The organism is Marinobacter sp. NFXS11 (assembly GCF_040148675.1).
Lineage (GTDB): Bacteria > Pseudomonadota > Gammaproteobacteria > Pseudomonadales > Oleiphilaceae > Marinobacter.
The window spans coordinates 1,038,090-1,268,775 of the sequence record NZ_JAGDDV010000002.1 but is presented as its reverse complement, the minus strand read 5'-3'; the positions used below and the strand labels follow the sequence as shown (position 1 = coordinate 1,268,775).

Here is a 230,686-nt window from a genome sequence, read left to right as displayed (position 1 = left end):
CGTGATTCAGGACGCCGAAAACCGCCCTCACCGGTTCAGCCGCCAGCAGGGCATTACAGGAGTATAGATGATCGTCAACGAATCCGGAGGCATACCCAACCGCCTGTTTTTCCGCCTGTTCCAGACCGGAAACATTCTCCAGCGCCAGGTCCAGAATGAAATGGGCATCAGCGCCGTGCAATGGGCGGTTCTTGGCGCACTGTCGCGAGAAGGCTTCGAAGACGGCACATCATTCAATCAACTGAAAGAGTACCTCTACGTCAGTCGACAAAACCTCGACGGCGTGCTCAAACGAATGGAACGGGACGGGCATGTCGTCCGGATACCGGACCCTCAGGATCGCCGAGCCAGACTGGTCGTTCTGACCGAGTCTGGCAGGCTTTTCTGGGACCGGCTGCAAGACTCGATTGCCGAGTTCTACAGACAGGCCATGCAAGGGATGAGCTTTGATGACGGTGTCAGCCTGCTTCACCTTCTGAAAAAGCTTCAGCATGAGCTTATCGACATTTCACTGGAGTCGACCATTCCGGAGAAATGATGCTGAGTGGCTGACCAGGCCCACTCCATCAATCAACGCGCTCAGGCCGGCTCAAACCGCTCCTGCAACCATGCCTTGATCTCACCAGACTCGTATAACCACCGCTCACTGCCATCCTCATGCCGAATCTTCAGGCAGGGCACTTTGACACAACCACCACCGGCTTCCAACGCCGCACGATGCTCCGGGTCATGCTGGGCGTCGCGGGTTTCGATGTTGAGACCCAACCTGGCAATTTCCTTTCTTACCTTGATACAGAACGGGCAAGCCTTGAACTGGTAAAGGGCGAGATCCTTGCTGGCTTCATCGACACGGGCCTGCTCTTCAGCGCTTCGATTCACGCTTTCTGGCGTGCTGAGCTTTTCGCTGAGTAGCATAAAGGGCGTCAGTACCAGACGCAGGGTGCGGAAAAAATAACGAATAATAACTTTCATGGGTAAGGCTCGAACTCCTCATTAAAGGTGGCCTGAAGGGTAGCGGCATTCAGGATTTATTTGCGTGCCTGATAGTGGTGTACGAGGATATCATTTCAAAGGATGAAGTGTTCAGAGTAACGGGGCAGCCCCTTCACAGATGGAGAACCAGATGCCTGAATCCGGCACCAAGTCACTTCGCAAACCCCTGCGGTTCTGGGGCTGGGGCTATGAGGACGAGGATCTGCACCCGGACGAACATGCCATGATCGAAACGGTCACAAAAATGTTTGTACCGGAAGGTCTGGTGGAGATTGAGCCACCAGCGGTTGAAGACTTCGAGCTTCCCGCATCCCGATTACCAACGATTCCCGATTACCTGTCAGACATTATTTCCACGACATCCTACGACCGTCTGGTGCACAGCTACGGAAAGTCCTACGCCGATATGGCCCGGATGCTGATGCGGCAAGTGCATAATCCGCCCGACGCCGTTGCCTTTCCCAAAACCGAAGACGACATCCAGCAACTGTTCAGCTACGCGGCCGCAAACAACATTGCACTCATCCCCTTTGGTGGCGGCACCAGCGTCTGTGGCGGCGTCGAGCCCGATGTTGGCGACAGCTACCGGGCGACCATCAGCGTTGATATGGAGAACCTGGACCGGATTCTCGAGATCGATCCGGTCAGCCGCCGCGCACGGATTCAGGCTGGCATCAAAGGCCCGGATCTTGAGCGGCAGTTAAAACAGCACGGATTGACGCTGCGCCACTATCCGCAGAGCTTTCCCTTTGTGAGCCTGGGAGGCATGCTCGCCACACGGGCGGGCGGGCACTTTGCGACCGTTTACACCCACATTGAAGACATGGTGGAAGCAACCAGGCTGATCACGCCCAGAGGCATTATCGAGACCCGGGCCTTGCCCGGCTCAGGCGCCGGTCCCTCGGCAGATCGCATGGTCTGTGGTTCGGAGGGCACCCTGGGCATCATTACCGAGGCAACCATGCGTCTGCAGCACCGTCCCACCTGGAGAGCCACGGCCTCGGTGCGGTTTGACAGTTTCATGAAAGGCGTCGATGCGGTCCGGCAAATTGCGCAATCGGGCTTGTTTCCATCCAACTGCCGCCTGCTCGATGAAGCCGAAGTGATCATCAACCGGATTGCTGACAGGCCTTGCGCCGTTCTGGTTCTTGGCTTCGAATCGGCAGACCATCCCCAAGACCAGAAAATCGAAAGGGCCGTTGCTATTGCCGAGGAGCATGGCGGCGTTCTGCAAAAAGATGGCATTACCTATAACCCGGATCACTCAGAGAAAGGGGCCAGCGAGGCCGAGTCGTGGCGTAATGCCTTTATTCGCATGCCCTACTGGCGTAACCGCCTGACAGCCATGGGCATGATTGCCGACACCTTCGAAACCGCGATTACCTGGGACAAGTTCCCGGAGCTCTACAAGGCGGTAAAATCCACCATGGAGACCGCGCTTCGGGAGATCACGCAACGTCCGTTTTCATTTTCCTGCCGTTTTACTCACGTTTACCCGGACGGTCCAGCACCCTATTTCACTTTTTATTGCGTGGGCGACACCACCGGCGATCTGGGCAAAGCCCTGGAAAAGTGGAAACAGCTCAAGCGCATCTCCATGGAAGTGCTGGCCGAGCATGGCGCTACCGTTACACATCACCACGCCGTTGGCCGGGATCATCGCTTTGGCTATGAGCAACAGACATCACCGCTGTTTCGTCAGACCCTGGCGGCGGGCAAGCACTTCCTGGATCCTCAGGGCATCCTGAATCCGGGCGCTTTGTTTGATCCGCAGGATAAAAACATTGGCATTCGGGGGGTATTGGGAGACTGAGGCAACTCTCTCAGTCCTGATGCACACCGTTGAATCGTCCCCGCAACCAGGCAGTCCGGAACGTCTCCGCCGCCACCCCGGCCAGGAATCCGAAAAACGGGTCGGCCCAGAAGGTGATCAATGCGGTGATTCCGATCACCGGCCAGCAGGATGGTTTCGCGGTCCAGAGACGCCTGGTGAGGCCAAGCTCGACAGCTGCGACCATGAGCAGGGCGCCGAGACCGGCCGCGGGTACAGCAGCGATAAACGACAGCCCGCCGGGTACGATTGCCACCAGAAGCAAACCCACGCCCAGCAGGACCGGCGCAAGGCCCGTGCGGGCACCAAAGCGATAGTGTGCCGCAACACCGCCAGCGCCATGACACATGGGCAAGGCACCGAACGGAACCAGGCACAGGTTGGCCAGGCCGGTTGTAACGGAAAGACGCGCAGGCGAGACCCGGGACTGGTCGCCGAAATAATCCTCGACCACTAGGGCCGTCAGAACGATCGCATTGGTGATGGTCAGCGCCAGTTGTGGCAGCACCAGGATGGAAAATCCCTGCTGCCAGTCATCCATTGAAGGCAGCGCCGGCATCGAGAAAATCGCCGGATCGACCGGCAGCGGTAGCCCGGGGGAGCCCAGCAGCGCCCCGAGAATCATCGCCACGGCAAGACCAAGCAATGCCGCAGGCCAACTGGGGAAAAGTTTCAGGGTGACGGCCAGCAACGCAAGGACCAGGAGCCCCAACGGCAAAGAGGTGGTCATCAGTTCCAGGCTCATGCTGGCCAACAACAACCCCAGCCCCAACTGCAGGCCGCTCAACACCGACCCCGGTACCAGGCGTGCAGCCCGGTTGATCCACCCGGTTGAACCAAGAATCAGAAGAATCGCGCCGATCAGAACACCACTGGCAACGAGGCTCTGGGCGCTGACCTGGGTGGTAAGAAGAAGCGCGGCCACCGCTTTCATGGGTTGCACAGGCACCGGCAGTCGATAATACAGACCGGTGGCGATATAGAAGAGGGCAAAGCCCAGCAGAACCGGTACCGGCGCCAGACCGGCCACGCCAATGGCACCGAGGCTCAGTGGCAGCAGGGTACCAATGTCACCCAAAGCGCCGCTGAACTCTTTGACAGTTCTGTTTCCGATTGACCCCATGCAGGCCCCTGCTTGATCTGCCTGTTTATTATTTTTGCTCAGGCGTTGTACACAACGTTTCCAAGCTCACTGATATTATAACCACCCAATGCCTCCGCTCGCTGAACAAATCGTTCACTGCGGGCAAAAGCCAGCAATCGCTGCATGGCCGGTTCGAAGTAATGGCGACGGCGCATGGCCAGGTCAAAATGCTCCTGCTGCAGCGGAATGAACGCCAGGCCCTGGCGCCTTGCCGCCGCTTCTATACCTATGCCCACATCTGCCTCCCCCTGGCGAATGGCCAGGGCCAGATCATCCTCGCTGAGCGAAGGATGCTCGGCCCAGGTCAGCTGACTGCCCTCGATACGATGGCGGGCAAGCAGGCTCTGCAACAGGTGACTGACGCCGGCATCCGGCTGTCGATGGGCGAGGCGAAGACCGGGCCGCGCGATATCCTCCAGTTGTGTCAGTTTGTGAGGATTGCCAGGCGCCAGGAGCAGGCCCTGCTGACGTTTGGCCCAACGAATCAGCACCAGGTCTCGCATCCCGGTCAAACCCAGGGTTGCCGGATCATTGTAACGCTCGCTCTCGGCGTGCCAGATATGCATACCCGCGAGCATGGCCCGGCCATCGACCAGCCGCTGCACCCCATCACCGCTTCCCTGGCACAACATGGCCAGCTCTGCGTTGCTTTCCTTTACCGCCCATTCGAGCAGCGGGTCCTGACTTCCCACTAGTACCGGAGGGGTCGGTGCACTGATCGCGTCGTCCCCTTCCAGATGGTTCATCAGCCACAGATCAATACGCTGGCGCGGGAACAATAGCTTTCCGGTAATTCGCACACAGGGAATGACACCCTGGCTGACCAGGTCGTAGACCTTGCGTTCTTTCAGGCGCAGATACTCGGCGGCCTCGGCCGTAGTGAGGTAAGCGGGGAGGGACATCGGTTTCTCCGGCGGCTCGGGCAAAGCATCAGACTGTTTTTAGCTGCATATTTTTCAGCAGGCTGTGCAAAGCGTAGTTAAAAACGCCACGATGCTCAACACTAAGGAGACGCTGCTGTGGAAGATAATGCGTTTTACGTAGCGCTGTCGCTACTGGTGAATCTCGACGCCTCGCTGTACCAGATCGTGGTGCTTTCGCTGCAGGTTTCGCTTCTGGCAGTCCTGATAGCGGCAACGCTGGGTTTTCCGCTCGGTGCGGCAGTCGCGCTATGGCAGTTCCCCGGGCGCGGCGGGGTGATTGTGGCGCTGAATGCGCTCATGGGACTACCTCCGGTTGTGGCCGGGCTCGGCGTTTACCTTCTGCTGTCGCGGGCCGGGCCTCTCGGGGAGCTGGGGCTTCTGTTCACGCCCGGCGCCATGGTGATTGCGCAGGTGATTCTGGTATTGCCCATTCTCGCTGCGCTTTCCCGGCAAAAAGTGGAGGAGTTGCTTGGTGAATACCGGGAACAGTTTGTCTCCCTGGGCATGTCCAGGGCGCGCATGATGCCCACCCTGCTGTGGGATGCCCGCTTCGCCCTGCTGACCGTTCTGCTCGCAGGGTTCGGGCGGGCCAGCGCCGAAGTAGGCGCCGTGATGATGGTTGGCGGCAACATTGATGGCGTAACGCGGGTCATGACCACAGCCATCGTGCTGGAAACAAGCAAGGGCGCCCTGCCCCTGGCGCTGGGTCTGGGCATTGTGCTCCTGACCCTGGTTATGGCCATCAACGCAACGGCCTACGTTCTGAGTGAAATGGCAAAAAGGCGCATGGGATGACTTCGTTGAACGTGCCTCTCAACAATTCGATCGAGCTCAGCGCACCACCTTCGCTGCGTTTTGAAAGCGTTGAGTTCAACCCGTTCGGGCACCGGCTTTTTGGTCCCTGTTCGTTCACGCTTGATGGGCCCGGCCCCACGCTGGTAATGGGCCCCAATGGCGCCGGCAAGAGCCTGATGCTGCGACTGGCGCACGGCCTGCTCACACCGACGGAGGGCGCCGTGAGCTGGTCAGGCGCAAGTGCACCCCGCCAGGCTATGGTTTTCCAGACGCCAATCCTTTTGCGCCGTTCGGCACTGGCCAACCTCAGGCACGCACTGGCGGTCAACAACGTGCCACGCAAGCTGCGCACAGAGCTGGCTCTCGAAGCCCTGGCCCGGTTTGGTCTCTCCTCCTGCGCCGACACGCCTGCGCGGGTGCTGTCCGGTGGGGAGAAACAACGCCTGGCACTGGCACGTGCCTGGTCGCTTTCACCGGCAGTGCTGTTTCTGGATGAACCCACCTCCGCACTGGATCCTGCCGCGATTAAGGCCGTGGAACTCGCCGTGCAGGAATTTCACAAGCAGGGTACCCGCGTCGTAATGACCACTCACGATCTCCACCAGGCCCGGCGACTGGCCGGCGACGTGCTGTTTCTCTCTGGTGGCCAGGTACAGGAGCACACGCCTGCGGACGTGTTTTTTGAAACGCCGGTGTCACGCCAGGCACAAGCTTTTATTTCCGGCGAACTTGTCGCCTGATGCGCCACCATAAAAACCCACCAATCCAATGCTCACCCGATGAATGAAACCCAAGATGGAGATAACAAGATGAAAAAGACCCTTAATCTGGTTCTTGCAGCCGTCACCACTATGAGCCTGGCCTTCAGCGCCCACGCCGAAGACTACATAACGCTGGCCTCGACAACCTCCACCGAGAACTCGGGCCTGTTTGATTCGATCCTGCCAAAGTTCGAGGACGCCACTGGCATCGAAGTGCGCGTTGTCGCCGTTGGTACCGGCCAGGCCTTTGAAATCGCCCGCCGTGGTGATGCCGACAGCCTTCTGGTGCACGACACCGCCGGCGAAAAACGTTTTGTTGAGAACGGCTACGCCACAGAGCGGGCCGACGTGATGTACAACGACTTTGTGTTGATTGGACCTGCCGATGATCCGGCCAACATCAGCGAAGCGAAAACCGCCGCTGAAGCGCTGTCTGCCATTGCCGAAGCAGAGGCACCGTTTGCCTCACGTGGCGATGACAGCGGCACCAACCGTGCAGAACTTCGCCTGTGGGAAAGTGCCGGTGTTGAACCGGGCGGCAGCTGGTATCGCGAACTGGGCAGCGGCATGGGGCCCACCCTCAACACTGCCGCCGCCATGGATGCCTATGTGATGTCAGACCGCGCAACCTGGGTCGCATTTGAAAACCGCCAGAACCTGAAGCTGCTCTTCGAAGGTGACAAAGTGCTGTTCAACCAGTACGGCAGCCTGCTGCTCTCTGAAGAGAAGCACCCGCATCTCAAGCATGAGATGGCTGCAAAATGGCATAACTGGCTGCTTTCCGACGATGGACAAAAGGCAATTGCCGACTTCAAGGTAGACGGGCAGCAACTGTTCTTCCCGAACGCCCAATAAGACAAAACGGGCAAAGTTCTGAGGCCCCCGGCCTGACCCGGTTCTACCCCAAGCGAAAACCCCGGCCATGCCGGGGTTTTTTATTGGATGAAAGCAGCTGTTTTTCCCGAATGCCAAATAAGCTAATCTCTGGCAATCTCCGTACAACTTCCATTCTGCGGCATTCATGAAACGGCCATAACAAAAATGACGATTGATCCAATACTTCCAGATCCCGAAGATCCCCGGCTTTCCCGGCCAGTAGAGGGTGTGGACGAAAACGGCGAGGCCAAATCGATCAGCGTGATCGAAGAGCGCCCACTGACCATCTACCTGAACAGCCAGGAGATCGTCACGGCGATGACCATTGGCGATCACCCCGAGTACCTGGCCCTCGGCTTCCTGCTCAACCAGGGCATGCTGAAAGAGACCGATGAAGTCACCGGGATCGATTTTGATGAGGAACTTGAGGTTGCCGTGGTTCGAACCTCCAGCGTTACTGATGTTGAGGACAAGCTGGAAAAGAAAACCCGCACCTCCGGATGCGCGGTGGGCACGGTCTTCGGCGACATGATGGCGGGACTGGAAGGGCTGTCTCTGCCAGACACCCCGGTACACACCAGCACCTTTTACAACCTTTCCTACCAGATCAACCACACACCCAGCCTATACATGGAGACCGGCGCCATCCACGGCACCGCGCTGTGCCAGGGCCAGAAGATCCTGGCCTACATGGAGGATGTCGGGCGCCACAATGCCGTGGACAAGATTGCCGGCTGGATGCACCTGAACAATATTCCCGCGGCCGATAAAGTGCTTTACACCACCGGGCGACTCACCTCGGAAATGGTGATCAAGACATCGCTCATGGGCATTCCCACGCTGATCAGCCGCTCCGGCTTTACCGCCTGGGGCGTCGACATTGCCCGGCAAGTCGGGTTGACCCTGATCGGCCGGATGCGGGGCAAAAAATTCACCTGCCTGAGCGGCCAACACCGCCTGGTATTCGATCAGGACCTCTCGCAGGTACCCGATGAAGACAAAAAGCTGCGTCGAAAAGGGGCTAAGCATGATTGACGGAGGCACGGCGTGACCGATTGCGCAGTCATCCTGGCCGGCGGCCAGGCAAACCGGATGGGCGGCGGCGACAAAGGCCGGCTTATGCTCGGCGACCAGTCATTGATCCAGCGGGTTATTGAGCGAATCACACCGCAGGTCGATGCGGTGGTGCTGAATGCCAACGGCGATATACACCGGTTTGACGATCTGGGTTTGCCGGTGGTCGCAGACTCCATTGAGGGCTTTCCCGGCCCGCTGGCCGGTGTTCTCGCCGGCATGGACTGGGCGGCCGAGCAGGGCCATGACTGGCTGATCAGCGTTGCCGCGGATACCCCCTCCTTTCCCCGGGACCTGGCCGCAAGACTGGCCGGGCATGACACCCCCGTGGTACTGGCAGCCACGCCCGACCCGGAGCGGGGCCGACTGCCGCAACCCACTTTTGGTCGCTGGCAGGTATCCTTGCGCCACAACCTCCGGGCGGCCCTGAACGATGGGGTTCGCAAGATCCGCCAGTGGACTCAGGCCCAGGGCGAAACCCTGGTGGTGTTCAACGAGGGCGACTTTTTTAACATCAATACGCCGGAAGATCTGGCCTGGGCGGAGCAGAATCTGAAGTGAACGTTATCGGCATCGTAGGTTGGAAAAACTCCGGAAAAACCACACTGGCCTCGGCCCTGATTCGTGAGCTGTCCAGCCGGGGGTTAACGGTCAATTCGATCAAGCACGCCCACCACATGGTGGATGTGGACCAACCCGGAACAGACAGCTACAAGCATCGTGACGCCGGCGCCCGGGAGGTCATCCTCGCTGGCGGTCAGCGCTTCGCCATCATGCACGAACTCCGGGGGGCGGCGGAGCCGACGCTGGATGAATTGCTGGCACGACTGAGCCCCTGTGACTGGGTCGTGGTGGAGGGATTCAAGACCCACACCCACGCCAAGATTGAGGTGCATAGACGAGAGGGTTCGAGGTCACCGCTGTTCACCGAGGACCCGAGCATTGTTGCTGTGGCGTCGGACTACGCTGCCGAATTCTCGGGGCCCGTTTTCGACATAAACGACATCCCCGCCATCGCTGATTTTATTCTGAACCGTCAGCAAGCCTGAACGGCATAACCAGGAGCCGAAGATCCATGAAGCCGCTTCGCAACGACTGCTTTGCCCTGCCCCCTGGCGTCAACTGGACTCCGGTTAAAGAGGCCCTTGAGCGTTTGCGTTCACGGTTGCACCCTGTGGTGGAGACTGAACACGCCGTTCCGCTGTCGCGGGTAAACGGCCGTATCCTGGCAAACGACGTCTACGCTCCCCGTGCGCACCCACCAAGCAACAACTCGGCAGTCGACGGCTATGCACTGGCGGGCCCTGTAACGGATGTTCCCTGCACCCTGCCACTGGTAGATGGTCGCAGTGCCGCCGGCGAGCCTTTCAAAGGCCAGGTTCCCGAGGGACATGCGATCCGGATTCTTACCGGCGCAGTCATTCCATCCGGGACAGACACAGTGGTCCTCGAAGAAGACTGCGAAGTCCGGGATGGCCAGCTGTACCTGAACGGCACTCTGAAAGCGGGCGCCAATGCCCGCAAAGCCGGTGAAGACATCCAGGCCCAGGATCGAATCCTGATCGCAGGAACTCGCCTGACACCCACGCAGATTTCCGTACTCGCCAGCGTTGGGGTGGAGTCGGTCGACGTCTACCAGAAGCTGCGGGTTGGCGTTCTGTCCACTGGCGATGAGGTAAAACCGGTGGGCGCCACGGTCACTGATTGGCAGATCTACGACGCCAACCGGCCGATGCTCAGCGCCCTGGTTTCGCAACTGGGCTACGAGCTGGTGGACCTTGGCCATGCACTCGATCGGGCTGACGAGGTCAAATCGGCGCTGGAAACAGGGGCGCAAAAGTGCGATCTGATCCTCACCAGCGGCGGCGTATCGGCCGGGGACGAAGATCACGTGTCGAAAACCCTGAAAGCCCACGGCGACATCAGCAATTGGCGCATTGCCATCAAACCGGGCCGCCCGCTGGCCCTCGCGATGTTCCAGGGCACGCCCGTGGTGGGCCTGCCGGGCAATCCGGTCGCCGCCTGGGTCTGTGCCCTGCGTTTTGGTGCCCCGGCAATGGCATTACTTGCAGGCGGTGAATGGTTCGAACCCCAGGCCTACGTGATGCCGGCGAATTTTTCGAAAAACAAAAAGCCCGGGCGCAGCGAGATGCTGCGGGCACGGGTTCGGGATGGACAGGTAGATGTGTTCGGTTCGGAAGGCTCCGGCCGGGTGACCGGCCTGGCCTGGTCCGAGGGGCTGGTGGAACTGGATGAAAGCGCCCAGCAGATTGAGCCGGGCACTCCCGTGCGGTTTATTCCTTACGGCAGCTTCGGTCTGTAGTCAGTCCACGCTGCCGTGAACCGCAAAGGCTTCCAGTGAGGCATCCTGAGGCCCCCGCGAACGGTAGGTTTCCTCGACACCCAGCTCGGTCAGGGTGCGGCTGACCATCAACAGTGTGTTGTCCTCGAAATCCTCGCACATGCTGCGCATCTGGTCGATTTCCTCACAGGCAACCGGGTAGGCCGCGTCGATATCCGGCGCGCCGTAATGGTCAACAAAGGTCTGCGCGAGAGTCCGGCGAACATGCTCCAGTTCCGGTTCGGTAATGTTGCAGACCCCCACGAAACTGGCGCGCCCGCCTGATTCAATGCTGTACCAACCGTTACTGAATGCCTGACGAGCTTTGCCTTTCAGGTCTCCCTCGGTCCAGTTGGAAAACTCGAAGCCACCGGAAATCGCCCACTCACCGCTGGGTGCAGGCTTTTCAAAGACGTTTTCGTCGGAAATATCCAGCTGAAGGGTTCGGGCCAGTTTCATACGTGCTCCGCGAATTCGATCAAACTCAGTGTCTCGGTCATGACATCCTGACGCAACAGCATCCGGCCTTTTTCATCCAGGCCAACGAAGGTGCCTGGTCTGGGCAGTTCAATCATTTTGCCCAGAGTGTCGCATCTCGGCCGCCACTCGTTGTGTACCCGCTCAAAGCCGCTGTCCAGGAAGTAGGTCAGCCACAGCAACGTGTGCTTCGACCAGCTTTCCAGCAGGGCCATGGGTGTGATTTCGATGCAGCCTTCTTCATACAGACAGGTCTCATCCGGATTTTCTCCCGGCTGGTCCGTCTTCGGAATAAACGGCACCTCAATTCCAATCACCAGCCAGTTGGGGTAGGCCTTGGGATCGGACACATCCGATGCGAAACGGACGCTGCCACAGAGCGCACCGTTTACCTTGATGCGATCGGGCCACTGAAAATGCACCGGCACTTCGGGCGGGGCCAGCGCACCCAGACTCTCGGCAAGGCCAATCTGGGCCACATAGACTGCCTGAATAGCCTCTTCAAGCGGTGTTTCCGGCGCCAGGACCAGGGCTGCGCGCAGGGTGTCGTCTTGCTCGGAGTAGAACACCGTGCCGGAATCGACACCCGCGACGGCCCGGCTGACGGCTTTATCAAACGGGTCTGTGTGTCTGGGCACCACTTCTCCCGTAAGTAACGGCGGGAACTGGGGTGATTCGATCATTGGATGGCCCGGGCGTAGACGTCAGAGGCGATAATTTCATCGGCGATGCGCTGGAAAGCCTGGGCCTGAGGGCTGTCAGGCTTCGAGACCACAATCGGAACACCGCCGTCCGATCCCACCCGGATATCGAGATCCAGGGGAATCTCTCCCAGGAAGGGCGAACCCAGTTTCTCCGCCTCGGCCCGGGCGCCGCCGTGCCCAAACGGGTGGTGTTCCTTGCCACAGCCATCGCAGACAAACGAAGCCATATTTTCGATCAGCCCGAACAGCGGAACGTCCATTCGCTTGAACATATCAATACCCTTGCGAGCATCCATCAAAGCGATATCCTGCGGTGTCGAGACAATGACCGCACCCGCCACGAAGAACTTCTGGCTCAGGGTCATCTGGACATCACCGGTGCCCGGAGGAAGATCCACCAGCAGCACGTCCAGCCGGCCCCATTCAACCTGGTTCATCATCTGCTGCAAGGCGCCCATCAACATCGGCCCGCGCCAGACGATAGCTTCGTCCTCCGGTGCCATCAGGCCCAGGGACATCAGCGTTACCCCGTGATTTCTCAGCGGCAGGATGGTGCTTCCATCCGGGCTGGACGGACGACCGGAAACCCCCAGCATGCGGGGCTGGCTCGGGCCATAGACGTCAGCGTCCAGCAAGCCGACCTTCAGCCCTTTCGAGGCCAGGGCCACAGCCAGGTTGGACGACACGGTCGATTTACCAACGCCGCCCTTGCCCGACGCAATGGCAATAATGCGATCCACGCCCCTCGGGTTCTTGTCCTGAGGCCTCGGAGCGTCAGTACCGATCAGATTCGGATTTTTTCCTACTTCGGTGTACTCAACCATGGTGTGTCCTGTTGTTTTTAACTGTCCAGATAGTCATCACTGGTGCGGACCCGCGGACGCTCGCCGCCGGCCATGGGCGCTGTGCTGCCATGGAACTGGGCCTTGACCCGACAGTCGTCGCACATCTTGATGAGCTGCACGTTATCAGAGTTCTTGTACATCCAGTGCTGGTTTTCCAGCTTCTCGACGATGCGGTTAATCGTACTGGCTACGCCAAACGGGGTGCCACACTTGATGCATTCGAAGGGCTCTTCACCGTGCAACGCCCGGGCACTGAGCGCCGCCTTGGACACATCAAGCTGGGGCTTCAGGGTGATGGCGGTCTCCGGGCAGGTACTCTCGCAGATACCACACTGGACGCAGGCGTTTTCCGTGAACTGCACCTCGGGCCGATCCGGATGGTCACCAAGGGCGCCGGTCGGGCATAGTGATACACAGGCAAGGCAGAGGGTGCATTTATCGGAATCAATTTCGATGGCACCGTAAGGCGCACCTTTGGGCAACGGAATCGGCTCTTCAATTTTTTCCGACATGGCGGCCACTGTCACCCGGGTGATATCCCGGCGACCGCCCACCAGCAGCACAGGGTCGCTCACGCGACCGGCATTGTCCCCGGCGCCGCAAAGCTCGATGGCGGAAATAACCCTGATCCGGCTCGGTGAGTTGTGGGTACCCTTGAGCATGGCCTGGGCCAGCTCCACTTCTGCGGTCACTGCACGGCGATCCAGTTCGTTGTCCGCAAGGATCAGTACCTCGGCGTAGCCGGCACCAAACGCCGCCATGATTTCAGCGTGGCCGATCCGGTCGACATGCTCCAGCCCCATCGGGATCAGATCATCCGCGAGACCATTATCGTAGCGGGCCAGGTTGGCAATGGCCTCTGTGCCAGCCTCCAGGGTATGGAAGACCAGGCGGGGTGATTCGTGGGTATGCTCACGGTAGACTTTGGCCATCACTTCCACAGCCTTGGTGATCGCCTCGAACGGCGTCTCATTCATGGTCACTGCAGAGGTGGGACAAACGGCAGCGCAGGAGCCGCAACCGGCACAGATATCCGAATCAATCTGGATGTGATCCCCGAAGGAAAAAATAGCCTCGGTCGGGCAGACATCCAGGCACCGTGTACAACCAGGCTTATTGGCCCGGGAGTGCGCGCACAGAGACTCTTCGAGCCTGAAGTACACAGTTTTTTCGAATTCACCCACCATTTCCCTTGCCGTCAGTGCAATGCGCTCCAGCTCGCCGGACTTCTCCGGATCGGCCCAGAAGTAGCCGTTGCGCTTCTCGTGGCTCGGAAATGCCGGGGCGCCGCCCCGCAGATCGATGAACACATCGCATTCACTGCGGGCGGTGGGCTTGGCCGCCTCGTAACCCAGCTCACCGCGACCGGCCGGGTGCAAGGGTTGCAGGTGGGCAAATTCCAGCTTGAAATTGCCAAGTGCACCGTAGGCTCCCGTGAGTTGGCCCTTGGCCACGTCGTAAGCGGCGGATGGCAGCTGAATGGGGCCGGCGTCATTAACAATGCAGGTAACACCCAGTTCGTCCTGCACTAGCCCGGCCATCCGAATTGCCTTCTCGGTGGGACCGACGATGCAGCACACGCCGTTGGACTCAATGGTTTTCGCCGGCGCCATGGGCGGCGGCAATTGGGCGGCGGCAATCAGGGCTGCCTGCTTCGCGTGCAGGCGCTCGGGCTTCGCGTCGGGGGCGCTCCAGCCAGCACGATCCCTGATATCAATGGAATGGAGTGGCGCTGCGTGTTGGATCTCGGCGTGAACGTCCTCGGCGAGGCGCTCGAACAAAGCCGCCTGCTGGCCACAGGCAATCAGGACGTCATTGCTGGCGCCCAGATGCTCGGCGGCAACACTTAGTTCCTTGCCGCACAGTTGATCAACTGCAATCGCCTGTTCAGCGCCCGCGGCTTTGCGCAAAGCCTCTGAATCGAAGGTTTGCGATTTGTCGCAGCTGCATAGTAATAAGGTCTTGTGTGCCGTCATCAGGAAATTGACTCTTTCGTTGTTTTTATACGTATACGTTTACGTATCGCTTTTCGAGCATGCCACAGGCATTATCTTTTGGACAATTGGATAATCTTTTGTGCCCTGCTAGTTTTACGCTATAACAAAAATTGAGAAGCACCATGAGTAGTCGTACAGAACAGTGGAAACGCGAGTTGAGGGTCGGCGCAGTCGTTCGCCGATCTCCGGGCGTCACTCGCTGGGTAAAGGAAATCTGGAAGCCGGTTGCCGTTATACCAGGCGCACCCGATGCATTCTGGAAAGAATTGGTTCGCGAGGAAGATGTGGTCGATTACCACGCGGGCACCATTACGATGGAGCTTTTCCGGGCCGACGTCGAGGGCTATCTGGTCTCTCTGAACATGGCCGTTCCATCTGTATGGATCATCATGGACAGAGATGTAACGAGCCAGTCGCCCTCAGGATGGGTCGTGAGCACTATCACCGCCAGCGCCCATGAGGCACTGGACGCCCTTGATAGTGGCGAAAGCATTGTTGAGGCGGTTCCCATTCCCGAATCAATGGCGGCCTGGATCAAGGAATTTATCGACATGCACTACATCGAGGAGCCGTTCAAAAAACGTCGCCGCGATGAAGTCCGCGTTGATGGCGCCGAGGATGCCAAGGGCGACCCGCGCATTCGCCAGGAAAGCGACGTTTACCGTGCCCCTGCGAACATCAAAAAGCCGAGAATTCAGTAATGGCCGAATCAAGACTCCAGCGTTGGGCTCGCAAGAAAGCCGAAGCCGCCAGGCGCCCGGAACCATCCCCTCCTCCGGTTATCGAGACTGAACCAGCCCCGGAAGAACAGGAACTTGCGATCAATGAAACATTGCCGGAACAGGAACTGCTAGAGAAGTATGGCCTACCTGACCCCGAAAACATCGAACTGGGTACGGACATTACCGGTTTCATGCGCAAGGAAATTCCTGAGTTCTTACGCCGGAAGGCCCTGAGGGGACTATGGAAATCCAACCCGGTACTGGCCGTTCTGGACGGTCTCAATGATTACGATGAGGACTACACACTGGCCTCGACGGCCGGACAGACAGTGACAACTTTATACAAGGTTGGAGAGGGGCTCGTCGACAAAGCCAAAAAAGCCGCGGACGTCGTGGACGATCAGTCGGAAAAGCAGGCAGTCTCATCGTTGGCAGAGCCTGATTCCTCAACCGCCGGGGAACCGGATCCTGAGGACAGTCCCGAGCTGGAGGACATGGCAACGCCAACGGAACTTCCCGAGCAGCAGCTTGCCCAAGAAGAGGCGAGCTACCCGGAAGAGGAGCCGGAACCACGATTCCGCCCTCGTATGCGTTTTGACTATTAGCAGAATACGTTTCAGCTATTAGCAAATTAAAGGTCGGTCAGGCCAATATTCTGGATTGTGTACTAGAATAGCGTGACAAGCCGCACATAATAATTAAAAGGAACAGGAATTGAGTAACACTGCGGAAATCCAGTGCCCGCGTTCGATCTCTGAAGAAGATCGTGCCAGGGCCCAGATCTATCAGCTGCTTGGCGTCCTGCTTGTAGACCCACCCTCCACGGAATTGTTGAAGGGACTGGCGTCACTACAGGGCGACGAGACGCCCCTCGGTTCGGCCTGCAAAAACCTGGCAGCCCTCGCCGAACGCACCAACCCGTATGACGCCGAGAGAGAGTTCAACAACCTGTTTGTCGGACTCGGTCGCGGCGAATTGCTCCCTTACGCCAGCTACTACCTCACTGGCTTCCTGAATGAGAAGCCCCTGGCAGAGCTGCGCACTGATCTCATGACCCGCGGCATCAAATCCCGCAGCGACGTAAAGGAGCCGGAAGATCACATCGCCACCCTCTGCGAAATCATGGCGGGAATCATCACCGGGGAATTTCCGTGCGACAGCGGTCTGCCGTCGCAAAAAGCATTTTTTGATGCCCACCTGGCAAAGTGGGCAGCCTTGTTTTTTACCGACTTGGAAGAAGCGCAAAGCGCCATTTTTTACGCACCAGTGGGTTCGCTTGGTCGAGCCTTCATGGCAGTAGAAGCCGACGCCTTTGCAATTCAGTAACCGGGATCTCAAGGTCCCATAAACCCAGGGGGAGGTGTCCAATGGACAACCCGAAGCGTGAAAACAGCCGTCGCCGTTTCTTGCAAATGGCTGCAGCAGCAGCGCCAGCTGCCGTTGCAATGACGGTTGCACCGAACGCCGCAGCCGAGGTCGTCAGAACAGACGTTCCAAAAAGCCGCGGTTTACGTGATACCGAGCACACACGTAAGTATTTCGAATCGGCTCGCTTTTAACGGGGATTTGAGTTGATCGAGGTTGCGAAAGGCCCTTGAGAGACTCAGCTTTCCGAAAAAACGAGAATAATAAAGAGAGAGGTAAACGACATGTTAAGGAAGAAGACCAACGGGGTAGCGAAAGGCTCCCGTGCAGGCTCTTTGCTTTCTTCTCTCGCTGCCAAGACTCTGGACCGTCGTCAGTTCCTGACAACGTCTGGCGTGGCAGTGGGTGGTCTGGCGGCACTGTCGCTGACATCGGGACGGGTTGAAGCTGCAGCTCCGGCAACCGGTGGCGGAGAAGTGGTCGTCAAGAAATCGGTCTGTACGCACTGTTCGGTTGGCTGCACCGTCGAAGCCGAAGTTCAGAACGGTGTGTGGACTGGCCAGGAACCAGGCTGGGACAGCCCCTTCAACCTGGGTGCTCACTGCGCCAAAGGCGCTTCCGTAAGGGAGCATGCCCACGGCGAGCGTCGTCTCAAGTCGCCCATGAAAATGGTCAACGGCCAGTGGCAGAAGATTTCCTGGGACACCGCCATCAACGAAATCGGCGACAAGATGCTCGAAATCCGCGAGCAAAGTGGTCCCGATTCGGTCTACTGGCTGGGCAGCGCAAAGTTCAACAACGAGCAGGCCTACCTGTTCCGTAAGTTTGCGGCCTACTGGGGCACCAACAACGTGGACCACCAGGCTCGTATCTGCCACTCCACAACCGTAGCCGGCGTAGCCAATACCTGGGGCTACGGCGCAATGACCAACTCCTACAACGACATCCACAAGTCCAAGGCGATCTTCATCATCGGGGGCAACCCTGCCGAGGCGCACCCGGTGTCGCTGTTACATGTGCTGAAGGCGAAGGAAGAAAATAACGCGCCGCTGATCGTGTGCGACCCGCGTTTCACCCGCACCGCAGCCCATGCCGACGAGTTTGTACGTTTCCGCCCCGGCTCCGACGTAGCGCTGGTGTGGGGTATTCTCTGGCACATCTTCGAAAATGGCTGGGAAGACAAAGAATTTATCCGTACCCGTGTGTACGGTATGGAAGACATTCGCGAGGAAGTGAAGCGCTGGAATCCCGAAGAAGTTGAGCGTGTAACCGGCGCACCCGGCGCGCAGCTTGAGCGTGTGGCCCGCACTCTGGCCAACAACCGGCCCGGTACGGTTATCTGGTGTATGGGTGGTACCCAGCACACCAACGGTAACAACAACACCCGCGCCTACTGCGTGCTCCAGCTGGCCCTTGGCAACATGGGCGTCGCAGGCGGGGGTACCAACATCTTCCGTGGCCACGACAACGTTCAGGGCGCAACGGATCTGGGCGTTCTCGCCGACACCCTGCCCGGCTACTATGGCCTGGCAGCAGGCTCGTGGGCTCACTGGGCCCGTGTCTGGGAAGAGGATCTGGACTACCTCAAAGGCCGCTTTGCCGTTTGGGATAAAGACGGCAAGTCCCGCGCCATGATGAACGAGAAGGGCATTCCGGTTTCCCGCTGGATTGACGGTGTTCTGGAAGCCAAGGAAAACCTTGAGCAGCCGGACAACACCCGGGCCATGGTTCTGTGGGGCCACGCGCCCAACTCCCAGACCCGGATGACAGAAATGAAGGAAGCCATGGAGAAACTCGACCTGCTGGTTGTAGTGGATCCCTTCCCGACCGTTTCTGCCGTACTCCACGATCGCAAGGAAGGCGCCTACCTGCTGCCCACGACCACCCAGTTCGAGACCTACGGCTCGGTAACCGCGTCGAACCGTTCTCTGCAGTGGCGTGAAAAAGTGGTAGAGCCGCTGTTCGATTCCAAGGTCGATCATGAAATCATGAAACTGTTTGCGGACAAGTTCGGCTTCACCGATCGCATGTTCCGCAACATCGCCATTGATGGCGATGAGCCGTCGATTGAGGACATAACCCGCGAATTCAACCGCGGCATGTGGACCATCGGCTACACCGGCCAGTCGCCAGAGCGCCTCAAGAAGCACATGAAATATCAGCACCACTTCGACAAAACCACCCTGCGCGCGGTTGGTGGACCTTGCGATGGTGATTTCTATGGCTTGCCATGGCCTTCCTGGGGCACCCCGGAGATGAACCATCCAGGCACAGCCAACCTGTACGACATGTCGCTGCCGGTCTCCGAAGGCGGCCTGACATTCCGGGCCCGTTTTGGTGTTGAACACAACGGCCAGAATATTCTGGCAGACGGTGTTTACTCCAAGAACTCGGAAATCAAGGACGGCTATCCCGAGTTCACCATGCAGATGCTGATGGACCTGGGCTGGGACGGTGACCTGACGGCTGAGGAGCGGGCCAGCATTGAAGCAGTGGCCGGCGCGTCAACCAACTGGAAGACAGACCTGTCCGGTGGCATCCAGCGCGTGGCCATCAAGCACGAGTGCGCGCCCTTCGGTAACGCCAAGGCACGTGCCATTGTCTGGAACTTCCCGGATCCGGTGCCGCTGCATCGTGAGCCTCTGTACACCTCACGTCGCGACCTGGTAGCGGATTATCCGACCTACGAGGACAAAACGTTCTGGCGGGTGCCGACCTTGTACGAGTCAATCCAGAAGAACGACTTCAGCAAGGAATTCCCGATCATCCTTACCTCCGGCCGTCTGGTCGAATACGAGGGTGGCGGTGACGAAACCCGTTCAAACCCCTGGCTGGCAGAACTGCAGCAGGATATGTTCATCGAGATCAACCCACGCGACGCCAACAATCTGAATGTCCGCGACGGCAATGACGTCTGGGTGTCCGGTCCGGAAGGCTCGAAGATCAAGGTGAAGGCCATGGTGACAGAGCGTGTTGGAGAGGGTGTGGCGTTCATGCCATTCCACTTCGGCGGGCACTATCAGGGCAAGGACCTGCGGGACAAGTATCCCAAGGGCGCCGACCCCATCGTTCTGGGCGAATCCACCAACACTGTTCAAACATACGGGTATGACTCGGTCACTCAGATGCAAGAGACCAAAGCCACCCTATGTTCGATTATGCCGGCATAACAAGAGGTGTAGACCATGGCACTTGAAGGACAAGCAAGAGCAAAATTCCTTTGCGACGCCGAGCGCTGCATCGAATGTAATGCGTGCGTAACGGCCTGTAAGAACGAGCACGAGGTCCCCTGGGGCATCAACCGTCGCCGAGTGGTAACCATCGAAGATGGCAAGCCAGGAGAGCGTTCGATTTCGGTAGCCTGCATGCACTGTTCAGACGCCCCCTGTATGGCCGTCTGCCCGGTGGATTGCTTCTACCAGACCGAAGACGGCGTGGTGCTGCACTCCAAGGACCTTTGTATCGGTTGTGGCTATTGCTTCTACGCTTGCCCGTTCGGTGCGCCCCAGTTCCCGCAAGCGGGTAACTTTGGCAGCCGCGGCAAGATGGACAAATGCACGTTCTGTGCAGGCGGCCCGGAAGAAGACAACTCCACAGTGGAATTCCAGAAATACGGTCGTAACCGTATTGCTGAGGGTAAACTGCCGATCTGTGCGGAAATGTGCTCAACCAAAGCCCTGTTGGCCGGTGACGGCAACGAGGTGGCGGACATCTATCGCCAGCGTGTTGTGAACCGTGGTTTCGGTTCCGGCGCCTGGGGATGGGGCACAGCCTACGAGAAGAAAGGTGCATAAACTGGCCTGACTCATGCGGGGCCCTTCGGGGCCCCGACGTCGGTCAAGACGACAATTTCTTCTTGTTCATTCCGCTGGAGTGCTCTAATGAAAACAAAACTTTTTAGTGCCGCCCTCCTCGTGTTGGCGACGCTGCTGTTCAACCCTGCGTGGGCACAAGAGGCCCCGACGGTTGACCGGACTGCGACCGGGGGAGCTCAAACCCTCGAAGACATCATGCGCCGCCAGAAACAGTTGGAGGTGGACGAATCTTTTCGGTCTGAAAACCTCGGAAATTCTGAAAATGCAGCGCCTACCACCGCGCCTCTGGGCACGAATGGCGGTCGCTCGGATGCCGATGTCTGGCGCTCTATTCGTTACAACGAGATCGATCCCCGAATTCAATCCCCGGGCCCTGCCAACGAGGTAATGATTCAGGACGCAGGCATGCCCTGGTATCAACTGCGCGAAGGTCCCATCATCACGTACGGCGGTGGCGCCATCCTCGGCTTCCTTGCGCTGCTGGTTGTCTTCTATTTCGTTCGCGGCAAAATCATGATTGATGGGGGCCCTGCGGGCACAACCATTGAACGGTTCAAAGCCATCGAGCGATTCGGACACTGGTTGCTGGCAGGCTCTTTCGTCGCACTCGGCATCACGGGTCTGCTAACGCTGATGGGGCGCAGCTTCCTGATTCCGGTGATCGGCCACGATGCTTTTGCAACCATTGCAGCCGGCTCCAAATGGGTCCACAACAACATCGCATGGTCTTTCATGCTGGGACTGGTGATGACCTTTGTGATGTGGGTTGCGCACAACATTCCCAACAAGCTGGACTGGCAATGGCTCAAAGCGGGCGGCGGCATCTTTACCAAGGGTCATCCCTCGGCAAAGAAATTCAACGCTGGCCAGAAGATCATTTTCTGGACCGTGATGGTGTTGGGCGCCTCCGTTTCCCTGTCCGGTCTGTCGCTGCTATTCCCGTTCCATATGCCGATGTTTGCCGACACCTTCGGTATCATCAACAGCATCATTGGAACCAGCTTCCCGACTGAACTCACGCCACACGAAGAAATGCAATACGCCAACATCTGGCACTCGATTGTAGCGTTTGTGATGATGCTGGCCATCATTGCCCACATCTACATCGGCTCCATTGGTATGGAGGGCGCGTTCGACGCCATGGGCAACGGGCAAGTGGACGTGGAATGGGCCCGTCAGCACCACGATCTGTGGGTCGCTGAGGTTGAAGCCAAACAAGGCAAAGGAGGTTCGTCGTGAAGGTCATGATTTCCGCTTTTGTCGCAGCTCTGCTGATTGCCACTGCTGCACCGATGGTGCTCAATCAGTTCGGTTGGTCGGCTGCCGAACAGGGCAGCAGTGCAACGAGTGTGCGCCTTGACTGATCAGCCCGGGGTATACCAGATCGACGCTGTCGGTCTGGTATGTCCTCTCCCCATCCTTCGGTTCAAAAAAAGGACCAAAGACCTGCCTAGCGGAACATTGGTCGATTTCCTCGCGGATGATCCCACCGGCCGAAAGGATCTTCAGGCCCTTTGTGATATCACTGGTCACAGGATTGAATGGACCAGAGAGGAAGAAGCTGGCGTCACCCGTTACCGTATTTCCCTCGCATAAAACCACATCTGAACTTTCAATTTTCCCTGCACTCCGCCAAGCCCTCTTGGTAAATAAGGCGCCAACAGCCTATCTTTAATTAGGACCTCTAATAGTTGGCATTCCGATGATTTCAGACCCACTCTTTTCCACTCCAGGCGAGGAAAACGCTCTTTACCTGGAGCTTACCGACGGCATTCCCGGGGCAATCTTTCAGTATATTCTCCATCCTGACGGCACCGACCAGTTGAGCTACATCAGCCGGGGGTGTGTTGATCTGTGGGAGATTGAAGCGGCACAACTGAAACGTGATCCGGGCCCACTATGGGAAATGATTCTGCCTGGAGATGTTGAGGGATTGGCCCGGTCGATTCGTGGTTCTGCGGAAACCATGACCTTCTGGAGACACGAGTGGCGGATCAAGCCAGCATCCGGTGTTGTGAAATGGCTGAGTGGCACCGGCACTCCCAAACAGCGTGAAAATGGAGACATATGCTGGAATAGCGTGATCATTGATGTAACACGCGAACGTCAGACCCAGGAAGCATTGGACAGTTTCTTCGACCAGCGCATGACGATGAACGCGATGGTCGACTTCGAGGGCAAGTTCGTGAGGGTCAATGGGCTTTGGGAAACAAAGCTGGGCTATCGTCGCGACGAACTGGAAGGGGAGGTTTTCATCGAGTTCGTCCACCCGGAGGACCGTGAGAAAACCCTGAGTGAAGCCGGCAGAGTGATAGAAAAGAGCGAAGGGTCATCGGAGTTTGAAAACCGGTATCGGCACAAAGACGGCTCCTACCGCTGGCTGTCCTGGTCATCAGTGACATCCCCCGAGGCGGGGTTGATCTATGCAGTTGCTATTGATGTGACGGAAGCGCGCATCGCTGATGACAAGCTGCGTCAAGCGGCGACGGTGTTCCAGAGTACGGTTGAAGGCGTGATGATCAGCGATCTGGATAACAGGATCATTGAGGTTAATGACGCCTTTTCCCAGATTACGGGCTATACGGAAGAGGAGGCCATCGGCAAAACGCCCGACCTTCTCGATGCGGGAAAACACGATCCAAGCTTCTTCAATGCCATTTGGCAAAGTGTTCGGGAAAACGGGCACTGGCGTGGTGAAATCTGGAGCCGCAGGAAAGACGGAAGTGTCTTCCCGGAACTACTGACCATCAGCACTATTCTCAACAAAGACGAGCCGGTCGGCTATGTGACGGTATTTTCAGATATTTCTACACTGAAAGCCCATCAGGAAAAGCTGGATTATCTGGCTCACCACGATCCCCTGACGGGCCTCCCAAACCGCCTCCTTTTCAATTCCCGATTGCAACAGAGCATCCGTCTGTCGGAGCGAACCGGCCGTTCTATAGCGGTATTATTCATCGACATTGATCGATTCAAAAACATCAATGACAGTATGGGCCATCCCACGGGGGACGAACTGCTCAAGCACGTAGCGGCTCGCCTGAGGGAGCAGCTACGTGCTTCCGACACGGCGGCACGCCTTGGAGGTGATGAGTTCGTCGTTCTTCTGGAGGACATTGACGGCGCGGAACATGCCGGACAGGTCGCCGACACGCTGATGAAAGCGTTTAAAGAGACGTTCGCCATGGACGATGTCGAGATCGGGGTAACCGTGAGCATGGGAATCAGCCTCTTTCCGCAGGACTCCAATGACGCGGCAGAACTGCTGGCTGACGCAGATGCAGCGATGTATCAGGCCAAAGAGAACGGCAGAAACACCTACGCATTCTATTCGAGCGACTCGACCGCCCGAGCACTGGAGTACGTTTTCTTCGAGAATGCTCTCAGGAAGGCTGTTTCTGACAATCAGCTCTTTCTTGAGTATCAGCCCCAGTTTGATCTGGAGCTTGGAAAATTAGTCGGTATGGAAGCGCTGATACGCTGGCAGCATCCAGACAAGGGACTGATTACACCGGATCGCTTCATACCGATTGCCGAGCAGAATGGCACCATAAGAAACATAGGACAGTGGGTGCTGCAAACGGCCTGCCACCAGGGGAAAGCCTGGCTGGATGCCGGCCTCGACATAGGACGCATCTCTATCAATGTCGCTGCCTCGCAGTTTCACGATGAGAACTTTCTTGCAGAGGTGTTTGCGATTGTGGATGAATCCGGATTGCCTCCAGAGCATCTGGAACTGGAGGTAACCGAGAGCTCGTTCATGCACCAACCGGAGCGGGCCATACCGAAGCTTCACGCACTCAGAGAGAGAAACATCACCATCGCCATTGATGATTTCGGTACCGGCTATTCCTCCCTGAGCTACCTGAAAAGACTGCCCATCGACAAATTGAAAATAGATCGGTCTTTCGTGATGGATTTGCCGGATGACGAAGAAGACAAAGCCATTGTGCGTGCGATTATCGGTTTGGGAAAAACCCTCAAACTGAAAACGATTGCCGAGGGCGTTGAAACCGAGGCTCAGGTGGCGTTTTTCAAGCAGGCACAATGCGATGCCCAGGGCTTTTACTACAGCCGCCCCATTGGCACGGATGCGATGGACGCTTTTCTTCGTTCGCCGCAAACAAGCGCGCAGTAAACAAACAGCAGTATTAGTTTGCCGGCGAGCACCTGATCCTAGTGGCCACCTCGTGGATGCTTGCGGGCCTCCAGGTTACCCAGCGACATTTTCACGTCTCGATCCGACAGTTCTGGAAGATCGTCAAAATTCGAAACCTGCGGGAATTTCAAATCGATCACAGTCGCCAGCGTATCGTCGATACACAGTGTGTCTGCCACGGCCTGATGACAACCAGGCATCAGGATTGCCCTGACCTCGCCGATTTCTCTTGTCCCCGTCTCAACGTCGCCAGAGCGACTGGCGCTTATCACGGTGAGGGACTCGCCCCAATCCACGGCGCTGCCTTCAACGGGTTTCGCTTCAATCCGCTCACAGGCTGTCAGGGTTGCTTCAAGCAACGTGCGGAAATTGGCCGATTCAGCCAGCCGCTCGGCCTTTTCACGGGCACTGCGCTCTTCGTCATGCACCAATAATATGTAGGGCGTATTATCAACGAAGACACCCCAGTAGTCGGCTGCAATGGCTTCGGGTTTCGGGTGATAAAGCCCAGCGGTCAGGGTCGAGTGCTTTTTTCTTCGAGCCAGGACCGCCCCATTTTTTTCACAATCCAATTCTTTGCCTCGGTCTTTTCCGGTTTTCACTTCTTGCACACGTCTTGGAGGGACAGCAACTAGACGCTGAGTTCCAGACTTATCGGCGCATCATTTCGTGGACGCCGAAATATGGTGATTGCGGAAAGCTTTTACAAATCCGAAGCCAGGCCAATGCTGTCAGGGACCCTTTGCTGCTCACTAGACAGCCCATACACGTCGCAATTTCTGGAATCATTCACGAATGACGAAATAATGATTAACGAAGCACCGATCACGGCCGATATAACAAAGATCGCAGTGGTTTGCGCGCTCCAATAGTCCGTCCGGCTTATAGATTCTGGGGAATCAGCATGTCTATCAGAAAACTGTTCATCGTCTCGATTGCCGTTGTTCTGCTGGTCATCGCATTGCTCGCAAGCATTGTGATCGCTTTGAACACGCAGAAAACGATCACGGCAGATGTGGCAGAAAGGCAGAGTGATCTTGTCGAGGAGATCACCGGAATGCTCTCCATCACCGACGAGCTCATGTCAAAACGGGTAAAGAATTCTCTGAATCTGCTGATTGAACGCGGTCAGCAAATGGGAACCGCAAGGGTTCAGGGAACGGAACCCGTCGCAGGCAAATCGGCGCCGGCACTGTTTCTTGGCGACACCATGATCAACAACGACTTTGATCTGGTGGACGGGATTACCGACATCATGGATGGCACAGCCACTCTCTTCGTCCGGGATGGTCAGGACTTTGTAAGGGTTTCCACGAACGTAAAGAAAGGCGATGGATCCCGCGCCATCGGCACCACGCTTAACATGGCCGGCGCAGCGGGGCAGGCCATCAGCCGGGGCGAAGCCTACTTCGGCCAGGTCGATATCCTCGGCAACCCCTATCTCACCGCTTACAGCCCGATCCGCAACGCGTCTAACCAGATTATCGGCATCTGGTACGTGGGCTATTCCGCGGACCTTGAAGAACTTGAAGCAGCTATCACCTCATCCAGTCTGCTGGACAGGGGATTTCTCGCCCTGGTGGACGATAAGGGTCGGCTTCGGATGCATTCCAACACAATTGAGCCTGATCCACTGCAAAACCTGCTGGAAACCGAGCCGGAAGGTTGGAATCTTGAACGCACTGCGTTCGACCCCTGGGGGTACCAGATTGTAACCGGCTATTCAGAAGACGAAGTGGCAGCCATGGTTCGCAATCAGACGATCAAGACGATCATTGCAATTCTGATCGGCGGACTGGTGCTGATCGGCTGTCTGAGTGCCCTGGCACAATTGGTTGTAGCCCGACCTCTTCAAAAAATGATCAATGCCATCAACGACATTGCCAGTGGAGAGGGCGACCTTACAGTGCGGTTCAATGCAACGGGCAAGAGCGAACTGGATGTCATGGCCCAGGGCTTCGACCGCTTGCTTGATCGGTTACAAACCACGATTTCAGAAACCAAAGGCTCGTCGGAAAGCCTGCTTGAGGCCTCGTCGAGTCTCAGGGGCATTGCATCGGACTCCGCAACCGTCGTCTCGCAACAAACCGAGGAGACAGAGCAGGTTGCAACCGCCATGAATGAAATGACAGCAACCGCTCAAACCGTTGCCGAAAGCGCATCCAGGGCCGAAAACATTGCGAAAGAGGCGGATGGTCTGGCCGAAAGTGGCCAGTCGCTCATTGCAAAAACCACCGCAAAAATACAGAGCCAGCTCGAAAACAACCAGAGCTCCGTGCAAACCAGCGCTTCACTGAGAGCTGCATCGGATAACATTGGCAATATTCTTTCCGTCATCGAAAACATTTCAGAACAGACCAACCTTCTTGCCCTGAACGCAGCGATTGAGGCAGCCCGAGCCGGTGAGCACGGCAGAGGTTTTGCGGTGGTCTCCGACGAAGTCAGAAACCTGGCCCGTCGAACCCAGGAATCAATCAAGGAGATCCAGGATCAGATCAATCACCTACAGGAAGGCGTTGCCGGTGTAACAAACGTTATTGAGGTTGGCAGCCAGCTGGCTACTGAAACCAACGACATGATCCGCGAAACCGGTAACGCGATCGAGGCACTGCGCGAGAGCGTTAGAACCATTCGGGATACCAACATTGAAATGGCCAGCGCCGCCGAGCAGCAAAGCCAGGTTTCTGAAGACATCAACCAGCGCCTTGAGCACATTCGACAAATGGCTGGCAGCAGCCAGGAGAACGCCGCATCAACCAATGAGGCGGCAGAAACATTGAAACAACTCGCTGAAAAACTGAAGTCTCAATTGGACTCTTACCGGACCTGACCCAGTTTCCACACCCGGAAATCATTCTTTAATACCGAACGAATTAATCAGATATATATATTTTTGTTCACAGCAAAAGCCTCGGATACTACGCGTACTAAATACTTATGATTCCGAGGTCCTCGCATGTTCGATGTTCAGGCGATCGAATCCTTGTTCCCACTGCTGGTTCCGCTGCTTTTCGGTGCCGGAGCAGTGGCGACCGGATTGGCAACCAACCAGAGCAACCTTCTCGCACGGTCATTGACCTTCAAGCTTGCCTTTGTATCGGCTTTGGCCGCCGCAATCGGAAGTTGGTGGTGGCCGGTCGATGGCGTCTGGTTCAGTCACGCGCCTCTGGCCTCAATCATGTTGCTGCTGATCACTTTGCTGGGCATGGTGCTGGGACGCTTCTCGGAGAGGTATCTTGCGGGGGATCCCGGCCAGCGCCGTTTCATGATCTGGCTTCAGGTGATCCTCGCGAGCGTGGCCATGATCGCCATAACCAATCATTTGTTGGTGTTCCTCGTCAGCTGGATTGCCATCAGCGTGAGCCTGCACCAGTTGCTGATGTTCTTTCCTGATCGCCCGCGCGCCGCCCTGGCCGCGCACAAAAAATTCATTTTTGCGCGGATTGCGGAGCTCTGCTTGGCACTGGCGTTCCTCCTGCTTTATGTCCAGTACGACACGCCGTTTATTGATCGGCTTCTGGCCCAGGTATCCGGTGCAACAGAGGTGCCCGCCGGCGCCCAGATCGCTGCGGTTTTGATGGCCGTGGCTGCTTTGCTCAAATGCGCACAGATGCCTTTCCACGGTTGGCTGATTCAGGTGGTGGAATCACCCACGCCGGTTTCCGCCCTGCTTCACGCCGGCGTTGTGAACCTTGGCGGTTTCCTGATGATTCTGATGGCACCGCTCATTTCCGAAGTAAGCGCCGCCCAGTGGCTGCTGCTTGCAGTCGCAGGCCCCACGGCGGTGTTTGCCAGCCTTGTCATGATGACCCGTATTTCCATCAAGGTAAGGCTGGCCTGGTCAACCTGCTCCCAGATGGGCTGGATGTTGGTTGAGTGCGCTCTGGGGCTATACGAGCTGGCGCTCCTGCATCTGGTTGCACATTCCGCATACAAGGCACACACCTTCCTGAACGCCGGCAATACCGTTGAGTTGTCGATGAAAAAACGTCTGGTTGCCGTCAACGAGCCCGGGGCAAAACAATGGCTGGCCGCTGCCGCCCTGGCGGGCCTGTTCATGCTGCCGACTGTTTTCCTGTCCAATGAAGCCGGCACAGCACACATGTTTTCATGGATTGTGCCAGGCATCGCCCTGACGATTCTGCTCTCAGAGTTCCTGTCAGCCGGCGGCGGCGTTCTCACCGTTGCCCGTGGCCTGATTATTGGTGCTGCCTTCTGGGCACTGTACTGGCTACAGAAAACCTTCTTCGGTTTGATGCTTGCGCCACCGGAAAGCCAGGCAACCCTGCTTGAAGTGGCTTTTGTCGCTGCCCTTATCGCAATCCTGGTACGCGGCTACTACCAGATTCGCTACCACCGTTTCTCACCCTCAGGCGCCAGCCTTTACCGGTTCCTGTTCGCCGCGGGCTACCTTGATGAGTGGTCCACCCGCCTGACCCTGAAAATCTGGCCTGCCAAACTGCCTGATGTCGTTCGGCCGCGAGCCGTGGTCAGCGTCTCTTCAACTTCTGGTTCCAGGGAGTCCGCATAATGTTAGCGTCGAGCCTTAATGCCACCACCGAAGCAACCATCGACACACCAGATTGGCAGGGGGCAGTCACCGATGCCTGCGCCCGAATCGCGCCCTCCTGGCCCTTGGATCAGATGATCGCCGTGAATCCGTTCTGGGAAATGCGGGACCTGCCATTCACCAGGGTCGCTTCACGCATGGCGGCACTCAATGGTACCTGCTGCCAGAATCAGGCCGCGCTTGCCGGACAGGGCAACGGCCCGGCGGCCGCGGAGACCGCCAGCATGCCCGAACACTGGCAGAATCTCAGCGCCCAGCTGGATCGCAACCGCGATACCGCCCATCACGTGGGCTGGCAGGATGAGGTTGTGCACCAGATCAGCCAGTTTTGCGGCGACTACTTCCAGCGCCTGGATGCCGGCGATTTCAAAGGCAATGCCCAGGATCTATATCACAGCTGGCTGCAGATGACCCGGGCTGACCGCGGCATTGCCATCGTTATGGAAGAACCATCCCTGCCCTCCCAGTTTCAAGTCTTGCCCGATCAGCATGAAAAACTGATTACCGATGCCCTCAACGCCCTGGCATCAAAACCAGACTATGCGCCGGATTATGCCCATGCGCTCCTGCTGGATATCAACGGGTGGTCATCCTGGGCCGCCTACTTGCGCTGGCAAGCGCGACTCAGTGGCCACGAGGAAGACCTGCTGCCGGGCCTCCTGGCCATCCGACTGGCCTGGGAGCTCGCCATATGGCGGCACGTCCAACACGTTGGCGGGGCCATCTTTGCCGAACTGAAACACCGCTGGCTTAAACAATGGGATGCCTGGCCAGAGATGCTCCAGACCCATGAGCAATCTCAAACCACAGGCTGGCGCCAGCAAACAGAGGCTGAGTCGGCCTACCAGGCACAGCTGGCTGAAAAGCTTCTCACCAGACCTGAAAATCCCTCGTCGGACGATCAGCCGCTCAAGCTACAGGCCGCCTTCTGCATCGATGTTCGCTCGGAGGTCTATCGTCGTGCGCTGGAAGCCCAGAACCCCGCTATCCAGACCCTCGGGTTTGCCGGATTCTTCGGCCTCCCGATTTCGTATCGACCCAAGGGAACCGGTTTTTGCCGGCCGCAATTGCCGGGCTTGCTGGCGCCGGCGCTCGAGGTTACTGAGGCCGAACCTGCCGGCAGCTTCAGCCGGCAATCATTAGCCAACCACTCACACTGGTCACAGTTTTCCAACGCCGGCCCGGCGAGCTTCAGCTTTATCGAGAGCATGGGCCTGGCAGGTCTGGGACGCATGGTTCGCAAAACCTTTTTTGGCAAGTCCTCGGACAACCCGGTCGACCAACTCCATAAGGGACAGACCGAGTTCGAAATCCGCCAGAACGGGACCCTGCTGGGCGCTGCGGAGAAAGCGGAGTTGGCCGGGGGTATTCTCCGGGCCATGACCCTGACTCATGATTTTGCGCCCACCGTTCTCCTTGTCGGGCACGGCAGCAGTACGCGTAACAATCCCCATGCAGCGGCCCTCGACTGCGGCGCCTGCGGCGGACAGACCGGTTCGGTAAACGTTCGCGTACTTGCCGGCATCCTGAACGACAAGGACGTGCGTGCGGCCCTGGCTGAGCAGGGGATTCCGATCCCCTCCGAAACCCGATTCGTGGGAGCTCTGCATAACACAACCACCGACGAGGTCGAGTGCTCAGGTGACGTTCCCGACGAGATCAGGGGTTTTCTGGCCAATGCCGGCGCACAGGCACGTCGTGAACGCGCCCTGCGGCTTGGGATCGCGAACGAGAATGACGTCGACAGCGTCATCAAAAAACGCAGCCAGGACTGGTCCGAAGTGCGTCCGGAGTGGGGTCTTGCCGGCAACGCCAGCTTTATCGTGGCGCCCCGTACCGCCACGCGACACCTGGACCTGGGCGGACGCAGCTTCCTCCACGACTACCGCTGGCGCGAGGATGAAGGCTTCAACATCCTTGAACTGATCATGACCGCGCCCATGGTGGTCACCCACTGGATCAACCTTCAGTACTTCATGTCTGTTACCGACAATCTGCATTACGGTAGCGGCAACAAGGTCCTGCACAACGTGGTTGGCGGCCACCTGGGCGTATTCGAAGGCAACGGCGGCGATTTGCGAATCGGTTTGCCGCTCCAGTCGATACATGATGGCGAGCGCTGGGTTCACGAACCCTTGCGCCTGAGCGTTTATCTGGCGGCGCCCAGGGAAGCCATTGCCGAGATCGCGCAAAAACACAAAGTTGTGCAGGAGCTGATCGATAACGACTGGCTGTATCTGTTCCGGATCGACGATGAGCAGACCTCGATCGAGAGGTTGTACCGGAATGAGTGGCAGCCCGTGGCGACTCGTTCAAGTTCCAACGGCGGTCAAAGCGGAGAGGATTGATGTCGATCTGGGGCGGCCGCTCCGGGGTTTTGCTAACCCGGCACGGCAAGTTGCCCGCCATTGCGCGGCCACTGGAACCGCTTGGGTTGGCGTTAACCTGCGACAGCAGCTTCGACACCGATCGCCTTGGGACCTTTACCCGGGAAAAAGAACGTTTCGCCGGTCAGAAGGAGACTGCTTTCGAGAAAGCCAGAATCGCCGCGGCGCAGGGCGAGAATCGTATCGGCCTCGGTAGCGAGGGGGCTTTTGGCGGTGGCCTGTTCTGTATCAATCTGGAGGTCGTTTGCCTGTTTGATCCGGAACACGACCTTACCCTCTTTGGAGAATACAGCGCGCCTTTTGGCCTTGAGCAGGCCAGCATCCGTTCTGTTGAGGACTTGCAGATGTTTCTGGATCGATGCCCTGCGGGCCAGGGCCTGGTAATGCGGCCCGACCATGCCCTGCACCCGGAGATTTACAAAGGGCTGCGCGACCATCAGGAAATCCATACCCTGTTCAGAGCGCTCCGGAACACCTCGCCGTCTGGACAGATTTTTATTGAGTACGACCTTCGAGCCCATGAATCGCCCGGCAGAATGGCCAATATTGCACTTGCGGCAGAAAATCTTCGCGACAAAATGGAGAGCCTGTGCCCAGGGTGTTCCCTGCCGGGATTCTGGATAACCAGTATCGAGAGCGGCCTGCCATGCAGTGCGTGCGATACGCCGACAGACCGGCCAAGGACTTTTGTCTGGTCCTGCCACGCCTGCGACTACCTAGAGCCGCGCCCCGTGGAGGCTGTGACAACGGAACCTGATTTTTGCCCAACCTGTAACCCCTGAGACCTTATGCCCGCAACCATCAAGTTAGACGCAACACAATCAGGTGACATAGAGAAAGCCGCCAGCCTGCTTCTTGCCGGCCACCTCGTCGCTATACCCACCGAAACCGTGTACGGGCTTGCGGCCGATGCCAGCAACGATCAGGCGGTCCGGAAAGTATTCGAGGCGAAACAGCGCCCGGTCGGACACCCGCTGATCGTGCATGTAGCATCACCGGACCGGCTCAGTCTCTGGATCGACCAGATTCCGGAGACTGCCAGGCAGCTGATCCAGGCATTCTGGCCCGGCCCGCTTACGTTGCTACTGCCAAAGAAAAGCGGCGTCAGCGATTTTATTACCGGCGGCAATCCGGGTGTGGCGGTCAGGATGCCGGCGCACCCGGCCACGCTGGCGACCATGCAACGGCTTGGCAGGGATCTTGTCGCCCCGTCCGCCAATCCCTATGGCAGGATCAGCCCGACCACCGCAGAGCACGTACTCGCGGGCCTGTCCGGAAAAATCGAGGCAGTTCTGGACGGCGGAGACTGTTCGGTAGGCATTGAATCCACCATTGTCGATCTGACCGGCGAAACCCCAGTCATCGCACGACCGGGGCAGATCGGCCAGAGCGATATCGAAGCCTGCCTCGGAATCGCGCTCGCCCCGGGCAAAGCGGCCAGCCAGGCCGTACCGGGGAGCGTAAAGCGCCACTACCAGCCGGTCACACCTACCGTTGGAGTGGCCACGGATCGGTTTGCCAGGCTTCTGCCAGAAGTCACACCGGCAGGTGAAAAGATTGGCGTTATCTGGTGGCAGTCTGCCCCGGGCGAGCTGGCTTCCGAGTCCATTATGCTCAGCGCCGATCCGAACGAGTACGCTCGCATGCTCTACACCGCCATGCACGCCATGGACAAGGCGAACGTGGATCGGATCGTGATTGAGCTTCCGCCCCGGGAAAGCCAGTGGCTGGCCGTTCACGATCGGCTGGGACGGGCCTGTACCGAACAATTCGCCTAATCCGGCACACCCTGGCACTCAGGGCAATAATACAGCCGCCGGCTGGCCATCATGGTTTTAACAAGAGGCGCCGCGCAATCGTGGCAGCGTTCACCATCGCGGTTAAACACCATGTGCCGGCGCTGCCCGAACGTCCATCCTTCCTGTTTGAGCCGCTCTGCACGGTCGGGCGGATTGGTGATGCCCTTTAACTGGTAGGTCCGCTGCACCAGTGTCAGAATCGCTTCCGCCAATCTCGACTGCTGATCGGCGTCCAGATCACGAGGCCGTGCCCGCGGTGAAATCCCCGCCTCAAAGAGGATTTCCGAGCGAAGGTAATTACCGATTCCGGCAACGAACGCCTGGTCCAACAGCAAACCACCCAGGTTCCGGCCCCGGAACCGCTTGTCATCAAACACCGCCAACAGTTGATCGACGCTGACCTCCTGATTGAGAGGGTCTGGCCCCAGCCGTGACAGATAGGGCACCTCGCTCAATTCATCGGGCCGAACCAGTTGGATGTCGGAGGCGCTGTACAACCGGGCCGCTTTCTTCGGACCGATAATGGCAAATCGCAGTTGCCGGTTTGTACTCGGTTCCCGATCGGGTTTGCCCATGCGCCACTTGCCATACAGCTGGTTATGGCTGTAAACGCACCACGGCCCGTCTTCATCTGTGGCCTCAAAAAACACCAACACGGCTTTGCTCCGCGCCTCCACTCTCTCGACTCTGCGTCCCCGAAGGGCACTCTCGAAAGGCTTCAGGTGTTCAAAGGCAAAAAACACAGATTGCGCTGTCTTGCCACCAACGGCCTTATGAATGTCATCGACCATGCGGCGTATTTCGGGACCTTCGGGCATACTCGTTACCGCTCCTGACCGGTTCTATCTGTATTACAGGTGAGCTTTACCCTACGTTGCTTTCAGCAATTCGGAGTTGTCGGGTCACAAAGTTTTGTCCGGATCCGGGTAAGCCCTTTACCCAACCTGCTCGTAGGTTTTGGTGTAGCTAAACCACGAGCAAGTTGAATCATGAAAGACACCAAGCTGGCCCTGTTCATTGCAGCGATTCTGATTGTGTTGGCGGCGGCGACAAGGGAGGAACCGGCTGCCTCGGAAAGCCTGGCGAAGACCCAGGTTGTACCTCTGGTATTTGCCGAAGCGCTGGGAGCTGATCAGTGGCCACCCTCAATGAAGGTGCGGTTTCTGGAAGACCCGGAGAACCAGATCAGAATGAGTCAGACTGACAGGATATTGAGGGATGGACGTGGCCCCGATGAGTGGTTGCCGACTTCGGGTCAATGCGATTACATAGGCAGGTTCATGGCGGTGATGGAGCGTTACCGGCTCCATCACCGCGAGCCCCAATGGCGGGGTTGGCAAACCAAACGACAGCGCTGCTACACCCAGTTTCAGTAGACGTAGCCTGCCGTTCCTGAGCCAAGCGGCCTAGCGCTTGTTGTCAGGGCCAATCAGATCGGAAAGCCGCTCGCGCACGCTGTCGATGTTGTCTTCGCCGCTTTGCTTCAGGTCATCCAGTTTCTTGCGCCCATCCGAGATCTTCTCTTCGACAGAGCGCAATGCATCCGATGTACTCTGCTGAATATCTGCGCTCGCCTTCTCGTTCTCGGCTTCGGCTTCTTTGGCTTTGGCCTTGGCTTTCAGGGAATCGGCTTGCTTTTCCCATTCTTCCAGTTGGGTTTCGGCCTTTTTGATCAGTTCGTCTTTCAGTGACATAGATGCCCTCCCCGAAGGAGTTGATGAATTCCTTACAACCCAGTACTTGGGCGAGCACTCTGGAAAAACAACCCATACCGTCATTACACAGCGCAGTCAGCGGCCTTTGTTTCGGAAAACCACGAGCCGCTCACATTGCCGGGACTTCGAATCGGTCAGGAATCCACTCAGGTAGCCGCGTAGGCGACGATCTCAACGAGCATTTCCTCCCGCGCAAAGCCCGAGACAATGATCGCTGCCCGATTGGGGTAGGGGGCACCGACATACTCCGCATAAACTTTATTTACAGCCGCAAGATGATCGCGATCGGTCACATAGATGAGCGCCTGAGTCAGGCTGGCCATCCCACCTCCAGCGCACTCGAGGGTGTGTTTCAGGTTCTCCATGGTTTGCCGGGCCTGGGCCTCGATTCCGCCAGCAACGACCTGTCCGCTGGTATCAATCGGAATCTGGGCGGTAAAGAGAATGCCATTAGCACTGACAGCCCACTCAAGGGGTGCTTTTGAGCGCGGTAGTTCAGTAGCAATTGGAGTAATCGTGATGTTTCCGGCCATATTTTTTTCTCTATTCAGTCGTTGTCACTGGTGCCTGCACCAGCCCCGCCTCGGGAAGCATCGGTTGCCTCAACCAGAAGCCGATCGGCCAGGGATTTCAGGTTGTGCCAGAGCTCGTCGTCAACATCCATGCCCTCGACCAGAGCCCTGTCTCTCTGCCTTTCGAGATCCTCTTCGGTCTGTCGCATCAGGTTGGTCAGCTCGTACTCCGAGCGCAGGCTTGGCAATAAATCAACGTGGTTCGCCATTATCAGGGTGATGCCATCGTTTTTTTCGGTGTCGTCGGGCGTATTCTCCAGACTGTAGAGGCAGATCTCGGGAACCGGGTGCCCCGCCTTGAACCCGACAACCAGTTCTGTGAGTGGGTCATGGGCATTGCGCCAGAAGGCCGTGACGTTCATACCCCGGCGAGCCAGTCGCGACAGATAGCCAATAATCAGGATTCGATTATGGCAATGGCGGATCTTGGTCACCGACAGACCTCGCCCGCGGGCCCTGGCATACCCCAGTTCCACCGCAAGGCTAGCGTTACCCAGAATGCTGTGGTTGTGGGCATCGAGAACGCTGAAGTCTTCATCCTGGTAGACCAGGGTTGGCGATTCGTTATGATCTTCGGCCAACAGAAACCTGAGGCCTTTTTTGAGCGCTTCGACGCCGCCCAGACCATGAGCTTCCATCCAGGCAACCATTTCGGCCGCATCAATCGCATCACCCTCGGCAAAACCGATCCCGATAAACGCCTTCCTGCCGATGCCCTGCAGTTCGTTAAAAGAAACTTTCATGACAGGTTGAGCTCCGGTTCCACGGGAAAGCTCCAGTCGTCCAACTCTGCCAGACGCGCCTTGTCGGTGCCGTGATCACTGAAGAGCTCGCAGAACAGGGGCGCCCCCTGGAACATCGTCACCCGCACCCACCGATCCGATTTGGGGTCAAACCGACTGGCGCCGAAGAACGACAATTTCGTTCTCAGAAGATGCATGGGCTTCATGTCCCGATGCCAGAGGTTGGCCTGGATCTCACCGTAAGGTGTGGCGGCCATGGTCTGGATCCGGCGCACGCATTCTTTCTGTCGGGGATGGGCCATCAGAAACTCGACCACGGAGCCCCGGGGGCTGCGGTCGAGAAACGCATCGAGCAACTGATGGGTGCGATGGATCCGAGGTCCGATGGCAAGCGGCATCTCTTTTTCCGCGCCCGGCTCGCTGGCACGTACACCCAGCCTTGGCTCCTCTTTTTCAGCAGAGCGGTACCAGAACCAATGATGGTGGTCGGGGTTCTTGGGATCGTAGTCCAGCGCCCAAGCAAACCGGGCCTCGATTTCCTGTTTGAGAGTCGCTGCACGCATTTCTGGCTGAAGCTCAAGTATCTCCTCGCAACCGAGCTCATCCTCCACGGCATCAATAAGATCCGGGTACAGCTCAATCAGCAGGGTATTGATCAGCTCCTGGGCCTCCAGCGAACACTGTTTGTCCGCCCATACCAGTAGATCGCTCCAGAGCGCAGCCGTTGCCGGGGTTCGTTCCAACCACGTGATAACCGAATCAATCGAAACAACGGTCGCCTCATTGCGACGGGTCTGCTCGGCATCCTCGGTGACAGTTTCCCAGAAGTGCCTGTGGGCCCGCCGCAGCAGTGCCAGAAGTTCGCGGCGGCTGGCCTCATTGGGTAACTGCTGACGGGCATAAGCCAGCGCCCTTTCACGGCAATAGACCCACTGCTGGATCAGTTGCGGGTGGTTGATCAGAAACGGCGCCATGCCAAGCCCGGTGGAATTACCGATGCCGAGATAACGCTGCAAGGATGGGTGCAGGGCAACGGCCCGATCCGGAGCGCGATGGCTGGCAAGATGCTCAACCTGTTGTATGGAAAAATGGCGCAACAGGTAAACCGCGAACATCTGCGCCGAGAAGGGCCGATTGAAATCGGGATTGTTCTGCAGGCGCGCATAATCGGCAATCCCGAATTTGCCGTTGCCATACACCGCCGTCGTCCGGTACAGGTAGCCGACCCGAGTCAGCCAGGCCGGATCGGGTTGACGACCATCCGCAAGGGCATCCACGAAATGGCTGAAGTTTCTCAGGCTTTTGTTAGCGCGGGAGAGCACCAGCAACCTGGGATGTTGGCGGCCGGCTTCCTGCAGCGGCACATTGGCTGCCATCTGCTCAAGAAGGCTGTCTTCCACGTCGCCTTCCAGGAGGGCAAACGTAACATCCCAGGCCTCGGCAATTACCCGGTCTGATCGACGTTCGGGCTCCAGATGCTGGGAGAACACCACGCCGTGATAGGTGTGATCCGGGGTCCTCAAACGGTAAATCACAACACCATGACCATCGGCATCAAGATCAAACCGAACCGTGGTAACTGTCCAGTCCTCACGTGCCATCTGACGCACCAGACTTCTACAAAAGCTCAAACGACTGGCGTGCAGGCTTCCCAGCCGGACCAGGTTCATTACCTGGTCGGCCGGGCGGAGCTGGAGCTGAGGCTGTGCATCTAAAGGAGTTGCCATGTTTCAGACTCCTGAACTCTCGGACGAGCCCGTGGTAGCAACAACCAGGGCCACTTCACCCTTGGGCGGAACGATACCCTGCTCCCGGGCCATGGCATAGGCAGATTTGGGGCCTATGTAGAGCGATGGCAACAGGATCAGAGAAACCGGGATCGCTGTAATCACAATGAACTGCTGCAAGGCACTGATCTGCCCTGCCCCCATGTAGAGTAGCACCGCGGCCATCAATGCCATGGCCACGCCCCAGAAGGCGCGGACAATCGGCTCAGGCTCGTCATGGCCAGCGCTCACTACGGCAATGGCGTAGCTCATGGAATCACCGGTGGTAGCCACAAATATGGTGGTAAGCAGCAGAATGGCCAACGCCATCATTGCACCGCCCGGCAAAGCTTTGGCGATAGTGAGTGTGGCAACATCGAACTGGAAGTTGTTGAGGGCCTCGGCAAGATCGATCGCGCCGGTAATCTGGTAGAAAATCCCGGAGCCGCCAAGCAGAGTGAACCAGATCGTGGTAGCGATCGGTGCCATGACGCCAACGGCAAGAATCATCTGCCGGATGGTACGCCCCCGCGAGATCCGGGCGACAAAAATCGCCATCAACGGGCCATAGCCCAGGAACCAGGCAAAAAAGAACACTGTCCACCACTGCATCCACCAGCCCTCTGCGGTGCCGGACGTTACCGTGGCCATCGCGAAAAAGGAGCTGATGTATTCACCAAAGCCCTGAGTGTAGGCATTGGTCAGAAACAGGGTTGGGCCGAAGATAAAGATGACGGCGGCAATGATCAGTGCAAGAAACACGTTAAAACGGCTCAGCAATTGAATTCCTCGATGAATACCGGTCATGGCCGAGGTCACATACACAGCTGCAAGTACAGCGAGAATGAGCAACTGAGTGCCGTAACCTTCCGCAAAGCCAAAGAGCTCATGCAGGCCGAAACTGACCTGGGTCGCGAGAAATCCGATCGGGCCAACAGTGCCGGCAACCACCGCAATTACGCAGGCCGCATCAACGCACCCGCCAAACCAGCCCTTCATCACCCGATCACCAAACACGGGATACAGCAGAGTGCGCGGTTGCAACGGCTGACCTTTCACGTAATGGGCATGGGCCAGCACGATGGCTGACAGTGTCCCGAGGATGGCCCACGCAAGAAAACCCCAATGCATAAAGGACTGGGCCAGCGCAGGCGCCACGGCCTCTGCGGTGCCGGCTTCCGTATTGAATACCGGAGGCGTTACGACGAAGTGGTACACCGGTTCGCCCGCAGCGAAGAAGACACCACCGCCTGCAAGAAGGGTGCACATGATGATAGACAACCATTTGAACGTGCTCAGCTCAGGCGTATCGAGGTTGCCCACTTTGGCGCTGCCTGCTGGCGAAATTGCCACACCCATCGCGATCAGGAAGGTGAGCAACAACAGGAGCTGGAAGTAGGAGCCAAGATACTTCGCCGTCCAGGCGAAGCCGTCGCTGATCAGCCCCGCTGTCCATTGAATGTCATAAAGGGAGAGGCCCAGAAAGAGCAGTATGAAGCCTACGCTCAGGCCTAGAACAATTGGATCGCCGAAGCGTTTGATACCCGTTTCCGGGATAGCGATGGAACTGGCTGAGTTTGTCATGACGATTACCTGTTTTTGTTTTTGGAACAGTGTGTAATCAGAACGCGGCGTTTACGGCGGGCCGCGTGCCTTCGGTTAATTGCCTGAGCCAGTTTCGGCCCATGATTTTTTCAATTTCTTCATGGTTAAACCCCTTCTGGCGGAGGCCTTCCACAATATTAGGGAAGTGACGATTATCGCTGAACCAGGCCAGCGGGGCAGGCCAGCCGGCGTTCGACTGGCTGCCTTCGCCGTAGTCCATGGCCTTGCTCCAGCGCCCGTTTCGCATCCACGTAAGCACCGATTCGGGTTGGGCCTGGCAAAGGTCCGTACCCATGCCGATGTGGTCGATCCCCATCATCTCAGCGGTATCGGCAACCATGCCGCAGAATTCATCCAGCGTGCACTCGGGCCCGTTTTTCAGGTGAAACGGATACACTGAAAAACCGAGAATGCCGCCGCTTTCGGCGATGGCGCGCAGCACCGTATCGGATTTGTTGCGCTTGGCAGGATGAAAGCTGGCAGGATTTGCATGGGAGATGATGACCGGCCGCTCTGACAGCTCGATGGCATCCAGCGTAGAACGCTCCGCGCTGTGGGACATGTCGATGAGCATCCCAACCCGATTCATCTCCCGGATAGCCTGCCGACCAAATCGGGTAATGCCGCTGTCTTCCGTTTCGTAGCAACCACAGGCCAGAAGGCTCTGGTTATTGTAGGTAAGCTGCATGATCAGCAAGCCCAACCGGCGCATGATGGCCACCAGATCGATATCATCCTCGATGGGGGAGCAATTCTGGGCCCCGAAGAAAATGCCGATTCGGTTTGTCTCCCTGGCCAGTTCGATATCACTGGCCTCGAAAACCGGCATAATCAGGTCGGCATGTTCCTCGAATCGACGCTGCCACTCGCCAAAACGCAGAAGGGTTTCGCGGCAATTCTCGTGGTACACAAGCGTCGCGTGGACTGCATCCACCCCACCCTCTCGCATTTGTTCAAAAATGGCCCTTGACCAGTTCGAGTACTGCAAGCCATCAATGGTAAGTACAGACTTTGACATGGCAGCAGACCTCAGGGCTTCGTGTAACAGGTTTTGATCACCGTATAGAACTCCCGCGCATACTGGCCCTGCTCCCGTGGTCCGAAGCTGGAGTCCTTTCTGCCACCAAACGGCACATGGTAGTCGGTGCCAGCGGTCGCCAGGTTGACCATGACACAACCGGTTTCGGCCCGGGCCTTGAAATCGGAGGCGCGTTGCAGTGAACGGGTAATCAGACCGGCGGTCAGTCCATAGTTGGTATCGTTCAGGGTGGTCAGGGCAGTTTCGTAGTCGGGCACACGGATGACACAGGCCACCGGGCCAAACACTTCGTCGCGGTTGATGCTCATGTCGTTGGTGGTGTCGGTGAACAGCACCGGCTGCATGTAGTAACCGTCTGCACCTACGTTGACTTGGTCGCCACCGAAGGCCATGGTCGCGCCCTCTTCCAGCGCCACGCCGACCCAGCGTTGATTGGCTTCCAACTGGCTCTTGCTGGCTATCGGGCCGATAGCGGTGCCCTCGGACAGAGCCGGCCCAACTTTTGCGGCGGCCAGCTTCGCTGTCAGCTTCTGCACGAACCGGTCATGCACTGAATCCACAACGATCAATCGCGAGGATGCCGTACACTTCTGCCCGGAGCCCGAGTAGGCGCCGGCAAAGGCGGCTTCGACCGCCAGATCCAGGTCGGCATCGTCAAGCACGATCAGGGCATTCTTCGAGCCCATTTCCAGCTGGCATTTCACCAGGTTGGCGGCGGTGGCCGAGGCCACCCGCCGACCGACATCCAGGGATCCTGTAAAGGTAATTGCCTGTACATCGGGGCTGGTGATCAAGGCTTCGCCGGCCTCACGCCCGCTGCCGGTAATCAGATTAAACGTGCCGGCCGGCAGGTTCTGGCGGCTGATGATTTCAGTCAGTGCCCAGGCACTGGCCGGCACCAGGTTCGCCGGCTTGAACACCACGGCGTTACCAAAGGCCAGGGCGGGGGCAATTTTCCAGACTGCGGTCGCCATCGGGAAGTTCCAGGGGCTGATCACGCCAACCACACCCAGCGGCTCACGACGGGTTTCTATTTCAACGCCGGGCCGCACGGAGGCGACCCGATCGTCGATTTGCCGGAGCACTTCCGCTGCGTAGTACTGGAAAAACTGCCCGGAACGATAAACCTCACCCTTGCCTTCTGCCAGGGGTTTGCCCTCTTCCCTGGACAAAAGCTCACCCAGCTCATCCTTGCGGGCGATCAGCTCATTGCCAATCGCCATCAACACGCTGTAGCGGGTCTCAAGATCGGTCTCTGCCCAGATTTTCTGGCCAGCCTGTGCTGCGCTGATGGCTTGTTTCACCTGCTCGGCATTGGCCTGGTCGTAGTGACCGATAACGTCGCTGAGGTCAGAGGGGTTCTGGTTGGGCTGGGCGTCTTGAGCGCCGGCAACCCACTCGCCGCCGATGTAAAGTGCGTGTGAATCTGGCATGGGGTCCTCCTTATATGATCCCCCAAGCCTAGCCCTCTTATTTAAATAAGGATAATCAAAAATATCGTATTTTTAGTAAGTTTTTCTTATATTCTGAAAAAGGAAACAGACTGAGGCGTGTGCACATGTCAATCGAACTCAAGATTCAGCCACTGCGCTACGTATTAGCGGTAAGGGAAGAGGGCAGCTTTCACAGCGCAGCCCTGAAACTCCATCGAAGTCAGCCCGCGCTGTCCATGGCCATTCGTGATCTGGAAGAAAAGCTTGGACAGCCTCTGTTCGAGAAAACCCACAAAGGGCAGCTCACCCCTTTCGGCGAGTACTGCCTGCCCAGATTCCGGGAGCTGATAAACCAGCACGACCGGCTGGCAAATGAACTTCAACACATGGCCGAAGGGCATCAGGGGCGAGTAACCCTGGCCACGGTGCCCTCGGTTGCTGGCCGGCTTATGCCGGATTTTCTCGCAGCCTTTGTTGCCGAATACCCGGATATCAACATCAATCTTCATGACGAAAATGCAGAGTTTGTCTGTCGACTGGTCGCCAATGGCGAGGTGGATCTGGGTATCAGCAGCATGTGGGTTCAGGATGAAAGCCTGGCCTTCAGTCCGCTGTTTGAAGACAACGTGGGGGTCGTCCTGCGAAAGGACCATCCTCTGGCCGGGAGGCACAGCCTGAAATGGCAGGAACTGACAGAAGAACGCTTTATTGCGAACGGCACATCCCGGCTTCTGAAGCACACCCCTGCCGCCAGCCTTGTCGATAACAACGACTTTTTTATCTCCAACATGATCTCGCTGCTCGCCATGCTGGAAGCCGGCAGCGGTATTACCACACTTCCGCGACTCGCCTTTCCGGTAGGTAACCACAAGCTGTGCTTTGTCCCCCTGAGTGAACCGAAACTGGTGCGCCAGATAGGCATTATCAAACAGGCCAATCGCTCTCTGTCTCCCTCTGCTCAAGCCCTGGAAAAAATGATCCATGCACGGCTGGCAGGTATGGCTATTTCATGAATGACCATTGCCGCAGCAATACCCAACGGGCGGGCGCTCACTGAGACTGATCGGAATCATCCGATTCCGAACTCCCCTTACGCTCGGGCTGCAATTCCTCTTCAACCCAGCGTCTCACCTGGTGTCGATCTTTCCGGCGCACCAGCTGCTCGCTGTGAATGTTGCGGGGAAAGATCTCGGGCCTTCCTTCATGACTCAGAGAAAAGCTGCGCCGTACACCCACCGGATACTTCGTGGGCCCGTGGATCACGGCGGCCCGGATTTCAACGCCGGTGATATCCTCGAACAGGTAATCGCTTTCGCTTTCTTCACTGCGACGACCCAGGATGATGTTCCTGAACGAGCCCAGCACCAGATACCCACCGGGCTGTAACGGGCCCTGGCGCAACACCTGGTGCACGTTGGCATCATCCGCGCCGACACGACGATACTCGGTCACCGTCATAATTTTCTCTTCGCCCGCGCGGGTGTGGAGAACCACCTGCACACACTGCACGTGCACCGTTTCCTTGCCCATGTTCACCAGGAGACACAGGGCATCCGGGTTTTCGTTCTGGGCGTGGTGAATAACAAGGTATGGGCGATTATTTCGTTTGTACTGCAGGAAAAACAGCTGGAAGTAGACAATCCAGACGATCGCCATGATGGCGCTGCTGACAGGAGCGATGTAATCCATGTATCCGTTCCCTCTCATCCATATCTATCAACACGCTAGCTCGCTTTACCTGATTTTTACACCCCGTTGACGGAGCCTTCCCGAAAACCCTGCGATGATCCTGAATAACAGGATCGATTCGGAGTCGTTTATGGTAACCAGCAAAGCCATGCTGATACTCGGTGTTCTCTTGCTCGCATTGACCGGGTGCAAGGTCACCACCTCTGACAGTCACCATTACCCGGATTCCGCGGGCTTCGTGTCCGGCCTTTTCTACGACGCACGGGATACTGGCAGGCACTACCCTACGAATTCCTCGTCACTCACCCGCTATACCGAAGCATGCCAAAATGAACCTCTGTATTTCGAAACCCATAGCGGTCGGGTGCGGGTCTATGGCTCGCCGGCGTACAGTGAAACCTCTTTCCGGGCCGCGGCTTCAGAGCTTGAGCGTCGAATCGACGGCGTACTGGCCCGGTTCCAGTTGCGCTGGTCCGAATTTGTCGAGGACCGCAGCGCCGCAGTTGCCTATCCCCGCCAGGTAATCGGTTGCCTCAGCCCTGATGTGCCGCACAGCGAGTTTGTGTCTGCCTCGATGGCTGCCGTGGCGTTCAACCCTTACTACGGCCAGTGGCCCTACGAGACGGGAAACATCGTTGCCCACGAACTGGCCCATTTAGTCCAGCAAAACCTGTCACGGTATGACGCCGGCTACAGCCTGCTGCCTTATTGGTTTGCAGAGGGACAGGCCGTTGCTGTGGCAGGAGAGCCGATTGCAGAGGTCTATCAGCACTATGACTACGATCCTCTCTGGGATGTGACTCCCGGTGACACTGCAAACTTCCCCTATCGGTTCGAGCATTACGGGCTGGCCTACCGCTACCTGGAAAAGGCCAATGGCGCCCTTGCGATGACGGTATTACTGGAAATGGTGCAGGTGCTTGACTGGGATGGCGGATTCTATGGTGAGATCAGCACCGGAGAGTCCCGGGCCTTTGTGGAAGCATTCAATTCGGCAAATCTGGTAGACCACAGGAATAACTATTTGAGTTTCCAGAGATTTCGGAGTGACTACCACGACCTTCTGAACAGCAGTTATTAGCCGGCACGGGCCTGAACTGGATTAAATCTGTCCAATCAGGGATAATCTCGACCGTTTTTCAACCAGTACTGTTGTCGTTGGGTAGTCTCTGGTCATGACCATTTACAGTGTTCTTCAATTAGTTATTTTTTCTGTCCTGTTGTTTAACACCGTGCACCTGATGCCGGCCTTCGGCCGTCTGCTCAGGGGGGCAGAATCGGCTCTCCAGTCCGGGTATCTGTGCGCCATGCTCACCATGCGCCTGGCCCGCAACATTCTGGGCCTGATCCTGGTCACCGCCAGCACCGCGCCCAACCCGGAAATTCACGCCCTGGTGCCCAAGGGTATCCTGCTGTTCCTGGTTCTGGCACTGATTAACGCCGCCCTGACCCAGTACATGGAACGAATCCGGGTGGAAGAAGGCGCCCGTTTCTAGGCGCCTCGCTGTCAGGCGTATAGCGACTCGATCACCTCGGTATATTTCTCGTAGATATTGCTCCGGCGGACTTTCATGGTCGCCGTTACCTCGTCATCGTCGTGGTCCAGTTCCTTGGTCAGCAAGTGGAAGCGTTTGATCTGCGCCACCTGTGGTAGCTGCTCGTTGCCCTTGTTCACTTCTGCCTGGATGAGTTCATTCACCTGCGGCTGCTCGGTCAGGCTCCGGAAGGTGGTGTAGGCAATACGCTCCTGCTCTGCCCACTTGGCTACCGTATCGAAATCAATCTGGATCAGCGCAGACACGTATTTTCTGGCCTCACCGATCACAATGCATTCCTTGATATAGGGACTGGCCTTGATGGTGTTTTCGATCTCCGTTGGTGAAAGATTCTTGCCGCCGGCGGTGATCATGATGTCTTTCAGACGGTCGACGATCTTTAGCTGGCCATCCCGCCATTCACCCACGTCGCCGGTGTGCAGCCAGCCATCCTTCAAAGTTGAAGCCGTGGCCTCGTCGTTCTTGTAATACCCCTTGAACATGCTGCCACCGCGCATGATGATCTCGTTGTGCTCGCCAAGCGTTACCTCAACCCCGGACACAGCTACACCCACCGTTCCCAGGCGCACGTCATCAACAGGTTGCGCCGTGGCAACGCCGGTGCTTTCCGTCTGGCCGTACACTTCCACCAAAGGAATCCCGATGGTCCGGAAGAACTCCAGAATGCCGGTGGATATGGGGGCCGCCCCCGTCAGGGCGATGGTGCATCGGCGCAGGCCGATAAAATTCTGCAATGCCCGCAACACCATCCAGTAGCTGATGCCATACAGGCATTTTTCCTTCAGGTTCCAGTCTGATCGGGATTTCGTGGCCATAGGCGAACACACCCGGATCGCCCAGTTGAACAACGCCTGCCGCAAACGCCCGGTCTCCTGAATCTTGATGTAGATGGATGAGTGCAGTTTCTCCCATATCCTCGGCACCCCCAGGAAAAAGGTCGGCGCAATCTCCCGCAAATCCTCCTGAATGGTCCGCAGGCTCTCACCGAAGCTGACCGTACTTCCCACATAGACCGGTGCAATGTTGGTAAAGGCCTGTTCGGCCACGTGGCAAAGCGGCAGATAGGAAAGGCTGGAACCGTGTTCGTCCGCCTGCAACAGCTCAATCAGCCCCGGCGCCGCGGCATGAAGGTTGTGCCAGCTGATCATTGCCCCCTTGGGTCGGCCGGTGGACCCGGAGGTATAGATCATCAGGGCGGTGTCATCCATTTGCTGGCTGTCCAGCAATTCATCCACCAGGTTGGGATGCTGCGCTTCGAATTCCCGGCCCCTGGCCTCGATATCCTCGAATGCCGCCGGCGGCTCCGGGTAATAGCGCAGGCCCTTCATATCGATGGCAATGCAGTGTTTCAGTTTAGGCAGATCTGGCCAGGCCTCCAGAACCTTGTCGGTCTGCTCCTGATCTTCACAGATCACAAATTCCGCGTCACTGTGCTCAAGAACATAGGCCACCTCGTTCCAGGGACTGGTGGGATAAACCCCGACACAGATGCCCTGTACCAGGCCGATGCCCATCTGGCCGATGACCCACTCCACCCGGTTTTCCGAGATAATGGCCACGTGGCCGCCTGGTTCGAGCCCCATGGCACGCAGCCCCAGGCCGAAGTGCCGGGCCCGCCGGTAATAATCCTGCCAGGAATAGGCCTGCCAGATACCGAAGTCCTTCTGGCGCAGGGCCAGGGCGTCCGGCCGCTCCCGGGCATGGGCCCGGAGCATCTGGGTCAGCGTTAGGTCAGGGATGGAAGGCGTTGTCATGACAGCCACCGTTTACGGCGTTTGTAGTGCTTGATGTCTCGATAACTGCGGGCCTCACCTTCCTTGCCACCCACACCCAGATAGAATTCCTGAACATCTTCATTGGCCGTGAGTTTATCCGCCGGGCCGTCGATCACGATCTTGCCGTTTTCCATGATGTAACCGTAGGACGCAATCGCCAGTGACACCGCGGCATTTTGTTCCACCAGAAGAATGGCAGTCCCCTGTTCCCGGTTGATTCTGGCCACGATGGTAAAGATCTCTTCCACCAGCAGCGGCGCCAGACCGAGTGAGGGCTCATCCAGCATGATCAGGTCCGGCTGTGCAATCAGCGCACGACCCAGGGCCAGCATCTGCTGCTCGCCTCCGGAGAGGTAACCGGCCAACTGCTTACGGCGCTCCTTCAGTCTCGGGAAATAGTTATAAACCAGCTCGTAGCTGTCACTCAGGGACGGTTTGCTGCCACTGAGCGCGTAGGTAGCGGCAATCAGATTCTCCTCAACCGTGAGGTCTTCGAACACTCGGCGGCCTTCCATGACATGAAAGAGTCCGTCGCGCACAAGCCGCTCCGGCTGAACGCCTTTTACATTCTTACCCCTGAAACGTACTTCGCCGGCCGTGACCTCCCCGTCTTCCAGGGTCAGCAGCCCTGAGACGCTCTTGAGGGTGGTGGATTTACCAGCACCATTGGAGCCGAGGAGCGCCACAATGGCCCCCTTCGGCACCCGCAGTGACAGGCCCCGAAGGACCTGCACTGACTTGTTGTAGACCACCTCGATATTGTCGATTTCCAGTAAGGCTTCCATACAGCCCCTCAGTCGAGGTGGATCCAGTCCGATACCGGCTCATAGCGGCCTTCGTCAGCGTTCACCCGCCAGATACGGCCTACCGGGAAGGACATGTCCCGCACGGTAACCGGAATCCCGATGATACCGCCGGTATCCCAGTCCTCGATGGAGGCCAGAGCCTCTGCCATGTTGTCCCCGGTCAACTCCTTACCGGCATCTAGGGTGCGTTTGACCACCTCTGTCCAGACCATGGCATTGAACCAGGCCTGCATGTAACCGGTGGGGCGGTAGCCGGCTTCCGGGTCGCTCTTTTCGGCCTGGGCACGGAGGGCGTCCATCATCGGGCCGCCTTCCTCGCTGTCGTAGTAGTTGTAAGGCATCACACCCATGTAACCGTCGGCATCGGCACCCATCTTGTCGATGATCAGCTTGTCCGAGGACCAGAAGGTGCCCATGAACTGCGTATCCAGCCCCATCTGGCGCATCTGCACCATGAACTCGTTGATCGGCGAGAGCACGTAGCCGTGGAATACCACGTAATCCGGGCGCACCCGGCGCAGCTTCAGCACCTCGGCAGACACGTCGACGCTACCCGGCTTGGTGACAATCTCTTCCACCACTTCGATGCCCAGTTCGGCGGCGCGGGCCTTGCCATTCTCGATCGGATCCTTGCCAAACTCGGTATCGCTGTAGACAAATGCCACGTTCGGCATATCGCCGTCCTCCCCCTGGGAAGCGATGTACTCGAGGATGATGCCGAACATCTGGCTATAGTTCGGGCCCGGTATGAACTGATAGGGGTATTGCTCGTTATCGGTCAGCGCGGTTGCGAAGGAAGCCCCGCTCATCAACGTGTTGCCCTGGCTGTTGAGCTCCGAGGCGATGGCCTTCATGAAACCGGTACTGTCACCGTAATAGGTGGCCGGAGAACTGCTGCCGGAAATCTTTTTGAAGGCTGCCACTGACCGATCCACTTCATAGGCGGTGTCTTCCATCACATATTCCACCGGGTGGCCATTGATACCACCCTGGCTGTTGATCCAGCTCGTGTAGTCAGTCAGCCCGGCATGGATGTGAATGCCGGCGAAAGCAAAAACACCGGAGAGCGGAATGGAGCCGCCGAACACGATGGGCTCTTTATCCTGTGCCATCGCCGGAGCGGCAACTGTCAGCGCAGCGACCAGGCTACCAAGCCCGGCAAGCCGGCGACCCTTATCGAGGATGTTTCTGAACATGTTTCTTCTCCTTGCTGCTTCTTGTTGTTGGTGGTGCATGGGTTCTCGGTGAAAACCCGTTGAAACACGATTAATTCTTGAACGGCCAAAGCCGGAAAAAACGGCGGATACGGTGCCAGATCTCCGCCAGCCCGTGGGGCTCGAAGATCAGGAAGCCCACGATCAGGGCGCCGAAAATAATTTCCAGCATCGGCGACATGAACACCGGTGCGTTCGGATAGAAAGGAGTCAGCGCCGCAGTCAGCAGTTTCAGGGCTTCCGGCACCAGGGTCATGAAGGCAGCGCCGAGAATGCCGCCCAGCAGGTTGCCCATGCCGCCCACAATCACTGCCGCCAGATAGAAAATGGACATGGAGAGCGGAAAGCTCTCCGGGGTGACTACCCGATAGAAGTAGGCGAACAGACCTCCGGCCACCCCGGCATAAAAGGAGCTGAGCGCAAAAGACATAAGCTTGTAGCGCAGAAGGTTGATCCCGAGAATCTCGGCAGAAATGTCCCGGTCGCGGATGGCGATAAAGGCCCGACCGATCCTTGTTCTGAACACGTTCCGGGCCGCCAGCACCATCAAAACCGCCAGCGGCACAATGATGAAATACATCATGAAATCGCTCTGGAAGGTCAGACCGAAAAGGTGCGCCGGTTCCAGGCTCAAGCCGCCCATCCCGCCGGTTACCGATTCCCACTCGGCGAATATAAAATGCAGGAACACGCTGGCCGCCAGAGTCGCGATGGCCAGATACAAACCTTTGACGCGAAGCGAGGGCAGGCCCACAAGGATCCCGACGGCGGCTGCCATGAGGCCGGCCAGTACCAGCGTCACCGGGAACGGCAATGCGGTATTAAGCGACAGCCAGGCAACGGTGTAGGCGCCCACACCCATAAACCCGGCCTGCCCCAGTGAGATCAGGCCGGTGAAACCGGTCAGGATATTGAGACCAGTAGTACTGATCACCGCTATGCCGACCAGACACCCCAGGTACAGCAGGTAGGAGTCCACCACAAAAGGGAATACCAGCAAGACCAGCAGGAAGAATCCCAGCCACAGTTTCTGGGTCTGGCTGGTCCAGATTGCCTCATCGGCCTCGTAACTCTGTTTTGCGTCACCGATGCGCATCTTACACTCGCTCTATTTCGTGGGTGCCGAACAGGCCGTAGGGGCGGATTACCAGGATGATCGCCAGCACCAGAAAAGTTGCCGGCATCCGATACTCGCCGCCCAGGTAGGCGCCCGCTACGGTCTCCAGCCAGCCGATGAACACGCCGGCCACCAGGGCGCCGAGAATACTGTCCAGGCCGCCTACGATCACCACCACAAGAACACTCAGACCAATGATCCCGAACTGCGGGCTGAGGCCCCCGGTGGCCGCCACCAGCACACCTGCCAGGGATGCCGCCAGAGAGCCGAACACCCAGGCCATGTTGAACACCCGGCGCACATTGATGCCCATGGAATAGGCTGCCGCCTGATCCGAGGCAGTGGCTCGCAGGGCGACGCCACCCCGGGACAACCGGAAATAGAGCAGGTAGACAATAAGAAGGGCCGACCCGATCAGAAAGCCGTAGGCAATTTTCGGGGCCAGATACAGCTCGCCAATAAACACCGGCTCGCGAGGCAGGAAATTGGGTAGCAACTGCGGATCCGCCGTCCAGATGAACTCCACCAGGCCCACCAGGATGCTCGCAATGCCTATGGTTACCATCACCACCGAGATCGGTGACTCGCCCAGCATCGGCCGGATCATGGTCTTTTCAATCACACCACCGAGAATACTGCCGCCGATAACAGCCAGCGGGAGGGCAATCCAGGGTGACATTTCCATGCCACCGGCAAACGCAAGAAACAGGTAGGCCGCGAACATCATGATCTCGCCGATGGCGAAATTGATAACTCTCGTCGCCTTATAGATGATCACAAAACCCAGGGCGATAAGGGCGTAGAGGCCGCCCATGGCGAGGCCCGCCAGGCTGATTTCGCCGAAGAACAACCAATCCATCAGGCGGCCTCCCCCTCGGCATTGAGCTTTTTGCGAAGGCTCTCGATATCGCTGTTGCCCAGGTAAGCCTTAATCACCTCGGGGTTGTTCTGAACGTCCGCAGGCAGGCCTTCGGTAATGACCTGACCAAAGTTGAGCACCGCGATGTGGTCGGAAATATCCATCACCATGCCCATGTCGTGCTCCACCATCAGCACGGTAACGCCCCACTCTTCCCGGATGTCGAGAATAAACCGGGCCATATCTTCTTTCTCTTCCCGGTTCATACCCGCCACCGGCTCATCCAGCATCAATACTTTCGGCTGCATGGCCAGCGCCCGGGCCAGCTCCACCCGTTTCTGGAGGCCGTAGGAAAGGCTCGCCACCGGTTGGCGGCGAATGTGGTCTATCTCCAGGAAGTCGATAATCCGCTCTTCCACCTCTTTGCGGACGGCCATTTCCTCACGCCGGGCCGGACCAAAATAGGCCAGGGCGCTGAGCAGCCCGCTCTTCATGTGCACATGGGCGCCCAGCTTGATGTTGTCGAGTACGGTCATACCCCGGAACAGGGCAATGTTCTGGAAGGTTCGGGCAAGGCCCAATGCTGCCCGTTTCGGCGGTTTGACACTGCCCTGCAGCGTCTGCCCCTGATAGCGGATGGTGCCCTGCTGGGGCTTGTAGAAGCCGGAGATGCAGTTGAACAGCGATGTTTTTCCGGCACCGTTCGGGCCGATAATGGTCGTTACGGTATTCTCAGGCACCCGAAAACTCACGTCCTGCAGCGCCTTCACACCACCAAACGACAGAGACAGGTTACTGATCTCAAGGATGCTCACACTACCTCCAGGCACCCCTGGCGCCGGGTACTCAGGCTTGTGAACACGCCCTGACCATACCCATCTCACGCCCGAAGATGATTGTAATTTTTGTTTTTTCTTGTCGTCGGGTTAGCCCCGATCCAGATTTAAAGTAGTCCATTCAGGCAACATTAGGCAAACCGCTCTATCCTGATACCCGAACGACAACCATCATCATTACGCAGGTTTTTGATCTTCAGACCTGCCGAATCGGGAGGGCGACTCATCATGACAGACACGCTGGTAACCACCGCTTTTGATGCCGGAACAGGGGTAGCCAGGTTGACCTTTAATCGCCCCGAAGCCCTGAACGCCATTAACGTGCCCCTCGCAGAGGCCTTTCTTGCGGCAGTCGAGCATATCAATAACCTCTCCGGCGTTCGGTGCATTGTCCTGGCAGGCGCAGGGCGAGCGTTCATGGCCGGCGGAGACGTGTCCAGCATGGCCGGAACGTCAGAGCAGGCAGGCAAAGCCATAGGCGCGATCCTGGATGCCGTCAATCCCGCCATCCTGCTACTTCGCACCATGGACGCACCGGTTATCGCTGCGGTCAGGGGCGTCGCCGCCGGCGCAGGGCTCAGTCTCACGCTGATGGCCGATCTGGTGATCGCCGAGGAAGACGCGAAATTTCTGGTCGCCTACAACGGTATTGGCGCGGTTCCGGATTGCGGCGGCAGCTGGGCCCTGGCCCACAAGTTGGGCGCTGGTCGAGCGGCGGAGCTGATGTTGCTGGGACGCACCTTGAATGCCGGCGAAGCAAAAGACTGGGGAATGGTCAACGAGGTCGTCCCGGCCAGCGAATTCGAGAGCCGGGTGAACCGGATGATCGAAAAAGTCGCCAAGGGACCGACTCGGGCCTTCGGTGCCTTTCGCCAACTGATCGATCGTGCCAACGGTGACCGGTTGGCCGCCCATCTGGAGGCAGAGCGCGCGGCCTTCCTTGAAATGACCCGAACCGAGGATTTTGCCGAGGGCGTGTCGGCGTTTCTGGCCAAACGGGCGTCAGGATTTCGCGGCTGCTGACGCCGTTACGAATTCGGCCCGGTTGCGGCCATTGTGCTTGGCCTGATAAAGCGCCCTGTCCGCGGAAGCCATCACGTCTGAGAAGGCAGTATGTTCAAGAGCAAGAGAGGCGCCTCCGATGCTTGCCGACAGATGAACCGGAACACCGTCAACCTCGCGACCGGCCTCAACAATGCGCTGTAACAGCCGCCCGGTTACAGCTTCAATCGCCTCGCGGTTGTTATTACGAAGCACGGCCGCAAATTCTTCCCCGCCAACACGGCCAATGATGTCATCATCCCGGAGCTCCGCTTTCATCAGGTTCGCCACAATTCTCAGCACCTCGTCGCCGGTGGCGTGCCCCCAGCGGTCGTTGATCTGCTTGAAGTGATCGAGGTCGATCATGAGAACGGTGATCAGTGAGCCGTCTTCCCGCGCCTTTTCAAACGCCAGATTACCCTCCCGGTAAAAGGCCCGTCGATTGAACAGTTGGGTAAGGCCGTCTCTCTCTGCCAGCGCGACCAGGGCCTGTTCGGCACGGGTAAATGCCAGCAACGGAAGCGCCATGGCCGTCGCGCTCACCAGCAACAGGTGGTTCACCAGAATCAGTTTCAGCAGCCCGTGCAGATCCAGCGGGGCACTTCCTGTCACGGAGACTGCAATCACCAGTACCTGGGACATCATGAGCGTACCGTGGATGCCGAACAGCGTTTGCAGGATCCGCAGAGGCAGCCGCGGTTTGCGTTCAATGGAAGCCAGACGATAGATCGCCAGGCTAAAGACCAGTGCCGAGAACAGTGCCGTGAGGAATCTGGCAGCCACCGGATCCCATCCTGTACTCACAACCAAACCGAACAGATAGAGTAGAGACGCTCCGTACAAAAAACGGGAGGAACCTCGGGTGCCTGCCATGGGCAACTGCATCAGGGCATGTATCCCTGCGAGGAGCAACAAGGGAGACCCGCCAAGCGCCAGATGAACCGCAAACTGCATGAGCGCGGGCGCTTCGGTTATCTCATTAACTACCGCTAACGCCGTGCCCGCCACAAAAGTGAGACAGGCCAGTGCCCAGAGCAGGAAACAACGTTCACGGTGGCGAAGATGGTAGATTGCCCAGAGCATGCCGCCGATCAGGAGGTTAATCATGACCGAAGTGACCAGCAGCGTTGGCAGGTGCATGTTCAGATCCATAAAGGCACAGCGTTCCAGGCTATACAATGGGATACGTCAGGGTATCAGCTTCCCGCCCAGGCCTGCGCACGTGCCGTGTAGCGTTTGGTATGATAATTGTCACAGATTGACTCGACATCCATGCACTCACTGCGAGACCCCATGAATCCGACCATAGAACTTCTGAAATCCCATCGTTCGATACGCAAATTTACCGGCAAGAAAATTCCCGAGGACCTGCTCAGGGAATTGATTCGCGCGGGCCAGTGCGCCGCCACCTCGAACCATGTGCAGGCCTACTCGATCATTCACGTGATTGATCCGGACAACCGACAGAAAATCGCAGAGCTTGCCGGTGGCCAGAGCTACATTGCCGACAGCTCCGACTTTCTGGTGTTCTGCGCCGACATGCGGCGCTCAACCAATGCGGCAGGACGGGCCGGGGCTGAAGTGGTGCGAGGGATGACCGAACAACTGCTGGTAGCCACCATCGACACCAGCCTGATGGCCCAGAACGTGGCCATCGCAGCAGAATCCGAGGGGCTCGGGCTTTGCTATATCGGGGGCATACGGAACAACCCGGCGGAGATCAGCGAGATACTGCGGCTGCCGGAGCATGTCTATCCGGTATTCGGTATGTGCCTGGGCTACCCGGACCAGAACCCAGAGGTGAAGCCACGCCTGCCGGTGGAGGCGATTCTCAGGGAAGATTACTATTCCGATGCCCGGGACGAGGAGCTCGTCGCCGGGTTCGATCGCACCATGAACGAGTACTACCGGGAACGCACCGGTGGCAACAAGGACACCACCTGGTCGGAGCAGCTCAAGCCGCTGTTTACCTCGAAACTGCGGCCGCACATGCGCGAATTCCTGCGCAAATGCGGCTTCGAGATGAAATAAACGCTAGGTATTTGCTCGCGGTCTGGTGACCCGATCCACCAGGTACACCAGGCCGTGGTAGTCGATACCGCTGTGCCGGCTGAGCCCTATCTCGCAGGTACGGCTGGTGGATATCCCCTCCTCACAGCCGGCCGTCTGCTCTGCCAGAGTTTTCAGAGAGTGAGCGTTCAGCTCCGGCACGTTGAAGCCTTTATCGCCGGCAAAGCCACAGCAGTGAATGCCCTCGGGCACCACCACCTGAGTGCTGCACCGCCGGGCGATATCGATCAGTCCCTGCGACTCCCCCAGATGCTGGGTACTGCAGGTTACGTGTACCGCCAGCGGGGTCTGCTCCGGCTCGAAGTCCAGACGCTCGTAGAGATGATCCCGAATGAACCGGACCGGATCAAAGAGCTTGAGCCCGGCTTCTTCGGCGGCTTCGCGGATCTGCAGGGTGCAGGGGCTGGTGTCGCAGTAGATCGGATCAATGCCATTCCGGCTGGCCCGCAACAGCGCCGAAATCAGCTCATCTTTCTTGGTCGCCGCCTGGTCCGGATAGCCCTTGGAGGCAAATGGCTGGCCACAACATAGGCTATCCAGTGCCTCAGGATAGACCACCTGGTAACCGCCCTTCTCGAGCAGCCGTCGAGTGACATCGATCAACGGCTCCTGCGCCTTATCGCCGCGAGCCGGCCCCATGGTCCGGGACACACAGGCCGCCAGATACACCACCCGGGGCCGGCCATCGGACGGTTCCGGCGCTTTCGGTGAAACAAACCGCACCGGCTGGGGCAGACTCGGATCCCACTGGGCTACCCGACCACCAGACACCTTGCGAACGCCGCCACTGAGTCGGGTGAGCAGTGGCGCACCCAGCAGTCTTTCGGCCATTGATGCGCTCGCCAGCACAAAACGGGTGGCTTTCAAGGCGCCGGCGAAATGCTTCGCCAGCTGATTGGCCACAGACTGACCGTTAGCCTTTTCACTGCGCAGCTTACGTACCAGATCGCCGGTATTGATACCCACCGGGCAGCGCTGGGCACAGAGACCAGTCGCGGCACAGGTATCCAGTCCATGGTACTGATATGCTTTTTCCAGCTCGGCAGTATCTTCACCGGCACGGCGGCGAGCCTGAATATCCCGCCAGATCACGATGCGTTGGCGGGGCGATAGAGTAAGCCCTTCAGAGGGACAGACCGGCTCGCAGAAGCCACATTCGATGCACTTGTCCACCAGTGGATCTGCCTCGGGCAACGGCTTCAGATTCTTCAGATGAATCTGCGGATCTTCCGAGAGCACCACATCCGGGTTGAGCACATTCTCCGGATCCAGTAACCGCTTGATCTGCCACATCAGCTGCCAGGCATCGTGCCCCCATTCCAGCTCCACAAAGGGCGCCATATTGCGGCCGGTGCCGTGCTCCGCCTTCAGCGAACCGCCGAATTCCACGGCAACCAGCTGGGCCACATCCTGCATGAAAGCTTCATAGCGGGCGACTTCCGCGGGGTCATCAAAGCCCTGGGGAAACACGAAGTGCAGGTTGCCCTCAAGGGCATGGCCAAAAATGATTGCGTCGTCATAGCCATGTTTCACGAACAGCGCCTGAAGGCGAGTGACCCCTTCAGAAAGCTGATTGATGGGGAAGGTCACATCCTCGATGATCACGGTGGTGCCGTTCGGTCGCACTGCCCCCACGGCCGGGAAAGTGCCCTTGCGGATGGCCCAGAGCTGGTCGGACACCCTGGCATCGCGGGTGAAATCTACCTGCTGCTCCAGGGGGAATTCGGCCAGGGACGCCCTGATTCGGTTCAGTTGCTCATCCAGAATCTCCTGGGATGACGCCCGGGTTTCCACCAGCAGCGCGCAGGCATCCTCCGACAGATCATGAATCCAGTCGGGCAACCCGGGTTTGTCCTGCACCGAGCGAAGACTGCGACGGTCCAGCAGTTCCACCGCCGCCACCGGTTGTGAGCGCAGCACCGATGCCGCCCGGCAGCAGCTGTCTGCATTACGGAACACCAACAGGGCCGTGGCCTTGTCCGGATACTCGGGTACGGTGTTGTAGGTCACTGCGCTGACAAAACCCAGGGTGCCCTCGGAGCCCACCATCAGGTGGGTCAGGATGTCGAGTGGGCAAGTAAAATCCACCAAGGCGTTCAGGGACAGGCCGGTGGTGTTTTTCAGGCGGTATTTGTGTCGAATGCGCTCCGCCAGCTCGGGATTATCCCGGGTATTGATGGCCAGCTTCTTCAGGGCCGCCAACAGATCACCGTGGCTGTTGCGAAACGCCGAAACGCTTGCCTGATCCTCGGTATCCAGCACTGCCCCGTCGGCCAGCACCAGCCGCATACCGGCCAGCGTGTGGTAGCTGTTCTGAGCGGTGCCACAGCACATACCGCTGGCATTGTTCGCAACAATGCCGCCAATCTTGCAGGCGTTGATGGACGCCGGATCCGGTCCGATCTTGAAGCCCTTGGGTGCCAGCCAGGCATTCGCCTGGGCGCCAATCACACCCGGTTGCAGACGAATCTGACGGCCTTCTTCCCGGATGTCGTGGCCGTTCCACTGATCGCCCAGAACGATAAGGATCGAATCACTGATCGCCTGTCCGGAAAGGCTGGTACCGGCGGCCCGGAAGGTCACCGGCACCTTGTGGCGGCGGGCGATGGCCAGAAGATCGACGACCTCTTCTTCATTCTGAACCCGCACCACCACCTTTGGGATCAGGCGGTAAAAACTGGCGTCGGTTCCGAACGCAAGGGTGGACACCGGATCGTTAAAGACCCGGTTTTCGGGAATTCGTTGCCGGATATCTGCCAACACTTCCGGGGTAAAAGTCATGCGTCCTCCAGAACCAGCACAATGAGCTCACGGGGGCCGTGGGCGCCATAGGCCAGCACCTGTTCGATGTCCGCGGTCTTGGACGGGCCAGACACCAGCAGAACATTTGTTGGCAGCCCGGCCGCCCAGTCCTGAGCCACCATCATGTCATACAGATTGTCGTGAATCTCACTGGCCTTGAGCAGGGCAATATGTACCGGCGGCACCAGGCTCATCAGCCGCGGTTCATGGCGATCGGGCCAGAGCACGAGCGTGCCGGTGGCGGCGATACCGCCAAGGGTGCCGGTCAGGCTGGCCTCCACGTTCCAGAACAGCTCTTCTTTCCAGGTTTCCACAGGCTGATCGTAGGCCAATAACTCGATCGTCTGATCCGTGGCTTCAAAGTGAGCCTTCAGGGCCCGGCCATGTTCTTTCGCTGGCGCGCACAACAGGTTGTTGAGGTTGCGCTTGTTCAGCAGCGCCGCTACCAATTCCGGCCAGTTGTCAGAGCGGCACTGGTGTACTTCAGTGTGAACCGCTTCCATGAGGCTGCGCAACCGGGCGATCCGGTCTTCCGGCGCGTACCGCCAGGGCTCGGTCACCAGCCGCTCGTCGAACTCGTCGGGACGGGGCGTCGTGCCGGCGAGGCTGTTTCTCAATTTACCAAGAATATTGCCGCGGGCGCTCATGATGGCCGGTCTCCGTTCTGATCAAGATGCCGGGCCGCCAGGTCGTGCAGGGAACGGCGAGCGGGCACCGGTGCGCTGTGATTCTCGGTCCAGGGGCCGGCCTTTTTCGGAGCCAGCGCCCGCCATCGGGTCGCCGCCCAGAGAAAGCTGCGATACAGAGCCGGCCGGGTATTGAGCATCTGCCAGCCGCGCCAGATCCACCGTTCCGTCCGGGAATATTTGGCCCCGCCACCTTTCACCAGTTGCGGTTGCTCGGGGTTCTTTACATTTTCCTGTCGCAACCGCTGCAGCAGCTCGGGGATCGGAATTTTCACCGGGCACACGTCACCGCAGGCTCCGCAAAGGGAAGAAGCGCTTGGGTGATCGGGCACCTTGTGCAGACCCGCCATGTGCGGCGTGATGATCTTACCGATGGGGCCGGGGTATACCTCACCATAGGTGTGGCCACCCACGCGGGTGTAAACCGGGCAATGGTTCATGCAGGCACCGCAGCGAATGCAATTGAGGGTCTGGCGCATCTGGGCATCGGCAAAGGCACCGCTGCGGCCGTTATCCAGCAGCACCAGGTGCACCTCTTCTGGCCCGTCCAGTTCATCCGCTTTGCGGGGGCCGGAAATCAGGTTCACGTAAGTGGTGATGGGCTGGCCGAGAGCCGAGCGGGTGAGCAGTGACACCAGCGGCACCACATCACGAAGATTGGCAACCACCTTTTCAATGCCCGTTACCGCAATGTGCACGGGCGGGGCCGTGGTGCTCATACGGCCGTTGCCCTCGTTCTCAACCAGCAACAGGGTCCCCGTTTCGGCGATGGCAAAGTTCACACCGGAAACGCCCACATCGGCTTCCATGAATTTCTTGCGCAGGATCCGCCGACCGATCTGGATCAGCTGATTGACGTCTTCGGTTTCCGGCTCGCCCAGCTTGTCATGGAACAGCTTTGATACCTGGCGGGCGTTCTTGTGAATCGCCGGCATGATGATGTGAGAGGGTTTTTCGTTGTCGAGCTGAACAATGTATTCCCCCATGTCGGATTCCAGGCATTCGATGCCCCGCTCCGCCAGGTAGTCGTTCATCTCCATCTCTTCGCTGACCATGGACTTGCCTTTGACCACCTGGCTGGCCTTGCGGGCTTCGATGATGCCATGCACCAGGCTGTTGGCTTCATCGACGGTCTCCGCCCAGTGAACCTTGACACCGTTTTCAGTGAGCTTCTGTTCAAGCTGCTCCAGCAAGTCCGGCAGACGGGACAACGCACCTGCTTTGATACGATTCCCCAACTCCCGCAGGCCTTCGCGTTCGTCGGCGTCCGGAAAAGCGCTAGCCCTCTTGGTCATCAGCGAATCCATGGCCACCCGGAAATTGTTGCGCAGCTGGCCGTCCGCGAGGGCTTCTTCGGCGCGACCCCGGAAATCCGGGGTCAGCTCAGTCACCGGAATACGCTGGCTCATGCCACCTCCCCTTCGCTGGCGCCATTGATTCGCTCCCACAGGAAGCTGGCCAGATGCCGTCCCCGAAAGCTCTCTTTCTGTTTCTCCAGGGAACCGTTGATGTTCATCAGGCAGCCGCCATCGGCAGTGACCATTTCGACCGCGCCGGAGTCCATCAGCGAACGGGTCTTGTCTTTGACCATGGCACCGGAGACTTCCGGCATCCGCACCGAGAAGGTGCCGCCAAACCCGCAGCATTCGCTTTCATGGTCGTGATTGACGCGCTCGACCCCTTCAAGCTGTTGCAGAAGCTCGCGAGCGTGGAGGTGGGTGTTCATTTCCCGGCGCGCGGAACAGGAGGTGTGCAGTGCAATCTTGCTGGGCGCGCCCCGGTCTGCCAGCTGCACACGGCAGACTTTCAGCAGGAACTCGGTCAGCTCGAAGGTGCGCTCGGCGAGCGCTTCTACCCGCTTGAGCGTGTCCGGCTCATCGGCAAACAACACCGGGTAATGGTGCCGGAACATCCCGGCACAGGAGCCGGACGGCACCACGACCGGCAGACCCGATCGATCGAGGATATCCAGCTGGGCGCGGGCCACTGCCTTGGCCTCATCCCGGTACCCTGACGTCCAGGCGGGCTGCCCGCAACAGCTCTGCTCCTGCGGGAAATGCACGCGAACACCTTCCCGCTCCAGAAGGCGAATGGCGTCCAGCCCGGCTTCCGGGAAGAACAGATCCACCACGCAGGTACCGAAAAGAGTGACCGCTTCCGGCTTCTCCGGGTACTGCCGGTCAGGTTCCCGCTCGGGCGATACCCGGGTGGCATTGGGAGCGGCATCGTAAAACAGCTGGCTCATTGATTGCGCCTCAAAACAGTCACAGACAAACAAATTTTAAATTGGTAATACCAATTGACACATCTCAATAACTAAGGTATGCGAGAGCTGGTGTTGATGTCAAAACTTTCCTGGTTAGACTTTATGACTGCTGCGCGAATACGTGGGACTTGGCTCAGGACTTTAGTTGTGTTATTGGTATTACCAATATCTCTTCGACAGGAAATTCATTCTTATGGACGTCGGACATATCGCGCCTCGCAGACTCGCAGACACCATCGTGGAACAACTGGAAACCATGATTCTGGAGGGCGCCCTGCAGCCGGGCGAACGGCTCCCCCCCGAACGGGTACTGTCTGAACAGTTCGGCGTATCCCGCCCTTCCCTACGGGAGGCCATTCAGCGGCTGACCGCCAAAGGCCTGTTAATCAGCCGTCAGGGGGGCGGCAACTATGTCACCGAATCCCTCGGCGGGAGTTTCAGCGACCCGCTGATTCCTCTGCTTGAAAACCGGCCAGACGCGCAGCGGGACCTGTTGGAGTTTCGTCGCACCCTGGAAGCGGACTGTGCCTACTATGCAGCCTTACGCGCGACGGAGGTCGACAGGGCACACCTGAAAACCGCCTACGAGGCGCTCCAAGCCTGCTACGGAAGGGATAGGGACCGGGATCTGGAAGCCGAGGGCGCAGCCGATGCCCGATTCCACCTGGCGATTGCCGAAGCCAGCCACAACGTGATTCTTCTGCACACCATTCGAAACCTTTTCAACATGTTAAAAAGCAATGTGGTAACCAATATCGGCGGCATGTATCGAAGAGAAGCGGAAACCCGGCAGGGACTGGTGGAGCAGCATCGGATGCTCTACGAAGCCATCACGGAAGGACGGGCCGACGATGCCAGAGAACTGGCCGGCAAGCATATCCAGTATGTCCAACAGGTGCTTTCTGAACGCAGCGAAAGCCACCGCCGACTGGAGCGCTCCCTGCGGAGGGACAAGCTCGCCCGGTCTTGAAATCAGGCGATTAGAGCTTCAGAGCAGTCGATTGATCTCCTTCCATAACCTGCGATAGGCGTCGGCGGCCACCGAGCTGGGCGCCAGCAGCTCCACCGGCGTGCCTTCCTCACCCATCTTCTCCACCACACTGGCGTTCGGGATGATGGTCTTAAGGCCTTTGGGCAAAATTTCATCCTGGGCGTTAATCAGTTCCCGATGAAGACCCTTCCGGCGGTCTGCCATGGAATAAAACGGGTGCAGCTTGCCCGGCTTCAGCTTTTTGTCCTTGGCAAACTCCAGCAACTGTTTCCAACTGTTCAGGGACAGCCAGGTGGGAATCACCGGTACGAACACCTCGTCTGCTGCCTTGAGCACCTGCTCGGAAAGCCGGGACAGCGAAGGCGGACAATCCAGCACCACCAGACTGGTTTCTTCGGACAGCGGCGCCAGCCATTGTTTGATCAGGTTGCTGCCGTCTTCCTGATCCAGCTTCACATCCAGATTACGGAAACTGGTATGGGAGGGAATGAAATCGAGGTTTGCGTACTCGCTTTCATGGATAAAATCGGCGATGGGGGTTTTACCTTTCAGCAGGTGGGAAAGCTTGTGCCCTTTCACGTCGTCAGCACCGGCCAGATACCAGCTGGAGGCTCCCTGGGGGTCCAGGTCCCAAAGCAGGGTGGAATACCCGGCCTGACTTGCGAGATAGGCGATATTCACGGCTGCCGCGGTTTTACCCACGCCACCCTTCAGGCTATAAAACGCAATGGTCCTCATCCTGTCAGATCCTTTTATCCAGGCATAAAAAAACCGGGGAAGTCCCCGGTCAAAGCATTCACACGATGCACAACACAATGCATGTCGTCCTGATGAATTCTCAGGCTAAGCTTTTCCGGTGACAGTTTGATGACAGCCCCGCGGCCATCCTCAAACTCTGCATCCCTACTGACTCACTTTCTCCCAGACTGTCAGCTCGGAGAAGCTGTGCTGGAACTTGTTCCTCGTCTCCCTGATGACAAACGGCAGGCTCCAGGGTTCAAAAAGCAAGCGGAAATGAGGCGCCAGAATTTCTTTAAGCCCGTCAAATGTCGAAAAATCCTCACCATTTTTCTTGTAACCGCCAACCCAGTGTTCCTTCGGCGTGTATTCCTCAAGCCAGGTATAGGGCGAGGCAATCACTAGAAGCCCGAGCTCGTTGATCCGCTCATGGATGGTCTCCAGAAACAGCGACGGCTGGTAAAGCCGATCGATCAGATTGCCGGCGAGCACCAGATCGTACCCGGTGAACTGCGATGGCAGATTGCAGGCGTCGCCCTGATGAAAAGCCACACGGTCAGCAGCCTCGTTCAGCCCGAGGGAGGCGAGGCTCTGATCCTGAAAGGTCACCAGCTCACCCTCTTCTGGACGGGCATAACGCACTCGTTTGTCTCGGGCCACTTCCTGACATTTGTTGACGAACGCGTTGGAAAAATCGATGCCGTCCACGTGCCGGAAATGGCGGGCCAGTTCAAAACTGGTGCGGCCAACGGCGCAGCCAATATCCAGCGCACGATCCAGGGGCCGGCCATCCAAAGCATGCATGGCGGCATCCGCCAGCGCCTTGGGGAAGTTGGCCTCACCGTGCCACCGCTCACCAAAGTGAAATTCCAGATATTGGGCGAGTGTGGTGTCGTTTTCATAGTACTCGGCTTGCTGCAAAGGAATTCTCCTAACCTGAATGATTCAACGGCTGACTCTAGCGTAACAGGAAGTTGCCAATTCCCTGGTCGATAACCGGCTCTTCCGAGCGATCCTTGAGTGATACCCCGGAAACCTTCTGGCGGCGAGCCTCCCTGAGCAAATACCCGAGCCGCCGGCTTGCCTCCTCGAAGGATAATCCCGCCGGTCGGATATTGGATATGCAGTTTCGGCTGGCGTCAGTCAGTCCGGGCTCCGGTGCCCAGGTCAGGTAAAGCCCGAGGCTGTCCGGAGAACTCAGGCCGGGGCGCTCACCAATCAGCACCACAACACATCGGGCGTTAAGCCGGTGACCGACATCATCACCAATCGCAACCCGTCCCTGAGAGACAACGATCAGAGGCGCCAGTTCCCAGGTCTGATCATCGGCTTCAAGGTTCGCCAGCAGCGCCTCGAGAAACCCCACGGCGTTTTCCTGTACGCCATAGGAGGACAGGCCGTCTGCAATCACCAGAGCCAGGTCGACGGGTGAATCACCGGTATGACCCAAACGGTCCAGCGCCTCACAGGATTTCTGGCTGAGCCTGCGCCCGAGATCCGGGCGTTGCAGGTAGGTTACCCGGTCGCTGGCCTGACTTTGCAGATGAACCGGTTCATGGGGCAATACCGCTTTTCTCCGCCCGGTCAGTTCGGCCAGGTCCTTCATCAACGCCGAAGTATCCAGTGGCAGATGGACCGCATCCCTTGCCTGGGCATGAGCGAGCTGAAACGCCAGCATCTCGTGCGTGGGCAGGCTGATGCCGGCCCGGCCAAGACCAATCCGGGCATCGGTCCAGGCCGAGAGCCGGCGCCAGGGGTTGGCGATTACTGGAGGCTTATGACCAGTCATGACCCCACCCCTCCGGGCAAACTGGCCAGGCTTTTCCGGAAGGCTTCCGGCAATCCGTCTGCGGGCACCTTGCCCTCGCCATCCTGGAAAATCTGCATGCGGGTGAGCCACTGTTCGAATTCCGGCGCCGGCCGTTTGTCGAGCACCCGGCGAACGTAAAGGGCATCGTGAAACGAGGTGGTCTGATAGTTCAGCATGATGTCGTCAGAGCCGGGAATACCCATGATGAAGTTACAGCCGGCCACGCCCAATAAAGTCAGCAGGTTGTCCATGTCGTTCTGATCGGCCTCGGCATGGTTGGTGTAGCAGATATCACACCCCATGGGCAGGCCCAGCAACTTGCCACAAAAATGGTCCTCCAGCCCGGCCCGGGTAATCTCCTTGCCGTCAAACAGGTATTCCGGCCCGATAAACCCGACCACGGTATTCACCAAAAGCGGCTCGAATTTGCGGGCCACGGCGTACGCCCTGGCCTCGCAGGTCTGCTGATCGACACCGTGATGGGCATCGGCCGACAGCGAGCTTCCCTGGCCGGTTTCGAAATACATCACGTTGTTACCCACCGTGCCGCGGTTAAGAGACAGCGCTGCGTCCCGGGCCTCGGCCAGGGTGGCCAGATCAAACCCGAAACTCCTGTTCGTGGCTTCGGTGCCGCCAATGGACTGGAACACCAGATCCACCGGAGCCCGGTTCTCGATGGCTTCCAGGGTATTGGTTACATGGGTCAGTACGCAGGACTGGGTGGGAATCTCGTACTTGCGGATCACCTCATCCATCAACTGCAGCAGCCGGACACTCTGGGCCAGGTTGTCCGTGGCAGGATTGATTCCGATCACCGCATCGCCGCTGCCATACAGCAACCCGTCCAGGATGCTGGCGGCAATGCCTGTCATATCATCCGTGGGATGATTGGGCTGGAGCCGCGTCGACATCCGCCCCGGCAGGCCGACGGTGCTTCGGAAAGCGGTTTGCACCCGGCATTTCTGCGCGACCAGAATCAGGTCCTGGTTGCGCATGATCTTGCACACAGCCGCCGCCATCTCCGGCGTTATCCCTGCGCGTATGCGCGCCAGCATCTCGGACGTGGCCAGATCGCTCAGCAACCAGTTCCGGAAATCGCCCACGGTCAGGTGGGAAACAGGCTCAAAGGCCCCGACATCGTGATCGTCAAGAATCAACCGGGTGACCTCATCCTGCTCGTAGGGGACGAGGGCTTCAGTCAGAAAGGTTTTCAGGGGCAACTCGGCCAGAGCCATCTGGGCCACCACCCTTTCCTCGGCGGTATGGGCGATGACGCCGGCCAGCCGGTCACCGGAGCGCGCGGGCGTTGCCTTCGCCATTAACTCTGCCAGCGTTGCAAACTGCCAGCGCCGGTTTCCCAAACTGTACCGATACATTCCGTTCTCCCTGAGATTCACTCTTCTACTATCTTAGGTGAATATCACCCGGACAGATCAATGGCAGGACAAAGCAATGAGCAATGAAGCGGTTCTAACTAACGCCAACGATGGCATTTTCACCATCACCCTAAACCGGCCAGCCAGGCGCAATGCCGTGGACGGACCGACCGCCGACGCTCTGCGCCGGGCATTCACCGAGTTCGAAGAGAACGATGCCCTGAAGGTGGCAATACTGTGCGGAGCCGGGGGAAACTTCTGCGCCGGTGCCGATCTGGAGGCGATCGGCGATGAACAGCGGCGAAACCGGATTGATCCTCACGGCACAGGTCATGGCCCCATGGGGCCCACCCGAATGCACTTGTCCAAGCCGGTGATTGCCGCGGTTTCTGGCTACGCGGTGGCTGGCGGCCTGGAACTGGCGCTCATGTGCGATCTGCGGGTAGCGGAAGCGTCCGCGGTTTTCGGCGTTTTCTGCCGGCGCTGGGGCGTGCCCCTGATTGATGGCGGAACCGTGCGGTTGCCCCGAATCGTAGGCCATGGCCGGGCCATGGATATGATTCTCACCGGGCGCCCCGTCTCGGCAGAGGAAGCGCTGGAGATGGGCCTGGCAAACCGGGTAGTGGCGGACGGTTCTGCATTGCAAGCCGCGCAGGAACTTGCGACAACCCTTGCCGGATTCCCCCAGCGATGCCTTCGGGCAGACCGCGCCTCTGCTTTACATCAATGGGACCTGGAGACTCCGGAAGCCCTCGAAGCCGAAGGGGCTGGGGGCTATCCGGTGGTCTTTGAGGAGGCCATTGCCGGGGCCCGAAAATTCAAAGAGGGTGCAGGCCGCCACGGCCAGTTCTGAGCAATCCCGTAAGCCAGTCCGTCAGCTCCGGATAAGCGTCGAGATCGAGCACGAATTCCTGCCCCCTGGCGGCACAGGCCAGATAGCACCAGGGCGGTTCCAGGCACCAGCGGTCCGGCCTGGTGTGATAGCTCAGGGGCGACCGGTTATCGCCAGGATAAAACTCGGCGGGCAGGCGCCAACGCGTTGGCAGACGGCTCTGGGGATCGGTCAGAACCAGCTCCTCGCGAATCTTTGGAAACACGCCACTGCCAGACCAAACCTCTGCCCCGCCTGCCAATCGAAACGAACGTGAGGAAGTGTAGAGCGTATTTCCGGGATCCGGCTCGCCGTGGAGGTGCGGATGATACCGGACCCACGACATGGCATCCGGTGCCAGTTCGTCAACAGTATGAACCTGGTCAATATGGAGCCAACCCCAAAGGGCATGGAACGGACGGGATCCGGGTACAAACCGCCAGCGCCGGTTATGCATTTCGGCGTGGCGGAAAACGCCGAAGAACAGAAACAGATCTCCCGGCTCAACGCCCTGATTGCGCAGGTGTCCCTGTGCTGAGCCAGTCTGGCCCAGCACAGGTCGCCAGCCATCTCCACGGGGGTAGGCACCCGCTATCAGGTCCGGGTCCAGGTGGGCACCGTGACTGCCCCGGATTCGGCCACCGGTGAGATCCCGGGCAATCTTGCCGAGCCTGCGTTTGTCGAAAACCACATCGTCATAGCAGATTCGGGACCGGGTATCAGGAATAGGCAAAACGCACAGGGAGCCATCCGGCAGGACCGGGCTGGGACAACCGCCGGCAGAAGAATCAAATCCTTTTCGGCTGAGGATCAATCGCATGGCATTACTCGAAAAGCATGAAGGCTAAACGGGCGGTAAATGCTATCTTAGACCAAACAAAAATGCGCGAATGTCACTGACCGGAACCGCCAACACCATGAGAATTGTCTGCATCTCCGACACCCACAGCATGCACCGCCAGATCCAGGTTCCGGACGGCGACCTGCTGATTCACGCCGGGGATTCCCTCGGGGTTGGCACACTGGACGAACTCGAGGATCTGGACCAGTGGTTCTCGGAGCTGCCCCATACCAACAAGATACTGATTGCCGGAAACCACGACTGGTGTTTTCAGGACGAACCGGCAGAGGCCCGGGAACTGGTGCGTAACGCTCATTATTTGCAGGACAGCCCGTTGGAGCTTGCCGGCCTGAAGTTCTGGGGCAGCCCATGGACGCCAGTGTTCTTCAACTGGGCATTCAATCTGGAACGGGGCGATGCCATTGCCGAGCGCTGGGCCCGCATCCCCGGAGACACCGATGTCCTGATCACCCACGGGCCTCCCGCGGGCATTCTCGACAGAATCGAGTCTCCCTCTGGCATCGTGCGCCCTGGCTGTGAGGCCCTGGCCGAGCGGATCGACAGACTGTCCCTGAAACTCCATATCTTTGGCCATATTCACGAAGGCCACGGCGAAGAACAGATTGGCGATTGCCTGTGCGTAAACGCCAGCACCTGTAACGGCAGTTTCAAACCGCTGAACCCGCCGATTGTGATCGATCTGTAGCACCGTTCGCGGCTAATCTTGAAACAGGCGCCGGCAGACACCATGTTTTCTATCTCTCGAATTCCACTTTTACTCCGGGAGCTCCATGCCTGACTGTCCAGATTACTCGCTGCTCGAACTAGCCTCCGTCCGCGAGGGCGATTCGGTAGGCACCACGCTTGCCAACAGTGTGGCCTATGCCCAACGGGCCGAGAAACTCGGTTTCAAGCGCTTCTGGCTGGCCGAGCATCACAACATGGAAGGCATCAGCAGCTCCGCGACGTCTGTCCTGATCGGACACATCGCCGGTAAAACGGAGTCTATTCGGGTCGGTTCCGGTGGTGTCATGCTGCCCAACCACCCGCCACTGGTCATTGCCGAGCAGTTCGGAACACTGGAGAGTCTGTACCCGGGGCGGATTGATCTTGGACTGGGCCGCGCGCCGGGCACTGACCCGGTGACCGCACGGGCCCTGAGGCGCGACGGTCTGGGTGCTGAACAGTTTCCTGAGGATGTCGCCCGGCTTCAGTCCCTCCTTGGCCCCCTGCAGCCAGGGCAGCCCGTGAAGGCCATTCCCGGCGCGGGCACCAATGTGCCGCTCTGGCTGCTGGGATCAAGCCTTTACAGCGCCCAGCTGGCCGCCATGCGCGGCCTGCCCTATGCCTTCGCCGGACATTTCGCACCCCGGCTCTACAGGGAAGCGCTCAAAGTCTACCGTGACAACTTCCAGCCCTCGGAAACGCTTCAACAACCCCATGCCATGCTTGCCCTGCCAGCCGTTCCGGCCGATTCCGTGCAGGAGGCAGAGTTTCTGGCTACAACCAGCTATCAGCGCATTCTCGCCCTCTTCCGCGGACAACCGCTCTGGATGAAACCGCCCGTAAACAGCATGGACGGGCTATGGAACGCCGGCGAGAAAGCCAGTGTGAAGGATTTTCTGGGGCTGCAACTGCTGGGCGATGCCGAAACCATCGGGAGACAGCTGCGACAGATTCTCTCGGGCATTGAGGTCGAGGAGCTGATGTTCACGGTGGATATCTACGACCCCGAGAGGCGCCGGCATGCGCTCGACATCCTGGCGCAAACCAGAAATGCCGGGCTGGCATTGTCCTAAAGCACAGACTCCACTGCGTCGATCAGCTCCGGATCCTGTGGGCGCACCCGGCTCGGAAAGGACTCGACGACCACGCCGGAACGGTCAATCACATACTTTGTGAAGTTCCATCGCGGGGGCTGGCTCTGCTCATTGATTGCCCGGAACACCGGGTTAGCCTCGGCCCCGGTGACCGCTCCCGGTGCGATCATTGTGAAGGTCACTCCGAAGTTCTTGAAACAGACAGTGGCTGCTTCGGCTTCGGAATCTGCCTCCTGCCGGAAATCGTCGCTGGCGAAGCCGACCACAACCAGACCTTTCTCCGAATATTGTTTGTGCAGGGCCTCGAGCCCCTCAAACTGCCCCGTGTATCCACAGCGGCTGGCGGTGTTGACCACCAGCATGGGTTTGCCAGCCGCGAGATCACACAGATTCACAGTGTCTGTTGAGTGAAGCTTGCGTTGTTCATGATCGAGAAACGCCGGACAACTGTCCGCCATTGCAACCTGCGCGCCTGACAGACCGACAATCAAAGCGGTGATCATCAGACCTCGTTTTACCTGTTTCATGGATCCGGATTCCCTGTTCAACTAGGTTTCGTTTATACGCCGCAACCGGCCCGATGGCTCAGCCAGCACGTTGGACAGAGCGGGCCCTGCTGCCCATCATTCAGATGATTACAGCATTCAGCACCGGAGCAACATTCATCATGACCGACACCCCGATCCACGTCTTCCTTTCCCACGGCCTGGAGAGCGGCCCTGGCAGCACCAAGATCCAGGCCATGAAAGCCGAGGCCGAAACCTTTCCGGGCATTCAGGCCCACGCGATTGATCACAGCAACACCCGGGATCCAGCGACACGGCTGGCCCAGATGCGCGAGGCAATGGCTGAATTCTATGCCAAACCGGAACACACCATCCTTGCCGGTTCGAGCATGGGTGGCTGGGTCTGCGCCCAGACATCATCGGAAACGCCTGTTCTGGGATGCTTCATGCTGGCGCCAGCCCTGGCGATGGCCCGGTATCCCCAATCCAGCCCGCTGATCCAGGCGGACCACCGTCAGATCATCCATGGTTGGGATGACGACGTGGTACCGGTAGCGCCCGTGCTTGATCTGGCCCGTGATCAGGGCCTTCCGATTCTGGTCCTGCCTGATGGGCACCGACTGGAAAACAGTCTTGATCGGGTCGTCAGTGAGTTCCGCGAATTCCTGCAAACCTGCCTTTCAGATATGAATCAACCGTGATTTCATGAACTTGCGAAACGGGGAAAACCATCTCTGCTGAAACGATTGTTTTGGCCATTTTCTTGCGAAAACCACTTTGTTTTGCCAGTCTTTATTAATGTAACAATAAATTTCAGGAAAAAAACGAACGGAGAAAACCCGATGAGCAGCATGAGTAAGTTCAAGAAACTGGCCGGAATTTCAGCGTTCGCGTTCGCTGCGATGACCATGGCAAACTCTGTAAACGCCGCTAACTGGCGCTATGCGCACGAGGAGTACGAAGGCGACGTTCAGGATGTATTCGCCTACAAGTTCAAGGAATACATCGAGGACAACTCTGATCACACCCTGCAGGTATACCGTTTCGGCGAGCTGGGTGAGTCTGACGACATCATGGAGCAGACCCAGGCAGGCATCCTGAACTTTGTTAATCAGTCGCCCGGCTTTACAGGCTCCCTGATTCCGGAAGCGCAGATCTTCTTTATTCCTTACCTGATGCCGACCGACATGGATACGGTGATCGAATTCTTCCGCACCAGTAAAGCCATCAATGAAGACTTCCCGGAGCTTTACGCAGAGAAGGGTCTGGAGCTTCTCAAGATGTATCCGGAAGGGGAAATGGTTGTGACCGTGGACGAAAAGGTCACCAAGCCAGAAGACTTCAACAACAAGAAGATCCGGGTCATGACCAACCCGCTTCTGTCCGAAACCTATTCTGCCTTCGGCGCTACACCGACCCCGCTGCCCTGGGGTGAAGTCTATGGTGCGCTGCAGACAAACATGATCCAGGGGCAGGAAAACCCGATTTTCTGGATTGAGTCCGGTGGTCTGTATGAAGTGTCTCCGAACCTGGTCTTCACAAAGCACGGCTGGTTCACCACTGCCATGATGGCCAACCAGGATTTCTACGAAGGCCTGTCTGATGCAGACAAGAAGCTGGTGCAAGACGCCGCTGACTTTGCTTTCGAAGAAATCATTGTGCACATTGACGGTCTTGCTGACGAAGCACTCGCCAAGATCCAGAAAGCCAGTGATGAAGTCACCGTTACCCGTCTGAACGACGAGCAGATCGAAGCCTTCAAGGCACGCGCGCCCCAGGTGGAAGAGAAGTTCATCGAGATGACTGGCGACAGCGGCAAAGAACTGCTGAACCAGTTCAAGGAAGACCTGAAAGAAGTTCAGAACCAGTAATTCCTGAAGAACCACTCCCGCCGGCCTCGGCCGGCGGGCTGCTTTGCTAACCCCCGCCCCGCCGGGGATTCCCTACCGGCCGGGAGCGACATGCTCTGGAGCAGACCCCATGTCCGAGAATTCCCCGGATCTTGAAGACGACACCGGCACCTACGAGTCCGGCCTGCCCGGATTTCTGGGGACCATCGATGAAATCATTGCCAAGGTCGAGGCGTTCATGCTGGCCGCTGGCGTCATCCTGATGGCAATCAATACCTGTGTGAATGTCATTGCGCGGTATGTGTTCGGTGAAGGCCTTTTCTTCTCAGGTGAAATCAACCGGATTCTTATTATCCTGATTACTTTTGCCGGCATCGGATATGCAGCGCGCCACGGCAGGCACATCCGGATGTCTGCAATCTATGATGCATTACCAGTCAAGGGCCGAAAGGTTTTGATGATCATCATCGCCCTGTTCACCTCTCTGGTCATGTTCTTCCTTTGCTACCACTCCTTCGGATACATCGAAACCCTATACAGCCGTGGCCGTATTCTGCCCGCCCTGGGTTTTGAGATCTGGTGGATTTATATCTGGGTGCCAATCGGTTTTGCCATCACGGGTATTCAGTACCTCCTGACGGCCATCAAGAACTTCACCAGCAAGGATGTTTATCTTTCCACTGGCGTTGTCGACGGCTACGCGGACACAGAATCGGAAGTATGAAACCTGCAGCTGACGTTAAGAAAGGATAGGAAATCATGGCAACTATAATGATGTTGATCATGATCGGGTTGCTGCTGCTGGGCTTCCCGATGATGGTTCCACTGATCACAGGTGCGGTGGTCGGCTTTGTAATGATGTTTGATGGCTTCGGCCAGATGGGCACCTTCGTCCAACAGATGATGGGCGGTATCCGCCCCGCCTCACTGATAGCAGTTCCGATGTTTATTCTGGCGGCGGACATCATGACCCGCGGTCAATCCGCTGACCGGCTGATCAACATGGTCATGGCGTTCATCGGACACGTAAAAGGCGGCCTGGCCATCAGTACCGCCACGTCCTGCACCCTGTTCGGTGCTGTTTCCGGTTCAACCCAGGCCACGGTAGTGGCTGTTGGCTCGCCCCTACGGCCAAAACTGCTCAAAGCCGGCTATTCGGATTCGTTTTCGCTAGCACTGATTATCAACTCCAGCGACATCGCTTTTTTGATCCCGCCTAGCATCGGTTTCATCATCTACGGGGTTATCTCCGAGACCTCCATTGCGGAACTTTTCATTGCCGGTATCGGACCAGGCATCATGATTCTGATCATGTTCTCGATCTATTGCCTGATCTACGCCCATGTCAACAAGCTTCCAACCGAGGAGAAGTCCACCTGGGCCCAACGAGGCGTAGCCATGCGGGAGGCCCTGTGGCCGCTGTTCTTCCCGGTCATTATCGTCGGCGGGATCTACGGTGGCATCTTCAGCCCGACAGAGGCGGCGGCCGTCTGCGTGCTCTACGCTTTCCTGCTGGAATTCGTGGTGTTCCGATCACTGAAGCTTGCTGACATCTACCGGATTGCAAAGTCCACCGGCCTGATCACCGCAGTCGTGTTTATCCTGGTCGCCGTGGGCACCGGCTTCTCCTGGATTATTTCCTTTGCCCAGATTCCCCAGGCGATTCTGGATTCAGTCGGGATCAGCGATATGGGCCCGGTTGGCGTGATGATTACCATCTGTGTCGCCTTCTTCATTGCCTGTATGTTCGTGGATCCGATCGTGGTGATTCTGGTGCTGACACCGATCTTTGCACCAGCAATCCAGGCTTCAGGCCTGGACCCTGTTCTGGTCGGCGTGCTGATCACCCTGCAGGTGGCTATAGGCTCGGCAACGCCACCGTTCGGCTGTGACATCTTCACTGCCATCGCGATATTCAAGCGTCCCTATCTGGAGGTTATTCGCGGCACACCGCCGTTCGTATTCATGCTGATAGCTGCTGCCGGGCTTTTGATTGCGTTCCCGCAAATAGCGTTGTTCCTGCGCGACCTGGCCTTCAGGTGATCTGACCACCCTGGAGGGTGAATACAAAGGAGAGCGACATGTTCAAACGGATTCTGGTGGCAGTAGACGGTTCAATGACCTCCTTCGAGGCCTTGAGCAAGGCTATTGAGCTGCAAGAACTGACGGATGCAGAGATCTACCTGCTTTGCGTGTACAAGCATCACAGCCTCTTTGAGGCATCCCTGTCGATCGGACGGCCGGCTGAAATGGACATCCCGGATAAAGTGCTTTCGGAGTACGCCAAGGATGTGGTGAATCACGCGAAACAACTGGCTGCGGAGCGCGGCGGCAAAAACGTCCGCGGCTTCGTTAAAGCCGGTAAACCATCAAAAGTCATTGTAGAGTTCGCCAAAGAAAAAGGTGTGGACCTGATCGTCATCGGCACCAAAGGTACGCACAGTGACAAGGATGGCCTGTTTCTGGGCAGTGTTTCACACCGGGTTGCATCACACGCGAAATGCCCGGTTCTGGTGGTGTAGCAGTCTAGCCAAAGATTTCGACCCGATTACGGCCGGCTTCCTTGGCGCGATAGAGCGCCTTGTCGGCCAGGGTCAAAATCTGCAACGGTTTCTCACCACTTTCCGGCCAACTGGCAACCCCCACCGAGACTGTCAGTGGGCCAAGATTTCTCTCCCGATGAATGATCGGCACCTCTCTCACTGCGTTGCTGAGTTGGCTCGCCTTATCCGTTGCGGCTTCTGATGTCGCTCCCGGCATCACCACCACGAACTCTTCACCACCGTAGCGGCAAACAATGTCACTCTCACGGAACTGCTTCTGCAGGATGCCAGCAACTATTTTCAGGGCATCATCTCCGGCTTCATGACCGTGGGTATCGTTGAACTGCTTGAAGTGATCAATATCGATAATCAACAGGGACAGCGATAGGTCGTTGCGCTGTGCAACAGCGCTTTCATGCTCGAAAAGCTGATCAAAGTAGCGGCGGTTTTTAAGCCCCGTGAGTCCATCCTCGTAGGAAAACTTCTGCAACTCTTCCCGAAGCGCAATACTGGAGAGGGTAATACTGATTCTCTGAATGGCCTGATCCAGTGCCGCGAGCAGACGGGCCGAACCATACTCACTCTCTGCGTTATCGAAAACGCCATCCCCCTCCAGCAGAAGAATGCCTTCAGTTACGTTGCCCGCGCTGGCTGACTCCACGTTCACCCAGAAGCAAAGCGTGGCACTCTCAGTTTCTCTATCCCCGTCTTCAGCACCCGACCACTGTCTCAGTTGCAGCAGCCTGGAGGGTTCCGGGAGACCTTTGCGGGCGTCCAGCAATACCGGCAGAGGTACCGGGCGGCCGAATCCCCAAACAGCGACGCGATCATACCGGTCGCTTGAGCCCCTTTGATAAAAGGCGCCTTTCAGTGGGCTGCAGATGTCCGGGAGCGCCCGTGTAAGCAGACCGAACGCTTGCTTCAGGCCCAGACAATCCTGGAGTTCGCTAAGGACGTCGCCCAGAATCCTGCTTTTCTCGTTTTCGAAGGTCAGCATCCGGACCCGCGCCTGCTCACGCCGGGCCAGTGCCTCTGCTTTGGCCGTACGTTCGGCCACCTTTTCCTCCAGAGACACGTTCAACCGCTTCAGCGCCTCCTGGGTTCCTGCATAGTGCCACAAAGAGATAACCACAACGGCCAGGGAGAACAGGAGCATGCCCCAGCTAACCGGCACCCGCCCCCAGGGCAGTACACCGTGGGCAACTGCCATATCGACAATCAGCAAGACACAGAAAAAGCCAAAGGCCAGTAGCAAGATCTGTTGTTCTCGCAACATCCGACGGATACGACGCAGCACCACCGCGAAAATGATCACCAGAGAAACAAGAAACAGGGCATCGAATGGCGGAAATGTCGAGGACAGATCAAACACGCCGGCAACGGCGCCGAGCAGTGCGCCGACCAGGTATACCAGATGTACTTTCCAGATCAGGTTGATTAACCAGGGACGATGATTGGTCAGCCATTGCTCGAGCAGCAGCGCCAGGGCCACCGGCAGCATGTAGTAGGAACCGGCGGCCAGGTAATCCCACATCAACGGCTGGTAAGAAATCAGCAGACTGGCCTGACTTTCTGATACCAGCATCAAGGCCGAAGCGAGGGTGAACAGTGAAATACTGGCGAAAGTCTTCTTTTCCGTCTGGAGTAACGCAAAGATGATCGCCAGCAGCGCAATCAGGGTGGCGAAGCCTGCGATTGCGAGAGCTTCGAGGGAATTCTTGAGGATGTACAACACCAGATCCGGGTGGTCCATGATGGAGACTTCACCCCACAGCCCAATGTCCGTGTAGTTGGAGAACACACGGAAGTACACTGGCTTGCCCTCATAGCTATCAGGCAGGAAGATTTCATGCCAGGGCCAGCCCTCAAAGCGGCCACGCCCCTCGGCGTCGAACTCTCCGTACTGGTAGATTTTCTCGCCGTCGACCCAGACCTGCACGATCAGATCGACACTGAAGATATAAAGAACGGGCTCCTGCCACTCTCCTGCTGGCAGAGTCACCCGGAACCAGACGTTTTCACGACCTTCGCGGCCAGGAGGGTTGGACGGGAAGCCAATGCTGGTCCACTTTTCCGGCGCATCCTGCAACACCCACTGAGGGACACCATCGGAGGTAAACGGAGAGTCGCCCCAGCGGTATTCCCAACCCTTAGTTACCGGCTGGGATGCAGCGTTGCCGAGCGCCGGCATCAGTAAAACCAGAAGCAGCGCGGTAAGCAGACGAAGCAGGCTACTAATCAGTGGCATCAGGAAGGCGAACCTGCGTTGTGGGGCGACCAGACCTGATTATAGCCCAGCCCGCTGGAAAGATGGCGACTGGTTAACGCCTGCTAATCACTCTTTTTGGGCTTCACCACCCATTCCGGGTCTTCAAACTCACCAATCGGCTTGATATCGACAAACGGCGCAGCACTCCGGATGATGGCGGCCACATCGGGGTTGTGTTGCCCCTCCATAGCGTCGCGCTGCTCTTTGCTCTCCCAGGAGGCAATTGCAATCAGCGTATTGGGGTCGCCAATCTTGCGATGCAACTCGGTACCCCGGGCTCCGGGAGCCTGCTGGATAATTTCGCTTGCTCTTACCCAGGCATCCGCGTATTCCTCAGCGGTGTGCCCCTCCCGGATATGCACTTCGAAAATGAACTTCATGAGACCTCCCGACGTCTGCCTGTTGAGTCTGGTCTCGCTGCCTGTCCGCACGGAGCATCCCGTTAGCGTGAGGAACGACCCATCACCAGCATTGCCAACAGCGCGGATCCAACCATCAGCAGCAGGGCCACCGCATTGAGAACGGGCGTCGACCCCTCCCGCAGACGGTTGAACAGCGCCACCGTCAACGGTGTGTCACTACCCGTCAGCATAACGGTGGTATTGAAGTTTTCAAACGACATCAGGAAAGCCATGGCAGCCGCCCCGAAAATGGATGGCAGAAGCCAGGGCAAGGTAACGGTAAACCAGGCCACCAGTGGCGTAGCGCCCAGGTTCAGGGCAGCTTCCTCCAGCTGGGGATCAAACTTGCGCAGGCGGGCCGCGATTACCAGGGTGCTCAGGGTCGCGATGAAAGTGACCTGCCCCATCACCACCAGAGTCATGCCCGGCCGAAACAGATCGAGCTCGATGCCCCATGCTGCCGAAACATCGTTGGCCATACCGCTGTAGAACACCAGTATGGACACCCCCAGGATGACACCGGGAATCACCAACGGCAGCAGCATAAGCAGGTACAGGAATTCCTTGCCCCGGAAATGCACCCGCTCAAACAGCACCGCGTTAACGCACCCGAGGGCCACGCTCACCAGAGTTACCCAGAAAGCAATCTTGGCGCTGACCCAAAGGGCCGTAAGCAGTCCATCATCGTGGAAGAGTCCGGTGCGGCCCTCACTGCCATCCGCGAAATACCAGTCCAGGGTAAATCCTTGCCATGGCAGGGACGGGAAAGGCGCATCGTTGAACGCAAACACGGCTGTAACCAGCAGGGGCAAGGCCAGGTACACGAAAAATGCCACCAGGTAAGCCAGGTAGAGGCCATCAAACAAACGGGACCGGGGAACCGAACGAATCATGGCCTCATCCCATCACCTTGCGCAACGATTGACCGGAGATCTTCAGCCCGAGCCAGACGATCACCGACGACAGCACCAGCAGAAGAACTCCAAGCGCTGCGCCCTGCTCCCAGTTAAAGCGGGTGATGAACTGGGTGAAGATTTGCTCGGTAAACCAGGCGCTGTCCTTACCACCCATCAGAACCGGGGTCAGGTAACTGCCCAGTGTAAGCATGAACACAACAATGCATCCGGAGACAATGCCGGGTATGGCCCAGGGCACAACGATTTCGCGCAAAACAGTCCCGTGGCCGCCACCCAGGTCGTAGCCGGCTTCCACCAGGTTCTCATCCATGCCATCGAGGGTTGTCACCAGCGGCACCACCATGAATAGAAGGCCGTTATAGACCAGCCCGATAATGACCGCGACATCGTTGTAGAGCATTTCCACCGGACCATCCACCCAGCCCAGCGCCTGAAGCCAGGAGCTGAACAGGCCACTTTCACGCAGCAGAATCATCCAGCCGTAAGTACGCACCAACTCACTGGCCCAGAAGGGAATCAGGCAGGCCAGAAACAGGATGCCTCTGGAGCGACCCCGGGCAAGACGGGCAATGTACCAGGCAATGGGGAAGGCGATTATCAGCGTCAGAAACGTGGTGAACAGCGACATCACCCCGGTACGCACAAACGTCCGCCAGTAATAGGATTCGGTAAAAAAGTTCTGGTATTGCTCAACACCCCAGGCAAGGGTGTCCCAGCTTTCACGGACCTGGAACGACACCCGGAGCATTTGGAGGTGGGGCAGAAGCACCAGCAAAACGATCCAGAGCAGGAACGGCGTAAGCAATAGCCAGAGCGATAAGCGACTGACCGACGACCTCACGGACTCTCGGCTCCGAAGACCCTGGCCAGCGCCGGATTCCAGGCCAGCCGGATTGAGCTGTCGGCAGACAGCCTTGGTGCCGAGCCATCCTGAGGCAGGCGGGCGTATACCGACTGTCCACAGCTCTCTGCCTCGACCCGGCTATTGGCGCCATCAAACAACGTGGTTCGCACTTTTGCCTGCATCGACGAGAAGCCAGCACTGAGAGCCTCCCCTGACAGCACCAGCGATTCGGGCCGGATATACAGTTCAGCGCGATGGCCAGCTTGTAAGTTGTCCGATGCGACTCTGCCATGAACCAGCACGCCATCATCCAGACGGATTTCGGCCAGATTGTCCCGAACAGAAACAAGCTCTCCGGACAAGCGATTGTTATCGCCGACGAACCCCGCTACAAACGGTGTCGCCGGCTCCCGGTAGAGCTCCTCCGGCGGCGCTACCTGATCAAATCGACCGTCCCGCATAACGGCCACCTGATCCGACATCACCATGGCCTCGGACTGGTCGTGGGTAATGTACACGAAGGTGGTCCCGAACTGTTTCTGGAGGTGTTTGAGCTCCACCTTCATCTGCTCACGAAGTTTAAGGTCCAGGGCGCCCAGGGGTTCGTCCAGCAGCAGAAGCGTGGGTTCCAGAACCAGGCAGCGTGCCAGGGCCACTCGTTGTCGCTGACCACCGGACAACTCCTGTGGATTACGGTGCTCAAGATCTGGCAGGCCAACCTGCTCCAACACCCCGGCAATGCGCTTTCGACGCTCGGCCAGTGGCATTTTCCGGCGCTTGAGCCCATAGCCAATGTTGTCGCCCACCGACATGGTGGGAAACAGGGCCAGATGCTGGAACACCATGTTCACCGGCCGACGGTTCGGCGGCACATCGTTCATGCGCTGGCCACGGATGTGAATATCACCTTCATCGGGTTTGTCGAATCCGGCCAGGAGTCGCAGCAGGGTGGTCTTGCCACAACCGGAGGGGCCAAGAATGGAGAAAAACGTGCCCGCAGGCACGTCCAGGGAAACATGATCCACCGCGGCATTGCTGCCAAATCGGCGGACCAGTTCCTCACAGAACAGGTCCGAATCCATTCCCATGGGGATCAGTTCGCGGCCTGGACGCGATCCAGCACCTGACCTTCCATGGTTTCCAGCCCCGGGGGAACCGGCGGATACCACTTGATATTGTTGATGGCGGTTTCGTCGAAGCTTTCGCGATAGGCGTCCCGAAGGTCTGCCTTCACAAACTCATCCGCACCTTTTGAAGCGGTAAAGTTGCCCGAAGCATTGGTAATACGGGCCGCAATTTCCGGCTGCATCACGAAGTTGATCCACTTGTAGGCGGATTCTTCGTTTTCGCTGCGGCGAGGGATCGCGAAGGTATCAATCCAGCCCAGGGCGCCGGATTCAGGAGCCACAAACCGGATCTCCGGGTTCTCGGCGTTGAGCTTCCAGCCGCCGGCATCCCAGGCCATGGCCGCCTTTACTTCACCGGTACGCAGCAGGGCCAACAACTGATCGCCACCGGTCCAGTAGGTTTTTACATTGCTCTTGCAGTCAATCAGCTTGCCCTGGACCTTCGCCATGATCGACTCGTACTCATCCCGGTTGTCGTAGGCCGCAAACGGGTCCATCCCCATCGCAAAGGCAAAACCGATCAGGGTCGGCCGCTTGAGCCGGTAGCTAACCTGGCCCTCGACACCGGAATCACACAGGTCGGTGTAATCGGTCACGATATCCGCCACCGAGCTGTGCACGATGAGACCACTGGTGCCCCACACTGAAGGCACGCCGTAATAGTTGCCATCCAGCTCGGTGGAGTCCTGGGTGGCCTTGACCATGGACGGATGCAACTGATCAGTATTCACGCGACTGAAATCGATGGGCTTGTAGATATTGAACTGGCGCTGCACGCCAACAATACGGTCCTGGCTCGGCTGGGCAAGATCAAACCCCGCGCCACCGGTAGCGCGGAGCTTGGAAATCATGTCCTCGTTGTTGGACAGGGTTACCTTCACATCGATGCCGGTCTCCTCCTCAAACTGGGAGACCACATCGTCGGGAGCATAGCCACCCCAGGTAATCAGGCGCAACTCTTCAGCCAGGGTGTTGGCAGAGAAGCTGGCAGAGGCCAGGGCTGCAGACAGCAAAAAAGCACGGTTCCGTGTTGAACGAGAAGGCATGATCATAACGTGTCCCTACCGATGGTAAGTTCAGAAGTTTGCTAACCATTTGTTATCAGGAAGTTATAGACCATGTATTGCAGTTTTGTGAAACGTGGAGCAAAAAAACGGAGGACGCAGCCTCCGTTTTTTTAAGGTGATATTGAGTTCCGGCGCGTTTAACGCCCGGACTTCAACATTTCCCAGTACTTGGCGTAGATCTGAAGGGCGTCGTCGCCGATGTCGGTCTGGAACTCGGCATTGATCATGTCGGTGGCGTTCGGATAGCTTGCCCGGTTATTCGCGACTTCGTCCGGCAGCAGGTCCCGCGCCGCCAGGTTCGGCGTGGCATATCCGATCTCCTCGCTGATCAGAGCGGAGATTTCAGGCTGCAACACGAAACTGATGAACTGGTGGGCCGCCTCAGGATTCTTGGCGTTCTTCGGAATCACGAAACTGTCCAGCCAGGCAATGATGCCTTCTTCCGGATAGACGTATTCCAGCGACTCCATGGTGTCCTTGCCCATCACGGCCTCGCCGTTCCAGATCATGCCCACATCGGTTTCACCTTCCAGGTAGGGCATACGGGGCGCATCGGAGTTGAAGGTGCGAACCGAAGGCATCAGCTCGGCGAGCTTTTCATAGGCTGCCTCGATCTCGTCCGGGTTGGTGCTGTTGCCGGAATAGCCCAGCACCCGCAGGCCAACGTGGAACACTTCCCGCATGTCGTTGGTTAGCATAACCCGGCCATCGAAGCGATCTTCCCACAGGTCTTCCCAGGCAGTAACAGGCTCACCTTCGATGTCTGCGGTATCCACGGCCAGACCCGTGGTGCCCCAGAGGTAGGGTACAGAGAATTTGTTGTCCGGGTCGATATCCAGGTTCACCAGCTCCGGATCCAGGTTGTCAAAACCCTCGATCTTGCTGCGATCAATCGGCAGCAGCAGGTCTTCCTGGCGCATCTTGCTGACGTAGTAGGTAGACGGCACCGCAAGGTCATAGGCCGCACTCTCATCCAGCAGTTTCAAGCGGGCATACATGGCCTCGTTACTGTCGTAGGTGGTGTAAACCACCTGGATGCCGGTTTCCTCGGTGAAACGGTCGAGGACTTCCTGCGGCATGTACTCGGACCAGTTATAAAGGTTGAGCACCTGAGGATCCTCAGAACTGCACCCCGTTAGTCCCACTGCCAGCAAGCCGGCAAGTGCCAGTTTCTTCATCGTTTGCTCCTTATCAGAATCCATTGAGACAACATCAGCATAACCAGTGAAAACACCAGCAACAGTGTGCCCAGGGCATTCACCTCGGGTTTCAGGCCCACACGCACCATGGAGTAAATGCGCAGGGGCAGAATTTCATAGCTCGGGCCACTGACAAACGTACTGACCACCACATCATCGAGGGACAGTGTAAACCCTAGCAGCCAACCTGCCAGTAAAGCCGGCATGGTCACCGGGATAAGTACCGTACGGGTCATTGTGAAATCAGAAGCACCAAGGTCCCGTGCAGCTTCGGGCAGGCTCTCATCGAAACCGCTCAACCGGGCCATCACCGTGATAACCACGAACGGCAGACAGAAGGTCACGTGGGCCAATAGCAGCGAGACATAACCAAGCTGCAGTCCTACCAACAGGAACAGGGCAAGCAGGGAGATCGCGAGGACAATCTCCGGCGACATCATCACCACAAACAGCATGCCGTTGAGCAGTTTCTTGCCCCGGAACCGGTATCGGTGCAGTGCCAGGGCCGTCAGGGCGCCTATCACTGTGGAAACGGTTGCCGCAGACAGCGCTAGCCAGAGGGAATTCCACATGGCGCTGACCATGGCACGGTTGTTAAACAGCGACTCATACCAGCGCAGACTGAGACCACCCCAGGCATAGCCGGTGCGAGAATCGTTGAACGAGAACACCACCAGCACCACGATGGGCACATAGAGCAGAATGTAGACCAGGGTGAGATAAGTGCGGGGTAACCAACGTGTCATCACGTGCCCTCCTCACCAATGCGCCGTTTACTCAACCGGTGGGCAAACATGAGGAACGCCATGGTCAACGTCAGCACGATGCTGGCGGCGGCCCCGAAAGGCCAGTTGCGCGCATCGAGGAACTGGTTCTTGATCACGTTGCCTACCAGCAGATTTCTCGAGCCACCCAGGATATCCGGAACAAAGAACAGCCCCATGGCCGGCAGCAAGACCAGCATCACGCCGGCCAGAACCCCTGGCAAGGTGAGCGGGACAATCACATGGATAAAGGTGTACAGCCGGCCCGCGCCCAGATCATGGGAAGCAAGCAGCAGCTCCTGCTTCAGATCCTCAAACACCGAATACAGCGGCAGGATCATGAACGGCAGCAGCAGATACACCAAGCCAATGATCACCGCGCCCTCGGTGTAGAGCAGTTGCAGGGGCTCATCGATCAGCCCGATCGACATCAGGGCGCTGTTCAGCAGACCGTTTGTGGCCAGGATCAGCTTCAAGGCGTAGGTGCGCACCAGGGAGTTGGTCCAGAAGGGCACGATCAGAAGGAAGATCAGGACCAGCTGACGTTGCTTGCCCACTTTGGACAGAGCCCAGGCAAACGGATAGCCAATCAACAAACACACCAGCGTGGTCATCGCCGCCATGAAAAGGGAATGCAGGAACACGTCCAGATACAGGGGATCAAACAGCTGGCGATAGGCATCCAGGTTTAGGGGCAGTGACAGGAACGAGACAGGGTCCCGGGTCATGACACTGGCGCCCACCACCAAAAGATTCGGCGCCAGCACCAGGAACAGGAGCCAGCCCCACACCAGAATCAGGACAGCGGTTTTGAACGGCTGCTGCATAACGCTATGCATCGGCCGGTAGTTCCTCGTCGTTACTCTGGTCAACTTCCTGAGGAAGAAGCCACTCCCAGCCATCAACCCAGCTGACCTTTACGGGCTCTCCGAGTCGGTAATCAAAGGCCGGGTCATCCTCATCAAAGAATTCACTGGCCAGAACCTCGGTTCCGTCAGCGAGATGGATAACCGAATCCAGAGTGCTGCCCTTGTAGTTGCGCTCGACGATCTTGCCCGCGACACCGTTCTCGTCGCCAGGGTCGAGAACCCGGATATCTTCCGGGCGCAGCAGAACGTGCAATTGCTGATTGTCCTGCACCGGAAAATCCGGACGACGCAGTGTTCGTTTGAGGCCGAAGACATCCACCTTAATGGAACCGTCCTGAACCGACTCAACGGTGCCCGGGAAAAAGTTGGTCTCGCCCACAAACCGGGCCGTGAAGAGATTGGCTGGTCGCTCGTAGACTTCCCGAGGTGTTCCCAGCTGTTGCACCAGGCCGTCCTTGAGCACTACCACCCGATCGGACATCGACAGCGCCTCTTCCTGATCGTGGGTCACAAACACAAAGGTGATCCCGAGTTCCCGCTGCAGGCGTTTAAGCTCAACCTGCATGGTGCGGCGCAGTTTGTAATCGAGGGCCGAGAGCGGTTCATCCAGCAGTAGCAGGCGTGGGCGTTTGACCACCGCCCGGGCGATGGCAACCCGCTGCTGCTGGCCGCCAGACAGCTGATGGGGCTTACGACGGGCGAAATCCTGCAACTGGACCATGGCCAGAGCCTCATCAACTCGCTGGCGGATCTCGTCCTTCGGACGCTTTTCCATTTTCAGGCCATAGGCCACGTTGTCGAACACCGACATGTGGGGGAACAGAGCGTAATGCTGGAAAACGGTATTCAGCGGACGGTTTTCCGGGGCGGTGTAGGTGAGATCGTCTCCCGCCAGGGTGATGGTGCCCTCGTCCGGATGTTCGAAGCCGGCCATCAGACGCAGCAGTGTGGTTTTACCGCAACCGGAAGGCCCCAGCAGGGTAATGAACTCGCCATCGTAGATCTCGAGATCCAGACTGTCGAGCACCGTTTTGCCACTGAATTGCTTGGAGAGATTGCTCAGGGATAGCAGTGTCTGTTTCATCGGCGCTGCCCAAAGAATGAGCGGCCTATTTTTCCAGAAACCGACGCAAACAAAAAGGGGCGCCGGGATATTACAGCCCCGGCGCCCCTTTGACTGACAACGCGTTCAAGCCTTTGACGGGCTAGCAGGTATTGTCAGGCTTCAATCCTCAGCCACACTGTTCAGATAGGCCTTGTCGGAAATGTTGGTCCACTGACGAACCTGCTTGAGGTAGTCACGCTGTGAATCGATAATTTCTTTCGCAAGCGGATCCTTCTCTGCGGCTTCGGCCAGCAACCGGTTGGTGGTGCTGCGCAGGGCATCAATGACTTCCGGCGGGAATACCTTGTGGGTGACATCCGGATAGTCTTCCTTCATGCGGTCCCAGGCCACACCACTCTGATGAGTGCTCTGGATGTACATGTCATAGGCAGCGGTGCGCATGGCGACCCGAAGAATTTCCTGGAGATCTTTGGGCAGGCTTTCCCAGGTTTTCTTGTTGATCAGGAACTGGACTTCCGCGCCCGGCTCCTGCCAACCCGAATAGTAGTACTTGGCGATCTGATGAAAGCCCATCTGGAAATCGAGGGCAGGGCCGACCCACTCAACGGCGTCCACGGTGCCACGCTCCAGGGCAGTGTAGAGCTCACCTGGCGGCAGGTTGGTCACGGCAACGCCCAGTTCAGACATAACCTCGCCGGCAAAACCGGGGGTGCGCATCTTCAGGCCTTTGAGGTCTTCAAGGGAGTTAATCTCCTTGCGGAACCAGCCACCCATCTGATTACCGGTATTACCACCCGGGAAGGAGAGCATGCCGTAGGGCTCATACACCTTTTGCATCAGTTCCATGCCCTCGCCGTGGTAGAACCAGGCGTACATCTCGGGCGCGATCAGCCCGAACGGAATGGTGGTGAAGTACATGGCGTTCGGGATAGAGCCCTTGTAGTAATAGGACGCGGTGTGGCCCATGTCGTACTGACCATTGCGCACCAGGTCGAAAATCCCGAAAGGCGCCTTGTGCTTGTTGGACGGATCAATGCGAATCTGCAGGCGGCCATCCGACATGGTTTCTGCCATGTCCGCCATATGCTGAACAGTCTCTCCCAGTACCGGAGAATTTGGCCCCCAGGTCTGCGCAAGGCGCAAGGTGAAGTTTTCCTCGGCCACCGAGGACACGCTGAACGCGGTGGCTGCAGCGGCAACGGCCGCAAGCAGTGTTTTCCGGATTGTCATTGTGTTGGCTTCCATTATTGTTGGTATGAAAACAGGTATTTCTGTCGCGCAACCATCATAGCTTGCTCATGGTGTTCCGCCAATCGGCAGAACACCGTGAATCGGTATCAGACCTTGAACTGACCGACCAGATCCCGAAGGCTCTCGCCCAGCCGCGCCAGTTCATGGCTGGCTTCGTTGGTCTGGGTTACGCCGGTATCACTGCGCTGGGCAGCATCGACAATGCGGACCACGTTCTGGTTGATCTCCTCGGCAACCTGGCTCTGTTGCTCGGCGGCGGTCGCGATCTGGGTGACCTGATCGTGAATCTGACCCACCGACGTCTCAATGGTTTTCAGGGCATCCGTGGCGTGGTTGATCCTTTCCACGGTTTCGCTTGAACGTTTACGCGACTTGTTCATCCGCTCAACCGACGCCTTAGACTCCGTGACGAAGCCATCAATCATTTCGCGGATCTGGTCGGCGGACTCGGCGCTACGCTTGGCCAGTTGGCGCACTTCGTCGGCAACCACCGAGAAACCACGGCCATGCTCACCGGCCCGGGCAGCCTCGATAGCCGCATTCAGGGCCAGCAGGTTGGTCTGTTCAGTCACGGCGTGGATGACATCCAGAACCTGCTGGATATCGTCGGATTTCTCGGCAAGAGCATCAATACTCTTCGCGGTATCCTGGATTTCTTCAGAAAGCTGATTCACCGCGCCCTGGGCGCTGCTAATCGTTGCGCCACCCTCGCGGGCCATACGGTCAGCGTCTGACGCTGCGCTCTCAACTTCATTAGCGTTACCGGAGATTTGTTGGATAGTGGCCGCCATTTCATTGATGGCCGAGGCAATCTGATCGGTCTCGGAGCCCTGTTCCTGAACGGAAGCCCGGGTTTCATTGGCTACCCGGCTCAGTTCTTCCGCCGCGGATGCGACCTGATCCGTGGTCGCACCAACCTCACGCATGGTGTCCTGGATCTTGACTACGAAGGCGTTAAAGCGCCGACCGAGCTCGGCCAGCTCGTCATTGCCCTCGTCCGGCAGACGCTGGCGCAGGTCACCTTCGCCGTCCGCAATTTCCTGCATCATGTTGCTGACGCTCTTCAACGGCCGGGTCACGCTACGGCCGACGAAAACACCAATCACCAGCGCAATCACAACCACCACCACCGTGACCAACAGGATAAAGCCCAGGGTTTCAGCCATACCGGCCTCGATTTCCTCACGGGCAGCTGCCACCTGCCGGTCGATATCGGTAATGTACACACCGGCACCTATCATCCAGTCCCAGTCCGGAATGAGGGTGGAATAGGACATCTTGGGTTCTTCATTACCCGAAGCCGGGTTCATCCAGTCGTAGCCGTAAAAGCCATCCTCCTCGGCCGCGGCAAAAAGATCCCCCACCAGACGCTTCAGAGTCGGGTTATTGGTTGGCCCCTCCTTGGAAGGATCGGGCGCATAGGCCAGGTTGTAGACGTCACGGGTGTAGGCAAACACATAGTTGGTTTCATCGAAACGAATCGTACGCAAGCGCGCTGCCGCGGCTTCCTTCGCTTCTTCCTCACTCAACGACGGATCATTCTTGGCTTCCAGTACGACCGCTTCGGCCGCATCAACCAGATTCTGCAAGCCAGCCTTGCGCGCTTCCAGAAGGCTGTTCTCAAGGCGTTTGAGTTCCTCCTCGCCATTGGCCTGAATCTGGCTGGCGGTAATCCAGGCGAGAGTCGCCGCCGTAACAAGTACCGGGACCATTACGGCCACCAGTAAGCGAGTTCGAATTTTCAACCGACTCAGAACATTCATCGTACCGCGCTCCGTGGGAATTTTGTTGCTGGAGATTATCCACAGACCACACCAGGTGATCTGTTCCAGTTTGTTAAGAGAGATTTCAGCAGCCGCCCTGCTGCGCCTGAGTTTCTCTGGCCAGGCGGGGCTTCCGCCAGTGTTTTCAGATAAGTAGAGTAACGGCAGTAACGTAAATGTCTTAAGCAAGCGCTAGACTAAAGGATCACTACGAAGGTATGCCAATGAAGCACCTGTTTCTGGTACGCCACGCCAAGTCCAGCTGGGCCGATGAATCACTTTCTGACCGGGAACGCCCCCTCAATGCAAGGGGCGTCAGCCAACTGGCCCCATTGGGAAATGCCCTGAAATCTGTCGGCGCGTTCGAAGGCGAGGTTTACAGCAGCAACGCCAAGCGGGCCGTTGCAACATTGCAAGGCATACTGCCCGACACAGTCGCAGCCGAGCGCTGCCATACCCTGAGTGAGCTATATACCTTCGACTATCGGCGACTACTCGCATGGCTTGAAGAGCAGGCAGACGCTCCACAGATTACCCTGGTCGGCCACAACCCGGCGTTACTGGAACTGGCCCAGTCCCTCCTGAAGCAGCCCCCGGAACAGCTACCCACCGCCAGCGTTATTCACATCCGGCTTTCGATCAAACACTGGCGTCAGATTGGTCGCGGCCAGGGCAAACTGGTGACTCTGATAACGCCACAGGATTACAGCTACGCCCACTTCGAACGAAAGCTTAAAAAGAAAGCCAGAACCGCGGGGGACGATCCTGCAAGGGACATTCCCAAGGCCCTTCGCCATCAACTTGATCGGCTAAGGCAACTGGAACGGGGCGTCGCCCTTGGCCTGGATGACGAATTCCTGCACCAATACCGGATTGCGATTCGACGCAGCCGGGCCATCGCCGAATCGGTTCAGGACGTGACCGGTGACAAATCGCTGGCAAAAGGGGTTAAAACCCTGAAACGCCATGCAAGGGCAACGGGCCCACTGCGGGACCTTCACGTGTTTCTTCAGGACCTGCCGGAACTTTGCGCAGATGGCGCGGAAATTCGGGCAGCCTTGCAGATCTGGTTCGAGCGCGAAGCCGCCAGCCATCATAAAAAGCTGGCAAAGCGACTGAAAAGCAAGCGCTACCAGGACAGCATGGAACACTGGCGCAATCTGATCGATTCGCGAAAGTTTCAGAAATTGGCCGCAACACTCCGGCCGAAAGACATCCGAAGGGCCGTGGAACGTCGTATCAAGGAGTTTAATAAACGCACTGCCGAGCTGATGCATACTTCACCGGATGAGGATGTCCATCGGCTGCGCAAGCAACTCAAACGAATCCGTTACCTGATGGAACTGGATGCCAAAACCTGGAAGCGCAACCTGAAAACCTTAAAGGAGCGGCAAGAGCTCTATGGCCGGTTCCAGGATCTGCACGTTCAGATTTTGCTTCTCGACCAGTTCCGCCAGGCGGCGCCAGAGGTACTGCCAGCCGCGCTCAATGGGATCGTGGAAACGCTGGAAGCCCACAAATCGAACGCCCGGAAACAGATTCTAACCCTTGGAGGACTCGATGGAGCTCCGTTATGACACCCTGTTTTACGACGGACAATGCCCACTGTGCGCCAAAGAGATCCGCACCCTGCGCAAACTCCAGCGTGGCAATCTGATCTTTGCAGACATCCATGAACAGCGTGACGGCAGCGCCAATCTGCCATGTCATGAAGCTCTACTCAGACGCCTGCACCTGATGACCTGGACCGGCGAGTGGGTCATCGGTCTGCCCGCAAATGTTCGCGCCTGGTCCCACACGCCCTTTGGTTTTCTGTTCAAACCCCTGCTGTGGCCCGGCATTTTCCAGATTGCCTCGCGCATCTACGGGAAATGGGCAGACAAACGCTATGAACGCAAATACGCCTGCGCCATCGGCAACAACAAGGCGGCTTAATCATCCAGGGGCGGCCTCGAGTCGGACGGCGCGCCCTCCTCACATTTCCGGCAATTGAGTTCAAACCCGAGCATGGATGCCCGCCCCTCTTCCGTCGTCACCCATGGCCGGTTCACCCAGGGCGGTGTATGACGCACATGCTGATTATGCCCACACGCCAACTGGGCGACCCAGTGGTTTTCTTCGTCCTTGTGATAACCGGTAATAGGTTGCTTCATTGGACCTCCTTCGTACATGTGCGGGGTGTCGCCGGGCGCCCCAAACCCTTATCCTGAGATATAACCTTATTCCAACAGTATGAGGAGCTTACCCATGAAAACTGCCCATGATCTGGTAGAAGCCGCCAAGAAAGAGATTCAGGAAGTACCTCTTGATCAGGCAGAAGAGGCCATCAAGAACGCTGACTTACTCCTCGATGTGCGTGATGCGGATGAGTACCGGGCCGGTCATATACCCGGCGCGGTCAACATTTCCCGTGGTTTGCTGGAGTTCAAGTTCACCAATGATCCGGCGTTCGAGAGCCGCAACATGAACATCGTGTGTTACTGCAAGACATCAGGGCGAGCCGCGCTGAGTGCCAAGGCCCTGAAAGAAATGGGCTACATGCACGTGCAGTCCATCGCCGGCGGATTTGATGCCTGGCAGGAAGCAGACAAGCCAGTTGCCAAACCCGAAATGCCGTCCTTCGAGTAACGGGCGCCTACAGGCAGCACGCCTTGTGCTTTCGGCCACTCCCGCAGGGGCAGGGTTCGTTGCGACCGGGCTTCAACTGGCCCTCGCTGGTGTCACCACGAAGGTAATACCAGCGGCCTTGCTCCCGGACAAAATCGGAGTTTTCTTCGAGAAATCCCCAGCCCTTGCCCAAGCGGTAGACCGCACGAAAAAGCACCGTGCCACGATCGCCGGACTGGTTGGTGTCCAGGATCTGCAAGGAGGTCCAGTCTGGTGAGTCTTCCAGTCTGAGCGTCTCTGGCCGTGAGCTCTCGTGCCAGGTGGCCCGCAGATAATCCGGCAGCTTGAGAACGAAGGCCGCGTAACGGGATCGCATCAGCGCTGCCGGAGTAGACGCTGCTTCTCCCTGATGGAGAGGCTCGCAGCATTCGCTGTAGAGTTTACCGCTGCCGCAGGCGCAGTTTCGATTTTCAGTCTGTAGAATCATCGGGCTTCGATCGTTTCGGCTATGCTCGTAGTCCGGCAGTGTATCAATATCAAACCGGCGTTGCTCCGGCCTAATCTCCTGACCTTTTGGTGATTTCCTTTGACAGATGTGTCGCTGTTACAGATTCTTCTGGCCAACCTTGCCATTCTTGCCGGAGCCTGTCTGCAAGGCGTGGCCGGCTATGGCATTGGCACACTGGCCGCGCCGTTGCTATTCCTGATAAGCCCGGTGTTAGTGCCCGGCCCCCTGATTCTGAATGCCACCCTCCTCACTGTCTTTATGCTGATCCGCAATCGCGGCGCATTGCAGATCAGGGAAGTGCGTTTTGCCATCGGTGGCGGCGTTGCCGGGGCAGTCCTGGCAGCACTGACGTTGCTGGTGATTTCAACCAAAGGCTTCGAACTGACCTTCGGCATTCTTATCCTTGCCGGCGTAGCGCTCAGCGTTGGCGGTCTCAAGCCGGCGCTCAACGCACGGAACAGCGTGCTGGCCGGAGCCGCTTCCACCTATATGGGCACGATTACCGCCGTGGGTGGACCGCCAATTGCGCTGATTTACCAGAATGAAAAGGGACCGTTGGTCAGGGCGAACATGTCGGCCTTCTTCCTGGCTGCCAGCGTGCTGAGCCTGTCAGGCCTGCTCGCTTCGGGCTACCTGGGAACCCGAGAGCTTTTCCTGTTCGCAGTTACTTTCCCTGGAGTATTCCTGGGCTTCTGGTTGTCAGGCAAGCTGGTTCACCGTATGCCCTTCGAGGGGCTTCGCCCGGTAATTCTCGGTATCGCTGCCATCGCCGGAACGGCGGCGCTGATTCGCGGGCTGCTCTCACTCTAGGAATCGGCCCAGAGGCGCACGCGGAATCGGTTTTTCTTCCACAGCAAAGCCAGCCAGAGCGCGTGAGCATTGATCAGGAACGCCAGAATCCACTCGAATGCATCGTCCTTGCGGCTGTAGAACTCGGGCGCCACGCCATTCAGGATGACTGAAAGAATGCCTACCGCCAGAATAAGCTGGCAAAGATTCAGCAGCCTCATGCCAGTGTTCTTCCACAACGGATGGCTGCGCAATCCGGAACTGACCAGCAGCTCACAGATGAACGTGAGCGAGAAATACAGAACCACGCCAATACGGCGGATCAGGTTGAAGCCGTCCCCGGCGTGTCCCAGAGCCAGGGTATAAGCGCCGAGCGAGACGCTGGCCACCAGGCCCAGCCAGGGGACCCAGGCCACACCGCTGGAATGAACGCCGAGCTGGCGCAGCCACCGACCGTTCAGCCACCAGAACAGAATGCCCAACAGGGCCGCCGGCAGCATGGTACCTTTGAAAATGAAGTAGGAAGTGCCGTGACGACCAGTCCGGCTGATGCTGGTGCAGCTGTCCCAGTATGGATTGCATAGCTCCACATGCCCTTCCAGCACTGAAACGGAAAACGTGATATGGATGGTTAACAGCGGGATAAGCGCCGCAGCCAGTGCAAGCCACCAGAGATGGAAGGAACGATGGTCAGTCATTGGAAGACCCCCTCTGAGCGACGCCGCGCCCGGAAACACAACCCCGGCGAAACCGGCCGCCAACCTGTTGAATGAACATTATTTGACCAGATTTTGCAATCCGGTCCATCCTGTCAGAGGTTTTTTGCCTCAAAATAGTGCTCCAGGGATTCAGGATCAGAGTATGAGTGCACCGCATCAGGAAATAATTGAAAGCCAGATCGACGTGTCGGAACTTGCCATCGGGATGCACGTCATTCGTCTGGACCGCCCCTGGGAAGATACGAACTTCCTGATTCAGGGCTTTGTTATTCGTGACCAGGCGGACATTGATGCGCTGCGGGCACAGTGTGATTTCGTGTTCATCGAAGGTCGTATCGATGGCGCACCGTTGCCAAAGTACGGAAATGGCAACGGCCGCAAGTCTTCAGGTCTGATGGGGCTTTTCCGCAGAAAACAGGTCACCGAATCCGAGCAGGATGCCCATAAACCTGTACCGCCCCGCAAGCGTGTCAGGTACATCAACAAAATCGACGCCGGACAGGAGATGGAAACGGCGATCATACGCTTCGAGGAGGCCCAGAAAACCGCCAAATCGATCATGTCCGGACTCAGGGTTGGCCGTACCCTGGATCTGAACAATGCCCGGACAGTGGTGAACCACTGCGTGGAGAGCGTACTCCGCAATGAAAACGCCCTGTTGCTGCTCACCAAGATCAAGCACCAGGATGAGTACACCGCCGAGCACTGCATCAATGTGTCCATTTTGGCCGCTGCCTTTGGCAAACACCTTGGATTGCTTGAAGGAGAAATCCGCAATCTGGCCCTGTGTGGCCTGCTCCATGATGTCGGCAAGACCCGGATTCCCGATGAGATCCTCAACAAGCCGGGAGCACTGACACCGAAAGAGTTCGACGTTATGCGTCACCACACCACCCACGGCCGCACCATACTGATGGGGACCAGCAATTCCCTGAACACTGCCGTGGATGTGGCATTCAGCCACCACGAGCGGATGGATGGTTCAGGCTATCCCCGGGGCCTTTACGCCCAGCAAATCCCCTACTTTGCCAAGATCATAGGATTGGTGGACACCTACGATGCCATTACCAGCAACCGGGTATATGATAAGGGGCGGGCCTCAATGCAGGCGCTGGAAATTATTCACAAGCACCGCGGCACCCAGTTCGATGAAGAGCTGGCGGATGCCTTCATCCAGATGATCGGGGTGTACCCGCCAGGGTCCATCGTCGAGATGGTCAACGGCGAGGTCGGCATCGTTGTGGAGAGCCGGCCGGAGCATAAACTCAAGCCTTGCGTTCTGCTGGTCAGGGAGTCTGACAAAAGCGTGATGGCCCCCTATCGGACGGTAGACCTTAAGGTCAGCCCCGAAGATGCCTCAGGCGAAATCTACCGCATTGCCCGGGAGGTCCCGGATGGTACCTACAACATAGTACTCCAGGAGTTTGTCGATCAGGGGCTGATTGTAACCACTCCACGCCTTAGCACTGGCGCCACATAAAGGACAGTCTGTTACTTTCTAACCCGGAATGCCCTGCTATACTGCTTTTCAAACAGATTCCGGCACATCAAAACATGAACTCCGGCATTCCCTCCCTCAACATTCCGGCCGCTCCAGAAGATTCTGGCATTTCGGAGATTACTCCGGCCGAAGGTCTCAGGGCCGTACTCGACAATCTGGACGCCCTGGTTTACGTCTCTGATTTCGAAACCCATGAGCTCCTTTACATGAACGCTTATGGCCGAAGAATCTGGGGCTCTATAGATGGGAAAAAGTGCTGGGAAGTCCTGCAGGATAACGCCAGCCCCTGCGACTTCTGCACCAATCACCTGCTGATTGATTCTGAAGGCAATCCATCTCCCCCGCATATCTGGGAATTCCAGAATCGACTGGACAACCGTTGGTACCAGTGCCGGGATCAGGCAATTCCCTGGATAGACGGCCGACTGGTCCGCCTCGAAATTGCTACAGACATCACCGACCGGAAGGAGATGGAGCTGGCGCTAAAGGAGGCCCATGAAAAGGCCCGGGCCGCTGCACTGGAGGACGACCTTACCGGACTTCACAACAGGAGAGCCTTCTTCGAACTGGGCAACCAGCTGTTGAAACAGACCCGAAGAAACGGCTCGCCTCTGGCGATCATCATGTTTGATCTGGACCACTTCAAACAGATCAATGATAACCACGGCCACGATGCCGGAGATGAGGTATTGCGGCACGTAGGGCGGGTTCTGGAAAGCAACGTTCGTGAGGCGGATATTGCGGCGCGCATTGGCGGCGAAGAGTTCGCGATCCTTCTTGGTGATGCTCATGCGACTCAGGCCTCAGAACTGGCAGAACGGTTACTGGGCGTGATGCATAAAACACCGGTCCTATACCATGATGTTCGTATCCGGCCGACAGCCAGTTTTGGCATTTCATCCCTTCGCCCGGAGGAGCCAAACCTCGAGAATCTTATGGCAAGGGCGGACAGCGCGATGTATGAGTCAAAGGCCCTTGGCAGGGGTCGGGTGCGCCTCAAGTCCTGAAACGCACCCGGAGCAACTCACCCCGGCCGCTTCGTTACCGCCATGGTCAGCCGGGAAATACAGGTGGTTTTCCCCTCTTCGTTCTCAAGCAGAATTTCCCATACCTGAGTGGCACTACCGATGTGAACTGGCCTCGCCGTGCCATACACCCAGCCCTTGGTGACCGGGCGAATGTGATTGGCGTTGATATCCAGCCCAACAGCGACAGTTTCCGGATTTTTCAGGCAGCAATTCGCCGCCATACTACCAAGGGTTTCCGCCAGCAGCACCGATGCGCCACCATGCAGAATGCCAAAAGGCTGAACGGTACGTTCATCAACAGGCATGCGGCCTTTGACATAGTCGTCGCCAATTTCAAGGTACTCGATACCCATGTAGCTGACCGCGGTGTTTTCGCTGGCTTTGGCAAGGTGTTCAAGGTTCGGGGTGCTGGTCCAGATTGCCATAGGGGACTGCTCTCAATATTGTTTGAAATGGATTAGAAACAAGGCACCAGTTTATACAGATAGGATGCGAACTACCAAGCCCTTCTCTTTCGGTCACCGATTGCTTGTTCAATCAACTTCTCGAACTCCAGCGCTGGGAGCGGGCGACTGAAATGGTAGCCCTGGAAGCGGGTGCACCCCATGCGAACAAGGCGCTCCAGCTGCCCTCTGGTTTCCACACCTTCGGCCACGGCTGACAGTTTGAGCGCAGAGGCCAGAGCCAGGATGGTCTCTGCGATGGCGGCATCATTGGGATCATCCAGGATGTCGCGGACGAATCCTTGGTCAATTTTCAGTTCATCCAGAGATAAGCGCTTCAAGTAGCCGAGGGAAGAATAACCCGTACCGAAATCATCAAGGGAGATCCGTATTCCCATGCTTCTCAGGGTCCGAAGTGTTTCCTCTACCAACTCGAGATCGTAGGCAAGAGCGCTTTCGGTAATTTCCACCTTAAGATGTCTCGGGGATGCACCGGTTTTTCTCAATAGCGCCATCACAGTCGAACAGAAAGAAGGAAGGTGGAACTGCCTGGCACTCACGTTGACCGAAACCTGAAGCTTCGATAACGGTCCGCCTCGCTCTTTCCAGCTGGCGATCCGTGAGAGAACGTCTTCCAGAACCCAGTAGCCGACCGATTCAATGAGTCCGGTTTCCTCGGCCAGAGGAATGAACTCGGCGGGAGAGACCATGCCGCGACCCGGGCAGTGCCAACGCAGCAACGCCTCGGCGCCTATGGGATCACCTTTCTCATTCACCAGAACCTGATAGTGGACTGCCAGCTGCTTCTTCCGTATCGCCATCCTGAGGTCGGACTCAAGAGCCAGGCGCTCGGATACCTTTTTCTGCATCATGGAGTCGTAGAAGCGGATGCAATTTCGCCCGTCTTCCTTGGCTCGGAACATGGCCATATCGGCCTGACTCAAAAGCTCTTCGAGTGAGGTGTCGTGGTCATAGAACAGCGTAATGCCAATGCTCGGAGTACCCGTATACTCGATGCCCTTCAGATCATAGGGCTCGTTCAGGGCATCACGGACTTTCTCGCAGACTTTCTCAACCTTCGCTGCTGCGTTGGCCGGCTCAGCGGGAAACCCCTTCAGAATAAGAACAAACTCGTCCCCACCGAGCCGGGCAACGGTATCCCACTCTCGGACCGTTTGTTTCAACCTGTCCCCTACCTGGATCAGCAACTCATCGCCGGTCAGGTGCCCCGCAGAGTCGTTTATGTTTTTGAAGTTATCAAGGTCGATGAATACCAGAGCACCGTGATTGTGGTCCCTGGTGCTCCCGGTCAACGCCTGCGCCAGGCGGTCCCGCAACAGTCGACGGTTTGGCAGGCCGGTCAGTGGGTCGTAAAAGGCGAGTTTCTCGATCTCGGATTCTGATTTCTTGCGGTCCGTGACATCGAAAAAATAGCCGTGCCAGGTCATGCTATCGTCGGCCAATCGGGCGGGCACCGATCTGGCTTCCACCCAGGCGATCGCGCCATCGCATTTGTGAGCTCGAAAGTCGGTTTCGAATGGCGTCATGCGCCGGCGAGACTCATCAACCTTCTCAAAAAAGGATGCCTTGTCGTCAGCCTCGATCAGGTTGAGTAAAGGTTGGGCGTCCGTACTCAGCAGATCAGCCGCAAGCCCGAATAAATCTTCAACTTTTTCGCTGATGAAAGGAAACGTTACATGCCCGTCTGGATACATCCTGAACTGAAAGATGACGCCCGGGAACTGGTCGGAATAACGATAAAGGCTATTCTCGAACCTCACATTACGACTGGCCAGGATCTGTCGGTGGACAGATGCACCTAAAACTTCCCCTACCTGAAGCACGAATTCTTCGGTTTCGGAATCCAGCACTCGAGACTGTTGAAGAAAATCGAAACCCAGAATTCCACGGACCTGACCTTCAAGCTTCAAACCGACAAGAACCAGGCTCCGGATACCCTCCCGTTGGAATTCCAGTTTCTCCTCTTCAGCTTCAGATGGCAGTTCTTCGACTTCGGGGATGACAAGCACCGGGAGAGTTTGCAACTGGCCCATCAGCCATTGAAAGCGGGCCATCGGCACGTTCTGGATTGCATCTCTCTGAGGTGTCACGCCGTTTCTGCAGGCTTCATGCGTGATGGAAATGGTTTGGGTGGCTTCTTCAAACGTGATCAGGTAGGCGCGATCTGAACAGAGCTTATCGCCAAGCTCGGCGATGAAGCTGTGAACGCTGGTATCCAATTGGTCGATCTTGGACCGGGCCAGGCCCAGAGAGAGCCTGTAAACAAATTCCTTTTGCTCCCGGGTAACTGCGCTTACCATTCCTACGGCCTCCTTCCCTAGACAGCTCCACTGTTTATTTATGATAGTTGAGAAGAGCTTCTCCACACATTTACGAAGCCAAGCTTCGGTAAGTTCATACTGATGCGTATCCTTTCATTACGTATTACAGGATTTTAGATTTCTGCTACAAAAAACCGCCGACAACCTGTGACCCCGGAATAACGAGACCGTATGATGAACTCCAGACAGCCAGGTTGATTGGTATGCGATACGAAACGGTCGAACTTGAAATTGATGTCTCGGAACTGCGGGTCGGAATGCACGTCGTCCGGCTGGACCGCCCCTGGGAAGACACTGATTTCCTGATTCAGGGCTTTGTGGTCCAGCGACAAAAGGATATCGATGCCCTTCAGTCCCAATGCCGACGCGTCGTGATTGAAGGCAAAGTCAAGAACACTGAGCCGGACATTTCCCAACGAAAGTCACGGACATCGGCGAAGTCCCGTTTTTCCATGTTCCATGGACCGACATCCGAACAGGAAATATCGAATCGCCCGCAAGAGCCCATTGCGGAAACCGGCAATTCCCGGTCGCGTCAACGGATTACTTACATCAACAAGGTCAGTGTTGACAGGGAAATACGAAAAGCATCTGGACATTACGCCGAGGCGAAGTCCTTTGCCGACAGCATCATGTCCGGTCTACGCGTTGGTCGCACACTTGATCTCAACAAGGCTCGTGAGGTTGTAGATAACTGCGTAGATAGCATCCTCAGAAATGAAGACGCACTGTTACTGCTTACAAAGTTGAAAAACAAGGACAAATATACCGCAGAGCATTCCCTCAACGTTTCGATACTGTCGGCGGCGTTCGGCAAAAAGCTGGGCTTGCTGGAAGAAGAGATTCGGTCGTTGGGGCTGGCCGGCCTACTCCACGACATAGGCAAAGCCAAAGTCCCTGTCGATCTGCTGCAAAAACCGGGACCTTTGACCCCCGAAGAACACGGAATCATGCAGAACCACGCCAACTGGGGCCGTGACATGCTCATGGCCCTTCCCCGCGTCGTGCATGCGGCCGTCGACGTAGCCTACAACCACCATGAACGCCTCGACGGCAGGGGCTACCCCCGGGGCCTCGTTGATTCCCAGATTCCCTATTTCGCAAAAATTGTGGCCATCGTCGATACCTACGATGCAATCACCAGCAATCGAGCTTATGACCGCGCGCGCTCCTCCCGGGAGGCGCTGGAAATCATCCACCGTTTCAGAGGCATTCAGTTTGATCCCGAGCTTGCCCGGGAGTTCGTCCTGCTGATCGGGATCTACCCACCCGGCGCCATTGTTGAAATGAAATCGGGCGAGGTAGCCATCGTGATTGGCTCAAACCCGAAGAATCGACGAAAGCCAAAGGTGGTTTTGGTTCGGGATGAAAACAAACAGCGGCCTGCAAAATACCGTCTCCTGGACTTGCAAACGGAGCCTCTTAACAGTGTCGGAGAACCGTTCGAAATCATTAAAGAGGTTCCTGACGGCACCTACGGAATCGTCTTGCAGCGATTCATCGATAACGGGCTCACTCTGGAACTAAACGACGCATCGGTTTGACACCTGCCCAATCAACATACTTCAACTGGAGGCGGAGTACATAGCCTTGTAGCGCCTGATCAGTTCTTCCACGCGACCAGAGTTCACGAGCTCATAGAGGCGCTCGGCAAGTCGCTCCCGAAGCTCGAAGGAGTTGCATGGCGCTGCCTTGGAGAAGGTAAAAAACAGACCCTCTCGGCTCACCGGGGTCGGCAGGGGAACAAATTGATCGGCGATACCCAGGTACTCCAGTTTCACCTCACCCTGCAAAACTTCATAGAGGACATAATCCACCCGGTCAACGAGCGCCATCTGGAAGGATTGTTCAATCGACCTGACTCCCTCAATGAGGAGGTTTTGTTCCGCATACCGGTCGAAATTCTGGCCAAAACTGTTGTTGATCAATGTGCTGCCCCGCTTACCCATCAGGTCCGGCCAGTGGCGGTAGACAAACTCCCGGCCTTTGGGGACCCAGACAGCGGTCGGCAGGTGCGTTATTGGCGGCAGCAAATAATCCATATAGCCGATGCGCTCCGAGGTAATGAACGCGCCCGCCACCATGTCGATATCGCCCTGGCGTGCCATGCGCTGGACCCGGGCCCAAGAGCCTATGTCTTTCACTTCCACATTCACACCCAATGGCTCCGTGATTTCCTTGAGCAAAGCAGGCACCGCGCCAATCAGATAGCCCGGGCGCTCCTGGTCGCGCCAGAGCAGGGGTGGATACTCCGGATTCCCGCTCACGATGAGCGTATTGCAGGAAGGGTCTGGCAGTGCGTGAACCGGGGCCAGAAACAAGGCGGCCACTGCGAATACAAGTGACCTACCGACAACAGAAGAAAATGACTTATTCAACTCTCACAAGACCCTCTTTGTGCCAGCCCAGACGGCCAGTTTCGACAACCTGGCGACGAATTCCCGGCACCGGCCGGATCATGAAAAGATCGCCGTTTCGGCCCACCATGGCACGGGGTACACCAGTTGCTTTGGCTATGTCAGCATGCGTTTCCATGTGTTCAGCCTCACCATGAACCGGAATGGCAATGGCAGGCTTTACCCATTTATACATTAACTCCAGTTCTTCCTGCGCGGGATGACCTGAAGCATGAATTGGCAAATCAGCATCCTCGGCCGTGATTACCCTCACCCCCAACTCTTTCAATCTGGTCACCAGCGCCTCGATGGATTCCTCGTTGCCGGGGATGGCGCGAGCGCTGAAGATTACCGTGTCGCCCGCCTCCAGCTCAAAATCCGGATGGGTACCAGAGGCCAGTCTGCGCAGAGCCGTTCGCGGCTCGCCCTGACTGCCCGTGGCCACGGCCAGTACTTCGTCCCGCGGGAGATACCCCAGATGTGCCGGATTGATCAACTGGTCAGCCGAATCCCACAGCCCTGCAGCCCTGGCGGCGCCACTCATATTTATCAAAGACCGGCCCAATAAACCCATATAACGGCCGGTTTCCCTCGCGATTGAGGCCAGAGTATGTAATCGGGCGATATTACTGCCAAAACAGGTCACTACAACGCGGCCTTCGGCGGAGCGGGTCGCTCTGAGCAATCCTTCATGCAAGGCCGCCTCGGATACCGAGTGACCCGAGACTGTGGCGTTGGTGGAGTCACACACCATGGCGTTCACGCCCTCGTTTGCCAGATCGGTGAAGGTTTTTGGCGAATAGCCATGGCCTACCAGCGGCTGCTCATCCAGCTTCCAGTCACCGCTGTGGAAGATGTTACCGGCGGCGGTGCGAATCATCAGCGCGTTAGGGTCCGGGATGGAGTGAGTCAGCGCCAGCCACTGCACGCTGAATGGCCCGACCTGTTTGCTCTGGCCGGTCTCCACTTCGATGATCGGCACCCGGTGCAGCAGGTCGAACTCCGCGAGCTTGCGACGCAGAATTTCGGCCGTGAACCGGCTGGTGTATATCGGGCACTGCAGCAGCGGCCAGAGGTAGGGTACAGCTCCGACATGATCTTCGTGGGCGTGGGTAATTACCAGGCCCGCCAGCCGTTCACGGCGGTCAGCAATGAACGCAGGATCCGCCATTTGAACCGGCGGCTCGCCGCGATGATGCACCGTGCCATCAGCAGCAATGCGACCAGGCTTTGGAAAGGTAACACCACAATCCACCATCAACCAGGCACCATCGTGGCCATAGAGGTTGAGGTTCATACCAATTTCACCGGTTCCACCCAGGGGTAGGAACCAGAGGTCAGACTGTTCGGGAATCATTCAGCAAATCGGTCCATATACTTCAACACCAGGTCCTCGTGTATGCCTTCCAGTTCAATCAGTTTCAGCGCCGCCCGAATGTCATCGGCATACTTCAGCACGGGCGAGTTCTTCGCAACAGCGATGTAGGAGCGCTCTCCAGGCACAAAGAACGGTGAAACCTCAACATCCAGCCCCAACTTTTCAACCGCGTACAAACCGACAAGCTCTGGGGCGATCACGACATCTACCCGGCCTTTCTGCATCATCAGCATCAGGTTTTCGTAACGGGGCGCAGGCTCCTTGAGAAGTTTGTCATCAGTATCAAACCGGGAGAAATACGACGCCCCTTCCAGAATACCAATGGCTCGTCCATACAGATCGGCGTAGCGCTCAATCCGATTTTCTGCGTTAAGGTAAAAAAACAATCGCCGTTCCGGAGGAAATGCCGGCGCCACGAACTCCATGAGCTCGGTCCGCTCGGCGGTCTCCAGGGGCCCCAGCATGACATCCACCTCACCCTGCTGCACCATCCTCAAGACCCGCCGGAAAGGCGCCTCCCGATAATGCACTTTCCAACCCAACCGATCAGCGATTTCCTGGAAGATATCCACATATAGGCCCGTTGGCTCCCCACCCTCGATAATCCGGTAGGGGGGCGCATGATTGGCACCCACGGTTACGGTCAGCGCTTCCACGGTTTCCGTGCCCTGCTGGGCCGAAACAGGAAACACTAACGCCATCAGAACAGCGGTGGCGAACACTCGCATTCCAGTCATCCTTGCCTGTGAGGTTTTCAGATTCTTATGAGGTCTGGCCATCTGTCTCCAGTATAGACGGTTCAAGATCCGGGATCGTCGGATTTACGTACTGACGGTTGAATTCAGTCACTGATGGCACAACTTCCTTATCACAGCAATCAAGAAGCGCCATTCATTCGTCAATGAAAAGGACGGACACCATGAAAATTCTGATGGTTCTTACATCCCATGACCAGATGGGCGACACCGGCCATAAGACCGGCTTCTGGCTCGAAGAGTTCACCGCGCCTTACTACGTTTTCCGGGATGCCGGCGCAGACATCACCATTGCGTCACCGAAGGGTGGCCAACCGCCAGTCGATCCCAACAGCGAGGCCGAGGAAGCGCTGACCGAGACCACGCGTCGGTTCCAGCAGGATGCCCATGCCAAGGAATCCCTCGCCAGCACTAAAAAGCTGAGCGACGTGGACATGAACGAATACGACGCGATTTTCTATCCAGGTGGTCACGGCCCGCTCTGGGACCTGGTTAACGACGACAAGTCCATTGCCCTGATCAAGACAGCCTACGAGCAGGACAAGGTGATTGGTGCAGTTTGCCACGCACCAGCCGTGTTCAAAAACGTGGAAGTGAAACCGGGCCAGAACATCGTTGGCGGCCGGGAAGTAACAGGCTTCACCAACAGCGAGGAGGAAGCGGTTGGCCTTAGCGGCGTAGTGCCCTTCCTGCTGGAAGACATGCTGAAGGAAAACACCGCCACCTACACCCGCGGTGACGACTGGGCACCGCACATCGTGGTGGACGGCAAGCTGATTACCGGGCAAAACCCGGCCTCTTCCGAGGGGGCAGCCAAGGCCGTTGTGCAGGCTCTTCAAGAGGCCTGATCCGGCAGTAACTGCAGGATGAATCCGGGGCCAGATGAATTTCATCTGGCTTTCTTTTTTGCTTCCAACCTACTCCCCTGCGTGACTGATCAACTCGCCCGGAGCGCACTGCTCCAGCAATTGACGAATGTGATCCGGTATCGCCACCTTGCTCATCACCGAAGGCTGAATCAGCACATAGGTGACGTCCGCATCGGCAATAAATCCGTCATCCCCATACCGGAAGAACTCCAGATGCAGGGTAAATGAGGTGTTTCCGATTCGCCCGGCGCGAATGCGGGCTTCCAGAACGTCGTCAAACTTTGCCGGGGCCTTCCAGTTCACCGTCAGGCTCACCACCTGGATATCCAGGTCCTGATCCAGCAGGTGCTGATAATCGCCAAACAGGGTGCGAATGTATTCGTTGACAGCAATATCAACGAAATCCGCATAACGTGCGTTGAACACCACGCCCTGGGCATCGCATTCACCATAGCGAACCCGGAAGCGAAAACGGAAAGGCAACTCACCAGCCATGACGCGCTCCGATTAAAGTTCAGTTACTGTCGCCAACAGCTTCTCATATCTGTGCTAACGTTTTGAGGAATATCTCAAAAAAGCTGGCCATCGCTATGAGCAACCCCAAGCACACCCTTTTCTGGATGACGCTGTTCCTCGGCGTGGTCGTCATCGTCGGCGCCCTGATCCACAAGCCCCTGATTTCGGCCTTTATGGCCAACTGGGTTTTCAATCTGCTGATTCTCGGGGTTCTGATCATCGGCATCGCCCTCACCTACAGGCAGGTGTTCGTGCTGTTTCCGGAACTGAAGTGGATCGCCCAGTTCAGAACCGGACACGCCGGCCTTTCGGTGGTTCAGGAGCCCAAGTTGCTGAAGCCGCTGGCAAGACAGCTCGGCGAGGACGCAACCAAGGACCGGTTCACACTGTCTACCCTTTCCCTTCGAACCGTGCTCGATGGTATCCACTCCCGCATGGACGAACAGCGGGAAATCACGCGCTATTTCATCAGCCTGCTGGTCTTCCTCGGCCTGCTGGGTACTTTCTGGGGCCTGCTGGGCACCATCAACTCGGTCGGCCAGGTCATCACCGGACTGGATATGAGCCAGGAAGACTTCGGCAAGGTGTTTGCGGAGCTTCAGGAAGGCCTGCTTACGCCGCTTGAGGGCATGGGCACCGCGTTCAGCTCCTCTCTGCTGGGATTGGGCGGCTCACTGATACTGGGCTTCCTGGATATCCAGGCCGGCCATGCCCAGAACCGCTTTTATGACGGCCTCGAGGAGTGGCTGACTGGTGTGACCAACCTCGTGGACCGGATAGACGACGAGAAAGACCTGTCATGATCGGTTCCAGGCGCCGAAGCCGAAGCACCACCAACGTCTGGCCGGGATATGTGGATGCCCTTTCGGCCTTGTTGATGCTGGTCATATTCATGCTGCTGGTCTACGTGGTCAGCCAGCTCTACCTGTCCCAGACACTCTCTGACCGGGATACCCAGCTCGCCCGACTCAATGCCCAGTTGAACGAGCTCTCGGAATTGCTCGGCCTGGAAGAAAACAGAAGCGAGGCACTGGAAAATCAGTTGACCAGCCTTCAGGAGCGGAACAACAGTCTGGTCGGTCAGCTGGAATCCACCCGTGAACAACTGATGCGGCAAACCGCCATGGCCGATGCGCAATCGGAGCGACTGGCCAGCATGGAAGAGTCGATTGACGAGAAAGACGATATATCGGCCAGCCAGCAGGCGATGATCCTGAGGCTGTCGAATCAGATAGCCTCCTTGCGAGAGCAACTCAGGCAGATTGCCTCGGCGCTGGAGCTCCAGGAACAGATGACCGCCGACAAGGAGCAGGAACTGGAACAGGTCAGCAGACGGCTGAACACCCTACTGGCCGAGCGCGTCAACCAACTCGAACAGTATCAGTCCGAGTTCTTTGCCCGGCTGCGGGATATTCTGGCCGGCAACGAAAATGTCCGGATCGTCGGCGACCGTTTCTTGCTGCCTTCCGAACTGTTGTTCGCTTCCGCCTCGGCGGAACTGGGCGAGGAAGGCCGGCAGGAGCTCGACAAGCTAGCCAAACTACTGCTGGATGTATCCGCAAAGATTCCAGAGGACGTTGACTGGATCCTGAGGATTGATGGTCATACCGATGTCATACCTATCAATACCCCGAGATTCCCCTCGAACTGGGAGCTGTCCACTGCCCGTGCCGTGGCAGTCGTGCGCTACCTTGCAGCGCAGGGTGTACCGGAACGGCGCATGGCGGCGGCCGGATTTGGCGAGTTCTTCCCGGTGGCGGAAGGCACCTCGCCGGAAGCCCTCCAGAGAAACCGGAGGATCGAGCTCAAATTGACAGATCGCTAGCGGTGCGAATGGGTCAGCAAGGCGTTCACCGTCATGGTGTAAGGAGCCTCAATGCCCAGGCGCTCGCAGCGTCTCAAGACCGCACCGGCGATACTGTCGAGTTCGAGGGGCCGCCCCTTTTCCTTGTCGACCAGCATGGACGTCTTGATGGCGTTGAAGTTGCTGATCAGGTCGAACATCTCGGCCAGATCCTCAGGCCCGAGGTTCACGTCATCGGCCTTTGACGCTGCTACGGTTTCCGCCATCATTCCGTGGACAATCTTCCGGAACTCGGAGTGGTGGGTAAGGCTCCGGGTATCAAGGCCGGTCAGGGCCGAGAGCGGGTTCACGCCATTGTTGATCACCAGTTTGCGCCAGAGCTCGTAACGGATGTTGTCAGAGACGGTTGTTGGAATACCGGCCGCCTCGAAGTCTTCCTGTAATTGCTGCAGCAACTGGCCGCGACGATCAGATCCCACGGCCATAGGCCATTCACCCATGACAATTTGGGCAGGGCCCTCGGCTTGCACTACGCCCGGCTGGACAATATGCCCACCAATTCGGACAGCCAGGCCACCCAGAACTCTGTGTTCCCCCAGCAATGAGGCCAAGGCGGGCTCGTTATCCACCCCGTTCTGAAGCGAGAGGACCGGCACCTTGCCGTGATAGAGCCAGGGGCCCAACTCGGCCAGCATCGCTTCAGTCGCCGTGGATTTGAGCGTGACCAGTACGACATCAAAATCATCCGGACGGAAACGGGCAACCACCGCGGAATGGTCCATCGACTGAACCGGAAATGACCACACCTCATCCCCATACTGAACCGTCAGCCCCTGCCCCTCCAGAGCTGCCAGATGCGCACCACGTGCGGTCAGAACCACCTCATGTCCGGCGTGCAGCAGCCTGGCGGCATAGTAACCGCCGATGCCACCGGCACCCACTATCAATAATCTGAGCATTTACGGAATCCCCAATGTTTTCCGCAGTCTATTGCATCCAGCCATAGCCGGCGAGTGAATGACTGTCCTCATTCAATGCAAAGCCGAATACCCGCTGGGGGGCTTTCAGCCCCCCCAGACTGAACGCAGTATTCAGCACGCACAGGGTGGGGTCGGCAACAGGGACATCCTGTCCACGCCTGGCTCGGCGCCCGGCCAGACTGCCCTCTGACATGGCTTGACGCCAGAGTTGCTCATGCTCCCACTGCTGTATCAGGTTGCGAATGTAGGCATCGTGCGGTTGGTGATTTATCTCACTCGCGCCCTGCTCTTTCTGATCCAGGCAGATAAGCAGAATACCCTGCTCCCGGAGCGCCTCCAGGCAGTGACCAATCTGCCTGTAGTCGTCGCTGGTCATACCGGTATTCAGCCTCAACTCAATGACTTCTTCCGGCGCCACACCGGTCATGCTCGCAGCCAGCGATTCCAGTCCGGGGTCCCGGCCACCCTCAATAGTGGCCTGAAATCCTCTATCGGCCATCAGCGATTGCAGACGCTCTGCAAGAAGGCCTTTGCCGCATTGGTGAAAAATCTCGGGTTTGTCGCCACCTTTTCGAGAAGTGATAAAGGTGACATTGCCAACCTGCATGTCTCGCTTGATCAGACGACGGAGCCGGGGTTGGCTTATAGGAGCTGAATATGCATCTCTGTCACAGGACAGGTAAAACACTGGCAATCTCGGCACGAAGCCTCCCATCAAGCGATTAACGGGCAAATCGATCGGCGAACCGGGGCGTCAACGCCCCAGTTTTTTAGCCGACTGGCCGCCAATTCCAAAATGCTGCTTGGGCATTTCGGTAATAATGATCCGGACACTTTCCACCGGCGCCCCCAACGACCGTGAAATCGCATCGGTCACCTCACGGATAAGCATTTCCTTTTGCTCATCCGACCGTCCTTCAAGAATATTGATTTGCGCGACAGGCATGTGATCTCCTTATTCGAAGCGGGCAGACACGGTACCCAACCCCTGGTAGCGAACCGTGATGTTGTCACCGGGTTCAACAGCAATCGCAGCCGTAATGCCTCCAGTCATGATGAAGGTTCCGGCCGGAATGTGCTCTCCTCGCTCGGCGAGCAGGTTGGCCAGCATGGCAACACTGGAAGCTGGGTGGCCAAGCACCGCAGCACCCGCGCCCACATCAACAACCTCGCCATTCTTCTCGACCACAACACCCAACGTTTTCAGGTCAACATCGGCAACATCGGCCATCTGGCCACCGGTGATAAAACGGGTGGACGAGGCGTTGTCTGCTACAACGCTTACCAGGTCGAACTTGAAGTTCTCATAGCGGGAATCGATGACTTCGACAGCTGGTATGACAAAGTCGGTGGCTGCCAGAACCTGCCCGATATGGCAGCCCGGCCCTTTCAGAGGTGCCTTGGTAACAAAGGCTATCTCCGCTTCGATTTTCGGGTGGATGAGCTCTTTGGTGTTGACCACCCCTCCATCGGGCACGCTGAAGTAATCCGCCAGGAATCCGTAAATCGGAGTCTCGACGCCCATCTGCGCCATCTTGGCCCAGGAAGTCAGGCCCATTTTCATACCCACAATCTTGTTACCACGGGCTTCCTTGCGACGACGGATCTCCCACTGCACGTCATAGGCATCCTCGAAGGTCATATCCGGGAAGTCGTTGGTGACCTTGGTGATGTCGTGGGCCTGAAGTTCGGCGTTTTCCACATGCTCGGCTAGAGCCAGAACCTGCTCTTGGTTTAGTGTTTTGCTCATGCGTTTTGCTCCTTTTGGGCCGCCAGCAGATCCAGCGCCACGTCCACGATCATGTCCTCCTGGCCGCCAACCATGCGGCGCTTACCCAACTCAACCAGAATATCCACGGCCTTCAGACCGTACTTCTGCGCCGCCACTTCGGAGTGGCGCAGGAAGCTGGAATAGACACCGGCATAGCCCAGGGCCAGGGTCTCGCGGTCCACCCGCACCGGGCGGTCCTGCAAGGGGCGCACAATGTCATCGGCCGCGTCCATCAGGGCGTACACGTCCGTGCCATGCTCCCAGCCCATCTTGTCAAAGGCCGCAATGCACACTTCCAGCGGTGCGTTGCCGGCGCCAGCACCCATGCCGGCCAGGGAAGCATCGATCCGGTCACAACCTTCCTCAACGGCAACAATGGAATTGGCCACGCCCAGCGCGAGATTGTGATGAGCATGCATGCCCGTCTGGGTCTCCGGCTTGAGCACATCCTTGAGTGCCCGGAACCGGTCCCGGATGTCGTTCATGTTCATGGCGCCGCCGGAGTCGACGACGTACAGGCAGGTGGCGCCGTAGTCTTCCATCAGCTTGGCCTGCTCTGCCAACCCTTTTGGTGTCTGCATGTGGCTCATCATCAGAAAGCCGACGGTGTCCATGCCCAGCTTGCGGGCGTGTTCAATGTGCTGTTTCGAGACATCCGCTTCGGTGCAATGAGTGGCCACACGCACAATCCGGGCACCGGCGTTATAGGCGTTGTCCAGGTCATGGACGGTACCGATGCCGGGCAACAGTAAGGTGGCGATTTTGGCGTGCTCGATCACTTCCGCCACCGCCTCGATCCACTCCAGATCAGTGTGGGCGCCGAAGCCGTAATTGAAGCTTGAGCCCTGAAGGCCATCACCGTGGGCCACTTCAATACTGTCGACCTTCGCCTTGTCCAGGGCCCGAGCGATGTCCTGCACGTTCTTGATGGAGTACTGGTGGCGGATGGCGTGGCTGCCGTCGCGCAGGGTCACGTCGGAGATGTAGAGTTTTTTGCCGGGGTTGAATGTCATGGGAATGTCCTCCTCAGTTGACCAGCGATTCGGCGATGCGCTCGGCGGTACCGAGAGCGGCGGAGGTCATGATGTCCAGATTGCCTGCATAGGCCGGCAGGTAGTGGGCCGCGCCCTCTACTTCCAGGAAGATGGAGGTCTTCAGGCCGCTGAAGCGACCCAGGCCTGGAACGTTCATGGGCTGGTCTTCGGGGATGTCATCAAACTGCACTTTCTGCTTCAGGCGGTAGCCTGGCACATAGCTGTTTACGGCCTGGACCATTTCTTCCACCGAGGCCTCCACTTCAGCCTTGTCTGCCGCGTCGGAGAGCACGTACACGGTATCGCGCATCAGGAGGGGCGGCTCGGCCGGGTTCAGGATGATGATGGCCTTGCCCTTCTGGGCACCGCCCACCACCTCAATGGCCCGGGACGTGGTTTCGGTAAACTCGTCGATATTGGCGCGGGTACCGGGGCCGGCGGACTTCGAGGAAATCGAGGCAACGATTTCGGCGTAGTGGGCCTTGGCCACTCGTGAAACCGCCGCAACCATGGGAATGGTGGCCTGGCCGCCGCAGGTAACCATGTTGACGTTGCCTTCCTGAAGCTGCTGCTCAAGGTTCACCACCGGCACGCAGTAGGGGCCGATCGCCGCAGGCGTCATATCAATAATCTTGATGCTCTCCTTGTGGCCGCGCAGAAAAACCTCGTTGTGCATGTGGGCCTTCGCGGAGGTTGCATCGAATACAATGTCGATGTCGGCGAATTCCGGCATCTTCACCAGTCCATCCACCCCTTCGTGAGTGGTGGCCACGCCCATTCGGGCAGCACGGGCCAGACCGTCCGATTCCGGATCGATCCCGACCATGGCGCCCATTTCAATGTTCTTGCCATTGCGTAGAATCTTGATCATCAGGTCGGTGCCGATGTTGCCCGAGCCGATGATGGCTGCCTTTATTTTCTTACTCATAGCCTAGTCCTCGTTGTTCTTTTCAATCAGGCAAAACGCACCGAGGCGCTACCGATACCACCGATATCGACCCGCATATAATCACCGGCCTTGACCGGCTCCAGTGGCACCAGAGAACCGGAAAGGATGACCTCCCCTGCCCTCAGGGAAATACCGAACTCGCCCAGGGTATTGGCCAGCCAGGTCACGCAATTCACCGGGGAACCGAGTGCTGCCGCTCCGGCCCCTGCACTGAGTACACTGCCGTTCTTCTCCACCACCATGCCGCAAGTCACCAGATCCACCTTACGCGGAGACACCGCCTGATCCCCCAGAACAAACAAGCCACAGGAGGCGTTGTCGGCGATGGTGTCCTGGATGGCGATCTTCCAGTCCTGGATGCGGGAATCGACGATTTCGAAACAGGGCATCACACACTCGGTTGCCGCCAGCACGTCTGCATTGGTGATCCCTGGTCCGGTCAGATCCTTTTTCAGGATGAAGGCAATTTCGCCCTCAGCCCGGGGGGCAATCAGCCGATCACTGATGGGCATCACCTCGCCACTGTTGAACACCATGTCGTCGGTGAGGTACCCGAAATCCGGCTGGTGTACGTTCAGCATGTTCTGCACCGCCTTGCTGGTTACACCGATCTTCTTGCCAATGATGGAGGCCCCATCGGCAAGACGACGCTCCAGCATGCGCAGGGAAATGTGGTAGGCATCGTCGATACTGATTTCTTGACCACGACTGGTCAGCGGCGCGACTGCCTCCCGGCTCAACATGGCCTGGTATAACTCGTCGCCAAGCGCCTGAATTTTTGACTGTTCCATTAATTACCTCCGGTGGCGGCCTGGTCGGCTTCGCTCAGGAAATCGTTGACCAGTCGTGCAAAACGGCTGGCATGTTCAATTTGTGTCCAGTGTCCGCAACGCCCGAAAACATGAAGCTGGGCCCGGTTGATCAGTTCGGCCAGCTTCAGTGACGCCTCCAGCGGGATCACTTCATCCTCGCGGCCATGGAGTATCAGGGTTTCGTGGGGTAGCGCCCGGATGTCCTCTTCCTTGCTCGCAAGGTTGTCGACCCAACGCTGGCGCGGCGCCGGGAACATGGCGGAAAACGACTCCTGGAAACCTGGACGAACACTGGCCTGGTAGCGCATCTGTGCCAGCTCTTCGGTCAGCAGACTCTTGTCGTAGGCGAACACATCCATCAGCCGGCGCATGGTGTCCAGCGAGGGCTCGTAACCCCAGACTTCATCCAGACCCTGGGTGATCGGAAAGCTCACACCCACCGATCCCATCAGCACCAGCCGACGCACCCTTTGCGGATGTTCAACGGCCAGGGCGAGGGCCAGTCCGCCGCCGAACGAGTTACCCACGAGATCAACCTGTTCCAGGCCCAACTCGTCCAGCACGCCAATTGCGTGCTTCACCCAGCGTTCCCGGTTGTAGGTTTGGTCCGCAGGCCGCTCGCTGTATCCAAAACCAAGCATGTCTGGCGCAATCACGCGCCGATTTCGAGCCAGCTCAGGCATCACCAGTCGCCAATTGGCCCAGGCTGTAACGCCTGGACCTGACCCGTGAATCATCATGACCGGAAATCCCTCTCCCAGGTCGTGCAGGTTGGTGCTGTAGCCAGCGGCGTTGATCTCTCGCCCGATTTCCGGACTCTCTACAGGTGCGTTCATGGCTGCCTCAAAGTTTCACGCAGATGTTCTTCATCTCGGTGTAGAACTCCAGCGAATGAACGCCACCCTCGCGGCCAACACCCGATTGTTTGCTCCCGCCGAAGGGGGTCCGAAGGTCCCGCAGGAACCAGCTATTCACCCAGATAATGCCCGCCTCAATCTGGCCAGCAACGCGATGCGCACGGGTGATGTTTTCGCTCCAGATCGCAGAGGCCAGCCCGTACGGCAGGCTGTTGGCCAGCTCAATGGCCTCCTCTTCGGTGTCGAAGGGGCGAATGTGGCAACAGGGGCCGAAGATTTCGTCCGTCACCACCGCCGAGTCGTCCGCGAGACCGGTCCAGATGGTCGGCTCAACCCAGGCTCCGCCCGCCAGCTCTGCAGGCATGTCCGGAACACCGCCGCCGGTAACCACGGTAGCGCCGTCATCAACCGCTTTCTGGTAGTAGGAGAGGACTTTCTCACGGTGCTTGAGACTCACCAGTGGCCCAAGGTTGGCGTCGGCATCATCTGGGGGACCGATCTTCAGGCCCTCCGCCGCTTCCTTCAGACGGCCGACGAATTCGTCGAAGATCGAACGCTCAACGTAGACCCGCTCCGTACCCAGGCAGACCTGACCACAGTTCGCGAAGGCGGAACGCATGGTGCCCTCAATCGCCTTCTCCATGTCACAATCTGCGAATACCAGGCCGGCATTCTTGCCTCCCAGCTCCAGGGAAATGTCGCGGATACCTTTGGCAGCGGCCTTCATAATGACCTCGCCAGTACCGGTCTCGCCGGTGAAGGTAAAGCCGTCTACCTGTGGATGCTCGGTCAGATACGCACCGGCAGAATCACCGCCGAAGCCATGCACCACGTTGTAGACACCGTCCGGAACGCCGGCCTCTTTCATCACCTCGCCCAAAAGGGCTGTGGTGGTCGGTGTCTCTTCCGACGGCTTGACCACCACTGTATTGCCGCAGGCCAGGGCCGGTCCGACCTTCCAGGTCATCAGCAGCAAAGGCAGGTTCCAGGGACTGATGACGCCAATGACGCCTTTCGGACGACGGACCGCATAGTTCAGGGCACCGGTACCATCCGGAGTCGGCATTTCAAAGGATTCGGTGGGCACGTTCTTGATCATGTCCGCGAACACTTTGAAGTTGGCGGCCCCCCGGGGGATGTCGATATGGCTGGCCAGAGATTTCGGCTTGCCGGTATCGAGACACTCTGCCTCCAGGAACTCATCAAAACGGGCGTTGATCCCATCCGCCACTTTGTGAAGGATGGCGGTACGCTGTTCCAGGGTCATTTTGCCCCAGGGACCCCGCAGCGCGGCTCTTGCCGCCTTCACTGCTGCGTCCACCTCTTCCCGGCCAGCTTCGTGAACCTTGCTGATCACTTTGCCGTTCGCAGGATTAACGTTGTCGAACAGCCTGCCACTGGCCGAACCAACGTACTGCCCATTGATGTAGTGTTTGATGTCTTTCATTGCTGCTAAATCCTGTTGCGCCAGTGTCGGTTGTCAGGTCAGTACCGTCAGGAACCGTTCGTTCAGTACCCGGTCGTGGTAGAAGATGGCCTTGCCCAGTTGCTCTGCCTGCCAGGTAACCGGCTTGTGATCGGGGTAGTTGTAATCTCCGCCACAGAACACTTCGTTGCGGTTGCCGGAAGGATCGAAGAAATAGATCGTCTTGCCATGGGTCAGGCCATGTCGGGTGGGACCGATGTCAATGGATGTGTCGGTCATAGAGATCAGATCGGCCGCCCTGAGCACGTCTTCCCAGGTTTCCAGGTAGAACGAAGCGTGGTGGAACTTGCCTTTCTCTTCATGATGAATAAAGGCAATGTCATGAGCCTTGGTGGACAGAGTGAGGAACTGCGCGATTCGGGTTCCGTCGCCGTCGAGCACCTGTTCGGCCAGATAGAATCCGAGTACGTTAACGAACAGGTCGTAGGTGGCAGCCAACTCTGGCCCATAAAGAAGGCAGTGGTCGAAGCGGACCGCTTTCATGCCATCCAGGCCACGCGGCCAGGCTTCCGGGTTGACTTCGGTAATGCCCCATTTGCCGGTGTACTTCTTGTCAGCGTAAAGTTCGAACGTGTGACCCGAGGGGGCGTTGAAACGAACCCGCCGACCGCAATCTTTCAGTTCCCCTTCCGGAACCTGTTCAACCTCCACGCCATGATCTGCCAGATCTTTTTCGAGTTGCTGCAGGGAGGCTTCATCCACCACCTTGAAGGCCATAAAGTCCATGCCCGGCTCATCAGCAGGTCGGAGCACAACCGAGAACTTGTCCACCTCCGTCCAGGCTTTCAGATACACGCGACCGTGATCGTCCCGGTCGGTTTCAATAAGACCCAGAAGGTCTGTGTAGTGTTTGAGGGCCTCATCCATATCGAGTACGCGGATCTGGACGTGGCCGGGACGCATTACACCTTTTTTCATGACAGTTACCTCAACGCTCTTGTTGTTGTTTGCTCGCTCGTTTCGCCCGGCGCGGATGGCTCCAGGCACTCAATAGTCAGATCGGTGACCGGATAGATCCGGCAGGCCAGGACCTCCCCTTGCTCAATGGCTTCCGGCGGTGCGTGTGCGCGGCTCATCTTCCCGCACTCGTATTCACCCTCGACCACCCGGATCTTGCAGAAGCCGCAGCCACCGCCACGGCAGCCGACGGGCACGCACTTCACACCCCATTGCTCCATCGCTTTGAGAACGCTTTGCCCTTCACCGCAAGTAAAGCTGTCCCCGGTTGTCCGGTTGGTTACCTGGCATCCGATACCCATGGCGCACCTCCGGTTATATCTTCTTGAACAGGGCCGAACGCTGGGTGTCTTCCGCCCCGTCCGCCGCTGTCAGGAACTTCTCCATAAAGATGTCACGCTCGAACAGCCGCCCCTGCATCAGTGCCGTGATAGCCGCATCAATCATCGGAGGGGGGCCACACAGGTAGGCCTTGTTGCCAGCAAAACGGCCATCGAAATGGGCTTTGGCTGCGTCATGGACATAGCCACGGAAACCCTGCCATTCAGAGTCTTCTTCCGCCTGACTGAGAGCCGGTACATAGGTGAAGTTGTCGTGATCGCGATCCAGAGTCTCGAATAACTCCCGGTTGTAGAGCTCGGCAAGGTTTCTGGCGCCCTGGAACAGGACAATCTTGCGTTCGTCGTTCTGTGCCAGAAGATCCAGGATCATCGATTGGGGGCTGGACAACCCTGAACCGCCAGCGATGAAGATCAGGTCGCCAGGCTGGGAACTGCGCACGAAGAACTGGCCGTAGGGGCCTGAAAGATTCAGCGCATCACCGGTTTTCAGTTGTTCGTGGATGTAGGTAGTGGCAGCACCGCCCTCAACGAGACGAACATGCAGCTCCACTTCATCGGCTTTGCCGGGTGGATTAGCCAGAGAGAATGCCCGGGCGCCATCGACACCAGGCAACTCGATATTGATGTACTGGCCCGCCTGGAACGTCATGGGGCGGTCCAGCTTCAAATGCACACCTCTGATGGTTGGAGAAAGCTCCACGATGTCCGTCACAGTGGCGGTATAGTCCTCAACCGGGTAGCCCTCGAAATCCGGATCCACATCGATATCCGCTTCGATGGTGACATCGCTTTCAACAGTGGCGCAGCAGGCCAATACCTTGCCCTCGTCACGTTCGATATCCATCAGGGCGAAGGGCGAGGCGTCACCAATTTCGACATCACCTTCCAGTACCTGGACCTTGCAGGTGGCGCAGGTGCCATGCCCGCAGGCAAACGGCAACCAGACACCCTGGCGCAGTGCGGCTTGAAGGATGGTCTGCCCATCCTCCACTTCAATCTGCTCGCCTATGGGCTCGATCGTTACGGTGTGACTCATGGCGCTTACCTCAGGATGCAGAGCCGGCAATGCCGTTCAGTTCTGGAGTGATCACAGTCAGCATGCTCTTGTGGTCAATGCCACTGCGCTTAAGGGTGGCCGATGGGTCCGGCGTGAAAGGCTCGCCGTTGAGTTGCCACTGGGCGTCCAGGAATCTGGCTCTGACCGAGTCCGGGTGAGCCTCGACCGCCGGCTTCAGCACCTCCTCGATGAAGGCTCCAAAGGTCATGTCTGGCTGCACCAGGAAGGCAAACGGTGAGCAGTACATCAGATGGTGGGGCCAGTAGAGATACAGCAACTGCATGCCATGAAAGTTCTCTACCTTGTCCCGGGGTTCAAACTTGTAATCGTATAAAGCGTTCACACTCATGATGGTCACCTTGTTGTTTTTGTGGGTGAAACGCCCGGTGCCGATGACATCGGGCGAATCCCTGATCAGGCCGCGTCTTGCTTGGCGCTCTCGGTCTTCTCCTCGGATGACTTGCCCTTTATGGCGAGCCAGCGCTTCTGGTCCGGGGATCCCACATAGTCGAAATTGTCTTCGCCGATGTTGATGTGGTAGTACTTCGAAACCACCGTCTCGACGTCGCCGCCTTCACAGTTGCCCTGGTAGATCTGGTGCACCGGCAGCCATGCCTGGACGTATTTCTCGGGCTCGTTCTTGAAGATGTCGCAGCATCCGTCCGAGCAGAAGTGATAACGTTCGCCCTCATGCTCGATCTGGCGGTGGCTGAGCATGCTCGGATCGTCTTTCTCGGTGAAAATGGTCGGGATCTGGCACACCTGACACAGCTGGGGCAGCGTGTTGTTGTAGAAGCGACGGCCTTCGGCGTGCTCCTTCGCCCAATGCTCGAAGCGTGGACGGTAGTACTTGTCGAAGGTGTCCGGATACTTCTCGGACAGCCAGTCCAGCTCTTCCTTTTCAGGCATCCAGGTGTGGAAGTTGGTGGCATGGCCGTACTGGTAGAAGGTGGCCCACGCCTGATGGCTTACATGGTTCTTCGCGTCATTGGCGATGTCCTGGTACTTGGGCGGACGAATGCCATAACGCTCCAGGTCCTTGAACAGCGCGCCCCCGTTCTGCTCGTAGTACACCTCCCAGGCTTCCGCCCAGGACATGACCTTGTTCGGCAGCATGTAGTCCATCATCATCCCCACCAGGCTCAGCAGGCGGAAACCACGCCAGAACCACTTGTCGATCCACTGCTGGACGATGGGCACGTTGTCTTCGTGCTGCTCCAGAATGAACTTGATCACCTCAAGACCAAGAGTCATGTGCCGGGCTTCGTCTGACTGGGCGGAGAAACCGAAGGTAACGGTTGCCATATCGCCGTTGTAGGCAGCGCCGGACATGAACGGCACGAACAAAAGGTTCGTCAGCACATACTCGAACGAGAATGAAATCGCCGTCAGGAACTCGAACGGGCCGGCAGAGCGAGCGTCGTCAAAGAACGACTTCGGCACCGAGAGGAACCACACCCGGTCGTGCATGTGCGCCGCATCATGCAACCCGTTGAAGTGTTTGTTGTAGTGGCTCATCGCGTGCTGCTGGGTCTGGGAATGACGCAGCTCGTCAATGGCCTGCATCTGACAGGCGACCCGCGCACCGGCACCGCTGAACTGGCGGCCAACCTTGGCATAACCCTGGTACGCCGCATGCTCCAGCGGCGACACACCACTGAGAAACAGCTTCAGCGCGTTGACGTAACGGGCATCTGAAATGTTCTGGTGACCATTGTTCTGGGCGAACGCATCAAAAATCGCGTACAGCTTCTTCTCTTTCTCGGCCTGGTACTTCCAGTAGGCATCCATGGTCAGCCGGAACGGATCCTCCCACTGGGACCAGTCGGTAATCTTGATGCCTTCGAACCGCTCGTCCGGGTAGATGTCTTCTTTTTTCTGATAGGTCGGCTCCCAGGACATATCCCGGGTCAGGTACTGGTACTTGTCTTTCAGGTTCAATTTCTTGTTTTTAACAGCCATGATAGGTCTCCCGATTAGTTCCACTGAAGAATGAAGTGGTCATCGTCTTCATCGACATTGCCGCCGATACTGATTACATCGATGAGCATTTCCTGAACGTCCCAGTCCCGGCCAAGCTTTTCTTCCATTGTTTCCCGGTTGATGACCAGGCGCTTCTCGGCCTGGATCCGGATCATTGCTGGCTGGTGCTGGAGCTCCGCTTCCGGGTTGTCCTCCATAATGGCTTCCGCCAGATACCGGGCGTTGTCGTTGTCCTGAAAGGCAATGAATACGAGCTGGCTCATGCGGATACTCCCTGGCTCTGCAAGCCACATTTCTTGAGACGGGTGGCGAGTTCGGCGCGGGCTTCGTCTAGCGCGTCGATGCCAGCTGAGGCTTGCGCCAACGGTTTCAGGGCGTTGTAGGCCTGGGGCTCCCAGTGATTGATCCACTTTTGAAGCAGTTCACGGTTGTCGTCGCTTTCACCCGCAACAACTTTCAGCATGGCGTTGGTCCAGCGAAGCGACTCCTTGTACCAGTCGCGCATGAACTCGGTGAGCATGGAGACATCCTCCGCACCCTGGCTCTCGAACCAGGTGTCGATCTTGTCGTAGACCAGGGGGTACATCAGGCCGTCCATGAGGATGTTCTGAACCAGGGTCAGCTCGAACCAGTCATCAATCACCAGGGAGTCTTCGACCAGTTTGCGCATGGGCTGCCAGAGCTCGTCATCCATCCAGTAGCCCTTGGATTCATCGAGTCCAGCCCCGGTGCTGCCGTCAATCATCAGGGCAATCCGGGATAGGTACTGGCCAATTCCCAGTCGATCCATCCCGGTGTAGATATGCATCTGGGAGACAGTTGTGGCGGTCGCATCACCGGCGATCTTGCTGTTATTCATGTTGGCACCAAGCTCAACATGACGCAGGGGCACCAGCAGTCGTAGTAGCTGTTTCTGGGTTTCCTGGGGAAGGCGGGTCAGAAGATTACGCTTCTCGCAGAAACCAAAGCTGGTCTCGGCCGCCTCCTGCATCTTGGCGCGATTGCCTACATAGGCGCCGTAATAGAACTGGCGCGGATCGGTAACCGCATACCAGTCTTCCATGCGGATCGCGGTGCGCGTCGGATCGTTCAGGGTATGCTCAGAATCCCATTGCGGCCGATAGTGGAAGTTGGTCTTGGCCTCAATGTCGTAACTGGCTTCCTGATAGCGGGTTGCCGGCTTGTCGCCAAAGCGGCGGGCAATGTGGCCATAGGTATGGCGGATGGGTTCCACCGAATTGGTCTTGATTTCGATACTCATATCAACCTTACCGTCTTGTTGTTGTGAATATGGATGCTGAAGCGCTTCGCTCAGTAACGCTGCCCACGTTCCCCGAAGCGCCACTTGACCATGTCTTCATCGATCTCGCGGATCATCTCGGAGTCCATGTGGACCACCTTGTTGTGCCTGCAGAAGATTTCGAAGGCCTCGCGGGGAAGAACGAGTTCAACGAACAGCTCCGGGTAACCAATGGCGAAGTCGAATTCCACGAACTTGTCGCCCGGCTCACTCCGCACCCGGATGTATCGCGTCAGCTCGTCGAAGGATTTGATGTCGTTCTGGGTCGTCATTGTTTGCCCCATTGTCTTTGTTGTTGGCTGGTGAGAGAGGAGCAACGGGTGTGCCAAACCCTGAGCGGGCGACAATCAAAGTTTTCAATCTACTGTTTTTATTAGCTTTATTTTGTTATTCGGAGTCGCAGGCAAGGATGTTTCAGGGAACACAACGAGGGTTGGAACGGGCGGATTTTCACTATTTGATCAACTCGGGAAAGCCATCTCAGCAAATGCTCAGATGCACAGAAAATCATCAGACCAATGGCCAGATTTTTATCATTTGATTGATTTTTGACTTTCATCAGGTGTTATATAGAGCAGCAATTTCGTGCCCGCACTCGGACTCTCAACCAGGGCACAACCCCAACCCCACACAACAACAAACGGGGCTCCTGACATGGCAATCAGCTACAAGCCACAGCTGCAATACGTGGACTTTCAGGATCTTACGGAACAGATCCGGTTTCAAAGCACGGAAGGCAAAATCTGGTTTGGCGAACAGCGGATGCTCCTCATGCAGGTCTCCGCCATGGCTGCATTCCGCCGTGAGATGGTCAATACCATCGGCATTGAACGGGCAAAAGGGTTTTTCCTGCGCCTTGGCTATCAGTCCGGACTTCGGGATGCAGAACTTGCCCGCAAGCTTCGCCCGCACTGCAGCGAACTGGACATATTCCTGGCCGGGCCCCAGCTCCATTCTCTGAAGGGCATGGTGAAAGTCATCCCGATTGAGATTGATATCGATCAGGACACGGGGGGCTTTTACGGGGAACTTGACTGGTTTGACTCTTTCGAGGTGGAGATCTGTCAGACCGAACTCGGCCAGATGGACGAGCCTGCCTGCTGGTCGCTGCTCGGCTATGCCTGCGCATATACCTCCTCGTTTATGGGACGCCAGATCATTTTCAAGGAGGTCACCTGCCGGGGCTGCGGCGACGAGAAATGCCACATCGTCGGGAAACCGGCCGAAGAGTGGGAAGACTCAGAGGAGTTCATCAAATACTTCAAAGCAGACCCCATGATCGAAGAGCTCTACGACTTGCAGTCTCAGGTGAGCTCACTTCGCAGTAGCCTTGAGAATCAACAGGGGCAGTATTACGGCATTGGCCAGTCCGCGTCTTATAACAAGGTCTGCAAGATGATCGACAAGGCCGCCATGGGCAAGGTCTCGGTCCTCCTTCTGGGTGAAACCGGCGTCGGCAAAGAGGTCATCGCCAGAAGCGTCCACCTCCGCAGCGAGCGGGCGGAGCAGCCGTTTGTCGCCGTGAACTGTGCAGCCATACCTCCCGACCTGATTGAAGCCGAACTCTTTGGTGTCGAAAAGGGCGCCTACACCGGCGCGAATCAGTCACGTCCGGGCCGCTTCGAGCGGGCTAACGGTGGCACCATTTTTCTGGATGAGGTGGTCGAACTTACGGCTCGAGCGCAGGCCACGCTGTTAAGGGTACTGCAGGAAGGTGAACTCGAACGCGTGGGTGACAATCGCACCCGCTCGGTCAATGTTCGAGTGATTGCTGCCACGAACGAAAGCCTCGCCGAAGCCGTTGAATCCGGTAAGTTCCGCGCGGATCTGTACTACCGACTGAATGTATTCCCGGTAAAAATCCCACCCCTTCGGGACCGGCTGGAAGATCTGCCTCTACTGGTGGAGCATTTTCTAAAGAAGTTCCATTCGGAATACAACAAAAGAACCCTGGGTCTTTCTGACAAGGCACTGGCTCTGTGTATGAATTATCGTTGGCCCGGGAATATTCGAGAGCTTGAAAATGTGATCGAGCGGGGCGTGATTCTTACTGATAACAACGAATCTATCAGTCAGGAATCCTTGTTCGCCGTCTTCCCGGACAATCATTCGGAAAAACCCCATGAAGTCGTGGATGGCGAGGGTCATGTGGTACACGAAGGTTCGCCAGGAAATTCCGGGGGCTGGGCAGATCAGATTCTGGGCGACTCCATCAGTCTGGATGAAGTTGAAGAGACACTCATGCGCCGCGCCATGGAGCAGGCCAACCAAAATGTCTCTGGTGCTGCACGCATACTCGGACTTACCCGCCCGGCCCTGGCCTACCGGCTTAAAAAATCCGGCATCCTCGCCGAAAACTGAAAGCAAACCCCATCGGGCAACAGGGATGTTGCGACGACCGAATCCCACCTTATGAAATAAGCAATCCGCCTCTTGGTTTGATCATTTGATTAAAATCAAACTTTTCTATCGGCCTGATAGCGCGCCCAAACGACCAGTTAAATTCTGAATTAATTATTTATTTTCAGCTAGTTAAAAAAGCCTTAAAGGACATGGCATACCGGTTGCTCTCTCACCGTCAGTCGCTTTTTCACAAAAACAAAGACGGTGACAGAAAATGCAAAATACCCCTCTGCGCTCATGGCGCACTGTCGGTACAGCGATTGCAATAGCCAGTAGTTCATCGCTGCTGCTGACGGGTTGCGAAGCGCCCCTCAATCTCGAGGCCGTACGCCAGGTTTCCGAACAATCCTCCAAGCGCACAGACTTCTACCAGTCCATGGTCCGGAACGATCAGGTCATTGTCGTTACTGGCAACGACGGTGTACTGCTTACCAGCCGGGATAACGGCGAAACCTGGAAGAGACAGGCACTGAATTCCACAGCAAGCTTTCTGGCTCTGGATGTCTGCCCGGACAACTCATTTATCGGGCTGACCTTCGACAACCAGGTATGGCAAGGCAACGTCCAGGGAAGCCTCTGGACCCCGCACCCGTTGCCGAGCCAGGAACAAATGCTGACCGTGGCTTGTGCCCCTGACGGCAGTTGGTGGGCAGCAGGCAGCTTTACCACCATCCAGTACAGCTCTGATCTGGGCGAGAACTGGAATGAAACCTCTCTTTACGAAGACGCCATCATCAACAACCTGCAGTTCATTAACGAGGATCAGGCCATCGCCACCGGCGAGTACGGCATGGTGCTTCGCAGCGATGATGGTGGCTTTAACTGGGATTACGCCGGTTATCTGCCGGATGAGTTCTACGCCCATACCAGCTACTTCCGCTCCATGGAGGAGGGCTGGGTTGGCGGCCTGAACGGGTTCATCTACCACACCACAGACGGCGGTGAGAGCTGGGAACAGATGCCTACTGAGACCAATGCTCCGGTATTCGGTTTCATCCCCGGCCGCTCCGAACTCTATGCGGTTGCCGACAATGCCACCGTTCTGCAGTTGCAGGGGCCCGCCTGGAAAAAAATCTCGGAATCTGACCAGCCGCTGTATCTGCGAACCGGCCTGCTCATGCCCGAGCAAAGACTGCTTGTTGCCGGAGGTCGTGGCCTGCTTTTCGACCTTGAACTTCCTGCGGCGAACGCCGCCAGCAAAGACTGAGGATATCAACCATGCCCGGATTGCATCGTTTCACACATCTGCTGCATCTGCTGGAAGTGTGGATATTCAACAACCCCCGCAAGGTGCTTTCAGTGATCGCGATACTGACACTGATCTTCGCCCTGCGTATCCCAGGCCTGAAAATCTACACGGATTTCGCGGATCTTTTGCCTCAGCAACACCCTTACATCCAGCTGCATAACAGCATCAAGGACAGTTTCGGTGGTGCCAATGTTCTTGTGGTCGGGGTCGAGTTTTCCGACGGTGATATCTTCACCAACGACAACCTGGCCAGAATCGATCGAATCACCCAGGCGGTCGACAGCCTGCCGGGCGTCAACCACAACCTGGTTTCCAGCGTCACCCACCGCAATTCCCGGAAAATCTGGCTGACGGAAGTCGGCAGCATCAACTCCGAGCCCTATTACGACTCTACCAGCGGCGAATATTCCCAGCAGGCACTGGATGCCATGCGCGCCGATGTAGCCGCCAATCCGCGGGTTTACGGGCCGCTGGTTTCCCCCGATCTGAAGATGGCGCTGGTCAAGGCGCAGCTCATTGAAGGCAAACTGGATTACGAAGCAACCTTTGCCCAACTTCAGGAATTGCGCGCCAATGAGGCTGGCGAGGGTGTCACCATCTACGCCACCGGTCAGCCGGTGCTGGTGGGCTGGGCCTACACCTACATGGACCAGATCCTTCAGATCTTCATTTTCACAGTGCTGACCATGCTGGCACTGCTCATCTTCCACTTCCGTAAAGCGTACGGTGTGCTAATCCCCCTTGGAGGCGTTCTCATCTCCACCGTGTGGGGACTTGGGATTATCAGTGTACTCGGCTACAACCTGGACCCCTTAGGTCTGGTAATCCCCTTTTTGATTGCAGCGCGAGCCATGAGCCACGGTGTGCAACTGGTCGAGCGCTACTATGCAGAGACCCTGGTACTGGGTAGCGGCCCAAAGGCGGCGAAAGCAACCTTTGACAGCCTTTTCCGGCCAGGCTCTCTGGGGGTGGTCTCCGACGCCATTGGTCTTTCGTTGATCGCCATTGGCTCGATCCCCCTGAACACCCATCTTGGCATCTACGCGTCACTCTGGGCGATCACCGTTGTTTTTACCGTCCTGATCGGTGTTCCGTTGCTGCTTTCGATCCTGCCCACACCGAAAAAACCGGAAATTCGCGAAACTGCCTTGCGCCACATCGGTGCCAGCTGCTCTCGAACCGTCACTCGGCCCGGAGCGGCCCGAGTCATTCTCGCCGTGGCAGCTATATCCATGCTGGGTGGTTTGCTGGCCGCATCGAATGTACAGATTGGTGATTCCGAGCCCGGCTCGCCGATCCTTTACCCCGACCACGATTACAACATCTCTTCCCGCGTGGTTAATGACCGTTTCCCGGGTTCCGAGGAGCTCTACATTGTTGCCGAAACCAGTGAAAAAGGCGGACTGAAGCGTCCCGAGGTGCTTGAGGCCCTGTCTGATCTTCAGGCCCATATGCTGCTGGATCCGGAAGTGGGCGGCAGCAAGGGATTACCCGACCTGGTCAAGCAGGTGAATCGTCTGATGCACAACGATGACCCGCGCTGGTACCAGATCCCCCACGATGCCGGCTACGTGGGTGGGTTGATGTTCACGTACATGGCATCGAGCCCGGTGCCTGGCGCCCTGGATGAGTTCAACGACACCGACGATCGAGTCGCCAACCTGGTGTTCTATTACAAGGACCGTCAGGGCGAAACCATCCGTCGTGCGATTCATATGGCCAAGGAATGGATCGCTGAAAACGGAGACAGTGTTGAAGGCCTGACCATTCGACTGGCGGGCGGCACGCTTGGTGTCGCAGCTGCCATGAACGAATCAGCCTTTGAAACCAATGTGATCGTTCTGCCACTGGTCTTTCTGCTCATCTTCGCCTTCGTGATGCTGTTCTACACCTCCTGGCACGCCGGCCTGATGATGCTCCTGGCAATGCTGTTCGCCACCACCCTCACCTACGCCTACATGGGCCTGAACGGTCTGAGCATCGACATCAATACCGTTCCGGTCATCGCTGTGGGAATCGGCGTAGGTATCGATTACTCCATCTACATGATGGACCGCATTCGCGAGGAAATGGCCAAGTGCGGGGACCTGCGCGAATCCGTCAGACGTGCCATTTCAACCACAGGCATGGCCATCAGTTTTACCGCACTGACCCTGATGGCCGGGATCATCATGTGGGTCATCTTCTCCAATCTTCGATTCCAGTCAGATGCTGCGCTGCTGCTGTGCGTGATGATCGTCATCAACGGCATGGCCGCCATGCTGCTGGTGCCTTCCTGGGTACTGGCTTTCAAACCGCGATTCATCACCGACGTCTATGCCGATGAAGACGGAATCCTGCATTCGGACCACAAGGAAACGAAATCAGCTCCATCCCCTGTGTTGGATTCAAGACAGGACGATGGGTTTGTGACGGGAGCGCCGTACCGGGCCTGAACCCGGTACCAAGCCCCACTAAAACCTGTAACGAGGACATGCCATGCAAACAACAATAAAAGGCCTGAGGTTCTGGTGCTGCACCCTTGCGGGTAGTGCCACCCTGGCGCTGGTTCCAATGACTACAGCCGTTGCTGCGGAAGATGCCCGCGTCAACGGTTTCTACGAAAACGCAACCTACGGGCGAGAGGGCGTCGGTCTATCCAAATTCCGTAATACGCTGCAACTGGAAGGCGAGAAACGAATTGGCGACGTGGGCATTTTCAGCAACGTTTCCATCAACGGCACATTGCGCGGCACCTATGACGGGGTGTACGACCTGAACAAGGATGAATATGGACGTACCGCTGGTGGTGCCATTCTTCTCGAAGACACCGCGCTGGCGCCCAATCCTGACCCATTCGTACCCCATGGTGGCGGTATCGCTCCGACACCCAACTTCGGTTTCGACATCAATCAGAACCCCAACGACGGCATGATCGTCCTGGGTGAAAACCTGCACCCTCAGGATGGTGGAGTCGGATTTGGTGTTCCGGTGCGCCCCTGCGATGTCGACAGCCGGGGCTGTATTGATGACTACCTGGACAAGGATCTGAACGAGCTTCGTTTCCAGGAGTTCAACGACCGGGCGGATTTCATCCGTGAACTTTATGTCGATTTTGACCTGAACTTCGACAGCGGCAACGTGCTGAGCACCCGCCTGGGTAAACAGCAGGTCATCTGGGGCCGCACGGACCTGTTCCGGGTACTGGATGTTATCAACCCGGTGGATTTCTCCCGCAACAACATCTACGACGAGCTGGAAGACATCCGAATCCCCATGTGGATCCTGAAGTCAGACTATCGCATGGGCCCCACCGAGGTATTCGATGGCTTCGCCTTCGACGACCTGAACTTCCAGGTGGTCTGGAACTTCGATCAGTTCCGTCCCCATGATATCGGCCAGTGTGGGCAGCCGAACGTCATCCTGGATGCAGGCTGCTTCTTCCGTGGTATGAATAATCTGTGGGAGAACGGCGGCACCGTTGCCAACTTTGCCAACGGCAGCATCGCGACAGACTTTGGCCCCGGGCAGATCGGTATCCGTGAGGCGCATCTGCCGAGCTGGAGCCTTTCCAACACCCAGCTGGGTTTGAAACTGGAAGGTGTATACGGCGATCTCGGCTTCTCTCTGAACGCTCTGACCTACCGTTCCCAGCTTCCTTCCCTCCGCGGTGGCATCCCGGCTGAGAACGCATTCACCGGCGATACCGCCGTTTGGCCAAGCCTGATCGCATTCGATATCCACTTCCCGAGAGTGAACCTGGTCGGCGGCTCACTGGACTACTACTCCCAGGGCATCGACACCGTGTTCCGGGTTGAGACTGCCTACACCTCTGGTGAAGAGTTTGCCAATACCCTGCGCGAGAAGCTGTATTCCGAGTCTGATGTCGTTCGCTACGTCGTGGGGGCCGACAAGAACATCTTCATCCCTGCCCTGAACGAGTCCCAGGCGTTCCTGTTTTCCGGTCAGATCTTTGGCCAGCACATTCTTGACCACGAGCGCGAGCAGCGTCTGCTGGGCGAAGCCGGCATTCCGGACTGGGAACAGAACTGGATTGCGACCCTGTTGATCAAGGGTTTCTACATGAATGGCCGTCTTAGCCCACAAATCATTACCGCCCACGACGTCCGAGCCCAGGCAACTGCAGTTGCACCGTCAGTGGAGTGGCTGGTTAACGACAACTTCAGGCTCACAGCCGGCGCCAACTTCAAGGTCGGCGATGGTGCCCGCAAGTTCGATGACTGCCGCACCTGTAACCCCTGGGATCCGTTCACCGCCGCCTATCCTGGCCAGCCTGCGGGTGAATCTGCCGGTCTTTCCGGATACGAACCCCTTGGCCGCTTCCAGTCAGGACCGATCGGCATGGCCCAGAAAGAAGACGAAATCCAGCTGACCGCACGTTACAGCTTCTGATAACGAGGAACCAAAATGACTACGACAAAGAACAAATCCGTTTTTAGATGGCTGATGGCTGGCTGCACGGCAGGCCTGATGTCGACAGCGCTAATGGCCGATGAAGCAGTTATTACCAACTCCTTCTATCCCTACAACACAGAGACACCGAGCTTTGATGGACTAAAAGCCGGAATGGTCATTGACCAGAGCAACGTTGCCCAGTTCAAGGACGCCATCGATCCCGCATTCTACGGTTTTATCGAGCAGGGCATGACCACCATCACCGTAGGCGAGACCACCTCCTTTGATCTGCATCCGAACTATGTCGAAGCTACACGGGTTTCGCTGGGACAGGTGTCTCTTGGAAACGAGGTGGGCGAGATCAGTGGCTGGAGTGCGGGCCGCCCCTTCCCCGAAGAACCTGACGCCAACGATCCACGAGCCGGCGAGAAGCTGGCCTGGAACTACAAGTATGGCTACAACTGGGGCGACAGCGCGGCTATCTACCCGTTCTACTGGAAATATCGGGACATGGACTCTGGCAAGGTGGAACGCACTATCAAGTTCAACTTCCACTTCCTGAACTATAAAGGCCGGGTCATCCAGGAACCGACGCCGGAAATCACGCCGAACCCGTCTGACCTGTTCCGGGCGATTTATGTGCAGGTACTGGACCCGGCTGATGTCCGCAACACCCAGCTCCTGATCCATCGTGCAGCGGACGATCTGAAGCGGGACAACTCCTGGTTGTACCTGGGCTTCCAGCGTCGGGTCCGTCGTCTGGCAACTGGCCAGGTCACCGACGCGTTCCTAGGCTCTGATCTGATGATCGAGGACTTTGAGGGCTATAACGGCCGGATTTCAGACATGAACTGGACCTACAAAGGCACTCGCTACATGCTGATGCCCTTCTACAACCACAATGATCTGACGCTGGATGCCGAAACCCACAGCGACAGCGATGGCTATCAGGTTGTGTCCTTCAGTGGCCAGGGTGGCTGTTTCCCGGATATAACCTGGCAGCTGCGCAAGGTCTACGAAGTTGAATCCGTTCCTGTGGACGAGAGCCACCCGCTCTCAAAGCGTGTTCATTTCATGGACGCACAAACCTTCACCATTCCCCGAACCGTGTCCTACGACCGCAAGGGTAGCCTCTGGAAGACCTTTACCATTGGCCAGGCACACCCCGATCACCACCTGCCGAAAAACAAGGGCAGCGGTGTGTCCATTGACGACAGCTTCAGCATGATTGATGTCCAGGCCAGCCACTGCACCACCGGCCAGTTCAAGGGACAGGTTGATCCGGAACTGTCGCCGCCCCAGATGTTCAACGTTCAACACCTCCGGGCAACCGGAAGCTGATCCACGGATCTTTGTTGCTTCTCCATTGGGCCCGCTTCTGCGGGCCCCTTTTTTGGATCATTGAGGATATTGAACATGATGGATAGCCAATCAACTGCCAGCGAACAAGGTTCAACAGATCCCCTCACAGTTGTCGTCTCTCGGCGGGTCAAAAAAGGCAATCAGGAAGAGTTCGAGGCTCTCAGCAGCAAAATGACCGAACGAGCATCTCGTTTTCCGGGATATCTCGGTACCGCCATGTTCCGGCCGGCGTCACCCGACGATCCCGAATACCGCATCGTGTTCAAGTTCCGAGACCGGGAATCCCTTGCTGCATGGGAAGCTTCCAATGAGAGAGCGGAGCTGCTGGAGCAGATAGAAAGTTTGCTGGTTCAACCCAGTGAACGGGAAGTGACTTCGGGAATCGTTACCTGGTTCACTTTGCCGGGTCAAAATCCGGTGACGCCACCACCCAAATGGAAGATGACCCTTGTCAGTTGGCTGGCACTCTATCCGGCTGTCACGCTCGTCTTCGTCATGTTCGGAGACTGGTTGGCACAGATACCGCTTTTTGTACGAACACTGCTGGTCACCGCGGTGGTGATGATCTTGATGAGTTATGTGCTCATGCCGAGGATGACCCGCTGGTTCGCATTCTGGTTGTTTCCCAAGAAAGGCGACTCATCCCGATGAGCAAACGACCTCTTGAACCACATCGGCCAGCAATGGGCATGGAGCAGGCCAAACCGGCATGACCTGCTCACGACTGCATCAGTTTAGAAATGAATAACCGTCCGGATGCTCTTACCCTCATGCATCAGGTCAAACGCCTTGTTGATGTCTTCCAACGGCATTTCATGGGTAATGAACACATCCAGTGGGATCTCACCCTTTTCGGCTTTTTCCACATAGCCCGGCAGCTCGGTACGACCTTTCACACCGCCAAAGGCTGAACCACGCCAGACCCGACCGGTGACCAGCTGGAACGGACGGGTGCTGATTTCCTCGCCTGCACCGGCAACACCGATGATAGTGGATTCACCCCAGCCTTTGTGGCAGGCCTCAAGCGCTGCACGCATCAGTTTCACGTTGCCTACGCATTCGAAGGTGTAGTCGGCGCCGCCGTCGGTCATGTCGACAATCACTTCCTGAATCGGCTTGTCGTAGTCGTTGGGATTAACCACATCGGTGGCACCCAGCTGTTTGGCGATGTCGAATTTGCCCGGATTGATGTCGACGCCGATAATCCGACCCGCCTTGGCCATCTTGGCTCCGATGATCGCCGCCAGGCCGATGCCACCCAGGCCGAAGATGGCCACAGTGGCGCCTTCCTCAACCTTGGCAGTGTTCAGTACCGCGCCGATGCCGGTGGTGACGCCGCAGCCAAGCAGGCATACCTTGTCCAGGGGCGCTTCCTTGGGAATCTTGGCCAGGGAGATTTCCGGCAGTACCGTGTATTCGGAAAACGTGGAGCAGCCCATGTAATGATAGAGTGGCTGACCGTTGTAGGAGAAACGGGAGGTACCGTCGGGCATCACGCCCTTGCCCTGGGTCGCGCGCACGGCACCACACAGATTGGTCTTGCCAGAGGTGCAGAACTTGCACTCGCCGCATTCGGCCGTGTAGAGCGGAATCACGTGGTCACCCACTTCCAGGTTTTTGACGCCGGGTCCGACCGCCTCGACAATACCGCCACCTTCGTGGCCCAGAATGGTCGGGAACAGGCCTTCGGGGTCAGCACCAGACAGGGTGTAGGCGTCGGTATGACAAACACCGGTGGCAACGATGCGCACCAGAACCTCGCCCTCCTGGGGCGGCGCCACATCGACTTCGACAATTTCTAGCGGCTTGTTGGCCTCAAAAGCCACCGCTGCACGGGATTTAATCACTGTCGGACTCCTGTTGAATTCGGATCTGTGTTTTGGATTTCACGCCACGATGTGCCGGCTGTTCGTTCATTCTAGACGAAGTGCGCAACCAGATGGGCGGCGAAATCTTTTTCGGAACTGGCTCGTATCTTCTCACAGCTGACAGATACCGAGAGAGGAGCTCTTACGTTGCGCACGCTTTACTGGTTTACGCGGGATCTTCGCCTGCACGACAACGCTTCGTTGCTGGCGGCCTCGAAGTCCGACATGCTGCTCTGCCTCTATGTGGTCGATCCGCGCTGGTTTGCGCCCGGTCCCCTGCAGAGCAAGGCCATGGGGGATCATCGGTGGCGCTTTCTTTGGCAGAGCCTGATGGCGTTGGAACGCAGCCTTCGACCACTGGGCCAGCGGCTCCACATCGCCTTTGGTGAGCCGGAAACGGTCATTCCGCAACTTGCGCACGCCCACAGCATTGAACGGGTTGTCCGCTCCCGGCTTCCGGGCACCCAGGAGGCCGGTCAGTGGCAAGCCATCAAGGACAGGCTGCCCAAGGCAGTATTCCAGCAATTCGAGACTCTGAGCCTGTTCACCGAGGGTTCCCTACCGATGGCGCTCGGGGAGTTGCCGGATACCTTCTCCCAGTTCCGCAAGCAAGTTGAGAAAACCGGAGATCGCTGTTCAGAGCGCTTGCGAATCCGCACCCTGACGGCCCTGCCGCCACCGCCGGGATTCCCGGAGGACAATCGTGGCGACTGCCCGCCGATACCGGAACCGGTGCATCCGTTACAGTTTATGGGTGGTGAAGCCGCCGGCCTGGCGCGGCTGCAGGAATTCCTCTATGGCAACCGCAGCATTGACCGCTACAAGGAAACCCGGAACGCCCTGGACACCTGGGATGCCTCCTCCAAGTTCTCACCCTGGCTGGCGAACGGCTGTCTCTCGGTCCGGGAAATAGCAGAAACCATCACCGAATACGAAGCCAGCGAGACCAAAAACGAATCCACCTACTGGCTCTGGTTTGAGCTCCTCTGGCGCGAGTATTTCTACTGGTACGCCCTGAAACATGGCGCCAACCTGTTCCGCCGGGACGGCGTCCAGCGTAAACGTCGGCATGGCACCTTCTACGGCCATCGTTTCAAGGCCTGGTGCCAGGGCAACACCGAATATCCGATCGTGAACGCCGCAATGAATCAGCTGCGGGAAACCGGTTACATGAGCAACCGGGCCAGACAACTGGTCGCCAGTTGCTTCATCAACGAACTCGGGTTGGACTGGCGCTACGGAGCGGCATGGTTTGAGGAGCAGTTGATCGACTATGATGTAGGGAGCAACTACGGCAACTGGCAGTACCTGGCTGGCGTAGGGGCGGACCCGAGAGGCCTACGGCAGTTCAACCTCGAAAAACAGACGCAGCAGTACGATCCCACCGGCACCTTTATTGACCGCTGGGGCGGGCATGCAGATCAGCCCGTAGGCTTACACACAGTGGATGCGGCAGACTGGCCCCTGTAGTAAAAGGCGAATCGCCATGGCGGAAATGACGGACAACAGCAGCTCGGATGCAGCACGGGAGACACTGGCCCGCATCATCGAAACCAGCTCACCGGCAACCCTGCTGAGTTGCGGCAGCCTCGCAACCGAAATATCGCGGATGTGGCAGAACCACCAGGATGGCGTCGATGTTCGAACTCTCGACACCATTGACCCCAATGCCAGGCTGCACATCGACCGGGTTGCAGACCTGGCGCTGATAACCGGCACCCTGGAGCACCTGCCTCATGATGAAGGCGCCCTGCTGCTGGGCCAGCTTAGAAACTATGGCACCCATCAGATCGCGGTGCTGGTTGGCGAAGCGCCAGGCTGGGCCTTTACTGATTTCATCGGCCTCGGCTTCCGTCGCCATGCCGAACTGGAAAATGATAACGGCGCACTCACGCTGTACACCTACAATCTGGATACTTACAACCACAAACGGGCCTGGAACAATCCAGAGAACTGGGCCAATCCGGAAATGTGGGGCAAGGCATGGTGGTAAAAAGCACTGAAGTGAACAGTCCGTCTTCTCAGAAACTGAAGCCTAGTACGATCAGGATCGGTACCCGTTACCGGGCCAATCGCCTGAAAGGCCCCTACGACGCCATCGTAATTGGCTCCGGCATCGGCGGCCTGACCACCGCAGCCTGCCTGGCCAAGGCGGGCAAGAAAGTCCTCGTGCTTGAGCAGCATTACACGGCCGGCGGCTACACCCACAGTTACGCTCGCAACGGCTACGAATGGGACGTAGGCGTCCATTACATCGGCGACATGGGCTCTCCCCACACCCTGGGCCGCAGGCTGTTCGATTACATCACCGACGGCAAGCTGGAATGGGCCCCCATGGACGAGAACTACGACCGCTTCTTCCTGGGCGAAAAGGTCGTGAATCTGCGCGCCGGCAAGGAAGGGCTGCGTCTCTCCCTGCTCGATGCCTTTCCCGATGAACAAGAAGCCATCGACCAGTATGTAAAGCTGCTGGGCAAGGTGGCAGACGGCATGCAGTGGTACACACTCTCCAAGCTCGCCCCCGGCATATTGAGCCCGGTTATCAACAAAGGACTGGATGTCGCCCTGCCTGACTGTTTCAACAAGACCACGTGGGAGGTGCTGAGCGAGCTCACCGACAATCAGGAACTGATCGGCGCTATCACCGGCCAGTGGGGCGACTGCGGCGTCACGCCGATGCAGTCCAGCTTTATGGTCCATGCGCTGATTGCCAAACATTACCTCTACGGTGGCTTTTACCCCGTCGGCGGCGCGTCGGAAATTGCCAAAACCATTATCCCTGTTATCCAGCAGCCCGGCGGTGAAGTCTTTACCTACGCCGACGTCACCGACATCCTGGTGGAGAAAGGCAGGGCAACCGGCGTTCGCATGGCCGATGGCGAGGAAATCCGGGCACCGCTGGTCATCAGCAACGCCGGAATTATCAACACTTTCGAAAAACTGCTGCCCGCCGAGTCCGCGGAGAAGATCGGCTACAAAAGCAAACGCCAGCACATCATTCCCTCCATGCCCCACATCGGCCTCTACATTGGCCTGAAGGGCACACCGGAGGCACTGGGCCTGCCGCGGACCAATTTCTGGATCTATCCCAGCGCGGACCACGATGGCAACGTGCAACAGTTTCTGGATGACCCGGACAACACCGAGTTCCCGGTGGTCTACATCTCCTTTCCAGCAGCCAAGGATCCGGATTACCAGAACCGCTGGCCTGGCACCTCCACCATCGAGATCGTCGCCCCGACTACCTGGGAGATGTTCGAGCCCTGGCAGGACACCATCTGGGGCAAGCGGGGCGACGACTATGAGGCCCTGAAGCAGAAAATCACCGACCAGTTGCTGGAAGTGATGTACGAGAAACTGCCCCAGCTGCGCGGAAAAGTGCATTACGTGGAAACCTCAACCCCGCTTTCCACCGCCTGGTTCTGCCGTTACGGCCGGGGCGAGCTCTACGGCCTGGACCACAACCCCGAGCGCTTCGAACAGGAGTGGCTGAAACCCAAGACCGACATCCCAGGGCTCTACCTTACTGGCCAGGATATCCTCACCTGCGGTGTCGTGGGCGCAATGATCGGTGGACTGGTCAGCACCCTGGCCATTCAGGGCTGGCGCGGGGCCGGTCTGGCGAAGCGTATTTTCGTGGGGTAACAGGGGTTGCCCAGACCGATTTGCGCCGATTGCGGCATGCATCCGAATATCTGTGTTTGCGAAGCGTGTGCCCCCGTGCGAAACCGAACGGGGGTGACGGTACTGCAGCACCCGACCGAGGTCGGCCATGCCAAAGGTACCGTTCGCATCCTCACCCGGTGCCTCGCAAATATCAGGCTCTTCACAGGCGAAATGCCGCACGATTTCCATCAGGCCGGGTTTGATTCCGTCGCCGGCAGTCATCACCCGGCCCTGCTGTTTCCGGAGCCCGGCAGTGAGGCGCTCGAAACCTCAGACGTACGCCAGTTCGATCACTGGATCATCCTCGACGGCACCTGGCGCAAGGCCGCCAAAATCCTTCACCAGAACCCGGAACTCTCTGCGTTGCCGCGTTTCCATTTCGCCAGTCCGCCGGCCTCCGCCTACGCCATCCGAAAGGCGCCCGGAGAACACCGCCTGGCCACGGCAGAGGCCGTTGCCTATCTGCTCAATGTGCTTGAGCCAGAGCTGGATACCCGGCCAATCGCCCACGCAATGCGCACACTGGTAGACAAACAGCTGGCCCAGATCCCGGCCCGGCTGCACAGGCACTACCAATAAACCAGCCGGGTGAGACGACTGGCTAGCTCAAACGTACTCTGGGACACGTAATTCAACCAGGAAGCCCCCATGTCAGAGCAGTTTGAACCGGCGGACCTGTCCCGCATCATCGAGATGGCGTGGGAGGACCGCACACCCTTCGAGGCCATCGAAGCCCTCTATGGCCTTCGCGAAAAGGATGTCATTCGCCTGATGCGTCGTGAGCTCAAGCCCGGTAGCTTCCGGCTCTGGCGCAAGCGGGTAACCGGGCGCAACACCAAACATCGCCAGCTACGACCTGAGGGTGTAAACCGCGGCTATTGCCCGACCCAGTACAAGCACCGATAAACGCCTTGTCATTGGCATTGACGGCGAAGCTGCGCGATCATGAGCACTCAGGCATCAAGCAAGTGAGGAACCCTCTCGATGGCATTGTTCAACCAGAAAAACGCCCGGAAACAGCTGGACGCCGAAGCGGGCAAGGTGCATCGGGCGGATCTGGAAACGCTGCTCGACCGCCAGCGCAGTATTGAAGAGAAAGTAAAAGAAAGCGGCAAACTGTCTCGCTTCAGCGCCGACATCAAGCTGATGTTTTCGATGATCCGCGATTACTGGTACGGCAATTACCGGAGCGTTCCGTGGAAAACGATCGCAGCGGTGGCCGGTGCGCTGATCTACGTGATGAACCCCCTCGATGTCATTCCCGACCTGATCTTCGGATTCGGTCTGGTGGACGACGCCGGCGTTGTTGCGCTGTGCCTGAAGCTGGTGGAGTCCGATATTCACCGCTATGCTGCCTGGAAAGAACAGCAGGAAGAACTGGCAAGAACCCATCAGACGAATTGATTAAATTCTGATCTGAAGGTAATCTCACACCCCTTCTCAGCCTTGCTCAAACCAAACCTGGAGATACCGTGGATTTCGCCACTCTTATCGGTCTTGTTGGCGCTAGTTTACTCATTGCTTCGGCAGTTATTCTTGGCACCTCTCCGTTGGTATTTATCAATCCCGCATCCCTGCTGATCGTTGTCGGCGGTACCCTGCTGGTTGTTCTCGCCAAGTTCAGTTTTGCCCAGTTCCTGGGTGCCTTCAAAGCTGCTGCCCGCGCCTTCAAGTTCAAGTTGCCGGAAACCCAGGCGAGCATTGAGGAGCTGGTGGATATTGCCAATGTGGCACGGAAAGAAGGGGTTCTGGGGCTGGAAGACAGAGAGATCAGCAGCCCGTTCCTTGGACAGGGTATCCAGATGCTGGTAGACGGGCAGGACGGGAAAACCATCAAGGAGCTTCTGAACAAGGAGCGCCTGATGACCCTCGACCACAACCGCTCCGGCGCCAAGGTCTTCACGGCCATGGCGGACGTGGCGCCGGCCATGGGCATGATCGGTACGCTGATAGGTCTGGTTCAGATGCTGTCGAACATGGAAGACCCGAAATCCATCGGCCCGGCCATGGCCGTTGCCCTGCTGACAACGCTTTATGGCGCCATGATTGCCACCATGATTGCCACCCCGATTGCCGACAAGCTCTCTCTGCGCATGACCGAGGAAGCGCGCATGCAGTCGCTTTATATTGATGCCCTGGTTGCCATCCAGGAGGGTACCAACCCGCGCATCATCGAGCAGATGCTCTCCAGCTACCTGCCGCCCAAGGAACGTGAAAAAGTGGCCGAACCGGAAGGCGCGTAATCATGGACGAGTTGCCAGAAGAGGAAAAACCGGGAATTCCCGCCTGGGTTGTCACCTTCGCCGATCTCATGTCCCTGCTGATGTGCTTCTTTGTTCTGCTGCTGTCCTTTTCCGAGATCGACGCCCAGAAGTTCAAGCAGATTGCCGGTGAACTCTCCAAAGCCTTTGGCGTCCAGCGGGATGTGCCGGCTCTGGAGATCCCGAAGGGCACCAGCCCCATTTTCGACAAGTTTTCCCCGGCGCCGCCAGAGCCCACCGTCGTCAACGAAGTCAAACAGACCACCACGGACGAAGCGCCGGAGCTCCAGACCCTGAAAAGCCCCACCGACATGGCCGTTGAAGCCGCCATGGAGGAACAGATGCAGGAAACCATGGACGATATCCTCAAAGTCCTGGAGCCGGCGATCGCCGATGGGCGAATCAATGTGAGCGAGGATCAGCGGCGAATCGTGATTCGGGTTGAGGAAAAAGGTTCTTTCCCTTCGGGCTCGGCTCAGCTGACCTGGGAATTCGAGGGCCTGCTGCTGGATATGGCGGAGGTAATTGAAGGCATTCCCGGTGACCTGACGATCGAGGGACACACCGACAACGTGCCTATCCGGACCGACCGTTTTTACAGTAACTGGGACCTCTCCGCCGCCCGTTCAGCCGCCGTTGCCAACGTTCTGGTCGCCCGGGACCAGGTGGAACCCACCCGTTTGTCCGTCACCGGTCTGGCGGATACCGAACCGCGGGTACCCAACACCTCTGCGGAGAACCGCGCAAAGAACCGGCGCGTGGAAATCATCATTGATCTCTCCGGCCCGATGCAGGAACAGGAAGTGCGCCTCCGGGAACTGATCCGGTCCGAATCGGATGATGCCGAATCCAGCCTCGGGATCGAATCCGAATCCGACAGCTCGACACCAAACGAAATCAGTTGGTAAGCGAACTCTATTTTGGTGCGCTACACGCCAAAATGCACAGCATTAGTGCATTATCAGACTCAAAATAGTGCCTGACATTTCTGAAAGCCCCCTCAACTGCCCTTCAGCTCTTGATATGCCTTGTTTTGGAACAGCTCTTGCTTCAACTGCACCTCAACAATGCACAAGCCAACGTAAACGGCCCGATAGAGGCCGGACACACAACATCAGGAGCGAAAACCCGTGGACATCACGAGTGCAGTACACACCCTGACTGAAAGCGCCAACACGCTGTTCATCCTTATCGGCGCCATTATGGTGCTGGCCATGCATGCCGGCTTTGCCTTCCTGGAAGTGGGCACGGTTCGCCACAAGAACCAGGTCAATGCCCTGGTCAAGATCATGACCGACTTCGGCATCTCCGCCGTGGCCTACTTCTTTATCGGCTATTACATTGCCTACGGCAGTCATTTCATGAGCGGCGCCGCCGAGCTCACCGCTGCCAACGGCTATGATCTGGTGAAGTTTTTCTTCCTGATGACGTTCGCCGCGGCCATTCCCGCCATCGTGTCCGGCGGTATTGCCGAACGCGCCAAGTTCTACCCGATGCTGATTGCCTCAGGCCTGATTGTCGCCTTCATCTACCCGTTCTTTGAGGGTCTGATCTGGAACGGTAACTATGGCTTTCAGGGCTGGCTGGAGAACCAGTTTGGTGCATCCTTCCACGACTTTGCCGGCTCCGTTGTAGTGCACGCGGTTGGCGGCTGGATCGCCCTTGCGGCCGTACTGGTTCTGGGTGCACGAAATGGGCGCTACCGCAACGGCAAGGTGGTGGCCTTTGCCCCCTCCAACATCCCCTTCCTCGCCCTGGGCGCCTGGATTCTGACCGTTGGCTGGTTTGGCTTCAACGTCATGTCGGCCCAGACACTGGACGGCATCAGCGGTCTGGTGGCCGTGAACAGCCTGATGGCCATGGTCGGCGGCATCCTCGTCTCCATGCTGCTGGGCCGCAAGGACCCGGGCTTTATCCACAACGGCCCGCTAGCGGGACTGGTGGCGGTATGTGCCGGCTCTGACCTGATGCATCCGGTAGGCGCCCTGGTGACTGGCGGCGTAGCAGGCGCCATCTTCGTTTACCTGTTTGAATGGGCGCAGGCCAAGATCGAACGGCTGGACGATGTTCTGGGTGTCTGGCCCCTGCACGGTGTCTGTGGTGTCTGGGGCGCGATTGCCTGCGGCATTTTCGGCCAGCAAGCGCTGGGAGGCCTTGGCGGCGTCAGCCTGATGTCGCAGATCATCGGCTCAGTGGCCGGTGTGGTTGTGGCCTTTGTCGGCGGCCTGATTGTCTATGGCGCAATCAACGCCATTTCCGGCCTACGCCTGACCGAAGAGGAAGAGTTCAACGGGGCGGATCTGAGCATCCACCGGATTGGGGCGACCGCAGTCGAGTAACACCGGTCACGGTGCAGTTCACTCGCCGTATCCGGTCAGCTCCATGTAGCCCACGCCACCATGGCTGCCGGATACTGACACCGGGCTCTCCCAGTACGGGTAGAGCCCGGTGTTTCGATAGTCCCCCGCTGGCGCAGCCACCTCCAGGTTCAGGCCAAAGTCTGGCACTTCCAGACGCCATGCACGGGGATAACCGTCGCCCTGGGTTAATGGCGTCAGGTTGAGCTGATCGGCACCAAGAGCGATGGGCTCGCCATCAGCTGGAATCCAGGTTCCGGCACGAAAGCCACCGTCTTCTTCCCTTAGCTGGAAAGCCATCAGTTTGTCGCCCGAATCCAGGTGCAGCGCAAACCAGTCCCAGCCCTGCTGGCCGGATTTCAGAAACTGGCTGCTCCACTCCCGGTCAAACCAACCCTTCCCACTGACGTCCAACGTCTGATCGCCCAGGGTGACCCTGCCGTCGATCTGAAGGTCCACCAGACTGAAATACATGGAACCCTCGCCATCGGCGGATTTGGCGCTGAAACCCTGATCGCCGTGAGCTACCGGCTTTCCGGTGATGCTCAGGGTCAAATCGTAGGACCAGCCATCCGCCGCGACCTGCAACCGCCATGAACCATGCGCGGGTTCAGCCTCAAGCTGCCAGTCGTCCAGCCACACGGCAATCGGCTCCGCCCTGGCTCCGGCGTGGCCAACGTCTCCCCGGGCCAGCTTCTCTGCGAAGTAGTGCCGAGTATCAAAGCTTACTGCCGCGTGGGCCATCCAGGCCGCTTCCAGGGGCCAGTTATTTGCGTCCGGGGGCTCAGCGTCTGCCGGCCTCGGCTTGATTGCCTGGCGGAACTGCGTCCATTGCAGGCCAAGGGGCTCGCCATCGTCCGTCTTCAAATTGGCGGTCAGGTACCACCATTCGATCCTGTGCTGCGGGTGGGGGCCATAATCCTCGGGAAACGACAGACGTCCTCCCGGCCCGGGCTGCAGGAAGGGCACACCGGATTCGTTATCCGCGATGCCGGCCAGTCCGGCAAAGCCTGACTCTTGCTGTGGCTCCGAACAGCCGGCCAGAACCACGGCGAACCAGAGGAAGATCCAGCGTCTCATCGCTCACCTCCCGCCAGTGCATTGGCGTTTACAGGTGCGACCGTGGGCGATTTCAACTGACGGCTCATCAGGAAGGCGATGCTGAGACCGATCAGCAGGCTGAGCACACCAAGCTCCAGCCAGAACCCCGGATAGACGGCCATGGGCAGGGACCAGCCAAACGCAATGGGATTGATCCGATGCACCAGCACCCAGGTCAGCCAAACACCCAATGGCAGGGCCAGCAGGGCAATGGCACCGGTCAACGACACTGACAACCGGACCAGTTGAGTCGACGCCTGCCTTCGTGACAGCCCCCACACCACAAGCAGCCGGAAATACCAGGCACGGGTCGAGAAAAAGACCCAGCCCATCATCAGAAGGGCGATAGCCGCCAGTATCAGGGTCAGGGTGGTCATGGCCCGGGTCAGCAGAAAGGTCTGGTCGAAAATGGCAGAGGCGAGCTCTTCAATCGCCCGGTTGTCCCGGACCGTCAACGCCTCGACCTGCCATACCCCTCTTAATCCATCGGTCACTACCTCAATGGAGAGATTGCCCGGCGAAACTGACAGGCTCTGGAAGCCGGTTTCGAACTCCGCTGGAAGAACCGACGGATGAATCAGGATCTCGCCGGCTGGACGGCCGTAGTCCGGGTAAATGGCCAGTACCGGAAGTTCGAAGGACTGGCTTCCGAAAAGTACCGTCAATGTCTGGCCGACCGCTATATCCTGCCGGCGCGCCAGCTGTTCATTCACCATCACGCCCTGGCCCTGTTGCAGTCGCTGCCAGGGCTGCGGCGCTGATTCAAACAACTCCCAACCGGTCACCAGTGGGCCAACGGGACCGATGGCAAAGACGTCTACCCTGGTTTCTTCCTCATCCTCGCCGCCCGGCAGGGTTGCCCGGCCACGAATGACCCGGTGCCACAGCCCGGAAACAGAGAGCCCCGGCTGTTCAGCGAGCCAGTCGAGTGCCAGGGCAGCATCTGCTGATTCCGGGACTTCGACGTAATAGTCCGCTTCCAGTCTCTGCGACAGCCATCGGTCAAAGGTGCTCTCAAAGGTGGTCACCAGTGCCTGCACCGCAAGGACCATCGCCATGGCGAACTGCAGGGCTACCAATGGCAAGGCCAGGCGACGAGCCAGCACGGCAAGCTCTCGATGGCGCCAGCGTGCCTGCAGATCCCTGTCGTGGCCGGACCGCCAGTCTGCAAGCGAGGCAATCAGCCTGGGCGCGAGAATTCCCGCCGCCACGAATACCATGGCCACGGCAATGAAAAGCCAGAGCAGATCGGTGACCCACACCGTCAAGGCGAGGCCTGCGATCAGAACCAACAACACCAGGCCGCCGTATCGGCGGTTGCCTCCCAAAAGCCCCCGGAAAATTGGCCGGAGGAAATCCGCCAGACAAGCAACCAGAATCACGGCCATCATGGTGACAAGCGGCACCAGCCAGCTCCCGCCCTGGCCTGCGTATAACGGCTGATCGAAGAGCCCCTCAAGCGCCTGCCCGAAGCCGCTGCCCAGACCAGCCGCCAACCAGCGGCCAAGCCAGATTCCGGGCAGGACACAAACCGCAGCCAGCAAGAGGATCTCGACAACCAGCAGGCGGTTCACCCGGCCCTGGGGAACGCCAAACCGATGCAACAGGGCAAAGCTGTCGCGCCGTTGGGCCAGGCCGAGCAGGTAAACACTTCGCACCAGCAAAGCGGTAATGAGGAGAACCAGGACCCCGAGGGCATCCAGATTCAACAGGAAACTGTCACCCAGTTCACCGGTAGCCGGGCCAACGCTGAACGGCACCAGCTGATAGCCGGGTGGTAGATCGGCCTTGCTGTGGTCATCAGATACCAGCAGCGAAAATTCGCTGCCCTGCTCACGGGCCAGCTCCGCCGCTTCACTGATATCCACAAAAGGCCGGCCATCCAGCTCCCCGTCCCAGGGCGACTCCTGCCCACCGGGGGCCTGGAAGCAGCCCGCTGCCAGAGGGTCGACACCCACGACTCGACCGCCTTCCGGCTCGGAAACCTCCAGCCAGGGCATGACACAAAGCCCGGCTCGACGCAGCTCCACGAAGTCGTCCACAGTTACGGGACTACCATCTGTGCGAGCCACCTGCTGGCGCTCGGCCACCGCCGACTCGCTCTGGTCGAGACTGGCCCGGGCCTGGCTGGTGAGATGGTGGACGCCGGTCCAGAGCATAGTGGCAAGCACAATCATGGTGGCCAGGGCCAGCAGCTGGAGAGGATGGCGACGGTAGTGGCTGAACAGGGCGGCCAGGAGAGTCATCGCGGGCTCAGGTTTGCGGCAGATGGCCCAGATCCAGGTGCTGGCTGCAGCGGGTAGCCAGTTCGGGATCGTGGGTGGCGAGGATCAGTCCGCAACCGTGACGGGCCTGCAGCTCGAAAAGCTGCCCGATCACGGCCTCAGCGGTATGCCGGTCAAGACTGCCGGTCGGCTCATCGGCAAGAATCAGGGACGGCTTCATGGCAAAGACCATGGCAAGCGAGGCACGCTGGCGCTGCCCGCCGGACACCTGATCCGGAAAGCGGTCGGCAAGCTCGCCAATGCCCAGTCGCTCCAGCCAGTCCCGGCAATCGTCCTCGGATTGACCCGCAAGCCGGGCCCGAAAACGCACATTGTCCAGCAGCGACAGGGCAGGCATCAGATTGGCTTCCTGGAACACCACACCGATCTGCTGTCGGCGTAGACTGCCCCAGCGCGCGTCAGTCTTGCTTGCAGCCTCCGTTGCCCGGGCTTCAAATGTTTGTCCGAGCACCTGAACAGTTCCTGAATCGGGCTTTTCCAGGCCGCACAGGATGTTCAACAGGGTGCTTTTGCCGGACCCCGAGCGACCTGTCAGCGCCAGCGATTCACCCGCACCGAGTTGCAACGAGAAATCGGTAAGCACCGGCACCGGCTCATCGCCGCTGCGAAACTGCTTGTTCAGGCCTCGGGCCGATAGCAAAGAATCCACCATGCTTGTCCTGTCACTCGGGCGCCCCGATCGGCTCTGCCATCTCGCCATGCCGCCGTGCGCGCCATTCCCGAAATTGCTCCAGCCAAGAAAGCAAGGCAGGAACCACCAGCAACACCAGAAGGGTCGAAAGCCCCAGACCAAACGCGATGGACGTGGCCATGGGAATCAGGAACTGGGCCTGCAGGGACGTCTCGAACAACAGGGGCAGAAGACCACCGATCGTTGTCAGCGATGTCAACATCACTGCCCGAACCCGCTGTACCGCCGCTTCGTTGAGCGCATCCGTGATGTCCAGCCCTTTTTTCCGCTGCTGGTTATAGAAGGCTACGAGGATGATCGCATTATTGACCACAATCCCGGACAGACCGAACAGGCCAAACAGGGAGAGAATGGTCAGTTGCAGCCCCATCAGCCAGTGGCCTAGCAGTGCGCCCACCAGGGCAAAGGGAATGATGGCCATGACAATCAGCGGCAGGCTCCAGGACGCAAACACCCAGGCCAGCACCACGTACATAAGCGCCAGTCCGATAACCAGGCCGGTTTGCATATCACCCAGGGTTTCCCGCTGGTCGGCCGCCCGGCCCTCGAAGCTGTAACGCACGTTATAACGACTGGCGATGTCGGGAAGGGCCTCCGCCTCCAGGCTGGTGAGGATCTGGTCGGTGGTGCTGACCCGGGTGTTCAGTCCGGACGTCACCTCAACGGCCAGTCGCCCTTCGGCATGTCGCAGGGCCTGGAAACCCTGTCGGTGATCCAGATTCATGACCTGGGTAAGAGGCACAAAACGACCGTCCGGAACCCGGATTGTGATGCGCGACAGGGTCGAAAGCCGCTCGCGCTGATCCTGTGGCAGCTGAACACGAACTTCCACCTCATCCCGGCCATCCTGGTAGATCTGGGCAATACGACCATCAAAGGCCGCCCGGAGCTGGCGACCCAGGTCCGACGTGGTCAGCCCCAATGCCTCACCATAGGCACTGACCTGATAAATCAGCTGTTCCCTGCCCCAGGGCATGTCGTCTTCCACATCAAGCACACCTGGCAGCGTTGACAGCGCCTGGCCCAGTTCGTCGGCGGCCTGCTTGAGGCGTTCGGCGTTCTCACCGGTCAGCCGCACGTTCACATCCCGCCCCGGTGGCCCGGCCTGGCGCTCGGAAATCGTCAGGTTGTCCAGCCCGGCGGGGGTCTCCAGCCGGCTGCGCCACTCGGTGATGAATTCCGGGTTGCGGACGGAGCGACGGTCGGAAGGCACCAGTTCGATCATCATCGAGCCCAGTTCGTCACCACTTCGGGAGCTGCCCTCCGCGCCCTGGGTTGCACCCCGTGTCGTTACGGCGTGAAGGATGAAATCGCCACCCAGGGCTTCTTCAGTCTCATTGAGCGTCGTCTGCATCTGGGTCAGGAAATCATCCACCGTGCCGCGATCCGTCCCGGCCACGAAGCTTGCGTTGGCATAGAAAACCGAGGGCTCCGGGGTCGGGAAGAAGTTGAAACCCAGCCGACCGCCGGCCAACAGGCCGATGGTCACGATGGCCAGGGCCAGGGCACTGGCGACCGTGGCGCCCCGATGCTGAAGACTGTATCGGGAGAAGCGCCGGAACCGGCCTTCCCGGAACCGGTCGAACCGCTGTTCAAAGCCCTGCCGGAAACGTTCAATCGGGCCCGGCTTTTTCGGCTCCGACGCCTGAGATTTTTTCTTGCGACGGGGTACAAAGGCATGGCGCAGGTGCGCGGGCAGCACGATAAAACACTCAAGCAGCGAGGCGACCAGAACACAGATCATCACTAGTGGGATATCACCCAGGATATTGCCGATGACTCCGCCCACCACCAAAAGGGGCATGAAGGCCGCAACGGTGGTTAACGATGAGGCCAGTACCGGCCAGACCATGCGCTTGGCCGCACCTTCAGAGGCATAAATGGATTCCTCCCCCATTCGGGCATGGGCATCGGCATCCTCGCCCACCACAATGGCATCGTCGACGATTACCCCCAGAGCCATGATCAGGGCAAACAGGGAAATCATGTTGATAGAACCACCGATCAGCCAGAGCACTGCCATGGCCGCCAGAAAGGCAGTGGGTATCCCGACGGCCACCCACAGGGCCACCCGACCCGGCAGAAACAGGTACAACAGACAGATCACCAGCACAAGACCGCCCAGACCGTTTTTCACCAGCAGGGAAATACGATCATCCAGCAGTTGCCAGGTCTCGTCGTACACCTCCAGCTCCACCGTTGGCGGCAGCACCGGTCGAGTATCCGTCAGCCAGTTTTCCAGGACTTTGGCCGCTTCCAGCGAATTGCCGTTTTCCGATCGCTGCAACTGCAGCTCAACCGCCGGCTTGCCGTCCTTTTCCAGCGTTACCTGGCTCTCACGGGCTTCCTGACGAATGATGGCGACATCGCCAAGATGGAGTTGAACCCGCTCACCACTGAGCACCGGAATGTTCTCAAACTCCTGAGGGCTTCGGCGTTGCTCCACCGCCCGCAGTTCCCGGGTGGCATCCTGCTGCGCCATCATGCCGGCGGGCAGGTCGCGGGAAATGGCCGCAACCCGTTCGGCTATCTGTTCCAGTGAAAGCCCCAGTGTCTCGAGTCGCTCCACCGGTACATCAATGCTGATCTGCTGTTCCGGCAGGCCCCGGATCGACACCCGGTCAATGCCGCGCTGCAGCAGTTCATCTTCAAACCGGTACGCCATCTGCCGCAACTCACTGCGATCGACCTCCCCGTACACCAGCAACCGGGCCACCGGTTCATAACGTTCAATGCGGGTGACCTGGGGCTCCTCCGCCTCGGCCGGGAAGTTGGTGAACTCATCCACCTGCTGGCGCACGTCATCCAAGGCCTGGATCGGGTTGGTGCCCTCCTCGAACTCAAGCGTGATGGACGAGACACTCTGGGCCGAGGTGGAGGTCATTTTCTTCAGACCATCGACGCTTCGCAGACGCTGCTCAAGGGGGTTGGTGATGCCCTGCTCGACGTCCTCGGCGGAGGCCCCACTCCAGACCACGCGGACACTGACCACGTCCAGGGCAAAAGTCGGGAAAAACTGGATATTCATGCGGGTGAGTGCCAGTACGCCACCCAGCAACATAACCAGCATCACCAGGTTGGCAGCGACCCGATGGTGAACAAAAAAACCGATGACGCCCTTTTTCCGCCTCATTGTGCCGAAGCTCCGGAATCCGCGACATCCACCTTGAGGCCGGTCACCGCATTGGGCAGGTGTGTGGTGATCAGTTGCGCGCCAGACACCAGGGCTTCGCCAGACACCAGAAGGCGACGCTCGCCATTGCTCCCCCGGGCTTCGCCAATGCGCTCGATCCGGGCGCGCTCCATCCGGCCATCTGAGGACATCAGATAGACGCTGTCGGCGCCGTAGAGGGCGCTGAACGGAATCGACACGGTATTGCTGCGGGCGGCCCGCTCCAGGGTCACTGGCAACAGGCCTCCCGGCCGTATTCCACCCGCCTCGCCCTCAAGTTCAAGAATGGCTTCAGTACCGGAGGCATCGCTGGTGCCGGCGAAGCGGGTGAGCCGGAACCGGTGCTGATCCCCCTCGCTGGTGGCCGTCAGGGTTTCCCCGCGGGCCAGCGCATCCAGCAGCTCGCCACGGAACATCTCCGGGACCCGGGCCCTGAGCTCAAGACCATCCACGGGGTAGAGCGACAGCAGCGGTTCGTTTCGGCTTACCTGATCTCCCTCAGCAACCCGGATATCGGTTACCATGCCGTCGAAAGGCGCAACCATACGGGCTCGTTCGGCATCCCGCCGCGTGCTGAGCAGGTTTGCCTCGGCCTGGGCCAATTTTGCTTCGAGGCTCTGCAGCCGAGCCGGGTGCTCTTCAATCGCGCGCTGCCGGGTATTCACTGTCAGCTCGGCTCGTGCGGCAGCATCGGTAGCCGCCTCCAGCGCTTCGCGTGAGGCCAGGTTCCGGCTCACCAGCGATCGGGTGCGCTCCAGCTGTCGGCGGGCGTTCTCGAGAATCGCCTGCTCGCTGGCCAGCGCTGCCTGGTCATTCCGATAGCGCACCTGCTCCGATCGGATCTGGGCTTTCAGATCGTTTACCTGAGCCTCGGCCTGAGCCAGGGCGGGTTGGATATCGGCCTCATCCAGAGCCACCAGAAGCTCTCCCTCACTGACACGCTGCCCCTCCGTTACCGGTCTGGCACCGATACGACCCGCCAGGGTGGCGGTTACCGTCAGTTGCTCAGGCGCAAGAACCTCTCCGTAAAGGGGCAAAACCGGCGTGTGGGTACCCGGCTCAATCTGCTGAACCTGAACACGCCAACTCCGCTCGGTGGCACTGACCTCTGCAGGCTCCGGGCGTGTCATCTTGAGAATCATGAAACCGGCGATACCGACGGCGAGAATCAATACGGGAATGAGTCGTTTGGACATTACTTGCTGGCCAGCTAAGGTAAAAAAAGCCCGTCGGGCTGTTAGGTTCAGACTACTATACAATCAAGGCTCGTTTTCGGATCGGACAAGCCTGGGTCCTGCGTCAATTTTACGCGGTGTATCCTCCATTCATGGCAACGGAGAGTATCTGTCTTGGCAGTAGAACATCATGTCAATCTCCTGAACGCAACGCTGATCAACGGGTTGATCGTTGCCGTCGTGGTCCTGATCCACCACGAAGTACTGATTAATTTGAGTGGACTCCTGTCGAAAATGCGGCAGAGCCATCGGTTCCGGTTGATTGCCGCCGTATTCGGCGTTCTCGCCGCACACACCCTGCAAGTCTGGATCTTTGCCGGTGCTTTTTATCTGATGCACCACGCCGAGGGCTGGGGCGAACTTGGCGGCAATTTCAGCGGCAGCATCCTGGACTGCGTCTACTTCTCCTTCACCACATTTACCACCGTCGGCTACGGGGATGTCGAACCCTTCGGCATACTGCGTTTCCTCACCGGCATAGAAGCGCTTTCCGGGCTGGTTCTGATCACCTGGAGCGCCTCCTTCCTGTTCGTGGAAATGCAGCGTTACTGGCCCACCCGCTAGACTTTAGTCTAAGATCGACGGTTACTTTGCATGGATTCTGATCTAATACCCGGATCTTGCGGCATGTGCACTGTCTTTGTACATATCGCCCCAGAGCGCCGGACATTCAGACCAGACCCATGGAAAGCTACAGGGAATCACAGAAGCACCTTGCCCGTCCTTACCGCAAAGCGGTACTGAAGACGCTGCTGATCTTTACCGCCATCAGCGGCCTGCTGTTTTTTACCCTCAACGTCCAGAGAGAGAATTACCCCCTGGCCTTTGCCGAGCTTGGCATGGCCTGCTACTCGGTTTTCATCCTCTGGGCCATTGGCAACACGAGACACCTGGAACGCTGGATTCTCGCCTTTATCCTGCCGTTCTGCATCACCATGATGTTCGCACTCACATCACCCCGGGCAACCACCACGGTCTTCGCCTGGGTCCTGTTGATTCCCATCCTTTCCCACCTTCTGATGGGCCGGCGCCTGGGCCTGCTGGTATCTGCCGTGTTCATGGGCACGGCAGCCGTGATCTTCTTTTTCAAATACCAGGATGCTCCGGACATGATACAGCCCCTTCCAATTGCCAATATGGGGCTGATGTCACTGACCATCCTCGCGTTCTCTCACATTTACGAGATCACTCGGGAGCAATCCGAATCACGCCTGCTTAAAATGGCCCAAACTGACGCACTGACCGGCCTCGCCAACCGGGCGCGCCTCAGCGATGTGTTTGAACAGGAGCGCAAACGCAGCCTCCGTAACGGAACCCCACTATCCGTGCTGGTACTGGATCTGGACCATTTCAAACAGGTTAATGATCAGCATGGTCACGAGGCCGGAGACCTGGCGCTCAGGCATGTCGCCAGCACCCTGCGGGCTTCGCTCAGAGCAACCGATCTGGCCACCCGGCTGGGTGGCGAAGAGTTCGCCATTCTGCTCACCAACACCACCGCAGACCAGGCTCATCGAGTGGCAGACAAGATCCGGGGTGCGATTGAATCTCACCCCGTGCCCTATCAGGATCAATCCATTGGCCTGACTATCAGCGGCGGCATTGCCCAGTTTGGTCCGGACGGTGGCGATCTGCGCAGCCTGATCGGCCGGGCCGACCAGTACCTCTATCACGCCAAGGATTCCGGACGTAACCGGATCATCAGCTCCGACAGCGCCCTGGTTCCCTGCCAGGCGTAATCAATTTAGCTCACACCCACTTACACCCACTTGCAACGCGCCAGTGTGTAATAAAGCAATGGCACCACCAGAACGGTCAACAAGGTGGACATGGCCAGGCCAAATACCAGCGATATCGCCAGGCCATTAAAAATCGGATCGTTCAGAATAAAGTAAGCACCCACCATCGCCGAGATCGCCGTCAACGCGATGGGTTTGATGCGCACCGCGCCCGCCAGGACCACCGCTTCATCAAGCTCGACGCCCTCCTCAATCAGCTGCCGGATAAACACCACCAGCAGGATCGAGTTGCGCACGATGATCCCGGCCAGGGCAATCATGCCAATCATGCTGGTGGCCGTGAACTCGCGCCCCAGCAGCGCATGGCCGGGCATTATGCCGATCAGGGTCAGCGGGATGGGCGCCATGATCACCAGCGGCAGAATATAGGAACGGAACTGCGCCACCAGCAGAACGAAGATCATGAACACACCCACGCTGTAAGCCGCGCCCATGTCCCGGAAGGTTTCGTAGGTGATCTGCCATTCGCCGTCCCATTTGAGCGTGCCCTTTTCCGGCAATGGGGGCTGGTCGATGAAATACTGCTCTGGCGCCCCCGCTTGCTGGTTCAGGCGCTCGACCATGGCAAACATGCCGTACACCGGCGAATCGATCTCCCCCGCCATGTCTGCTGTCACGTAGGTTACCGGTAGCAGATCCTTGTGGTAGATCGCCCCCATCCAGTCGGCTTCGCGTACGTCCGCAATGCTTGCCAGAGGAACCAGTGCACCGCTGCGGCTCCGCACCTTCAGCGATAACAGCACCGATGGCTGGGCCTTGTCGCCTTCACCCAGAATCACCCGTATCGGAACAGGGTATTTGGCATGATCATCATGCAGGAAGCTGACCCCGGTTCCCCCCAGGGCGGTCTGAAGGGCACCGACCACCTGGGCCTGGGAAACACCGAGCCGTGCCGCACGGTCCCGATCCACCACCACTTCCCACTGCCGTGTGGGTGCCTCCAGGGTGGTGTCGATATCCACCAGGCCATCGACGCTGGTCATGCCTTCGGCCACTTGCCGGGCCAGCTCTGCCCGGCGGGTTTCATCCACCGCATAGATCTCGGCCACCACGGGTGACAGCACCGGCGGCCCGGGCGGCACCTCGACGATTTTCACGCTGGCTCCGTACCGGTCACCGATTTCGGTCAATGGGTCCCGGAGGGATTGTGCAATCGTATGGGACGACCGGTCCCGACTCTCCTCATCCATGAGATTGATCTGTATATCCCCGTGGTAGGGATCGCCACGCAGGTAATACTGACGAACAAGGCCATTGAAATTGATGGGTGAGGCGGTGCCGGCGTAGGTTTGCCAGTTGGTTACTTCGTCCACCGTTTCCAGGTAGCTGCCCATATCCAGCACCACCCGCTGGGTCTGTTCCATGGGCGTGCGCTCGGGCATGTCGACCACAACCTGCAGTTCCGACTTGTTGTCGAAGGGAAGCATCTTCAGGATCACCGCCTGGAACACCGGCAATGACGAAGCCACGAGGGTAAGACCCACCACCCCCAGTGCCAGCAAACGGCGCCGCCAGGGATGATCACCCAGAAATGGCCCGAGCAGGGTCCGGAAAATTCGCAGGGATAACGGGCTGACGCCATCCGCAGAGCTGGACGCCTCCTCGGCTTCAGCAGCCTGCTCCCCCTTCTTGTGTTTGAGAAGCCTGAAGGCCAGCCAGGGGGCCACCACGAAGGCGACAATCTGGGACAGCACCATACCCGCGGAGGCATTGATCGGAATCGGGCTCATGTAGGGGCCCATCAGACCACTGACAAACGCCATCGGAATCAGCGCCGCCATGATGGTGAGACTGGCCATGATGGTAGGCGTGCCCACTTCATCCACGGCCACCGGGATGATGTCCTTGACCGCACGACGGGAGTTCTGGATCCGGCGATTGATGTTCTCGGTGATGACGATGCCGTCGTCCACCAGGATGCCGATGGAGAATATCAGCGCGAACAGGGACACCCGGTTCAGGGTAAATCCCCAGGCCCAGGAGAACACCAGGGTCAGCAGCAGGGTAATCAGAACCGCGATGCCGACAATCAGGGCCTGGCGCCAGCCCATGGCCGCCAGCACCAGCAGCACAACACACAAAGTGGCGGAGATCAGATCGGTAATCAGTTTGCGGGCTTTCTGGGAGGCGGTTACGCCATAGTCCCGGGTGACCAGCACTTCCACCGATTCCGGCAGGGCCCGGTTGCGCAGCTGGTCCAGACGCTCTTCAATGGCCGTGGTGATATTGATGGCGTTCTCGCCCGGCTTCTTGGCGATGGCCAGGGTAACTGCCGGATAAACCTCGCCGGGCTGGCCAGCCACGCCGGCTTCCCGGGCCGGCCCGAATCCGGTCATTACACTCTGGTCCGCCACGGTGCCTCCCCGGCGGACCTGCGCCACGTCCTCCAGGTACACCGCGGAGCCATTGTGCATGCCCACAACAAGGCGCCGGACATCCTCCACGGTTTCCAGCAGCGTTCCGGCCTGGACCGGTATCGACAGGTTGTCCCGGGCAATCCGTGCCTCCTGGCTGCTGGTGTTGGCCGCCATCAGGGCGTTCCGGATGTCATCGATGGTGAGGTTGAACCCCGCCAGCAACGCCGGATCGAACCGGATATCGACCCGATCCGGGATCCCGCCGGTGGTATAGACATCCCGGGTGCCGGGGACCCGTTTCAGGGCGACTTCCAGCATGTGCGCCAGGCGAGTCAGTTCCTCCCCCGTATGCCCGTTGACCGGATCATAGAGAGTGAGTGTCATCACCGGGACATCATCAATGCCCTTGGGCTTGACCACCGGCTGGGCAGCGCCCAGGTTGGGCGGCAACCAGTCCTGGTTGGAATACACCTGATTGTAGAGCCTGACCAGGGCTTCCTGCCGCGGGATGCCCACCTCGAACTGCACCGTGATCACCGCCTGGCCCTGGCGGGACACGGAATAGACATGCTCGACGCCCTTGATCTCGCTCATCACCTGTTCTGCCGGCGTGGCGATCGCGCTTTCCACCTCCCGGGTGCTGGCGCCCGGAAACGCCACGATGATATCGGCCATGGTGACGTCAATCTGGGGTTCTTCCTCTTTGGGTGTGACCACCACAGCCAGCACGCCAAGAATGATCGCCAGAATGGCCAGCAACGGTGTCAGGTGGTTGTCCTGGAAGACTCGGGCAATGGCGCCGGAGGGGCCAACTGGCGGCAAATCACGGCTCACGGGCTCGACTCCTCGCCCGTTCTTTCAAGCGGATTCAGGCGCTCGCTGCCCACCAGGACAGACGGGTTTGTGACTACCCGCTCGCCCTCGCTCAGGCCCGCAAGAATCTCCAGCCGGCCATTGTCCCGCACCCCGGTGCGAACCTGCCTCAGCCTGGGCTGATCCTGATCATCGAGCACAAATACCGCCCGGAGCTCGCTGCGTTGAATCAGGCTGCTGAACGGGACCCACAGGGTCTCGCGGCTGGCAACCGGCACACTGACCTTCACCAGCATGCCGGGAAACAGCGAGCCATTGGGCTCACTCAGCCGCATCCGCAGACGGAAGGTGTGAGTTTGCGGATCGGCATAGGGGTAGAAGGTCATCTCACCGGTTTCCAGCACCCGGCCATCAGCCAGGGTGACCTGGGCCTGACGCTCCATGCGGGCCAGTTCGGCGTACTTCTGGGGAAGATCCACCACAACCCGGAGCTGCTCCAGGGACAAGCCGCTGAGCAGCGGCTGGCCGGGGTTGACCGCTTCTCCGACTTCGACATGCCGTTCGGTAAGAATGCCACCGTAGGGTGCCAGCACATGGGTATAGGAGAGTTGCTCCTGCGCCTCGGAAACCGAAGCCCGGGCGCGTTCGACCCGGGCCCTGGCAGCGGCAAGGTTGTTGCGGGCCTGGTCGAATTCCTGCCGGGACACAAGGCCACGCTCGTGTACCGCTTCAATACGCTCAAAGCGCTGCCCCGCATCCGCCAATGCCGCCTCGGCCTCCTCAAGCCCGGCCTCGGCCTGGCGCAGACGGGACCGCTGTTCACTGTCTTCCAGCTGGACAATCAGGTCGCCGGCAGCCACGGAATCATCAACATCGAAGGGGAGACTCCGGACAGTACCGCTGGTCTGGGCGGACACCGTACTTTGCTGTACCGCTTCGATGACGCCGTCAAGATGCACTGTCTCCTGCAACATGCTGCGTTCGACCGCTTCTGACATCAACGCCCGTTCACTGCTTTGGGCCTGAGCCATCGCGGACAGCAACGCCAGGGAGACCATCACGCCTGCAGCGACCAGCCGACCCATTGCGCACCTCCAATTCAGGTTATTAGGTAATACCTAAAGGTTATCAAAGATGGGAGCCGGGAGCATTCTACGAACTGCTGGAATGCTCAACGGATGGCTTCTTGAGGGCCTCAAAGCCAACAATAATGTCCATCAGTTCGTTGGTTATTTCGTCCTGCCGTACCAATCGGAACTGACCGCCCACCTCTTCAAGCCGGTCATCAACCGCCTGCTCCGCCTGTTGCATCAGGGCCAGGCGGGCCGCGTTCTCCGTAACCATCGCTTCGGCCGACGCCCGGAAAACGCTGGCAAATATGTGGTTACGCAGCAGCGCCGCGAACAATGGGGCTGGCGGCATCGTGTAATCGGCAAGGGAGCGGGAGTGCCAGCCAGACGCCCCGGAATCAGACAACAACGTGGGCTCCAGCGGCAGCAACTGGCTTATTTCCGGTTCACGTTGTCCTTTGTCGGCTCGTCGGGTGAACACCAGGGTCACGGCGATCCTGTTATGCACATCGCCGCCCCCAATTTCGTCCAGTCGCGTCACTATGTCGCTGGCCAGGCGTCCGATGCCATCGGCCGATGCCGGCGGCAAGAAGGTAAACTCCGGGCGGATGCCCTGATCGCCGAGCGCATCGCCCATACGCGCACCCACGCAAAGAACACGGGCCGGGCTACCGGCCTTCAATGACTCCGACCTTGCGCTTTCTGCGAGTATTTCGTTGTAGTTGCCGCACAAACCGTGATCGGAACCGAACACCACCAACAGCCGTTCGGCCTGAGCGACGTCCGGCACCGACACAGGCCCGGTTTTGGCAACAAATGCCCGCAGACCGTCCAGCACGGTCTGGTGATAGGACTCAATGGATCGGGCGGCATGCTCATAGGGCAATGCATTGATCGCAGACATGGTTTTCATGGTATGAACAATGCTGCGAATGCTGCCAAGGGTGTCCGTCCGCCTGGACAGGGTTTCAAGCGTCTGGGCCATGACGATCCTCTCCTGACAGTGCCAGGGCTGTCCTGGCCACCCGCAACAGGCTTTGCTTTTCCGCTTCCTCCAGCGAACGATTCTGTCGAATACTCTCGTCTACATCTTTCAGGGAGTCACCCACATTGTTGCGCATCCTGATCATGGTCTCGGCAACTTCGTTTTCTGAAAGACCATCGAGCAGCCCTTCCAGGGCAGCCATCAATACCAGAAGCTGCTCGACAGCCGGCATGGGATCCCGCTCGGGCTGCCGCAATGCGGTCCGGACCGCTGCCCCGCGGGTCAGACGGGCCCTGGTGTTGTCGTCCAGCCGGGTTCCGAATCGGGCAAAATCCTCCAGCTCCTCGAACTGGGACAGGGTGACACGTAGATTTCCTGCCACCTCCCGGAACGCCCGATGCTGGGCCTTGCCTCCGACCCTGGACACGGAAAGCCCGATATCCACCGCAGGGAACTGGTTTTTTCGCACCAGCCTGGGGGACAGGTAGATCTGTCCGTCGGTAATCGAAATGAGATTCGTCGGAATGTAGGCGGAGAGATTCTCCGCCTGGGTTTCGACAACGGGCAAGGCGGTAATGGAACCACCCCCGGCTTCTGGTGTGAACTGTCCGGCCCGCTCGAGCAGCCGGGCATGTACGTAGAATATATCCCCGGGAAAAGCCTCCCTCCCAGGCGGGCGTCGCAGCAACAGGGAGAGCTCGCGATAGGAGCGGGCGTGGTGAGTCAGGTCGTCGAAAACCACCAGCACGTCACGCCCCTGGTCCGCAAAGTATTCGGCCATAGTCATCGCGGCATAGGGCGCAACGTAGGCTAACCCTGGGGCATCCTCATCACCGGCTGCAACCACGACGGTGTTTGCGAGCTGGCCACTTTTGCGCAGGGTTTCGATAACACGGGCAACCGCGTCTCCGCGCTGGCCGATGGCGCAATAAATACTCACGACATCGGAGCGGGCCTGGTTAAGAATCGTATCGATCGCAATGGACGTTTTCCCTGTCTGGCGGTCCCCAATGATGAGCTCCCGCTGCCCCAATCCGATAGGGACCGCGCCATCGATGACCTTGATGCCGGTGGCCAGGGGCCGGTTGACCGGCGCCCGGCTGAGTATACCCGGTGCGCTGGCCTCCACCGGCCGCTCAGCGGACGAGGCGACGCTCCCGTTGCCGTCCCGCGGGCCCCCGGTGGCATCGAGAATGCGGCCAAGCAGGCCATTGCCGACCGGCACACTGAATACCTTATGGGTTCGCCAGACATCCTCCCCAGCCGTTATCCGATCGGACGGTCCCAGCAGAATCACGCCCAGCCGGTCCGGTTCCAGATCCAGCACCACGCCGCGCACACCTGAAGCGAATACCAGCAGCTCGTCCGCCAGGGCCCGGGCCAGGCCAGCGACGACCGCAATACCATCACCAACTTCGGCCACGGTTCCTACTTCGGTCAGTGACGGGGATGGGGCCGGAACGTCCAGCAAGGCATCCAGAAAGTCTTCGGCCGGGCTCAACGCGGGTCTCTCAGCCATGGTTCTGCACCCAGCCCGTGCCACCCGACGCCAATCGCTCAGAGAGCATCCCCGTCAGCTCGTCGGTGTAACTGTCGACTGTCCAGGCCATCTGCACACTGCCGATCCGCAGGATCATCCCCGGAGCCTGACGCGGATCCACCGAAAACTTCAGATCAAGGCCCGGGGCCATGCCAGCCAATGCGTCCCGAATGGTTTCCTGAGTGCTGTTCGGGAGCGATTTGTGAGTGGTCGCGACAGCCTGTTCCGCGTTGGCACCTGCGGAGACCAGTTCGTGGGCCAGGGGCTTCAGCTTGCTGATGACATGCAGGCCAATCCGTTCTTCCAGGTCTTCATCCGCCAGATCGTGCAGGGCCCGACGCACAAGCTGATAGAGCGTTTCGGCGCTGGCACAGTGCAGCTCACTGACAAACCGGTCCCGCTCGGCCTCCAGATGGGCCTGCCACTCCTGCTTTTCCCGTTCAAGGCTCTCCCGTGTGGCTGCAAGCAGGGCATCTTTCTCCTTTTCTGCCTGCTCGCGAATCCGCTCGGCCTGCTCGGAGTTGTCGACCAACAATGCCTGTTTCTGTTGGACAAAGGCAGCCTCTGCTGCGGCCGCTTTTTTTCGCGCGACCTCGGCTTCACCCATCCGAGTCGCGATTTCGGTCTCACGGGCATCGATACCGTTCAGGATGGGCTTGTACAGAAAACGTTTGAGCAGCCATACCAGCACCAGGAAATTACCGATCTGGGCAAGCACCGTGATCCAGTCAATGGCCATGATTCAACCTGCCGCCGACTGGGCAGCCTGCAGTGCCTGATCCCAGAACGGATTGGCAAACAGGACAATCATCGCCACGACAAAACAGTAGATGGCCGTGGACTCGATCATGGCCAGGCTCACGAACAGGGTCCGCGACAGGGTAGAGGCGGAATCCGGCTGCTGCGCTATGGCAGAAAGCGCCGCTGCGGCCGCCCGCCCCTCCCCAAGCGCCGGGCCCAGAGCACCAAAGGACACAGTCAGCCCGGCGGTCAGGATGGACACCATGGCAATGAGTGCGAGATCTGTCATTTATCTTTCTCCTTCTTCAAAGGCTTTGTCGCTGTCGCCGATGAGATATAAACCGTCGCCAGGATGGCGAATATATAGGCCTGGATCAGGCCCGTGAGCAGTCCGAGCATGTCCATCACCACAGGGAAAAAGAACGGCGCCACACCCAACAGGATGCCGGCGATCACCGCACCGCTCATAACGTTGCCGTATAGCCGGATGGCCAGGGATATGCCGCGCGAGAATTCGCTGATGATATTAAACGGCAGCATCACCACGGAGGGTTCTATATAGGTCTTCAGATAACCGCCAATGCCTTGCCGGGTAATGCCGAACAGTGGCACCGCAATCAGCACCGACAGCGCCAGCGCTGCGGTGGTCGACAGCGAGGCCGTCGGTGGTGTGAAGCCCGGCACAACGAGCAGAAGGTTTGAAAAGGCGATGAACAAAAACAGGGTTCCGGAGAAGTAGAGCACATGTCGAGAGGCCCGCGGGGAGATGTCCTCGATCTGGCTCTGGATGGCCGTCACAATGACTTCCAGGGTCGTGCGCCAGCGGTTCGGAGGCACATCCGGGCGCAGATTTCGGGTAATCAGAATGGACGTGACGGTCAGCAGGATCATAACGATCCAGGTGAAGCCGATTGTCTCGCTGATATCCAGGCCCCAGATTGTGAAGAGCGTTGCTTCATCGGGCGTCAGTTCCATCAGACTTTCTCCGGATGCGGTGTTCGCGCAAGAAGAGTGGCCAGGTAACGCACCACGAAAAACGCGGCACCGTAGCCCACGAACGCCCAGACCTCGGTCGCCCCCGCTGTAACCAGCCACCCGACGCTCAACAGCAGTGCAATTCGGACTGCGGCACTGGGCAAAAGCACCGCCACTGGCCGTGATGCGCCCAGGGCAAAACGCACACTCGCTGCGAGGCCCGCAAAATAAACAAAACTCACGACGAGGCCGGCCCCGAAGCCCCAAAGCACACCCTGCCAATCAATCATCATGACCATCCTCCTCTTCCCTGCTTTCTCTTCCGATCCACGCCCAGGCGATGAAACCGCCCAGAGTGACGCCACCCAGAATCAGCGCAAGCACCCATGGGAAATCCTGGGGCATGGTGCGATCCAGCCAAAGCCCGAGAAACGCGCCGCCAACAGTCGGGACAGCGATCGACCAGCCGATCATCCCGAAGGCACCCAGACCGCGCAGCGGGCTTGCCCCGGGGTTTTCCCGGGCTTTCTTCAGGCGCCGGGCCCGGCGCCCGATCTCATCTTCCGGCGTTCTGCGCTTCTGAGTCATGGCATGGGCCGCTGCAGGTCTGCGAACCGCCTGACCATGCCAGCCTCCAGCCTGGACAGAGCTGACCGGGCCACCCGTTCGTCTTCATCCACCTCAATGAAGTTCTTGCGGACACTCTCCTGCAGGGTCGCCAGATCCGTGCCCGGAGCGCCGCGCCGGATCGCAACATCCACCTTGTGCCCCTGTTTCACAAGAATGCCCTCGTCGATACCGAAGATTTGCTCATGGCCGTCCTCCAGGGTCAGAATCAGCACCGACGGCACCAACGAGGTGACAAAATCGATGTGATTGGGCAGCATTCCGAAGGCCCCATTTTCGGCCACCGCGAACAGCTTGCGGGCCCTGCCCTCAAAGAGCATTCGGGTCGGCAGCCGGATAGTGACGTCCATTGCTTCAGCCAGCGTCATGCGACCACCTCTGGCAAAGCGCCAATCATGTAGTACTCACTCTCATCCCGATCGAATTCGGTCTGCTCCAGAATCGCTTCACAACCATCGAGGGTCTCGGCAATGGTCACCCGCTTGCCTTCGGCACCGGTAAACGCAGCGGTGGTAAAAAACGGCTGGGTCAGGAAGCGCTCCAGCCGTCGGGCACGGGCTACGGTGGTTCGGTCAGCCGCCGAGAGTTCCTCGATGCCCAGCATGGCAATGATGTCCCGCAACTCTTCGTACTCGGCCAGGGTTCTTCGCACCGCCCGCGCAATGTCGTAATGCCGTTGGCCGACCACCGACGGTGTGAGCATGACCGATGAAGACGCCAGGGGATCAATCGCCGGGTAAAGCCCCTCACTGGCCCGTTTGCGGGACAGCACCACAGAGCCGGACAAGTGCGAGAAGATATGGGCGGCGGCAGGGTCCGTGAAGTCGTCCGCTGGCACATACACCGCCTGAACCGAGGTAATCGCGGCACTGTGGGTGGAGGTGATTCGTTCCTCCAGCTCGGCCAACTCGGTCGCCAGGGTGGGCTGATAGCCAACCCTGGAAGGCATACGCCCGAGCAGCCCGGAAACTTCCGAGCCCGCCTGGACAAAGCGGAAAATATTGTCGATCAGCAAAAGCACATCCCGATGCTGTTCATCGCGGAAATATTCCGCCATGGTCAGAGCGGTCTTGCCGATCAGGAACCGGACCCCTGGAACCTCGTTCATCTGGCCGAACAGCATGACGGTGTTCTCGAGCACGCCAGCCTCACCCATTTCCCGATAAAGCTCCTCCGCTTCCCTGGAACGCTCACCAATGCCGCAAAACAGGCTGACGCCCTTGTGCTGCTGAACGGTGTTGTTGATCAGTTCGGTAATCAGCACCGTCTTGCCGACACCGGCACCCCCGAACAGACCGGTTTTGCCGCCACGCTCTATAGGCGATAACAGATCAATGGCCTTGATGCCGGTTTCGAGGATCTGGCTACGAACCACGCGATCTTCCAGCAGGGGTGGGAGCTGATGAATCGCGCGGCGCTCGCTGGTAGCCGGCACAGGCTGGTTGTCGACCGGCGCACCAAACACATTCAGCATCCTTCCGAGAATGGCATCACCCACCGGCACCGTGATCGGTGAGCCGGTTGCCCGAACCGGCATCCCCAGGCCGAGCCCCTTTACCGGCGCCAGTGCCATGCAGCGGACCACACCCCGGTCTTCAAGCGCGGCCACCTCAAGCGCAATCTTGCCGGCATAGAGAAGCTCGCGTATCTGGGGTACCGGCTCCGGAAACCTGACGCTCACCACACCACCACGGATGGCCACCACGGTACCTTTACCGGCATCCTGCAAGGTATCCAGAGACTCGTTGTGGCTCATGACAAATGCCTTTTATTTGGCCGACACTCGAGTGCCCGCCGATCCCTCAAGTATAGCCACGGCATCCTGGAGGCGCCCGATGCCGCTGATCCCGCCAGCCTGGGCAAAATCGCAGGCGGCCTGCAGTTTCGGACCCATGGAGCCGGCAGGCATCTCCAGGGCCCTTGCCTCTGACACTGTCAATTCCGAAAGCGCTGTCGACCGGTCGGTCCCGAAATCCCGGTAGACCGCCTCAACATCCGTTAGCAGGAGCAACGCGTCCGCACCCAGTTGCCTGGCCAACAAGGCACTGGCGGCATCCTTGTCGATGACCGCCTCAATGCCGACCATGCTGCCGTCGTCCCTGCGCAGCACCGGTATTCCGCCACCCCCGGCACACACCACAACTACGCCCTGGTCGAGCAGCAACTTCAGTACGCGCATGTCCGGTATTTCCAGGGGCTTAGGAGAAGGCACCACCCGGCGCCATTTGTCGCCGTCCGGCGCAATGCTCCAGCCCGCAGCGGCTGCCCGGCGCTCTGCTTCTTCACGGTCATAGACCGGGCCCACAAACTTGGTCGGCTTTTCAAAAGCCGGGTCTCTGGGATCCACCACGACCTGGGTCAGCAAGGTTGCGACAGGCCGGTCATGTCCCAGGGCGTTCTCCAGCTCCTGTTCGATCATGTAGCCGATCATGCCCTCGGTTTCCGCTCCCAGGACATCCAGCGGGTAAGCCTCATCCGGTTTGTAGGAGGCGCCCTGTAAAGCCAGCAGCCCCACCTGGGGCCCGTTGCCATGGGTAACCACCAGGTTGTGGCCGGCCCGGACAACCGCGGCCAGCGATCGGGCCGCAATCTGCACATTGTTGCGCTGGACCTCTGCAGTCAGCGGCTCCCCGCGTTTCAGAAGGGCATTCCCCCCCAACGCTGCCACAACCAGCATGTCAGCCTCCCAGGGTCGCCACGAGGACGGCCTTGATGGTGTGCATGCGGTTCTCGGCCTGATCGAAAACAATCGAAGCGGGGCTTTCGAAAACCTCTTCAGTCACCTCCATGGCGTCAATGCCATAGGTCTCCTGAATCTCCTTGCCCACCACGGTTTCGGTGTTGTGAAAGGCCGGCAGACAGTGCATGAAACGCGCCCGCGGATTGCCGGTCTTGGCCATCAGGGCCGCATTCACCTGGTAAGGCATCAGCAGTTTGATCCGTTCGGCCCATTTTTCCTTTGGCTCGCCCATCGAGACCCAGACATCGGTATACACGAAATCGACTCCCGCAACGGCGGCGTCAACATCCTCCGTGATGGTGATGCGAGCTCCGGTTTCAGCCGCCAGCGCCTGGGCCTCGTCCTGAACGGCCTGGCCAGGCCAGCAGGCTTTTGGTGCGCACAAACGCACGTCCATGCCCATCTTGGCGCCACCAATTAGCAGGCTGTCGCCCATGTTGTTAGCGGCATCGCCGATGAACACGTAGGCCACATCCCGCAACGGCTTTTCCACATGCTCCTGCATGGTCAGGAAATCCGCCAGTATCTGGGTGGGGTGAAATTCATTGGTGAGCCCGTTGTAGACCGGTACGCCGGCGTACTGTGCCAGCTCTTCCACAACCGATTGTCCGAACCCCCGATACTCAATAGCATCGTAAACCCGGCCAAGAACCCGGGCGGTGTCCTTCACCGATTCCTTATGGCCAATGTGGGTTCCGGTCGGCCCCAGGTAGGTTACCCGCGCCCCCTGGTCGAAGGCAGCAACTTCAAACCCGACCCGGGTCCGCGTGGAATTCTTCTCGAAGATCAGGGCGATGTCCTTGCCTTCGAGCTTGGGCACTTCGGTGCCCGCGTACTTGGCCGTCTTCAGATCCGCAGACAGCTTCAGCAAAAAAGCGATTTCCCTGGGGCTAAAATCCCGCAGGGTAAGGAAGTGTCGGTTCTTGAGATTGAATGCCATAGCGTTTCTCCCTGGCTGTCAGATAGCGTCCCGGATGGTTGGACAACTCATGCACCGACCGCCGCCCCGGCCACGGCCCAGCTCGGCGCCGGGTATTGCCAGAACTTCGATGCCCGCCGCCGAAAGCGCCGCGTTGGTATCGTCGTTGCGGTCGTAACCGACAACAACACCCGGGCTCAGCGCCAGCACATTGTTGCCGTCGTTCCACTGCTCCCGCTCACGTTCTTCCGGGGTATCGCCACCCGTTGCTACAACTTCCAGGGCCGGGTAGCCGAGGATTTCCGCGACCACCTCGAACAGATGTCGGGAATCCTGACTGAAGGCCAGTGTTTTTGCTCCCTCACCGGGGCGCAGGTCGTAGCAGATCACGGCATCGGCCACTTCCTTGAAGGCAGTGACCACGTTGCCACCACAGAAGGTAAACACGGTATCCAGGTGCATGGCCGACCGGGTTTTGGGCAGCTGACAGGCGATTACCCGATCCACCATACCGCCATCAAAGAGTGCTTTTGACAGTTGCCCGATGGCCTGGGGAGAGGATCGCTCGCCCATGCCTACCAGCACCGTTCTGTTCCCCAGCGGCATGATGTCCCCACCCTCCAGGGTTGCCAGTCCATGATCTTCCAGAGGATCGCCCCAGTGCACGTTCACCTTGCCGGCGAATTTCGGGTGGAATCGATAGATAGCGGCCATCAGCAGGGTCTCAGGCTTGCGGGCAACCCAATACATCGGGTTCAGGGTCACCCCGCCATACACCCAGGCGCTGTTGTCCCGGGTGAACAGGAAGTTGGGCAGTGGCGGCAACACGAATCCGAAACGTCCTAGATGATTGCCGAACAGTCCAACGGGATCGAATGGCAGATCCCCTACCTCCAGACCACCGATCAGGAATTCGGCGAGCGCCTTTTCGGGCAGTTCATCCATCCAGGCGCGCAGGTCCGACACCATGCCCACGCCGATGTGGTTCCAGTTGATCCGATGGTCGAGAATCCAGGCCCGGCCCTCGGGGATGGCCAGCGTTTCCGCCAGCAACTCGTTGACATCCAGCACCTCCACGCCCCGACCACGCATCACGCTGGCAAACACATCATGATCTTTCTGGGCCTGCTTGACCCAGAACACATCATCGAACAACAGGGCATCGCAGTTGGCAGGCGTCAACCGCCGGTGCGCCAGCCCCGGCCGGCAGATGATGACCTGGCGCAGGGTCCCAGTTTCAGAGTGCACTCCAAGTGTCAGTTCAGACATGACAAAACTCCTTTTGCCGAATGCTTAAGGCGGGTTTACAAGAGTGTGCCGACGCTGATGACCACGGTGATAAACACAGTCAGAATAAGCAGCAAGGGCCAGATAAAGGCGAGCCAGCGATCGTAGGACACACGCCCGATGGCAAGCCCGCCAACCACTACCGCAAAGGTGGGATTGATCAGGTTCACCAGGCCGTTGGCAGACTGGTAGGCAGTTACCACCAGATCCCGCCCGACGTTGGCAAAATCCGCCAGCGGCGCGAGGATCGGCATGGACAGGACGGCCAGGCCAGAGGACGACGGCACGAAGAAACTCATGCCCACCTCGATCCAGAACATCAGGTTGATAAAGGCCAGTTCCGGCAGGCCACCCAGCGAGGTTTCGGCGCTGTGCAGGATGGTATCGGCGATCATGCCTTGTTCCATGATCACCACAATGCCGCGGGCCAGGCCGACCACCAGCGCAACACCGAGGAGATCCCGGGCACCATCGACAAAACTGCCGGTCAGTTTCTTCTCGCCCAATCGTGCAATGATGCCGATCACAATGGCTGCACCAAAGAACAGGGATCCCATCCGAGCCATCCACCAGCCCTGGGATGACACACCCCAGATCATCACGGCAAAGGTCAGGGCAAAGATAACCAGTGCAATAATCTGGGTGGTTGTCAGGGTGGCGCTGTGAATCTCCTGATCACCCCCCTGCAGAAACAGTTTCTTGTGCGCTGCCCATTGCTTTGCCACCACCGAGCGCGAGGGGTCGGTTTTTACGCGATGGGCATATCGCATAACGTAGCCGATACAGATCAACAGGCCGCCGATCAGCAGAATAAAACGCAGAACGATGCCGTCGGTGAACGGTATTCCAGCAGCATTGGCTGCAATCACCGTGGCGAACGGATTGATGGTTGAACCCAACACGCCGATCCCCGCTCCGATCAGGATGATGGCAACGCCTGTAACGGCGTCGTAGCCGGCCGCAAGTATCACGGGAATCAGAATGGCGTAAAAAGCCAGGGTCTCCTCGGCCATCCCGTAGGTGGTGCCACCGATGGCGAAGAGCACCATCAGTATCGGAATCATCCAGATCTCATGGCCTTTCAGATGCCGCATCGCGCTGCGAATGCCGGTATCAATAGCTCCGGTCGCATTCATCACACCGAGGAAACCACCCAGGAACAGTATAAACATGGCGACATCGATGGCATTGGCAACGTAACTGTCGGGGTCGTAAAACCCGGCTGTGGGTGCCATCAGGACATCAACGAACCCCTGGGGATTCGGATCAACGGTCTGGTAGGTGCCTGGAACTGCCACTTCCCGACCAACCTCTTCATTCATGGCGCGCTCGTACTGCCCGGCCGGAATAAGCCAGGTCAGCGCGGCCACCAGAATAATCAGGCCGAAAAGAATGGTGTAGGCGGTGGGGAATCGGGAAGCAAGGTCGGTTTCAGGGTTTTCTGGCAATTTTTCGTCTTCAGTCACGATGCGTCTCCTTTCGTGAATCGCATTGTGCAGACAGGTTCCTTCCGGGAACTTCAAGAAGCCAAACACAGCCTCAGCGGCTGATGGCCACTGGTTCAGATCTGCATGAGGCCAGCATAGTGCAGCCCGCCGCTTCCTGAATTGAGATAGCGCAATTTTTAATCAACCATAAAAAGGCCCCGGGTGGAGGAGTTGTTTCCACTCGGGGCAAGAATGTCACCCGCCGGCTATGAGAAGCGGGTAACCGCCATGCAAGGTCTTACCACCTGGCTGTCAGTGCGGCACGCAGGGTCCTGCCAGGCTCATTAACTCTTACGGCTTCGGGGTTGAATGGATCAATATTGGCCCTGCTAACGTGGGGCGCCCAGGTATTGTCGAACAGGTTATCCACTGCCCAGCTGATGCTCAGATAGTCGGCGAGCGGGTGGCTCCCGGACAGGTTCAGCACGCCATAGCCTGGCGAGGTGCCGGGATCCTGGCCGGATTCCAGATCCACCCGGTCCTGTCGGCGGGCCAGCACCCACTCCAGTTCAATGCCATGGCCCATGTGCTGCCAGCCAAGGGTCTGAATAAACTGCACCGGCGGAATCTGCGGCAGGGGTTTGTTTTCGTCACGGTTTTCACCTCGTACCGAGGCCAGACTGCTGTTGGTGCTCCAGGTGCCGTTGCTCCACCCAAGCTGAGCCTCAACACCCATGAGCCGCGCATCGATATTGCGGTAGACGCTGACCTGATCCACATTGCGAGTGCGCAGGACGAAGTCATCCACCTGATTCACCCACACGGCCGGGCGCCAGTGCCAGCCGTTGCTCTGGCCGGGCATCGCCACTTCCACCTTGCGATGCGTCTCAGGATCGAGCGAAGGGTTGCCTACCCAGCGTCTTGCCGGATCCATGTTGTTCCAGCTGGCAATGTAGCGTTCAGTCACGCCCGGGCTGCGGACGCTATGACTTGCCGTAACCACCAGCGACTGGATGGGAGAAAACCGCCAATCGCTGCTCACAAAGCCACTGAAGTTGTCATCGGTCGCATCGGTATTGGTGGTGCCGTAGATCGCCTCGTAGGCATCGGCGGCAGACATGGCCATCATGCCACTACCAAACACCTTGTCGGCGGCTCCAGCGGACATTTCCACGCGATCGTAGCGCACGCCACCACCCAGTTTTAACGCCGGGGTTACCCGGTAGAAGCGCTCAGCGAAGAGGCCGAAACGGTCTCGATCCACGTCGGGCCAGAGTACCGACGTCAGCATATCCAGATTCGCGCCGCCAAACCGTTCGGCGTGCCAGTTATTGGTCTCGACATCCGCACCAATGGCCCAGTCTGTTCTGGCATCCGGACTCTGATCCAGGGTCAGACGGAGGCCCCGGGTTTCGGTCTCGGAATCGGTCAGCATTTTCATCATGGACTCACGGAGACTGAAATTATCCATGATGTGATCAACATCGGCCTGCCAGGCCAGCAGGTTCCAGTTGCCGTTGGCCACGGGCGAGCCCAGCTCCAGTCGCATGATGTCGGTATCGGTTTTCGGCGCATCCATGCCGGAGCCGGCGTATTTCACGTCCCGCTCCTCCTGACGGCTTACCAGGCCTTTGATATAGAACCCGTTATCCGCCTTCCACGCGGCATCGAGGCGGGCCTCCGAGTTCTTGTAGGCGCTGCGCACTTCGTTGCCATCGCCGTCCTCGTAATCGTCCGCCTCGTCGTAACCGCCTGCGAGCCGAAGCCAGGCACTGTCACTCCCCACTGCGGTACTGCCATTGACCAGCTTGCCATTGCCGTTGTCAGCGCCGCCCACCGTCAAATGACCTGTGGTGGCGGAATCATCGAAGGAAGGCGCTGCTGTGGTGGCAATAATCTGGCCACCGGTGATCGGGCCCCAGCGAAGGGTCTGGTTACTGGTGCGCACCTCGAGCAAGGGCGCCAGTGCCGAACTCAGGCGACTGGTTGGGGGATCCATGCGATTCGGGCAGGCCCCTTCAACGCGAATACCGTCCAGAAGCACATCCACCCGCTCCTGGCTTTGACCACGAATCACCGGTTCCAGGCCGCGACCTCCCATTCGGGAGAGCGATACTGACGGATCAGAGGACAAACGTTCAACGGGCTCTGAAGCCAACGTACTCGAGGCCTCTTCTATGCTCTGCCCCTCAGTAACATGAATGACCGGCAAGTCGGGAGAACTCTCCTGGGCCAACACTCCGGCGGGCAAGGAAACCAATCCCGCAGCACACAATCCGATGAAACGCGTTCCAATTACCGTCGCCATACAACCTCATCCTGACCAGCTCTGATAGTTGGCGCCAATCATAAACATCAGCCGGCGCCAGCGCCTGAGACCAAATGCCGCATCCCCTCGGAGGTATTACCGCGTATACCGATGGAAAAAAACGCTAGAATGCCCGCTATGGAATGGCTGACCCACTCACAGACCGGATTTCAACAGACTGCCCGCTATCTGCTGGGCATGCGTCTGGCTATTGTTGCGCTACAGCTGATTTCGATCGCCGTGGCGGAAACCATGGTGCCCCTTGCTCATCGCGCAGAGGCCGTCATTCTGCCCCTGGCGTATGGCGCTATGGCAACCCTGGCCTGGCTCTGGTTTACCCGGCGCCCGCCGCGTTCGACACAGGTAGTCAGTCTGGTGCTGATGATCGATCTGCTCATGATCGGAGCCTGGCTTTACCTGACCGGCGGCTATACCAATCCCCTGGTTTCCCTGTTGCTGCTGCCTATTGCCGTTGCCATTGTGCTGGTGCCGCTGGGCCAGAGTATTGCCGTCACCGTTGCCGGGGTGGCGATCTATACCTCCCTGGTGATCTGGCATACGCCGCTTACCCATGAGCATCACGGTGCCAACCTGGCCCAACTGCATCTTGTCGGTATGTGGGTTACTTTTGCGACGACCGCCGCGATTCTGCTTATGGTTGTGGGAGCGCTGGCCCGCCGTCTACGCCAACAACAGGCCCAACTCGCACAAATACGGGAAACCCGGTTACGGGATGAGCAAATCATCGCCCTGGGACTCTCCGCGGCCGCCGTTGCGCATCGGCTGGGCACACCATTGAACACTTTGACCCTGCTGGTGGAGGAAATGAAATCCACAGTTCCCGAGCGCGGCCCCCTTTCTGACGACCTGTCGTTGATGGAGCAACAACTCGGTTTATGCAGCGGGCATCTTCAGCAACTATCCAGGGCGGCCACCCAGGCCAAGACAGCACAACTGGAAACCCTGACCATCCGGCAGTGGGTCACACGACTGAGAGAATCGGCCACCCTGCTCTGGCCAGGCGCCACTATTGAATGGCGGCAGCCATTAACGGATTGCCCCGTCGCCGTGGATGCGACACTCGATCAGGCTGTACTGAACATACTGGCCAATGCGGTAACCGCCAGCCCGTCCTGGGTCGCCGTTGCTGCCCGGGCGGGCACAGACGGCCGGCTGGAGCTGGTGGTTGAGGACCATGGCGATGGGTTTGAATCAACCCCTGAAGGCTCTCTCGGTGACCAGGTGGTCAATTCGGAAAACGGTCTTGGGGTCGGACTGTTTTTATCCAACGCCACCATCCAGCGCCTCGGGGGCACCCTGAAAGCCCGGGTGAGCTCCGAGGGCACAACCATGATTATTGATCTGCCAATCGCAGCAAACAGAACCAACGGAAGGGGAGAATAAGCATGAGCGAACAGGGGGCCTGGCTGCTTATTGATGACGACGATGCCTTCCTGCAGGTGCTTCAGCGCTCACTCAGCCGTCACGGTGTAGACTCCCGGCTTGCCCACAGCCATCAGGAGGCGAAAGCGGCTCTGGCGGACACACACGTTGCCCGGTGCGTACTGGATCTGAACCTGGCAGGCGAAAGCGGCCTGCAGCTTCTGCCAGAGCTTCTGGACATGCATCCGGATCTGGAAATACTGGTGCTCACCGGTTACGGCAGTATCGCCACGGCGGTCGAAGCCATGCGCCGTGGCGCAGTGAACTATCTGTGCAAACCGGTAACGGTCAACCAGCTGCTGGCCGGATTCGAGCCGATTGATGAACCACCGGATCTCCGGGCGGAGCCGCCCTCGGTCGAGGAAATGGAGTGGGAGCACATCCAGCGAGTTCTCAACGAAAACGAGGGCAACGTCTCTGCCACCGCCCGCGCCCTGAACATGCATCGACGTACACTGCAACGAAAGCTCCAGAAGCACTCGCGCTGGCGCTGACCTATACCCATAGGTATTTGGCGCAAAACTGACATTTATCAATTCACCTAGACCATTTACCCATGGTTTTTCAGGGCTATTCCGGTAGCATGCCCTGACATTTGCGACAGGTCTCACAGGGAGGAGAGTTCGTAAATTTACACACCGGAGTACACGTTACTGACTCTCATGCCCAGATCCCCCACGACGATTACACCACCCTCAGACATCGACCCCAAGCGCCTGGCCATGGTTGCGGCGGTTACGCCCAATTTTCTGGTGATGCTGGATGATGCCGGCCGCATTGAATGGGTTAACCCCAGCTTTGAGGAACACACGGGGTATCAGCTTGAGGAGGTGCGCGGATGCCTCCCAAAGGAAGTGCTTTACGGGCCGGACACCGACCCCGAAACCATCAAGCGCATTAACCAGAAGCTGCACCGGGCCGAAATCATTGAAGAAGACATTCTTCACTACACCAAAGCCGGACAGCCCTACTGGGTGCATACCTATTGCGTTCCGATAGGTACAGAGCAGGGCGTTGACCCCGGTTATATCGCCATTCAGAACAACATCTCCGACAGGAAGAACAGCGAGCGGGGCCTGCGGATCGCGGCCAGCGTGTTCGACCGCAGCCACGAAGCCATCCTGATCACCGACCAGTCAAACCGGATCCTGGATGTGAATCCCGCGTTTTCGCGGATTACCGGCTATAGCCGGCAGGAGGTTCTGGGCCTGAACCCGGCGATTCTCAGCTCCGGCCGACATTCCGGGGAATACTACCGGTCCATGTGGCGCACCATCGAGAAAACCGACCACTGGCGGGGCGAAATCTGGAATCGTCGGAAAAACGGTGAAGAGTTTGTGGAACTGCTGTCCATCAGCCGCGTGCATCTGGAAGAACCCGGGCAGTATTACCATGTGGCGGCCTTCTCGGACATCACCGCACTCAAGAACCATGCGCGCGAACTCGACCGGGCGGCCAACTACGACGATCTGACCGGCCTGCCCAACCGCCAGTTGCTGGAAGAGCGACTGCGCACAGCCCGCAGCCACGCCGACCGGCAACATCGCAGCGTGTCGGTGTGCTATCTGGACCTCGACGGCTTCAAGGGTATCAATGACAAATGGGGGCAATCGGCCGGTGACCAGACCCTGCGCACCCTGGCCGAGCGACTGGCCCGTGCGCTGCGCAGCGGCGACACCGTTGCCCGGATCGGTGGCGACGAATTTGTCCTCCTGCTGCAGGGCGATGACAACCACGAAGCGGTTTACCAGCGCATTCTGGCCACCGTCGGCGATCCGGTAACGGTGGGCGATCAGAATGTTTCACTCACGGCAAGCCTCGGCATTACCCGCTACCCGGAGGATGGATCGGACGCCGAAGGTCTGATTCGGCATGCCGATCAGGCCATGTACTCCGCCAAGGAAAAAGGCCGCAACCAGTATCACTTGTTCGATCCTGGCCTGGACGAGCATCGCCGGAACCGGCGCAATCAGTTGATGGAAATCTCCAGGGCCCTGGAAAACGAGGAATTCGAGCTGTTTTTCCAGCCCCAGATCCGTGTCACGGATTGCGAGCTTTTCGGTTTTGAGGCGCTGATCCGCTGGAACCACCCCCAGAAAGGGCTGGTTTCACCGGGCGAATTTCTGCCGATTGTCGAGAACAGTCACCTGGAAGTACCACTGGGACAGTGGGTATTGAAAGAAGCCATTCACCAGATGAACGCCTGGAAGGAAGCGGGAGAGAATCTGGCGATCAGCATTAACATCAGCGCTCCGCACCTGATGGACCGCTCATTTGCAGACTACCTGGAGAGTTACCTGCACAGTCACCCGGAGGTGGCACCCGGCCAGATCACGCTGGAGGTTCTTGAATCGACTGCACTGGAGGACACCCAGCGGGCAAGCAACGTTCTGGCGCGCTGCCAGAGCCTCGGTCTTCAGGTGGCGCTGGACGATTTTGGCACCGGTTTCTCATCCCTGACCTACCTGCGTACGCTTCCGGTGGACATCATCAAGATCGACCAGAGTTTTGTTCGCAACATGCTTGAGGATGCCGGCGACCGCGCCATCGTGGAGAGCGTGATCTTCCTGGCCCAACGGTTCGCCCACCCGGTACTGGCCGAAGGCGTTGAAACCATGGAACACGCCCGGAAACTGAGGCAGATGGGATGCAATTTCGTGCAGGGCTACGGGATCGCCCGTCCCATGCCGGCAACCGAGGTGCTGGGCTGGGCACGGAAGTGGCAGCTTAAAGCCCGTTCCAGCAAGGCCGGCGACCTGCTTAGCACCGTCGTCGCCAGTGGCAAGGGCCTCTGAGCCGGAGAGCTCTACCGGTAGCGTCTCTGGTCCAGCGTGGTCAACCGGTCCGGATGGAAGACCATAAGACCGGTCACAAAGGTGCCGTTTACGAACCCCTCGGGAATCATGAACAACGGCAGGTAACGGATGTACTCATGCACCAGTTGGTCAAACGTATAGACCCCACTGGTCCATAGCATGAGGCACATGACACCACCGGCGGCTGCCACGGAAATGCCGGCGCCGAAGAACCCGCAGAAGAAGATATAGGCAAAGAAATTCCGGAAATCCCGACGGCGCTCCCAAAGCATGATGCCGTGGCTGACAATGGCAGGCACCATCACCGTAATGAGCCCGTTGGCCGCAAACATGATCAGGGGCTCTCTTCCGGTGATGACCGTGATCACCAGCGCCAGCAATCCCGCCAGCACCGCAAGCGCCCACCCCAGCATCAGCGTTATTACCGTGATACCGAAAATGTGGATAGCCAGGCCGGGAGAAATGCCCGCCCTCAGCTGCCAGACGAATCCGAGCACCACGGCCGCGCCGAAGAACGAATGCTGAAGCGCGTTGTCCTTTCGCAATGCCAACCAGTCAATGGAACGCACCGCCCGGACAAGAATTACCAGAAAAAGCAGCAGCGTGATAATCCACTGGCTGGTGGATAGCAGATTTTCAGTCATGCCCATAGTGAACGTACCGCAGTAACTGGGTCGGGTATGACATCTTAGCGGCTCGCCCCACCCCCGGTGCAAGCGAGCCCGGATAGATCAGGCGACCTGTCTCTCGTGCTTGCCAAGGTCGGTGAGGCGCTGCCAGGCTTCAAAGGTGCTGAGAAAAACCTCGCCACCCAGGTGGGAAAGCAGTTCCGTGCCTTTCAATTTGTCCATGACGGGGCCTTTCACTTCCGCCAGATGCAACCTCACTCCTGCATCCTTCATACGCTCGTTAATCGCCTCCAGACTTTCAAGGGCCGAGGCGTCCACCAGATTCACGGCCGGACACATCAGCACCAGATCCTTAAGCTCTGGTTCCCGTATCATCAGGTCCATAACCGTTTCCTCAAGGAAACGTGCATTGGCAAAGTACAGGCTCTCATCCACCCTAAGGAAGGTTACCTTCGGGCACAGCTCCACGTCATGACGAAGCACGTTGCGGAAGTGCTCGGTTCCCGGTACGCGCCCAACCACCGCGCTGTGGGGGCGGCTGGTTCGATACAGGAACAGGCCGATGGACAGCGCCACCCCGGCGATAATGCCGGCCTCGACACTGTGCACCAGGGTCAGCACGATAGTGGCGAGCATGGCGCCAAAATCAGTGCGGGAATAGCGCCAGGTGCGGGCAAGGGCGGGCAGATCGATCAACGTGGCCACCGCCACAATAATGGTCGCTGCGAGGGTCGCCTGGGGCAGATACGCGATGGCCGGTGTCAGGAACAGCGTTGCCATGGCAATACCGACCGCAGCATAGGCACCTGCCGCCGGGGTCTCAGCCCCCGCGTCAAAGTTGACCACGGAACGGGAGAAACCACCGGTGACCGGCATACCGCCGGAAAAACCCGCGCCCAGGTTGGCAGTACCCAGGCCAATCAGCTCCTGGTCCGGGTCGATACGCTGGCGACGTTTGGCCGCCAACGTCTGGCCAACGGATACCGACTCCACGAAACCCACGACGCTGATCAGCAGAGCGCTGACCGCGAGCTGTTGCCACAACCCCATGTCCAGGCTGGGCATGGTGAAATCGGGCAGTCCCCGGGGCACATCCCCGACCAGACGCACACCCTGGCCATCAAGCTGGAAATGCCAGGCCACCAGGGTGGTGACCAGAACCGCCAGAATCGGCGCGGTTTTGGTGAGAATATCCGCCATTCTCGGGGCCACCCCCATCGCCATAAGAAGCGGCTTCAGGCGTTTACGGGCAAGCATCAGGAAAATCAGCGCTCCGGCACCGACCCCCAACGTTGCCAGGTTGGTGTCACCGATGGATCCCAAAAGGGAGTGAGCAATCTCCAGAAGGTTGTGACCCGAGGCCTGGATTCCGAAGATATGCTTCAGCTGACTGGCGGCAATCACAATGCCGGAGGCCGTGATAAAGCCGGAAATCACCGGATGGCTGAGAAAATTGGCCAGGAAACCCAGCCTGAGGACACCCATCAGGGTCAGCATCAACCCAGACATGACCGCCAGCAAAACGGCACCGGCCACGTATTCCGGTGTACCGGCCTCCGCAAGTGGTGCCAGGGCCGCTGCAGTCATCAGGGAAGCCACAGCAACCGGCCCCACCGACAGTGTTCGGCTGGTGCCGAAGACAGCGTAAATAACCAGGGGCAGGATACTGGCGTACAAGCCCACCTGGGCAGGCAACCCGGCCAGCAAGGCATAGGCCAGCGACTGGGGGATGAGCATGACGGTAACGATGATCGCGGCCACCAGATCACTGGTGGCCTGTTCCCGGCCATATTTTGGGGCCCAATCCAGAATGGGCAGATAGCGTTTAAGATTCATCGGGAATCTCAGAACAGGTTAACCGGTACTTTCAGGTAAACCTGACCATTGTCTTCAGCCGGAGGCATATGGCCTGCCCGCATGTTGACCTGGACCGAAGGCAGAATCAGCCGCGGCATATCCAGGGTCGCGTCCCGTTCGGTCCGCATTTTTACGAACTCTTCCTCGGAAACGCCTTCATGGACATGAATGTTCGCTTCCCGCTGCTCTGCCACCGTTGTCATATGCTGATATTCATCACGGCCGGGCGCCTTGTAATCGTGGCACAGGAAGATCCGGGTTTCCGCGGGCAGAGACAGTACCTTCTGGATAGACTGGTACAAGATGCGGGCATCGCCACCCGGGAAATCACAGCGGGCGGTGCCGAAATCCGGCATAAACAGAGTGTCACCCACGAAGGCGGCATCGCCGACCACGTAGGTCAGACAGGCCGGAGTGTGCCCCGGGGTATGCAATACACGCCCCTCAAGACCACCGATGGCGAATGTGTCGCCCTCTTTGAACAACTGATCAAACTGGCTGCCGTCGCGCTGGAATTCGGTGCCGGCGTTAAACGCCTTGCCAAATATTTCCTGTACGTCTCGGATGTGCGCACCAATGCCGGTCTTGCCGCCCAGCTTCTCATGCAGGTAAGGCGCGGCCGACAGGTGATCCGCGTGTACGTGGGTCTCCAGAATCCACTCGACCTTCAGATCGTTGCTGCGGATGTACTCGATAATCTCGTCTGCAGAACGCACGTCGGTGGTGCCAGCGGCGTAATCAAAATCCAGGACCGAATCGAGAATGGCACAGGCCTGGCTGTCCGGGTCGCGCACCACGTAACTGAAGGTATTGGTGGGTTCATCAAAAAAATGCTGAACGATCGGGTTGCTCATGGCAGTCACCTCTGGAAGATCCAAATATTCATTTTAATCTAAGGATATACTATTTGGTAATATGAGGTGAAATGATCTTTTTTTATATGCGCAATGTTCCTGATACATCAACAAGGCAGTCCCGCCCCGCCTGCTTGGCCAGATAAAGCCGGTCATCCGCCCCGGCGATCAAGGCATCGGGAGTGGCCGGCTGGTCGACGAACTCTTCGATCCCCGCCACACCCGCACTGACGGTCACCGGAATGTCCTCGTCATTGAACACAAACCTTTCCTCGTGCACAGCTTCAAGAATTCGCTGCACAAGCTGCCTCACGTCCCCGTGTTCCAGGGCGCTGAAAACGACAATGAACTCTTCGCCACCGAAACGGGCAACCACATCCATGGAGCGGGTCTGGCTAACCAGGATGTCAGCAAAGCGCTGGAGGATATAATCGCCCCCGAGGTGTCCGATGGAGTCATTGATCTTCTTGAAGTGATCGATGTCGAAAATCGCCAGGGCGAAACGTTCTCCCCGACGGTTACTCCGGCCCAGCATTTCATCCAGCCTTGGCATCAGGTAGCGACGATTGTGCAGGCCGGTCAGCGGATCGCGAATGGACTGGTTAAGCAGCTCTTCTTCCAGCCGATTGCGCTCCAGGGCCCCCGACAAGAGGCCCGAGACTATGATCAACAGGTCGGCCTGATCCAGGCGCCAGGACCGTCGGTACAGGGAGTCAACGCCAAAGAATCCCGTGACCCGCCCGCGCACCCGGATAGGCACACAAAACATGGAAGACACCCCCTGTTCCTGAAGCAGAGCCCGCTCGGGTGCAGCTTCCCGGGGCAGACGGTCGACATCTTCAATAAACACTACCCGGCTGCCGCTGATCATCCCCTCGATCTGTTCCTGCCACCAGTGGAAATCCTCGATAGATACCTTCTGCTGGGTATCGATCAGGGCACGGACGCCGTCCCTGCACCACTCATGGGTATTGGACATCACGGAGTAGTCGTCGGTAAAGCAGTACAGGTAGGCCCGGTCGACCTGAAAAAACAGTCCGATGGATTTCAGAAGCTCATCAATGCACTGATCAATAGTGCCAAAACCCAGGTTGATGAATTCGGTGGAAAGGCGGGCAATCAGGCGCTGGAAGCCGGCCTGGAAGGAAAATTCGGCCTCGCTCTCGCGCAGGCTCTGTTCGAGGTTCTTGTAATGCTGGATGTTGTGAAACTGGCCGTACCAGATCGTACTGCCATCGGACTGGCGTTCCGGTTCGGACTGCACCTCGAACCATTCATACTCACCATTTCGCAATCTGAGTCGGCCCCGGTAACGCCAGGAGGCCAGCTTAAGCGCGGATTCCGCGATACTCTCAACGATCACATCGGCATCGTCGGGATGGATCAATGAAAATACGGCATCGGCATTTTCATTCAGAACCGCAGGGTCAATACCAAACAGTGTCTGAACCTGATTACTGACAAAAGGGTACCGATGCGACTCTTTGTCGGCACTAAGCCAATAAATGAACAGGACCCCCGGTACCCCTGAGGCCAGCTTCTGAAAGAACCGGGCAGACATTTCGTTTTGCTGCCCGTTACTGGATCCTGTTGCCATGGACCGCACGCCCCCTGACGGCCGTTTCATCCCTTCTAGAAAGAAGTGTAGCCTACCTCAACAGGAACGAGGGCATCGAAGTGTCAGAGGGCTTTAAGGCGACTCCTGGCTTCTTCCCGCCGACCGGCATCAGCGACGTCGCGGCCTGCCCTGTCGGGTGCTTCGAGGACTTTCTGCAGATAACTCCGGGCCCGTTCCGGCTCGCCCTGGTCCAGCAGAAAATCGCCAAAGAAGAAATTGGCATCCATGCCATCAGGATTGATCGCCAATGCTTTCTGCAAATACTGACGGGCCTTGTCGTCATCACCGAAGCCAAGTGGCCAGCCAGGGACCTGGTAATAGAGGCTGCCAAGGGATGTGTAAGCCGAGCCATCCAGCGCATCGGGATCGATCGCCAGAGCCGCTTCCAGTGATTTCCGGGCTTCCTTGACCAGGCCCAGGGCACCCAGACCACCTTTGGCACCGGCGTAGGTGCTCAACACAATACCCTGCCAGATCAGCGGCTCTGCCCGGTCCGGATAATGGGCAACAAACTTTTCCGCCTCGCCCGCCAGGCCCTCGAAGGCTTTCTCTTTTTCGCCCTCCGGCACCTGGTACTGGATCTCGGCCCAGCGATGCTGGATGTCAGCCAACTCGGTCTCCAACGCAGCCGCCCATAGTGGCTGGGCAGCCAGACACAAGACCATCAACAAAACACGTTTCATGACAACACTCCCGGATTCAGAAACCGCCGGATCACCGGCAATTGCTTCAGCATCGCCTTATCGACAATTTTGGGCAGAATGCCGTTGATGACCACGAACAACTTCTCGGGCCAGCCCAGAAAACGCCGGCGATCGTCATTTTCCATGGCCGCCAGAATCTGCGCCGCCACCGCTTCAGGTGCGTCCATCGCGTTGCCGAGTGCCCGGTTCAGCTCGTTCACGGCCTCCGGATTCATGTCCGTGGCAGTGGCGCGGGGGGCCACATAGATCACCTGAACCGGGGTATCGGCCAGTTCCCTGCGCAGAGCTTCGCTGAAACCGCGCAGGCCAAACTTGCTGGCGCAGTATGCGGTGTAACCTGGGAAACCGATGCTGCCAAAGGTGGACCCCACGAACACCAGCGCTCCCTGCTCGGCTTTTTCAAATCTTGGTGCAAAATGCCTGGCGACAATCATCGCTGACCGGAGATTGACGGCAATCTGGGCGTCCAGTTCATTGACTGTCATATTGCCCAGGCTGGCAAAGCAGTTCTGGCCGGCACAGTGGATAACGCCATCAATATCCGGATAGGCATCGCCCAGGCGAACCAGTTGCTGGTCGAGGTCCGGCGCCGCGAGATCCAGATGCACAAGCGAGACACCTTCCCGATGCTCAAGCTTTTCAGGGTGCCGGGAAGCGATAATCACGCGAGCACCTGCCCTGACCAACGGCTCCACGAGCGCCTTTCCTATACCGCCGGTGCCACCCAGAAGCAGGAACACCCGATCATGCAGCCTCATGGCGCCGCTCCTTGCGATTCTCGGGCACGGGAATGCTGTGCAGCATGTCGCCGTAAAGCCGGTAGACCATACGGGCCGACTCGATAATGGCCTGCTGATCATCCGGATCGGTGATTTCGTTCATCAGGTTCCGGAAGAACTCGAAATGCTCCTGGTCCAGAGCACCATGGGAGTAGAGGTAGCTGAACGCTTCTTTAGGCAGGCCAAGTTGTTTCTGGATGGCTTCACCGAGCGGCGTCGCCAACTCGATCGACGTTCCCTCAAGCACCTGAACCATGCCGAAAAAGGCGGCCGGGTTACCGCGGTTAATGCGGTCATAAAGGTAGGCGACCATCAACTCGATAGAGGTATCCGGGCTGCCATGACGGATGGCCTCCTTGTCCTCTCCGCAGGCCGCCAGATCGTTGAGGATCCACTCATGGTGGCCATACTCTTCCTCGATGTATTCCACCAGCGCCTTGCGTACAAATTCCAGACGCTCTGGCAAACGGCCACCGCAGGCCATCATCAGGGGCACGGTGTGTTTCACGTGGTGATACGCCTGGGTGAGAAACCAGGTATAGCCATTCAGGTCAAACCGGCCCTCGCGGATGGCCTCAATAACAGGCGCACCGGTTACGTGGGCGCGGGCTTGTGCAGTTTCGGACTGCAGTCGATCGAAAAATGCCATGAAAGATCCTCCTGGCGGGTTTGAAAGTTCAGAATTGGATATCGAAAGGTTCATGAAAATCGGAAATGCGCCGGCCAGCAGCGTTGGCAGATCCGCCTGAATCTGTTGGCGAACAGGCCGTCCATTTGCGGTCAGATAGCCCTCAGCCTGGCTCAATGGCTGACGGCGGATATAGACACCGGACAAACGAGCGTAGTCCGGCAAATTGTTGTTCAGAGCGTCCAGCTGGGAGCGCAACGCATCGGGTGAGCGGCCATCCTGCACCACCACTAGGGCAGAAGGGCGGGGGTCGCCATCACCAAACACCACCGCCTGGCGCGCACCGATCGCCTGGACGAGTTCACTCTCCAGCCATTCCGGGCTGATGTTGCGGCCGAAGCTGGTGATCAGAAGGTTCTTCGCGCGACCACTGACCGACAGGAATCCCTCGGAATCCCGAGAACCCAGGTCACCGGTATCCAGCCACTCATCCCCTGCCGGTTCATCGCCCAGGTAACCCAGGTGGGTGTTCCCGGCCACCAGAATGTGTCCGCGGTCATCCACCCGTACCCGAACATGGGAGAGCGGTTTACCCACCGCACCTTCGCGTTCGGTTCCGGGCACGTTCAATGCCACCACTGAACTGCATTCGGAAAGCCCATAGCCCTCATAGAGCGGCAGGCAGGCCGCGCGACCTCTGGCAAGCAGGTCAGACGAAACCCGTCCGCCACCAACCGCCAGAAACCGGAAAGAATCACTGTCCAGATGTTGCTGTTCGGCCGCAGACACCAGCGCCAAAGCCAGTTCCGGCACCAGAATCAGGGACTGCGGCTGGTGTTTGTTGATGCCCTGCACCAGCCGGCCGATGTCCAGTCCACTGCTTCCGGTCATGCCCAGATCCTGCAGTGGTGCGACCATCACCGTACTGCCCAAAAGCAATGGCAGATAAACCCCGGCAATGTTCTCCAGCAGTGTGGCCAATGGCAAAATGCACAGATGCCGCTCAAGATCGACGCCCTCAAGACGCTCCTGCAACGCCAGCGTGGTGGCCGTCATCTGGGCCACCGACAGACAGACGCCCTTTGGGTTGCCTGTGCTGCCGGACGTAAAGGTTATCTTCGCGGTCTGCTCCGGCATCCAGGCGCCTGCAGCCGTAACCGGCAGATGCCTTAGCCAGACACCATGGCCAAGGTGCTCACCGCCATCGCTTGCGCCCCCTGACAACAGGCAATCAAGGCCAGCCCGTTCAGTCAGGTGTTCCGTCTGGGTCCGTGAAAAAAACACCGGCACGGGTACACACACCACGCCGGCAATCAAACAGGCCAGATCCGCAAGAATCCACGCCACGGAGTTGTCGCCACACAAGCCGGCCCGTCGCACACCAAGGCGGGTCAACTGGTCGGCCAGAGCCTCGGCCGCCTGCATCATCTGAGCGTAAGTAAAGGCCGATTCCGGCCCCTGGAGCGCCGTTTGTGAGGAGTGGTTGGCCGCCTGGCGTTGCAGAAGTTCAGGCAATGTGACCATAGGAACCTCCTACCATCGCGTTTTCCCCGGCGGCTTCGGTCTCAACGGGCTGAATCAACCTGAGCAAACCGGCGGTCCGCAGTGCCGACATGCCATCGGCGACACGGATGGCCATCACCACCGGATGATGGTCGTAATAACGCCCCCAACCGGCACCGCCATCGGGCAACCTGGCGGGATCGGCATCCGCCAGGACCTGAGTGGCAATGCCCAGGCGGTGAAAACTGTTGCGCAGCTGATCCGTGCCGGTGCACACCACCCAGTCATAGCCGGCCCCATCCAGCCACACCGACAACGAGGCAAACAGGAAACGGCTGACGCCGGCTTCAACGCCTGCCAGATGGGCAATTTCCGCGATCCGATGTCGCTCGACACCCGCAACCGGCATCACCGATTCCACCGGCACCGACAGATAATCCTCCAGGAACAGTTTTTCCAGCGCGGCGTTACGAACACCGACCGCGGCAAGAAGACTGCCCTGAGCCGTAGTCAGGGCAAGCAATGCCGGTATGCGCAGAGAGGGTTCGGCGCCATAGGCATGCAGGAAGCGCCGACGGATAAAATCCGCGACCGTCCCGGCCATTGCCGTCTCGGGACGGATCTCGTTAAACCAGCGACCGGCACAACGGATGACCGGAACCACCTCCCCGGAGTCCGGGGGACAACATGTGGACATCATCAGCGGGTCTGTCATATGGGCTCTCCAGTTTTCGCTCCCCGTGGGCGCTTTGATCACGACTCCCAGATTGGGAGCAAAGCCTTAAAACAGGCTTAAGGACGGCGGGGAGAAACCTTAAGGCCGGCTTAAGGTTTTTCAGAGGGCGCGGTTAAGGCTTGCTTAAGAATGGCCCGGTAACGTGCCGGCCATCATTCGGATTCTTCCGATAACGCCCGGGTTCTGAAGTGAGGCTGTATGAGATTCCCGTTTTTGCGGTCAACCGGCTGGGGCAGATTGCCAAGATTCCTGCTGGCCGGTGGTGTCGCCACCCTGCTGCATTGGCTGACCATGCTGGTCTTGATCGGTTGGGGACTGAACGCCGTTCTCGCAACCGCCACCGGTGCCACGGCTGGATTGTTGGCAAATTATGTTGGCCAGCATCGCTATGCTTTTTGTTCCAACCTGCCCCACAAAATCGCCTTCCCTCGATATCTCACCGGGGCTGCATTGGGCTGGGCCCTCAATCTCACGGGCTTTTCGCTACTCCTGGTTGCGGGTCTCAGCGTCGCCCCCTCGCAAATAATCACGACCGGCCTGGTTGCCTTTGCCAACTATCTCTTTGCACAGAGGTTTGTTTTCCATGAAGAACAGACAATCAACGTTCAGTAATCCGATGCTGAGCATCATTATCCCGGTTCACAACGAAGCCGATGTGATTCCGACACTGTTGAAACGGCTAGGGCTGGTCTGCCGCCAACTGCCGGGCCAGGTTGAGCTGCTGTTCGTGGACGATGGCAGCCGGGACGACTCTGTTGCACAGCTGCTGCGGGCCAGGGACCGTTTCTCCGGAATCCGGGTCGTTCAGCTCTCCCGGAACTTTGGCAAGGAAGCGGCCGTTACCGCGGGCCTCGAGAGTGCCCGTGGCGATGCCGTGGTATTGATGGACGCCGATCTCCAGGACCCCCCGGAGTTGATCCCGAGGATGGTTCAGGCATGGCAGCAGGGGGCAGACGTCGTGCTGATGAAGCGGCGATCCAGGGCCGGTGAAAGCTGGCTGAAACGCACCACTGCGAGCATTTTCTATCGTCTGATCAACCACATAAGTGACGCATCGATACCGGTGGATACTGGCGACTTCCGACTGATGAGCCGGCGCACCGTGGAGGCCCTCAACCGGTTACCCGAGCGCAACCGCTACCTGAAAGGCATGTTCGCGTGGGTTGGCATGCCAACAGTCACTCTCGAATTTGACCGCGATCCACGCCTGGCAGGCAAAACCAAGTGGAACTATCTGAAACTCATGCACCTGGCGATGGAAGGGATTACCTCGTTCTCCACGCGCCCCCTGCGGATTGCCCTGATCCTCGGCCTCTTTGCGGCCGGCGCCGGAGGCCTTTTCGGCACCTGGGAAGTTATCCGGGCACTGGTTTTCGGCGTATCAACACCGGGTTACGCCTCCATGATTGCCATGATCACGTTCCTTTCAGGGGTTCAACTGCTATGCGTTGGCCTGTTGGGGGAGTACGTCGGTCGGATCTACATGGAGACCAAACAGCGCCCGGTGTTTATTGTTGCGGAAGACAGCGACGACATTGCCCAGCCGGTTCTCACCCAACTGCGAGTAGCCGGAAATGACCAGAAACATTAACACCCTGTTCTGGCTCCTGTTTGCAGTGCTTGCCGCACGGCTCGGACTGGCGGCGATACTGCCGCTGGCAGACACTACCGAACCGCGCTATGCCGAAATTGCCCGCATAATGGCCTACACCGGAGACTGGATAACCCCATGGTTCGACTACGGAGTGCCGTTCTGGGGCAAGCCACCTCTGTCGTTCTGGGCTCAGGCACTGTCATTCAAATTGCTGGGTGTTTCTGAATTCGCGGGCAGACTGCCCTCTTGGCTGGCCAATGTCATTATCGTCTATCTGGTCTTCACCCTGCGTCGTTACCTGCATCCCGAACGCGACAGCGAAGCGGCAACGTCGGCCGGCCTCTGGGCCGCCCTGATTTACGCCACCACGGCCCTGGGCTTCCTGACGGCGGGCACGGTGATGACCGATTCGTTCCTTGCCCTCGGCTCAACGCTGGTGCTGACCAGTCTTGTGGTTCGTCTTCAGGGCGGCCCCATGGTGTGGGGCTGGCTCTTCTTTATCGGCCTTGCCATCGGCCTGCTCGCCAAGGGTCCGCTGATTCTGGTTCTGACCGGGCTGCCGGTTTTTCTCTGGGTTGCGATAACCGGACGCTGGCTGGTCCTGTGGCAGCAACTGCCCTGGTTACGCGGTTCACTTTTGATGTTAGCAATTGCAGCCCCCTGGTATGTCCTTGCCGAGCTCAAGACACCCGGATTTCTCGATTACTTCATCGTGGGAGAGCACATCAAACGATTCCTGGTCAGTAGCTGGCAGGGCGATCTGTATGGCAACGCACACGAGTTTACCCGGGGCACCATCTGGCTGTACCTGGTGGCCGCGAGTTTCCCCTGGGGCCTGATCGCCATTGTGGCCTTTGGGGTAAGCCACTGGCGCCACCAACCTGCACAACAGCACTGGCAACCGGTTGAGAAAGGCGTGAGCGGGCTGGTTCTGGCGTCCGCACTGAGCCCTGCCATCTTTTTCACCCTCTCCGGCAACATTCTCTGGACCTACGTGCTTCCCGGCTTGCCGTTTCTTGCCGTGCTGGCATCCAGCCTCTGGCAGAAGGAACTTTCCGGTCGGATGCCGGCCTCCAGCCTGGCCGCGGTGCTGACAATCCCCATGATGGGGATCGCCGCCGCAGGCTGGCTTACCCTGCACCCGGAGCAACTGAAAACCGAGCGGGACCTCGTCGCGCAAGTCGAACAAATCCCCGGCATGAGCGCAGACAATCTGTTTTACCTGGGCAAGGCCCCGTTCTCGGCACGCTTCTACAGCCGTGGCGATGCTCATGCTATTGCCCAGGAAGACGTTATCGATCGCATTGAATCGGGCAACCTGCAGGAACCCATGGCTCTGGCTGTAGAGAAGGGCAACACCGTAATGATCAGGCGCCTTGAAGACCTCACCAGACCGATTGAGGAAAACCGTCGCTACCGGCTTTTCCTGTTGGAGCCATCCTCGGGAAATACCGCGAACAGCTTCCAGGAAAAAAGCAAAACCGGCGGTATCGATTACAATGCATCCAACGATCACCCGCTTAGCTGAAAACCAACCGGATTCCTGCTGTATGCGAATATTGCTGATTGAAGACGATCATCTGCTGGCCAACACCATGCTGGGTATGTTGCGCGACGAGCAGAATACCGTTGACTGGCTGGACGACGGCCAGCAGGCGCTCAATGCACTCCTGAACGACAGCTTCGATCTGGCCATCCTGGATCTGACGCTGCCCCGTGTGGACGGGCTGGATATCGTGAAAAAGGTACGCAGCCAGGGTATAGAGACACCGGTAATCATCCTCACCGCGCGCGGCGATCTGGACGAGAAACTTCAAGGCCTCAATGCGGGTGCTGACGACTACCTGACCAAGCCCTTCGCCATGGCGGAACTGAAAGCCCGAATTCGGGCCGTTACGCGACGCGGAGCCGGTGTCCGGACGGGCGGTCTGCAGGTGGGCAGGCTGACTCTGGATCCAGACTCAGGCCAGCTCAAGCTGGGGACCGAAACGGCGTCCCTTCCGCGCAGCGAATTCCAGATTCTGTACTATCTGATGCGCCACCCCGACCAGGTGGCGACCCGCCGTCGGCTGGAAGAGCAGCTGTATGGCTGGGAGCAAGGCGCAGAGAGCAATGCCCTTGAGGTGCATGTCCATCATTTGCGCCGGCGCGTTGGCAAACAGACCATCCGCACCGTCCGTGGCGTTGGCTACATGCTGGACAGCAAGGCCGCTGGGGAGGTTTCTCCCGAATGAGCCTGACCCGAAAACTGATCCTTCTGATCACCAGCACGGTGTTCTTCATCACCCTGATTGCTGCCGGCTGGGGCTTCTACGTCAGCGACCATCAACTGGAAGAGCTTTTCGATGCGGAGCTGGCCCAGAGCACCCGCATTGTCCAGGGCCTGGTTGAGCATCTCTCTTCCACACAATCGATGGAACAGATCAGTCATACCCTGGAAAAGACGCTACAACTGCCAGACGGCGTATATCAGGGAGACGAGGAGGAGAATGAAATCCTGCCCGGCGGCGCGGGCCACAAATACGAACGGAAGCTGGCCTTTGAGGTCTGGTCGCCGGACCGGGAGCCGATTCTGGATACCCTGCGTGCCAACGATTCGCAGGGTCTGGAGCGTGGCTTCGGCTGGCAGGAAGTGGCGGGATATCAATGGCGAACCTTCACCCTTGAAGATCCGGCGACCGGTTTCTGGATCCGCACGGCCCAGCGTGAAGATGTCCGGGACGAACTCAGCCAGGAAATCGCTCTCGGCAACGTACTGCCTTTCCTGATCGTGCTGCCCGTGCTGGCTCTGGCAGTTCTGGTTTCGATCCAGGTGGGCTTCCAGCCATTGAGAAAGCTCGAGAAGCCCGTACGCAACATGGCCCCGGAAAATATCCACCCCCTGGACGACCGACAGGCGCCCAAGGAAGTCGCCGGTCTGGTGCAGGCGGTGAACGGCCTGCTCAGACGCCTCAACCAGGCCTTGGAACGGGAAAGGCGGTTTTCTGCCGATGCTGCCCACGAGCTGAGGACACCACTGACGGCCCTGCGCCTGAATCTGGAAAAAGTCTACGAGAACGACCCGGAGCAATACGGCGATCTGATCCAGTCCGTGGACCGCATGGTTCATCTGGTTGAGCAGATGCTGCTGCTCAACCGCGTCGACTCCGGTGCCGATTTCACCCCGGAATACCACAACCTGTCTGCCATCGTGGAACAGAGTATTGCCGATGTGGCACCGCTGGCCCTGAAAAAGGACATCGACCCCGTGCTGCAGGACGATGCCGGTCAGGCCCTGGTCTCATGCCACAGTGCCTTGATCAACACCCTCATGCGCTCCCTGCTGGCGAACGCCATCCAGTACAGCCCCGAACATACAAGCATCGAAACGCACCTCACACCTTCCGGCGAGGGATACCACATAACCGTGTGCGACCAGGGCCCCGGCATCCCCGCCGAAGCACGTGAGCGGGCTTTGAGCCGTTTTGTCCGGCTGGACCAGCGACTCGGAGGTGGCGCGGGTCTCGGGCTGGCCATCGCCAGGCGCATCGCGGAACTTCATGGTGGCCAGCTCACCCTGGGCGACCGGCCGGATGGCAACTCGGGCCTGTGCGTCAGCATCTGGCTCCCGGCCCGTGCCACCTCTCGTCTCAAGAAGGTTTAAGGTTGTTTTAAGGTTTGAGGAGGATACTCCGGCCCAATTGAACAGGGCCGTCAGACGGCCCGGTTGATATTCCGTTTTCGAGGATGTCTTTACATGGGTCAGGAAAGAACTCTGTCGCTGGTTATCCCGGCCAAGGATGAAGAAGCCAACATCGCTACCCTGCTGACCGAGGCCTACGGGGTAATGCGTGACTATCACGGCTTTGAGGTGGTGCTGGTGGATGATGGCAGCACCGACAGCACGCTGGACACGGCAGTGCGGACAGCCCGGGCCCTGGGTGGCCGTTTGTCGACCATTCGCCACGAGCGCAGCATCGGCCAGAGCGGTGCCCTGGCATCGGGTATCCGCCAGGCCAGGAGCAGGCTGATCGTTACCATGGATGGCGATGGCCAGAACGATCCGTCCGACATTCCCGCGATGCTGCAGAAAGCCAACACCATGCGGAACCCGGATTTCTGTATTGCCGGTTTTCGCAAGAATCGCAAGGACACGGCCTGGAAGCGCTTCCAGTCACGCCTGGCGAATCGTGTGCGGGATGCGTTGCTTCATGATGGCGTGCCCGACACCGGTTGCGGCCTGAAGCTGTTTCCCCGGGAAACCTTCCTAAAACTACCCTGGTTCGACCACGGACACCGCTTCATCCCGGCGCTGGTACGAGGAATCGGCGGTGACATTGCCATCGTGGAGGTAAACCACCGCCCACGCACCGCCGGGATTTCCAAATACAACGCCTGGAACCGGACCTGGGCCGGCATCCTGGACCTTCTCGGTGTGCTCTGGTTGCTGCACCGTACCCGGGTTCCTGTTATCAGCAGTGCTGATCAGGCCGATCCGCAGGCGTCGGTGGCGGAGCGCTCCTGACATGATCAACGGTTCCCGCTGGCTGGCCTTCGCCGCCCTTGTGCTGGTTGGCTATCTGACCATCCATAACGGCTGGCTCGACTTTATTGCCAACCAGAATGAAGTGGCGAACTATCTCCACAGTCATGGTGTCGGCGGATTGGTGATGATTACCCTTGCCGGTGCGTTGTTCACCGGCCTCGGCGCTCCACGCCAGTTACTCGCCTTCGTGCTGGGTTTTGCCCTGGGCGGGCTAAACGGGACGCTGCTGTCGACCCTGGCCGCCGCCATTGGGGCCACCGGCTGCTTCCTGACGGCCCGCTGGCTGCTGCGAACGCCGTTGAGCCGACGGTTCAGCCATCGCATGCAGCAGTTCGATCGCCTGTTCCGGGAGCAAACGTTGCTGAAGGTTCTCATGGTGCGTTTGCTGCCGGTGGGCAGTAACCTGGTGACCAACCTTGTCGCAGGCTGCTCCGGGATCCGTTTCTCACCGTTTCTGTTCGGCAGCACCCTGGGCTATCTGCCCCAGATGCTGGTGTTTGCCCTGGCCGGTGCCGGTATCGGCAATGCCAATGCCTATCAGCTTGCCGTGAGCATCGGCTTTTTCATTCTCGCCTCGCTGATTGGTGCTTTTCTCTATCACAACCAGAGGGCCAGGACGCTGGCCGATTCCGTTTCCGACTCTCTCTGAGACCGAACCATGCCTGCATCACCCTTCGTCCGCCACCTGCCGGACACCGTGTTTAACCTGTCCCGCAATCAACTCCTGCTGCTATTGCTGGCCTTTGCCGCAGTCGTGATCTTTACCGGGATCGGACTACGTTCCCCCTGGCCTGCCGACGAACCGCGGTTCGCGGAAGTGGCCCGCGAAATGGTCGCCTCCGGGCAATGGCTGATCCCCATGCGGGGTGGTGAGTTCTACCCGGACAAGCCACCGGTGTTCATGTGGAGCATTGCCTTCTTTTACTGGCTGACCGGCAACCTGAAGATTGCATTCCTGCTGCCGAATGCGCTGTGTAGCCTGCTGACACTGGGACTGGTCTTTGATCTGGGCACCCGCCTGTGGAACCAGCGGACCGGTGCCATCGCAGTAATGTTGCTGATGCTTGCGCCCCAGTTCGTGATCCAGGCCCAGAAAGCCCAGATCGACGCCATGGTCGCCTGCTGGATTGCGGTTGCCTGCTACGGCCTGATCCGACACTTTTTCACCGGGCCCGCCTGGGGCTGGTACTTCGTTGGCTGGGCGTTTATGGGGCTCGGGATCATCACCAAAGGGGTTGGCTTCCTGCCGGCGCTGATGCTCCTTCCGATCGTGGTCATGAAGCTTCGCGATCGCGCACTGTTCCGTGGCACGCTCACCTGGCGCTGCGCACTGGGCCCGCTGGCCATGTTAGCAGTGGTTGCCGCATGGCTGATTCCCATGGTGCTTTACGTTAACAATCTCGGCACCGAAGAGGCCCTGGCCTATCGGAACAATATCCTGTTCAAGCAGACCGGCGAGCGCTATGCCGACTCATGGGGCCATATCCAGCCCTGGTACTATTACCTCACCAGCGTGATCCCCTCGCTCTGGTTTCCTCTTCCGCTGTTGCTGCTGGCCTTGATTCGACCCCTGTCTGAAACCGCGAGGTACCGGCCGATTATTCCTGTACTTCTTGGCTGGATTGCCCTGGTCATCGTGTTTTTCAGCCTCAGCCCCGGCAAGCGCGGTGTTTACCTGTTGCCAGCATTGCCCATGCTGGCGCTGATTCTCGCACCGCTGCTCAGCAGCCAGAAGCCGGCTGGCTGGTTTCCGCCGCTCCTGACAGGTGTGCAGTTCCTGCTCGGTATCGCGTTGATGGCGGTTGGCGTCCTGGCCTGGAACGACCACCCCAGGTTGGTTGAAAAAGTGGCCGACTACAGCACCGACCCGGCCAAACTGCACGAGGCGGGGACGTTCGTCTTCGTCATAGGACTGGCCTGGCTGATCACCCTGTTCGGGTTCTGGCGCTCCCGTGCGCTGGGGCGTCTGTTCCTGGCCATGATGATCACCTGGCTGCTGCTGGGCACCTGGGGCTATCGAATTCTTGAGCCGCTTCGAACTCCTCGCAACGTGCTGGCCGCTGCAGAACAGCATATCCCGCCCGGCGGGCAGCTCGGCATGATCGACTTCCGGGAACAGTTCCTGCTGTTTTCCAAACGCGACTTTACCCATTTCAGCTTCTTTACCGGTCGGGAACAGGAAAACCGGAATGCCTGGCTGTGGATGAGCGAAACCGAGGACAGCTATCTCCTCGTCGCCGATCAGATTGAGCTGCCATGCTTCACCAAGGAAGGTGCCATTCCCGTGGGCACGGCCCACCGTGACAGCTACCTATTATTGACTGATGAACAAATGAACCCCAGCTGCGCACCACCAGACAAGGTCAAACGGTTTACCACGCCTGAGCCCGGCAGTTGGCAAGATTGAGCTGGCGATGCATGAAGAGAAGAATAAACGATGAAAGAGCATGAAATTAAAGCCCGTCGGGAAGAAAACCGTATTGATTCCGTGAAAATCATACGATCCCCCTCGAATGCGCACGAATGGGTCATACTTTTTAAGGATATTGAAGGAAAGACCTTTTTCCTGATCTCTGACGACGATCATGTCTGCAGCTACGCAGACCTGGATGCGACCGTCGAGGCACTCGACGCCCTGGGATTTGCCCGTGCCGAAGTGCTGTTCTGACAGGCCCTACCTTGTTTTGGGCAGGGCCACCGAAACCTTCAGGCCCTGACCTCCCGGACCTGAACTCAGCCGGATATCGCCGCCCATTCCCCGAATCAGCGTGCGGGCGATGGCGAGGCCCAGGCCTACGCCACCGGTTTCGCGGCTGCGTGAGTGTTCCAACCGATAGAAGGGTTCAAAAACCCGTTCCCGTTCGGCTTGTGGAATACCCGGCCCCTGATCAACAATCGTAACAACCGCTTCTGTGTCTGTTGTTGCCAGTGTTACTTCTGCCTGCTCGCCATAATTCACCGCATTCTCAATCAGATTACGCAGGGCACGTTTGACGGCTTCGGGCTGACCCTGGAGCACGCATCTCGGACTGTCTTCACAGTGCACTGCCAGCCCCATCTCCTGAAGATCACCACAGAGGCTGTCCAGCAGGGTGGCCAGATCATAACGGCGGTGCTGCTCGGTGGTGGTGCCCCGGATGAAATCCAGGGTGGCTTCGGCCAGATGCTGCATTTCCCTGAGGGAATCAAGAAGGCGATCCCTGTCCTCGCCTTCCGGCAGCATTTCTACCCGCAGCCGCATGGAGGTGATGGGCGTTCTCAGATCATGAGCAAGGGCCGCCAGCAGCCTTGCCCGGTCTTCCTGGGTGCGGCCAACCTGGTCCTGCATCTGGTTGAAGGCGCGGGTAACCTCCCTGACATCCTCCGGGCCCTTTTCGGGAATCCTGATTTTCTCACCCCGCCCGAACGCGTGGGCTGCCCGGCTCAACTCGTTCATTGGCCGCAGGATTCGACGGACCGCCAGCAACAAAGTCAGCGTGAGCAGCACAGCGGTAATTCCGACACTGGTGAGCGTCGCCTTTAACCACAACCAGGAGGGCGCCGGTGGCCGGGCCCGGGCGTTGAACCATTGGCCGGAAGACAAAGCCAGGGAAACACCCAGCACCGGCGGGCATTCGTGCCGTTCATCGTGATGGTCGTCATCATCACGGTGTTCTTCAAACTCGTGCTGCTCATCATCCTCATCGTCGTGCCGCTCATGGTCCCGATGGTCATCACGATCCGGCAGGCAGTCGTCTTCATCAGCCTCCATGGCCGTTCGAACCCTCTCCAAAGGCAGACCCAGTTCCTCGGCCAGCCGGTGACTCATGCCGGAGGCCTGATCCTCAGTGAGATAGGGCGCTGGATCAATGGAAAGCCGCAGGCTCGGGCTGGACAGCGCGCGCAGGATACGCTCTTGCCGTTCCGGGTCAGTGGTGTCGACCAGGGTGTAACCATCAGATACCCGTTCGAGGACGTGTTCCAGACTGGCAGTACGCAACGCACCCTGACGCTCTCCGGCCAGAATAACGATGGTGATAACCTGGGCCACCAGTAGCACCAGAATCAATAACAGCGCCAGCTGCCCACCGGCGCGCCGGGGCCACAGCTTCATTGATCGGCCCCTTCGACCGCAGCAATCCACTGGTAGCCACCGCCCCAGATCGTCTTGATCAGCCTGGGGCTGCGGGCATCCGGGTCGATCTTGCGGCGCAGGCGGCTGACATGATTATCAATGCTGCGATCGAAGGCATCTGCCTCTCTGCCGAGGGTAAGATCCATCAGCTGATCACGGGACAACACCCGGCCGGCGTGCTCCAGAAAAGCGAGCAGCAGCTTGTACTCGGCGGTACTCAACGACACCTCGACCCCTTCCGGATCAATGAGTTGATGGCGGTCGACATCCAGCGTCCAACCATCAAACGTCAGGGATTGCCCGGCCATGGGGCTGCGCTGGGGTGGCAGCGCTGTGGTCCGGCGCAGAACTGCTTTTATCCGGGCCAACAACTCCCGGGGGTTAAAGGGTTTGGTGAGGTAGTCATCGGCGCCCATTTCAAGGCCGACGATGCGATCGGTTTCCTCGCTCATGGCTGTGAGCAGAATCACCGGCAACTCGGTGTGCTCACGAAGGTAACGACAGAGCGTGAGCCCATCGTCCCCGGGCATCATGATGTCCAGCACAACCAGGTCAACGGAGTGCTGTCGCAACTGTCGCTTCATGGCATCGCCGCCATCCGCCAGCAGCACCCGCAGGCCATGCTCCTGCAGATAGCGGCCGACCAGATCGCGAATGTCTCGGTGGTCATCGACCACCAGGATGGTGGGAGAGTCGCTCACTCGTTACTCCGTTAAATTACCGTCTGCCCTGATTATAGGGGAGTCGACTTCCCGCTTGGGCGCGATCTTGTCAAAAACCGTCGCAATTCCCGGCCTTGCGACAAGTTGCGACAAAGTCGGTGGGTCACCGAGACAATTCTGCGACGTTTCCTTGATGCAATAGATCCTGACAAACGAGGACATTCCCACAAAGGCTTAACCGACCAAGGAGTTCAACCATGAAGAAAACCACTACCATTGCCGCCATCTCTGCCGCTGCCCTGCTCAGCACGGCGCCCCTGCTGGTATCCGCCGATGAAGACTCCTGGGAAGAAGACCGCTATGAGCAGCGCCGTGATGGCAAGCACATGAGTGCCAGCCTCAAGCAGTACAGCACCGACGAAATGCGCATTATGGCCTATGGCCAGGCATTAAGGCGCTTTGGCCCGGGCGTGAAGGTGTCCGTTAACGAAACCGCGGATGGCACCTACCAGGTGCAGCTGCGGGACGCCGAACAGAATCTGATCCGTGAGCAGGAGTTCAACCAGTACGGCGCACCGGTTCGCGGCGGACGCAGGGACTGATAACCGGCAGCCAGCGCAGGGGCACCGCAGGGTGCCTCCGCCACCATTTGATCAAGGAGAATCAAGATGACATTGATGGATGCTGACAATCGCTATGGTTCCGTTTCCCGGGCCGTGCACTGGATCATGGCGGCCCTGCTGCTGGTTATGCTCGCCAGTGAAGTATGGTTCGAGGCTCTGGAGCACAGCGTATCCGAGGGCTCTTTGATGGCCTGGCACCAGACCCTTGGACTCACTATTTTTGGACTGGTGATCTTTCGTGGCCTCTGGCGATGGCTGAACCGGTCGCGCATGGCGCCGCCCGCTCAATGGGCGACCATGGCCAAGCTCGGGCACATTGCGCTCTATGCCTTGATGATCCTGATGCCGCTGTCAGGGCTCGCATCCTCCCTCGGTGAAGGCGATCCTGTTACCTTTTTCGGCTGGACAGTCTTTGGCTACGGCCCGGAAATCGAGTGGCTGGAAGACAGCGGGGAAGAGGTTCATGAAGTGCTGGCCAACGTGCTGTGGCTCATGATCGGCATACACGTGGCTGCCGCCCTGGCACACCAGTACCTGCTGGGAGACCGGATCATGAAGCGCATGGCCTGATGGCCCGCGAACACTGGCGTTGAGACGGTTAGTGGGCCTAAGCCACCGGCAGCGAATCGTCGCTGCCCCAGTCCGCCCAGGAACCATCGTAAAGAGAGAGCTGGTCATACCCGGCCAGCTCCGCCGCCAGCAGAATGATGCAGGCGGTGATACCGGAACCGCAGGAAAACACCAGTTGATGCCCGTCTCCGGGCTGAAGGCCCATACCAAGCTGCCTGAACGTTGCTTTCAGCTCACTGACGGGCTTGAACCGGTAACCATCCAGCACCTCAGTAAATGGAAGATTGAGTGAGTTCGGAATATGGCCGCCGCGCACACCCGGGCGGGGTTCCGGGGCCTGAGCCAGGAACCGCGCCCGGGATCTCGCATCAATCACCGAAACTTGCTCATCGTCCAGATGCTGTAGAACGAAGGCGGAATCCAGAACCCGTTCACCGTCCAGACGGCCCAACATGTTCCCGGCGGAAGCCGCACCCTGAACCGGAGCCGAAACCGTTTTTCTCCCCTCCGCCAACCACTGCGGCAGGCCGCCATCCAGAACAAAAACCTGTTCGAGGCCCATCGACCGCAGAATCCACCAGGCTCGGGGAGCCGAATAGATTCCCTGGTTGTCGTAAAGCACCACCAGGCTCTCAGGCGTTATGCCCAGCCTGCGAACTTCCTGCGTGAACTGCTCCTCGGTGGGAAACGCATGGAGCTGGGACGATTCCGTATTGCAGAGCGTTCCTTCCAGATCAATCTGGAAGCTCCCCGGTATCCACACCGGGTGTTCATAAACGATCGGCTCCTTGCCAATAACCGTGGCCATACTCGCGTCGATCAGAACCAACCGTTCGTTATCGAGGTTTTCCTGCAACCAGTCGGTGGTTACGAGTGGGGACGCCATGGTGTGCTCCTGTTTCTATCAGAGAAAAACGCCGACTTCTCAGACCGACAAATCGCCAGACCTTCCCGGCTGCCGTCAGGACGTTGCGGCAATCACCGAGATTTCCACCAGCAACTCCGGCGACGCCATCTGAGCCTGCACGCAGGCCCGGGCCGGCGCCGCACCTTCAGGCACCCAGTTGTCCCACACCTCGTTCAGGGCCTTGAAATCGGCCATGTCTGCCAGGTAAATGGTTGCCGACAGGATTCTGTCGCGGCTGGAGCCGGCAGTCTCGAGCAGCTCGTCCACTTTCTCCAGCATCCCGGTTACCTGGGTATGAATATCGGCGTTACGGTCTTTGGCAACCTGACCGCAAAGGTAAGCGGTGCCGTTGTGTTTTACGATCTTGCTCATTCGGCTGTTGGTGGAAATACGTTCAATGGTCATTTTGAGGGCCTTTTAGGTGAAAGTTAGCTGTTCCCAATCATGTACGCACGAAGCTGCCGCTCCTCTGGCATAACATAGAGAACGAGAACCTGCTGCTCATCCTCACGATTAAAACATGCGATTCGGCTTTGCAGCTTTAACGCGGAGCTTTACGGCAATTTTGGAGCCGCGAGGCGGTGGAAAAATTGCCCGGCAACAGCGGCTGGTTATGCATTATTCGTAGTGGCTCCAGAGCCTGAGAACTTTCACCACTTGCTCGTCCTCAAGCACTTGGTAGACCAGACGATGCTGAATATTGATGCGGCGTGAATAGGCTCCCGCAAGATCACCAATGAGCTTCTCAAACGGAGGCGGCTTACGGTACGGGTCTTCCGCTATCAGCGCTAAAAGTTCCTGGGCTCTTGGTTTGAGGCCGCTGGAGGCCAACTTTTTTGCATCTTTCTGGGCTTGCTTGGTGTAAACCAACTTCCATGTCACCAGTCCAGCTCCTCATCGCATTCATCCACGGGGGCATCCATCCCCTCACGAATAGACTCCCGCATACCGGGTACGGAGAGCAGGTAAAGTGTTTCCTGAATTGCGGACCAGTCTTCCTCGGAAACCAGGACAGCTTTATTCCGCTTACCCATAATGACGATTGGTTGGTGGGACTCGGCAGTCTCGTCAATCAACCGATAAAGGTTGCTGCGCGCCTCAGTTGCTGTGATTCCGGTCATGACGCACCTCTTGCGTGTTTAACTTTCAATCAACTGTACGCCTTTCAGTACGTACGTCAAGGCGAACGTATTGCATAACGCCAACAGCACGCGCGCTCACCCTTACGGCTCCCAGCCCCTTTAAACATTGACGCCAGGTCACTATCGAATCTTGCACCAATACCTTTATTACCAAATAACAGCTGTCTGAAAAATGCCAGTAAAATTAGGCATATTCCAACCGCAAATAAATTACTCAACATATGTCGAATCACAGATTTCAAACCTAACATTTGTATATGAGTCTCCGTGGCCGATTTTTCCAGTTGTCACAGTCCTGAAATCCACCGAGGCAACAGAGGCATACAAAACTAGAAGGCGTTGCCATAGGTGCCGCCGAGTCTGCTGCGTGGTTAGCCCGGCACAAACACCGGAAAACCATCCAGTTCGGCAGATAGCAAACGCTGGCCAAACAGGCTTTCGAGGGCAGAAGTCACCAGCATGTCGCGGGCGGGGCCCCAGCAGGCCTGGCCGTCGGGGTACAGAAGGAGGATCTGGTCGCACCATCGGGCGGCCAGGTTCAGGTCGTGGAGGCACATGAAGATTGCACGGTCCGCCGCCGCCTGTTGGCGCAGCAGTTTCATGACGGCGGTCTGGTGCTGTAAATCCAGGTGATTGGTCGGCTCGTCCAGCAGCCAGATTTCCGGGCTTTGGGTCATCAGGGTGGCAATGGCTACCCGCTGGCGTTCGCCGCCGGAGAGGGTGTTCACAAGACGATCTTTCAGGTGGATGACGTCCAACGCTTCGAGAGCCCGTTCTGCAATCGCCAGATCCTCGCCACTCTCCATCTGCCAGGGTGACAACCAGGGGTGGCGACCGATCAGGGCGGTTTCCAACACGGTTGCCGGGAATCCATCCTGCCGGTCCTGAAACACCAGGCCCATCCGTTGCGAGACGATTTTGCGGCGGATGTCATGCAGCGGCGTGCCATCAAGTCGCAGTTGTCCACTTCTGGGCTCCCTCAATCCCGCCAGGGTATGCAGCAAGGTGGTTTTACCCACGCCATTGGGCCCCAGCACGCCCCAGACCTGTCCCGGTTCAATGGTCAGATTCAGGGGTACGCCGGAGGCACGCCCCGGGATGTCGATGATCAGCGCTTCGGTCGTCAGGCGTGTCATCATCGGCTCCGATACAGCAGGTACAGGAAGGTTGGGACACCAATCAGTGCGGTGATAACCCCGACCGGCAGCTGTTCCGGCGCAATCACTACTCGTGCCAGCGTGTCCGCCAGCACCAGCAGCGTTCCGCCGGCCAGTGCGCAGGCCGGAAGAATCAGTCGCTGGTCGTTCCCCAGCACCAGCCGCAACATGTGCGGCACAACCAGACCAACAAAGCCAACCGAACCAGCCATGGTGACGGCGGTTGCGGTCAGCAGGCTGGCCATCAGGTAGATCGACCACTCAAGGGGGCGCACCGAGACGCCCAGAGACGCCGCCTGCAGGGAACCACGTGCCAGTACATTCAGGGCCCGGCCAAGGGGAAACACCATGAGGCATACGAGCACAAGAATGATCAGCCCCGGCCACGGAGTGGCTGCATGGGAAAGATCGCCCATCAGCCAGTACAACATACCCGGCAATCGGCTGGCCGGGGTCATCGAGAGGATCAGGGTAATGATGGCGCCCCAGCCGGCGGCGACCACCACACCGGTGAGCAACAGCCGCGACGGCGTCCAGCTGCCACTGCCATGGGCGAGGCCAAACACCAGCAGAGTCGCCAGCATCGCGCCGGCAAACGCGGAACCGGATACGAGGAAACCGCCAACACCGGCCAGCATGGCCAGTAACGCGCCCACGGCCGCGCCACCAGAAAGCCCCAACACATAAGGATCGGCCAGGGGATTGCGCAACAATACCTGCATCAGTGCCCCGGCCACGGCCAGCAAGCCGCCGGTTGCGAACGCGCTCAGGGTGCGGGGCAGGCGCAATTCCAGAATCAGCGTTTGCTGCAGCTCGGTGCCACTGCCGGTTATCACCCGCAGAGTGTCGCCAAAACCGATGGCCGTGCTGCCGATGCTGACGGAGAGCAGTGCCGCCAGAAAGCCCGCCAGCAGTAGAATAAGGAGGGGCTTGTAAGGGCTAGAGATTGGCACGGGCCTGCTCCAGAGTCTGGCACAGGTGTCTGGCGCCGTCTGCCATGCGAAGGGTCGGTCTGGCCAGCAGGTCCGGCGGCTCGAGGAAGAGGTTGCCAGCGGCTACCGCTGCCAGGCCCGGAAACTGTCGCCAGGTCTCCAGCCACTGTCTGTCACCGGACGATCCGGCAGTAATAATGGCTTCGGGGTTGGCTTCGAGCACCGCTTCCCGGCTGATCCTGGGCACCAGCCGTGGCAGCCCGCCAAACACATTCACTCCGCCGCACAGGGCTATGGCCTTGCTGATCAGCTCTTCCCGGTTCACGGTCATCAGTGGCTGGTCCCATATCTGGTAGAACACCTTAACCGGTCTGGCATCGGCATACTGAGCTTTCAGCGCGGCCATTTCTGCGCGAAACGCTTCAGCCCGCTCATTGCCCAGATCCGGTAATCCCGTCAGCAACGCCAGATCCGATACCGCCGCGGCAATGTCGTCAAACGTCCGCGGAGCAAGCCAGAAAACGGGAATGCCAAGGCCGGACAGCCGTTCCAGCTGGCTGCGGGAATTGCCATCCACCCAGGCCACCACCAGGTCCGGCGTCAGCGAGACAATAGCCTCCAGGTCCAGGCGATTGCTGTCGCCCACCTGCGGCAAGTCCGCAGCTTCTGCGGGATAATCGCTCCAGGCACTCACAGCAACCACCCTGTCACCGGCCCCTGCGGAGAACAGCAGCTCGGTGGCACCCGGCGACAGGGAAACAACGCGTTGCGCGGGCTCGGCCAGGCATACACGCTGGTCCAGCGCGTCGCTTACACAGCGCCTCTCCGCCTGTGCCAGCGAGGGCACAAGCAGAGACAGCACAAACAATGCAGCGAGCCAGGGGCGCCTCATCGACGGAGTGAGCCTCTCAGATCGGTGAATTTACTGCTGGAAATCATAGCGCACCGAGGCCATGAAGGTTCGGCCTGCGGCCAGATAGTCGAAAGGCGCGAAGGTGGCACTGTCATATCCGATGCTTGTGGCATAGCGACGGTCCAATACGTTATCCACCTTGAACGATGCCGACCAGCCAGGCTGGAAGTTCCAGGCCGCCCTCAAGTCCACAGTGCCATAGCCTGGCAGCAGGCTGGTATTCGCTGCATCGTTATAGCGGTCACTCTCGGCGATAAAGCTGGCGCCCACTGACCACTGCGAGAACAGACGATCAACATCCAAACGCACATTCTTTTCCGCACGGCGTGGTAAACGTGCGCCGGTATCGCGGTTCTCGGTATCCGCGTAGGTTACCGCTGCCGCCAGACTCCAGTCAGCAGTCTCAATACCGGACGAAACCTCAACGCCACGGATTCTGGCCGTTTCGACATTTTCCATGGTGCCCTCAAACGTCGCCGGGTCAGAAACATAGGTAATCAGGTCCTTCACATCGTTCTGATAGAGAGCAACATCCCAGTACCATTGGTCATATCGGCCGGAGAAACCGGCCTCGACCATCTGCCCCTCTTCTGCGTCGAGGTCCGGATTACCGGTGTAGAACGGCACCGTCAGGTAAAGATCATTAAAGGTTGGCGCGCGGAACGAGGTCGCATAGCTGAGGCGAAAACGATGGGCACGGTCCAGCTGGTGACCAAAGGCCACGCCGCCAGTCTCCTCTTTCCCGTAGGCCTCGTTGTCATCAACACGCAGACTGAGCGTCAGATCGGTAGCATCAAAGTTCAGACGACCCTGGCCAAAGACCGCACTGTTGGTCCTGCTGTCTTCCGTGAAATTGCTGGTGCCATCCACTTCGTCAATCATGACCTCCGTACCCAGAACCAGCTCATGAACACCGGCCGTCAGGGTGTTTTCCCAGCGCGCCGAGCGAGACAGTGTGTCGAAAGTACTTGGATTGGCTCCGAAGGTATCCTGTTCGTCGCGAGCTTCCGAGAACTGGATCCGTGTGCGCCAGTAGTCACTGGCAACAGCCTCCAGATGCAGGCCCATGGCACGGATCAAGAAATCGGTATCACCGCCTTCAAACTCGGTATTACCCTCAGACTGGAACACGGTCAGCCCTGCGCCGCCGCCCTGATCAAAACTGTGGCTCAGCTTCGCCAGGCCGCCGGTGTTCCGAAAGCCCTTGTCTTCACCGCCATCCCTCAGATTGGTGCCATCGGTGTCCGAATAGACGCCACTGGCCAGGAACGAGGAACGGCCCTCCCGGCCAGCCAATCCAGCGGTAACCTCGCGGGTTTCATGGGAGCCTCCTTTTAGCTCACCCCAACCCTGGCGTCCGGCTTCAGGTTCCAGAGTGAACGCCTGGATGACACCACCCACCGCATCGGCACCGTAGAGGGAGCTCTTCGCGCCCCGCACCAGTTCAACCCGTTCCATCAATTCCGGAGGCAAAAACTGCCAGGGTGGGATGCCCGCAGAGGCAGAGCGCAGTCGGATACCATCGAGAAGCAGCACTGTACCTGAGCTCCCCGCCCCACGCAGGAATACGCTGGTGGTCTTGCCGTAACTGCCGTCCGACACCACATTGATCCCCGGCTGCGCGCGCAACAGGTCGCGGAATTCCGACGGCTGTTGCCGATCAATATCCTCTTTCTCGATGACGGTAACCGAAGACAAACTCTCTCCAACGGTCTTCGGCCCGAGCGTCGCGGTAACCACGATTGGATCCAGGGCATCGGATTCTGGGGCAGACTGGGCCGAAACGGCCAGAGGCAGGGCGGCCATGGCAGCGCCGGCCAGTAAAACAGGGCTTTGAATTCTGAACATGAAACTTGCTCCGCACTCCGCGCGCACCCGCACGGGAATCTGGGTTTTGTTGCGGAACAGCGAATGAGGGCAGGCGGTAGACAGGTGTCAGGAGAGCGTAACCGGCATATCACCCACCCAGGTTGCCCACCGCAACATCGGGTGTTTTTCCAGGCCGGTCTCCGGGCTGGCAGGCGGAACCCTCGGTTCCCGGGCAATCACCTTCCCATGTCGTGGCGACACAGTGGCGCACAGATTGCCGTTGTCCTGCTTACCGTTGCGGGGGCAGCATCGGCTTTGCACTGGCATTACCAGGCTCACCGATTTCCCGTTTCACCCATCGCGCTTTGCGACGGACACCTGAAAAAAGTGAGGCAAGGCTAGCAACACCCGGGTAAGCGGTCAATGAAATCCATCAAAGGTCAACATGGCCGCAGGCCTCTGCCACTGCTATATTCCATGACTGACAATCACTTTTCCTTCGCCAAAACAGGGAGTTTTATGCAGGCCGAGCTGGTCGACATCCGCAATCACATGGCTCAATATCCGCCGTTTGACGAGATGGCCGAGGAACTGCTCGACAGAGTGGTTGGCGACATCGAAGTTGTGTACTTCAAGGCCGGGAGCCAGATCCTCGAACTGGGTGACCCGAGCAGCTGGCTGTATTACGTGCGCAGTGGCGCCGTCGAGATCTATCGGCGCACCGGGGAGCTGTACAACCGGATCAGCGAGGGCGAAGTCTTCGGCCAGTTTGGCCTGTTGATGAACCGGAAAGTGCGCTTCCCCGTCAAAGCCCTGGAAGACGTTCTGCTGTACAAGATCCCTTACGATACCTTCCAGTACCTCTGGGAAAATGACGACAACTTTGCCGATTTCGTTGAGATTGAAGACCGAAGCCGCCTACGATCCGCCGTTTCCCGCCGCGAAAAGTCCAACCAGTTGATGACATCGAAGGTTACCCGTTTGATTGCCCGGGAACCGGTGTCAGCGCCCCACACCGTTCGCCTGCAGGAAGCGGCGCGGATCATGACCGAAAACGGCGTCTCAGCACTGCTGCTGATGGATGAGGAAGGTGACAAGCCCTTGCTCAAGGGCATCATTACCGACCGGGACCTGCGCACCCGGGCCCTCAGCGAAGCCCTGGCCTCGGAAACCCCGATCAGCGAGATCATGTCGGAGGATCTGATCACCATCCGCTCGAACATGTTCATATTCGAGGCCATGCTCACCATGCTGCACAACAACGTGCACCATCTTCCGGTGATGGATCGGGATGAGGTTCGCGGCGTGATTGCGCTGTCTGACATCGTGAAGTACGAGAGCCAGAGCAGCCTCTACCTGGTCAGTAACATCTACCATCAGCAGGATGTAAAAGGCCTGAAGAAAATCAGCCTGGATGTTCGGGACAGCTTTGTTCGCATGGTGAACGAAGATGCCAATTCCCACATGATTGGCAGTGCCATGGCCGGTATCGGGCGCAGCTTTACACAGCGCCTGCTGGCACTGGGCGAAGAGAAACTCGGCCCCCCACCCGTGCCCTACTGCTTTATGGCGCTCGGCTCCATGGCGCGGGACGAGCAGCTGGTGGTCACGGATCAGGATAACGCCATGATCCTGGACGACAGCTTTGTGCCGGAAGAACATGACGAATACTTCCTGGAGCTGGCGAAATTCGTCAGCGATGGCCTTGCGGAGTGCGGCTATACCTACTGCACCGGCGACATCATGGCCACCAACCAGAAATGGCGGCAGCCACTGCGCGTCTGGAAGGACTACTTCACCGACTGGATTGATAATCCGAAAGCCGAGGCTCTGTTAAACAGCAACATCTTCTTTGATCTGGATGGCATCTACGGCGAGACCGACTTTGCCGAACAGCTCAAGACACTGGTGGCCGACAAAGCCAGCAACAGCCAGCGGTTCCTGGCAATGCTGGCGCGCAACGCCCTGAACCGCACGCCGCCGATCGGCTTTTTCCGGACTTTCGTGCTGGAAGAGGATGGCAAGCACCAGAAGACCTTCAACCTGAAACGTCGCGGAACAGCGCCCCTGTCGGATCTGATTCGGGTTCATGCCCTGGCCTGCGGCTCCCGTGCACAAAACTCGTTCGAGCGACTGAAAGCCATCGGCAACACCAAGCTCCTGCTGGACGACGATCTGGGCAACCTGAGGGATGCGCTTGAGTTTATCTCCATCGTTCGTATCCGGCACCAGGCCCTGGCAATCGAGGCTGACCGGCAGCCGGACAACAACGTACGGCCCGAAGACCTTTCACCGTTTGAGCGCAGCCATCTCAAGGATGCGTTCCAGGTAGTCAGCGGTGCCCAGAAGTTCCTGAAATTCCGGTATCACGCCGGGGTGGCCCGTAATGTCTAGTGAGGAGCAGGCCGAGAATTCTGTTACACGCCTGCCATGGCCCGAGCAATTCAAGGCCCTGGCGGAGCAGAGCAAGTCCCCGATTCTTAAAGCCTATTACGAGAGTGGGTGTGTGTCGCCGGAGACGCCCTTATCCGAGGTGCCCTTTGTCGCGCTCGATTTCGAGACCACCGGGTTGGACGCCAATCAACATTCGATTGTCAGTATCGGTCTGGTGCCGTTTACGCTCGACGGCATCCAGCTGGGCAAAGCCCGCCACTGGATCGTGCGGCCCAAGCTCCCGCTGCACCAGACCTCGATTACTATCCACGGCATTACCCACAGTGATATCGACCAGGCACCGGATATGACCGACATTCTGAAGGACCTGTTTGCCAGTCTGAACGGGCGTATCCCAGTGGTTCACTACCGCAACATCGAGAGATCGTTCTTCGACGCCGCTCTGCAATGGCGCCTGGGAGAAGGCATCCGGTTTCCGTTGATCGATACGATGGCCATAGAGGCCCACTTGCATCCGGACCGAAACCCGTCACGCTGGCAACAACTGCTGGGGAAGAAGCCCGTGTCGATTCGACTGGCTGACAGCCGGCTGCGTTATGGGCTGCCTCACTATGCCGCCCACAACGCCCTGATTGATGCGGTCGCCACTGCCGAACTCCTGCAGGCCCAGGTGTTGCATCATTTCAGCCGAGAGACCAGGGTGGCGGACCTTTGGTTGTAATGTGATTGTCGGATTACGCTTGGCTAATCCGACCAACTTGAATCATGAGGTTACTGGCCCGCAATGTCGGTTTCCGGTTTGACGTCATCAATCCACTCACCATAGCCGGCCTGTTCCATCTTCTCCAGCGGGATAAAGTCCATCGCCGCGGAGTTCATGCAGTAGCGCAGCCCTGTTGGCGCAGGGCCATCGTTGAATACGTGGCCAAGATGGGAATCCGCATGGCTACTGCGAATTTCCGTCCGGGTCATGAAGAACGAACTGTCTTCACGCTCCACCACAGCATCCGGCGTAATCGGCCGGGTAAAGCTCGGCCAGCCGGTACCGGATTTATACTTGTCGCGCGAGGAGAACAGCGGTTCGCCAGAGACAATATCCACGTAAAGACCGGGCTTCTTGTTATCCCAGTACTTGTTATTGAACGCCGGCTCGGTGCCGTCTTCCTGGGTCACTTCGAACTGCATATCCGTCAGGCGCTGCTTCAGGACCTCCTGCCCCGGCTTCTCAAAACGTTCCGGATTGAAACCGCTGCCCATCTCACCTTTTCCGGCACTGGCGTTATCACCGGACACCAAGTCGTCACTGGCATCAACACTGGCGTCTTCCTGGAAGCGGGAGAAATCCAGCTCGTAGTCCTCGCCATACACCTTCTCGATAAACTGGTAGCGGCCAGAGTTGAAGGTATAGAAGTTGTAGCGGACCGGATTTTTCTTGTAGTAGTCCTGGTGATATTCCTCCGCCGGGTAGAAGTTCTCCAGCGGCTCGATGGGGATCAGCACCGGATTGTCATAGACGCCAGAGGACTCAAGTTCCTGCTTGGCTGCTTCCGCCAAGCGCTTTTGCTCGGCGTTGTGGTAGAAGATCGCCGGGCGGTACTGCTTGCCCCTGTCGACAAACTGTCCGTTTATGTCGGTGGGGTTCATCATGCGCCAGAGCCCTGCGAGCAAACCTTCGTAGGTCATTTGTTCAGGGTCGTAATACACCTGAACCGCCTCGGTGTGACCGGTCTTGCCCGAGGAGACCTGCTGGTAACTGGGGTTCTTCTCCTTGCCGCCTGCATAGCCGGAAACGGCCTCAACCACGCCAGGAATTTTTTCGTAACCCGCTTCCACGCACCAGAAACAGCCACCGGCGAACGTTGCCACGGCCAGATCCGGATCATCCGGCGCATATTTGCTCATCTGCGATTCCGACTTTTCGGCAACCGCATAGGTGGTGAACAGCCCTGCTGCAGAGACCAGAGCCAATACTGAAAACATACCCACTATCTTGCGTTTCATCAGACTTCTCCTTCACGTGATTCCATTCCTACAGCGTAAGGTCATGGATTCACGAAAACGTTCACCAGGTGTTACGAATTCATAACGCTGTGGATTTTTCTCCGCCCGACCCATAATTGTCGCCGGCCAGAGGCAACCAGACGTTGAAAACAGCACCATCGGCATTGCGGACAGAGAGTTTCCCCTGCTGTAGTGAAACCATCCTCTGGGCAATGGCGAGCCCAAGCCCGGCATGTCCCGTTCTGGAAGCACCTGCGGCCTGGTAAAAGGGTTCGAAGACGTGATCGAGGTCCTCATCATCAATGCCGGGACCAGCGTCCGCTACGGTAATCTCCGCACCACCGTCCCTTTCGGCAACGCTCAGTGTGATCTCCGTGTCCTTTGGCGAATGGCTGATGGCGTTGCTGATCAGGTTATCCAATACCCGTTCGGTCATGGCGATGTCCGCCAGCACCTGGACCGGAGCCACGGAGACAATCGACAGGGCAACGCCGACGCGCTCCGCCTCGGGCTGATGCTTCTGCACCACATCATGCAGGAGTTCGGCAACCACAAACGGTTCCGTCTTCGGCTGTTTCTCCCGGGCATCCAGTGCGGCAAGTTCAAACAGTTCCTCCACCAGGCGACCAAGCCGATGGCTTTCGGCCAGGGCCACATCCAGGAAACGTGTCCGCTCCTCGGCGGCGAGCGTGTCCTGTTTCATGCGCAAAGCTTCGATATAACCCTGGATGGATGCCAGTGGCGTTCGAAGGTCGTGGGAGACCTGGGCAACCAGCTGCCGGCGCTGGGCATCCTTGTGTTTCAGAAGGTCCAGCTGGGCAACAATCCGCTGGGCCATCTGATCAAACCGGGCGGCCAGGTAATCAATGTCATCACCTTTGCCCGCCACCGCCGCGGTGCGCTCAGGCGACATACCGCGCTCGAAGGATTCCACCCGCTCGGTCAGCCTCGACAGCCGACGCGTCAGCAGCCGGAAGAACACCAGCCCGGCCAACAGGCCGACAAACAGGCTCACCGCCAGCGCGCCCGCGCCCAACTGGAGGAGCCGGTTACTGTGCACCATGCTCTCGGCCAGATCATACTCCTCGCCGCGCAGAACCACGTAGAGGTAACCCGTTGTATCCTCCGCCGAAGGCACCGGCGTTACCGAGAAGACCTTCCGCTGGTCATGGCTGCGCGGATCATCACCGGGCAGTGGGTAAGCGCCCGGGTTTTCAAGCAGGGTGCGTACCGGTTCCAGGGATACCCGGTTGCGCTTGATCTTGTTCGGGTCGGCAGAGTAGGAAAGGATGTTACCTTCGGTATCCAGTAGATAGATTTCAATGCTGGGATTGATGGTCATATACAGCTCAAAGAGCTGCTTCAGGGCATCCCGGTTGAGCTCGCCATCAGTTACCAGATTGCGGTCAGACACCAGGTTACGGGCGAGGTCGCGGTTCAGTTGCTGGTTGACCGCAGCCGAGTATTCCCTCACCGAAGCCAGACTCAGAAAGGTAAAGAGCCCACCCACCACAAGCAGCAGCAGGAAAAGACCGATCGCAAGCCGGGCATAGAGGGTACGGAAGACAGACAGTGCCATCGCTAATCCATGAACCGATAGCCAACACCCCAGACCGTCTGGACGTATCGTGGGTCGGCGGGATCGGCCTCAATCTTGTTGCGCAGCCGGTTTATGTGGGTGTTCACGGTATGCTCGTAGCCCTCGTGGTTGTAACCCCACACAGAATCGAGCAGCTGTGCCCGGCTGAACACTCTTCCCCGATGGGAGGCAAAGTGCCAGAGCAAATCAAACTCCCGGGCGGTCAGATCCACTTCCCGATCAGCCACAAAGACCCGCCGGCGAACCGGATCAATCCGAAGCCCGTCCACCTCGATCTCATCGGTTTGATCGCTTGCAGGCGTCGCCTGCGAGAGGGCATCCACTCGCCGGAAAAGGGCTTTGATGCGGGCTGCCAGCTCCGCCACGCTGAACGGCTTCGTCAGGTAATCGTCCGCGCCCATCTCCAGGCCCAGAACCCGATCCAGCTCTGTGCTCTTCGCGGTAAGCATCAGAACCGGCACATAACCCGGGCAGGCACGTATCTCCCGGCACACCGCCAGGCCATCCAGGCCGGGCAGCATCAGATCCAGGATCACCAGATCAATTCCACCCTCACGGAACCGCTCCAGGCCGGTGTCCCCCCGGTCCACGAGCACGGGCTTCATTCCCAGATCTGAAACCTGCATGCGCACCAGCTCACCGATGCCCGGGTTGTCCTCAATAATCAGTACCGTTCGCGTCATGGTAATGGGCTTCGCTGAATTTGCCGGTGGCTTTCGATGCTTTCATGGCAGAGTGTAGGCGGAAAAGTTCACAAAACCATCACAAGCCGTCAGAACCGCGCGCATAGCCGGCTCCGGGTTTAGCCGTTAAAATGAATCCAAATTCGGGCATGAGGTTTCAGTGGCAGACAAAACCGTAACGAGGGCAACACCGGCCGAGGCGTTCAAGCGGGCACGTCGCATGTGGCTCAAGGGTGAGCGCATTCACCTGGCGCCGCTGGCTGATGAGCTCGGAATTGGCCGCGCCACCCTGTTTCGCTGGGTCGGTAACAAGGATCTTCTGATCGGCGAGATTCTCTGGTCACTGTATGAACCCCTCTGGCGCCAGGCCATGGCGGAAACACCCGGCACTGGCGTGGACTACATTGTCGGCGTTTACCGGCGCACCAATTCCGCCATCCTGCACTTCGAGCCGCTGCGGCGATTCATCAACCAGGACCCGGAATACGCCCTGAAGATCCTCACTTCATCCCAGTCCATCCTGCACACACGCACGGTGGAAACCAATACGCGGATGCTGAAAGACCAGGTTTCGGCCGCGCATATCAAGCCACCAATGAACATCTTCAGCCTGTCTTACTTCATGATTCGGCTTGCAGAGTCCTGCCTGTACAGCGACATCATCGCCGGACGCGAGCCAAGGGAAGCGGAGTTGGAGGATGCCTGTACGGCCGTGCGGATTCTGCTTGGGGGGAAGGCCTGAAGTTTGGTGGCTGGCCCCTGGGCGGGGTGTCTTTTCTGCCCCGTGGCCGATCTGACTTTCGGGGATCTGTCGGATTACGGCTTCGCCTAATCCGACCTACATACTGCATGCTCAACATCACAGTAGGTCGGGTTAGCCAAAGGCGTAACCCGACACCGCACGACATTCGAACCTCACAGTAGGTCGGGTTAGGCAAAGCCGTAACCCGACACCAGGCTCCAGCCATTACAACTGCAGCGAGCGAACTTCCAGAAACTCCTCCAGGCCCCACTTGCCGAATTCGCGGCCAATACCGGAATGCCCAAAGCCGCCGAACGGCGCCATGGGGTTGAACGCGCCACCGTTGACGAACACCTGGCCGGTGCGCAGCTTGCTGGCGATTTTCTTGGCCTTGGCATCGTCGCCAGACCAGACCGCGCCGGAAAGTCCGTACTGGGTGCCGTTGGCGATTTTCACGGCTTCGGCTTCATCGTTGTAGGGAATCACGCATAGCACGGGCCCGAAGATCTCTTCCTGGGCGATGCGGCTGTCTGGCTTAACATTGCCGAAAACCGTCGCCTTGACGAAGTAACCCTTATCGCATCCCTCGGGCGCTTCCGGCCCACCGGCGATGAGCTTGGCACCTTCCTGGATACCCAGTTTGATGTAGTCGATCACCTTGTCACGCTGCTGGGCAGAGGACAGCGGGCCCAACCGTGTGGTTTCTTCCAGCGGGTTACCCGGGGTCATTTTAGCCACGGCAGCTGCGGCCAGTTCACAGGCTTCATCGTGCTTATCGGCCGGAACCAGCATCCGGGTGAGAGCGGTACAGGTCTGGCCGGAGTTCAGAAGGCAGTTGTTGATTGTGCCTTTAACGGCAGCCGCCAGGTCGGCGTCCGGGAGGATCACCGAGGCGGATTTGCCGCCCATCTCCAGGGCGAAGCGTTTGAAATCGTCCGCCGCAGCGTGGGCAATCAGGTTGCCGGTACGCGTGGAACCGGTGAAAGACACCATTCGTACATCCGGATGCTTGATCAGCGTGTCGCCGACGGTGTGGCCATAACCGCATACCATGTTGAACACGCCCTTGGGCAGGTCGGTGCCATCCAGAATCTCGGCAAGAATAAACGCCGTCTGGGGAGCGATTTCGGAAGGCTTGAGCACCACGGTGCAACCGGCCGCAATCGCCGGGACGATTTTCAGGATCACCTGGTGCAGCGGGTAGTTCCAGGGGGTAATGCAGCCAACCACACCCACCGGGGCGTATTGCACCTCGGAGTTGCCGGACTGTTCGGTAAACGGGAACTCAGGCAGCAGCTTCAGGTAGCTCTTGGTCACCGCAGCCGGCATACCGGCCTGGATCGGCGTGGCCAGTTTGATGGGCATGCCCACTTCCCGGCAGACGGTCTCGGCGATTTCCGGCGCGCGCTCTTTCAGGCCCGCGTGCAGCTGTTCCAGCACCTTGATTCGTTCTTCCAGGGTGCTTTCCGACCAGCTTTCGAACGCCGCATCGGCGGCAGCAATGGCCTGTTCCATTTCATCCGCGCCGGCGGCGGGAACACGGGCAATCACGTCACCGGTGCCAGCTTCGTGAACGTCGATCATGTCACCGGCCCAGCTCACCCATTGGCCGTTGATGTAGTTCCTGTTCAGCTCGTTCATGCTTCCCCCTTCATTCAAATACGATAACGCCTCGAGCGTTCTTGCCTGCCACCATATCATCGAATGCCTGTGCGGCTTCTTCTATGGGGTAGGTCCGGGTAACCAGTTCGTCCAGCTTGAGTTTACCAGCCTTGTAAAGACCCAGGATTCTGGGGAAATCATGCTGCGGTCGGGCCGAGCCCAGCCAGCTGCCTTTGAGCGTTCGCTCGTCCGCTGGCAGGGTCAGGGTGGTCAGTGAGGTCTTGTCCTTCGGATCTGCCACGCCAACGACCACGGCGGTACCTCCACGGCCCAGGCTTTTATAGGCCTGTTCGACGACCGGACCTGCGCCGACACATTCAAACGCATAATCGACACCGCCAGTCAGCTTTTTAACGGCTTTAGCCGCGTCTTCCACCTCGTTGATATTGATGGTGTGGGTGGCGCCGAACTCCTTCGCCATCTCCAGCTTGGTGGGGTTGCTGTCAACCGCAACAATCATCTCGGCACCGGCAGTAACACAGCCCTGGATCGCGTTCAGGCCAACGCCACCGATACCAAACACGGCTGCTCGGGAGCCAGGCTCCAGCTTTGCAGTATTGAAGACAGCGCCGACACCGGTCATCACGGCACAGCTGACCAGGGCGGCGTTCTGCATCGGCACGGTTTCATCCACTTTGACGCAGTTGTCCACGTGCATGGTGGCGAACTCGGCCATCACGCCGCAGGCGCCGAAGACGTTCAAGGGTTCGCCGTCGGCACCTTTGGTTCTGACGGTGCCATCCGGCAGGTTGAACATGGCCTTGCGGGCGTTCTCGCAGAGCACCGGGCGGCCACGAACACACTGGCTGCATTTGCCGCACATGGATATGAAGGTACTCACCACATGGTCGCCTTCCTTGAAGGCTGTGACGCCCTCACCGACTTCGACAACCACGCCGGCGGCTTCGTGCCCCAATACAAGAGGAGGCGGGTAGGGAATCTTACCCGTGGTGGCGGACAGATCGCTGTGGCAGACGCCGCAGGCCGCGATCTTGACGGTGATTTCATCCCGCTTGGGGCCTTCCACCGTGATGGTTTCCACCTGAACAGGGTGCCCCCATTCCCGGCAGACGACGGCTTTTGCTTGTCTGTCCATGCATTTCCCCTTTTGGTCAACAAGGGGTCAGAAGAAAGCACTCTTCTGACCCTGATCTCATACAGGCCGGCTTCAAACCACCTCGAACAGGCCAGCAGCACCCTGGCCACCGCCGATGCACATGGTGATCACCACGTATTTCGCCCCACGGCGCTTGCCTTCGATCAGGGCGTGGCCTGTCTGGCGGGCACCGGTAACACCAAATGGGTGGCCGATGGAAATTGAGCCGCCGTTTACGTTCAGCTTCTCCATGGGAATGCCCAGGCGGTCACGACAGTAAATCACCTGGGACGCGAAGGCTTCGTTCAGCTCCCACAGATCAATGTCGTCCATGGTCAGACCATTGCGCTCAAGCAGGCGCGGAATCGCATACACCGGGCCGATGCCCATCTCATCCGGCTCACAACCCGCCACAGCGAAGCCACGGAAAATCCCCATGGGTTCAATGTTGTGCTTCTCGGCGTAGGTGCTGTTCATCACCGTGCATACTGAGGCTCCGTCCGACAGCTGGCTGGCGTTGCCGGCCGTGATGAACTGCTCCGGGCCGCGCACCGGCTCCAGACCCGCCAGGCCCTCAAGGGTCGTATTCGGGCGATTACACTCGTCACCTTTCAGGGTCACCTGCTTTTCACTGACCTCACCGGTTTCCTTGTCCTTCACAAGCATGGTGGCGTCGAACGGCACAATCTCATCGTCAAACTTGCCCGCCTGCTGAGCCGCTGCAGTACGCTGCTGGGAAATCAGCGAATACTCATCCTGGGCTTCACGGCTGACGTTGTAGCGCTTGGCGACAATATCCGCCGTCTCAATCATCGAAAGGTAAAGCTCGGGCTTGTTCTTCATCAGCCACTCGTTGGTGGCATGGAAGCTGTTGATCTTCTCGTTCTGCACCAGGGAAATGGACTCAACGCCCCCGGCCACCATGGCCGGTACTTTCTCGGACACCACCCGCTGTGCCGCCAGGGCAATGGACTGCAACCCCGAGCTGCAGAAACGGTTGATGGAGAACCCGGCAGTAGTCACCGGAAGACCGGCGCGAATGGCCGCCAGACGGGCAATATTCCGGCCCTGGGCACCCTCCTGGAAGGCTGCACCCATGATCACATCCTCAACAATAGCCGGATCAATACCGGCGCGATCGACGGCGTGTTTGATAACGTGCCCCGCCAGATCGACACTGTGGGTGTTATTCAAAGAGCCTCGATAGGATTTACCCAGGCCAGTACGAGCTGTGGAAACGATGACTGCATCAGACATAACAATGCCCTCATTTTTCGAAATATGTAGGTCGGGTTAGGCAAAGCCGTAACCCGACATCGAATTGATCATGCCGCTTGGGTTGTCGGATTACGGCTTCGCCTAATCCGACCTACAGGTCCAAAGTACTAACTGAACCGGTCGTGGGGCGGGGTGCCTTTTCCGCCGGGAAAAGATGTCTGAGCGAAGCGAGTTGCTTTTCCCAGAGGAAAAGGCACCCCGCCCCGCGACCAGCCCCAAGCTATGCTTTAAAGGTCGCCGAATTTCTTACCTTCGCTGACCAGCTTCTCAAGCAAAGCCGCCGGCTCCCACTGCTCGCCACCAACGGTATCCTGGTACTTCTTCACCGCCGAAAGAATCGTATCCAGACCTTCCTGATCGGCCCAGAACATGGGGCCACCGCGATAGGCCGGGAAGCCATAGCCGTAGATCCAGACAATGTCGATATCCAGCGGACGATCGGCGATGCCTTCCTCCAGGATCTTCGCGCCCTCATTGATCATCACATACACGCAGCGCTCGAGGATTTCCTGATCGGTAATCTCCCGGGGCTTAATCCCCTCTTCCTTGCGGAACTGCTCGATCAGCTGCTCCACCTCCGGGTCGGGAATCGGCTTGCGGCTGCCTTCCTCGTACTTGTATACACCTGCCTGGGTCTTCTGACCAAGGCGGCCCTGTTCGGCAAGCTTATCCATCCAGCTGGCGGGAATGTCTTCGCCAGCCTTGCGGCGCTCTTCGCGAATCCGGTAACCCACATCAATCCCGGCCAGATCGGACATCGCGAACTGGCCCATGGGGAAACCGAGATCGGTCAGCACCTTGTCGACCTGCTGCGGGGTGGCGCCCTCGTCCACCAGGGACATGGCCTCGGTGCCACGCTTGTGGAGCATCCGGTTGCCGACAAAACCGTAGCAGTTGCCCACCATGACGCCCACTTTCTTGATCTTCTTGGCAACCGCCATCACCGTGGCCTTGACCTCATCGGAGGTCTTGCTGCCACGCACGTTCTCCAGCAGCTTCATGACGTTGGCCGGGCTGAAGAAGTGCATACCCACCACGTCTTCGGGGCGCTTGGTGGCAGAGGCGATTTCGTCGATATCCAGGGTTGAGGTATTGGACGCCAGAATCGCGCCCTGCTTGCAGACCTCATCGAGCTTGGCAAAGATTTCCTTCTTGACGGCCATGTTCTCGAACACCGCCTCAATCACCAGGTCAACGTCCCGGAAATCGTCGTAGGTCAAGCTCGGCGTGATCAGCGCCATTCGCTGCTCCACCTGCTCCTGGGTCAATTTGCCCTTCTTGGCGGAGTTCTCGTAGTTGCGGCGAATAATGGCCAGGCCCTTGTCCAGGGCATCCTGCTTGACCTCCACGATAGTGACCGGAATGCCCACGTTGACGAAGTTCATGGCGATACCGCCACCCATGGTGCCGGCACCGATAATACCAACACTCTTTACGTCACGAACCGGCGTATCCTTGGGTAGCCCCTTGACCTTGGAGACCTCACGCTCACCGAAGAACGAATGGATCAGGCCAGCGCGCTGGGGTGATTCCATGCATTCCATGAACAGTTCCCGCTCGCGCTTCATGCCTTCGTCAAAAGGCAGATTGAACGCCGCTTCCACAGCGTCGACACACTTGAACGGGGAGAACAGGCCCCGGGCCCGCTTCTTCAGTTCTTCACGGAACTGGTCAAATACATCACTGCCCTTGTCCGCCTCGATTTTGTCGGTGATATCGCGAACACGGCGCACCGGTTTGCCTTCGTCGACCACTTTCTGCGCGTAGGCCATGCCCACTGCGCGGACATCGTCGCCTTCTTCCACGGCATCAAGAATGCCGAGGGCCAGGGCATCGTTGGCGCCGACGAATTCGCCAGTGGTGATCATCTCCAGCGCTTTCTGGGCGCCGGTCAGGCGCGGCAGCCGCTGGGTGCCGCCAGCACCGGGCAGCAGACCCAGCTTCACTTCCGGCAGCCCAACCTTGGCGCTGCTCACGGCGACGCGGTAGTGGCAGCTCAGCGCGGTTTCCAGTCCACCGCCCAGGGCGGTGCCATGGATCGCGGCAACCAGCGGCTTGTCGCTGTTTTCAAAGGTGTTGACCAGCGTCGGCAGTGTGGGCTCCTGCATGGGCTTACCGAACTCACGGATGTCGGCGCCGGCAATAAACGTGCGCCCTTCGCAAACCAGCAGCAGCGCCTTGGCCTCTGAATCCTTCTGGCCCTGCTCCAGGGCTGCGAGCAGACCAGAACGAACAGCCTGGCCGAGGGCGTTTACCGGCGGGTAGTTCACGGTAATAACGCCGATGTTGCCTTCCCGGTTATAGCTAACGACCTCAGACATGATTTCTCCTCGCATTCGTTCTGAAATATGGTTTTAACTAGCGAAACATGCGTACGATTTAATACAAGTTCGTTTGTGGTTTCAACCACCCATTAAACTACAGGCACAAAAAAACCGCAGGGGTTCCTCTGCGGTTTTTTGGTTTGGAGTTTGTCGAAGTTGGCTTCAAACACCCAGCGATTCGATATCGCCCGCCAGCATTGCCAGCTGGTGGGCAATGGAGCCCCGAAGCTTTTCAGCGGGCACCAGGTAGGACGGCGCGGCACAGGTCAGGGCCATGATGGTGCCATCCTGCAGGTGGATGGGCACGCCGGCGGAGTTGATGTTGCGATCCCACTCTCCGATGGACAGGCAGAAGCCATGCTCCTTGTAATCCTTCATGGCCTGATCGAGGCCGGCCTTCTTCTCGGGCCAGTCGTCTCCGAATTTGGCGGCCATGGCGTCGTCAATGACCAGACGGGCCTTGTCGCTGATGGCGCAGTAGTAGGCGCGACCGGCGGAGGTGGTGGCCATGGGCAGTTTCAGGCCGATGTCCATGCGCAGCAGGGAGGCTTCCGGTGGCAGCCGGTTCTCCACGTAAATCATGTGCAACCGGTCCCGGCAGGTAAGGCCGACCGACATGTTGGTCTGACGGGCGAACTCGTCCATGTAGGGCTTGGCCAGCTGGCGCACCTTGAGGTTAGACACATAGGCATAACCCAGTGCCAGCACCCCGGAACTGAGCTGGTATTTCTCCAGCTGGGTGTTGTAGCTGAGGTAACCCAGCTTGGTGAGGGTGTAGGTCATCCGCGACACAGTCGGCTTGGGCAGCCCGGTGATGCGGGCGATGTCCTGGTTGCCCAGGATGACAGGACCCTGGCTGAACGCCCGTAGCACATCCAGGCCACGGGACAGGGCTTCGACAAACTTGCGGTCTTTCTCCGGCTTCACGGGCTCACCGTCAGTGGATGCCACTTTCAGTTCGGGTGAGATCTGCTTTTTTCCTGCCATAATGGGACGTCCTCCAACCGCGTCGCCCGCTCCGGTGCCCGGTGTATTAATTTGGTGAATAACTAAAGATGCGCCATTTTAATCGCTGCAGAAATCAAGTACCAGAAAGTCTTTTCAAAATGCGTACCAAATATGAAACACTTATTACTTATGTTTCAAATCGGAAATCGCAAGGCGGTATTCCATACCGACTTTTTCGAACTTGACCGATTTGCTGTTCTGCATGGCAAAACAAACTAGCAGCCATCGAACACTGTGACGACCCCCCGGAGGCGAAATGAAGATTCTTTTTGTGGCAGGCGACCCGAAACCCGAGCGCTGGACAGTGCCCATCAAAGAACTGCTGCCGGAAGCCGAGGTTTACGTCTGGGATCCGAACGGTCCCGCCGTTGACGCGGATTACGCCATCGTGTGGCAACCGCCCGAAGCCCTGTTCGAGCGGGAAAGGCACCTGAAAGCGGTGTTCAACCTCGGCGCTGGAATCGACGGGCTGCTCAAGGTAGCCAACCTTCCCAAGGACCTCACGGTCGTGCGCCTGGAAGACGCGGGCATGTCGGTGCAGATGGCGGAATACGTGCTGCATCAGTTACTGGAAGCCAGCCGCGAGATGGAGACCTACCGGGAGCAACAGCGTCAGGGGGTCTGGAAAATCCATCGGCCTATCAAACGCAGCGAGTGGCCGGTGGGTGTCATGGGGCTGGGCCATATCGGCAAGCGGGTTGCTAGCACGCTGGCCAATCTGGACTATCGGGTGAGCGGCTGGGCCCGCCGAGAACATAGCCTGGAAGGTGTCAGCACCTATGCCGGCCAGGACGAGCTCGGTGACTTTCTGAAAGCCACCCGGGTTCTGGTCAACACCCTGCCACTGACCGACAACACCCGAGACATCATCGACTATGAATTGCTGAGCCGGCTTCAACCGGGCGCCGTGCTGATCAACGTTGGCCGGGGTGAACATCTGGTCGAGGACGACCTGCTCCGGGCCCTGGACGACGGTACCTTGCTGCGCGCATCCCTTGATGTATTCCGGAAAGAGCCCCTGCCGGAGGGACACCCGTTCTGGCAACGGAAAGAAATCACCATTACCCCGCACATCTCGGCCCGAACCCTGCGGGATGCCACCATCGAGCAGATCACCGGCAAGATCCGCGATCATGCCGAGGGCCGCGCCATTACAGGCATCGTGGACACCGCACGGGGCTACTGATCACGTCAATAGCTGCGGCGCCGGTCAGTTAAGGACCGGTGCCAGCCAGGCCACGAGCGCCGTGAGCACCAGCAACACTGGCAGCGCGATCAGCGCAAACAGGCCATTCCACCGAAACGCCACAACCCATCGGGAGATCTGCCCGAACCGGGACAGCAGCATGACCGAGGGGCCAAAGGGCGACAGCATCATGGCCAGGGAAAAGCCAATCACCAGAGCCACGGCAACCGGCAGCAGATCCATACCTTCCGCCACCAGCTGTGGCAGCAAGCCGGCCTGGACACTCAGGACCGTAATGGGAATGATCCCGATCATGGAGAACATGGGCAGCATCAGCATGCCAACCACCGCTACCAGGAAAACGCCGCTACCGGTGGCAACCAGACCTGCAAGAGCATCCGCCGGAATGACCGCAGAAAGCGCAACACCGAGGATGGCAGAGGCGGCAAAGATGGCCATTTCATTCTGCATGGCCCATACCTGGCCGGCACCTTCCTTCAGAACCGGCATCAACCGCCGTTCCTGCCAGAGCATGTAAAGCAGTGTCACGGTCGGCACCGATAACATGGCAGCCACCGACACCTTGAAACCGGTCGTCGCCACCAGGCCCGCCATCACCGTGAATACCAGCAGGATCAGCGCGAGCAGGCGCCCGGTGCCGGGCAGCCTGCCTTCGACTGCGATGCGCTCACTGCTGACCTTGCGGAAGCGGCGCTGCTCCAGCACCCAGCCAATCAGCACCATCAGAAGCGCCGCGACCAGGCCAAATGGCAAAAGCTGCGACCAGCTCAACTGGGGCAATTCGCGGGTAAGAATGGCCACGGCCACACTGGTGGGCGCTACCAGCGGCACCAGGGCAAAGCCCCTGAGGGCACTGATCAGAACGCTCCGCAGCCACTGCAGGCGGGACTCCCCGCTGATGCCGCGCTCACGCAGGGTTTCAGAAAGGCTTCCGCACAACAGGTTCATCATGCCAAAGCTCAGAACCGTGGCAACGCCACAACTGACCAGAGCGTACTTGGGATAGAGCAGAATAGGCCTGCCGCCCAGCAGCACGTCGTGAATCCGACGCAATACCTCAAACCGGCGCACGAGGCACTGCATCATGCCCAGACTTCCCAGAAACGCGGAGTAGAAGGCCGCGTCAGACGCCGCCTTCAGCAGCTGCCCGGTGTCCAGAGAGCCACGCCAGGCGAGGCCGCCCAGCACCAAAAGGGCGATAACCAGGAGCATCCGGGCGTACCCCTGCAGGCGCCCGGCCCCTGCCAGAAAGGCAGTGACAAACATAACGCCCGCCACAGCACTGAGCTCGCGGTTGTCGAGACAGATGGCCACCAGCTCCGTAACCACCGCCAGGGACACCAACCACTGCAGCATGCCGTTCAGCACAGGGCCACCTGGTCAGCCTTGAACACTGCTTGCATTTCCATAACACCCGGATTAGTCTTTCAGGAGCAAATTACAAAACTGTGTTTCGCTTAATGAAACACAGTTGATACAAAGATAGCACAGATTGGTCCCTCGCCCCTAGCGTCGGGCTTTCGATATTCGCTTTCAGGAGACTACACAATGGCTTCCGCACCCTGGAATGATCTGCTGGGTTTCGATGCCCAACTGGACGAAACCGAGCGTCAGGTCCGTGACAGCATCCGCAGCTTCTGCGACGAGCAACTGATGCCCGGAATCACCGAGGCCAACCGGCACGAAAAGTTCGACCGCACCATCTTTAACCAGATGGGTGAACTCGGCATGCTGGGAGCAACCCTGCCTGAAGAATACGGTGGGCCGGGACTGAACCATGTCTGCTACGGCCTGATTGCCCGGGAAGTAGAGCGGGTGGACTCGGCCTATCGCTCGGCCCTCAGCGTTCAGTCGTCACTGGTTATGTACCCGATCTATTCCTATGGCAAGGAAGCGATGAAAAAACGCATCCTGCCCAAGCTGGCCTCCGGCGAATACGTTGGTTGCTTCGGCCTGACCGAACCCAATCACGGTTCCGACCCGGGCGGCATGGAAACCCGGGCCAAGAAAGTCGACGGCGGCTACCTGCTGAGCGGTTCCAAAACCTGGATCACCAACTCCCCCATTGCAGATGTTTGCGTGATCTGGGCCAAACTGGATGGCAAGGTAAACGGCTTTGTCATTGAGCGCGAGGGCGCCAAGGGTCTCGATACTCCGAAGATTGACGGCAAATTTTCCCTGCGGGCGTCGGAAACCGGTTCCATCTTTATGGATGAAGTGTTCGTTCCGGAAGAAAACCATCTTGAGGTGGAAGGGCTGAAAGGTCCCTTCAGCTGCCTCAACAAAGCCCGCTTCGGCATCAGCTGGGGCTCTTTGGGCGCCGCTGAATTCTGCTGGCACGCGGCTCGCAACTACACCCTTGAGCGCAAGCAGTTCGGCAAGCCCCTGGCCGCCAACCAGCTGATCCAGAAAAAACTGGTGGATATGCAGACCGAGATCACGATTGGCCTGCAATCCGTGTTGCAGCTGGGTCGCATGATGGATGCTGGCACGGTAACGCCGGATGCCATTTCACTACTCAAGCGGAACAACTGCGGCAAGGCCCTGGACATTGCCCGGGTTGCCCGCGACATGCACGGCGGTAACGGCATTTCTGACGAGTATCACGTGATTCGCCACGTTATGAATCTTGAGGCAGTGAACACCTATGAGGGCACCCACGATGTTCACGCCCTGATTCTGGGCCGAGGCCAGACGGGCATCCAGGCGTTCAGCTGATCTCGCCTGGTTAACCCTCCCAAACGAAAACGGCCCCTCATCATAAGGGGCCGTTTTGCGTCATGCTCTGGAGAACTTATTCGATCTCGACCAGAACTTCTCCGGGCACCACCCGATCACCCTTCGCAATAAACACGCCGGAAACCTTTCCGGCCGTGGTCGCCTTTACTTCGGTTTCCATCTTCATGGCCTCGATGATCAGCACCGGATCGCCGGCCTGAACCTCATCACCTTCCTTAACCAGCACATCCACGATGTTGCCGGGCATGCTGGTGGTCACATGACCTTCCTTGGTGGCGGTTGCCCGGCCACCACTGGACCGCGCACCTTCGCCGTCCTCTCCCAGGGAAGCCAGATGGATTTCCTCAGGCACGCCATCGACGGTCATGTAGAAACGACGCTCGTTCTCACCAGAGGGGTTCGCGCCGGTGACGTGAATATCGTAGCTCTCACCATGAACCGTGATCTTGAATTTGCTGGAGACCGAGCCGCCCGAAGCACCGGTGGGAATCGGCTCCAGGGGCTCCGGCTGCAACGTGCCGTCACGCCGCTGCTCAAGATACGCTTGGGCCTGATCCGGGAACATGGCGTAGGTAAGCACATCCTCTTCGCTGGTGGCCAGATCGCCCACCTGTTTGCGCAACTCGTCCAGTTCACGGGGGATCAGGTTAGCCGGTCGTTCTTCAATCAGGTCCTCCTTGCCGACGGCGCGCTGCTGAAGCGATTTATCGACCGCAGCCGGCGCCTTGCCGTACCAGCCCTGAAGGTATTTCTTCACCTCGTTCGTGATGGACTCGTAGCGCTTGCCAGCCAGCACGTTGATCACTGCCTGAGTACCCACAATCTGGGAGGTAGGTGTTACCAGTGGGGGGTAACCAAGATCCTTGCGAACTCGGGGAATTTCCTCAAATACGTCCTGGATGCGATCCAGCGCGCCCTGCTCCTTCAACTGGTTGGCCAGGTTGGACATCATGCCACCGGGCACCTGGGACAGGAGCACCGAGGTATCAACACCGTTATAGGCGCTCTCAAACTGGTGATACTTTTTGCGCACTTCCCGGAAATGGCGCGTGGCCTTGTCCAGCAGCTCCAGGTTAAGCCCGGTCTCCAGACCGGCGTCGTGCAGCGCCGCCACCAGTGATTCCGTGGGCGGATGGCTGGTGCCGCCGGCAAAGGCCGACAGCGCGGTATCGATATGGTCAACGCCGGCTTCCATGGCCGCCCACTGGCACATGGGCGCCATGCCCGAGGTGGCGTGGGAATGCAGGAAAACAGGCAGATTGAGGGTCTGCTTCAGCTTACCGACCAGCTCGGCGGTAACCGCCGGCGTCAGCAACCCTGCCATATCCTTGATCGCGATACTGTCCGCGCCCATGTCCGCCATGGCCTTGGCCTGCTCCAGATAGGCATCGGTGCCATGCACCGGGCTCACGGTGTAGCAGATGGTGCCCTGTGCGTGCTTGCCGGCCTTCTTGACCGCCTTGATGCTGGTCTCGAGATTACGCACATCGTTCAGAGCATCAAAAATGCGGAACACATCCATGCCATTCTCGGCAGCCTTGGCCACGAATGCTTCAACCACGTCATCGCCATAATGGCGATAGCCCAGCAGGTTCTGGCCACGCAGCAACATCTGCAGGCGGGTGTTCGGCAGGGCCTTTCTCAGGGTCCGCAGGCGTTCCCAGGGATCTTCCTTCAGGAAACGCACACAGGCGTCAAACGTGGCACCACCCCAGCACTCCAGGGACCAGTAGCCGGCCTGGTCCAGCCACTCGCAGGCCGGAAGCATGTCTTCCGTGCGCATCCGGGTGGCGATCAGAGACTGGTGGGCGTCCCTGAGAATAACGTCGGTAATATGAATCTTGCGCTTGGTCATTGGGATCTCTCCGATGTTCTTTTACAGGCCCGCCTGCGCCGCAATGGCTGCGGCAATGGCTGTGGCGATGGATTCCGGGCGGGTTTTGCTGCTGTACTCAAGCAATTGGGGGTTACGTTCCACAAAGCCGGTATTGAAATCAGCGGCCTGGAAATCCGGGTGCTCGAGAATCTGCTTGTAATAGGGGATGGTGGTTTGGACGCCGTAAATGCCCATATCCCCGAGAGCACGCCGGGAGCGGGCAATCAGCTCGTCCCAGTCCATGGCCCAGACAATCAGCTTGGCGCACATGGAGTCGTAGTAAGGGGGAATCTCGTAACCGGTATACATATTGGCATCGGTGCGCACGCCCGGACCGCCGGCGGAATAGTAGCGGCTGATGCGGCCGAAACTTGGCAGAAAGCCGTTCTTCGGGTCTTCGGCGTTGATACGGAACTGGGCAGCAAAGCCCCGGTAGGAAATGTCTTCCTGCTTGAGGCCGAGTGGTTCGCCGGCAGCGATCCGTATCTGCGCCTTGATGATATCCACCCCGGTGATCTCCTCGGTGATGGTGTGCTCAACCTGAACCCGGGTATTCATTTCCATGAAGTAAAAGCTGCCATCGTGGTCCAGCAGGAACTCGACGGTGCCGGCATTTACGTAACCACACTGCTTCGCCACCCGTTTAGCCAGATCGCCGATGTACTCGCGCTGGCTTTCCTCAAGCTGCGGCGACGGCGCCAGCTCAATCAGCTTCTGGTTTCGGCGCTGGATCGAGCAATCCCGCTCGTACAGATGGACAACGTTGCCGTGGGTATCGGCAAGAATCTGGACCTCGATGTGACGGGGCTCAATGATGCACTTCTCAAGGAACACCTCGGCACTGCCAAAGGCTTTGGTGGCCTCGGAGATTACCCGCTGGAAGTTCTGGCGCAGCTCTTTTTCATTATCGCACCGGCGAATACCTCGCCCACCCCCACCGGAGGTGGCCTTCAGCATCACCGGGTAGCCGATTTCGGCGGCCTGGACCACGGCATCCTCGACATCGGCGAGGTTGCCTTCCGAACCGGGCGTTACCGGGACGCCCGCGGCAAGGGCCGTCTGGCGGGCCTGAGTCTTGTCGCCCATGGATGAAATAGCATTCGCAGACGGCCCCACAAACGTAATGCCTCGCTGCTCACAAATCGCAGCCAGTTCCGCATTCTCCGACAGAAAACCATAGCCGGGATGCAGTGCATCACAGCCGGTTTCCACCGCCATATTCACAATATGATGGGGGTTCAGGTATCCCGACAGGGGGTCCTTGCTGATTTGATAAGCTTCGTCGGCTTTTTTGACGTGCAGGGAGTACTCGTCAGCCTCCGAATGAATAGCGACCGAGCGGATGCCCAGTTCGCTGCAGGCCCGGGCAATCCTGACCGCAATCTCTCCGCGATTGGCGATCAGCAGCTTCCGTATAGCCATGGAAAGTCCTCCAGGTGATGGAAGTCGTTTGAGTCGAAAGGTTGGTTCGAAGGGCAGGCACGCCCTTCAGTCAGCAAAAGCTCAGATGCCAGGTGGCGCCTGTGGCAAGACCGGAAAGCTGGCGCAATGCACCACGCCCGAGTAGCCCCTGATGCCCGGAAGGACACCGGCCGGGTGAAGACTGAAATCCCGTATACGGTTGCCATGGGAAAGCCCTCCCTCCTGACCACCGTCGCTTGTCACATCCGACAATAACGGGCAGAAAACCGAATCGCAGGACAGAGGGGCTGGCGCAGAGTCCGAAGAATGGGTAGGCAATGAAACCAGGCCCAATGCCAGAATCACGAAGAGGCTTAACACCTGCGTCCGGCATTTTTTTTGGGCGTCCTGCATGGGCGTCCTTTGATGTGACTAAAGTCGTAGAGAGTGTCACGTGATTACCGCATCGGTTCAATACGGTTTTCTGGGTAATAAACATCGTTTTTTTCGATGCTTCTCCGGTTCCACGGGAATCATCGGCGCCCCGGGGAGCGCCGATGACAACTGCCAGACTAGAAGCCGCCTTTCACCACGTGAACGATCTCATAAAACTTGGTTGCCCGGTGCTCCAGATCGATCGCCAGGTCCAGCCGCTGCAGAAGCTCTTCCGCACAGACCAGTCCCCGGAGATAGGAACGGGAAGGCTGATGCCGGTCGTCATCCAGCACAAGCAGATAGCCTTCATGAACTTCACGGAATGTGCTGACCAGGTCGCCCACGGTTGCCGCCCGCAAATCCTGATAATGGATAGCCGGCAGCTCACTTATCGGGCGCATGATATCGCGGACCCGAACGTCCTTGAGGGGCACACCCTGTCGATGGGCGACACTCATGGCCTTCTCGCCGTTCACATCTTCGATGGCCAGAATGCCCAGACAATCCCCCGCCTGGTTTTCAACCACTTTGAAAGACGTATCGGCAAGTCTCATCCACAACCTCGCCTCCGAAACAGACATATCGGAACTCAAAACGGACAGTCGCTGCTCGGAGAAATCCGTCAGCAGGTGGACTGCCGAATCCTCGCTTCCTATGTGCGACAGGGGTTTGGCAGTTGGTAACGCGCCGGTGCGTCCCAGATCCTGTACTGGCAATGCGTTGAATACACTGTTCATGGTAAACCTCGTGAATCTGAATTCAGGTTGGAGTTCCCTGTCTATACAGGGACAAATCCGTAATGGTCAGAGTTAAACGAGGCTGGGCGGGCCCTGGGGCAGCACCGGATAGCTAAGCAGCCGGAGCGGTGGCTGAATAAAATCAAGGCTGGCCGAGAAGACAGCCCGGAAATCCCCCCCGGGGAACAGAAGGGGTGAGGTGATCGAAACGGACGCATCCGGCGACGAGGGGTCGCCTGTAGCGTCAACCGAGATCAGCGTGGGCGTTAAGTGATCGTCTAGCTGTGGATCCAGTGCCGGGTGGGACGAGCCATTGAGAAAAACCACAAACAGGGCTGTGATCAGCACTGCCATGAGGCTGAATTGCAGGGTGCTTCTGTTGATGGAACAACTCGGCATATTCGGTGTCTGCTGTTGTTAGCTGAACGACTCGCCTTCTACAAACATATAGGCTTTTGGGCCCAATGCAAGCTCCAACCCGGGTTAAAACTGCGCAATGTAGTGCCAGATTCCGGGAGAAACTCCTTCGGCAACGCTTGAAGGTTCCTCCAATCTAATTCATCTCAGTTTCGCCTAGCGGTACACACTTTTGCATTTTTATTGACATATACCCGTCTTATCTTCGAATATGGGAATATTCTGCTATGCGGTATATGTTTTCGCTTTCCAGCAAGAGAGGCTATTCATGAACTTGAATTACACCACCGAGGAGCTCGCCTTCCGTGATGAGGTCCGCGCGTTCCTGGATAAAAAGCTGCCCGGGGATATTGCCGCCAAGGTTAAGGGGTTCCGCCGGCTATCGAAGGAAGACCACCAGCGCTGGCAGAAGATTCTCAGCAAACAGGGCTGGTATGCCACCCACTGGCCGGAAGAATACGGCGGCGTGAACTGGAGCCCGGTTCAGAAGCATATCTGGGATGAGGAGTCTTCCCGGTACGGTGCGCCCCGGTCCGTGCCTTTCGGTGTGAACATGGTGGCGCCGGTTATTATCAAGTTCGGCAACGAAGAGCAAAAACAGAGATACCTGCCACGCATTCTCAGTGGCGAAGACTGGTGGTGCCAGGGCTATTCCGAGCCCGGCGCCGGCTCGGACCTCGCATCGCTCAAGACCCGTGCTGTTCGCGACGGTGACCACTACATTGTGAATGGCCAAAAGACCTGGACCACCCTGGGCCAGCACGCCAACATGATTTTCTGTCTGGTGCGCACCAATACAGAAGTGAAGGCCCAAGAGGGTATTTCCTTTCTGCTTATGGACATGGACACCCCGGGCATTACCGTACGCCCGATCATCACCCTGGATGGCGAACACGAAGTCAACGAAGTGTTCTTCGAGGACGTGAAAGTCCCCGTGGAGAACCTGGTGGGCGAGGAAGACAAGGGCTGGACCTACGCCAAGTACCTGCTGACCTATGAGCGTACTGGCCTGGCCGGCATTGGCATCTCCAAAGCGGCCTTGCAGCACCTGAAGGAGTTGGCAACCCGCCGGATCAAGAACGGTCGGCCGTTGATTGAGGATGCCTCGTTCGGCCAGCGCATTGCCCGGGTTGAGATCGACCTGATGGCTGCGGCAATCAGCAACCTGCGCATTATCGCGTCCGTGGAGGGCGGCGGTATGCCGGGAGCGGAAAGCTCTATGCTGAAAGTCCGCGGTACCGAAATTCGACAGACCATCAACGATCTGGCCCGCCGGGCGATTGGCCCCTACGCCATTCCCTTCGTGGAAGAGGAACTGGATCTGGATTACGCCGGCGACTTCCTCTCTGACGAGAACGCCGCACCGGTGGCTCCCCAGTACTTCAACAACCGCAAGCTGTCGATTTTCGGCGGATCCAACGAGATCCAGAAAAACATCGTGTCGAAAATGATTCTCGGGCTTTAAGGAGGCGACCATGGATTTCCGACTGAACGAAGAGCAGCAGATGCTGCAGGACACCGTGGCCCGCCTGGTGCGCGGTGAATACAGTTTTGAGAAACGCCTGGAATACAGCGAATCGGAGCTGGGCTTCAGCGCCGACTTCTGGAAACAGCTGGGTGAGTTGGGCCTCACCGCCGTTCCCTTCCCGGAGGAACTGGGAGGCTTTGGCGGCAGCGGTGTTGAAGTACAGAGCGTGATGACCGAGCTGGGTCGCGGCCTGTGCATTGAGCCCTACCTGCAATCGGTGGTCCTCGGTGGCGGGCTGATCAGCCAGGCCGGCAACGAACAGCAGCACGAACAGTGGCTTGGGGGCATTGCCAGCGGGGAGATGCGAGCAGCCGTGGGCCTTCAGGAGCCCCAGAGCTTCTACGACCTCAATAACGTGGAAACCCACGCTGAGAAGTCCGGGGACGGCTACGTGCTGAACGGTCGCAAGGCTGTGGTCATTGGCGGCCACTGTGCCGATGTACTGGTCGTCTCTGCCCGAACTTCCGGCAACAGTCAGGATGCCGATGGTATCAGCCTGTTCCTGATCAGTTCCGATGCCGAAGGACTGGAACGCCGCGCCTACCCCACCATCGATGGTTCCAAAGGCTGCGACCTGTTCCTGAATAACGTCAAGCTGGGCTCAGACGCTCTCCTTGGGGAGGAAGGCAAGGCTGCCGATGTTATCGAGTACCAGGCTGGGCGAGCCATTTCCGCTCTGTGCGGTGAGGCTGTAGGCGCAATGGAAGTAGCGTGTGATCTGACTCTGGAATACCTGAAGCAGCGCAAGCAGTTTGGCGTACCCATCGGCAAATTTCAGGTACTTCAGCATCGAATGGTGGACATGATGTCGGAGCTTGAGCAGGCCCGCTCCATGGCCATCCTGGCAGCGAGCGTCGCCGACGAGCCCCAGAGCGTCGAGCGCCGCCGGATTCTCGCGGCCGCCAAGAACGTGATCGGCCGCAGCGGCCAGTTCATTTCCGAGCAGGGCATCCAGTCTCACGGCGGCATCGGCATGACCTGGGAATACAACTTCGCCCACTATGCCAAGCGCCTGGTGATGATCAATCATCAGCTCGGCGATGACGACTTCCATCTGGAGCGCTTCGCCGCCCTGCTGCAGTAATCAGTAGACAACGGTTATTCAGGGGATTGGGGACACCACAATGACAAAAAGCGAACAGTCGACCGAACAGGATTTGAAGAAGGCCGAATGGAAGGTCCGTACCGAGCTGGCCGCCGCCTATAGGCTGGTGGCCCTTTTTGGCTGGGATGATCTGGTGTTCACTCACCTGTCAGCCCGGGTGCCCGGGCCGGATCATCACTTCCTGATCAACCCTTACGGGCTGCTGTTCCACGAAATCACCGCCTCGTCGCTGGTGAAGGTGGACCGGGATGGCCAGGTGGTGGAGGCCGGCGGCCTTCGCCGCGTCAATCCGGCCGGATTTACCATACACAGCGCGGTGCACATGGGCCGGGAAGACGCTGGCGCGGTGATGCACCTGCACGCGCCCGATGGTGTGGCCGTGTCCGCCCACCGGGACGGACTGCTACCCCTGAGCCAGACGGCCATGCTCTGCCTCAACCATTTGAGCTATCACGATTATGAAGGCGTGGCCCTGAACCTGGACGAACGGGAACGGCTGATTCGGGATCTGGGCGACAAGTCCATGATGCTGCTGCGCAATCACGGTGTCCTGACTGCGGGCAAGGATGTTCCGGAGACCTTCACCTACCTGTACTTCCTGATGAAAGCCTGTGAGATCCAGGTCAAGGCGCAGAGTTGCGGCCCCACCTGGATGCCATCGGAACAGGCCATCCGGACCACGGCAGACCAATCACAGGCACTCGGCGGCGCCGCCGCCCTCACCTGGCCAGCGCTGGTTCGACTCCTGGACAGCAAGAGCCCAGGCTACGCAGTGTGATTTTCCTGGCAGGAGCGCAGCCGTGCTGACAGTGGAGCTGGACGACCTGGACCGCTACAAGAACGCGGTGATCGGCTACAGCCCCTGGAAAACCGTCACTCAGGAGATGATACAGGCCTTCGCCGATGCCACCGGCGATCACCAGTGGATTCATCTGGATGTCGATCGGGCGAGGCGTGAGTCGCCCTGGAAGAGCACGGTTGCCCACGGGTTTCTGACTGCATCCCTGATTCCACTGCTGAATCAGCAGGTCATCAACGTGACGGGCAAAAGCGCCAGCATCAATTACGGTTTGAACAAGCTACGTTTCCCGGCCGCCGTAAAGTCCGGCGCACAGATCCGGAGCAAGATGGAATTACTGGATGTATCCAGGGTAGATGACCAGCGGACGCTGGCCACCTATCGCACCACAGTGGAAATCCGAGGCGGGGACAAGCCCGCCTGCGTGGTGGAAAACCTGGCCATGTACGTTCGGGGCTGAGCCGCTCAGGACCTGGCCTCCCACTCCTCTTCCTGTAACGCTCGCCACATCAGCTTACCCGTAGGTGACTTGGGCAGCTGGTCGACAAATTCGATCAGGGTGGGAATCTTGTAGGCCGCCATCTGCTCCTTACACCAGGTGGTGATGTCCTCAGCCGAGGTCTTGCCCTCCGCTTCAGGGGTCAGCACGATACAGGCCTTCACGGTCTCACCGCGCTTGGGATCCGGCGAGGAAATAATACAGACTTCATGAATCCCCGGATGGCGATACATCAGGCCCTCGACCTCTGATGGCCAGACCTTGAAGCCCGAGGCGTTGATCATCCGTTTGACCCGATCCACCATGAAGAAATAACCCTCCTCATCGTAGTAACCCAGATCGCCGGTGCGGAAAAACCGCTTGCCATCAATTTCCACAAATGCGGCGTCGGTTTCCGACGGCCGATTCCAGTAACCGATGGTGACCTGAGGCCCATTGGAGACGATTTCTCCAGTCTCGCCGGGGCCTTTTTCCTGCAGGGTGTCCACATCAATGATCCGGCTGTCCACGTCAAACACCGGGATACCCAGGCACTGGGGCTTTGGGCGATTCGAGGGATTGATGTGGGTAGCTGCCATGGTTTCTGAAAGACCGTAGCCTTCGATGTAATCCAGGCCGGTCATGGTCTTGAGCTTGGCGGCCACGGCCTCTGGCATGGCTGCCCCGCCGCCGCCGATGATGGTGAGACTGGACAGGTCGTACCGGCCAATGTCGGGGTTGGAGAGGAAGTCCACCGCCATGGTGACAATGTTGGTCCAGCCGGTGACTTTATACCGCTCGATCAACCGCGCCGCGGTGTTCCGGTCCCAGCGGGTCATGATCACTGTAGTGGAGCCACTGTAGATGGGGCTGTTCATGGAACCAGTCATGCCAGTGACATGGAAAAACGGCAAGGTGGCCAGTTGTACAGTGTTGGCGGTGCTCAGGTTCCAGAACGCCCGGTGCACAGCGGTGGCCATCACGCTGCGGTGCGTGTGCATACAGCCCTTGGGCGCGCCGGTGGTGCCGGAGCTGTAGGGAATCACGGCGAGATCTTCCGGGCCGGCAGTATGGGCCGACGGTGTAAGATCGGCCGAAAGCGCCTGCTCCCAGCTAACCATACCGGCCATCTCTTGCGACCAGGCAGGGGCGGCGACTTCCGCCGGCAAATCCAGATCGGTGTCCGGAGCGATGTAGGTGCTGTAGGAAGCCACCACGATCTGGCTGAGATCAGTGGTTTCCAGTAACGGGGCGATAAAGCCGGCCAGCTCCTGACCGGCCAGGCAGACATTGGCTCCGGTATCGGCAACGAAGTGTTCCAGTTCAGCCGCCCGATTCATCGGGTTGATGGGAATCACCACGGCATCGGCACGCAGAATCGCGTAGTAGGCAATCACATACTGGGGGGAGTTCTGCATATACAGCAGCACCCGGTCACCTTTTTCCACACCCTGTGACTGCAGATATCCGGCCATTGTCTCCACTTCCTGCAACAGCTGGCTGTAGGACAACGTTGCATCGTAAAAAATGATGGCAGGTCGATCCGGGTAGCGCCGTGCAGAAATTTCCAGATTGGTAAACACGCTGGTCCGGGGCAGTGCCATGCTTTTCGGCAGTTCTCTCGGCCAGACGGCGTAATGGCGGGTAAATGTCATTGTTGTGATCCCCTTATTCCGTTCAGTCAGCCGCTGTTGCGGCCAGATCAAAAACTTCGGTGCCTCCGGGCAGAAGCTCCCGGTGGCGTAATGGTGTGATGGCGATAGCTTTGTCCCTCAGCACACTGGCGTCTTCATCAGACGCCACAATGTGGCGGGAACTGCGATCAAACCCCAGCCACCAGTACGGCAGACTGCGGGCATCCTGACCTGCCAGCAGTCGCGCGCGCTGGATCGAGCCATTGGACTGTTTGCACCACCGGGCCTGGGTGATGGCGGCCGCCTCGCAGGCGGGAAAATTCACGTTCCAGGCGCTGCTCTGCCCCGGCTGCCACAACTGACGCACCACGGTTTCACCAAAGATGGAAACCGGTGACCAGTCCACACCTTCGCGGGTCAGAAAAGCCTGGCTCAGTGCGATGGCGGGAATACCCATATGCTCGGCGCTGAGCACCGCCCCGACGGTGCCGGAATACTGCACGGAATCGCTGATATTGGCGCCGCAGTTCACCCCCGACAGCACCAGATCCGGCGGTGTTTCCCCGAACCACTGGGCCAGCGAATACAGCACACAATCCGCCGGTGTACCGGAGACTGCATAGCGCCGGTCGGCATGCTCATACACCCTCAACGGATCATGAATGGAAATACTCTGGCCGGCACCGCTGCGGTCGTGCTCAGGCGCCACCACCCAGACTTCCTCGGCCAGGTTTCGGGCGATCTGCTCCAGCACTTTGAGGCCTGGTGCGTTTATACCGTCGTCATTGGTGATCAGAATGCGGCGGACCATTTTTTCTCCCATGCCTCCGGACTCGCTCATGACCGGTCCCCTTCACTGGCAATCTTCCAACCCAAATCTGCCAGCAGGCTCGCCCGCTTGCCAACGTCCAAAGCATTGGCATTGGCGGCATTGCCATCCAGCGCCCGCTTGTAAACGCCCTGCAGAATAGAGGCCAGCCGGAACAGGGAAAACGACAGATACACGTGCCATTCATCAATGCTATCCCTGCCAGTTTGAGCGCAGTAGCGGGCGATGGTTTCGCGCTCATCGGGAACACCCAGCGCCTCCAGGTCTTCGCCCTTCAGTCCGCGCATGCCTTCCATGTCCGAAGGCAGATAATAGGGAAGACAGAAATAGGCCAGATCCGCCAACGGATGCCCCAGCGTCGAAAGCTCCCAGTCAAGAATGGCAACCACTTCGGGGCTGTCCGGTGCCAGCATCAGATTGCCAAAACGGTAGTCGCCATGAGCGATGGCAGTCTCATCCTTCGCCGGCAGATTCTCCGGCAACCAGGCCATCAGTTTTTCCATGGCCGGAAGATCATCAGTCTTCGAAGCCAGATACTGCTTGCTCCATCGCGAAACCTGACGCGCCACATAGCCCTCGGGCCGACCATAGTCGCCAAGACCAATAGATTTCACATCCACTGAATGGAGGGCCGCCAGGGTATCAATCGCCGAATGATACGCGGGCAGACGGTCCTTCCGGTCCAGCGCCCTGAGTGCGGAATGGCTGATAATCCGGCCCTCAAGAAAGTCCATAACGTAGAACGGCGTGCCAATGACCGAACTGTCCTCACAAAGCACACGGACATTCGGAACCGGCACGTCGGTATGCTCGGACAGCGCCCGCATAACCCTGTATTCCCGCTCGACCATATGGGCGGAGGGCAGGGTTTTTCCGGGCGGTTTTTTGCGCAACACGTATTGGCCGCTGTCGGTGGCCAGCAGAAACGTAGGATTGGACTGGCCACCCTGGAATTGCCGGACATCCAGCCTTGAACCGAAGCCCGGAATGCTCTGCTGTAGCCAGCTCAGGAGGCGGGCCTCGTCGAATTTGTGGGCCGGGAGGACGTCTACCAGCTCTGGGGTGATGCTCATTTTTTGTTTTGCCTTCAGTTTTGGGGGCAGCGGCCGGCGGGCATACTTTGATCGGACCACCCTTAACAAATCGTTTCGCCGCCATCAGCCACGATGACCTGGCCGGTGATGTAAGCGCTGGCCCTGGTGGACAGAAACACGGCCAGGCCGGCAATGTCGACCGGGTCGCCAATTCTGCGCAGCGGCGTTTTATCTTCCGCGCGTTTAACGCGCACGGGGTCTTCCCAGAGGGCTTTGGCGAAGTCGGTCTTGATCAGGC

Annotated in this window: 218 protein-coding genes and 1 riboswitch (1 of these 219 running past the window's edge); of the genes, 89 read left to right on the top strand and 129 right to left on the bottom strand. The window is 58.4% G+C overall.

Annotation, left to right across the window (positions count from 1 at the left end; genetic code table 11):
* Window positions 1-67 precede the first annotated feature (67 nt).
* Window positions 68-538, top strand: coding sequence for a MarR family winged helix-turn-helix transcriptional regulator (locus J3362_RS14835; protein WP_041646481.1), 471 nt, complete (start codon window positions 68-70; stop codon window positions 536-538).
* A 41-nt stretch (window positions 539-579) separates the two neighbouring features.
* Here the strand turns inward: J3362_RS14835 and J3362_RS14830 are convergent, their stop codons facing one another.
* Entirely contained in the window at window positions 580-972 is a 393-nt protein-coding gene (locus J3362_RS14830; RefSeq protein ID WP_349520686.1) for a glutaredoxin family protein, read from the bottom strand.
* Between the two features lie 151 nt (window positions 973-1,123).
* On the opposite strand from J3362_RS14830, the gene J3362_RS14825 reads away from it, so the two are divergent.
* Entirely contained in the window at window positions 1,124-2,806 is a 1,683-nt protein-coding gene (locus J3362_RS14825; RefSeq protein ID WP_349520684.1) for an FAD-binding oxidoreductase, read from the top strand.
* 10 nt (window positions 2,807-2,816) lie between these two features.
* Here the strand turns inward: J3362_RS14825 and J3362_RS14820 are convergent, their stop codons facing one another.
* Both J3362_RS14820 and J3362_RS14815 read right to left on the bottom strand, forming a co-directional pair.
* Complete coding sequence (locus J3362_RS14820) at window positions 2,817-3,947, bottom strand: putative sulfate/molybdate transporter (protein WP_349520682.1); 1,131 nt, start codon at window positions 3,945-3,947, stop codon at window positions 2,817-2,819.
* A gap of 38 nt (window positions 3,948-3,985) precedes the next feature.
* Entirely contained in the window at window positions 3,986-4,870 is an 885-nt protein-coding gene (locus tag J3362_RS14815; RefSeq protein ID WP_041645993.1) for a substrate-binding domain-containing protein, read from the bottom strand.
* Between the two features lie 117 nt (window positions 4,871-4,987).
* Between J3362_RS14815 and J3362_RS14810 the strand changes: the two genes are divergently transcribed.
* From J3362_RS14810 to J3362_RS14780, 7 genes are all read left to right on the top strand, one after another.
* Entirely contained in the window at window positions 4,988-5,686 is a 699-nt protein-coding gene (locus J3362_RS14810; protein WP_349520680.1) for an ABC transporter permease, read from the top strand.
* Complete coding sequence (locus J3362_RS14805; protein WP_349520678.1) at window positions 5,683-6,426, top strand: ATP-binding cassette domain-containing protein; 744 nt, start codon at window positions 5,683-5,685, stop codon at window positions 6,424-6,426. The genes J3362_RS14810 and J3362_RS14805 overlap by 4 nt, the downstream gene beginning before the upstream one ends.
* A 69-nt stretch (window positions 6,427-6,495) precedes the next feature.
* The gene (locus J3362_RS14800) at window positions 6,496-7,302 is read left to right on the top strand and encodes an ABC transporter substrate-binding protein (protein ID WP_349520677.1); all 807 of its coding nucleotides are present in this window, start codon (window positions 6,496-6,498) and stop codon (window positions 7,300-7,302) included.
* Window positions 7,303-7,488: 186 nt separating this feature from the next.
* Window positions 7,489-8,358, top strand: coding sequence for a formate dehydrogenase accessory sulfurtransferase FdhD (locus J3362_RS14795; protein WP_349520676.1), 870 nt, complete (start codon window positions 7,489-7,491; stop codon window positions 8,356-8,358).
* Between the two features lie 12 nt (window positions 8,359-8,370).
* The gene (gene mobA / locus J3362_RS14790) at window positions 8,371-8,958 is read left to right on the top strand and encodes a molybdenum cofactor guanylyltransferase MobA (protein ID WP_349520674.1); all 588 of its coding nucleotides are present in this window, start codon (window positions 8,371-8,373) and stop codon (window positions 8,956-8,958) included.
* Entirely contained in the window at window positions 8,955-9,446 is a 492-nt protein-coding gene (mobB, locus tag J3362_RS14785; protein ID WP_349520672.1) for a molybdopterin-guanine dinucleotide biosynthesis protein B, read from the top strand. The genes mobA and mobB overlap by 4 nt, the downstream gene beginning before the upstream one ends.
* A 26-nt stretch (window positions 9,447-9,472) precedes the next feature.
* Window positions 9,473-10,720, top strand: a complete 1,248-nt coding sequence (locus J3362_RS14780; RefSeq protein ID WP_349520671.1) for a molybdopterin-binding protein — start codon at window positions 9,473-9,475, stop codon at window positions 10,718-10,720.
* Here J3362_RS14780 and J3362_RS14775 read toward each other — a convergent pair whose 3' ends face one another.
* From J3362_RS14775 to J3362_RS14760, 4 genes are read right to left on the bottom strand one after another with little or no spacing between them, the layout of a single operon-like run.
* The gene (locus J3362_RS14775; RefSeq protein ID WP_014579234.1) at window positions 10,721-11,197 is read right to left on the bottom strand and encodes a DUF6505 family protein; all 477 of its coding nucleotides are present in this window, start codon (window positions 11,195-11,197) and stop codon (window positions 10,721-10,723) included.
* Window positions 11,194-11,898, bottom strand: a complete 705-nt coding sequence (locus tag J3362_RS14770) for a biotin/lipoate--protein ligase family protein (RefSeq protein WP_349520668.1) — start codon at window positions 11,896-11,898, stop codon at window positions 11,194-11,196. The genes J3362_RS14775 and J3362_RS14770 overlap by 4 nt, the downstream gene beginning before the upstream one ends.
* On the bottom strand, window positions 11,895-12,743 hold the full coding sequence (locus J3362_RS14765) for an Mrp/NBP35 family ATP-binding protein (protein ID WP_349520667.1): 849 nt from the start codon (window positions 12,741-12,743) through the stop codon (window positions 11,895-11,897). The genes J3362_RS14770 and J3362_RS14765 overlap by 4 nt, the downstream gene beginning before the upstream one ends.
* A gap of 17 nt (window positions 12,744-12,760) precedes the next feature.
* Window positions 12,761-14,740 carry a 4Fe-4S binding protein gene (locus J3362_RS14760; RefSeq protein WP_349520665.1) on the bottom strand — a complete coding sequence of 660 codons (1,980 nt, stop codon included), beginning with the start codon at window positions 14,738-14,740 and terminating at the stop codon, window positions 12,761-12,763.
* A gap of 143 nt (window positions 14,741-14,883) precedes the next feature.
* On the opposite strand from J3362_RS14760, the gene J3362_RS14755 reads away from it, so the two are divergent.
* The 10 genes from J3362_RS14755 (at window position 14,884) to J3362_RS14710 (ending at window position 24,801) form a co-directional block, all read left to right on the top strand.
* On the top strand, window positions 14,884-15,462 hold the full coding sequence (locus J3362_RS14755; RefSeq protein ID WP_349520663.1) for a DUF3305 domain-containing protein: 579 nt from the start codon (window positions 14,884-14,886) through the stop codon (window positions 15,460-15,462).
* Complete coding sequence (locus tag J3362_RS14750) at window positions 15,462-16,088, top strand: DUF3306 domain-containing protein (protein WP_349520662.1); 627 nt, start codon at window positions 15,462-15,464, stop codon at window positions 16,086-16,088. The genes J3362_RS14755 and J3362_RS14750 overlap by 1 nt, the downstream gene beginning before the upstream one ends.
* A gap of 109 nt (window positions 16,089-16,197) precedes the next feature.
* Window positions 16,198-16,809 carry a TorD/DmsD family molecular chaperone gene (locus J3362_RS14745; RefSeq protein ID WP_349520660.1) on the top strand — a complete coding sequence of 204 codons (612 nt, stop codon included), beginning with the start codon at window positions 16,198-16,200 and terminating at the stop codon, window positions 16,807-16,809.
* 41 nt (window positions 16,810-16,850) lie between these two features.
* Window positions 16,851-17,042: a twin-arginine translocation signal domain-containing protein gene (locus J3362_RS14740; RefSeq protein WP_081449860.1), complete on the top strand. Its 192-nt coding sequence runs from the start codon at window positions 16,851-16,853 to the stop codon at window positions 17,040-17,042.
* A 90-nt stretch (window positions 17,043-17,132) separates the two neighbouring features.
* Complete coding sequence (locus J3362_RS14735; RefSeq protein WP_349520658.1) at window positions 17,133-20,018, top strand: formate dehydrogenase subunit alpha; 2,886 nt, start codon at window positions 17,133-17,135, stop codon at window positions 20,016-20,018.
* Between the two features lie 15 nt (window positions 20,019-20,033).
* A complete protein-coding gene (gene fdh3B, locus J3362_RS14730) occupies window positions 20,034-20,642 on the top strand; it encodes a formate dehydrogenase FDH3 subunit beta (protein ID WP_041645983.1) in 609 nt (202 codons plus the stop codon).
* 87 nt (window positions 20,643-20,729) lie between these two features.
* On the top strand, window positions 20,730-21,902 hold the full coding sequence (locus J3362_RS14725; RefSeq protein ID WP_349520656.1) for a formate dehydrogenase subunit gamma: 1,173 nt from the start codon (window positions 20,730-20,732) through the stop codon (window positions 21,900-21,902).
* A complete protein-coding gene (locus tag J3362_RS14720) occupies window positions 21,899-22,027 on the top strand; it encodes a hypothetical protein (protein WP_264753977.1) in 129 nt (42 codons plus the stop codon). The genes J3362_RS14725 and J3362_RS14720 overlap by 4 nt, the downstream gene beginning before the upstream one ends.
* Entirely contained in the window at window positions 22,002-22,259 is a 258-nt protein-coding gene (locus J3362_RS14715) for a sulfurtransferase TusA family protein (RefSeq protein WP_349520655.1), read from the top strand. The genes J3362_RS14720 and J3362_RS14715 overlap by 26 nt, the downstream gene beginning before the upstream one ends.
* A 106-nt stretch (window positions 22,260-22,365) precedes the next feature.
* The gene (locus tag J3362_RS14710) at window positions 22,366-24,801 is read left to right on the top strand and encodes a sensor domain-containing protein (protein WP_349520653.1); all 2,436 of its coding nucleotides are present in this window, start codon (window positions 22,366-22,368) and stop codon (window positions 24,799-24,801) included.
* 38 nt (window positions 24,802-24,839) lie between these two features.
* Here the strand turns inward: J3362_RS14710 and J3362_RS14705 are convergent, their stop codons facing one another.
* Window positions 24,840-25,424 (bottom strand): hypothetical protein, encoded by a 585-nt coding sequence (locus J3362_RS14705; protein WP_349520652.1) that lies wholly within the window; start codon window positions 25,422-25,424, stop codon window positions 24,840-24,842.
* Between the two features lie 302 nt (window positions 25,425-25,726).
* On the opposite strand from J3362_RS14705, the gene J3362_RS14700 reads away from it, so the two are divergent.
* The 5 genes from J3362_RS14700 (at window position 25,727) to J3362_RS14680 (ending at window position 33,557) form a co-directional block, all read left to right on the top strand.
* On the top strand, window positions 25,727-27,652 hold the full coding sequence (locus J3362_RS14700; RefSeq protein WP_349520651.1) for a methyl-accepting chemotaxis protein: 1,926 nt from the start codon (window positions 25,727-25,729) through the stop codon (window positions 27,650-27,652).
* Between the two features lie 126 nt (window positions 27,653-27,778).
* On the top strand, window positions 27,779-29,353 hold the full coding sequence (locus J3362_RS14695) for an NADH-quinone oxidoreductase subunit L (RefSeq protein WP_349520649.1): 1,575 nt from the start codon (window positions 27,779-27,781) through the stop codon (window positions 29,351-29,353).
* Window positions 29,353-31,740, top strand: a complete 2,388-nt coding sequence (locus tag J3362_RS14690; RefSeq protein WP_349520646.1) for a YbcC family protein — start codon at window positions 29,353-29,355, stop codon at window positions 31,738-31,740. The genes J3362_RS14695 and J3362_RS14690 overlap by 1 nt, the downstream gene beginning before the upstream one ends.
* Entirely contained in the window at window positions 31,740-32,561 is an 822-nt protein-coding gene (locus J3362_RS14685) for a DUF6671 family protein (RefSeq protein WP_349520645.1), read from the top strand. The genes J3362_RS14690 and J3362_RS14685 overlap by 1 nt, the downstream gene beginning before the upstream one ends.
* 6 nt (window positions 32,562-32,567) lie before the next feature.
* The gene (locus tag J3362_RS14680) at window positions 32,568-33,557 is read left to right on the top strand and encodes an L-threonylcarbamoyladenylate synthase (protein ID WP_349520643.1); all 990 of its coding nucleotides are present in this window, start codon (window positions 32,568-32,570) and stop codon (window positions 33,555-33,557) included.
* Here the strand turns inward: J3362_RS14680 and nei are convergent.
* On the bottom strand, window positions 33,554-34,396 hold the full coding sequence (gene nei, locus J3362_RS14675) for an endonuclease VIII (RefSeq protein ID WP_349520642.1): 843 nt from the start codon (window positions 34,394-34,396) through the stop codon (window positions 33,554-33,556). The two genes, J3362_RS14680 and nei, sit on opposite strands and share 4 nt — an antisense overlap.
* Window positions 34,397-34,567: 171 nt before the next feature.
* On the opposite strand from nei, the gene J3362_RS14670 reads away from it, so the two are divergent.
* Window positions 34,568-34,954 carry a hypothetical protein gene (locus J3362_RS14670; RefSeq protein ID WP_349520640.1) on the top strand — a complete coding sequence of 129 codons (387 nt, stop codon included), beginning with the start codon at window positions 34,568-34,570 and terminating at the stop codon, window positions 34,952-34,954.
* Window positions 34,955-34,984: 30 nt separating this feature from the next.
* Here J3362_RS14670 and J3362_RS14665 read toward each other — a convergent pair whose 3' ends face one another.
* From J3362_RS14665 to J3362_RS14635, 7 genes are all read right to left on the bottom strand, one after another.
* Entirely contained in the window at window positions 34,985-35,272 is a 288-nt protein-coding gene (locus J3362_RS14665; RefSeq protein WP_349520638.1) for a hypothetical protein, read from the bottom strand.
* Between the two features lie 167 nt (window positions 35,273-35,439).
* Window positions 35,440-35,826, bottom strand: a complete 387-nt coding sequence (locus J3362_RS14660; RefSeq protein ID WP_349520636.1) for a RidA family protein — start codon at window positions 35,824-35,826, stop codon at window positions 35,440-35,442.
* Window positions 35,827-35,840: 14 nt separating this feature from the next.
* A complete protein-coding gene (locus J3362_RS14655) occupies window positions 35,841-36,608 on the bottom strand; it encodes a DUF3726 domain-containing protein (protein ID WP_349520635.1) in 768 nt (255 codons plus the stop codon).
* Entirely contained in the window at window positions 36,605-38,335 is a 1,731-nt protein-coding gene (locus J3362_RS14650; protein ID WP_349520633.1) for a hypothetical protein, read from the bottom strand. Before J3362_RS14650 ends, J3362_RS14655 begins: the two co-directional genes overlap by 4 nt.
* 3 nt (window positions 38,336-38,338) lie before the next feature.
* Window positions 38,339-39,958: a BCCT family transporter gene (locus J3362_RS14645; protein ID WP_349520631.1), complete on the bottom strand. Its 1,620-nt coding sequence runs from the start codon at window positions 39,956-39,958 to the stop codon at window positions 38,339-38,341.
* Between the two features lie 37 nt (window positions 39,959-39,995).
* On the bottom strand, window positions 39,996-40,997 hold the full coding sequence (locus tag J3362_RS14640; protein WP_349520629.1) for a membrane dipeptidase: 1,002 nt from the start codon (window positions 40,995-40,997) through the stop codon (window positions 39,996-39,998).
* An 11-nt stretch (window positions 40,998-41,008) separates the two neighbouring features.
* Complete coding sequence (locus J3362_RS14635; RefSeq protein ID WP_349520627.1) at window positions 41,009-42,451, bottom strand: aldehyde dehydrogenase family protein; 1,443 nt, start codon at window positions 42,449-42,451, stop codon at window positions 41,009-41,011.
* Window positions 42,452-42,576: 125 nt separating this feature from the next.
* Here J3362_RS14635 and J3362_RS14630 point away from each other — a divergent pair, with 125 nt between their 5' ends.
* A complete protein-coding gene (locus tag J3362_RS14630; protein ID WP_349520624.1) occupies window positions 42,577-43,464 on the top strand; it encodes a LysR family transcriptional regulator in 888 nt (295 codons plus the stop codon).
* 37 nt (window positions 43,465-43,501) lie between these two features.
* On the opposite strand, the gene J3362_RS14625 is transcribed toward J3362_RS14630, so the two are convergent.
* Window positions 43,502-44,140 carry a hypothetical protein gene (locus J3362_RS14625; protein ID WP_349520622.1) on the bottom strand — a complete coding sequence of 213 codons (639 nt, stop codon included), beginning with the start codon at window positions 44,138-44,140 and terminating at the stop codon, window positions 43,502-43,504.
* Between the two features lie 130 nt (window positions 44,141-44,270).
* Between J3362_RS14625 and J3362_RS14620 the strand changes: the two genes are divergently transcribed.
* Both J3362_RS14620 and J3362_RS14615 read left to right on the top strand, forming a co-directional pair.
* On the top strand, window positions 44,271-45,221 hold the full coding sequence (locus tag J3362_RS14620) for a hypothetical protein (protein WP_349520620.1): 951 nt from the start codon (window positions 44,271-44,273) through the stop codon (window positions 45,219-45,221).
* A gap of 94 nt (window positions 45,222-45,315) precedes the next feature.
* A complete protein-coding gene (locus tag J3362_RS14615; protein ID WP_349520617.1) occupies window positions 45,316-45,636 on the top strand; it encodes a hypothetical protein in 321 nt (106 codons plus the stop codon).
* 11 nt (window positions 45,637-45,647) lie between these two features.
* Here J3362_RS14615 and J3362_RS14610 read toward each other — a convergent pair whose 3' ends face one another.
* From J3362_RS14610 to J3362_RS14585, 6 genes are all read right to left on the bottom strand, one after another.
* The gene (locus tag J3362_RS14610; protein WP_349520615.1) at window positions 45,648-47,450 is read right to left on the bottom strand and encodes an AMP-dependent synthetase/ligase; all 1,803 of its coding nucleotides are present in this window, start codon (window positions 47,448-47,450) and stop codon (window positions 45,648-45,650) included.
* Window positions 47,447-48,256, bottom strand: a complete 810-nt coding sequence (locus tag J3362_RS14605) for an ABC transporter ATP-binding protein (RefSeq protein WP_349520613.1) — start codon at window positions 48,254-48,256, stop codon at window positions 47,447-47,449. Before J3362_RS14605 ends, J3362_RS14610 begins: the two co-directional genes overlap by 4 nt.
* Before the next feature lie 8 nt (window positions 48,257-48,264).
* Window positions 48,265-49,473, bottom strand: coding sequence for an ABC transporter substrate-binding protein (locus tag J3362_RS14600; RefSeq protein WP_349520611.1), 1,209 nt, complete (start codon window positions 49,471-49,473; stop codon window positions 48,265-48,267).
* Between the two features lie 70 nt (window positions 49,474-49,543).
* Window positions 49,544-50,587 (bottom strand): branched-chain amino acid ABC transporter permease, encoded by a 1,044-nt coding sequence (locus J3362_RS14595; protein WP_349520609.1) that lies wholly within the window; start codon window positions 50,585-50,587, stop codon window positions 49,544-49,546.
* Window position 50,588: 1 nt separating this feature from the next.
* A complete protein-coding gene (locus J3362_RS14590; RefSeq protein ID WP_349520607.1) occupies window positions 50,589-51,467 on the bottom strand; it encodes a branched-chain amino acid ABC transporter permease in 879 nt (292 codons plus the stop codon).
* Window positions 51,467-52,282: an ABC transporter ATP-binding protein gene (locus tag J3362_RS14585; RefSeq protein ID WP_349520605.1), complete on the bottom strand. Its 816-nt coding sequence runs from the start codon at window positions 52,280-52,282 to the stop codon at window positions 51,467-51,469. Before J3362_RS14585 ends, J3362_RS14590 begins: the two co-directional genes overlap by 1 nt.
* 249 nt (window positions 52,283-52,531) lie before the next feature.
* Here J3362_RS14585 and J3362_RS14580 point away from each other — a divergent pair, with 249 nt between their 5' ends.
* Entirely contained in the window at window positions 52,532-53,326 is a 795-nt protein-coding gene (locus J3362_RS14580; protein ID WP_349520604.1) for an enoyl-CoA hydratase/isomerase family protein, read from the top strand.
* On the opposite strand, the gene J3362_RS14575 is transcribed toward J3362_RS14580, so the two are convergent.
* A complete protein-coding gene (locus J3362_RS14575; protein WP_349520602.1) occupies window positions 53,306-54,496 on the bottom strand; it encodes a GGDEF domain-containing protein in 1,191 nt (396 codons plus the stop codon). The genes J3362_RS14580 and J3362_RS14575 overlap by 21 nt on opposite strands.
* Window positions 54,497-54,637: 141 nt before the next feature.
* Here J3362_RS14575 and nfsA point away from each other — a divergent pair, with 141 nt between their 5' ends.
* Window positions 54,638-55,375, top strand: coding sequence for an oxygen-insensitive NADPH nitroreductase (nfsA, locus tag J3362_RS14570; RefSeq protein ID WP_349520600.1), 738 nt, complete (start codon window positions 54,638-54,640; stop codon window positions 55,373-55,375).
* Window positions 55,376-55,378: 3 nt separating this feature from the next.
* Here nfsA and J3362_RS14565 read toward each other — a convergent pair whose 3' ends face one another.
* From J3362_RS14565 to J3362_RS14550, 4 genes are read right to left on the bottom strand one after another with little or no spacing between them, the layout of a single operon-like run.
* The gene (locus J3362_RS14565; RefSeq protein ID WP_349520598.1) at window positions 55,379-58,195 is read right to left on the bottom strand and encodes an FAD-binding and (Fe-S)-binding domain-containing protein; all 2,817 of its coding nucleotides are present in this window, start codon (window positions 58,193-58,195) and stop codon (window positions 55,379-55,381) included.
* The gene (locus tag J3362_RS14560) at window positions 58,192-58,863 is read right to left on the bottom strand and encodes a LutC/YkgG family protein (protein ID WP_349520596.1); all 672 of its coding nucleotides are present in this window, start codon (window positions 58,861-58,863) and stop codon (window positions 58,192-58,194) included. Before J3362_RS14560 ends, J3362_RS14565 begins: the two co-directional genes overlap by 4 nt.
* Window positions 58,860-60,311: a LutB/LldF family L-lactate oxidation iron-sulfur protein gene (locus J3362_RS14555; protein ID WP_349520595.1), complete on the bottom strand. Its 1,452-nt coding sequence runs from the start codon at window positions 60,309-60,311 to the stop codon at window positions 58,860-58,862. Before J3362_RS14555 ends, J3362_RS14560 begins: the two co-directional genes overlap by 4 nt.
* Window positions 60,308-61,147, bottom strand: coding sequence for a (Fe-S)-binding protein (locus J3362_RS14550; protein WP_349520593.1), 840 nt, complete (start codon window positions 61,145-61,147; stop codon window positions 60,308-60,310). The genes J3362_RS14555 and J3362_RS14550 overlap by 4 nt, the downstream gene beginning before the upstream one ends.
* A gap of 214 nt (window positions 61,148-61,361) precedes the next feature.
* On the opposite strand from J3362_RS14550, the gene J3362_RS14545 reads away from it, so the two are divergent.
* On the top strand, window positions 61,362-62,138 hold the full coding sequence (locus tag J3362_RS14545; RefSeq protein WP_349520591.1) for a GntR family transcriptional regulator: 777 nt from the start codon (window positions 61,362-61,364) through the stop codon (window positions 62,136-62,138).
* An 18-nt stretch (window positions 62,139-62,156) separates the two neighbouring features.
* On the opposite strand, the gene J3362_RS14540 is transcribed toward J3362_RS14545, so the two are convergent.
* The 4 genes from J3362_RS14540 to J3362_RS14525 all read right to left on the bottom strand — a co-directional run bounded on the left by J3362_RS14540 (window position 62,157) and on the right by J3362_RS14525 (window position 66,083).
* On the bottom strand, window positions 62,157-62,897 hold the full coding sequence (locus tag J3362_RS14540) for a ParA family protein (protein WP_349520589.1): 741 nt from the start codon (window positions 62,895-62,897) through the stop codon (window positions 62,157-62,159).
* Window positions 62,898-63,062: 165 nt separating this feature from the next.
* Window positions 63,063-63,818: a putative 4-mercaptohistidine N1-methyltransferase gene (locus J3362_RS14535; protein ID WP_349520587.1), complete on the bottom strand. Its 756-nt coding sequence runs from the start codon at window positions 63,816-63,818 to the stop codon at window positions 63,063-63,065.
* A 37-nt stretch (window positions 63,819-63,855) separates the two neighbouring features.
* Entirely contained in the window at window positions 63,856-64,686 is an 831-nt protein-coding gene (gene eutC, locus J3362_RS14530; protein WP_349520585.1) for an ethanolamine ammonia-lyase subunit EutC, read from the bottom strand.
* Window positions 64,683-66,083, bottom strand: coding sequence for an ethanolamine ammonia-lyase subunit EutB (locus J3362_RS14525; RefSeq protein ID WP_349520583.1), 1,401 nt, complete (start codon window positions 66,081-66,083; stop codon window positions 64,683-64,685). The genes eutC and J3362_RS14525 overlap by 4 nt, the downstream gene beginning before the upstream one ends.
* A gap of 76 nt (window positions 66,084-66,159) precedes the next feature.
* On the opposite strand from J3362_RS14525, the gene J3362_RS14520 reads away from it, so the two are divergent.
* The gene (locus J3362_RS14520; protein ID WP_349520581.1) at window positions 66,160-66,936 is read left to right on the top strand and encodes a crotonase/enoyl-CoA hydratase family protein; all 777 of its coding nucleotides are present in this window, start codon (window positions 66,160-66,162) and stop codon (window positions 66,934-66,936) included.
* On the opposite strand, the gene J3362_RS14515 is transcribed toward J3362_RS14520, so the two are convergent.
* The gene (locus tag J3362_RS14515) at window positions 66,902-67,774 is read right to left on the bottom strand and encodes an Nmad3 family putative nucleotide modification protein (RefSeq protein ID WP_349520579.1); all 873 of its coding nucleotides are present in this window, start codon (window positions 67,772-67,774) and stop codon (window positions 66,902-66,904) included. The genes J3362_RS14520 and J3362_RS14515 overlap by 35 nt on opposite strands.
* A 70-nt stretch (window positions 67,775-67,844) precedes the next feature.
* Between J3362_RS14515 and J3362_RS14510 the strand changes: the two genes are divergently transcribed.
* Window positions 67,845-68,501 (top strand): metallophosphatase domain-containing protein, encoded by a 657-nt coding sequence (locus J3362_RS14510; protein WP_349520577.1) that lies wholly within the window; start codon window positions 67,845-67,847, stop codon window positions 68,499-68,501.
* Window positions 68,502-68,586: 85 nt separating this feature from the next.
* Complete coding sequence (locus J3362_RS14505; RefSeq protein WP_349520576.1) at window positions 68,587-69,594, top strand: LLM class flavin-dependent oxidoreductase; 1,008 nt, start codon at window positions 68,587-68,589, stop codon at window positions 69,592-69,594.
* Here the strand turns inward: J3362_RS14505 and J3362_RS14500 are convergent.
* Window positions 69,591-70,118, bottom strand: coding sequence for a glutathione peroxidase (locus J3362_RS14500; protein WP_349520965.1), 528 nt, complete (start codon window positions 70,116-70,118; stop codon window positions 69,591-69,593). The two genes, J3362_RS14505 and J3362_RS14500, sit on opposite strands and share 4 nt — an antisense overlap.
* Before the next feature lie 77 nt (window positions 70,119-70,195).
* On the opposite strand from J3362_RS14500, the gene J3362_RS14495 reads away from it, so the two are divergent.
* The 5 genes from J3362_RS14495 (at window position 70,196) to J3362_RS14475 (ending at window position 74,493) form a co-directional block, all read left to right on the top strand.
* Window positions 70,196-70,822 carry a YqiA/YcfP family alpha/beta fold hydrolase gene (locus J3362_RS14495; RefSeq protein WP_349520575.1) on the top strand — a complete coding sequence of 209 codons (627 nt, stop codon included), beginning with the start codon at window positions 70,196-70,198 and terminating at the stop codon, window positions 70,820-70,822.
* A gap of 141 nt (window positions 70,823-70,963) precedes the next feature.
* Window positions 70,964-71,992 carry a TRAP transporter substrate-binding protein gene (locus J3362_RS14490; protein WP_349520573.1) on the top strand — a complete coding sequence of 343 codons (1,029 nt, stop codon included), beginning with the start codon at window positions 70,964-70,966 and terminating at the stop codon, window positions 71,990-71,992.
* Between the two features lie 109 nt (window positions 71,993-72,101).
* Window positions 72,102-72,695, top strand: a complete 594-nt coding sequence (locus J3362_RS14485) for a TRAP transporter small permease (RefSeq protein WP_008177210.1) — start codon at window positions 72,102-72,104, stop codon at window positions 72,693-72,695.
* Window positions 72,696-72,730: 35 nt separating this feature from the next.
* Complete coding sequence (locus J3362_RS14480; protein ID WP_349520570.1) at window positions 72,731-74,014, top strand: TRAP transporter large permease; 1,284 nt, start codon at window positions 72,731-72,733, stop codon at window positions 74,012-74,014.
* A gap of 38 nt (window positions 74,015-74,052) precedes the next feature.
* Complete coding sequence (locus tag J3362_RS14475; RefSeq protein WP_349520568.1) at window positions 74,053-74,493, top strand: universal stress protein; 441 nt, start codon at window positions 74,053-74,055, stop codon at window positions 74,491-74,493.
* A gap of 4 nt (window positions 74,494-74,497) precedes the next feature.
* Here J3362_RS14475 and J3362_RS14470 read toward each other — a convergent pair whose 3' ends face one another.
* The 12 genes from J3362_RS14470 to J3362_RS14415 all read right to left on the bottom strand — a co-directional run bounded on the left by J3362_RS14470 (window position 74,498) and on the right by J3362_RS14415 (window position 88,051).
* Window positions 74,498-76,762 (bottom strand): sensor domain-containing diguanylate cyclase, encoded by a 2,265-nt coding sequence (locus J3362_RS14470; RefSeq protein ID WP_349520566.1) that lies wholly within the window; start codon window positions 76,760-76,762, stop codon window positions 74,498-74,500.
* 83 nt (window positions 76,763-76,845) lie between these two features.
* The gene (locus J3362_RS14465; protein WP_349520565.1) at window positions 76,846-77,163 is read right to left on the bottom strand and encodes an antibiotic biosynthesis monooxygenase family protein; all 318 of its coding nucleotides are present in this window, start codon (window positions 77,161-77,163) and stop codon (window positions 76,846-76,848) included.
* Window positions 77,164-77,225: 62 nt separating this feature from the next.
* On the bottom strand, window positions 77,226-78,077 hold the full coding sequence (locus J3362_RS14460) for an ABC transporter permease (protein ID WP_349520563.1): 852 nt from the start codon (window positions 78,075-78,077) through the stop codon (window positions 77,226-77,228).
* 4 nt (window positions 78,078-78,081) lie between these two features.
* Complete coding sequence (locus J3362_RS14455) at window positions 78,082-78,942, bottom strand: ABC transporter permease (RefSeq protein ID WP_349520561.1); 861 nt, start codon at window positions 78,940-78,942, stop codon at window positions 78,082-78,084.
* Complete coding sequence (locus tag J3362_RS14450) at window positions 78,939-80,033, bottom strand: ABC transporter ATP-binding protein (RefSeq protein ID WP_349520560.1); 1,095 nt, start codon at window positions 80,031-80,033, stop codon at window positions 78,939-78,941. Before J3362_RS14450 ends, J3362_RS14455 begins: the two co-directional genes overlap by 4 nt.
* Window positions 80,034-80,038: 5 nt before the next feature.
* Complete coding sequence (locus J3362_RS14445) at window positions 80,039-81,118, bottom strand: extracellular solute-binding protein (RefSeq protein ID WP_502882441.1); 1,080 nt, start codon at window positions 81,116-81,118, stop codon at window positions 80,039-80,041.
* A 158-nt stretch (window positions 81,119-81,276) separates the two neighbouring features.
* Entirely contained in the window at window positions 81,277-82,317 is a 1,041-nt protein-coding gene (locus J3362_RS14440; protein WP_349520557.1) for an extracellular solute-binding protein, read from the bottom strand.
* Window positions 82,314-83,084, bottom strand: coding sequence for a spermidine/putrescine ABC transporter permease PotC (potC, locus tag J3362_RS14435; RefSeq protein ID WP_349520555.1), 771 nt, complete (start codon window positions 83,082-83,084; stop codon window positions 82,314-82,316). The genes J3362_RS14440 and potC overlap by 4 nt, the downstream gene beginning before the upstream one ends.
* Window positions 83,084-83,941 carry a spermidine/putrescine ABC transporter permease PotB gene (gene potB / locus J3362_RS14430; RefSeq protein ID WP_349520553.1) on the bottom strand — a complete coding sequence of 286 codons (858 nt, stop codon included), beginning with the start codon at window positions 83,939-83,941 and terminating at the stop codon, window positions 83,084-83,086. Before potB ends, potC begins: the two co-directional genes overlap by 1 nt.
* Window positions 83,934-85,055, bottom strand: a complete 1,122-nt coding sequence (gene potA, locus J3362_RS14425; protein ID WP_349520551.1) for a spermidine/putrescine ABC transporter ATP-binding protein PotA — start codon at window positions 85,053-85,055, stop codon at window positions 83,934-83,936. The genes potB and potA overlap by 8 nt, the downstream gene beginning before the upstream one ends.
* Window positions 85,056-85,196: 141 nt before the next feature.
* Window positions 85,197-86,267, bottom strand: a complete 1,071-nt coding sequence (locus J3362_RS14420; RefSeq protein ID WP_349520549.1) for a TRAP transporter substrate-binding protein — start codon at window positions 86,265-86,267, stop codon at window positions 85,197-85,199.
* Between the two features lie 107 nt (window positions 86,268-86,374).
* On the bottom strand, window positions 86,375-88,051 hold the full coding sequence (locus tag J3362_RS14415) for a methyl-accepting chemotaxis protein (RefSeq protein ID WP_349520547.1): 1,677 nt from the start codon (window positions 88,049-88,051) through the stop codon (window positions 86,375-86,377).
* A gap of 224 nt (window positions 88,052-88,275) precedes the next feature.
* On the opposite strand from J3362_RS14415, the gene J3362_RS14410 reads away from it, so the two are divergent.
* Both J3362_RS14410 and J3362_RS14405 read left to right on the top strand, forming a co-directional pair.
* On the top strand, window positions 88,276-89,628 hold the full coding sequence (locus J3362_RS14410) for a CHAD domain-containing protein (RefSeq protein ID WP_349520545.1): 1,353 nt from the start codon (window positions 88,276-88,278) through the stop codon (window positions 89,626-89,628).
* Window positions 89,612-89,986 carry a thiol-disulfide oxidoreductase DCC family protein gene (locus J3362_RS14405; protein WP_349520543.1) on the top strand — a complete coding sequence of 125 codons (375 nt, stop codon included), beginning with the start codon at window positions 89,612-89,614 and terminating at the stop codon, window positions 89,984-89,986. The genes J3362_RS14410 and J3362_RS14405 overlap by 17 nt, the downstream gene beginning before the upstream one ends.
* Here J3362_RS14405 and J3362_RS14400 read toward each other — a convergent pair.
* On the bottom strand, window positions 89,983-90,204 hold the full coding sequence (locus tag J3362_RS14400; RefSeq protein ID WP_349520541.1) for a DUF3565 domain-containing protein: 222 nt from the start codon (window positions 90,202-90,204) through the stop codon (window positions 89,983-89,985). The genes J3362_RS14405 and J3362_RS14400 overlap by 4 nt on opposite strands.
* Before the next feature lie 94 nt (window positions 90,205-90,298).
* Between J3362_RS14400 and J3362_RS14395 the strand changes: the two genes are divergently transcribed.
* Window positions 90,299-90,679, top strand: a complete 381-nt coding sequence (locus J3362_RS14395; protein ID WP_349520539.1) for a rhodanese-like domain-containing protein — start codon at window positions 90,299-90,301, stop codon at window positions 90,677-90,679.
* A 7-nt stretch (window positions 90,680-90,686) separates the two neighbouring features.
* Here the strand turns inward: J3362_RS14395 and J3362_RS14390 are convergent, their stop codons facing one another.
* Entirely contained in the window at window positions 90,687-91,145 is a 459-nt protein-coding gene (locus J3362_RS14390; RefSeq protein ID WP_349520538.1) for a YchJ family protein, read from the bottom strand.
* 108 nt (window positions 91,146-91,253) lie between these two features.
* On the opposite strand from J3362_RS14390, the gene J3362_RS14385 reads away from it, so the two are divergent.
* Window positions 91,254-91,976 carry a sulfite exporter TauE/SafE family protein gene (locus J3362_RS14385; protein WP_349520963.1) on the top strand — a complete coding sequence of 241 codons (723 nt, stop codon included), beginning with the start codon at window positions 91,254-91,256 and terminating at the stop codon, window positions 91,974-91,976.
* Here the strand turns inward: J3362_RS14385 and J3362_RS14380 are convergent.
* Window positions 91,973-92,653 (bottom strand): hypothetical protein, encoded by a 681-nt coding sequence (locus J3362_RS14380; protein WP_014579168.1) that lies wholly within the window; start codon window positions 92,651-92,653, stop codon window positions 91,973-91,975. The genes J3362_RS14385 and J3362_RS14380 overlap by 4 nt on opposite strands.
* 163 nt (window positions 92,654-92,816) lie before the next feature.
* Between J3362_RS14380 and J3362_RS14375 the strand changes: the two genes are divergently transcribed.
* Window positions 92,817-94,154 carry a cyclic di-GMP phosphodiesterase gene (locus tag J3362_RS14375; RefSeq protein WP_349520536.1) on the top strand — a complete coding sequence of 446 codons (1,338 nt, stop codon included), beginning with the start codon at window positions 92,817-92,819 and terminating at the stop codon, window positions 94,152-94,154.
* Window positions 94,155-94,228: 74 nt separating this feature from the next.
* Window positions 94,229-95,182, top strand: coding sequence for a sensor domain-containing diguanylate cyclase (locus J3362_RS14370; RefSeq protein ID WP_349520535.1), 954 nt, complete (start codon window positions 94,229-94,231; stop codon window positions 95,180-95,182).
* A gap of 17 nt (window positions 95,183-95,199) precedes the next feature.
* Here the strand turns inward: J3362_RS14370 and J3362_RS14365 are convergent, their stop codons facing one another.
* Entirely contained in the window at window positions 95,200-95,628 is a 429-nt protein-coding gene (locus J3362_RS14365) for a hotdog fold thioesterase (protein WP_104270490.1), read from the bottom strand.
* Between the two features lie 71 nt (window positions 95,629-95,699).
* On the bottom strand, window positions 95,700-97,967 hold the full coding sequence (locus tag J3362_RS14360; protein ID WP_349520533.1) for a putative bifunctional diguanylate cyclase/phosphodiesterase: 2,268 nt from the start codon (window positions 97,965-97,967) through the stop codon (window positions 95,700-95,702).
* Between the two features lie 224 nt (window positions 97,968-98,191).
* Here J3362_RS14360 and J3362_RS14355 point away from each other — a divergent pair, with 224 nt between their 5' ends.
* Window positions 98,192-99,532, top strand: a complete 1,341-nt coding sequence (locus J3362_RS14355) for a cyclic di-GMP phosphodiesterase (protein ID WP_349520531.1) — start codon at window positions 98,192-98,194, stop codon at window positions 99,530-99,532.
* Window positions 99,533-99,553: 21 nt separating this feature from the next.
* Here J3362_RS14355 and J3362_RS14350 read toward each other — a convergent pair whose 3' ends face one another.
* The 3 genes from J3362_RS14350 to J3362_RS14340 are packed head-to-tail and all read right to left on the bottom strand — an operon-like array spanning window position 99,554 to window position 102,541.
* Window positions 99,554-100,318: a substrate-binding periplasmic protein gene (locus J3362_RS14350; protein ID WP_349520529.1), complete on the bottom strand. Its 765-nt coding sequence runs from the start codon at window positions 100,316-100,318 to the stop codon at window positions 99,554-99,556.
* A 40-nt stretch (window positions 100,319-100,358) separates the two neighbouring features.
* Window positions 100,359-101,741 carry a ribonuclease J gene (locus J3362_RS14345; RefSeq protein WP_349520527.1) on the bottom strand — a complete coding sequence of 461 codons (1,383 nt, stop codon included), beginning with the start codon at window positions 101,739-101,741 and terminating at the stop codon, window positions 100,359-100,361.
* Window positions 101,738-102,541 carry a substrate-binding periplasmic protein gene (locus J3362_RS14340; protein WP_349520526.1) on the bottom strand — a complete coding sequence of 268 codons (804 nt, stop codon included), beginning with the start codon at window positions 102,539-102,541 and terminating at the stop codon, window positions 101,738-101,740. The genes J3362_RS14345 and J3362_RS14340 overlap by 4 nt, the downstream gene beginning before the upstream one ends.
* A 140-nt stretch (window positions 102,542-102,681) precedes the next feature.
* Here J3362_RS14340 and J3362_RS14335 point away from each other — a divergent pair, with 140 nt between their 5' ends.
* Window positions 102,682-103,365 carry a type 1 glutamine amidotransferase domain-containing protein gene (locus tag J3362_RS14335; protein ID WP_041645947.1) on the top strand — a complete coding sequence of 228 codons (684 nt, stop codon included), beginning with the start codon at window positions 102,682-102,684 and terminating at the stop codon, window positions 103,363-103,365.
* 69 nt (window positions 103,366-103,434) lie between these two features.
* Here J3362_RS14335 and J3362_RS14330 read toward each other — a convergent pair whose 3' ends face one another.
* Window positions 103,435-103,881, bottom strand: a complete 447-nt coding sequence (locus J3362_RS14330) for an acyl-CoA thioesterase (protein ID WP_349520524.1) — start codon at window positions 103,879-103,881, stop codon at window positions 103,435-103,437.
* A gap of 95 nt (window positions 103,882-103,976) precedes the next feature.
* Between J3362_RS14330 and J3362_RS14325 the strand changes: the two genes are divergently transcribed.
* Together J3362_RS14325 and J3362_RS14320 are read left to right on the top strand one after the other, a co-directional pair.
* A complete protein-coding gene (locus tag J3362_RS14325; protein WP_014579156.1) occupies window positions 103,977-104,705 on the top strand; it encodes a MotA/TolQ/ExbB proton channel family protein in 729 nt (242 codons plus the stop codon).
* Window positions 104,702-105,727 (top strand): peptidoglycan -binding protein, encoded by a 1,026-nt coding sequence (locus J3362_RS14320; protein WP_008177163.1) that lies wholly within the window; start codon window positions 104,702-104,704, stop codon window positions 105,725-105,727. The genes J3362_RS14325 and J3362_RS14320 overlap by 4 nt, the downstream gene beginning before the upstream one ends.
* Here the strand turns inward: J3362_RS14320 and J3362_RS14315 are convergent.
* From J3362_RS14315 to J3362_RS14235, 17 genes are all read right to left on the bottom strand, one after another.
* Window positions 105,724-106,665: a ketopantoate reductase family protein gene (locus J3362_RS14315; protein WP_349520522.1), complete on the bottom strand. Its 942-nt coding sequence runs from the start codon at window positions 106,663-106,665 to the stop codon at window positions 105,724-105,726. The genes J3362_RS14320 and J3362_RS14315 overlap by 4 nt on opposite strands.
* Before the next feature lie 28 nt (window positions 106,666-106,693).
* Window positions 106,694-107,293: a class III extradiol ring-cleavage dioxygenase family protein gene (locus tag J3362_RS14310; protein ID WP_062783124.1), complete on the bottom strand. Its 600-nt coding sequence runs from the start codon at window positions 107,291-107,293 to the stop codon at window positions 106,694-106,696.
* 147 nt (window positions 107,294-107,440) lie between these two features.
* Window positions 107,441-107,632: a 4-oxalocrotonate tautomerase gene (locus tag J3362_RS14305; RefSeq protein ID WP_014579153.1), complete on the bottom strand. Its 192-nt coding sequence runs from the start codon at window positions 107,630-107,632 to the stop codon at window positions 107,441-107,443.
* Window positions 107,633-107,641: 9 nt separating this feature from the next.
* Window positions 107,642-108,436 carry a 2-oxo-3-hexenedioate decarboxylase gene (dmpH, locus tag J3362_RS14300; protein WP_014579152.1) on the bottom strand — a complete coding sequence of 265 codons (795 nt, stop codon included), beginning with the start codon at window positions 108,434-108,436 and terminating at the stop codon, window positions 107,642-107,644.
* Window positions 108,433-109,470, bottom strand: a complete 1,038-nt coding sequence (gene dmpG / locus J3362_RS14295) for a 4-hydroxy-2-oxovalerate aldolase (RefSeq protein ID WP_014579151.1) — start codon at window positions 109,468-109,470, stop codon at window positions 108,433-108,435. The genes dmpH and dmpG overlap by 4 nt, the downstream gene beginning before the upstream one ends.
* 13 nt (window positions 109,471-109,483) lie before the next feature.
* Entirely contained in the window at window positions 109,484-110,419 is a 936-nt protein-coding gene (locus J3362_RS14290; protein ID WP_062783127.1) for an acetaldehyde dehydrogenase (acetylating), read from the bottom strand.
* Window positions 110,420-110,445: 26 nt separating this feature from the next.
* Window positions 110,446-111,231, bottom strand: coding sequence for a 2-oxopent-4-enoate hydratase (gene dmpE, locus J3362_RS14285; protein ID WP_014579149.1), 786 nt, complete (start codon window positions 111,229-111,231; stop codon window positions 110,446-110,448).
* Window positions 111,231-112,088 (bottom strand): alpha/beta fold hydrolase, encoded by an 858-nt coding sequence (locus J3362_RS14280; RefSeq protein ID WP_108018058.1) that lies wholly within the window; start codon window positions 112,086-112,088, stop codon window positions 111,231-111,233. The genes dmpE and J3362_RS14280 overlap by 1 nt, the downstream gene beginning before the upstream one ends.
* 7 nt (window positions 112,089-112,095) lie before the next feature.
* Window positions 112,096-113,556, bottom strand: a complete 1,461-nt coding sequence (locus tag J3362_RS14275) for a 2-hydroxymuconic semialdehyde dehydrogenase (protein ID WP_064229177.1) — start codon at window positions 113,554-113,556, stop codon at window positions 112,096-112,098.
* Window positions 113,557-113,589: 33 nt separating this feature from the next.
* The gene (locus tag J3362_RS14270; RefSeq protein WP_014579146.1) at window positions 113,590-114,513 is read right to left on the bottom strand and encodes a catechol 2,3-dioxygenase; all 924 of its coding nucleotides are present in this window, start codon (window positions 114,511-114,513) and stop codon (window positions 113,590-113,592) included.
* 5 nt (window positions 114,514-114,518) lie between these two features.
* The gene (locus J3362_RS14265; protein ID WP_014579145.1) at window positions 114,519-114,854 is read right to left on the bottom strand and encodes a 2Fe-2S iron-sulfur cluster-binding protein; all 336 of its coding nucleotides are present in this window, start codon (window positions 114,852-114,854) and stop codon (window positions 114,519-114,521) included.
* Window positions 114,855-114,867: 13 nt separating this feature from the next.
* Window positions 114,868-115,929, bottom strand: coding sequence for an NADH:ubiquinone reductase (Na(+)-transporting) subunit F (locus J3362_RS14260; RefSeq protein WP_349520519.1), 1,062 nt, complete (start codon window positions 115,927-115,929; stop codon window positions 114,868-114,870).
* A 10-nt stretch (window positions 115,930-115,939) separates the two neighbouring features.
* Window positions 115,940-116,299: a phenol hydroxylase subunit P4 gene (locus tag J3362_RS14255; protein ID WP_349520518.1), complete on the bottom strand. Its 360-nt coding sequence runs from the start codon at window positions 116,297-116,299 to the stop codon at window positions 115,940-115,942.
* Window positions 116,300-116,364: 65 nt separating this feature from the next.
* Window positions 116,365-117,912, bottom strand: a complete 1,548-nt coding sequence (locus J3362_RS14250) for an aromatic/alkene/methane monooxygenase hydroxylase/oxygenase subunit alpha (protein ID WP_014579142.1) — start codon at window positions 117,910-117,912, stop codon at window positions 116,365-116,367.
* Between the two features lie 14 nt (window positions 117,913-117,926).
* A complete protein-coding gene (locus J3362_RS14245; protein ID WP_014579141.1) occupies window positions 117,927-118,196 on the bottom strand; it encodes an MmoB/DmpM family protein in 270 nt (89 codons plus the stop codon).
* Complete coding sequence (locus J3362_RS14240; RefSeq protein WP_349520516.1) at window positions 118,193-119,194, bottom strand: aromatic/alkene monooxygenase hydroxylase subunit beta; 1,002 nt, start codon at window positions 119,192-119,194, stop codon at window positions 118,193-118,195. The genes J3362_RS14245 and J3362_RS14240 overlap by 4 nt, the downstream gene beginning before the upstream one ends.
* 50 nt (window positions 119,195-119,244) lie before the next feature.
* Complete coding sequence (locus J3362_RS14235; protein ID WP_014579139.1) at window positions 119,245-119,505, bottom strand: phenol hydroxylase subunit; 261 nt, start codon at window positions 119,503-119,505, stop codon at window positions 119,245-119,247.
* A 382-nt stretch (window positions 119,506-119,887) separates the two neighbouring features.
* Here J3362_RS14235 and J3362_RS14230 point away from each other — a divergent pair, with 382 nt between their 5' ends.
* The 6 genes from J3362_RS14230 (at window position 119,888) to J3362_RS14205 (ending at window position 129,293) form a co-directional block, all read left to right on the top strand.
* Window positions 119,888-121,594 (top strand): sigma-54-dependent Fis family transcriptional regulator, encoded by a 1,707-nt coding sequence (locus tag J3362_RS14230; RefSeq protein WP_064229181.1) that lies wholly within the window; start codon window positions 119,888-119,890, stop codon window positions 121,592-121,594.
* Between the two features lie 256 nt (window positions 121,595-121,850).
* Window positions 121,851-122,843, top strand: coding sequence for a WD40/YVTN/BNR-like repeat-containing protein (locus tag J3362_RS14225; RefSeq protein ID WP_349520513.1), 993 nt, complete (start codon window positions 121,851-121,853; stop codon window positions 122,841-122,843).
* An 11-nt stretch (window positions 122,844-122,854) separates the two neighbouring features.
* Window positions 122,855-125,320, top strand: a complete 2,466-nt coding sequence (locus J3362_RS14220; RefSeq protein ID WP_349520511.1) for an efflux RND transporter permease subunit — start codon at window positions 122,855-122,857, stop codon at window positions 125,318-125,320.
* Between the two features lie 43 nt (window positions 125,321-125,363).
* On the top strand, window positions 125,364-127,277 hold the full coding sequence (locus J3362_RS14215) for a DUF1302 family protein (protein ID WP_062783150.1): 1,914 nt from the start codon (window positions 125,364-125,366) through the stop codon (window positions 127,275-127,277).
* 15 nt (window positions 127,278-127,292) lie between these two features.
* Window positions 127,293-128,621 carry a DUF1329 domain-containing protein gene (locus J3362_RS14210; RefSeq protein ID WP_049784508.1) on the top strand — a complete coding sequence of 443 codons (1,329 nt, stop codon included), beginning with the start codon at window positions 127,293-127,295 and terminating at the stop codon, window positions 128,619-128,621.
* 75 nt (window positions 128,622-128,696) lie between these two features.
* Window positions 128,697-129,293: an antibiotic biosynthesis monooxygenase gene (locus J3362_RS14205; protein ID WP_349520508.1), complete on the top strand. Its 597-nt coding sequence runs from the start codon at window positions 128,697-128,699 to the stop codon at window positions 129,291-129,293.
* Between the two features lie 83 nt (window positions 129,294-129,376).
* Here the strand turns inward: J3362_RS14205 and J3362_RS14200 are convergent, their stop codons facing one another.
* Window positions 129,377-130,489, bottom strand: coding sequence for an S-(hydroxymethyl)glutathione dehydrogenase/class III alcohol dehydrogenase (locus J3362_RS14200; RefSeq protein ID WP_053113753.1), 1,113 nt, complete (start codon window positions 130,487-130,489; stop codon window positions 129,377-129,379).
* A 168-nt stretch (window positions 130,490-130,657) separates the two neighbouring features.
* On the opposite strand from J3362_RS14200, the gene J3362_RS14195 reads away from it, so the two are divergent.
* From J3362_RS14195 to J3362_RS14155, 9 genes are all read left to right on the top strand, one after another.
* Window positions 130,658-131,980: a DASH family cryptochrome gene (locus J3362_RS14195; protein WP_349520506.1), complete on the top strand. Its 1,323-nt coding sequence runs from the start codon at window positions 130,658-130,660 to the stop codon at window positions 131,978-131,980.
* Window positions 131,981-131,996: 16 nt separating this feature from the next.
* On the top strand, window positions 131,997-132,503 hold the full coding sequence (locus J3362_RS14190; protein ID WP_349520504.1) for a DUF6231 family protein: 507 nt from the start codon (window positions 131,997-131,999) through the stop codon (window positions 132,501-132,503).
* Window positions 132,494-134,155 (top strand): phytoene desaturase family protein, encoded by a 1,662-nt coding sequence (locus tag J3362_RS14185; protein ID WP_349520502.1) that lies wholly within the window; start codon window positions 132,494-132,496, stop codon window positions 134,153-134,155. Before J3362_RS14190 ends, J3362_RS14185 begins: the two co-directional genes overlap by 10 nt.
* A 6-nt stretch (window positions 134,156-134,161) precedes the next feature.
* Window positions 134,162-134,755 carry a tRNA-uridine aminocarboxypropyltransferase gene (locus J3362_RS14180; RefSeq protein WP_349520500.1) on the top strand — a complete coding sequence of 198 codons (594 nt, stop codon included), beginning with the start codon at window positions 134,162-134,164 and terminating at the stop codon, window positions 134,753-134,755.
* Between the two features lie 69 nt (window positions 134,756-134,824).
* On the top strand, window positions 134,825-135,082 hold the full coding sequence (locus J3362_RS14175; RefSeq protein WP_349520498.1) for a TIGR03643 family protein: 258 nt from the start codon (window positions 134,825-134,827) through the stop codon (window positions 135,080-135,082).
* Window positions 135,083-135,160: 78 nt separating this feature from the next.
* Window positions 135,161-135,580 (top strand): YkvA family protein, encoded by a 420-nt coding sequence (locus J3362_RS14170; protein WP_349520496.1) that lies wholly within the window; start codon window positions 135,161-135,163, stop codon window positions 135,578-135,580.
* A gap of 68 nt (window positions 135,581-135,648) precedes the next feature.
* Window positions 135,649-136,419: a flagellar motor protein PomA gene (gene pomA, locus J3362_RS14165; protein WP_062783172.1), complete on the top strand. Its 771-nt coding sequence runs from the start codon at window positions 135,649-135,651 to the stop codon at window positions 136,417-136,419.
* Between the two features lie 2 nt (window positions 136,420-136,421).
* Window positions 136,422-137,345: a flagellar motor protein MotB gene (locus J3362_RS14160; RefSeq protein WP_349520495.1), complete on the top strand. Its 924-nt coding sequence runs from the start codon at window positions 136,422-136,424 to the stop codon at window positions 137,343-137,345.
* 222 nt (window positions 137,346-137,567) lie between these two features.
* Window positions 137,568-138,776, top strand: a complete 1,209-nt coding sequence (locus J3362_RS14155) for an ammonium transporter (protein ID WP_219122219.1) — start codon at window positions 137,568-137,570, stop codon at window positions 138,774-138,776.
* 18 nt (window positions 138,777-138,794) lie between these two features.
* Here the strand turns inward: J3362_RS14155 and J3362_RS14150 are convergent, their stop codons facing one another.
* The 5 genes from J3362_RS14150 to J3362_RS14130 are packed head-to-tail and all read right to left on the bottom strand — an operon-like array spanning window position 138,795 to window position 147,239.
* Entirely contained in the window at window positions 138,795-139,874 is a 1,080-nt protein-coding gene (locus tag J3362_RS14150; protein ID WP_349520493.1) for a lipocalin-like domain-containing protein, read from the bottom strand.
* On the bottom strand, window positions 139,871-142,141 hold the full coding sequence (locus tag J3362_RS14145; protein WP_349520492.1) for an FtsX-like permease family protein: 2,271 nt from the start codon (window positions 142,139-142,141) through the stop codon (window positions 139,871-139,873). Before J3362_RS14145 ends, J3362_RS14150 begins: the two co-directional genes overlap by 4 nt.
* A gap of 7 nt (window positions 142,142-142,148) precedes the next feature.
* Window positions 142,149-142,832: an ABC transporter ATP-binding protein gene (locus tag J3362_RS14140; protein WP_349520490.1), complete on the bottom strand. Its 684-nt coding sequence runs from the start codon at window positions 142,830-142,832 to the stop codon at window positions 142,149-142,151.
* A 10-nt stretch (window positions 142,833-142,842) separates the two neighbouring features.
* Complete coding sequence (locus tag J3362_RS14135) at window positions 142,843-146,004, bottom strand: efflux RND transporter permease subunit (protein ID WP_062783187.1); 3,162 nt, start codon at window positions 146,002-146,004, stop codon at window positions 142,843-142,845.
* Window positions 146,001-147,239 (bottom strand): efflux RND transporter periplasmic adaptor subunit, encoded by a 1,239-nt coding sequence (locus J3362_RS14130; RefSeq protein ID WP_349520488.1) that lies wholly within the window; start codon window positions 147,237-147,239, stop codon window positions 146,001-146,003. The genes J3362_RS14135 and J3362_RS14130 overlap by 4 nt, the downstream gene beginning before the upstream one ends.
* A gap of 153 nt (window positions 147,240-147,392) precedes the next feature.
* On the opposite strand from J3362_RS14130, the gene J3362_RS14125 reads away from it, so the two are divergent.
* Together J3362_RS14125 and J3362_RS14120 are read left to right on the top strand one after the other, a co-directional pair.
* The gene (locus tag J3362_RS14125; protein ID WP_014579117.1) at window positions 147,393-147,842 is read left to right on the top strand and encodes a potassium channel family protein; all 450 of its coding nucleotides are present in this window, start codon (window positions 147,393-147,395) and stop codon (window positions 147,840-147,842) included.
* Window positions 147,843-147,961: 119 nt separating this feature from the next.
* Window positions 147,962-149,017, top strand: coding sequence for a GGDEF domain-containing protein (locus J3362_RS14120; protein ID WP_014579116.1), 1,056 nt, complete (start codon window positions 147,962-147,964; stop codon window positions 149,015-149,017).
* A gap of 20 nt (window positions 149,018-149,037) precedes the next feature.
* Here J3362_RS14120 and J3362_RS14115 read toward each other — a convergent pair whose 3' ends face one another.
* From J3362_RS14115 to J3362_RS14040, 16 genes are all read right to left on the bottom strand, one after another.
* The gene (locus J3362_RS14115; RefSeq protein ID WP_349520485.1) at window positions 149,038-152,268 is read right to left on the bottom strand and encodes an efflux RND transporter permease subunit; all 3,231 of its coding nucleotides are present in this window, start codon (window positions 152,266-152,268) and stop codon (window positions 149,038-149,040) included.
* Window positions 152,265-153,332, bottom strand: a complete 1,068-nt coding sequence (locus J3362_RS14110) for an efflux RND transporter periplasmic adaptor subunit (protein ID WP_349520483.1) — start codon at window positions 153,330-153,332, stop codon at window positions 152,265-152,267. The genes J3362_RS14115 and J3362_RS14110 overlap by 4 nt, the downstream gene beginning before the upstream one ends.
* 67 nt (window positions 153,333-153,399) lie before the next feature.
* Window positions 153,400-154,302 (bottom strand): F0F1 ATP synthase subunit gamma, encoded by a 903-nt coding sequence (locus J3362_RS14105; RefSeq protein WP_349520481.1) that lies wholly within the window; start codon window positions 154,300-154,302, stop codon window positions 153,400-153,402.
* The gene (locus J3362_RS14100; RefSeq protein ID WP_349520479.1) at window positions 154,286-155,821 is read right to left on the bottom strand and encodes a F0F1 ATP synthase subunit alpha; all 1,536 of its coding nucleotides are present in this window, start codon (window positions 155,819-155,821) and stop codon (window positions 154,286-154,288) included. Before J3362_RS14100 ends, J3362_RS14105 begins: the two co-directional genes overlap by 17 nt.
* A complete protein-coding gene (locus J3362_RS14095; RefSeq protein ID WP_349520477.1) occupies window positions 155,814-156,581 on the bottom strand; it encodes a F0F1 ATP synthase subunit B family protein in 768 nt (255 codons plus the stop codon). Before J3362_RS14095 ends, J3362_RS14100 begins: the two co-directional genes overlap by 8 nt.
* Window positions 156,582-156,584: 3 nt before the next feature.
* On the bottom strand, window positions 156,585-156,872 hold the full coding sequence (locus tag J3362_RS14090; RefSeq protein WP_014579110.1) for a F0F1 ATP synthase subunit C: 288 nt from the start codon (window positions 156,870-156,872) through the stop codon (window positions 156,585-156,587).
* The gene (locus tag J3362_RS14085) at window positions 156,869-157,558 is read right to left on the bottom strand and encodes a F0F1 ATP synthase subunit A (protein WP_014579109.1); all 690 of its coding nucleotides are present in this window, start codon (window positions 157,556-157,558) and stop codon (window positions 156,869-156,871) included. Before J3362_RS14085 ends, J3362_RS14090 begins: the two co-directional genes overlap by 4 nt.
* Window positions 157,558-157,851, bottom strand: a complete 294-nt coding sequence (locus J3362_RS14080; protein WP_041645938.1) for a hypothetical protein — start codon at window positions 157,849-157,851, stop codon at window positions 157,558-157,560. Before J3362_RS14080 ends, J3362_RS14085 begins: the two co-directional genes overlap by 1 nt.
* Window positions 157,841-158,146 carry an AtpZ/AtpI family protein gene (locus J3362_RS14075; protein ID WP_014579107.1) on the bottom strand — a complete coding sequence of 102 codons (306 nt, stop codon included), beginning with the start codon at window positions 158,144-158,146 and terminating at the stop codon, window positions 157,841-157,843. Before J3362_RS14075 ends, J3362_RS14080 begins: the two co-directional genes overlap by 11 nt.
* Complete coding sequence (locus J3362_RS14070; RefSeq protein ID WP_014579106.1) at window positions 158,143-158,553, bottom strand: ATPase; 411 nt, start codon at window positions 158,551-158,553, stop codon at window positions 158,143-158,145. Before J3362_RS14070 ends, J3362_RS14075 begins: the two co-directional genes overlap by 4 nt.
* Window positions 158,550-159,941, bottom strand: coding sequence for a F0F1 ATP synthase subunit beta (gene atpD / locus J3362_RS14065; protein WP_014579105.1), 1,392 nt, complete (start codon window positions 159,939-159,941; stop codon window positions 158,550-158,552). The genes J3362_RS14070 and atpD overlap by 4 nt, the downstream gene beginning before the upstream one ends.
* Before the next feature lie 12 nt (window positions 159,942-159,953).
* The gene (gene arcC, locus J3362_RS14060) at window positions 159,954-160,862 is read right to left on the bottom strand and encodes a carbamate kinase (protein WP_219122250.1); all 909 of its coding nucleotides are present in this window, start codon (window positions 160,860-160,862) and stop codon (window positions 159,954-159,956) included.
* A gap of 1 nt (window position 160,863) precedes the next feature.
* Entirely contained in the window at window positions 160,864-161,865 is a 1,002-nt protein-coding gene (locus J3362_RS14055) for an ornithine carbamoyltransferase (protein WP_092031274.1), read from the bottom strand.
* An 18-nt stretch (window positions 161,866-161,883) separates the two neighbouring features.
* Window positions 161,884-163,113: an arginine deiminase gene (locus tag J3362_RS14050; protein WP_349520474.1), complete on the bottom strand. Its 1,230-nt coding sequence runs from the start codon at window positions 163,111-163,113 to the stop codon at window positions 161,884-161,886.
* Between the two features lie 35 nt (window positions 163,114-163,148).
* Window positions 163,149-164,597 carry a YfcC family protein gene (locus J3362_RS14045; RefSeq protein WP_008177132.1) on the bottom strand — a complete coding sequence of 483 codons (1,449 nt, stop codon included), beginning with the start codon at window positions 164,595-164,597 and terminating at the stop codon, window positions 163,149-163,151.
* Window positions 164,598-164,856: 259 nt separating this feature from the next.
* Complete coding sequence (locus J3362_RS14040; protein ID WP_349520473.1) at window positions 164,857-166,866, bottom strand: TonB-dependent receptor domain-containing protein; 2,010 nt, start codon at window positions 166,864-166,866, stop codon at window positions 164,857-164,859.
* Window positions 166,867-167,004: 138 nt separating this feature from the next.
* Between J3362_RS14040 and J3362_RS14035 the strand changes: the two genes are divergently transcribed.
* The 3 genes from J3362_RS14035 (at window position 167,005) to J3362_RS14025 (ending at window position 171,104) form a co-directional block, all read left to right on the top strand.
* Complete coding sequence (locus tag J3362_RS14035) at window positions 167,005-168,270, top strand: sensor histidine kinase (protein ID WP_349520961.1); 1,266 nt, start codon at window positions 167,005-167,007, stop codon at window positions 168,268-168,270.
* Between the two features lie 2 nt (window positions 168,271-168,272).
* Window positions 168,273-168,803, top strand: coding sequence for a response regulator transcription factor (locus J3362_RS14030; RefSeq protein WP_349520472.1), 531 nt, complete (start codon window positions 168,273-168,275; stop codon window positions 168,801-168,803).
* 168 nt (window positions 168,804-168,971) lie between these two features.
* Window positions 168,972-171,104, top strand: a complete 2,133-nt coding sequence (locus J3362_RS14025; protein ID WP_349520471.1) for an EAL domain-containing protein — start codon at window positions 168,972-168,974, stop codon at window positions 171,102-171,104.
* A gap of 11 nt (window positions 171,105-171,115) precedes the next feature.
* On the opposite strand, the gene J3362_RS14020 is transcribed toward J3362_RS14025, so the two are convergent.
* From J3362_RS14020 to J3362_RS13985, 8 genes are all read right to left on the bottom strand, one after another.
* Entirely contained in the window at window positions 171,116-171,775 is a 660-nt protein-coding gene (locus J3362_RS14020) for an energy-coupling factor ABC transporter permease (RefSeq protein ID WP_349520470.1), read from the bottom strand.
* Window positions 171,776-171,856: 81 nt separating this feature from the next.
* A complete protein-coding gene (locus J3362_RS14015; protein ID WP_349520468.1) occupies window positions 171,857-173,590 on the bottom strand; it encodes a SulP family inorganic anion transporter in 1,734 nt (577 codons plus the stop codon).
* 8 nt (window positions 173,591-173,598) lie between these two features.
* Window positions 173,599-174,465, bottom strand: coding sequence for an MBL fold metallo-hydrolase (locus J3362_RS14010; protein ID WP_088558417.1), 867 nt, complete (start codon window positions 174,463-174,465; stop codon window positions 173,599-173,601).
* An 82-nt stretch (window positions 174,466-174,547) separates the two neighbouring features.
* The gene (locus J3362_RS14005; protein ID WP_349520466.1) at window positions 174,548-176,062 is read right to left on the bottom strand and encodes a sensor domain-containing diguanylate cyclase; all 1,515 of its coding nucleotides are present in this window, start codon (window positions 176,060-176,062) and stop codon (window positions 174,548-174,550) included.
* 83 nt (window positions 176,063-176,145) lie between these two features.
* Complete coding sequence (locus J3362_RS14000) at window positions 176,146-176,766, bottom strand: tetratricopeptide repeat protein (RefSeq protein ID WP_349520464.1); 621 nt, start codon at window positions 176,764-176,766, stop codon at window positions 176,146-176,148.
* A complete protein-coding gene (locus tag J3362_RS13995; RefSeq protein WP_008177113.1) occupies window positions 176,763-177,545 on the bottom strand; it encodes an SDR family oxidoreductase in 783 nt (260 codons plus the stop codon). The genes J3362_RS14000 and J3362_RS13995 overlap by 4 nt, the downstream gene beginning before the upstream one ends.
* Window positions 177,532-179,718, bottom strand: coding sequence for an AMP-binding protein (locus tag J3362_RS13990; RefSeq protein WP_349520463.1), 2,187 nt, complete (start codon window positions 179,716-179,718; stop codon window positions 177,532-177,534). Before J3362_RS13990 ends, J3362_RS13995 begins: the two co-directional genes overlap by 14 nt.
* A complete protein-coding gene (locus J3362_RS13985) occupies window positions 179,702-180,412 on the bottom strand; it encodes a thermostable hemolysin (RefSeq protein ID WP_349520462.1) in 711 nt (236 codons plus the stop codon). The genes J3362_RS13990 and J3362_RS13985 overlap by 17 nt, the downstream gene beginning before the upstream one ends.
* Window positions 180,413-180,631: 219 nt before the next feature.
* Between J3362_RS13985 and J3362_RS13980 the strand changes: the two genes are divergently transcribed.
* From J3362_RS13980 to J3362_RS13940, 9 genes are all read left to right on the top strand, one after another.
* Complete coding sequence (locus J3362_RS13980) at window positions 180,632-181,045, top strand: GtrA family protein (RefSeq protein ID WP_349520460.1); 414 nt, start codon at window positions 180,632-180,634, stop codon at window positions 181,043-181,045.
* Entirely contained in the window at window positions 181,017-182,024 is a 1,008-nt protein-coding gene (locus J3362_RS13975) for a glycosyltransferase family 2 protein (RefSeq protein ID WP_349520459.1), read from the top strand. Before J3362_RS13980 ends, J3362_RS13975 begins: the two co-directional genes overlap by 29 nt.
* Window positions 182,008-183,555 (top strand): ArnT family glycosyltransferase, encoded by a 1,548-nt coding sequence (locus J3362_RS13970; protein WP_349520457.1) that lies wholly within the window; start codon window positions 182,008-182,010, stop codon window positions 183,553-183,555. The genes J3362_RS13975 and J3362_RS13970 overlap by 17 nt, the downstream gene beginning before the upstream one ends.
* 22 nt (window positions 183,556-183,577) lie before the next feature.
* Window positions 183,578-184,261 carry a response regulator transcription factor gene (locus J3362_RS13965; protein WP_349520455.1) on the top strand — a complete coding sequence of 228 codons (684 nt, stop codon included), beginning with the start codon at window positions 183,578-183,580 and terminating at the stop codon, window positions 184,259-184,261.
* On the top strand, window positions 184,258-185,670 hold the full coding sequence (locus J3362_RS13960; RefSeq protein ID WP_062783236.1) for an ATP-binding protein: 1,413 nt from the start codon (window positions 184,258-184,260) through the stop codon (window positions 185,668-185,670). Before J3362_RS13965 ends, J3362_RS13960 begins: the two co-directional genes overlap by 4 nt.
* Before the next feature lie 93 nt (window positions 185,671-185,763).
* A complete protein-coding gene (locus J3362_RS13955) occupies window positions 185,764-186,531 on the top strand; it encodes a glycosyltransferase family 2 protein (RefSeq protein WP_349520453.1) in 768 nt (255 codons plus the stop codon).
* Between the two features lies 1 nt (window position 186,532).
* The gene (locus tag J3362_RS13950; RefSeq protein ID WP_349520452.1) at window positions 186,533-187,201 is read left to right on the top strand and encodes a TVP38/TMEM64 family protein; all 669 of its coding nucleotides are present in this window, start codon (window positions 186,533-186,535) and stop codon (window positions 187,199-187,201) included.
* 9 nt (window positions 187,202-187,210) lie between these two features.
* On the top strand, window positions 187,211-188,959 hold the full coding sequence (locus J3362_RS13945) for an ArnT family glycosyltransferase (protein ID WP_349520450.1): 1,749 nt from the start codon (window positions 187,211-187,213) through the stop codon (window positions 188,957-188,959).
* Between the two features lie 30 nt (window positions 188,960-188,989).
* Window positions 188,990-189,220, top strand: a complete 231-nt coding sequence (locus J3362_RS13940) for a hypothetical protein (protein WP_349520449.1) — start codon at window positions 188,990-188,992, stop codon at window positions 189,218-189,220.
* Window positions 189,221-189,226: 6 nt separating this feature from the next.
* Here J3362_RS13940 and J3362_RS13935 read toward each other — a convergent pair whose 3' ends face one another.
* Window positions 189,227-190,645 (bottom strand): sensor histidine kinase, encoded by a 1,419-nt coding sequence (locus J3362_RS13935; RefSeq protein WP_349520447.1) that lies wholly within the window; start codon window positions 190,643-190,645, stop codon window positions 189,227-189,229.
* Entirely contained in the window at window positions 190,642-191,367 is a 726-nt protein-coding gene (locus tag J3362_RS13930) for a response regulator (protein ID WP_349520446.1), read from the bottom strand. The genes J3362_RS13935 and J3362_RS13930 overlap by 4 nt, the downstream gene beginning before the upstream one ends.
* Window positions 191,368-191,585: 218 nt before the next feature.
* On the opposite strand from J3362_RS13930, the gene J3362_RS13925 reads away from it, so the two are divergent.
* Both J3362_RS13925 and J3362_RS13920 read left to right on the top strand, forming a co-directional pair.
* Window positions 191,586-191,930, top strand: coding sequence for a hypothetical protein (locus J3362_RS13925; RefSeq protein ID WP_349520444.1), 345 nt, complete (start codon window positions 191,586-191,588; stop codon window positions 191,928-191,930).
* Between the two features lie 66 nt (window positions 191,931-191,996).
* Window positions 191,997-192,521 carry a cytochrome b gene (locus J3362_RS13920; RefSeq protein ID WP_349520443.1) on the top strand — a complete coding sequence of 175 codons (525 nt, stop codon included), beginning with the start codon at window positions 191,997-191,999 and terminating at the stop codon, window positions 192,519-192,521.
* A gap of 37 nt (window positions 192,522-192,558) precedes the next feature.
* Here J3362_RS13920 and J3362_RS13915 read toward each other — a convergent pair whose 3' ends face one another.
* From J3362_RS13915 to J3362_RS13880, 8 genes are all read right to left on the bottom strand, one after another.
* A complete protein-coding gene (locus J3362_RS13915) occupies window positions 192,559-193,407 on the bottom strand; it encodes a sulfurtransferase (protein ID WP_349520441.1) in 849 nt (282 codons plus the stop codon).
* A gap of 75 nt (window positions 193,408-193,482) precedes the next feature.
* Entirely contained in the window at window positions 193,483-193,833 is a 351-nt protein-coding gene (locus J3362_RS13910; protein ID WP_349520439.1) for a RidA family protein, read from the bottom strand.
* 213 nt (window positions 193,834-194,046) lie between these two features.
* Entirely contained in the window at window positions 194,047-194,310 is a 264-nt protein-coding gene (locus J3362_RS13905) for a Txe/YoeB family addiction module toxin (RefSeq protein WP_349520437.1), read from the bottom strand.
* A complete protein-coding gene (locus tag J3362_RS13900; protein ID WP_334119788.1) occupies window positions 194,307-194,549 on the bottom strand; it encodes a type II toxin-antitoxin system Phd/YefM family antitoxin in 243 nt (80 codons plus the stop codon). Before J3362_RS13900 ends, J3362_RS13905 begins: the two co-directional genes overlap by 4 nt.
* A 392-nt stretch (window positions 194,550-194,941) precedes the next feature.
* Window positions 194,942-195,706 (bottom strand): ABC transporter ATP-binding protein, encoded by a 765-nt coding sequence (locus J3362_RS13895; RefSeq protein WP_349520435.1) that lies wholly within the window; start codon window positions 195,704-195,706, stop codon window positions 194,942-194,944.
* A complete protein-coding gene (locus J3362_RS13890; protein WP_349520433.1) occupies window positions 195,706-196,680 on the bottom strand; it encodes a FecCD family ABC transporter permease in 975 nt (324 codons plus the stop codon). The genes J3362_RS13895 and J3362_RS13890 overlap by 1 nt, the downstream gene beginning before the upstream one ends.
* On the bottom strand, window positions 196,667-197,551 hold the full coding sequence (locus J3362_RS13885) for a cobalamin-binding protein (protein WP_349520432.1): 885 nt from the start codon (window positions 197,549-197,551) through the stop codon (window positions 196,667-196,669). The genes J3362_RS13890 and J3362_RS13885 overlap by 14 nt, the downstream gene beginning before the upstream one ends.
* Window positions 197,552-197,581: 30 nt before the next feature.
* The gene (locus J3362_RS13880) at window positions 197,582-199,420 is read right to left on the bottom strand and encodes a TonB-dependent receptor plug domain-containing protein (RefSeq protein WP_349520430.1); all 1,839 of its coding nucleotides are present in this window, start codon (window positions 199,418-199,420) and stop codon (window positions 197,582-197,584) included.
* A gap of 135 nt (window positions 199,421-199,555) precedes the next feature.
* Window positions 199,556-199,778: riboswitch (cobalamin riboswitch) on the bottom strand.
* Window positions 199,779-199,900: 122 nt separating this feature from the next.
* On the opposite strand from J3362_RS13880, the gene J3362_RS13875 reads away from it, so the two are divergent.
* Together J3362_RS13875 and J3362_RS13870 are read left to right on the top strand one after the other, a co-directional pair.
* A complete protein-coding gene (locus J3362_RS13875) occupies window positions 199,901-201,775 on the top strand; it encodes a putative nucleotidyltransferase substrate binding domain-containing protein (RefSeq protein WP_349520960.1) in 1,875 nt (624 codons plus the stop codon).
* The gene (locus J3362_RS13870) at window positions 201,768-202,496 is read left to right on the top strand and encodes a 3'-5' exonuclease (protein ID WP_349520429.1); all 729 of its coding nucleotides are present in this window, start codon (window positions 201,768-201,770) and stop codon (window positions 202,494-202,496) included. The genes J3362_RS13875 and J3362_RS13870 overlap by 8 nt, the downstream gene beginning before the upstream one ends.
* 50 nt (window positions 202,497-202,546) lie before the next feature.
* Here the strand turns inward: J3362_RS13870 and msrB are convergent, their stop codons facing one another.
* From msrB to J3362_RS13855, 3 genes are all read right to left on the bottom strand, one after another.
* A complete protein-coding gene (gene msrB / locus J3362_RS13865) occupies window positions 202,547-203,776 on the bottom strand; it encodes a peptide-methionine (R)-S-oxide reductase MsrB (RefSeq protein WP_349520428.1) in 1,230 nt (409 codons plus the stop codon).
* Window positions 203,777-203,855: 79 nt separating this feature from the next.
* Window positions 203,856-205,355, bottom strand: a complete 1,500-nt coding sequence (locus J3362_RS13860; protein WP_349520426.1) for a sensor histidine kinase — start codon at window positions 205,353-205,355, stop codon at window positions 203,856-203,858.
* Window positions 205,356-205,357: 2 nt separating this feature from the next.
* Window positions 205,358-206,059, bottom strand: coding sequence for a response regulator transcription factor (locus J3362_RS13855; protein WP_349520425.1), 702 nt, complete (start codon window positions 206,057-206,059; stop codon window positions 205,358-205,360).
* 160 nt (window positions 206,060-206,219) lie between these two features.
* On the opposite strand from J3362_RS13855, the gene J3362_RS13850 reads away from it, so the two are divergent.
* Window positions 206,220-206,801 carry a QsdR family transcriptional regulator gene (locus J3362_RS13850; RefSeq protein WP_349520424.1) on the top strand — a complete coding sequence of 194 codons (582 nt, stop codon included), beginning with the start codon at window positions 206,220-206,222 and terminating at the stop codon, window positions 206,799-206,801.
* A 225-nt stretch (window positions 206,802-207,026) separates the two neighbouring features.
* Here J3362_RS13850 and J3362_RS13845 read toward each other — a convergent pair whose 3' ends face one another.
* From J3362_RS13845 to J3362_RS13825, 5 genes are all read right to left on the bottom strand, one after another.
* Window positions 207,027-208,442: an aldehyde dehydrogenase family protein gene (locus tag J3362_RS13845; RefSeq protein ID WP_349520422.1), complete on the bottom strand. Its 1,416-nt coding sequence runs from the start codon at window positions 208,440-208,442 to the stop codon at window positions 207,027-207,029.
* 10 nt (window positions 208,443-208,452) lie between these two features.
* Window positions 208,453-209,559 carry a zinc-binding dehydrogenase gene (locus J3362_RS13840; RefSeq protein WP_349520420.1) on the bottom strand — a complete coding sequence of 369 codons (1,107 nt, stop codon included), beginning with the start codon at window positions 209,557-209,559 and terminating at the stop codon, window positions 208,453-208,455.
* A 72-nt stretch (window positions 209,560-209,631) separates the two neighbouring features.
* On the bottom strand, window positions 209,632-210,816 hold the full coding sequence (locus J3362_RS13835; protein WP_349520419.1) for an acetyl-CoA C-acyltransferase: 1,185 nt from the start codon (window positions 210,814-210,816) through the stop codon (window positions 209,632-209,634).
* Window positions 210,817-211,064: 248 nt separating this feature from the next.
* A complete protein-coding gene (locus J3362_RS13830) occupies window positions 211,065-213,158 on the bottom strand; it encodes a 3-hydroxyacyl-CoA dehydrogenase NAD-binding domain-containing protein (RefSeq protein WP_349520417.1) in 2,094 nt (697 codons plus the stop codon).
* 165 nt (window positions 213,159-213,323) lie between these two features.
* Window positions 213,324-214,148 carry an IclR family transcriptional regulator gene (locus J3362_RS13825; RefSeq protein ID WP_014579059.1) on the bottom strand — a complete coding sequence of 275 codons (825 nt, stop codon included), beginning with the start codon at window positions 214,146-214,148 and terminating at the stop codon, window positions 213,324-213,326.
* A gap of 277 nt (window positions 214,149-214,425) precedes the next feature.
* On the opposite strand from J3362_RS13825, the gene J3362_RS13820 reads away from it, so the two are divergent.
* On the top strand, window positions 214,426-215,355 hold the full coding sequence (locus J3362_RS13820; RefSeq protein WP_349520415.1) for a 2-hydroxyacid dehydrogenase: 930 nt from the start codon (window positions 214,426-214,428) through the stop codon (window positions 215,353-215,355).
* A gap of 24 nt (window positions 215,356-215,379) precedes the next feature.
* Here the strand turns inward: J3362_RS13820 and J3362_RS13815 are convergent, their stop codons facing one another.
* Window positions 215,380-216,732 (bottom strand): hypothetical protein, encoded by a 1,353-nt coding sequence (locus J3362_RS13815; RefSeq protein ID WP_502882440.1) that lies wholly within the window; start codon window positions 216,730-216,732, stop codon window positions 215,380-215,382.
* Between the two features lie 192 nt (window positions 216,733-216,924).
* Between J3362_RS13815 and J3362_RS13810 the strand changes: the two genes are divergently transcribed.
* Window positions 216,925-218,094 carry an acyl-CoA dehydrogenase gene (locus J3362_RS13810; RefSeq protein WP_349520413.1) on the top strand — a complete coding sequence of 390 codons (1,170 nt, stop codon included), beginning with the start codon at window positions 216,925-216,927 and terminating at the stop codon, window positions 218,092-218,094.
* Window positions 218,095-218,170: 76 nt separating this feature from the next.
* On the opposite strand, the gene oadA is transcribed toward J3362_RS13810, so the two are convergent.
* From oadA to J3362_RS13790, 4 genes are all read right to left on the bottom strand, one after another.
* The gene (gene oadA / locus J3362_RS13805) at window positions 218,171-219,970 is read right to left on the bottom strand and encodes a sodium-extruding oxaloacetate decarboxylase subunit alpha (RefSeq protein ID WP_349520412.1); all 1,800 of its coding nucleotides are present in this window, start codon (window positions 219,968-219,970) and stop codon (window positions 218,171-218,173) included.
* A gap of 21 nt (window positions 219,971-219,991) precedes the next feature.
* Window positions 219,992-221,413 (bottom strand): acetyl-CoA carboxylase biotin carboxylase subunit, encoded by a 1,422-nt coding sequence (locus tag J3362_RS13800; RefSeq protein ID WP_349520411.1) that lies wholly within the window; start codon window positions 221,411-221,413, stop codon window positions 219,992-219,994.
* Between the two features lie 551 nt (window positions 221,414-221,964).
* Entirely contained in the window at window positions 221,965-222,564 is a 600-nt protein-coding gene (locus J3362_RS13795; protein WP_014579051.1) for a CBS domain-containing protein, read from the bottom strand.
* Between the two features lie 72 nt (window positions 222,565-222,636).
* Window positions 222,637-222,963, bottom strand: a complete 327-nt coding sequence (locus J3362_RS13790) for a hypothetical protein (RefSeq protein ID WP_349520409.1) — start codon at window positions 222,961-222,963, stop codon at window positions 222,637-222,639.
* Between the two features lie 286 nt (window positions 222,964-223,249).
* Here J3362_RS13790 and J3362_RS13785 point away from each other — a divergent pair, with 286 nt between their 5' ends.
* The 4 genes from J3362_RS13785 to J3362_RS13770 are packed head-to-tail and all read left to right on the top strand — an operon-like array spanning window position 223,250 to window position 226,873.
* Complete coding sequence (locus tag J3362_RS13785; protein ID WP_349520407.1) at window positions 223,250-224,446, top strand: acyl-CoA dehydrogenase family protein; 1,197 nt, start codon at window positions 223,250-223,252, stop codon at window positions 224,444-224,446.
* A gap of 10 nt (window positions 224,447-224,456) precedes the next feature.
* The gene (locus J3362_RS13780) at window positions 224,457-225,593 is read left to right on the top strand and encodes an acyl-CoA dehydrogenase family protein (protein WP_349520406.1); all 1,137 of its coding nucleotides are present in this window, start codon (window positions 224,457-224,459) and stop codon (window positions 225,591-225,593) included.
* Between the two features lie 40 nt (window positions 225,594-225,633).
* Window positions 225,634-226,392, top strand: a complete 759-nt coding sequence (locus J3362_RS13775; protein WP_349520404.1) for a class II aldolase/adducin family protein — start codon at window positions 225,634-225,636, stop codon at window positions 226,390-226,392.
* Between the two features lie 22 nt (window positions 226,393-226,414).
* Window positions 226,415-226,873 carry a MaoC family dehydratase gene (locus tag J3362_RS13770; RefSeq protein ID WP_349520403.1) on the top strand — a complete coding sequence of 153 codons (459 nt, stop codon included), beginning with the start codon at window positions 226,415-226,417 and terminating at the stop codon, window positions 226,871-226,873.
* Window positions 226,874-226,878: 5 nt separating this feature from the next.
* Here the strand turns inward: J3362_RS13770 and J3362_RS13765 are convergent, their stop codons facing one another.
* From J3362_RS13765 to J3362_RS13750, 4 genes are all read right to left on the bottom strand, one after another.
* Entirely contained in the window at window positions 226,879-228,546 is a 1,668-nt protein-coding gene (locus tag J3362_RS13765; RefSeq protein WP_349520402.1) for a long-chain fatty acid--CoA ligase, read from the bottom strand.
* A gap of 22 nt (window positions 228,547-228,568) precedes the next feature.
* The gene (surE, locus tag J3362_RS13760) at window positions 228,569-229,348 is read right to left on the bottom strand and encodes a 5'/3'-nucleotidase SurE (RefSeq protein ID WP_349520957.1); all 780 of its coding nucleotides are present in this window, start codon (window positions 229,346-229,348) and stop codon (window positions 228,569-228,571) included.
* 14 nt (window positions 229,349-229,362) lie between these two features.
* A complete protein-coding gene (locus tag J3362_RS13755; RefSeq protein ID WP_349520400.1) occupies window positions 229,363-230,427 on the bottom strand; it encodes a phosphotransferase in 1,065 nt (354 codons plus the stop codon).
* 62 nt (window positions 230,428-230,489) lie between these two features.
* Window positions 230,490-230,686, bottom strand: the end of a protein-coding gene (locus J3362_RS13750; protein ID WP_349520398.1) for an SDR family NAD(P)-dependent oxidoreductase. The gene runs 571 nt beyond the window's last position; only the last 197 of its 768 coding nucleotides appear in the window; its start codon lies beyond the right edge, outside the window — the gene reads right to left on this strand; its stop codon occupies window positions 230,490-230,492.

Coding starts and splice junctions, on each gene's coding strand:
- J3362_RS14765 (WP_349520667.1), bottom strand. CDS start 12,743: ATGGTTGAGTACACCGAAGTAGGAAAAAATCCGAATCTGATCGGTACT.
- J3362_RS14555 (WP_349520595.1), bottom strand. CDS start 60,311: ATGAGCCAGCGTATTCCGGTGACTGAGCTGACCCCGGATTTCCGGGGT.
- J3362_RS13970 (WP_349520457.1), top strand. CDS start 182,008: ATGACCAGAAACATTAACACCCTGTTCTGGCTCCTGTTTGCAGTGCTT.
- J3362_RS14475 (WP_349520568.1), top strand. CDS start 74,053: ATGTTCAAACGGATTCTGGTGGCAGTAGACGGTTCAATGACCTCCTTC.
- J3362_RS14565 (WP_349520598.1), bottom strand. CDS start 58,195: ATGACTTTTACCCCGGAAGTGTTGGCAGATATCCGGCAACGAATTCCC.
- J3362_RS14670 (WP_349520640.1), top strand. CDS start 34,568: ATGAAAGACACCAAGCTGGCCCTGTTCATTGCAGCGATTCTGATTGTG.
- arcC (WP_219122250.1), bottom strand. CDS start 160,862: ATGCTGGTTGTGGCAGCGTTGGGGGGGAATGCCCTTCTGAAACGCGGG.
- J3362_RS14680 (WP_349520643.1), top strand. CDS start 32,568: ATGCCCGCAACCATCAAGTTAGACGCAACACAATCAGGTGACATAGAG.
- J3362_RS14000 (WP_349520464.1), bottom strand. CDS start 176,766: ATGAAACGTGTTTTGTTGATGGTCTTGTGTCTGGCTGCCCAGCCACTA.
- J3362_RS14510 (WP_349520577.1), top strand. CDS start 67,845: ATGTCACTGACCGGAACCGCCAACACCATGAGAATTGTCTGCATCTCC.
- J3362_RS14540 (WP_349520589.1), bottom strand. CDS start 62,897: ATGAGGACCATTGCGTTTTATAGCCTGAAGGGTGGCGTGGGTAAAACC.
- J3362_RS14560 (WP_349520596.1), bottom strand. CDS start 58,863: ATGAGCGCCCGCGGCAATATTCTTGGTAAATTGAGAAACAGCCTCGCC.
- fdh3B (WP_041645983.1), top strand. CDS start 20,034: ATGGCACTTGAAGGACAAGCAAGAGCAAAATTCCTTTGCGACGCCGAG.
- J3362_RS13935 (WP_349520447.1), bottom strand. CDS start 190,645: ATGAAGCTGTGGCCCCGGCGCGCCGGTGGGCAGCTGGCGCTGTTATTG.
- J3362_RS13910 (WP_349520439.1), bottom strand. CDS start 193,833: ATGACCATTGAACGTATTTCCACCAACAGCCGAATGAGCAAGATCGTA.
- J3362_RS14380 (WP_014579168.1), bottom strand. CDS start 92,653: ATGACTGACCATCGTTCCTTCCATCTCTGGTGGCTTGCACTGGCTGCG.
- J3362_RS14640 (WP_349520629.1), bottom strand. CDS start 40,997: ATGTCAAAGTCTGTACTTACCATTGATGGCTTGCAGTACTCGAACTGG.
- J3362_RS14450 (WP_349520560.1), bottom strand. CDS start 80,033: ATGGGAATGGATTCGGACCTGTTCTGTGAGGAACTGGTCCGCCGATTT.
- J3362_RS13915 (WP_349520441.1), bottom strand. CDS start 193,407: ATGGCGTCCCCACTCGTAACCACCGACTGGTTGCAGGAAAACCTCGAT.
- J3362_RS14515 (WP_349520579.1), bottom strand. CDS start 67,774: ATGCGATTGATCCTCAGCCGAAAAGGATTTGATTCTTCTGCCGGCGGT.
- dmpG (WP_014579151.1), bottom strand. CDS start 109,470: ATGACATTCAACCCCGGCAAAAAACTCTACATCTCCGACGTGACCCTG.
- J3362_RS14360 (WP_349520533.1), bottom strand. CDS start 97,967: ATGGTAAGCGCAGTTACCCGGGAGCAAAAGGAATTTGTTTACAGGCTC.
- potC (WP_349520555.1), bottom strand. CDS start 83,084: ATGACACGTTGGTTACCCCGCACTTATCTCACCCTGGTCTACATTCTG.
- J3362_RS14050 (WP_349520474.1), bottom strand. CDS start 163,113: ATGTCTGAACTGACACTTGGAGTGCACTCTGAAACTGGGACCCTGCGC.
- J3362_RS14480 (WP_349520570.1), top strand. CDS start 72,731: ATGGCAACTATAATGATGTTGATCATGATCGGGTTGCTGCTGCTGGGC.
- J3362_RS14340 (WP_349520526.1), bottom strand. CDS start 102,541: ATGGCCAGACCTCATAAGAATCTGAAAACCTCACAGGCAAGGATGACT.
- eutC (WP_349520585.1), bottom strand. CDS start 64,686: ATGACTGGTCATAAGCCTCCAGTAATCGCCAACCCCTGGCGCCGGCTC.
- J3362_RS14580 (WP_349520604.1), top strand. CDS start 52,532: ATGACAGACACGCTGGTAACCACCGCTTTTGATGCCGGAACAGGGGTA.
- J3362_RS13840 (WP_349520420.1), bottom strand. CDS start 209,559: ATGGACAGACAAGCAAAAGCCGTCGTCTGCCGGGAATGGGGGCACCCT.
- potA (WP_349520551.1), bottom strand. CDS start 85,055: ATGAAACAGACACTGCTATCCCTGAGCAATCTCTCCAAGCAATTCAGT.
- J3362_RS14375 (WP_349520536.1), top strand. CDS start 92,817: ATGAGTGCACCGCATCAGGAAATAATTGAAAGCCAGATCGACGTGTCG.
- J3362_RS14525 (WP_349520583.1), bottom strand. CDS start 66,083: ATGTATCGGTACAGTTTGGGAAACCGGCGCTGGCAGTTTGCAACGCTG.
- J3362_RS13795 (WP_014579051.1), bottom strand. CDS start 222,564: ATGAACAGTGTATTCAACGCATTGCCAGTACAGGATCTGGGACGCACC.
- J3362_RS13835 (WP_349520419.1), bottom strand. CDS start 210,816: ATGTCTGATGCAGTCATCGTTTCCACAGCTCGTACTGGCCTGGGTAAA.
- J3362_RS14410 (WP_349520545.1), top strand. CDS start 88,276: ATGAAGCACCTGTTTCTGGTACGCCACGCCAAGTCCAGCTGGGCCGAT.
- J3362_RS14235 (WP_014579139.1), bottom strand. CDS start 119,505: ATGACGACCCAGAACGACATCAAATCCTTCGACGAGCTGACGCGATAC.
- J3362_RS14395 (WP_349520539.1), top strand. CDS start 90,299: ATGAAAACTGCCCATGATCTGGTAGAAGCCGCCAAGAAAGAGATTCAG.
- J3362_RS14575 (WP_349520602.1), bottom strand. CDS start 54,496: ATGGATCTGAACATGCACCTGCCAACGCTGCTGGTCACTTCGGTCATG.
- J3362_RS14005 (WP_349520466.1), bottom strand. CDS start 176,062: ATGGCAACAGGATCCAGTAACGGGCAGCAAAACGAAATGTCTGCCCGG.
- J3362_RS14520 (WP_349520581.1), top strand. CDS start 66,160: ATGAGCAATGAAGCGGTTCTAACTAACGCCAACGATGGCATTTTCACC.
- J3362_RS13875 (WP_349520960.1), top strand. CDS start 199,901: ATGCAGGCCGAGCTGGTCGACATCCGCAATCACATGGCTCAATATCCG.
- surE (WP_349520957.1), bottom strand. CDS start 229,348: ATGGGAGAAAAAATGGTCCGCCGCATTCTGATCACCAATGACGACGGT.
- J3362_RS13855 (WP_349520425.1), bottom strand. CDS start 206,059: ATGACGCGAACGGTACTGATTATTGAGGACAACCCGGGCATCGGTGAG.
- J3362_RS14825 (WP_349520684.1), top strand. CDS start 1,124: ATGCCTGAATCCGGCACCAAGTCACTTCGCAAACCCCTGCGGTTCTGG.
- J3362_RS14505 (WP_349520576.1), top strand. CDS start 68,587: ATGCCTGACTGTCCAGATTACTCGCTGCTCGAACTAGCCTCCGTCCGC.
- J3362_RS14440 (WP_349520557.1), bottom strand. CDS start 82,317: ATGAAGAAACTGGCACTTGCCGGCTTGCTGGCAGTGGGACTAACGGGG.
- J3362_RS14740 (WP_081449860.1), top strand. CDS start 16,851: ATGGACAACCCGAAGCGTGAAAACAGCCGTCGCCGTTTCTTGCAAATG.
- J3362_RS13975 (WP_349520459.1), top strand. CDS start 181,017: ATGAAGAACAGACAATCAACGTTCAGTAATCCGATGCTGAGCATCATT.
- J3362_RS14110 (WP_349520483.1), bottom strand. CDS start 153,332: ATGGGTCGGCTGGTCGCTGCAGGCGTGATGGTCTCCCTGGCGTTGCTG.
- J3362_RS13860 (WP_349520426.1), bottom strand. CDS start 205,355: ATGGCACTGTCTGTCTTCCGTACCCTCTATGCCCGGCTTGCGATCGGT.
- J3362_RS13880 (WP_349520430.1), bottom strand. CDS start 199,420: ATGTTCAGAATTCAAAGCCCTGTTTTACTGGCCGGCGCTGCCATGGCC.
- J3362_RS13955 (WP_349520453.1), top strand. CDS start 185,764: ATGGGTCAGGAAAGAACTCTGTCGCTGGTTATCCCGGCCAAGGATGAA.
- J3362_RS14265 (WP_014579145.1), bottom strand. CDS start 114,854: ATGGGTATCGGATGCCAGGTAACCAACCGGACAACCGGGGACAGCTTT.
- J3362_RS14710 (WP_349520653.1), top strand. CDS start 22,366: ATGATTTCAGACCCACTCTTTTCCACTCCAGGCGAGGAAAACGCTCTT.
- J3362_RS14655 (WP_349520635.1), bottom strand. CDS start 36,608: ATGAAAGTTTCTTTTAACGAACTGCAGGGCATCGGCAGGAAGGCGTTT.
- J3362_RS14600 (WP_349520611.1), bottom strand. CDS start 49,473: ATGTTCAGAAACATCCTCGATAAGGGTCGCCGGCTTGCCGGGCTTGGT.
- J3362_RS14030 (WP_349520472.1), top strand. CDS start 168,273: ATGAGCGAACAGGGGGCCTGGCTGCTTATTGATGACGACGATGCCTTC.
- J3362_RS14085 (WP_014579109.1), bottom strand. CDS start 157,558: ATGGAACTGACGCCCGATGAAGCAACGCTCTTCACAATCTGGGGCCTG.
- J3362_RS14345 (WP_349520527.1), bottom strand. CDS start 101,741: ATGATTCCCGAACAGTCTGACCTCTGGTTCCTACCCCTGGGTGGAACC.
- J3362_RS14040 (WP_349520473.1), bottom strand. CDS start 166,866: ATGGCGACGGTAATTGGAACGCGTTTCATCGGATTGTGTGCTGCGGGA.
- J3362_RS13990 (WP_349520463.1), bottom strand. CDS start 179,718: ATGGTCACATTGCCTGAACTTCTGCAACGCCAGGCGGCCAACCACTCC.
- J3362_RS14800 (WP_349520677.1), top strand. CDS start 6,496: ATGAAAAAGACCCTTAATCTGGTTCTTGCAGCCGTCACCACTATGAGC.
- J3362_RS14245 (WP_014579141.1), bottom strand. CDS start 118,196: ATGAGCCAGCTCGTATTCATTGCCTTTCAGGACAACGACAACGCCCGG.
- J3362_RS13790 (WP_349520409.1), bottom strand. CDS start 222,963: ATGCCGAGTTGTTCCATCAACAGAAGCACCCTGCAATTCAGCCTCATG.
- J3362_RS14400 (WP_349520541.1), bottom strand. CDS start 90,204: ATGAAGCAACCTATTACCGGTTATCACAAGGACGAAGAAAACCACTGG.
- J3362_RS13825 (WP_014579059.1), bottom strand. CDS start 214,148: ATGGCAGGAAAAAAGCAGATCTCACCCGAACTGAAAGTGGCATCCACT.
- J3362_RS14500 (WP_349520965.1), bottom strand. CDS start 70,118: ATGATCACCGCTTTGATTGTCGGTCTGTCAGGCGCGCAGGTTGCAATG.
- J3362_RS13765 (WP_349520402.1), bottom strand. CDS start 228,546: ATGACATTTACCCGCCATTACGCCGTCTGGCCGAGAGAACTGCCGAAA.
- J3362_RS14550 (WP_349520593.1), bottom strand. CDS start 61,147: ATGAGCCAGCTGTTTTACGATGCCGCTCCCAATGCCACCCGGGTATCG.
- J3362_RS14310 (WP_062783124.1), bottom strand. CDS start 107,293: ATGCAGGTTGGCAATGTCACCTTTATCACTTCTCGAAAAGGTGGCGAC.
- J3362_RS14325 (WP_014579156.1), top strand. CDS start 103,977: ATGAGCAACCCCAAGCACACCCTTTTCTGGATGACGCTGTTCCTCGGC.
- J3362_RS14335 (WP_041645947.1), top strand. CDS start 102,682: ATGAAAATTCTGATGGTTCTTACATCCCATGACCAGATGGGCGACACC.
- J3362_RS14485 (WP_008177210.1), top strand. CDS start 72,102: ATGTCCGAGAATTCCCCGGATCTTGAAGACGACACCGGCACCTACGAG.
- J3362_RS14120 (WP_014579116.1), top strand. CDS start 147,962: ATGGAAAGCTACAGGGAATCACAGAAGCACCTTGCCCGTCCTTACCGC.
- J3362_RS13830 (WP_349520417.1), bottom strand. CDS start 213,158: ATGTCTGAGGTCGTTAGCTATAACCGGGAAGGCAACATCGGCGTTATT.
- oadA (WP_349520412.1), bottom strand. CDS start 219,970: ATGACCAAGCGCAAGATTCATATTACCGACGTTATTCTCAGGGACGCC.
- J3362_RS14590 (WP_349520607.1), bottom strand. CDS start 51,467: ATGGATTGGTTGTTCTTCGGCGAAATCAGCCTGGCGGGCCTCGCCATG.
- J3362_RS13785 (WP_349520407.1), top strand. CDS start 223,250: ATGAACTTGAATTACACCACCGAGGAGCTCGCCTTCCGTGATGAGGTC.
- potB (WP_349520553.1), bottom strand. CDS start 83,941: ATGCATAGCGTTATGCAGCAGCCGTTCAAAACCGCTGTCCTGATTCTG.
- J3362_RS14250 (WP_014579142.1), bottom strand. CDS start 117,912: ATGGCTGTTAAAAACAAGAAATTGAACCTGAAAGACAAGTACCAGTAC.
- J3362_RS14055 (WP_092031274.1), bottom strand. CDS start 161,865: ATGGCATTCAATCTCAAGAACCGACACTTCCTTACCCTGCGGGATTTT.
- J3362_RS14750 (WP_349520662.1), top strand. CDS start 15,462: ATGGCCGAATCAAGACTCCAGCGTTGGGCTCGCAAGAAAGCCGAAGCC.
- J3362_RS14545 (WP_349520591.1), top strand. CDS start 61,362: ATGGACGTCGGACATATCGCGCCTCGCAGACTCGCAGACACCATCGTG.
- J3362_RS14820 (WP_349520682.1), bottom strand. CDS start 3,947: ATGGGGTCAATCGGAAACAGAACTGTCAAAGAGTTCAGCGGCGCTTTG.
- J3362_RS14135 (WP_062783187.1), bottom strand. CDS start 146,004: ATGAGGCGGAAAAAGGGCGTCATCGGTTTTTTTGTTCACCATCGGGTC.
- nei (WP_349520642.1), bottom strand. CDS start 34,396: ATGCCCGAAGGTCCCGAAATACGCCGCATGGTCGATGACATTCATAAG.
- J3362_RS13780 (WP_349520406.1), top strand. CDS start 224,457: ATGGATTTCCGACTGAACGAAGAGCAGCAGATGCTGCAGGACACCGTG.
- J3362_RS14010 (WP_088558417.1), bottom strand. CDS start 174,465: ATGAGCAACCCGATCGTTCAGCATTTTTTTGATGAACCCACCAATACC.
- J3362_RS14660 (WP_349520636.1), bottom strand. CDS start 35,826: ATGGCCGGAAACATCACGATTACTCCAATTGCTACTGAACTACCGCGC.
- nfsA (WP_349520600.1), top strand. CDS start 54,638: ATGAATCCGACCATAGAACTTCTGAAATCCCATCGTTCGATACGCAAA.
- J3362_RS14015 (WP_349520468.1), bottom strand. CDS start 173,590: ATGAATCTTAAACGCTATCTGCCCATTCTGGATTGGGCCCCAAAATAT.
- J3362_RS13950 (WP_349520452.1), top strand. CDS start 186,533: ATGATCAACGGTTCCCGCTGGCTGGCCTTCGCCGCCCTTGTGCTGGTT.
- J3362_RS14370 (WP_349520535.1), top strand. CDS start 94,229: ATGAACTCCGGCATTCCCTCCCTCAACATTCCGGCCGCTCCAGAAGAT.
- J3362_RS14305 (WP_014579153.1), bottom strand. CDS start 107,632: ATGCCTGTCGCGCAAATCAATATTCTTGAAGGACGGTCGGATGAGCAA.
- J3362_RS14420 (WP_349520549.1), bottom strand. CDS start 86,267: ATGACAATCCGGAAAACACTGCTTGCGGCCGTTGCCGCTGCAGCCACC.
- J3362_RS13755 (WP_349520400.1), bottom strand. CDS start 230,427: ATGAGCATCACCCCAGAGCTGGTAGACGTCCTCCCGGCCCACAAATTC.
- J3362_RS14020 (WP_349520470.1), bottom strand. CDS start 171,775: ATGGGCATGACTGAAAATCTGCTATCCACCAGCCAGTGGATTATCACG.
- J3362_RS14240 (WP_349520516.1), bottom strand. CDS start 119,194: ATGAGTATCGAAATCAAGACCAATTCGGTGGAACCCATCCGCCATACC.
- J3362_RS14150 (WP_349520493.1), bottom strand. CDS start 139,874: ATGAGACGCTGGATCTTCCTCTGGTTCGCCGTGGTTCTGGCCGGCTGT.
- J3362_RS14105 (WP_349520481.1), bottom strand. CDS start 154,302: ATGGCCCAGACGCTTGAAACCCTGTCCAGGCGGACGGACACCCTTGGC.
- J3362_RS14405 (WP_349520543.1), top strand. CDS start 89,612: ATGGAGCTCCGTTATGACACCCTGTTTTACGACGGACAATGCCCACTG.
- J3362_RS13810 (WP_349520413.1), top strand. CDS start 216,925: ATGGCTTCCGCACCCTGGAATGATCTGCTGGGTTTCGATGCCCAACTG.
- J3362_RS14615 (WP_349520617.1), top strand. CDS start 45,316: ATGACCATTTACAGTGTTCTTCAATTAGTTATTTTTTCTGTCCTGTTG.
- J3362_RS14225 (WP_349520513.1), top strand. CDS start 121,851: ATGCAAAATACCCCTCTGCGCTCATGGCGCACTGTCGGTACAGCGATT.
- J3362_RS14465 (WP_349520565.1), bottom strand. CDS start 77,163: ATGAAGTTCATTTTCGAAGTGCATATCCGGGAGGGGCACACCGCTGAG.
- J3362_RS14415 (WP_349520547.1), bottom strand. CDS start 88,051: ATGAATGTTCTGAGTCGGTTGAAAATTCGAACTCGCTTACTGGTGGCC.
- J3362_RS14445 (WP_502882441.1), bottom strand. CDS start 81,118: ATGCCTTCTCGTTCAACACGGAACCGTGCTTTTTTGCTGTCTGCAGCC.
- J3362_RS14080 (WP_041645938.1), bottom strand. CDS start 157,851: ATGATGATTGATTGGCAGGGTGTGCTTTGGGGCTTCGGGGCCGGCCTC.
- J3362_RS13980 (WP_349520460.1), top strand. CDS start 180,632: ATGAGATTCCCGTTTTTGCGGTCAACCGGCTGGGGCAGATTGCCAAGA.
- J3362_RS14075 (WP_014579107.1), bottom strand. CDS start 158,146: ATGACTCAGAAGCGCAGAACGCCGGAAGATGAGATCGGGCGCCGGGCC.
- atpD (WP_014579105.1), bottom strand. CDS start 159,941: ATGAGCCACAACGAGTCTCTGGATACCTTGCAGGATGCCGGTAAAGGT.
- J3362_RS13945 (WP_349520450.1), top strand. CDS start 187,211: ATGCCTGCATCACCCTTCGTCCGCCACCTGCCGGACACCGTGTTTAAC.
- J3362_RS13900 (WP_334119788.1), bottom strand. CDS start 194,549: ATGACCGGAATCACAGCAACTGAGGCGCGCAGCAACCTTTATCGGTTG.
- J3362_RS14090 (WP_014579110.1), bottom strand. CDS start 156,872: ATGACAGATCTCGCACTCATTGCCATGGTGTCCATCCTGACCGCCGGG.
- J3362_RS14645 (WP_349520631.1), bottom strand. CDS start 39,958: ATGACAAACTCAGCCAGTTCCATCGCTATCCCGGAAACGGGTATCAAA.
- J3362_RS14735 (WP_349520658.1), top strand. CDS start 17,133: ATGTTAAGGAAGAAGACCAACGGGGTAGCGAAAGGCTCCCGTGCAGGC.
- J3362_RS14185 (WP_349520502.1), top strand. CDS start 132,494: ATGGTGGTAAAAAGCACTGAAGTGAACAGTCCGTCTTCTCAGAAACTG.
- J3362_RS14355 (WP_349520531.1), top strand. CDS start 98,192: ATGCGATACGAAACGGTCGAACTTGAAATTGATGTCTCGGAACTGCGG.
- J3362_RS13985 (WP_349520462.1), bottom strand. CDS start 180,412: ATGACAGACCCGCTGATGATGTCCACATGTTGTCCCCCGGACTCCGGG.
- J3362_RS14635 (WP_349520627.1), bottom strand. CDS start 42,451: ATGCCAGATTCACACGCACTTTACATCGGCGGCGAGTGGGTTGCCGGC.
- J3362_RS14230 (WP_064229181.1), top strand. CDS start 119,888: ATGGCAATCAGCTACAAGCCACAGCTGCAATACGTGGACTTTCAGGAT.
- J3362_RS13815 (WP_502882440.1), bottom strand. CDS start 216,732: ATGCTGCAGTGGTTGGTGTCCCTGGCGGTGGTTACGGAGCTGGTGGCC.
- J3362_RS14815 (WP_041645993.1), bottom strand. CDS start 4,870: ATGTCCCTCCCCGCTTACCTCACTACGGCCGAGGCCGCCGAGTATCTG.
- J3362_RS14775 (WP_014579234.1), bottom strand. CDS start 11,197: ATGAAACTGGCCCGAACCCTTCAGCTGGATATTTCCGACGAAAACGTC.
- J3362_RS14665 (WP_349520638.1), bottom strand. CDS start 35,272: ATGTCACTGAAAGACGAACTGATCAAAAAGGCCGAAACCCAACTGGAA.
- J3362_RS13870 (WP_349520429.1), top strand. CDS start 201,768: ATGTCTAGTGAGGAGCAGGCCGAGAATTCTGTTACACGCCTGCCATGG.
- J3362_RS14025 (WP_349520471.1), top strand. CDS start 168,972: ATGCCCAGATCCCCCACGACGATTACACCACCCTCAGACATCGACCCC.
- J3362_RS14290 (WP_062783127.1), bottom strand. CDS start 110,419: ATGAGTAAGAAAATAAAGGCAGCCATCATCGGCTCGGGCAACATCGGC.
- J3362_RS14170 (WP_349520496.1), top strand. CDS start 135,161: ATGGCATTGTTCAACCAGAAAAACGCCCGGAAACAGCTGGACGCCGAA.
- dmpE (WP_014579149.1), bottom strand. CDS start 111,231: ATGGAACAGTCAAAAATTCAGGCGCTTGGCGACGAGTTATACCAGGCC.
- J3362_RS14320 (WP_008177163.1), top strand. CDS start 104,702: ATGATCGGTTCCAGGCGCCGAAGCCGAAGCACCACCAACGTCTGGCCG.
- J3362_RS14690 (WP_349520646.1), top strand. CDS start 29,353: ATGTTAGCGTCGAGCCTTAATGCCACCACCGAAGCAACCATCGACACA.
- J3362_RS14835 (WP_041646481.1), top strand. CDS start 68: ATGATCGTCAACGAATCCGGAGGCATACCCAACCGCCTGTTTTTCCGC.
- J3362_RS13995 (WP_008177113.1), bottom strand. CDS start 177,545: ATGAGGCTGCATGATCGGGTGTTCCTGCTTCTGGGTGGCACCGGCGGT.
- J3362_RS13775 (WP_349520404.1), top strand. CDS start 225,634: ATGACAAAAAGCGAACAGTCGACCGAACAGGATTTGAAGAAGGCCGAA.
- J3362_RS13845 (WP_349520422.1), bottom strand. CDS start 208,442: ATGAACGAGCTGAACAGGAACTACATCAACGGCCAATGGGTGAGCTGG.
- J3362_RS14390 (WP_349520538.1), bottom strand. CDS start 91,145: ATGATTCTACAGACTGAAAATCGAAACTGCGCCTGCGGCAGCGGTAAA.
- J3362_RS14780 (WP_349520671.1), top strand. CDS start 9,473: ATGAAGCCGCTTCGCAACGACTGCTTTGCCCTGCCCCCTGGCGTCAAC.
- J3362_RS14805 (WP_349520678.1), top strand. CDS start 5,683: ATGACTTCGTTGAACGTGCCTCTCAACAATTCGATCGAGCTCAGCGCA.
- J3362_RS14495 (WP_349520575.1), top strand. CDS start 70,196: ATGGCTCAGCCAGCACGTTGGACAGAGCGGGCCCTGCTGCCCATCATT.
- J3362_RS14220 (WP_349520511.1), top strand. CDS start 122,855: ATGCCCGGATTGCATCGTTTCACACATCTGCTGCATCTGCTGGAAGTG.
- J3362_RS14795 (WP_349520676.1), top strand. CDS start 7,489: ATGACGATTGATCCAATACTTCCAGATCCCGAAGATCCCCGGCTTTCC.
- J3362_RS14190 (WP_349520504.1), top strand. CDS start 131,997: ATGGCGGAAATGACGGACAACAGCAGCTCGGATGCAGCACGGGAGACA.
- J3362_RS13965 (WP_349520455.1), top strand. CDS start 183,578: ATGCGAATATTGCTGATTGAAGACGATCATCTGCTGGCCAACACCATG.
- J3362_RS14330 (WP_349520524.1), bottom strand. CDS start 103,881: ATGGCTGGTGAGTTGCCTTTCCGTTTTCGCTTCCGGGTTCGCTATGGT.
- J3362_RS14760 (WP_349520665.1), bottom strand. CDS start 14,740: ATGACGGCACACAAGACCTTATTACTATGCAGCTGCGACAAATCGCAA.
- J3362_RS13920 (WP_349520443.1), top strand. CDS start 191,997: ATGACATTGATGGATGCTGACAATCGCTATGGTTCCGTTTCCCGGGCC.
- J3362_RS14770 (WP_349520668.1), bottom strand. CDS start 11,898: ATGATCGAATCACCCCAGTTCCCGCCGTTACTTACGGGAGAAGTGGTG.
- J3362_RS14365 (WP_104270490.1), bottom strand. CDS start 95,628: ATGGCAATCTGGACCAGCACCCCGAACCTTGAACACCTTGCCAAAGCC.
- J3362_RS13895 (WP_349520435.1), bottom strand. CDS start 195,706: ATGACACGCCTGACGACCGAAGCGCTGATCATCGACATCCCGGGGCGT.
- J3362_RS14160 (WP_349520495.1), top strand. CDS start 136,422: ATGGACGAGTTGCCAGAAGAGGAAAAACCGGGAATTCCCGCCTGGGTT.
- J3362_RS14210 (WP_049784508.1), top strand. CDS start 127,293: ATGACTACGACAAAGAACAAATCCGTTTTTAGATGGCTGATGGCTGGC.
- J3362_RS14755 (WP_349520663.1), top strand. CDS start 14,884: ATGAGTAGTCGTACAGAACAGTGGAAACGCGAGTTGAGGGTCGGCGCA.
- J3362_RS14070 (WP_014579106.1), bottom strand. CDS start 158,553: ATGACGCTGGCTGAAGCAATGGACGTCACTATCCGGCTGCCGACCCGA.
- J3362_RS13925 (WP_349520444.1), top strand. CDS start 191,586: ATGAAGAAAACCACTACCATTGCCGCCATCTCTGCCGCTGCCCTGCTC.
- J3362_RS14470 (WP_349520566.1), bottom strand. CDS start 76,762: ATGCCACTGATTAGTAGCCTGCTTCGTCTGCTTACCGCGCTGCTTCTG.
- J3362_RS14650 (WP_349520633.1), bottom strand. CDS start 38,335: ATGGCAACTCCTTTAGATGCACAGCCTCAGCTCCAGCTCCGCCCGGCC.
- J3362_RS14695 (WP_349520649.1), top strand. CDS start 27,779: ATGTTCGATGTTCAGGCGATCGAATCCTTGTTCCCACTGCTGGTTCCG.
- J3362_RS14095 (WP_349520477.1), bottom strand. CDS start 156,581: ATGGCCATTGACTGGATCACGGTGCTTGCCCAGATCGGTAATTTCCTG.
- J3362_RS14685 (WP_349520645.1), top strand. CDS start 31,740: ATGTCGATCTGGGGCGGCCGCTCCGGGGTTTTGCTAACCCGGCACGGC.
- msrB (WP_349520428.1), bottom strand. CDS start 203,776: ATGAAACGCAAGATAGTGGGTATGTTTTCAGTATTGGCTCTGGTCTCT.
- J3362_RS14830 (WP_349520686.1), bottom strand. CDS start 972: ATGAAAGTTATTATTCGTTATTTTTTCCGCACCCTGCGTCTGGTACTG.
- J3362_RS14610 (WP_349520615.1), bottom strand. CDS start 47,450: ATGACAACGCCTTCCATCCCTGACCTAACGCTGACCCAGATGCTCCGG.
- J3362_RS14630 (WP_349520624.1), top strand. CDS start 42,577: ATGTCAATCGAACTCAAGATTCAGCCACTGCGCTACGTATTAGCGGTA.
- J3362_RS14700 (WP_349520651.1), top strand. CDS start 25,727: ATGTCTATCAGAAAACTGTTCATCGTCTCGATTGCCGTTGTTCTGCTG.
- J3362_RS14035 (WP_349520961.1), top strand. CDS start 167,005: ATGGAATGGCTGACCCACTCACAGACCGGATTTCAACAGACTGCCCGC.
- J3362_RS14620 (WP_349520620.1), top strand. CDS start 44,271: ATGGTAACCAGCAAAGCCATGCTGATACTCGGTGTTCTCTTGCTCGCA.
- J3362_RS14460 (WP_349520563.1), bottom strand. CDS start 78,077: ATGATTCGTTCGGTTCCCCGGTCCCGTTTGTTTGATGGCCTCTACCTG.
- J3362_RS14215 (WP_062783150.1), top strand. CDS start 125,364: ATGCAAACAACAATAAAAGGCCTGAGGTTCTGGTGCTGCACCCTTGCG.
- J3362_RS13820 (WP_349520415.1), top strand. CDS start 214,426: ATGAAGATTCTTTTTGTGGCAGGCGACCCGAAACCCGAGCGCTGGACA.
- J3362_RS14140 (WP_349520490.1), bottom strand. CDS start 142,832: ATGGTGGATTCTTTGCTATCGGCCCGAGGCCTGAACAAGCAGTTTCGC.
- J3362_RS14205 (WP_349520508.1), top strand. CDS start 128,697: ATGATGGATAGCCAATCAACTGCCAGCGAACAAGGTTCAACAGATCCC.
- J3362_RS14175 (WP_349520498.1), top strand. CDS start 134,825: ATGTCAGAGCAGTTTGAACCGGCGGACCTGTCCCGCATCATCGAGATG.
- J3362_RS14130 (WP_349520488.1), bottom strand. CDS start 147,239: ATGTCCAAACGACTCATTCCCGTATTGATTCTCGCCGTCGGTATCGCC.
- J3362_RS13885 (WP_349520432.1), bottom strand. CDS start 197,551: ATGAGGCGCCCCTGGCTCGCTGCATTGTTTGTGCTGTCTCTGCTTGTG.
- J3362_RS14255 (WP_349520518.1), bottom strand. CDS start 116,299: ATGAGTGTGAACGCTTTATACGATTACAAGTTTGAACCCCGGGACAAG.
- J3362_RS13800 (WP_349520411.1), bottom strand. CDS start 221,413: ATGGCTATACGGAAGCTGCTGATCGCCAATCGCGGAGAGATTGCGGTC.
- J3362_RS14275 (WP_064229177.1), bottom strand. CDS start 113,556: ATGAAAGACATCAAACACTACATCAATGGGCAGTACGTTGGTTCGGCC.
- J3362_RS14315 (WP_349520522.1), bottom strand. CDS start 106,665: ATGCTCAGATTATTGATAGTGGGTGCCGGTGGCATCGGCGGTTACTAT.
- J3362_RS14490 (WP_349520573.1), top strand. CDS start 70,964: ATGAGCAGCATGAGTAAGTTCAAGAAACTGGCCGGAATTTCAGCGTTC.
- J3362_RS14100 (WP_349520479.1), bottom strand. CDS start 155,821: ATGGCTGAGAGACCCGCGTTGAGCCCGGCCGAAGACTTTCTGGATGCC.
- J3362_RS14725 (WP_349520656.1), top strand. CDS start 20,730: ATGAAAACAAAACTTTTTAGTGCCGCCCTCCTCGTGTTGGCGACGCTG.
- J3362_RS13960 (WP_062783236.1), top strand. CDS start 184,258: ATGAGCCTGACCCGAAAACTGATCCTTCTGATCACCAGCACGGTGTTC.
- J3362_RS14605 (WP_349520613.1), bottom strand. CDS start 48,256: ATGGAAGCCTTACTGGAAATCGACAATATCGAGGTGGTCTACAACAAG.
- J3362_RS14270 (WP_014579146.1), bottom strand. CDS start 114,513: ATGAAAAAAGGTGTAATGCGTCCCGGCCACGTCCAGATCCGCGTACTC.
- J3362_RS14280 (WP_108018058.1), bottom strand. CDS start 112,088: ATGAACGCACCTGTAGAGAGTCCGGAAATCGGGCGAGAGATCAACGCC.
- J3362_RS13940 (WP_349520449.1), top strand. CDS start 188,990: ATGAAAGAGCATGAAATTAAAGCCCGTCGGGAAGAAAACCGTATTGAT.
- J3362_RS14625 (WP_349520622.1), bottom strand. CDS start 44,140: ATGGATTACATCGCTCCTGTCAGCAGCGCCATCATGGCGATCGTCTGG.
- J3362_RS14260 (WP_349520519.1), bottom strand. CDS start 115,929: ATGAGTCACACCGTAACGATCGAGCCCATAGGCGAGCAGATTGAAGTG.
- dmpH (WP_014579152.1), bottom strand. CDS start 108,436: ATGAGCAAAACACTAAACCAAGAGCAGGTTCTGGCTCTAGCCGAGCAT.
- J3362_RS14595 (WP_349520609.1), bottom strand. CDS start 50,587: ATGCGCATCGGTGACGCAAAACAGAGTTACGAGGCCGATGAGGCAATC.
- J3362_RS14145 (WP_349520492.1), bottom strand. CDS start 142,141: ATGACTCTCCTGGCCGCCCTGTTCAGCCACTACCGTCGCCATCCTCTC.